The following is a 225914-nucleotide window of genomic DNA, read 5'->3' on the forward strand; positions in this document are numbered from 1 at the left end:
TCGACGGCAACGGTGACGTTGTCGCCGGGCATTCGACGGCAACGGTGACGTTGTCGCCGGGCATGACCATTTCCGTGCCTTCCGGAAGCGACACGATGCCGGTCACGTCGGTGGTGCGGAAGTAGAACTGCGGACGGTAGTTGGTGAAGAACGGCGTATGACGGCCACCCTCTTCCTTCGTCAGGATATAGGCTTCAGCCATGAACTTCTTGTGCGGCTTGACCGAACCCGGCTTGCACAGGATCTGGCCACGCTCGACGCCGTCACGGGTGACGCCGCGAACCAGCGCACCGATATTGTCGCCGGCCTGGCCCTGATCGAGCAGCTTGCGGAACATTTCGACGCCGGTCACCGTGGTCTTGGACGTGTCGCGGATGCCGACGATCTCGACTTCCTCGCCAACCTTGACGATGCCGCGCTCGACGCGACCGGTGACGACCGTGCCRCGGCCCGAGATCGAGAACACGTCTTCGATCGGCATCAGGAAGGGCTGGTCGATCGGACGCTCGGGCGTCGGGATATAGGCGTCGACAGCGGCCATCAGTTCGCGGATCGCGTCTTCGCCGATCTTCTTGTCCGAATCTTCAAGCGCGGCCAGRGCCGAACCCTTGATGATCGGAATGTCGTCGCCGGGGAAGTCGTACATCGACAGGAGTTCGCGCACTTCCAGCTCGACGAGCTCGAGAAGTTCKGCGTCATCSACCTGGTCGACCTTGTTGAGGAASACGACGATGGCGGGAACGCCGACCTGACGGGCGAGCAGGATGTGCTCGCGGGTCTGCGGCATCGGGCCGTCGGCAGCCGAGCAYACCAGGATCGCGCCGTCCATCTGGGCGGCACCGGTGATCATGTTCTTGACRTAGTCGGCGTGGCCGGGGCAGTCGACGTGGGCATAGTGGCGGTTCGGCGTCTCATATTCGACGTGCGCCGTCGAAATGGTGATGCCGCGGGCCTTTTCTTCCGGCGCAGCGTCGATCTGGTCATAGGCCTTGAACTCGCCGAAATACTTCGTGATCGCAGCCGTCAGCGACGTCTTGCCATGGTCGACGTGCCCGATCGTGCCGATGTTTACATGCGGCTTGTTGCGTTCAAATTTGCTCTTTGCCATTCGTGATCGCAGCCGTCAGCGACGTCTTGCCATGGTCGACGTGCCCGATCGTGCCGATGTTTACATGCGGCTTGTTGCGTTCAAATTTGCTCTTTGCCATGGGTCAAGTTTCCTGTGATCAATGAGAATGGACCATCCGGCGGCGCCGGTTTGGGGAGGCGTTTAAGGCTTTCGGGAGGATTGCGCAAGACCTAATTGCTTTGAACATCCCGCCCGGCTTCCATCGCGCTTAAGGCTTATATAGGCAGGGTCTCGAATACATCCAACACGCAGCGTGTCAAAGCGGGATAGACTGCAAATCATCGGCTTGAAGACGGGCGTTGAAGCAAAGCATGAATTGACGGGATGGAGCGGATCGCTTTGCTGGAGCGGGTAGCGGGAATCGAACCCGCGTATTCAGCTTGGAAGGCTGCTGCTCTACCATTGAGCTATACCCGCGGGTCATGATCCGTGCAACGGAATGGTGGAGGGAGTTGGATTTGAACCAACGTAGGCTGAGCCAACGGATTTACAGTCCGTCCCCTTTAACCACTCGGGCATCCCTCCAGTATTCCGTCGGGATCAAGCGACCAGGCATTTCAAATCAGAGCGGTCTGTGCCGGAGCAAGTCCCCTTCGATCTGCGCCGGGTATATGACGGCCCCGTTTCCTCCTGTCAACACGACCTCTCAGAAAAAGTTGCGAAATCCGGCATAAACATCGCCGGCACCCATTTTCGCGAAAAACGTTTCCACGCAGGCGCCTTCCCCAGTATAAGACCGGCATGAGCAAAGATGATACCGGCGACAGACAAGCCAAAGACACCCATTACGCCACGCTGCGCCGCGCCCACCGCGATGCCCGGCGCGAACGCGGCGAGATCCCGACACCCGTCCAGGACAAGCGCAAAAAAAGTGCTTCCTCCGACTGGAAGCCACAGCAACTGGCGCCCGACCAGGTGCTGCTCTATGGCATCCATACAGTGCGCGCGGCGCTGGACAACCCCGAGCGCAGGATCACCAAGCTGTCGGTGACGCAGAATGCGCTGGTGCGGCTCGAGACCGGGCCGATCGAAGCGCTCGGATTTCCCGTCGAGATCGTCACGCCGCAGGACCTCGACAAGATCCTCGGACCGGACGCCATCCATCAGGGCGCCATGCTCGAAACAGCCCCCCTGCCCGTGCGCCGGCTTTCGGCGCTGAAGGATAGCCCGCTGATCCTGGTGCTCGACCAGGTGACGGATCCGCACAATGTCGGTGCCATCATGCGCTCGGCCGTCGCCTTCGACGCCGGTGCGGTGATCACCACCCAGAGGCATAGCCCGACCGAATCGGGCGTCATGGCCAAATCCGCCTCCGGCGCCCTGGAACTGATCCCCTATATCCAGATCACCAATCTGGCCGATGCTCTGGAAGAACTGCACCGGCTCGGCTTCGTCTCGATCGGGCTCGATTCGGAAGGTCCGGCGCCGCTCGAACAGTCGCTTTCCGGCGAAAGGCTGGCGCTGGTGCTCGGCGCGGAGGGCAAGGGTCTTCGGCAGAAGACCCGCCAGACCGTCCAGGCACTTGCGCGGCTCGACATGCCCGGCGCCATCAAGTCGCTCAACGTCTCCAATGCGGCCGCCATCGCCATGTATGCGGCACGCGCGCATCTGGCAAAGGCCTGAGTTTAGTTAGGTCGAGGCTGGACTGAGCGACAGGCGCGCTTCCGGACAGCCGTCCTTGAGCTTTTTCCATGTGGTGACATTGAGGTCCATCTCGCAGCGCGCAAGATAGGCGGCATCGCCAATGCGGATACAGACCGTCTGGCCGAGTTCACGCCTGGAACCGTCCTTCGTCCTGCAGGTACAGGCGGCATGCGGCGACGCGGCAGAGGATATGGCCGGAAAAGGTCCGGCCGCGACAAGCGCCATCATCAGTGCTGCTGGAGCGGGCTTCATCAGGATATCATAATATAAATGGGGCACGCATCCAAGACATGGATGCGCGCCTCACCCGGCCGGTGCATCAGGCTTTCTTCAGGAATTCCGTGCGCAACACCAGGCCCTTGATCTTGGCATGACGGCATTCGACCTCGTCCGGATCGCCGGTCAGGCGAATGCCCTTGATCATTGTACCTCGCTTCAGCGTTTCGGAGGTGCCCTTGACCTTGAGGTCCTTGATCAAGGTGACATTATCGCCCTCGACGAGGATCGTTCCGTTGCTGTCCTTGACGTCCATTTCAATCTCCTTCGCCTGCCGCCCGATTGCGCGGTCCTGAGGGACGCTCTAGGATTTTTACCGTGAAAGGTCCAGCACGGTATCGCCTCTTCGAGCCGGCAGGACAGGTCCCGTCTCCGCCGGCTGCCCACATCAGGCGGCGGCGGCAAATTCCGCCCGGTTGGCGATCGACTGCTCGGCATCGAGGATCGCCGCCTGCTTGGCATCGGCGCCGAGCGCCAGGCCTTCCGCCCGGATGAACTCGATATCGGTAATGCCGATGAAGCCGAGAACCGTGGCCAGGTAGGTTTCCTGATGGTCCATGGCGCTGATCGGCGAGCCCTTGGAATAATGACCGCCGCGCGTGGAGGCGATGATGATTTTCTTGCCTTTCGCTAGGCCATCGACGCCGTTTTCCGTATAACGGAAGGTCTTGCCGGCAACGAGGATGCGGTCGATCCAGGTCTTCAACTGCGTCGGGATGGCAAAATTATACATCGGCGCGCCGATGACGACGATGTCGGCGGCCAGGAATTCTTCAAGCGCAGCGCGGCCGGCATCCAGTTCGGCGGCAAGTGACGCGTCGAGGGTTTCAGGACCAGTAGCGGCCGCCGCCAGATGCGCGCCGCTCAGATGCGCCAGCGGGGCGGCGACGAGATCGCGATAGGTCAGTTGGGCGTCTGCCCGCTGGGCGGTGAGGCGGGCGGCGATGGAGGCGGTCAGGCCGCGGGAAACGGAATGTTCGCCGAGGATGCCGGAATCGATATGGAGAATGTTCATGATCTGCACCTTGTGAGGGATGTTGCGGTGCTTCAGATATGATATGAGAACGATGAAGCGATAAGACAGCTCTTTTCCAACAGAACGTTTCCAGATGGAAACGATTGAAGTTCGGTCGCAGCGGAGGCAGATGATGCAGGACCTGAACGATCTCGCCCTTTTTGCCGCCGTCGTGAAGCACAACGGCTTTTCGAGCGCGGCGCGGGCGCTCGGCATACCGAAATCGAAACTCAGCAAGCATGTCGCCCGGCTCGAACAGCAGCTCGATGTCAGGCTTCTCGAACGCTCGACCCGCAAATTGCGAGTGACGGAGATCGGCGAGGCCTTCTACGAGCGCTGCGAGGCGATCCTCTCCGGTGTCGAGGCCGCCGAGGCGGTGGTGGCGGCGGCCAAGAGCGCGCCGGGCGGGATTGTCCGGCTCGCCTGCCCGATCGGCTTCACGCCGATGCTTGCCGATATCCTGCCGGCCTTTCACAAGCGGTATCCCGGCGTTCGGCTTCTCGTGACGACGACCAACCGGCGCATCGATCTGGTCGAGGAACGCATCGACATCGCGCTTCGCGCCCGCGAACACCTGGATACCGACCAGCACCTGATCGTCCACAAGCTTGGTCAGGCGCGACGCTTCCTTGCCGCAAGCCCTGCCCTTGCCGCCCGTCTCGGACCGGTGTCGATCGACACGCTCGGCACGGCTCCAACGCTGTCGATGAACGAAGTCCATGCAACCGACAGCTGGCAACTCAACCACATCGACGGAACCAGGCGCGCCGTTTCCCATGCGCCGGTGATCGGTTGCAGCGATTTCGGCATTCTGGAGCGCGCCGCGATCGAAGGCGTCGGCATTGCGCTTCTGCCGAGCCACTTCTGTGCAAGGGCCTTCCGGACTGGCGTGCTGGTGCCGATCCTGCCGGAATGGTCGTCGAACGACGATATCGTGCATCTGGTCTTCACCTCGCGCCGCGGTATCCTGCCGGCGGTTCGTGCGCTGATCGATCATATCGCCGCAACGCTGCCTGGGGCCATTTCGCGCTGTTCCGAGATCGATCCGCCTCCGGCAAGGGTCGATGCACCCGCACCGACCGAACAATCGCCACATCCGTTTGCAATCCTGGCGTCATGAAGAAGCCTTTCACATTCTCGGCCGGCGGGGCAGCGCTCGGCATGGCCGTCGGCCTCGGTGCCGGCGCCCTGATCGGCACGGTCGCTTTCGACAATGCCGCGATCGGCATTGCTGTCGGCATCGCCCTTGGCGCGGCCCTGGGCGGCTTCCTTGCGCCGCGCAAGGATCGCTAACGCCCGCATTCGCGTTGGAGCCCCCGGGCGCGATGCGTCTTGCAAGTCCGGGAAACGCCTATTGGCGCCCCGCCGAAGATCGATCCCAACCCGTTTCCTCGCCTGATTTTACCTTGCAGCGATTCCGATCTAAGGATCAGGACTGAAGGTCCTCGCAAAAATCGGAGAGAACAGGGAATGACACGGGAGCGTCGGCGAAACCTCATCAGACAACGGAGAACCGCCATCGGCGTCGGCATCGCGGCGGCGATTTCGTTTCTTGCGGGGCTGACCGATGCGATCGGCCTGCTTTCGGCGGGCAGCTTCGTTTCCTTCATGAGCGGCAACACCACGCGAGCCGCCGTGGCGCTGGCCGACGGCCTGTGGGCGGATGCATCGATCCTGCTTTCGGCGCTGGGAATTTTCGTCGTCGGAAACATCCTTGGCGTCGTCATCGCGCATGGTGCCAGGCGCCGGACCTTCACGATCCTCGTTGCCGTCTCGATGCTGCTCGGAAGTGCGGCAATGATGACCGCCTTCAATTTTCCGCTGGCGCAGTTCTATCTCGCTGTGGCTGCCATGGGACTGGTCAATGCCGCCGTCGAACATATCGAGGGACTTCCGATCGGCCTGACCTATGTCACCGGTGCATTGTCGCGGTTCGGGCGCGGCATCGGCCACTGGATTATGGGCGACCGCCGTTCTGACTGGGCGGTGCAGCTCGTACCCTGGTGCGGCATGCTTGCCGGAGCGACCTGCGGCGCCTTGCTGGAAAGGGCCTTCGATGCCCGGGCCTTCTGGTTTGCCTGCCTGCTGTCGGCCGCCCTCGCGCTCACCGTCTTCTTCGTGCCGCCGCGCCTCCAGAAGCGGATGACACGCCGTCTCCATCTCCATGCCAACCGTATCGGGCGCTCCAGCACCGCCCGCTAGCGGAGCGCGCCATCCTCAAAGCGGAAACCGGCGACGATCCGTCCGCGTCGGCCTCACCGTCCCTTGATGGCCATGATGGATTTCGGCCAGCCGAGCACCCGCTCCACATGCACCTCCGCCCCCGGGAAAAAAGCTTTTATCTGTGAGGGAATCAGCAAGTTCCAATCGGGGGCGGTTCCCTTGGGGAGAAGCTTTGCCGATAGGCGCAGCAGTGGGATCAGCACGGGCCGCGGCAGGACCCCGAGCGGAAGAGGCAGCCATGAATGGCTTTCGATCAGAAAATAGCGATGCGGCGTCTGTACATAATAGTTCCTGGCGACGCGCTGGACTTCCCTGGCGAATGCCTCCTGCGCCCGCAAGGCGTCGGCCTTGAAGATCGATGTCGACCTAGTGGCGATGGCAAGCTCTTTTGGTCCCGTTACATGCTCGATCACGCTGGAACAGAAGACGAAATCGAACTGCTTGTCGGCGAAAGGAAGATGATTGGTGCCGTCGGCCAGCATGGTCTTGTAGCCGAAGCGTGCGGCGGCAATCCGGAGGTCGTCGGAAGAGTAATCGCAGACCGTTATGTTCCGGTGATCCGGAAAGACCCGCGAAATATGTTCGCCCGTGCCGCCGCCCAGATCAAGGATAGCGCTGTCCAGGGGAATATCGATCTTCGAACGAAGAAACCGCGCCCGCTTCAGGCGTGAATTCTGCCCCAGACGCTTCATGATGGATTTCAACATCATTCTCTCCAATCAATTATCAGCAATATATTCGGGCGTGGTAATAGCCGCCCCTAAAATCATGCGCGGGCACCGCCATGGTCCTGCCCATGCTCGCCCGGAAAAACATTTGGGCTCGTGCCGATCGTGGCCAATAACAATTGCTGTCACGACGTTCGTCGAGGACGTGCAAGAGCGGAATGTTCTGGCTGCCGGTCCGAGCAAACGTCCGATCGAAAAGATCACGCCAGCTCGATAAATCTAAAATTGCGTATTCTGAAATAAGCCAATGAAAATATGGTGCCCCCAGCACGACTCGAACGCGCGACCCCCTGATTACAAATCAGGTGCTCTACCAACTGAGCTATAAGGGCATCATGGTCCGGGAGTTACCAGATTTCTGCACCGTGTAAAGCGAAAATGAGATGCACATGCTTTTTTCGAGTGCGTCCGGGCGGGCGGCATGCCAGAAATGGGGTCACCGAACGGCGCCCGCCGCATCGACGATCGAATCCGGACGTTCTCATGGCCTGCAGCTTTTCCTCGCTTTCCGTCATCGCATCCGAAGCCCCGGAGGCACAGGCCGCGGCCCGCGAATTGATCGCCCTGTATGGAAACGAGGATTTCGACAACGCGGATGTGATCGTCGCGCTCGGCGGCGACGGCTTTATGTTGCAGACCCTGCACAGGACGATGAATTCGGGCAAGCGGGTCTATGGCATGAATCGCGGCTCGATCGGCTTCCTGATGAACAGGTTCAGCGTCGAAAACCTGCATGAGCGGATCGCGGCGGCGGTCGAAAATGCCTTTCATCCCCTGGAAATGCAGACGATCGACCAGGAAGGCGGAGAATTCCGGGCGCTTGCGATCAACGAAGTCTATCTCTTCCGTCAATCCTACCAGGCAGCCAAGCTGCGGGTGGTCGTCGATGACCGGGTGCGGCTCGAGGAACTGATCTGCGACGGGGTGCTGCTATCGACGCCGGCGGGATCGACCGCCTATAATCTCTCCGCCCATGGCCCGATCCTGCCGCTCGAGGCGCCGCTATTAGCGCTGACGCCGGTCAGTCCCTTCCGGCCGCGACGGTGGCGGGGCGCGCTCCTGCCCAACAGGGTGACGGTCGATATCGATATCCTCGAAGCAGACAAGCGCCCGGTCAATGCCGTCGCGGATCATGTGGAGGTCAAATCGGTGGTCAAGGTGCGGATCGCCCAGTCGGAAAACATCACCGCCCATATCCTTTCGGATCCGGATTATTCCTGGTCGGACCGCATCCTTGCCGAACAGTTCTCGAACTGAAAGCGCGGCGGCGGCGCGCTGCCTCCGAAGAATCGATCTTTCCCGAAATTTGTGCCAGACTTCCATCATCCCGGGATCGCGACAGGCGCGCCGGACATTCGGTTTCAAACGGGCTTACCCAAGGCGTAAACAATGTTCCAGGCCGGCCATTTCTTCACGAGCCCGATGTGCCCCCGCGCCGCCGTAGGCGCGACGTCGGCAAGGCGCAGAGGGCTTGCCCTGGCCTATGCCTTCTGTGTTCTGTCGATCGGCGCCATCGGTGCGCGGGCCGAGGAAAGCCCGTTGATGCCCGACAACATCATTTTCGTGACCAGTACGGGCTATTGGGAAGAAAGCGCCGATCCGCTCGAGGCGACCGATAAAAACACTGCCGCCCCCACCGACATCGCCGGGCAAGCGGCATCTGTCCAGCGCGGCTATTACAAGCTCGTCGCCGTGCGCCAGCCGGAAGGCAACACCCATATCTTCCTGCAGCAGATCGCCACCGGGGATGCCGGCCCGACCGTCGTCTCATCGGCGGAACTGGATGAATTTTCCGGAATGAAGGCCTATGTCACCGATATCAGGCCGGAAACCTCCGATGGCGTCGCGCGCCAGCCGGGATTGTTTGCGACCGTCTATCTGAAGACCGACCCGAAGGCGCTCGAGCCGGAAACCTGGACCGTGCTGATCGACGATATCGGCGACATCAAGGTGGAGCGCGAGACCAACTGAGCGTGATGGCAGTCAGTGTGGAACCGGGCGTCATCTAGCGCCCGGCGTCCCTTTACCGCGGTTGATGCGCCTCAGGAGAGATCGTCGACTACCGCATCGGCGCCGCCGTTGACGCGGTGGGCCAGCGCCGCCTCCATGAACTCGTTGAGCTCTCCGTCCAGCACATCCGAAGGTGCCGTGCTTTCGACGCCGGTGCGCAGGTCCTTGACCAGCTGGTAGGGCTGCAGAACGTAGGAGCGAATCTGGTGGCCCCAGCCGATCTCGGTCTTCGAGGCGGCTTCGGCATTGGCAGCCTCCTCCCGCTTCTTCAATTCCGATTCGTAAAGGCGCGCGCGCAGCATATCCCAGGCCTTGGCCTTGTTCTTGTGCTGCGAACGTTCCTGCTGGCACTGCACGACGATGCCGGACGGCATATGGGTGATGCGCACCGCCGAATCGGTAGTGTTGACGTGCTGGCCGCCGGCGCCCGACGAGCGATAGGTATCGATCCGGCAATCGCTTTCGTTGATATCGACCTGGATCGAATCATCGACGACCGGATAGACCCAGATCGAGGAAAACGAGGTGTGGCGCCGCGCATTGCTGTCGAAGGGCGAAATCCGCACCAGACGGTGAACGCCCGATTCGGTCTTCAGCCAGCCATAGGCATTGTGTCCCTTGACAAGCAGGGTGGCCGACTTGATGCCCGCCTCTTCGCCGTCATGGACTTCCATGAGTTCGACCTTGTAGCCCTGGCGTTCCGCCCAGCGGGTGTACATGCGCAGAAGGATATTGGCCCAGTCCTGGCTTTCGGTGCCACCGGCGCCGGAATGCACTTCCAGATAGGTGTCGTTGCCGTCGGCCTCGCCGGACAGCATGGCTTCCACCTGCCGGCGCGCCGCCTCCGCGCGCAGCCCGCGCAAGGCTTCTTCCGCCTCCTTGACGATCTCGGCGTCGCCCTCTTCCTCGCCAAGTTCGATCAGATCGACGGCATCGCGGATTTGCTGCTCGAAAGCCCGCACGCTACTGATGCCGTCATCGAGCTGCTGGCGCTCGCGCATCAGCTTCTGGGCTTCGGCCGCATCGTTCCAGAGGTTCGGATCCTCCGACTTGTTGTTCAACCAGTCCAGTCGTCTTACCGCCTGATCCCAGTCAAAGATGCCTCCTCAGCAGGCTTATGGCCTGCTTGATTTCGTCGACGATGTTCTCGATTTCGGTCCGCATGATCCTGCTTCTCAAGTTTTTGGAAAATGTGCGCCGTCAATAGCGATGCCCGTCGCGCCTGTAAAGGACGACGGGCATCGAGGCGATTTGATACAGACTAGAACAGGCCGCTGGCGCCGCGGTTGATGGCGTCGCTTGCCTGCGGCGAGGCCTTCAATATCTCCTCCGGCGGGACATATTGATCCATTCCGCCAATCACCGAGAAGGTGTCGGCCGGACCGGTGCCGGGCTTGAAAGCTTCGATGATGGTATCCGGATCGCCCTCGGCAGCGGCCATGCCGGTCTTGCGGTTGACCGGAACCAGGCTCATGCCTTCGGGCACCACGAATTTCACCGGGCGCGTTCCCTTGAGAGCGGCCTGCATGAAATCGTTGAACACCGGCGCGGCAAGGCCGCCGCCCGTGCCGCCGCGACCAAGCGGTGCAGGGTCGTCGAAGCCGAGATAGAGGCCGGCAACCAGATCGGCCGTATAGCCGACGAACCAGGCGTCCTTTTCGTCATTGGTGGTGCCGGTCTTGCCGGCCACCGGGCGGTCGAGCTTGATCTTGCCTCCGGCCGTGCCGCGGGTGACCACGCCCTCCATCATGGACGTGATCTGATAGGCCGTCATCGGATCGAGCACCTGCTCGCGATTATCGACAAGGACAGGTTCTTCCTGGTCGCTCCAGTCGGCGGCGTTGCAATTGTCGCAGGTGCGTTCCTCGTGGCGCAGGATGGTCTTGCCGTAGCGGTCCTGGATCCGGTCGATCAATGTCGGCTTGATCTGCTTGCCGCCGTTGGCCAGAACGGAATAGGCCGAAACCATGCGCAGAACCGTGGTTTCGCCGGAGCCGAGCGACATGGCAAGAACCGGAAGCATCTTGTCGTAGATGCCGAAACGTTCGGCATATTCTGCAACGAGGTTCATGCCCATGTCGTTGGCAAGACGCACCGTCATCAGGTTGCGTGATTTTTCGATGCCGAGACGAAGCGTCGAGGGACCGGCGGAGCCGCCGCCGTAATTCTGCGGCCGCCAGACCTGCCCGCCCGTCACCAGTTCGAAAGGCGCATCGAGAATGACCGAAGCCGGCGTATAGCCGTTGTCGAGCGCGGCAGCATAGACGAAGGGCTTGAACGACGAGCCCGGCTGGCGCATTGCCTGGGTGGCGCGGTTGAACTCCGATTGCGCATAGGAAAAGCCGCCGACCATGGCGAGCACGCGGCCGGAATGCGGGTCCATGGCGATGAGGCCGCCCTGGACTTTCGGCGGCTGGCGCAGCCGGTATTCGCCGTCCTCATCCGTCGCCTCGACATAGACGACATCGCCCGGGCCGAACACGCCTTCCGGCGATTTTGCCGTCTTGCGGTCCTTCGTCGAGGAGCGATAGGCCCATTGCATGTTCTTGGCGGTGATATGCCCGGTCAGGCGATCCTCGCCGATCTTTCCACCATTGATCTTTTCCGGCTGGATGCCGATATCGGCACCGCGCTGATCGACGGAAAGCACGACCGCAAGCTTCCATTCCGGCACATCGGAAAGCGCGTCCAGCTTGCCGAGCGGCAAGCCCCAGTCGCCACCGATCTCGATCGTCTTCAACGGTCCGTGGAAGCCGCGGCGCTCGTCATAATTGACCAATGCATTCTGCAGCGCCCTGCGGGCCTCGACCTGCAATCTCGGATCAAGCGAGGTGCGCACCGAAAGGCCGCCCTCGTACAGCGCGTTGTCGCCATATCGCTGGATGATCTGGCGGCGCACTTCCTCGGCAAAATAATCGGAGGCGAACAGATGCGAGCCACCGCGCCGGACGTTGACGCCCAGCGGCTGTTTCTTGGCTTCTTCGCCGTCGCTCTTGGTGACATAGCCGTTCTCGACCATGCGGTCGATCACCCAGTTACGGCGCTCGATCGCGGCCTCCACCTTGCGGAAGGGATGGTAATTGGCCGGCCCTTTCGGCAGGGCGGCGAGATAGGCCGTCTCGGCGATCGTCAGTTCGGTCACCGACTTGTCGAAATAGGTGAGCGCGGCGCCTGCAATGCCGTAGGAATTCAGGCCGAAGAAAATCTCGTTGAGATAGAGTTCGAGAATCCGATCCTTGGTATAGGCCTGCTCGATGCGAAAGGAGAGGATCGCTTCCTTGACCTTGCGGTCGATGGTCTGGTCGGCGGTGAGAAGGAAGTTCTTGGCAACCTGCTGGGTGATGGTGGAGGCGCCGACCGGGCGGCGGTCCGAGCCGAAATTCTGGATGTTGACGACGACCGCGCGGGCAAGGCCGGTGATGTCGATACCCGGATGCTGGTAGAAATTCTTGTCTTCGGCGGAAATGAAGGCGGCCTTCACCCGGTCAGGAATGGCCTGGATCGGCAGATAGAGGCGGCGTTCGCGCGCATATTCGGCCATCAGCGCGCCGTTACCGGCATGCACGCGCGTCGTCACCGGCGGCGCATAGCTGTTGAGCACCTCGTAGTCAGGCAGGTCCCTGGTGACATGGCCAAGGTAGAGAGCGGCCGCTGCGGCCACGCCGAGCATCAGAAAAACGCCGATACCGAAAAAATATCCAATCAGTCTGATCATCAGTCAGATACCGCACCCTAGTTGTCGTTTATCCGCGCCGAGCGCTTCAGTCCGTCAGGGCGTAACCCGCGCCTCGTCCGAATGCAATCACGCCAAACGAATTAAACCCGTGAAAGAAATCACGGATATCCGCTTCACCAAGGCTCCGGATAGCGACCGGATTGTGAGCAAAATAGGGCCTGCGCCGCGTTAAGAGCACTGCCTCCCGCAAAAACGATATCGCTGTTACCGCAGCGACACAAATCACATCGGGCGTGATCGCCGCCGAACGCCGCCAGGTCGCGACGGAGGAGCGATTCAGCCACCATTGGCAACCGCCGCACCGCGATAATTGCGCACCGCGGTCGCGATGAGGCCCGCCACCTTCTTGCGCCAGACAGGATCGAGCAGCAGTTTCTCGTCCTCACGGTTCGACAGGAAGCCAAGCTCCAGAAGAACCGAGGGAACATCCGGCGCCTGCAGCACGCGGAAGCCCGCATGACGATGCGGGTTGTTGATGAGGTTGATCTTGCCCTCGAAGGAGGACACCACCGAGCGCGCCAGATTGACAGAGAAGGCCTGTGTTTCGCGCCGCGTCAGGTCGATGAGAATATCGGCAACGGCCGCCGGCTCGCTCTGCAGGGCAATGCCGGCAATCTCGTCCGAGAGGTTTTCGCGTTCGGCCAGATTGGCGGCGAGATGATCGGAGGCCTTGTCGGAGATCGTGTAGACGGTGGCGCCGCGAATATCGCGCTGCCTCAGCGTATCGGCATGGATGGAAATGAAAAGGTTGGCGCCGCGCTGGCGGGCGATCTGCACCCGTTCCGGCAGCGACAGGAATTCATCCTTTTCTCGGGTCATGAATGCTTCGACGCCCGCTTGCTCATTGAGCGTTTCGGCCAGTTCGCCGGCAAAGGCGAGCGTCACGATCTTTTCCTCGGTCTTCGTCTCGGCGCCGATGGCGCCGGTATCGATGCCGCCATGGCCGGCATCGACGGCAACCACGAAAGCCCCCGGAGCCGGCGGTTCGGCCAGCCGCCCGGTCTTGGTGGTGGTGACGGAGCCGGTCCATTTCTGCTCCTCCACGAGGCTGGCGAAACGTTCGTCGGTGACCCGCTCCGTATCGAGAACGAGGCGGTACCCCCGCCCCTCCTCGTCACTCCTGACCTCGGCAACAGTGATCGCCACCGGCTTTTTCGCCGTCAGCACGATGCGGGCGCTGTCCGCCCCCATGGCACCGTAGCGGATTTCGGAGAACAGACCGCGCGCCTCGAGATCTTCGGGCTTCAACCCGAAGGATGTTTCCGGCAGATCGACGATGACCCGCACCGGATTGGCAACATAATGGACGAAGAACTCCGGCTTGCGGTCGAAATCGATGACCACGCGGGTGCGGGCATCGTCTCCCGCAACGCGGGCGCCATAGGCGAGCAGTGGTGCCTCCGCCTGCACGCCCGGCGCGAAGGCGAGGACGAACAGAACAAGCAGGCAGCGCCGCAGGATGGCAGAGAACAGCAAATCCGTTTCCTTGTCATTGGCGTCCGATCCGAACGCCGGCCGAAACATGAGCGTCAACCTTGCCCGTCCATGGTTAACCGAAGCTTGCGACGTGCCGGCCGCCTCAGCGAGGAAACCGACAAAATCCCGGCCAGACATGCGGCGGGCCAAGGCTTGCCCAGTACATACCCCGGCAACCGAATCAATCAATATTATGACGGTTCCGGCTTTTCCCTTGCCATTGTGGCATAGAAAACATAAAAGCGTCGCAGGGGAGAAAGTGTTGACGGGATAGAATCGACGACCGGCAGCCCAAGGGTTTCAAAGCCCTGGCGCCAGGGCGTGATCGGCACGGGTAAAACCGCTTCAACGCAGATCACGCCTTGCAAAGGCAGTCGTGCTTCATCCGCCGTCGCCCCACTTTTTCCCTCGCATGTTGAATCGAAATTCCGGCGGTGGCCGGAGCGTTTATGGTGACGATCACCGAAGGCCCGTGACCGGGCACATTCATCGGGCCTTCAGGGCCCAGTTACATTGGCATTCTTGTTTGGTCATCGACGTGTCTCAGCAGTATCGGTCAGAAGTAAACAGGCCCCGGAACGAAATCGTTCCGGCTGCCGTCTGGCTGCTGGACCTTCTCCCCGACCTTTCGGGAATATTCACATCCGGCGAAAAACCTGAACTGTATGGAACGTCTCCTCTGGGGCGCGTCTTTCCTGCCGTTTCACAGGTGCGCCGAGGAGCACCACCTACATGGCAGAGAAAATGCTTATCGATGCGTCTCACGCTGAAGAGACGCGCGTCGTTGTCGTACGCGGAAACCGCATAGAAGAATTCGACTTCGAATCCGAACACAAGAAGCAAATCCGCGGCAATATCTATCTCGCGAAGGTCACGCGCGTCGAGCCGTCGCTGCAGGCAGCCTTCGTCGATTACGGCGGCAATCGCCATGGCTTTCTGGCCTTCGCCGAAATCCACCCCGACTACTACCAGATCCCGCTTGCCGATCGTCAGGCCCTGCTCAAGCAGGAAGCCGAGGACGCGCGCCGCGACGACGAATATGAGCATGTCGAGACAGGCACCGATCTTGGTTCCGATCAGAGCGAAGAAACGGTAGAGACCGCTGCGGAAACGCCGGCAGCGGAAGCATCGGTAGCGGAAGCCACTGCTCCGGTGGAGGCTGCGGCCGAAGAAAAGCCGAAGGCCAAGCGCCCGCGCCGCACCAAGAAGGCCGCCGCTGCTGTAGAGGCGGAAGCGCCCGCCCCGGAAACCTCCGATGCCTCCGGCGACGAGGCCGAAACCGGACCGAACGGCGAAATGGCCGCGATGGTCGATACCGACAGCATTTCGGAAGAGACCAGCGGCCGCCGGCACGGCAATAACGACGACGATGATGACGACAATCATCACGAGGAAAAGGAAGTCATCGAATCCGTCGGCGCCGAAGACGCCATGGAGGAAGTGCCGGACCGCCAGGCCAACCGACGCCCCCGCAAGCAGTATCGCATCCAGGAAGTCATCAAGCGCCGGCAGATCCTGCTGGTTCAGGTGGCCAAGGAAGAGCGCGGCAACAAGGGCGCGGCGCTCACCACCTATCTGTCGCTTGCCGGACGCTACTCGGTGCTGATGCCGAACACGGCACGCGGCGGCGGCATTTCCCGCAAGATCACCAATCTGCCGGACCGCAAGCGCCTGAAGGAAATCGCCCGGGCGCTCGAAGTGCCGCAGGGCATGGGCGTCATCCTGCGCACCGCCGGTGCCAACCGCACCAAGGTCGAGGTCAAGCGCGACTTCGAATATCTGATGCGCCTGTGGGAAAATGTTCGCACGCTGACCTTGTCTTCGACCGCGCCTTGCCTGGTTTATGAGGAGGGCAGCCTGATCAAGCGATCGATCCGCGATCTCTACAACAAGGATATCAGCGAGATCATCGTCGCCGGCGAGGAAGGCTACAAGGAAGCCAAGGGCTTTATGAAGATGCTGATGCCGAGCCACGCCAAGGTGGTTCAGCCTTATCGCGACGTGCATCCGATCTTCTCGCGCTCGGGCATCGAAGCCCAGCTCGACCGCATGCTCGTGCCGCAGGTGACACTGAAGTCCGGCGGCTACATCATCATCAACCAGACCGAGGCGCTGGTCGCCATTGACGTCAATTCCGGCCGTTCGACCCGCGAGCATTCGATCGAGGACACCGCTCTTCAGACAAACCTGGAAGCCGCCGAGGAAGTTGCACGCCAGCTGCGCCTGCGCGACCTTGCCGGCCTCGTCGTCGTCGACTTCATCGACATGGAAGAAAAGCGCAACAATCGCGCTGTCGAAAAGCGTCTGAAAGACCACCTGAAAAATGACCGCGCCCGCATCCAGGTCGGCCGCATCTCGCATTTCGGCCTGCTCGAAATGTCGCGCCAGCGTATCCGTGCATCCGTTCTCGAATCGACCATGCAGGTCTGCTCGCACTGCAACGGCACGGGCCATGTCCGCTCGCAGTCCTCTGTCGCCCTGCACGTGCTGCGCGGCGTCGAGGAATATCTGCTGAAGAACACCACGCACAACATCACCGTGCGCACGACGCCGGATATCGCGCTCTACCTGCTCAACCACAAGCGCGGCACGATCACCGATTACGAGGCACGGTTCGGCGTCCAGATCATCGTTGAAGCGGACGCGCATGTCGGCGCGCAGCATTTCGCCATCGATCGCGGCGAAGCGGTCGAAAATCCCGTCAAGATCGACCAGATCATCCAGTTCGAGCCGGAGATCGACGAGGACGACGACATCGTCATCGAGGAGGAGATCGACGAAGAGGAAATCGTCACCGAGGCGAAGGCCGAACGGTCCGAGCGCGGCGAACGCGACCAGGGCGACGACCAGGGCAACCGCAAGCGCAAGCGCCGCCGCAGGCGCCGTGGCGGCCGTGCGAACGGCGACCAGGCCGGCGAAGCCGATGCTCATGCAGATGATGCCTCGGCCGACGACCTCTCTGAGGATGGCGAAGAGGATGAAGGCGACGATACCGCGCAGGCCGGCGCCGAGGATTCGGATGCCGGGCTGAGCGAAGAGGAGCGCCAGAAGCGCAAGCGCCGCCGTCGCGGCAAGCGTGGCGGTCGCCGCAACCGGCCCGACGAGGCGGAAGGTGAAAACCTCGCTGCCGAAGGTGAGGCCGATGGCGACGGGGAGACGCAAACCGTTTCCGAAGCGCCAGCGGCAGAAGCGCCGATCGCAGATGCCGGAGATGCCGGCGCGGCTCCCCTGGCGGCTGTGGAATCTGTGGAAACACCGGCTGTTGCAGCCGAAGAGGACGTAAAGCCCGCCAAGCCGAAGCGCAGCCGCAAGAAGACCGTAGCGCCCGTCGAGGCTACCGCCGAAGAAGCGGCGCCGGATACCGTTGCGACCGAAGCGGCCTCCGCGACCGACACAGATGCGCAGGCGGCAATCGAGGCACAGCCGGAAAAGACCGCTGTCGCCGAGGAGCCCGCTGTGGAAACGGCCGCTGCCGCGCTTGACGAAACCAAGCCGGTGCGCGCCAACCGGGACATCGACACGATCGCCAGCGAACCCGTGGTAAAATCGTCGGCAGCCGCGAAGGACGCCGGCAGCGACGGCGAACCGCAGAAGCCCAAGAAGGGCGGCTGGTGGCAGAAGCGCGGTTTCTTCTGAGGGCGCTGATCACATCATGACAGAAGCCGGCCAAGCGATTGGCCGGCTTTTTTATTGCTCGATTGGTTCAGGTGGGGCGCTTCCCATATTGATTCAACGGCGTGCCAATTTGAATCCGGAAATCCAGACAATTGACTGAAATTGCTAGGAAATCACTCCAGCCATCGGCCTATGCGGTCCATCGCCTCGATCATGTCGGCATGGGCACCGGCATAGGAAAACCGGATATAGCGGTGCCCCTCGCCCGGATCGAAATCCAGGCCGGGCGTCGCGGCCACGTCGATCTCAGCCAGCATCCGCCGGGCGAAATCCATGCTGTCATTGGTAAAGCGGCTGACATCGGCATAGGCGTAGAAGGCGCCATCCATCGGCGAGGCGATGGAAAAGCCGATCTGCGGCAGACGTTTCATCAGGAGATCGCGATTGGCGGCATAGGATGCCTTGTAGCGATCGAGTTCCTCCTCGCAGTCAAGGGCGGCTTCCGCCGCAATCTGGGAGAGTTCCGGCGGTGAGATATAGAGGCTCTGGGCGATGCGCTCGAAGGCGCGCACCTTGGCCTGCGGCAGCACCATCCAGCCGATCCGCCAGCCGGTCATACAATAATATTTCGAGAAGGAATTGATGACCACCGCCTCGTCGGTGACACTGAGAGCTGTCGTCTCCTCGCCGGCGAATGTTAGTCCGTGATAGATCTCGTCGGAAATGAAAGCGATGCCACGCATCGCGCAATAATCAGTCAACGCCTTCAGCGCGGTCTTGCCGGTGACGGTACCGGTGGGGTTGGCGGGGCTTGCGAGCAGCACGCCATTCAACGGCCGGCCGGCCTTCAGAGCGGCAGCCTCCAGGCTTTCCGGCGTCAGCGTGAAGCCTGTTTCGGCGCCGGCCTCGACTTCCACCACATTAAGGCCAAGCGCGCCGAGAATGTTGCGATAGGCCGGATAGCCGGGCCGGGCGATGGCGACGCAATCGCCCGGATCAAACAGCGCCAGAAAGGCAAGATTGAAGCCGGCCGACGATCCCGTCGTCACCGCAACGCGCTGCGGATCGACCTCGACACCGTAGCGCGTGAGGTAATGCCGCGCGATCGCCGTCCGCAGCGATACCGTGCCGAGCGCATCGGTATAACCGAGCCGACCATGGCCAAGAGCGGTCCGCGCTGCCTCCAGCGCCGCCTTTGGCGCCGGGTGGCTCGGCTGGCCGACGGCCATGGAAATGACCGGATAGCCGGCCTCGCGCCGCCGGGTCGCTTCGGCCAGCACATCCATGGCGTGGAAAGGTTCGACGGCGCTGCGGGCGGAAAGCGGCTTCAACGGCTCTGTCCTTGCTGGTTTTACCTTGCCCAGCCATGTGCCTGATCAGACAGGGCTTCACAAGTGCGCGAGCGCCGCACTTCCGCCGATTTTGCAGTTTCGTTTGGCGCCGCGCCAGCTTATGCTGGCTTGGAATAACCGTTGTCTTTCAAACAAGCCTGTTGACCGGCCTAAAGCATTGAACGACAGACCGAGCACAGAGAAAGACCACGAGGACCCAATGGCATTCATCAACCGCAAGATCATCGGCGCAGCGCTCACTCTCCTGTCGGCGGGCCTGGCCCTGCCCCAGGGGGCGCTTGCGCTCGACCCCAAGGAAAAGCAGGAAATCGGCGATTTCATCAGGGAATATCTGGTCGCCAATCCCGAGATCCTGCTGGAGGCCCAGCAGTCGCTGAAGAAGAAGCAGGCCGACGCGCAGTTGCAGCAGGCCGAAGCGGCGATCGCCGACAATGAGAAGGCGATCTTTCAGTCGAAATACGATGTCACGCTCGGCAATCCGGACGGCGATGTGACGATCGTCGAATTCTACGACTATAATTGCGGCTATTGCAAACGCGCGCTCTCCGACATGGAGGCCATTCTCGAGAAGGACAAGAATGTCCGTTTCGTTTTGAAGGAACTCCCGATCCTCGGCCCCGATTCGTTGGCCGCCCACAAGGTGAGCGCCGCCGTGCGCGATCTCGCTCCGGAAAAATACGGCGATTTCCACCGCGCCCTACTCGGCGGCGAGGACCGTGCCACGGAAGAGACGGCCGTTGCGGTTGCCGGCACGCTCGGCATCGCCGAGGCAGATATCCGCAAGAAGATGGCCGAGACGACATCCGACGAAGGCGTCGAGGAAGCCTATACGCTTGCCAACAATCTCGGCATTACCGGCACTCCATCCTATGTCGTCGGTCGCGAAGCGGTGTTCGGAGCTGTCGGCGTGGAGGAACTCACGGCCAAGGTGGCGAATGTCCGCGCCTGCGGCAAGACGGTCTGCTGATCCCCGCCTCCCTGGCTGTCGCACTATCGCTTGTGGACAAAGGACGGAGGGAACCGTAGGGCTTTTCCTTGCGGTGCCATCCGTCTATAGCTAATGCTCGATTATCGGACCGGATTGCCTATGCCATCGACAATTTTCGTGCTGAACGGCCCCAACCTCAATGCGCTGGGCAAACGCGAGCCCGGCATCTACGGGGGCAAGACGCTTGCCGATATCGAGGCGATGTGCATCGCGCATGGCAAGTCCCTCGGGCTTGAGGTCGTGTTCCGCCAGACCAACCACGAGGGCGTTCTGGTCGACTGGTTTCACGAGGCTGCCGAGAAGGCACAGGGCATTGCCGTCAATGCCGGCGCCTATACCCATACCTCGGTCGCGCTTCATGACGCGACGCGCGCAATCGGCATTCCGGTCGTCGAACTGCATCTGTCCAATGTCCATGCGCGCGAGGAATTCAGGCACAAATCCCTGCTTGCCCCGGCGGCCAAGGGCGTTATCTGCGGCTTCGGTCCCGACAGTTACATTCTGGCGCTCAATGCGCTAAAGACACTCACACAACAGACGAAATAAAAAGAACACGAGGCTCACATCCATGGCTGACAAGAAACCCGGCATCGACCAGACGCTGATCCGCGATCTCGCCAACATCCTGAACGAAACCGATCTCACCGAGATCGAGGTGGAACAGGACGACCTGCGCATCCGCGTTTCGCGCGCCGGTACGCCGCACTATGTGTCGGCGCCCGTGCCCGCCGCGATGGCGATGCCAGCAGCCGCCGGAATTGCGCCGGTTGCTGCGGCCGAGCCGGCAAAAGCCTCCAAGAATGCGGTTCCCGCCCCGATGGTCGGCACCGTCTATCTTTCGCCGGCACCCGGTTCGCGCCCCTTCGTCGAAGTGGGCGCCAGTGTCAAGGAAGGCCAGACCATCCTGATCATCGAAGCCATGAAGACGATGAACCAGATCCCCTCGCCGCGCACCGGCAAGGTGACCCAGATTCTCGTCGAGGACGGGGCACCGGTCGAATACGGCGAAGCGCTCGTCATCATCGAATAGGCCGCACAGATGATCTCCAAGATTCTCATCGCCAATCGCGGCGAAATTGCCCTTCGGGTGCTGCGCGCCTGCAAGGAACTCGGCATCGCCACCGTTGCGGTCCATTCCACCGCCGATGCCGATGCCATGCATGTGCGCCTTGCCGACGAGAGCGTCTGCATCGGGCCGCCGCCGTCGCGAGACAGTTATCTCAACATCCACCAGATCGTCGCGGCCTGCGAGATCACCGGTGCCGACGCCGTGCATCCGGGCTACGGCTTCCTGTCGGAAAATGCCAAGTTCGCCGATATTCTCGATGCCCATGGCATCACCTTCATCGGCCCGACCGCCGATCACATCCGCATCATGGGTGACAAGATCACCGCCAAGGAAACGGCCAAGGCGCTCGGCATTCCGGTGGTACCCGGTTCCGCCGGCGAGGTGCGCCCGGAAAATGCACTGAAGATCGCCCGCGAGATCGGCTTTCCGGTGCTGATCAAGGCGACGGCCGGCGGTGGCGGCCGCGGCATGAAGGTGGCGAAAAGCGAAGAAGACCTCGAAGAGGCCGTTTCGACCGCGCGTTCCGAAGCCCTCGCCGCCTTCGGCAATGACGCCGTCTACATGGAAAAATATCTCGGCAAACCGCGCCATATCGAAATCCAGGTGGTCGGCGACGGCGAAGGCAATGCGATCCATCTCGGCGAGCGCGACTGCTCGCTGCAGCGCCGTCACCAGAAGGTCTGGGAAGAGGCCAATTCGCCTGCGCTCAACGTCGAGCAGCGCATGAAGATCGGCGAAATCTGCGCCGATGCCATGCGCAAGCTGAAATATCGCGGTGCCGGCACGATCGAGTTTCTGTACGAGAACGGCGAGTTCTTCTTCATAGAGATGAACACCCGCCTGCAGGTCGAGCATCCGATTACCGAAGCCATCACCGGCATCGACCTCGTGCATGAGCAGATCCGCGTCGCCTCCGGCGGCGGGCTTTCCGTCACCCAGGACGAGATCGTCTTTTCAGGCCATGCCATCGAATGCCGCATCAATGCCGAGGACCCGCGCACCTTCGTGCCCTCCCCCGGCACGATCACGCATTTCCATGCGCCCGGCGGACTTGGCGTGCGGGTTGATTCGGGCGCCTATCAGGGCTACCGGATCCCACCCTATTACGACAGCCTGATCGGCAAGCTGATCGTGCATGGGCGTACCCGCGTCGAATGCATGATGCGCCTGCGCCGCGTGCTGGACGAATTCGTCATCGACGGCATCAAGACGACATTGCCGCTGTTTCAGGACCTGATCAACAATCAGGACATCGCCAACGGCGACTACGATATCCATTGGCTGGAAAACTATCTGGCCCAATCGGCGGAGTGAGGTCCTGAATTGAGGGGAACCCGCGGCAAGCAGCCGGATATTACCCCGGACCTCTTGTTGCGGGCCTATTCCATCGGGCTGTTCCCGATGGCCGATTCGGCCGACGATCCGGATATTTTCTGGGTCGAGCCGGAACTGCGCGGCGTCATACCGCTCGATGATTTCCATATTTCCAGGAGCCTCGCCAAAACCATCAGGCGGGCGCCCTTCGACATCCGATACGACACGGCGTTCGAGGACGTCGTCGATGGCTGCGCGGCGTCAGCACCTGACCGGCCGACCACCTGGATCAATGAAAAAATCCGCGGGCTTTATGGCGCGCTCCATCGCATGGGACATGCCCATTCGGTCGAAGCCTGGGATGGCGACGATCTTGTCGGCGGTCTCTATGGTGTTTCGCTGGGGGCAGCCTTCTTCGGTGAAAGCATGTTCTCACGCCGCACCGACGCCTCGAAGATCTGCCTCGTGCATCTGGTCGAGCATCTGCGGCAGCGCGGCTTCAGGTTGCTCGACACGCAGTTCACGACAGAGCACCTGAAAAGCTTCGGCGCGATCGACGTGCCGAAATCGCGCTATGCGACAATGCTGGCACAGGCCATTTCCGGACCGAATCTCGAATTCTGAGGAATGAGCTTATTACTGCGTGGCTGCCGTATCCGGCGGCGGCAGGTCGGACTTTGCCTTGCAGTTCGTCAGCCAGACGTCATAGACCGGGTGCTCGACGGCATTCAGACCCGGGCTGTCGGCAAACATCCAGCCGGTGAAGATGCGGCGGATCTTGCGGTCGAGGGTGATCTCGTCGACCTCGACAAATGTGTCGGTCTTCGGCGCTTCGGTATCGTCGCGGCTGTAGCAGACGCGCGGGGTAACCTGCAACGCGCCGAACTGCACCGTTTCGCCGATATAGACATCGAAGGTGGTAATGCGGCCGGTGATCTTGTCGATTCCGGAAAATACCGCCACCGGGTTCTCCAGGCGCGCTGCCTTGGCGGAAATCGCTACTCCGAGGAAAGACGCGCCGGCAATCGCGAACACGGCGGCGGCAGATACCGCCCGTCTGTGAATTCGCCGATCTGAACCTACCATTGACGTCCGTCTCCCGTGCCACCGGCTCGAATTGCCTGGTCACCAGCGGCTAAAGATGAAATGTGGCCGGGACATGATGCCCGGCAGGCGATTGCCGGCCGAAACCCGCCCCGTGCGGTCAGATCAGGAGCGCGGCGTCCAGGCGTCGTAATCGCCGGTGACGCGCGGCCGTTCGCCCGTGCCATAGATGGAGCCCGGCGGCCGGTAGGCCTGCGCCGTGCCAGTTGCGTTCGAACGGTGACCCTTCTCCCATTCGCGCGGCTTGTAGGCTTCGTCGGCCGGGGAAACATCGGTGCGATGGTGCATCCAGCCGTGCCAGCCGGGCGGAATGGCGGAGGCATCGGCATAGCCGTTGTAGATCACCCAGCGGCGCGTGCGGCCTTCCGAATCCTTGCCGCCCTGGTAGTAGACATTGCCGGCCTCGTCTGACCCGACACGCGTCCCGAAGCGCCAGGTATGAAAGCGCGTTCCGAGCGTCTGTCCGTTCCACCAGGTAAATATCTGCAGCAGAGACTTCATGATTTCCGTCCTTGACCGTGCCGCCCGGGAGGCTGCCGGTTACCTAAAAATGTCGTCCGCTTATGCCGTGCAGGCGGTCGGTTGTCCAGTGATTCCGCAGTTTTGGACGGATGGCAACAGGCCGCACCTCATGTCGACAACGGCTTTTCCATGATAATCGCGGCAATGCCCGATTGGTCGTCGCCGCAATTGGCGGTCTCGCCGATCTTCCTGAACCCGTGTGCCTCGTAGAAGGAAAGTGCGGCTTCGTTGCGCGGATCGACTTCGAGCTGCATGAATTCCGCGTCCGGAAAGCAGGTTTCGAGCTCCGCGAACATGTCGCGGCCGATGCCCTGGCGTTGGAAGTTCGGATGCACGTAGAGTTGATGCAGGATGACGCCCTTCTTGAGGGTTTCCGACAGGGCGGCATAGCCCATGCCGCCGATATCCCTGCCATTGTCGGCGACCACGAATTCGGCGTGCTTGCGGGCAAGCCGCGCTTTCAGGGCCGGCACCGAATGCCATTTTTCCGTCAGTTCATCGACCTTCGCGGCACCGTAGAGCGCATCATAGGTCGCGTGCCAGGTTTCGCCCAGCAATGCGCTCACCTTGACAAGATCGCGTTCCGAGGCGGTGCGCACGAAGAACATGGCTATTCCTCGATCCCGAGCTTCGCCTTGACCAGAGCTTGCACGGCCTGCGGATTGGCCTTGCCGCCGGTCGCCTTCATCACCTGGCCGACGAACCAGCCGGCAAGCGAGGGCTTGGCCTTGACCTTTTCGACCTGGTCGGGATTGGCGGCGATGATCTCGTCCACGGCCTTTTCGATGGCGCCGGTATCGGTCACCTGCTTCATGCCGCGGCTCTCGACCAGTTCGGACGGGTCGCCGCCCTCGGTCCAGACGATCTCGAACAGGCCCTTGGCGATCTTGCCGGAGATCACCTCGGAATTGATGAGATCAAGGATAGCGCCGAGCTGGGCGGGCGAAACCGGAGTCTCTTCAATGGCTTTGCCGGCTTTGTTCAAGGCACCGAGCAGGTCGTTGATCACCCAGTTGGCGGCGATCTTGCCGTCGCGGCCGGCAGCCACGGCCTCGTAGTAATCGGCAATCGCCTTTTCAGAGACGAGTACCGAGGCGTCATAGACCGACAGTCCGAGTTCGCGCACGAACCGCGTCTTCTTGTCGTCTGGGAGTTCCGGCAGATCCACCTTCAGCGCCTCGACGAAGGCGTCGTCGAATTCCAGCGGCAAAAGATCGGGATCCGGGAAATAGCGATAGTCATGCGCATCTTCCTTGGAGCGCATCGACCGCGTCTCGCCCTTGTTCGGATCGAACAGCCGGGTTTCCTGGTCGATCGTGCCGCCATCCTCGATGATGCCGATCTGGCGGCGGGCTTCATACTCGATCGCCTGACCGATGAAGCGGATCGAATTGACGTTCTTGATCTCGCAGCGGGTGCCGAAATCCTCGCCCGGACGACGCACCGAAACATTGACGTCGGCGCGCATCGAGCCTTCATCCATATTGCCATCGCAGGTGCCGAGATAGCGCACGATCGAGCGCAGCTTCGTCATATAGGCCTTGGCTTCGTCCGAGGAGCGCATGTCGGGTTTCGACACGATCTCCATCAACGCCACGCCGGAGCGGTTGAGATCGACATAGGACATGGTCGGGCTCTGGTCGTGCATCGACTTGCCGGCGTCCTGCTCCAGGTGCAGCCGCTCGATGCCGATCTCGACATCCTCGAACTGGCCCTGGCGATCCGGGCCAACGGAAATGACGATCTGGCCTTCCCCGACGATCGGATCCTTGAACTGCGAGATCTGGTAGCCCTGCGGCAGGTCGGGATAGAAATAGTTTTTGCGGTCGAAGATCGAGCGCTTGTTGATCTGCGCCTTCAGGCCAAGGCCGGTTCGCACCGCCTGCCTGACGCATTCCTCGTTGATCACCGGAAGCATGCCGGGCATCGCCGCGTCGACCAGCGAGACGTTTGAATTGGGCGCATTGCCGAAGGTCGTCGAGGCGCCGGAAAACAGCTTCGAATTGCTCAGCACCTGGGCATGGACCTCCATGCCGATGATCACTTCCCAATCGCCGGTGGCACCGGGAATATAGCGTTTCGGTTCGGAAATGCGGACATCGACGAGGGTCATGGAATGCTCTTCTGTAAGCTTAAATCGTGTGTCTCTCGGTAGAACAATTGGCTTTGGGGTGCAAGGCTTGTCGGCGCCATGAGCGCCCAGGAAAGGCTAAACCGCAACGTTTGCAAACCATTCAGACCTCTCTGCCAAAATGCGCCATGACAATCAGCCAGACCGTCGTCGTGATCATCCTGTTGATCAACATCGCCACCTTCTGCATGTTCTGGTGGGACAAGGAGGCGGCGCGCGAAGGGCATTGGCGCATTCCGGAAGCCAGGCTGCTCGGTCTTGCGCTGATCGGCGGCAGCCTCGGGGCGGTGGCCGGGCAACAATTGCTTCGACATAAAACCCGCAAAGAGCCGTTTCGCACCGAGCTTATGCAGATCCTCGCCCTTCATATCTTCGCGCTGATCGCCTGGCTTTCCTCTCCCCTCTGGAAAGAGCAGGCGTTGGCTCTCGCCGGTCAGCTTGGTTCCTGACATTCGAAATAGGCCTTTTCGTCCGGCTTGACAGCTGGATATATTCGTAACTATTATTATTACATGAAAAGAAACAGCCGCCTTTCCGCCGTGCTTCATGCGCTGCTGCACATGGCAGAACGCGATCGTCCGATGACCTCGGAAGAGATCGCCGCTTGCCTTCAAACCAATGCCGTCGTCGTGCGCCGCACCATGGCCGGTCTTCGCGAGGCCGGACTGGTCACCTCCGGCCGCGGCCATGGCGGCGGCTGGACGATGGCCCGCGCCCTCGAGGATATCAGCCTGCACGACATCTACGCGGCCTTGGGTGAGCCCATGCTGTTCCAGATGGGCAATGCCACCGAAAGCCCGGGCTGCCTTGTCGAGCAAGCCGTGAACCATGCGCTGGATGATGCGTTTGCCGAGGCGGAGGCCCTGCTGATCGCCCGCCTGGGAGACGTGACGCTCGCCATGCTGGCGGAGGATTTCAAACAACGCTTTGCCAAGCAGGCGGCGGCACGAAAACAGCGCGGCTGACCGACTTGAAATTCATCGCGCACCGGTCCCAGGAGCCGGACAACGAAATCAACAAGGGATGCAATATGCAACAGGATGCAATCATCATCGGCGGTAGTTTTGCCGGCCTGTCGGCCGCCTATATTCTCGCCCGGGCGCGGCGCCATGTGACGATCATCGACAGCGGCACGCCACGCAACCGCTTTGCCGCGCATTCGCATGGCGCCTTGGCGCTCGATGGCAAGCCCGGTCACGAAATTCTGGACCAGGCCCGCGCGCAGCTTGCCGCCTATCCGACGGTAAGCTTCGTCGAAGGTGAGGCTGACTCTGCGGAAGGCGCAATCGACGATTTCCATGTGCATCTGCCGGGACACGCCCCGATCAGCGCCAGGCGGTTGCTTCTGGCCGGCGGCATGGAGGACCGCCTGCCGGAAATTCCGGGCCTCAAGGACCTTTGGGGAAAGACCGTCCTGCATTGCCCCTACTGCCACGGATATGAAATCGGCGGCGGCGCGATCGGCGTGCTCGCAACCCATGCGATGGCCGGCCATCAGGCCATTCTCGCGGCCGACTGGGGCGATGTGACGCTGTTTACCAACGGCATGCCCGAGCCGGAACCGGAAACGCTCGCCCTGCTTGAAAGTCGCAGGGTTGCGCTCCAGCCCGGAATCGTCACCGCCTTGGAAGAGACCGGCAGCGGTCTGGTGCTTGTGCGGATGGCCAATGACCGCAGCTTGGAGGTGAAGGCCCTGTTCATCGGTCCCGAAATGCATATCCGCGGAGGGATCGTCGAAGCGCTCGGTTGCGAACTGGAAGAGACCCCGGCCGGCCGGATCATCAAGACGGACCAGATGAAGATGACCAGCGTCGCCGGCGTCTACGCCGCGGGGGACGCTGCCCGCCCGCCGGGCAATATCACCCTTGCCAGCGCCGATGGCGTCACCGCCGGCCTCGGTCTCCATCAATCGCTGATCTTTCCCAAGGACCATTCTTGACGCGCAAAGCGGTTTTGTCTTAAAAACGCCCGTCCCTACGGAGTTTTCATGCGCTTCCTGTCTGAGATTGCCTGAGGGCCCTGCCCGCAAAACTGCTTTGCGCGCACGGGCCGGAAAACGAAGCCCTGACGTTCGACCGAACGCCAGACCCGTTTTCATGCGTTCAACCGAACGCTTCTCGGATCTAGACATCAATGGACATTTCACGCGAAGAACAGCGTATCCTGCATCTCATGGCCCAGGGCGGCCGCATCGAAATCACCCGTTCGACCGGAAAGACGATCGACGGTGCCCGCTGCTTCAGCCGCGACGGCTGGCTCTATCCCGGTTTCGGGCTGGAACTATTTCGCAAGCTGAAACGAAGGAAGGCCATTTCGTCTGCCGGCGGCAAACCCTACCGGATCACCCAGCGCGGCCTTGTGCTGGTGCGATCGCAACAGGATAACCGATGAGCTGAGAAGCCGGCGGCAGACCATGCCGCCGGTTTTTTACAAATTTCTGGTAGACCTATCGGCCGGTGGTCAGAACCATCGGCGGTCCTGCTCGGCGGCGACCTCATTCAATATCTTCGTCATGCCGACCGCATCGACATCCCTGTCGAGCTTCGGGGCATAGGTATTGGAGAGCCAGCTGATCGCATAGCCATGCTTGCGGAAGAAGGCGATCGCTTGCGCATTCTGTGCATGCGTGCTGATGGTCGCCGCCCCAAAACCTTCGTCCGCGATACGGCGTTCCAGATGGGCCAGGAGGAGCGAGCCGAGCCCGCGGCGCTGCACGGCCGGATCGATCCACAGGTCGGAGATTTCGCCGTCGCCCTCCTCCCGCGCCGCCCAGCCGGCGGCGACGCTGTCCATTTCCACGACGCTTGTGAAAAGCCAACGGGACTTGAGGAAGGAGAGAAAGGAAAGCTCGGCGACATGGCGCATGGCACGCGCATCGACAAGGCCTGACACGGCCTTTTCCCAAGCGGCAAGGCCAATCGCCGCCAGGCTTTGAATTTCATCTTCGTGCGCGGGACGCAGGCTGATCATGCGGCGGACCCTTTCCACCGCAAGTAGAGCATCAGCGCCGTGGTTTGGCCAGCGGTGCGTACATGCTTACCACCATTTCGCCGGCGAGAACCGGCCGGCGGCCTGCTCGATGACATGGGCCGTCTTGAACAGCGTTTCTTCCTCGAAGGGCTTGCCGATCAATTGCAGGCCAAGCGGCAGTCCCTTGTGGTCAAGGCCGGCAGGAACCGCGATGCCGGGAAGGCCGGCCATGTTGACCGTCACCGTGAAGATGTCGTTCAGGTACATCTTCACCGGATCCGATGCCAGATCCTCGTCGGCGATGCCGAAGGCGGAGGATGGCGTGGCAGGCGTCAGGATGGCATCGACGCCGGCGTTGAAGACCTGTTCGAAATCGCGCTTGATCAGCGTGCGGACCTTCTGCGCCTGCAGGTAATAGGCATCGTAATAGCCGGCCGAAAGCACATAGGTGCCGATCATGATGCGGCGCTTGACCTCTTCGCCGAAGCCGGCGGCGCGGGTCTTTTCGTACATGTCCGCAATGTCCTTGCCGTCGACGCGCAGGCCGTAGCGAACACCGTCATAGCGGGCAAGATTGGAGGAGGCTTCGGCCGGGGCGACGATGTAATAGGCCGGCAGCGCGTATTTCGTGTGCGGCAGGCTGATATCGACGATCTCGGCACCGGCATCCTTCAGCCAGGCGATGCCCTGTTTCCAGAGCGTTTCAATCTCGTCGGGCATGCCGTCGACACGGTATTCCCTGGGGATGCCGATCTTCATCCCCTTCAGCGACTGGCCAAGCGAAGCCTCGTAATCGGGCACCGGCAGATCGACGCTGGTCGTGTCCTTGGCATCGACGCTCGCCATGGATTTCAAGAGGATCGCCGCATCGCGCACATCGCGGGCAATGGGACCGGCCTGGTCGAGCGAGGAGGCAAAAGCGACCACGCCCCAGCGCGAGCAGCGGCCATAGGTCGGCTTGATGCCGACCGTGCCGGTAAAGGCAGCCGGCTGGCGGATGGAGCCGCCGGTATCGGTGGCGGTGGCGCCGGCGCAAAGGAAGGCGGCAACCGCGGCGGCCGACCCGCCCGACGAGCCGCCGGGAACCAGATCGGCATTCGAGCCCTTGGCACGCCAGGGGTTTTTCACTGGACCGTAATAGGACGTCTCGTTCGACGAGCCCATGGCGAATTCGTCCATGTTGAGCTTGCCGAGCATGACGGCGCCGTCGTTCCAGAGATTCTGCGTGACGGTCGATTCATAACGCGGCTTGAAACCGTCGAGAATATGGCTGCAGGCCTGGGTATGGATACCCTCGGTACCGAACAGATCCTTGATCCCGAGCGGAATGCCCTCGAGCGCACCGGCCTTGCCGGCGGCGATCCGGGCATCCGAAGCCTTGGCCATGTCGCGGGCCTTGTCCGGCGTGGTGACGACATAGGCATTCAACGCGCCATTGGCCGCGTCGATCGCACCGATATAGGCCTCGGTCAGTTCGACGGCGGAAAATTCCCGGGCGGAAAGCTTGTTGCGCGCTTCGGCAATGGTCAGGCGGGTCAGGTCGGTCATGGCAGCTTCCAAATCGGGCGTTCGGGCAAATCAGGGCGTTCGGGTGGCGGGAGCGCTGAGGGCTTATTCGACGACTTTCGGGACCAGGAAGAAATTCCGGTCCTCGTTCGGCGCATTGGCGACGATATCGTCCGCCTTGCCGCCATCAGTGACGGTATCCGTCCGTTTCTTCATCTTCATCGGCGTGACCGAGGTCATCGGTTCGACGCCCTCGACATTGACCTCGGACAACTGCTCGACGAAACCGAGAATGACGTTCAGCTCGCCGGTCATGCGCTGCGCATCCTCTTCGGAAACGGCGATGCGGGCCAGATGCGCGACGCGCTTCACGGTGGCGAGATCTACGGACATGCTTGTCTCCGGACTGCAAGGAACTTTCCCCCGCTATAATGACCGCAACGCGGCCATGCAACGGGGGAATGCGTTTCGGATATCCTAAAGCACGTCGCGATCTTTCAGATTCGCTTCCCGCGCTTTAGGTCTTTTGATTTTGTGCATGTCGTTATCGCAAAACCACTGCACACTTTTGCGCGACATGCTTTAGACGGCGACAATGCCGCCGACGGCCGGCGCCTCGACCTTCGTATCGGCACCGTCCATGCCGGCAATGAAGGTCTCCGGCGTCTGGTCGATGATGCCGAACGAACCGTAGTGGCAGGGCATGACGGTGCCGAACTTGAAATAGCGACGGCAGGCGAGTGCCGCCACCGCACCGCCCATGGTGAAACGGTCGCCGATCGGCACCAGGCCGATTTCCGGCTGGTGCAGTTCCTGGATCAGCGCCATGTCGGAGAAGATGTCGGTATCGCCCATATGGTAGAGCGTCGGCTCGTCCTCGAAATGCAGTACGAGGCCGTTGGCATTGCCGAGCGAATGCGACACACCATCCTCTGTAATCTGCGCCGAGGAATGCAGGGCGTTGACGAAGGTCGCCGAAAATCCGCCGAGATGAACGGTGCCGCCGGTATTGCCCATCTCGAGTGCTTCGACGCCGCGCGATCCCAGCCAGGCCGCCAGATCGGCATTGGCGAGAACCGTTGCGCCCGTCTCCTTCGCCAAGGCGATCGTATCGCCGACATGGTCGCCGTGACCATGGGTCAACAGGATATGGGTGAGCCCGGCGGCAGCATCCTTGCGCGAGGATTCCTCGAAAGCCGGATTGCCGGTGAAGAAGGGATCGATCAGGATCTTCGCCTTTCCGGTTTCCAGATGAAAGGCGGAATGGCCGAGCCACTTGATCTTCATGACAGAACTCCTTGACGTCTCGCGGGGATGATTTGTAGTCAGGATAGGGATATGGATCACCGGACTAGTCCTTAAAGACCGAATCGGCAAATCCCATGGCTGTTGTGACCATCGACGAACTTGCATCCCTGCTTCTCCCCGGTCAGTCGGTCGGGGGGCTCGATCTCGGCACCAAGACGATCGGCATTTCGATCTCCGATCTCGGACGCCGCTTCGCAACACCGCGCGCGGTGATCCGGCGGGTGAAGTTCGGCATGGACGCGCAGGCGCTGCTCGACATGGCGGGCAAGGAAAAGATCGCCGCCTTCGTGATCGGCCTGCCGGTCAACATGGACGGATCGGAAGGGCCCCGCGCCCAGGCGACGCGGGCATTCGTGCGCAACATGCTGCAAAAGACCGACATTCCGTTCGTCTTCTGGGACGAGCGGCTGTCCACGGTGGCGGCGGAGCGGGTGCTGATAGAGATGGATGTGTCACGAAAGAAGCGCGCCGACCGGATCGATTCGGCCGCCGCCTCCTTCATTCTTCAGGGCGCGCTCGATAGGTTGGCGTCCCTGGCAAAGGATGCGGCCTCCGGCCCGGAAGCCTGAGCCGACGGAAAACGCCTTCCATACCAGGCACGGATCTGGCGGCGCTTGCGATAGGCGATGATCGCAAAGACCAGGAGGCTGTCGAAGACCATGGCGCGCGCCACCAGCGGCGGGATTGTTTCGGGCGGGATGCCAAGGACATTGCCATAGACGGCAAAGACCAGGTCATGCGCCTGCCGGGTCAGCATGAAGATGCCGAAATTCATGTCGTAATAGGAAAGGCCATACCAGCCAGTGAGCAACAGGACCGGACAAGCCCAAAGAATGAGGAACCACTTCATGCCGTTCTCCCCTCCTGATGCGTCATGCGCTTGAACAGTACCGAAGCCCAATCGAGGGCGAGCGCGCCGAGGAGGATGACGGCGGGAACCGTCAGGTCCAGCGCAAGCGCTGCAAAAAACATCATCATGATGATCGTCAAGCCAGTTCTCACCGAACGTGCTCCATTCGCAAAATCGTTATTATTGTCTTCAAGTCACAGTCTTGCCCGTTAACCCTTCCGGCGCAATGTAAACCATTCATTAAGGTTAATTCCGGAGCTTGCGGTTGCCGTCCTGTGGGCATGCCTCTATCGCTCGCCTCCTACTCCCTTGGCCCTCTCGCTTGGACCTCCTCGCCATGACCATCATCTTCGAAAGCATCCTGCCGATCTTCCTGCTCGTCATGCTCGGCGTCTGGCTGAAGCGTCTTCCGCTCATCAATGCGACGCTTTGGGAAGGCCTGGAACAACTGGGCTACTTCGTGCTGTTTCCAGCTCTGCTGTTTTCAACCCTGGCCACGGCCGATTTTGCCGGCATGAAAGCGGACATGACGGCGCTTGCGACGATCGGCAGCGTCACCCTGATGTCGGCGGGGCTGCTTCTGCTCTGGCCGCTGCTGCGCGCCGGCCATGTTTCCCCGGCCGCCTTCACCTCCGTCTTTCAGACGGCGACGCGCTGGAACGGCTTCATGGCCCTCGCCATCGCGCAAAAACTGTATGGCCCTCTCGGCCTCAGCCTGACCGCGCTGCTGATGACCCTCGTCATCGTTCCCATCAATTTCTACTGCGTCGGGGTTCTCGTCCGCTTCAATGGCGGGTCAAGAGGGCTGACATCCTTCGCCTACCGGATCCTCACCAATCCCCTGATCCTCGCCTCGGTCCTCGGCATCCTCGTCAACGCGATGGGGATCCCGATCTACGGCCCGCTGCTGACCTCCATCGAAATGCTCGGCAGCACATCGCTCGCCCTCGGGCTGGTCATGGTCGGCGCGGGATTGAAAGCTTCGGATGCGTTGAGGCCGAGCCCCGTCGCCCTTCTTGCGGTTTTCCTGAAGCTGATCATCATGCCGGTCCTGATGGTCGGCACGAGCTATCTGCTTGGCATTCGCGGCGACAATCTCCTGGTGATCGCGCTGGGTGCCGGCGTACCGACGGCCTTGAACGGCTATCTGCTTGCCAAGCAGATGGGCGGCGACGCGCCGCTCTATGCCGCCGTCGCCACCATCCAGACGGTGGCCTCGTTCTTCACCATTCCGCTGGTGCTGACCGTGGCTGCCTATATGGCGGGCGGATAGAGCAGATCGACGATATAGGCGGAATCGAAACGCGAATCGAGCATGCCATAAGTGGAGCGCCAACCGGCCGCGAGCCTTGATTCGAGGAAGGCATCGGCAATACGCCCTGCCCCGAGCCGATAGAGCTCCGCGGCGGCAGCGGCAAGCGCCAGTTGCTCGACCAGCATGCGCGCAGCACCCTCGTCGCGCTCGCAAAGCGACATGGCCGCGCGCAAGACATCGACGGTCTTCTTGCCGGCCGGGCCGAGATCGCGGCTGATCACCTGGAACAGCAGCTCGAACAGGTCCTTGCCGCGCGTTAACACGCGGAGGACATCGAGCGCCATGACATTGCCGGAGCCTTCCCAGATCGCATTGACCGGCGCCTCGCGGTAATGCCGGGCAATCGGCCGTTCCTCGACATAGCCGCTGCCGCCAAGGCATTCCATCGCCTCGGCGATCAGCGCCGGTGCGATCTTGCAACTCCAGTATTTCACCACCGGCGTCATGATGCGGGCATAGGCCGCGTCCTCGGCACTGTCGCGGGCCTTGTCGAAAGCGTCGGCCAGACGCAGCGACAGGGCGCTGGCGGCGGCAACATCGAGCGCCATGTCGGCCAGCACCCGGGTCATCATCGGTTGGGCCATCAGCGGCTTGCCGAAAACCTTGCGGCCGCGCACATGATGGACGGCCTCTGCCAGCGAAGCCCGCATCATCCCGGCCGAGGCCAGCGCGCAATCGAGCCGCGTCAGGGTCACCATGTCGAGGATCGTGCGCAAGCCCGCATCGGGCGTGCCGAGCACGAAGCCGAACGTATCGGAAAACTCGACTTCGGACGATGCGTTCGAGCGGTTGCCGAGCTTGTCCTTCAGCCGCTGGAAGCGCAGGCCGTTGGCCGAACCGTCCTCCAGCAGGCGGGGCACGAGGAAGCAGCCGAGACCATCGCGCGTCTGCGCCAGCATCACGAAGGCATCGCTCATCGGCGCCGACATGAACCATTTATGGCCCGACAGCCGATAGATCCCCTCGCCCACCCGCTCGGCCGTGGAGGTATTGGCGCGCACATCCGTGCCACCCTGCTTTTCCGTCATGCCCATGCCGATGGTAACGGCGGATTTCTGCATCCAGGGCCGGTTCGACGAATCATATTTGCGCGACAGGATCTTGGGCGCCCATTCCTTCTGGACGGCGGGCGACGCCGAGATCGCCGCCACCGAGGCGCTGGTCATGGTGAGCGGGCAAAGATGCCCGCATTCGAGCTGCGCCGTCAGGTAGAAGCGGATGGCGCGGGCCTTGTGCGAGCGGCCGCGCTCGTCGGCAAGGTTTTCCCAGGCCGACGCATGCAGGCCGGATGTCATCGAACGGCGCATCAAGGCATGCCAGGCCGGATGGAACTCGACCACGTCCAGGCGCTCGCCGCGCGGTCCGTGCGTGCGCAGCTTCGGCACGCCCTCATTGGCCATGCGCGCCAGGTCCTGGGCCTCCGCCGAGGTCGCATAACGTCCGATCGCCTCGAAATCGTCGCGCAGAGAACGCGGCATCGATGCGGCGATATCCACCATCAACGGATCGGAGCGAAAGGCATTGATCCCCGACCAGGGTTTCGGCTGGTTCAGATCGGCGAGTTTCTGTTCGGTTCGGTTCAGAGTCATGTGGCGGTTCTAACCCAAGTCCGAATGGTTAGGAACAGGAGCCGCGGTGGATAAAGCGGCATGGCGCAACAATTTGTCCGGCACCGCGGAAAGGCCACAAAAGCATGGGGATCAGGATCGATTGCCGCCGCGCCGCCTTGCCGGCTCGGTATCCAGTCATTATAGACCCAGCCAACTCTACAAAACGAGGCGGCCCGCCATGGATTTCTTCCCGCATCGCCATCTGCTCGGCATCAAGGGATTGAGCGAACAGGACATCACGCTTCTCCTGGACAGGGCGGACGAAGCCGTCAAGATTTCCCGGCAACGGGAAAAGAAGACATCGACGCTGCGTGGCCTGACGCAGATCAACCTGTTCTTCGAAGCCTCGACCCGCACGCAGGCATCCTTCGAACTGGCGGGAAAACGCTTGGGCGCGGACGTGATGAACATGTCGGTCGGCAATTCATCGGTGAAAAAGGGCGAAACGCTGATCGATACGGCGATGACGCTGAACGCCATGCACCCGGACGTGCTGGTGGTGCGTCATTCCTCCGCCGGGGCCGCGGCACTTCTCGCGCAAAAGGTCTCCTGCGCGGTCGTCAATGCGGGCGACGGACAGCACGAGCATCCGACCCAGGCACTGCTCGATGCGCTGACCATCCGCCGGGCCAAGGGCAAGCTGTCGCGCATCATCGTCGCCATCTGCGGCGATGTCCTGCATTCGCGCGTCGCCCGCTCGAACATCCTGCTCTTGAACCAGATGGGCGCTCGCGTCCGCGTCGTCGCGCCGGCGACGCTCCTACCGTCCGGGATCGCCGACATGGGCGCCGAGGTCTACCATTCCATGGAGGAAGGCCTGAAGGATGCCGATGTGGTGATGATGCTGCGCCTTCAGCGCGAACGCATGGCCGGCTCCTTCGTACCTTCGGTACGCGAATATTTCCGCTATTACGGACTGGACGCCGAAAAGCTGAAGGCGGCCCGAGAAGATGCGCTGGTCATGCATCCCGGCCCGATGAACCGGGGCGTCGAGATTGCCTCCGAGATCGCCGACGGTCCGCAAAGCGTTATCGAGCAGCAGGTGGAGATGGGGGTGGCGGTGCGCATGGCGGTGATGGAAACGCTTCTTCTCTCGCAAAACCAGGGGCCGCGCACATGAACTCCCTCGTCCTCAACAACCTGCGCATCATCGACCCCTCGCGCAATATCGACGAGACCGGAACCATCATCGTCGAGGACGGCGTGATCGTCGCTGCCGGCGGAGACGCCCGGAACCAAGGCGCGCCGCAGGGTGCCGAGGTCCGGGATTGCAGCGGCCTTGTCGCGGTGCCGGGGCTGGTCGATGCGCGCGTCTTCGTCGGCGAACCCGGCGGCGAATATCGCGAAACCATCGAATCGGCCTCGCGGGCCGCGGCGGCCGGCGGCATTACCTCGATTATCACCATGCCGGACACCGATCCGGTCATCGACGATATCGCGCTCGTCCAGTTCGTGCAGAAGACGGCCCGTGACAAGGCTCTCGTCAATGTCTATCCCGCCGCGGCGCTCACCAAGCACCTCGACGGCGAGGAAATGACCGAATTCGGCCTGCTGCGCGAGGCCGGGGCGGTCTGCTTCACCAATGGCCGCCAGCCGGTGCACGACACGCTGATGCTGCGCCGGGCGATGACCTATGCGCGCGAATTCGGCGCGGTCATTTCGCTTGAAACCCGCGACAAATATCTGGGCGCCGGCGGCGTGATGAACGAAGGGCTGCTGGCGAGCTGGCTCGGGCTTTCCGGCGTGCCGCGCGAGGCGGAGATCATTCCGCTCGAACGCGACCTGCGCATCGCCGGGCTGACCCGGGCCGCCTACCACGCGGCAAAAATCTCACTGCCCGAATCGGCCGAGGCCATCCGTCTTGCCCGCAAGCGCGGCGCCAACGTGACCTGCGGCATCTCGATCAACCATCTGACGCTGAACGAGAACGACATCGGCGAATACCGCACCTTCTTCAAGCTCTCGCCCCCCTTGCGCGGCGAGGACGATCGCGTGGCGATGGTCGAGGCGCTTGCCGACGGCACGATCGACATCATCGTTTCCTCGCACGATCCGCAGGATGTCGATACCAAGCGCCTGCCGTTCGCCGATGCCGCCGATGGCGCAATCGGGCTGGAGACCATGCTGCCCGCGGCGCTGCGTCTCCATCACAGCGGCAGCGTGCCGCTGATGCGCCTGATCGATGCGCTCTCGACCCGTCCCGCCCGGATTTTCGAGCTTGACGCCGGAACGCTGAAACCGGGCGCCAAGGCCGATATTACCCTGATCGACCTCGACGAGCCCTGGATTTTCGGCAAGGAAGCCATCGTCTCCCGCTCGAAAAACACACCCTTCGAAAATGCCCGCTTTACCGGCCGGGCCGTGGCGACCTATGTTGCTGGAAAACTGGTTTATTCGCTCTGATCGAGCGTGTGGCTTGCCCCTCATCCGCCCTGACGGGCACCTTCTCCCCGCAAACGGGGAGAAGGACCAGACGGCGAGCTCGGAGCAAGTCCCCTCTCCCCGCCTGCGGGGAGAGGGCTAGGGTGAGGGGCAAACGTCCGCTTGGACGACATGGGGAGGAAATGCGTGTCTGATCTGTTTTCCTGGTCGCTCGGGCCTGTGCCCACGGGCATCAGCCTCCTTTTCGGCTATCTGCTCGGCTCCATTCCCTTTGGCCTCATCCTCACCCGCATGGCCGGGCTTGGCGATGTCCGTAAGATCGGCTCCGGCAATATCGGCGCCACCAATGTGCTGCGCACCGGCAACAGGAAACTTGCGGCTGCGACGCTGCTGCTCGACGCGCTGAAGGGAACTGCCGCAGCGGCAATTGCCTCACGCTGGGGGATCGAGGCTGGCATCGCCGCCGGCTTTGCGGCCTTTCTCGGCCATCTCTATCCCGTCTGGCTGGGCTTCAAGGGCGGAAAGGGCATCGCGACCTATATCGGCGTGCTGCTCGGCCTCGTGCCGATCATGGTGCTCCTGTTCGGCGCCGTCTGGCTCGCAATGGCGAAGATCAGCCGCTATTCCTCCCTCTCCGCGCTGGTTGCAACGCTTGTCGTTCCGGTTGTATTGTTGGTTTCGGGATATGGGAAGATCGGCCTCGTCTTCGCGGTGATGACCCTCATCACCTGGATCAAGCACCGGGCGAACATACAGCGGCTCTTGGCCGGCACGGAAAGCCGGATCGGGGAAAAGGGATAGGCAATGTCAAACGCCGGCGCAGGACGAAACGGGATTGCGCTGACGGAACGACAAAGGATTGCCTGGCTGAGGCTGATCCGCAGCGACAATGTCGGGCCTGCCACCTTTCGCGACCTCATCAACCATTTCGGCTCGGCCGAAACCGCGCTCGACATGCTGCCGGAGCTTTCGCGCCGTGGCGGCTCCACCCGGGCGATCCGCGTTGCCTCCGCCGAACAGGCCGAACGAGAGCTTGCCGCCGCTCATCGGTTCGGCGCCCGCTTCCTCGGCATTGGCGAGCCGGACTATCCCCCTCACCTGCGCCAGATCGACGGTGCGCCGCCGCTTCTTGCGGTGAAAGGCGATCTGGCCGCCGCCACAACGCCCTCGCTCGGCATCGTCGGCTCGCGCAATGCCTCGATCAGCGGCGCCAAATTCGCCGCCATGATCGCCCGCGATGTGGGGCGCGCCGGTTATTCGGTCATATCCGGCCTTGCCCGCGGCATCGACACGGCCGCCCATCGCGCCAGCCTCCACACGGGGACGATCGCGGCCCTGGCCGGCGGGCTCGACCAGCCCTATCCGCCGGAAAATATCGGCCTGCTGGACGAGATCACCGAAGGGCGGGGCCTGGCGATCAGCGAAATGCCGTTCGGCTGGGAACCCCGCGCCCGCGATTTCCCGCGCCGCAACCGGCTGATTGCCGGCGTCAGTCTCGGGCTTGCCGTCGTCGAGGCGGCATCGCGCTCCGGCTCGCTGATCACGGCGCGCTATGCCGCCGATTTCGGCCGCCTGGTCTTTGCCGTACCGGGCTCGCCGCTCGATCCGCGCTGCCACGGCACCAACGGCCTGTTGAAGGATGGAGCCATCGTGACAACGGAGGCCAGCGACATATTGGATGCCCTGGCGCCGGTGAGCCAGATCGATCTCTTCACGCCGCCGCGCGCGGAAGAGCCGGCCGAGCATCAGGCAGGACCGATGGCGCCGCTGCCGAACGAGAGCGACCGGGCACGGATCACCGACGCGCTCGGTCCGACGCCGGTACAGATCGACGACATCATCCGCCACACCGGGCTTTCCGCCTCGGCGGTCTATCTCGTCCTGTTAGAGCTGGATCTTGCCGGACGGCTTCATCGTCATGCCGGCGGACTTGTTTCCCTCGGCACCGACGAATGACAACTGCCGCTTGCCGGACTGGATATCGCCAGCCTCGACAAAGGCCATTTCGATCAGGTAGCACAGCATGTCGGCACCTTCATTGTCGGCAACCCCGCGAAGCTCGCCCAGCATCTGGCGGATATAGGCGATGTTCTCGCGGGCGCGCGCGTCTTTCGGGCCGGCTCCGGTTACATTCGGACTCATTGGTTTTTCCTGTTGCGCAATCATTTCGCCCGAATGCGGGCCCTATAAAGTCCGGCTGAATGCATGACGCCTTCGACGAAGCCTGCCGCATCGCCGAAAACAAAGGCAGGGCATTCTCCGATTTCATTTCCCTGAACGGATACACTCGAAAGACGATACCGCATTTATCTTTAATTGCAATAAAAACGTAATCTCTTATAGGTTGTATTGCGTTGTGGACAGCTTATTTTCGGCGCGGCACTTGACCGCGAGCGAATCCCTGTCCATGTCGGGGCATCGATATGTCCCAATGTGCCGCCTCTTTCCGGCTTGGCACAGCTTTGAACGGTTGCTTTGAGAATATGACCATGAACGTCGTCGTCGTGGAATCGCCTGCCAAGGCGAAGACCATCAACAAGTATCTCGGACCGGGCTACAAGGTTCTCGCCTCGTTCGGCCATGTCCGCGATTTGCCGGCCAAGGATGGATCCGTCCTGCCCGACGACGATTTTTCCATGCTCTGGGAAGTCGATAGCGCCTCCGCCAAGCGGATGAAGGATATTGGCGATGCGCTGAAATCCTCCGACGGCCTCATCCTGGCAACCGACCCCGATCGCGAGGGGGAAGCCATTTCCTGGCACGTGCTCGATCTCCTGCGAAAGAAGAAGCTGATCGGCGACAAGCCGGTGCGCCGCGTCGTCTTCAATGCCATCACCAAGAAGGCCGTGCTCGATGCCATGGCCAATCCGCGCGATATCGACGTCCCGCTGGTGGATGCCTATCTGGCCCGCCGCGCGCTCGATTATCTCGTCGGTTTCAATTTGTCCCCGGTCTTGTGGCGCAAGCTGCCCGGCGCCCGTTCGGCCGGTCGTGTGCAGTCGGTTGCGCTGCGCCTCGTCTGCGACCGGGAATCGGAGATCGAACGGTTCGTTTCGGAAGAATACTGGAATATCTCGGCGCTCCTGAAGACGCCGCGTGGCGACGAGTTCGAGGCACGGCTGGTTTCGGCCGATGGCAAGCGGCTGCAGGCCCGTTCCGTCACCAATGGCGAGGATGCCGGCAGGCTGAAAGCCCTGCTCGAGGGCGCCTCCTACACGGTCGACAGCATCGAGGCGAAGCCGGTCAAGCGCAATCCGTCGCCGCCGTTCACGACCTCGACATTGCAGCAGGCGGCGTCCTCCAAGCTCGGCTTTTCCGCCTCGCGCACCATGCAGGTGGCGCAGCGCCTTTATGAAGGCATCGATATCGGCGGCGAGACCGTCGGCCTGATCACCTATATGCGTACCGATGGCGTGCAGATGGCCGCAGAGGCGATCGATGCGGCCCGCGACGCGATCGCTGACCAGTTCGGCGCGCGCTATGTGCCGGAAAAGGCCCGCATCTATTCCACCAAGGCAAAGAACGCCCAGGAAGCCCACGAAGCTGTACGGCCGACCGATTTTACCCGCACGCCCGACCAGGTGAAGCGCTTCCTCGACGCCGACCAACTGCGCCTCTACGATCTGATCTGGAAGCGCGGCATCGCCAGCCAGATGGCATCGGCGGAAATCGAGCGGACGACGGCGGAAATTACCGCCGACAACAAGGGCGAGAAGGCCGGTCTGCGCGCCGTCGGCTCGGTCATCCGCTTCGACGGCTTCATTGCCGCCTATACCGACCAGAAGGAAGACGGCGAGCAGAGCGACGACGGCGACGAGGACGGCCGCCTGCCGGAAATCAACGCGCGAGAGTCTCTCGCCAGGCAGAAGATCAATTCCACCCAGCACTTCACCGAACCGCCGCCGCGCTATTCGGAAGCCACGCTGATCAAGAAGATGGAAGAGCTCGGCATCGGCCGGCCCTCCACCTATGCCGCGACGCTGAAGACGCTCAGCGATCGGGAATATGTCACGATCGACAAGCGCAAGCTGATCCCCGAGGCCAAGGGCCGGCTGGTGACGGCCTTCCTCGAAAGCTTCTTCACCCGCTATGTCGAATATGATTTTACGGCATCGCTGGAAGAAAAGCTCGACCGGATTTCGGCCGGCGAACTGAACTGGAAGGACGTTCTTCGCGATTTCTGGAAGGATTTCTTCGCGCAGATCGAAGACACCAAGGAACTGCGTGTTACCAATGTCCTCGACGCGCTAAATGAGGAACTGGCGCCGCTGGTCTTTCCGAAGCGGGAGGACGGCAGCGATCCGCGCATCTGCCAGGTCTGCGGCACCGGCAAGCTTTCGCTGAAGCTCGGCAAATATGGCGCCTTCGTCGGCTGCTCGAATTATCCCGAATGCAATTTCACCCGCCAGCTTTCCTCGGACAGCAATGGCGACGAAGCGGCCGCGTCCAACGAACCGCTGGCGCTCGGCAAGGATCCGCACACGGGCGAGGACATCACCCTGCGCTCGGGCCGTTTCGGCCCCTATGTCCAGCGCGGCGAGGGCAAGGAAGCCAAGCGCTCCAGCCTGCCCAAGGGCTGGACGCCGGCGAGCGTGGATCATGAAAAGGCATTGGCGCTCCTTTCGCTGCCGCGCGATATCGGCGCCCACCCGGAAACCGGCAAGATGATCTCGTCGGGCCTTGGCCGCTACGGGCCATTCATTCTGCATGACGGCAAATATGCGAATGTCGAAACGATCGAGGACGTGTTTTCAATCGGCCTCAACCGCGCGGTTTCGGTTCTCGCCGACAAGGCATCGAAAGGCCCGGGCGGCCGCGGTGCCGCAGCGGCCCCGCTGAAGGAAATCGGCGACCACCCCGATGGCGGGCCGATTACCGTCAAGGACGGAAAATACGGTCCCTATGTGAACTGGGGCAAGGTCAATGCGACCCTGCCCAAGGGCAAAGACCCGCAGGCGGTGACGCTGGAGGATGCGCTGCTTCTGATCGCCGAGCGGATCGCCAAGGGCGGCATCAAGCCCGCCAAGGGCAAGACGACGAAAACCGCGAAGCCGAAGGCCGCTAAGGCCGAGGGCACAGCGGCCAAGAAGGCCGTAAAGGCAACGAAGCCGAAAGCGGCTGCCAAACCCAAGGCAGCGGCAAAGGCGAAGACCGCCGCCAAATCGAAAGCGGCAGCAAAAGCCGGGAAAGACTGACCGTGACCAGACCTCCACGCGACCGAACCGAACGACCCGGCAAACCCGCAGTCCGGCTCGGGCGCGAGGGACAGAAGACGGTTGCACCGGCAGACGATACGGTGATCATCCATGGCGCCGTGCCACCGCGCGACGTTCTCTTGCGTTTTCTGGCCGACAATCCCGACAAGGCGTCGAAACGCGATATTTCCAAGGCTTTCGGGCTGAAGGGCGACAAGCGCATCGAACTGAAGGCGCTGCTGCGCGAGATGGAAGACGACGGGCTTCTGGAAAAGAAACGCAAGGCGCTGGTGCGTCCGGGCGCGCTTCCGCCGATGACCGTTCTCGACATCACCACGCGCGACAAGGACGGCGGGCTGATCGGCCGCCCGGCCGAATGGCCGGAAGATGCCGGCGTGGCGCCGGCCGTCTCCATCCGCCAGTCGGCCGTCGGCAAGGCGAAGGGCAAGGTGCCGGTCGGTGGCCTTGGCGACCGGGTGCTGGCAAAGATCTTCGCGTCCAAGGAAAATTCCGGTCCCGCCTACACGGCGCGCATCGTCAAGGTGCTCGATCGCAAGCGCAACAACAATGCGGCACTTGGCGTCTTCCGCGCATCGGCAGATGGCGGCGGGCGGATCATGCCGATCGAGAGGCGTGGCGAGGAACTGCAGGTCGATACCGGTCATGAGGGAGAGGCCAAGGATGGCGATCTCGTCGAGGTCGAGGTCCTGCGCATCGGCCGCTTCGGCCTGCCCCGCGCCGAGGTAAAGGCCGTCATCGGCTCGGTCGCGACCGAGAAGGCGATCTCGATGATCGCCATTCACGCCCACGGCATTCCCTACATTTTCCCCGACAGCGTCATCAGGGAAGCGGATGCCGCCGGCCCCGCCACCATGTCCCATCGCGAGGACTGGCGCCAACTTCCGCTGATCACCATCGATCCGGCCGACGCCAAGGACCATGACGACGCGGTGCATGCCGAAGCGGACCCCTCGCCCGACAATCCCGGCGGCGTCATCGTCACCGTCGCCATCGCCGACGTCTCCTGGTATGTCCGGCCGAAATCGGCGCTCGACCAGGAAGCGTTGAAACGGGGCAATTCGGTCTATTTTCCGGACCGTGTCGTGCCGATGCTGCCCGAGCGCATTTCCAACGAACTCTGCTCGCTGAAAGAAGGCGTCGATCGACCGGCGCTCGCCGTGCGCATGCGCTTTTCCAGCGAAGGCCGCAAGGCCGGCCATACCTTTCACCGCATCATGATGAAAAGTGCCGCCAAGCTCTCCTACAACCAGGCACAGGCGGCGATCGACGGGAAACCGGATGACCAGACCGGCCCCCTGCTGGAGCCGATCCTGAGGCCGCTCTGGCACGCCTACGGCATTTTGACACGCGGCCGTGAACGTCGGCAGCCGCTTGAGCTCAACATGCCCGAGCGCAAGATCATCCTGAAGCCGGACGGCACCGTCGACCGTGTTTTCGTGCCGGATCGCCTCGATGCCCACAAACTGATCGAGGAAATGATGATCCAGGCCAATGTGGCCGCTGCCGAGACGCTGGAACTCAAGCGCCAGCCGCTGGTCTACCGCGTCCACGACGCGCCCTCGCTTGCCAAGCAGGAGAGCCTGCGCGAATTTCTCGCCACGCTCGACCTGTCCCTGGTCAAGGGCGGCAATCTTCGCTCTAACCACTTCAACGGCATCCTGTCGAAGGCGGAAGGCGAGCCCTACGAGACCATGGTCAACGAAATGGTGCTGCGTTCGCAGAGCCAGGCGATCTACAGCCCCGAGAATATTGGCCATTTCGGCCTCAACCTGATGAAATATGCCCATTTCACCTCGCCGATCCGGCGCTATGCCGATCTGATCGTGCACCGCGCCCTTGTTGGTACGCTCGGCCTGGGCGAAGGCGGTATCACGCCGTCGGAGGAAGCGGCGCTGCAAGACATTGCCGCTGAAATCTCCACCTTCGAACGCCGCGCGATGGCGGCCGAGCGCGATACGATCAACCGGCTGATCGCCCATTACCTGAGCGAGAGGGTGAACGAGGAATTCGACGGACGCATATCAGGTGTGACCAAGGCGGGACTATTTGTCACTCTGCCGGCCTATGGCGCGGATGGATTCGTACCTATATCTACGCTCGGACGCGACTATTTCATCTATGACGAGGCGCATCAGGCGCTGTCGGGTGAGAAAACCGGACTGGGCTATCGCCTGGGCGATGACATCCGGGTCAAACTGGTGGAAGCCGTGCCGCTGGCCGGCGCGCTTCGCTTCGAAATGATCAGCGAAGGACGCAAGATGCCGACGGCTGTGCGTTCCTTCCATAAATCCGGTCGCCGGGATCGCGGTGGCGCTCGCAAGGCGCCGGGAACGCGGCCACCGCGCGGCAGGCGATAGGATGCGGCCTGGCCTCGCGTCCGAGATTGAGGATATGGACATGCAGGCAACTGACGATACCCCGCAGACCGTTCGCTTCGAGCAGACGGACAGATCCGACCGGCCGGTCGGGCAGTCGATCAGGCGCGGCTTCCTGAACGCCTGCCCTTCTTGCGGCCAAGGCAGGCTCTTCGGCCGGTTTCTCAAGACGGTCCATGCCTGCTCCTCCTGCGGCGAACATCTCGACAGGCACAGTGCGGACGATTTCCCGCCCTATATCGTCGTGACGATCATGGGGCATGTGGTCGTTGCCGGCTTCATGGCGACCGAGATGGTCTGGCAATTGTCCAATTGGGGCCATCTGGCCATCTGGCTGCCGATCACGGTCATCGGATCGCTGGCGCTTCTGCAACCGGTCAAGGGTGCCGTCGTCGGCCTGCAATGGGCCTTGCGGATGCATGGCTTCAGCGGCCATGAAGACAAGCCCGAGGATATCCTGCCGGCATTGGACCGCCCTGCGTGACGGGTACCGGCGGCCGGTCCCTCCCTGCGCCGGTCCCGCTTGACACCAAGCGCTCGCTGCGCCCGCGCGATGCCGCCTCCATCATGCTGCTCGATCGTGCCGAGGGCAGCGTGCGCGTGCTGATGGGCAGGCGCAACAAAGCCCATGTCTTCATGCCGGACCTGCACGTCTTTCCCGGCGGGCGCAGGGATGCCACCGACTACAGGCTGCTCTTCAGCAGCGACATCCATCCGGCCGTGCTCGAGCGGTTGAGAGTCGCCTGCGGCGCAAAGGCGCCCGAAAGCCGGTTGCGGGCGATCGCCCTTGCCGCCCTTCGTGAACTTCACGAGGAGGCAAGCATCGCGATCGGGCCGCAAGGCTGTGGAAACACCGGCATGTCCTTCCTTCCCGACCTTGAGAAACTGCGCTATATGGCTCGGGCGATAACCCCTCCGGGTCATCCGCGCCGGTTCGACACCCACTTCTTCGCTCTTTTCACCGACGAGGCAGGCGTGAACCCTAAGGATATCCGCGACAGCCGGGAGCTCGAGGATTTGAGGTGGATTGACGTGAACGACGTTTCAGCCGTACGCCTGCCCGACATTACACGGGTCATCCTATCGGAATTGCGGGCAAGCCTGCAGGCGGACGCGTCCCTGCCCTTTGGAAAGCCGGTGCCGTTCCACTACATGCGTCATGGACGAATGATCCGCGACCTCCTTTAAGGATTTTCATTCCATGGCACAGCCGCCGTCCGGTATGTCAGCGCCGGTTGAGGACATTCACTGGCCATCGCTGATTGCCGCCATCGCCGCCATAACGGCCGTTGGCATCGCGATCGGCCTTGGCCTGCCGCTGCTCAGCATCATCATGGAAAAGCGTGGCATCTCCTCGACGCTGATCGGTCTCAATTCGGCGATGGCAGGCATTGCCTCGATGGCGGCGGCGGCGGTGACCGCAAAGATCGCCCACCGCTTCGGCGTCGCGACAACCATGCTCTGGGCGATCCTCTTTGCCGCATTGAGCGCGCTCGGCTTCTATTATATCGAGAATTTCTGGCTCTGGTTTCCGCTGCGCGTCGTCTTCCACGGCGCCATCACGCTTCTGTTCGTGCTCTCGGAATTCTGGATCAACGCCACGGCGCCGCCCAGCCGCCGCGGCCTCGTTCTTGGCATCTACGGCACCGTGCTGTCGCTCGGCTTTGCCGCCGGGCCGCTGCTTTTTTCCCTGCTCGGCAGCGACGGTATCCTGCCGTTCGCCTTCGGCGCCGGCGTCATCCTGCTGGCTGCGGTGCCGATCTTCCTTGCCCGCAACGAAAATCCGGTGCTCGACGAGAAGCCGGAACTGCATTTCATGCGTTATATCTTCCTGGTGCCGACGGCCACCGCCGCCGTCTTCGTGTTCGGCGCGGTCGAATCAGGCGGCCTCTCGCTGTTTCCGATCTACGGCACCCGCAGCGGCTTTTCCGAATCGCAGGCCGCCCTGCTTCTCACCGTCATGGGCATCGGCAATGTGATCTTCCAGATACCGCTCGGCATGCTCTCCGACAGGATAGCCGACAGGCGCAATCTTCTGGCCCTGATGACGGTGATCGGGCTTGTCGGCGCGCTCTGCCTGCCGCTTCTGCAGGGGCAATGGATGCTGATGGCGATCATCCTGCTGTTCTGGGGCGGATGCGTGTCGGGGCTCTATACGGTGGGCCTCAGCCATCTTGGCTCGCGCCTGACAGGCGCCGACCTCGCCGCCGCCAATGCCGCTTTCATCTTCTGTTATGCGGTGGGAACGGTGGCCGGTCCGCAAACGATCGGCGCGGCCATGGATATCGCCGGCAACGACGGTTTTGCCTGGGCGATTGCCGGTTTCTTTGGGCTTTATGTGCTGCTTTCCGTGGTCAGGATCGTTTTCAACCCAAAACGGACTTGACTTTTCGGGCGCGATTTGTAGTTTCGCGCCAAGTTTGCCGGGACCCGCTACGGATGTCTGCGGCTTTGTTTTTATAAAGGCAGGACGACCATGGCGAAAGCTGCAAAAATCAAGATCAAGCTTCTGTCGACGGCCGACACGGGTTTCTTCTACGTAACCTCCAAGAACAGCCGCACCAAGACGGACAAGATGTCCATGACCAAGTACGATCCGGTCGTACGCAAGCATGTCGAATTCAAGGAAACCAAGATCAAGTAAGATCGGGTTCTTCCGGAATAGGAAGGCGCCGGCGCAAGCCAGGCGCCTTTTTTGTTGCGTCTATGCCGGCGCCTGCCGCATCACTCGTCTGTCCCTCGTCCCGCTTCCGGAATCAAAAACGCCGCCTCATGGAGGCGGCGTTGATGGGCGTCGGCTGACCGCAGCCACGGCACGAGGAACCGTTATTGGCTACGAGTCAGCCGACAAACCCCACGACCCAGGAGATGCGGCGGACCTGAACATCATGGGGTAATCGATCCCGGTGGGAGTTCATCTCTCCCCTGCTGCAGAGAATTGTCCGAAAACGAAAAAAAATCAATGAATTCTTAACCAAGCGCAAAGAGAACATGAGGCATGGTTAATTTAACCATCACCTTATGTACGAGGCGCGCCGGACTTCTTGCCTTGTGAAAGGGTCGCGAGATTGCCGAACCCGGCTGCCGGACGTTGCGGACGAATAGCCGCCCCCTAGCATTCCAAGACATTCCTGAAACATAACTATTTGAAATATAATTATTTTTTAAATTTGACGTTGCCGCGCTGGAACGACTTTGCACGCGGGGCCGGCCGGATCGAACGCTCATTGCCGCTGAAAAGCGATCCCGCAGGCTCAATGCCCGGCGAATAACCGAAAAATCGGATTCCTGGCGCAAGGTTCCTGATTTTCTGTGGAAAAACCACCTTACAGAGGATGGATTGCCCCGGAATGGCTCAAGCGGCAGCAGCAACCACCTGGTTCCTGCCGTTGTTCTTGGCCTGGTAAAGCGCCGTATCGGCGCGCTTCAGCAGGGCTTCCGGCGTATCTCCCGCGGGATTGAGCGTGGCGATGCCCAGAGATGCGGTGATCGACAGCGATGTTTCCGAATTCGGCAATGCGAACGGCCTGCCCTCGACGATGGTGCGTAGCCGTTCGGCAATGGCGGCGGCCGCATCGGCCGGCGTGTCGGGCATGACCACGACGAACTCCTCGCCGCCGAACCGACATGCAAGGTCGGCGCCGCGTACGGTGGCGCGGACACGGTGGGCGAATTCGCGCAGAACCTCGTCGCCGGCATCATGGCCATGGGCGTCGTTGACGCTCTTGAAGCGATCGATATCGGTGATGCAGATCGACAGCGTGCGGCCCCGCGCTACAGCGCGATCGATCAGGAGCTTCAGATGGTTGTCGAGGTAGCGGCGATTATGGAGCCCGGTCAGGCCATCGGTGACCGCCAGTTCGATCGTCTGCCTGACGCTGGCACGCAGCCGGTCGTTGCAATGCTTGCGGCGAATCTGCGTCAGGCTGCGCGCCACCAGTTCGTTGGGATCGACCGGCCGCATCAGATAATCGGTGACGCCCAGGTCCAGCGCCCGCACGACCATCTCGTCATGCCCCTGCTCGGCGATCAGCAGGACCGGAATATAGCGCGTGCGCTCCAGCGAACGCAGTTGCGAGCAGAGCCGCAGCGGATCATATTCGTCGAAATTGGAATTGACGATCACCAGGTCGAAGCTGTTTTCGGCCGCCTCGAAAAGGGCTGCCTGCGGGTCGGACATCGCCACGACATTTGCAACGGGTTTCAGCGCCCGGCTGATACGCTCCTGCGAACTGCCGCGGCCATCGACGAGCAGGACGTGGCCGAACTCGTCCGGCCGGTCGGCGGCGGCCAGATCCTGCAGGCCGACGCTTTGGGCGGTCTCGGCGCGCAGGCGCAGCTCGTCGCTGACATTTTTCAGCCGTACCAGGCTCTTGACGCGCGACATCAGCTGCAGGTCGTTGACCGGCTTGGTGAGGAAATCGTCGGCGCCGGCCTTCAGGCCCCTTACCCGGTCGGAGGGCTGGTCGAGGGCCGTGACCATGACGACGGGAATATGGGCGGTGCGGGGGTTCGCCTTCAGCCGTTCGCAGACTTCGAAACCATCCAGGCCCGGCATCATGATGTCGAGCAATATGAGATCAAGCGGCTGCTTCTCGCAAATAGCGAGCGCTTCGTAACCGTCTGCAGCGGTGAGAACGTCGAAATACTCGGCCACCAGCCGGGCTTCCAGCAGTTTCACATTGGCCGGTATGTCATCGACGACAAGGATACGCGCGGTCATGCAATCTTTCCTGCCCAGTGAGCGCTTGAGATAACCCCACTCAGCGCGAATTATTTAGCGGAGCTGCCCGTTGGGGCGCTCCCGGCAACCTCATGCGTCGCCCAGATAGGTCTTGATCGTCTCGATAAATTTCGGCACCGAGATCGGTTTGGAGACATAGGCTTCGCAACCCCCCTGTCGGATCCGCTCCTCGTCGCCCTTCATCGCAAAGGCCGTAACGGCGATGACCGGGATAACATGGAGCTCGTCGTCCTCTTTCAGCCACTTGGTCACTTCCAGCCCGGAAACCTCCGGCAACTGGATGTCCATGAGAATCAGGTCCGGGCGATGTTTACGCGCAAGATCAAGGGCTTCCATGCCGTTGCGGGTCTGGATGGTCGTGTATCCGGATGCTTCGATCAGGTCACGAAAGAGCTTCATGTTCAGCTCGTTGTCTTCAACAATCATCACCTGCTTGGGCATTTTGGTCCCTTGTTTTGCCGTTCCGGCTTGCAAGCCCGGCGCATCCTTATAAGTTGCGCGCAATGGACATCACCTGTTCCCGGAAGCTTGACCTTAGAGCTATTTGGTTGAAAAACAGGTAATATTGCGCGAAAAAATTGCCTGAATGCCAGAAGGACGAATGCACGTGACACCGGCCGAGGAAACCGCAATCGCCATTCTTGCATGGCTGGCAAACGAGCCGGAACTGCTCGGCCGCTTCCTGGCGCTGACCGGCACCGATCCCGCCTCGTTGCGGCATGCAGCGGCCGATCCGGGGTTTCTTGCCGGCGTCGTCGATTTCCTGATGGGCCATGAGCCAACCCTCCTCTCCTTCTGCGAGGCGACCGGCACGCCGCCCGAACAGGTGGTGCGGACGCATGCGGTTCTGTCAGGTCCCGACAATTCCGGCGACTTCTGAGGCAGAGAACATGGTTCGATTTCGCTGTCGGCAAGAGCGTGGATATCGTCCGGCCTCCCTTGAGTGTCGGCAGCATAGAGCGTAACGTAAAAATGTTCAACTTTTGTTCCGGTCCATGCATACAGACACGCCGCGCCTTCCGGGTTTCTGCCGAGACTGCCTGACCGGCCAGCCGGACGGCATACGCCGATGCCGGGCCTGTGGCAGTCCGCGCCTGCTTTATCATTCCGAACTCCATGAGCTGACACTCGCCCATATCGACTGCGATGCCTTCTACGCGTCCGTCGAGAAGCGCGACAATCCGGAACTGGCCGACAAGCCGGTGATCATCGGCGGCGGCAAGCGCGGCGTCGTCTCCACCGCCTGCTACATCGCCCGCATTCACGGCGTGCGCTCGGCCATGCCGATGTTCAAGGCGCTCGAAGCCTGCCCGCAGGCGGTCGTCATCAAGCCGGATATGGAGAAATATGTAAGGGTCGGCCGTGAGGTGCGCAGCCTGATGCAGGAACTGACGCCGCTGGTGCAGCCGCTGTCGATCGACGAGGCCTTTCTGGAACTGAAAGGCACGGAGCGCCTGCACCATGATCCCCCTGCCCGCACTTTGGCCAAATTCGCCCGCCGGGTCGAACAGGAGGTCGGCATCACCGTTTCGGTCGGTCTTTCCTACTGCAAGTTCCTGGCCAAGATCGCCTCGGACCTGCAGAAGCCGCGCGGCTTTTCCGTCATCGGCGCGGCCGAGGCGCTGGATTTCCTGAAGGACCGATCGGTCACCCTCATCTGGGGCGTCGGCAAGGCCTTTGCAGCGACGCTGGAGCGCGACGGCATCCGCACCATAGGCCAACTCCAGACAATGGAGGAAACCGACCTGATGAAGCGTTACGGCACCATGGGCCAGCGCCTCTACCGTCTGTCGCGTGGCCAGGACGAGCGCAGGGTCGAGATCGACCGCGAAGCCAAGAGCGTCACTTCGGAAACCACCTTCAACGACGACCTCTGCGACTATGACGACCTCGTCACGCATCTGCGCCGATTGAGCGAACAGGTGGCGTACCGGCTGCGAAAGGCCGAGATCGCCGGGCAGACCGTTGTCCTGAAGCTGAAGACGGCCGACTTCAAGATCCGCACGCGCAACCGGCGGCTGGACAGCCCCACCCGCCTTGCCGACCGCATCTTCCGCACCGGCATGCAGCTTCTCGACAAGGAAGCGGACGGAACGAAATTCCGCCTGCTCGGCATCGGCGTCGCTGATCTTTCCGATCCCGATCTCGCCGATCCGCCCGACCTCGTCGATGCGCTGGCCGGACGCCGTGCCGCGGCCGAAGCGGCGATCAACGCGCTGCGCGACAAATTCGGCAAGGGGAGCGTCGAGACAGGCTATACATTCGGCAAGGGCCGGCGGAAATAACCGGGCCGCCTCGCCCTGCACCCTCTGTTCTTTCTGTTCCCTTGGAAACAGCAAAGCTTCCTTAAATCTCTCACGCTAGCCTTGTCTGCCACTCCTGCGTCCGGATGTCTGTCATGGTTTTGCGTCTTGCATTTGGTATCGGCCTTGTTTTCTCGCTCTCCGCCAGCACCGCGCTTGCGGGCGGCGACCGGGCGCCGCTGCAGATCGTCGTCTCCCGCGACCAGCAGTCGCTGGTGGTCTATGACGGCGATACGGTGATCGCGACGTCGAATGTCTCGACCGGCAAGCCCGGCCATTCGACGCCAACAGGCATTTTCTCGATCCTCGAAAAACGCCGCTTTCATGCATCCAACATCTATTCGAACGCGCCGATGCCCTTCATGCAACGGCTGACCTGGTCCGGCATCGCGCTGCATGCGTCGAACCATGTTCCGAACCATCCGGCCTCGCACGGCTGCGTGCGTCTGCCGGACGATTTTGCCAAGCAGCTTTTCAAGATGACCAGCCGTGGGCTGCACGTGCTGATTTCGGATCGCCAGCTGGTGCCGCAGGCGATTTCCGATCCATTCCTGTTCCAGCCGGCAATCGTCCAACCGGCGCTGCTGTCCGATGCGACATTGCGGCCGAGCGTGTCGCATCTCCCCGAAAAGCCGGTCGAAGTTGCGACGATCGCGCCGCAGCAGGTTGAAAAGCCGACTGTCGAGCCGGAGCAAAAGCCACCGATCCGGATATTGATCACCCGCCGCGATCAGCGCGACATCACCCGCGATGTCCAGGCGCTGCTCAACCAGATCGGTTATACCGCCGGCACCATAGACGGCTATGCCGGTGTGCAGACGCTGCAGGCGGTCCGTTCATTCCAGGCCGATGAAAAAATGGCGGTGAACGGCCTGTTGACGAGCGAATTCCTGGATGCGCTCTATCTCAAGGCCGGCAAGGGCAAGCCGCCGAATGGGCAGCTTTTCGTACGCCGCGATTTCGAGCCGCTGCTGGACATGCCGGTTACCATCGAAAACGCGGAAATCGCGCTTGGAACGCATTTCCTGCAGTTCCAGAATATCGATGCTGCGACCGGAAAGGGCGAATGGTTCGTCATGTCGCTCGACAACAGCCTGCCGGGGCCGATGAAGAAGCGGCTCGGCATTACCGTCGAGGAAGATGCGAGCGCCTTCAATGCGGCACGGCGCAGCATGGGCCGCATCATCCTTGCGCAGGAGGCGCGCCAGAAGATCGAGGAACTGCTGTCGGAAGGCTCTTCGCTCACCATTTCCGATCTCGGCCTTGGGCAGGAAACCGGCAAAGGCACGGATTTCGTGACGATCACCCGCACCCCGCCGAAATCCTGAATGTATAAAAGTCGTCGGCTATACGAGTTCGACGTCGATCACCCCCGGCGCTGTTCTCAGCGCCGCGGCGATCTCGGGAGAGATGCGGTATTTCTCGTTGAGTTCGACCTCGATCTCACGCTGGCCATTGTCCTTGATGACGATGAACGAGACCAGCCCATCGCCGCGCGTATTGAGATGGGTCGCGACGGACCGCAAGGGGCCGCTGTCGCGCACATAGACCCGAAGCGCCTTCTGCATTTGCAATGAACGCTCTTCCAGCGATTGCAGCGTCTGGATGCGCATGCCGATGCCCTCCGGCCGCTCCTCGGCCTGGACGGTCATCACCAGCGATTTTCCGGGCTCAAGCATGTCGCGGTACTGGTTGAGCGCCTCTGAAAACAGCACGGCTTCGAACTGGCCGGTCGAATCGGAAAAGGCGATGATGCCCATCTTGTTGCCGGTCCGGGTCTTTCTTTCCTGCTTGGAGGTCACCGTTCCAGCCAGTCGGCCGGCGGCGGCACCCTTCTTCACCGAGGCGGAAAAATCCGCGAAGGTCTGGACGCGGATCTTGGCCAAGAGGTCATTATAGGTATCGAGCGGATGGGCGGAGAGATAGAAGCCCAGGACCTGGAATTCGCGGTGCAATTTCTCGGACGCCAGCCAGGGCGAATAGGCCGGCAGGCTGATCTTTTCCGGGCCGGTGGCCGCGCCCGCGCCGAACATGTCGCTCTGGCCGCTCACCTTGTTGGCCTGGGCGATCTGGGCAAAGCCGAGAATGCGGTCGAGGCCGCCCACAAGCTCCGCCCGGTCATGGCCGAAGCAATCGAAGGCGCCGGCGCAGATCAGGCTTTCGAAGACGCGCCGGTTGAGCAGTTTCGGATCGATCCTGAGGCAGAAATCCTCAAGGCTGGCGAAGGGCTCGTCGCCGCGCATCTCGACAATGTGATCGACAGCCGCCTCGCCGACGCCCTTGATGGCCGAGAGTGAGTAATAGATGTGGTTCTCGCCGGTCTCGAAGCGGCGGAACGAGGTCTGCACCGAGGGCGGCACGACCGTGATGCCGAGCCGCATGGCATCCTGGCGGAAATCATTGATCTTGTCGGTGTTCGACATATCGAGCGTCATCGACGCGGCCAGGAACTCGACCGGGAAATGCGCCTTCAGGTAGGCGGTCTGGTAGGAGACGATGGCATAGGCGGCGGCGTGCGATTTGTTGAAGCCGTAGTTGGCGAACTTTGCCAGCAGTTCGAAAATGTTGATCGCCTGTGCCTTGGGCACATTGTTCTTGATGGCCCCATCGACAAAGCGTTCGCTTTGCTTGTCCATTTCCGCTTTGATCTTCTTGCCCATGGCGCGGCGCAGAAGATCGGCTTCGCCGAGCGAATAGCCGGACAGAACCTGGGCGATCTGCATCACCTGCTCCTGATAGACGATAACCCCTTGGGTTTCCTTCAGCAGGTGATCGATCATCGGATGGATCGACTCGATTTCCTCCTCGCCGTGCTTGCGGGCATTGTAGGTTGGAATATTCTCCATCGGGCCGGGGCGGTAGAGCGCCACCAGCGCGATGATATCCTCGATACAGTCCGGCCGCATGCCGATCAGCGCCTTGCGCATGCCGGCGCTTTCCACCTGGAACACGCCGACCGTGTCGCCCTTGGACAGCATCTCGTAGGTTTTCTGGTCGTCGAGCGGCAGCGCCTCCAATTTGACCTCGATATTGCGCTTGCGGATGAAATCGACGGCGACCTTGAGCACGGTCAGCGTCTTCAGCCCGAGGAAGTCGAACTTGACGAGGCCGGCCTGCTCCACCCATTTCATGTTGAACTGGGTGACCGGCATGTCCGAGCGCGGATCGCGGTACATGGGGACGAGCTGCGACAAAGGCCGATCGCCAATCACGATGCCGGCGGCATGGGTCGAGGCGTGGCGGTAGAGCCCTTCGATCTTCTGGGCGATATCGAGCAGGCGCCCGATCACCGGCTCCTTGTCCACTTCTTCCTGGAAGCGCGGCTCCTCCTCGATCGCCTTGGACAAGGGAGTGGGATTGGCCGGATTGTTGGGCACCATCTTGCAGATCTTGTCGACCTGGCCATAGGGCATTTCCAGCACGCGACCGACATCGCGCAGCGCGGCGCGCGCCTGCAGCGATCCGAAGGTGATGATCTGCGCCACCTGTTCGCGGCCATATTTGCGCTGGACGTAGCGGATCACCTCTTCGCGCCGGTCCTGGCAGAAGTCGATGTCGAAGTCGGGCATCGACACGCGGTCGGGATTGAGGAAGCGTTCGAACAGCAGGGAGAAGCGCAAGGGATCGACATCGGTGATGGTCAGCGCATAGGCGACCAGTGAGCCTGCACCCGAACCACGGCCGGGGCCTACCGGGATATCCTGAAGTTTTGCCCATTTGATGAAGTCGGCAACAATCAGGAAGTAGCCGGGGAACTTCATCTTCTCGATGACGCTGAGCTCGAAATCGAGCCGCTCGCGATAATCCGTCTCGGTGTAGCCGGGCGAAAGCCCGAGCTTCTGCATCCTGTCTTCAAGCCCTTCGACGGCCTGCCGGCGCAGTTCGATCTCCTCGGCGCGCTCGGCTTCCGCCGGGTCATCCGTGGCGCCGGTGAAACGCGGCAGGATCGGCGCGCGCGTCTTCAGGACGAAGGAACAGCGCCTGGCGATCTCGATCGTATTGTCGAGCGCTTCCGGCAGGTCGGCAAACAGCGCCGCCATGTCCTTGCGGCTTTTCAGGTAGTGATCGGGCGTCAGCCGGAAGCGGCTGTCGTCGGACACCATCGCATTGTGCGCCACAGCCATCAGCGCGTCATGCGCCTCGAACTCGGCCGGCGACGGGAAGAAGGGTTCGTTGGTGGCAACGATCGGCAGTTCGAGCCTGTAGGCGAGATCGACGATCCGGCCTTCATGGCGGCGGTCATATTTTCCATGGCGCTGGAGCTCGACATAGAGCCGATCGCCGAACAGCCCGGACAGCGTTTTCAGGCGCGCCTCGGCAAGCGCCGGATGACCGGACTTCAGCGCCATATCGACCGGGCCGCCGGATGCGCCGGTCAGGGCGATCAGCCCGTCCGTTCCGCCTTCGCTCAACCAGGACAGCGCGATGCGCACCGACTGGCTTCCCTCGCCGCCCAGATAGGCGCGGCTGACAAGCTCGACGAGCCGAACATAACCGGCATCCGTGGCGGCGATCAGCACGATGGCGGGAAGTTTCGCCAGATGCTGCGCATGACCGCGCCTGCCGTCCTCCGCCTCGTCTTCCATGTCGATCGACAACTGGCAGCCGATCAGCGGCTGAAGGCCGTCATCCATGCATTTCTGCGAAAATTCGAGCGCGGCAAAGAGATTGTTAGTGTCGGCAATGCCGATCGCCGGCTGCGCATCCGCCACCGCCTTGCCGATGATCTTCTTGATCGGCAAGGCACCTTCAAGCAGGGAAAAGGCCGAATGGACGCGAAGATGCACGAATTGCGGCGCGCTTGCGGCACCATTTTTCTGCTGCCTGTCGTTTACCGCATCCGTCATGGCGTACCCCGATTCCGTCTAGGTCCGAGGATATCCTTCTTCCGGCCGTCCATGTCCAGATTTCATCCGCCGGCGGGCGCCTTTTTCACGACCGGGTCGGATTGTCCACAGCCGTCACCGCCTGGCAGGCGGGTCCGGTCGCGGCATTACATTCCAAGAACGATGATGGAGAGGCTGGCGACGAACATGGAGATCGAGGCGAATGCGGCGAGGTCACGAATAAAGTCGGTCATTGCGGGGCTTCCTTTTCCGTTATGTTCCTTTCTTGTTCCATTTATGTTCACGTGTCAAGCAGCAATTGCAAATCTTCATCCGGGCCATGCTGGGTGGTAAATATCCGACCGCTCCCCCGGCGCGGACCCTCTGGACGCCGCTCAAGGGGCGGACTACTCTGCCGGCATTCCAGTTCAATCGAGGCAGAGATGAAGATGTTCCTGATTGTTGCGACGGCATTGATCGGTCTTTCGGCCGGTATGGCGCAGGCGGCAAAGGCCATCGGTGCCGACCGGATCATTTCTGCCGCAACGGGCGACTGGGACAAGGACGGCAATGCCGATCTTGCCCTCCTGGTCGCCGCGGACGAGAACAGCGGCGACGATCACTCGGTCTATATCTACCTGCATGACGACGAGGCCGGGCGCCTGACGTTGAAGACCGTCGCCGCCAATAAGGTCTGGGGGAATCTCGGCATTGCCGGTCAGCGCCCCTTCCTGACCGCACTTCCCAACGGCTCGCTCCTGATCACCTCGCACAATGAGTCCATCGGTCGCGACCGCTGGGAACAGAAGCTAACCGTCGCCTATCGCAACTCCGATTTCGTCGTCGCCGGCTACACCTACACCTCCTACGACACGCTCGATCCCGACAATCAGACGGATTGCGATTTCAACGTGATGACAGGCAAGGGGACGGCAAAGAGCAAGCCGGTTGCCGCCAAGGGCGAAACCGTGCTTTTACGGGACTGGTCGGACGATCGCGGCCAGACGGCCTGCGGCAATGGCTAGACGGGGCGACCATCGGCTGTGGTCGCCCGTTCTGCCTAGAGCACCTAGAGTTCGACGACCTTGCCGTCCTCGATGGTGACGCGGCGGTCCATGCGCGATGCGAGTTCGTAATTGTGGGTGGCGATCATCGCCGCAAGGCCGGACTGACGCACCAGCGCCTCCAGCGCCTCAAAAACATAGCCGGCCGTTTCCGGATCGAGATTTCCCGTCGGCTCGTCGGCAAGCAGGACCAGCGGCGCATTGGCCACTGCCCTTGCGATGGCGACGCGCTGCTGTTCGCCGCCCGACAGTTCCGAGGGGCGGTGTTCGGCGCGATGGCCGATGCGCATGTAATCGAGCAGCGCTGCGGCCCGTTCGCGCGCCTCGGCCTTGTTGAGGCCGGCGATCAGCTGCGGCATCATGATGTTCTCGATGGCGGTGAATTCCGGCAGGAGATGGTGGAACTGGTAGACGAAGCCGATCTCGTTGCGGCGGATCGCCGTGCGCTGCTCGTCGCCGAGCCCGCCGCAGGACTGGCCGTTGATCAGCACCTCGCCCGCATCCGGCCGCTCGAGCAGACCCGCGAGGTGCAGGAGCGTCGACTTGCCGGTGCCGGACGGCGCCACCAGCGCCACCGTCTGGCCGCCATGCAGCTTGAAGTCGGCCCCTTTCAGGATCGACAGGGTCTCATCGCCCTGGTTGTAGTGGCGTTCGACGCCGGAAAGCTGCAGTGCCACGCGCGCATTCATCGTGTCTGTATTCCTTGGTTATTCGTAGCGCAGAGCCTGAACCGGATCGAGGCGCGAGGCGCGCCAGGCCGGGAAGATCGTGGCGAGAAACGACAGGCCGATGGCCATGGCGATGACCGAGACGGTTTCGCCCAGGTTCATGTCGGCCGGAAGCTGGCTGAGAAAATAGAGTTCGGGATTGAAGATCGTCGTACCGGAAATCCAGGAGAAGAACTGGCGGATGGATTCGACATTGAGACAGACGATGACGCCGAGAAGGACGCCGGCGAGCGTTCCGACAATGCCGATCGCCGCCCCGGTCATGAAGAAGATGCGCATGATGGCGCCGGAACTGGCGCCCATAGTGCGCAGGATGGCGATATCACTGCCCTTGTCCTTCACCAGCATGATGAGGCCCGAGACGATATTGAGCGCCGCCACCAGCACGATCAGCGTCAGGATCATGAACATGACGTTGCGCTCTACCTGGAGGGCCGAGAAGAAGGTCTTGTTGCGGTCGCGCCAGTCGCTGATCAGGACCTGCCGGCCGGCTGCATCCTCCACCGGCTGGCGAAGCTCGTCAACGAGATCGGGATTGGCAACGAAGAGCTCGATCGATTGGGCGATACCCGGCGCATTGAAATAGAGCTGCGCCTCCTCGAGCGGCATGAAGATGATGGTGGCATCATATTCCGACATGCCGATCTCGAAGATCGCCGAGACGGTGTAGGACTTGACCCGCGGATTGACGCCCATCGGCGTCACGTCGCCCTCCGGCGCCACCAGCGTGATCGTGCCGCCGGCGGTGATGCCCAGCTGCTCGGCCATGCGCGAACCGATCGCCACGCCGCTGCCGGCGGCAAAACCGACGAGATCGCCGGACTGGATGTGATCGGAGATCGACTTCATCTTGGCGAGGTCCTCGGCGCGCACGCCGCGCACCAGTGCCCCGGTCCCTGCCCCTCCCGGACCGGAGGCAAGCGTCTGCCCCTCGATCATCGGGATCGCCATGGTGACGCCCTTGACGCCGGAGAACCGGGTGGCGAGGTCGGCGTAATTGTCGAGCGGGCCGTCGAGCGGCTGAACGATCATATGGCCGTTGATGCCAAGGATGCGCGAGATAAGCTCGGTACGAAAGCCATTCATCACCGCCATGACGATGATCAGCGTCGCCACGCCCAGCATGATGCCGATGAAGGAAAAGCCGGCGATCACCGAGATGAACGCTTCCTTGCGGCGCGAGCGCAGATAGCGCCAGGCCACCATCCGTTCGAAAATGGAAAACGGGCGGCTCGCTGGCGGCTGGGCGGCCGCTGCCTTGTCCTGGTCTTGCGTCGCGGCGCTCATGGCCTATCCCTTATTTCGAGGCGGTCAGCTTGTTGATGGCGGCCTCGACGGTCATTGTTTCGCGGGCACCGGTCTTGCGGTCCTTGAGTTCGACCTCGCCGCTGGCCACCGAACGCGGCCCGGCGATCACCTGCACCGGCACGCCGATCAGATCGGCGGTGGCGAACTTGGTGCCGGCACGGTCGTCCTTGTCGTCATAGAGCGGATCGAGGCCGGCCTTGTCGAGGGCCGCATAGATGGTTTCGCAGGCCGCATCGCAGGCGTCGTCGCCCGTCTTCATGTTGATCACCACCGCATCGAAAGGCGTGATCGAGGCCGGCCAGATGATGCCGTTCTCATCATGCGACGCCTCGATGATCGCCGGCACGAGCCGGGTCGGACCGATGCCGTAGGAGCCCATATGCACCGTATGCTCCTTGCCATCGGGGCCTTGCACCTTGGCGCCCATGGCTTCGGAATATTTGGTGCCGAAATAGAAGATATGCCCGACCTCGATGCCGCGTGCCGAAACGCGGGATGTCGCATCGACTGCGTTGAACGCAGCCTCGTCGTGCATTTCCGAGGTCGCCGCATAGAGCGACGTCCATTTGTCGAAAATCGCCTTCATCGCGGCCGCATCCCAGAAATTCGTGTCTTCCGCCGGAATGTCGAAATCGAGGAAATCCCTGTGGCAGAAGACTTCCGATTCACCGGTATCGGCCAGGATGATGAATTCATGGCTGAGGTCACCGCCGATCGGGCCGGTATCGGCACGCATCGGAATGGCGCGCAGGCCCATGCGCGAGAAGGTCCGCAGATAGGCGGCGAACATGCGGTTGTAGGAATCGACCGCGCCTTCCCGGTCGAGGTCGAAGGAATAGGCATCCTTCATCAGGAATTCGCGCGAGCGCATGGTGCCGAAACGCGGCCGGATCTCGTCGCGGAATTTCAGCTGGATATGATAGAGGTTGAGCGGCAGGTCCTTGTAGCTCTTGACATAGGAGCGGAACACATCGGTGATCATCTCCTCATTGGTCGGACCATAGAGCATCGGCCGGTCCTGCCGGTCCTTGATCCTCAGCATTTCCTTGCCATAGGCGTCGTAGCGGCCGCTTTCCTGCCAGAGCTCGGCCGATTGCAGCGTCGGCATCAGCAGTTCGATGGCGCCGGCCCGGTTCTGTTCCTCGCGGATGATCGCATTGACCTTGTCGAGAACCCGCTTGCCCAGCGGCAGCCAGGTGTAGATGCCGGCCGATTGCTGGCGCACCATGCCGGCCCGCAGCATCAGCCGATGCGAGACGATCTCCGCTTCCTTCGGGTTTTCCTTCAGAATGGGCATGAAAAAGCGGGACAGGCGCATGAACGGGTTCCGGAACTTGAAGCACTTCGCACTATCGCTGGATTCGGGCGAAATAAGGTTGAGCTTGCAGGCCCCGCGCGACCTATGGACGCGCAAACCGGGCACTGCCGTTTGACTGCTTGCCGCGACGGACCGACCGATTGATTCCACCGGCAGGAACATCGCGCACAGGCGTTCATAGACGCTTCGGAGGAGGAAGAAAACCCGTCATCTCCGGATAGGCGGGACTGGCTGACGACCGTACTGCGCCCGCAGGGAAGAACATCGCGACGACCCGCGCATCTGCGTCAAAAAGGCACGCTAATAACAGGAAACACGAATATGAAGTCAACTTAATAATTTTATGCTACTGTAGCAAAAATGCAAAAATATGGGATGACATTGCCTGTTCTTTGGGCTAGTTTCGGCCCAGAAAAGAAGCAGGGAGATTAAATTCTTGTCGATTTCGCGGTCAAGTCTTGGGAGGATAAGATCTTAGGCGCGGTTACACGCAGCCACCGGTAACGGATAAGGATCACGCGATACTTAGAAACAAGGCTTTCAGCCTTGTTTTTTTTTGGTTTTTTCACGGGAATCAGCCGCCAGCGAAATTTGGATCGCTGGAATTGCGTCATTTTTGCGGCCCCTCGCCTGCCCGGCAGTACGCGGAAGCCGTCGAAGGCGGGCATTCGCCCATCATCTACCCCTGCAAACCGAGGTTCCGACCTCAGATGGTTAATAGAAATCCGGCGCGAATTGCGGAATGGCGTCGATGCCGTAGCCGAGCCGTACGGCGAATATGTACCAGGCCAGGTGGATAAATGCCGCGACCACCGAGGTGGTCAGGAAGACCTTCCAGCCGCGGAAACGCGCCGGCGCGCTTTCGACAGTTCCCGGCACGATCTCGTTTTCCTCGGCCTGTGTCCGCATACCGATCGGCAGGACGATGAACAGCGTCAGCCACCAGATGATAAAATAGATCGCGAAGACTGAAAAAAACGGCATGTGGTACTCTCGCGGCTGATTGAAGGGCGGCCCTGCGCCAGCCTGATTATACCGCCTTGGCGGCACGGCGACAAATACTCAGGTCGCGCCTTTCTGTCACACTTGCTCGAGCTCGATCAGCGTGCCGAAGAAATCCTTTGGATGAAGGAAGAGGACCGGCTTTCCATGGGCGCCGATCTTCGGGCGTCCGTCGCCGAGCACCCGGCCGCCGGCCGCAACCAGGCTGTCGCGCGCGGCAATGATGTCCGCAACTTCGTAGCAGATATGATGCATGCCGCCTGAAGGGTTCTTCGCAAGAAAGGCGGCGATCGGCGAATTTTCGCCGATCGGTTCCAGCAGTTCCACCTTGGTATTGGCGAGCAAGACGAAGGCAACGCGCACGCCGTGCTCCGGCAAGGCCTCCGGTTCGCTCACCGAGGCGCCGAGCATACCGCGATAGCGTTCCACCGCCTCGCCAAGATCGGGCACCGCAAGAGCGATATGATTGACAGGTCCAAGCATCGCCTTGCCCTCTTGCGCCATCACAGCCTGTTGATGAACACAGTCACCACGGGCTTCTTACCCCAGACCTCGTTGGCCGTGCCGCGAATGGCCCGGCGCACCGCTTCCGTCACCATCGCAATGTCCTTGCGCTTGCCGCGCGGAATGCTTTCGACGGCGCCGAGCACGGCATCATAGAGCGTGTCGTTCATGTCCTCGCCCTCGTCGTCGAATTCCGGCAAGCCGATCGGAACGACAATCGGGTCCGCGGCGAAATCGTAGCGTGCATCGAGCAGGACATTGACGGACACATGGCCGGCGAAGGAGAGCTTGCGGCGCTCGCCGACGCCCATTTCCTCGAAATCGCCGATCAGGCTGCCATCCTTGTAGATCCGGCCATGCGGCGCCGTGCCGATGACCGTGGCCGGGCCCGGAGCGATCCGCAGGATATCGCCGTTGCGCACGCGCGGGACCGTCTTGATGCCGGACTGGCGGCCGAGTTCTGCCTGCGCCGTCAGATGGGCGGCCTCTCCATGTACCGGCACGAGGATCTGCGGCCGTGTCCACTCGTACATCTGCTGCAATTCGTTGCGGCGGGGATGGCCCGAAACATGGACGAGCGCCTCATTGTCGGTGACGATATGGATGCCCTGCTCGACCAGGCCGTTCTTGATATCGTTGATCCCCTTTTCGTTGCCGGGAATGGCACGCGAGGAAAACACCACCGTGTCACCGGCGGTCAGCGCCACATTGCGCATCTCGTCGCGGGAGATCTTGGCAAGCGCAGCACGGGATTCACCCTGGCTTCCGGTCAGGATGATGACGACCTTGTCGCGCGGGATATAGCCGAACTCGTCCTCGGCGATGAAAGGATTGACGCCCTCCATCAGCCCGACGTCGCGAGCGACGTCCACCACGCGCTTCATCGAACTGCCGAGCAGCAGCACTTCGCGACCGGCCTCGGCGGAAGCCTTGGCGATCGACCGGATGCGGCCGACATTAGAGGAAAAGGTCGTGATCGCAACACGGCCCTTGGCATCCTGGATGATCTTGGTGAGGCTGTTCGAAACCTCCTCCTCGGAGGGCGATACGCCGTCGCGCATCGCATTGGTGCTGTCGCACATCAGCGCCAGCACTCCCTCGTCGCCGACGGCGCGGAAGCGCGCCTCGTCGGTAAACGGGCCGAGCGACGGCGCATGATCGATCTTCCAGTCGCCGGTATGGACGACATTGCCGAGCGGCGTGCGGATCACCAGCGACATCGGCTCGGGGATCGAATGGTTGACGCCGACCGCCTCGATCTCGAAAGGACCGACATTGATGCGATCGCCCTCCTTGAAAATGGTGATCGGCACTTCGGCGCGGCTGCGCTCGTAGCTGCGCTTGGCTTCCAGCATGCCGGCGGTAAAGGGCGAGGCATAGACCGGCACGTTAAGACCGGGCCACAGATCCGCAAGGGCGCCGTAATGGTCCTCATGGGCATGGGTGATGATGATGCCCTTCAGGTTCTTGCGCTGCTCGGCAAGAAACCGGATATCCGGCAAAACGAGATCGACGCCGGGCAGATCGAGGCCCGGGAAGGTCACGCCGCAATCGACCATGATCCACTGGCGGTTGGACGGCACGCCGTAGCCGTAGAGGGCCAGGTTCATGCCGATTTCACCAACACCGCCCAGCGGCAGGAAGACGAGTTCGTCTTGTTTGCTCATACGTTGATTACGCCTTGTTTTATCCGAAAAATACATCGCCGGCGGCGATGCGCTGAACCGTGCCTGCTCCGATATCGAGCAACAGCCGGCCGTCCTCGTCAATGCCGTCGAACCGCCCGGAAATCGAGCGATCCGGCAGGTTGACCGTAATCTTCTGTCCTATCCCGCCGGCGGAGGCCCGCCATTGCCGGATGATCTCGGCAATCCCCTCGCCACGGTTCCAGACAGACAATGCCTCGGCCATGCTGCTAAAGAGATGCGCAAACAATTCTTCCGGCGAAGCGGCAGCCCCCTCCGCCCGAAGGCTGGTAATGGGATAGAGCCCGTGATCGGGCGCCAGCGCGACATTGATGCCGCAGCCGATCACCAGAGCATGATGCCCGCTTTTCAACCGTTCGCCTTCCAGCAGGATACCGCAGCACTTCCTGCCTGCAATCAGAATATCGTTCGGCCACTTGATCGACACCGGATGGCTGCCCGGCGGCATCACGGCCTGGATGGCATTCTTGACAGCGACGGCCACCGCCAGCGGCAGCGAATGCAATTTCTCCATCGGTGCCGCATCGATCAAAAGCAACGAGGCGTAGAGATTTCCCGCCTCCGATGTCCAGGGCCGGCCGCGCCGGCCGCGCCCTTCAAGCTGCCGTGTCGCGGTGATCCAGTGCGATCCCGGATCGCCGGCGCGCGCCCGCTCCAGGCATTCCGTATTCGTCGATCCGACATCGCCCAGCGGCGTATGGCGGAAATCGTCGAGCGACATTCCGCTCAAAAGAAGGTCCGCGCCGCGGCTTCCGCTGCCGTACCGATCGGGCCGCCGATCAGCACATAGGCAAGAACGAACAGACCGCAAAGACCATAGACCAGCCTCAAGACACCGGAGGGACGGGCAAATTCGTCCTTCGCATCATCGAACCACATCAGCTTGACGATGCGCAGGTAATAATAGGCGCCGACCACGGAGGCCAGGACACCGATGATCGCCAGTGCGTAGAGATGCGCTTCGATCGCCGCGACGAAGACGAAATATTTGGCAAAGAAGCCGGCGAGCGGCGGAATGCCGGCAAGCGAGAACATCATGATGGTGAGGACCATCGCCATGAAGGGATTGGTCTGCGACAGGCCGGCCAGGTCCTCGATATTCTCGACCTGTTCGCCGCTCTTGCGGCGCATCGCCAGGATGCAGGCAAAGGTGCCGAGCGTCATGATCATATAGACCAGCATATAAAGGACGACGCCCTGGACGCCGGCTGCCGAACCGGCCGCCAGGCCCACCAGCGCATAGCCCATGTGACCGATGGAGGAATAGGCCATCAGCCGCTTGAAATTCCGCTGGCCGATGGCGGCAAAGGCGCCGAGCAGCATGGAGGCGATGGAAATGAACACGACGATCTGTTGCCAATCATGCATGATCGGCTCGAAGGCGGTAATGACGATGCGGGTCATCATCGCCATCGCCGCGACCTTCGGAGCACCAGCAAAGAAGGTGGTAACGGGCGTCGGAGCGCCTTCATAGACATCGGGCGTCCACATATGGAACGGTACGGCGGAGATCTTGAACGCGATGCCGGCCAAAATGAAGACCAGGCCGAAGACCAGGCCGAGCGAGCGCCCTTCATTGGTCAGCGCATTGGCGATTTCCTCGAAGCCGGTGTGGCCGGTGAAGCCGTAGACCAGCGACATGCCGTAGAGCAGCAGGCCGGAGGACAGCGCGCCGAGGACGAAATATTTCAGGCCGGCTTCCGTCGAGCGCAGATTGTCGCGGTGCATGGCAGCAACGACATAGGCCGCCAGCGACTGCAGTTCCAGCGCCATATAGAGCGACATCAGGTCGTTGGCCGAGATCATCAGCAGCATGCCGAGCGTCGCGAGCAGGATGAGGACCGGATATTCGAACCGGTCCAACCCAAAGATGCGGGCCTGTCCGATCGACAGGAACAGGGCGATGATCGAGCCGCTCAACGCCAGCACCTTCATGAACCGGGCGAAGGGATCCGACAGGAAGGCGCCGCCATAGGCAGCGCCGTCGCCGGTCGCGAAAAGGACGAAGCCGCCGGCAATCGCCAGTACGAGGATGGCGAGCCAGCTCACGAGAGCGGTTGCCCGCTCTCCCGAAAAGACGCCGACCATGAGAAGCACCAGGGCGCCTGCCGCAAGGATCAACTCCGGCATCGACAGTTGCAGGCTTGCAAGGAATGTTTCAGCAGTCATTTCAATCCCGTCCTGTCGTCACTTCGCCGAAAGCGCGATGTCATGCGCCGCCTGCACGGCCGCGGTATAGTTGTTCACAAGCACGTCCACCGATGCCGCCGTCGCATCGAACACCGGTGCCGGATAGACGCCGAAGAAGATGGTCAGCACGATCAGCGGATAGAGGATGGCCTTTTCGCGGCCGGACAGGTCCATGAGCGACTTCAGGCTTTCCTTGTCAAGGGCGCCGAAAATGATCCGACGATAGAGCCACAGGGCATAGCAGGCCGAAAGAATAAGGCCGGTGCAGGCAAAGAAAGCCACCCAGCTATTCGCCCTGAACGTACCGAGCAGCACCGTGATTTCGCCGACGAAGCCCGACGTTCCCGGAAGGCCGACATTGGCCATGGTGAAGATCATGAAGGCGACGGCATATTTCGGCATATTGTTGACGAGGCCGCCATAGGCGCCGATTTCGCGGGTATGCATGCGGTCGTAGACAACGCCGACGCAAAGGAACAGCGCGCCCGAGACGATACCGTGAGACAGCATCTGGAAAATCGCACCCTGCACGCCCTGAACATTGGCGGCGAAAATCCCCATGGTCACGTAACCCATATGGGCGACCGAGGAATAGGCAATCAGCTTCTTCATGTCCGACTGCATCATCGCCACCAGCGAGGTGTAGATGATCGCGATCACCGACAGCGTGAAGACGAAGGGCGCGAAATAATCGGACGCCAGGGGGAACATCGGCAGGGAGAAGCGCAGGAAACCATAACCGCCGAGCTTCAGAAGGATGCCGGCCAGGATAACCGAGCCCGCCGTCGGCGCCTGGACGTGCGCGTCCGGAAGCCAGGTATGCACCGGCCACATCGGCATCTTCACCGCAAAGGAGGCGAAGAAGGCCAGCCATAGCCAGGTCTGCATCTGCCGCGGGAACTGGTAGGCGAGAAGTTCGGCGATATCGGTCGTGCCGGCCTGCCAGTACATCGCCATGATGGCGAGCAGCATCAGCACCGAGCCGAGCAGCGTATAGAGGAAGAACTTGTAGGACGCATAGACGCGATCCTTGCCGCCCCAGACGCCGATGATGATGAACATCGGGATCAGGCCGGCTTCGAAGAAGACATAGAACAGCACGATGTCCAGCGACACGAAGACGCCGACCATGAACACTTCCAGAAGCAGGAAGGCGATCATGTACTGCTTCAGGCGCTTCTCGACGGACAGCCAACTGGCGGCCACGCAGAAGGGCATGAGGAAGGCCGAGAGGACGACGAAGAGCACCGAGATGCCGTCTACGCCGAGATGATAGGAAATGCCGGTGCCGAGCCAGGCATGTTTCTCCACCATCTGGAAGCCGGGATTCGACGCATCGAAGTTCCACCAGACCCAGAGCGAGACGATAAAGGTGACGATCGTCGTCAACAGCGAGATGTTGAGGATGTTGCGGCGGCCGGACGGGCTGTCTTCACGCATCAGAAGCAGAAGAGCAACACCGACCAGCGGCAGGAAGGTGACCGCGGAGAGAATGGGCCAATCGGTCATCAGAAGGAGCTCCCGAGCATCATCCAGGTAACGAGCGCCGCGATGCCGATGAGCATCACGAAGGCATAGTGATAGAGGTAACCGGTCTGCAGCCGGACGACCCGGTCTGTGACGTCCATGACGCGCGCGGCAATGCCGTTCGGGCCATAGCCGTCAATCACCCGGCCATCGCCCTCCTTCCAGAGGAAGACACCGATGCGCTTTGCCGGACGAACGAACAGGAAGTCGTAAAGCTCGTCGAAATACCATTTGTTGAGCAGGAACTGGTAGAGGCCGCGATGCTGTTCCGCCAGATATTTCGGCGTTTCGGGCGAGCGGATATACATGTACCAGGCTGCGACGAAGCCAAGGATCATCGCGATAAAGGGGCTCAACGCAACCAGGGCCGGAACGTGATGGAAGTGCTCCACGATTTCGTTTTCCGGTCCGGTGTACAGCGCACCCTGCCAAAATTCGGCGTAGTGATGGCCGAAGAAATCTCCTTCGAACACCATGCCGGCCGCCACCGCGCCAATGCCGAGGATGAACAGCGGCACCAGCATGACCATCGGCGATTCATGGACGTGATGCATGACGTCGTGGGAAGCGCGGGGCTTGCCATAGAAGGTCATGAAGATCAGGCGCCAGGAATAAAAGCTGGTGAAGCAGGCGGCGATGACGAGCAGCGTGAAGGCGAAGCCGGCAACCGGCGAATGCGCGGCGTAGGCAGACTCGATGATGATGTCCTTTGAGATGAAGCCCGCGAGACCGATGCCCGAGAACGGGATACCGACGCCAGTGATGGCCAGCGTACCGATCATCATCATCAGGAACGTCCACTTGATGTGCTTGCGCAGGCCGCCCATGTGGCGCATGTCCTGCTCGCCATCGACGGCATGGATCACCGATCCGGCGCACAGGAACAGCAGAGCCTTGAAGAAGGCATGCGTGAACAGGTGGAAGATACCGGCGCCATAGGCACCGACGCCGAGGGCCACGAACATGTAGCCGAGCTGCGAACAGGTCGAATAGGCGATGACGCGCTTGATGTCGTTTTGCACGAGGCCGACGGTCGCGGCGAAGAAAGCGGTTATCGCGCCAACCACGGTCACGACCATCAGAGCCGTGTGCGACAGTTCGAACAGCGGCGACATGCGGGCGACGAGGAAGACGCCGGCGGTTACCATCGTTGCAGCATGGATCAGCGCCGAGACCGGGGTCGGGCCTTCCATGGCGTCCGGCAGCCAGGTGTGCAGCAGGAACTGCGCCGACTTGCCCATCGCGCCCATGAAGAGCAGCAGGCAGACGCCCGTTATCGCATCCGCCTTGCCGAGCTGCATGCCGAACAGGTTGATGACGGCCTCACCAGCCGCCGCACCTTCGGCGGGAAGATAGGTCGAGGCGGCCGCGAAGATGGTTTCGAAATTCACCGAGCCGAACAGCACGAAGATGCCGAATATGCCGAGTGCAAAGCCGAAGTCGCCGACACGGTTGACGATGAAGGCCTTCATCGCCGCGGCCGAAGCCGTCGGCTTCTTGTACCAGAAGCCGATCAGCAGATAGGAGGCAAGACCGACGCCTTCCCAGCCGAAGAACATCTGCAGGAGATTGTCGGAGGTCACCAGCATCAACATGGCGAAGGTGAACAGCGACAGATAGGCGAAGAAGCGCGGCCGATGCGGGTCGTGGTGCATATAGCCGATCGAATAGATATGAACGAGCGTCGAGACGGTGTTGACGACGACGAACATAACGGCGGTCAGCGTATCGACGCGGAATGCCCATTCGGTATCGAAGCTGCCGGACTGGACCCAGCGCATGATCGAAACCTTGATCATCTCCGTTTCGCCGAGCGCCACGTTGAAGAAGACCAGCCATGAAAGGACGGCGACGATCACCATGAAACCGCTGGTGACATATTCGGAAGCCTTGGCGCCGATCGAGGTGCCGAACAGGCCCGCGATCAGAAAGCCGATCAGCGGCAGGAAAACGATCGCCTGAATCATCGTATTCATAGCCCGATCAGCCTTTCATCATATTGACGTCTTCCACGGCGATGGAGCCGCGGTTGCGATAGAAGACGACGAGAATTGCAAGACCGATGGCCGCTTCCGCAGCCGCGACGGTCAGAATGAACAAAGCGAACACCTGGCCGGTGATGTCGTTGAGGAACGACGAAAAGGCGACCATGTTGATGTTCACTGCCAGCAGGATGAGTTCCACCGACATCAGGATGACGATGACATTCTTGCGGTTGAGAAAGATGCCGAAGACGCCGAGTGTGAACAGGATGGCGCTGACGGTCAGATAGTGGGAAATACCGATTTCCATGATGATTGTTCCTTGACCTGTCCGCCCTTAGAGGCCCTGCCCCGGCTTCACCTTGACCACTTCGACAGCGGTGTTCGGCGAGCGGGCGACCTGTTGCACGATATCCTGGCGCTTGATGTTGACGCGGTGACGCAGGGTCAGCACGATCGCGCCAATCATGGCGACCAGAAGCACCAGGCCCGCGATCTGGAAGAAATAGATGTAATGGGTGTAGATCACGTCGCCGAGGGCGGCGGTATTGGTGCGATCGGCAGCAGCCGGTATCGGCATGGCGACCGTCTTGGCCAGTTCCGGCGAGAATGTGCTGCCGGCAACGACGATGATCAGTTCTGCGGCGAGAACGATGCCGACCAGCGCGCCGACCGGCGCATATTCAAGCACGCCTGCCCGCAACTGCGTGAAGTCGATATCGAGCATCATCACGACGAAGAGGAAGAGAACCGCAACCGCGCCGATATAGACGACGAGCAGGATCATCGCCAGGAATTCGGCGCCCGTCAGCAGGAACAGGCCGGCGGCGTTGAAAAAGGTCAGGATCAGGAACAGCACGGAGTAAACCGGGTTGCGCGCAGAAATGACCATGAACGCCGACGCGACCGCGACGAAGGAAAAAAGATAGAAAAAAAGAGCCTGCAGACCCATGATCGGTGCCTTTTTCGTCTTCCCTGGGCAATCTGGCAATTGCCATTTCCCATTCGGCGGACCGGTAAACCCGGCCGACGCCCTCAATCTGTTTCAAGCCCGCCCGGCCGGGCAAGCGCATAGCCGCTTCTCAGCGGTAGGGCGAGTCCATCGCGATATTACGGGCGATTTCCTGTTCCCAGCGGTCGCCGTTGGAAAGCAGCCGGTCCTTATCGTAATAAAGCTCTTCGCGCGTCTCGGTGGAGAATTCGAAATTCGGCCCCTCGACGATCGCGTCGACCGGACAGGCTTCCTGGCAGAACCCGCAATAGATGCACTTCACCATGTCGATGTCGTAGCGCACCGTGCGGCGCGTGCCATCGTTGCGGCGTGGGCCGGCTTCGATGGTGATCGCCTGGGCCGGACAGATCGCCTCGCACAATTTGCAGGCGATGCAGCGCTCTTCGCCGTTCGGATAGCGGCGCAGCGCATGCTCGCCGCGAAAGCGCGGGCTGAGCGGCCCCTTTTCGAAAGGATAGTTCACCGTCGCCTTGGGCGCGAAGAAATAACGCATCGACAGGAAGAACGCACCGACGAATTCCTTGAGGAACAGCGAACTGACGGCTTGGGAGAAACCGGCCATCATCAACCTCCAAACATGCCGGCCGCGGACAGGCGGGCCGATTTTGCGAAACGGATATCGGACATCAGGCCCACACCACCAGTTTCAGCGTGACTGCGACAATGATGACCATGGCGATGGACAGCGGAAGGAACACCTTCCAGCCCAGTCGCATCAGCTGGTCGTAGCGATAGCGTGGCACGAAGGCCTTTACCATGGCGAACATGAAGAACACCATCGACGCCTTGAGGACGAACCAGATGATGCCCGGGACCCAGTTCAGGAACCAGACGTCGACCGGGGGCAGCCAGCCGCCGAGGAACAGGATCGTCGTCAGCGCGCACATCAGGCAGATGGCGGCATATTCGCCGAGCATGAACATCATGTAGGGGGTGGAGCCGTATTCGACCATGAAGCCGGCGACCAGTTCCGATTCCGCTTCGACCAGGTCGAAAGGCGGACGGTTGGTCTCGGCCAGCGCCGAAATGAAGAAGACAATGAACATCGGAAACAGCGGCAGCCAGTACCAGTCGAGGAAGGAGCCCGGCAGGCCCATCATCGTGCCGAGGCCGTCGCGCTGCGAATTAACGATGTCGGTGAGATTGAGCGATCCGACGCAGAGCAGGACGGTGACGATGACGAAGCCGATCGAGACTTCGTAGGACACCATCTGTGCAGCCGAGCGCAGGGCCGAGAGGAACGGATATTTCGAGTTCGATGCCCAGCCGCCCATGATGACGCCGTAGACTTCGAGCGAAGAGATCGCCAGAACATAGAGGATGCCGACATTGATGTTCGCCATCACCCAGTTTTCATTGAGCGGCACGACGGCCCAGGCGGCAAGCGCCAGCGTGACCGAGACCAGCGGCGCCAGCAGGAACAGGCCCTTGTTAGCGCCCGCCGGGATGACCGGCTCCTTGAAGACGAATTTCAAAAGGTCGGCGAAGGACTGGAAAAGCCCCCAGGGACCCACCACATTCGGTCCACGGCGCAGTTGGACCGCCGCCCAGACCTTGCGGTCGGCGAGCAGAACATAGGCGATGAAAATCAGGAGCGCGACCAGAAGCAGCAGCGACTGGCCGATCATGATGGCCGTTGGCCAGACATAGGTCGAAACGAAAGCGTCCATTGTGTCTTATTCCCTCGCGCTCATTCCGCCGCAGCTTTGAAATTGTTGCGCGCCAGAGCCGAACATTCGGCCATGACGGCAGAGGCGCGTGCTATCGGGTTCGTCAAATAGAAGTCTTTGACCGGAGACGCAAACACCGAATGTGCCATCTCACCGGCTTTTTGCCCAAGTGCGGCGATTTCACCGCCCAGGGCCGGTGCAATCGTATCGATCTCGGCGAAATGCGGGTGGGCCGCATAGAGTTTGCGGCGCAATTCACCAAGCGAATCAAACGGCAGCCTCTTGCCGAGCACATCTGAAAGCGCCCGGAGGATCGCCCAGTCCTCGCGTGCATCGCCCGGCGCGAAGCCGGCCCTGTTGCCCATCTGCACGCGGCCTTCGGTATTGACCCAGATGCCGGATTTCTCCGCATAGGTGGCGCCTGGCAGGATGACGTCGGCGCCGTGCGCGCCCTCGTCCCCGTGCGAGCCGATATAGACGGTGAAGCCAGCGGTCTTGCCGGAGAAATCCATCTCGTCGGCGCCGAGCAGGAAGAGCACATCCGTGCCCGTCAGCATCTCGGCCGCCGTCTTGCCCCCCTCGCCCGGCACGAAGCCGAGATCGAGCCCGCCAACGCGAGCGGCGGCGGTATGAAGGACGGCAAAACCGTTCCAATCGACCGTCACGGCGCCAACCGCACCAGCAAGCTTGGCGGCAGCGGCCAGAACCGAAGCGCCATTGCCGCCGGAAATCGCGCCCTGGCCGATGAGGATCATCGGACGCTCGGCCTTCTTCAGCACGCTGAGGAACTTGCCCTTGCCCGCGACCAGTTCGGCCAGCGTGTCGGTGCCCGCGCCGAGATAGTCATAGGAATAGCGAAGCTCTGTCTGTTCGCCGATCACGCCGATCGGGAAATCAGCCGTGCGGAACCGCTTGCGGATACGGGCATTGAGCACCGAGGCTTCGAAGCGCGGATTGGCGCCGATGATCAGGAGCGCATCAGCGCTTTCGATGCCCTGGATCGTCGGGTTGAAGAGATAGCTCGAACGGCCAAGCGAGGGATCCAGCGCCGCGCCATCCTGGCGACAATCGATGTTCGTCGAACCGAGCGAGGACATCAGTTCCTTCAGCGCATACATTTCCTCGACCGAGGAAAGATCACCGGCGATCGCGCCGATCCGGTCCGAGCTCGTCTTGGCAACGGCGGCCTTGATGGCGGCAAAGGCCTCGTTCCAGCCGGCGGGCTGCAACCGTCCATCGCGTTTCACATAGGGGCGATCGAGCCGCTGGGTCTTCAGTCCGTCCCAGATGTAGCGGGTCTTGTCGGAAATCCACTCCTCGTTGATCTCCTCATTGACGCGCGGCATGATGCGCATCACTTCGCGGCCGCGAGTATCGACGCGGATCGCCGAGCCGACGGCGTCCATGACATCGATCGATTCGGTCTTGCCGAGTTCCCAGGGACGAGCCTGGAAGGCATAGGGCTTGGAGGTCAGCGCGCCGACGGGGCAGAGATCGACGACATTGCCCTGAAGCTCCGACGTCATCGCCTGCTCGAGATAGGTGGTGATTTCGGCATCCTCGCCGCGGCCGATCAGGCCGAGTTCGGCGATGCCGGCGACTTCGGTGGTGAAGCGGACGCAGCGCGTGCAATGGATGCAACGGTTCATCACGGTCTTGACCAGCGGGCCGATATATTTGTCCTCGACGGCGCGCTTGTTCTCGTTATAGCGCGTCGAATCGACCCCGAAGGCCATGGCCTGGTCTTGAAGATCGCATTCGCCGCCCTGGTCGCAGATCGGGCAATCGAGCGGATGGTTGATCAGGAGGAATTCCATCACGCCTTCACGGGCCTTCTTGACCATCGGCGTGGTCGTGAAGACTTCCGGCGTCTCGCCGTTCGGGCCGGGGCGCAGGTCGCGCACGCCCATGGCGCAGGAGGCCGTCGGCTTGGGCGGTCCGCCCTTTACCTCGATCAGACACATGCGGCAGTTTCCGGCGACGGAAAGCCGCTCGTGAAAACAGAAGCGCGGAACCTCGGCGCCGGCTTCCTCGCACGCCTGCAGCAGCGTGAAATGATCCGGGACCTCGATCTCTTTTCCGTCGACTTTCAGCTTTGCCATCTCAGCACTCAATCCTGTCCTTCGTTCGCCGGCGCAAGCGGCAAACAGATATTATAAGGCACGCTCATCTCGTCGGACGAAGACCGCGGTCCACGCCCGAAACTCGTTCTCAGCCCTTTGCCAGGGCCCTTGCCTGCTCAGCCCAGCCATCGCGCTCGATGCGTCCGGAAAGCCCCAGTTGCTCATCGAAACGACGCATCTCCGCTTCGCTCCACGCCGCGATATCGGCATAGCGCCGGATACCGAGGCCATTCAGCACCTGCTGCAGCTTCGGACCGATGCCCGAAATCCGCTTCAGGTCGTCCGCTGGCACCTCAACCACCCGGACCGCTGCCTTCAACCGCTTCACCCCGGTTTTCGCCGGAGATCGCGCCGACGTCCTGGCCAAGCTTGCCGCCGGTGCCCGAGCCGCCTCTTGCGGCGCCGTCACGGGCTTCGGGGCATGACCTTCACCAGCCATACCGGCCTTCAACGCCGTCTCGGCCAGTCCCTGCATCGCCCCGAATATCAGGCCGGCCATATGGCTGGTGATACCGACGCCGATCGCACCTGCCGTCGCCATTGCCGCCACCGGATGCCGCATCAGCGGATGCACCGGCATGTCCTTCATCCATCCGGCCATGCCGAAAGGATCGGAGCCGTATCCGGACGCAGCCGCGGCATCGGCGGATGCCGTCGGGGCATCCTTTGCCACGTGCTGGTTCGGCCCGGCCATGCCGCGTTACTCCGCCGCCTGCAGCACCGCGCCGTGCGACGAGGCGTTGCGGGTATATTCGTCGATACGCTGTTCCATTTCCGGCCGGAAATTGCGGATCAGGCCCTGGATCGGCCAGGCCGCGGCGTCGCCGAGCGCGCAGATCGTATGGCCTTCCACCTGCTTGCTGACATCGAACAGCATGTCGATCTCGCGCTTCTGGGCGCGGCCCTGGACCATGCGCTCCATGACGCGCATCATCCAGCCCGTGCCTTCCCGGCACGGCGTGCACTGGCCGCAGCTCTCATGCTTGTAGAATGCCGCCAGGCGCCAGATCGCCTTGATGATATCGGTCGATTTGTCCATGACGATCACCGCGGCGGTGCCGAAGGAGGATTTCACGTCACGCATGCCGTCGAAATCCATCGGCGCGTCGATGATGTCCTCACCCTTGACCACCGGGCAGGACGAGCCGCCCGGAATGACCGCCAGAAGATTGTCCCAGCCGCCGCGAACACCGCCACAATGGCGCTCGATCAGTTCGCGGAAGGGAATCCCCATCGCGTCCTCGACCGTGCAGGGCTTGTTGACATGACCGGAGACCATGAACAGCTTGGTGCCGACATTGTTCGGGCGGCCGATTGCCGAGAACCAGCCGGCGCCACGGCGCAGGATGGTCGGCGCCACCGCGATCGATTCCACATTGTTGACCGTCGTCGGGCAGCCGTAGAGGCCCATATTGGCCGGGAAAGGGGGTTTAAGGCGCGGCTGGCCCTTCTTGCCCTCGAGGCTTTCGAGAAGTGCCGTCTCCTCGCCGCAGATATAGGCGCCGGCGCCGTGATGGACATAGATGTCCATGTCCCAGCCAAGCTTGTTGTTGATGCCGAGAAGACCGGCGTCATAACATTCGTCGATCGCCGCCTGCAGCGCCTCGCGTTCGCGGATATATTCGCCGCGCACATAGATATAGGCGACATGCGCGCCCATCGCGAAGCTGGCAATCACGCAGCCCTCGATCAGCGTATGCGGATCGTGGCGCATGATGTCGCGGTCCTTGCAGGTACCGGGCTCGGATTCGTCGGCATTGACGACGAGATAATGCGGTCGGCCATCGCTTTCCTTGGGCATGAAGGACCATTTGAGGCCGGTCGGGAAGCCGGCGCCGCCCCGTCCGCGAAGGCCGGAAGCCTTCATCTCGTTGATAATCCAGTCGCGGCCCTTTTCGAGCATCTGCTTGGTGCCGTCCCAATGCCCGCGGCTCATCGCGCCTTTCAGCGACTTGTCGTGAATGCCGTAGATATTGGTAAAAATGCGGTCTTTGTCGTCAAGCATGGTTCACCTGTCTATCGCGGCTTCTTGCCGAAAACTCTGATATATTCGGCTTCGCCACCCCTGGCCAGCGCGTCTGCCTGTCTTGCCCAGTCGTCGCGCTCGATGCGGCCCTTGAAATTCAGGTAGCCGTCCACCCATTCGCGTTCGGTGCTCGTCCAGCCGGCGACCTGCGCGAAGGTGAAAATGCCGAGTTCATGCAGCGTGCCTTCGATCTTGGGACCGACGCCGGAAATCATCTTGAGGTCGTCCGGCGTCGCCGGCTTTTCGATGCCGGCCGGACGGTTTGCATCCGCGAGGGTAGGCTTTGCCGCGCGTTGCGGTTTTCCGGCCGCTGCCTTGGATGCGCCGGCTTCCGGGCGCCCTTCGACGGCTGCGGGCTTTTCGGCCGGGCCGCCTTCCATCTTCGTCGCATCGCCGGCCCGCCTGGTATTGGCCGCCGCCTCGCCCTTGGCGTTTGCCGGCGTCTTCAGCTTCGGATCGGTTTCCTCCGCATCGGTCCTTGCCCGGCCGGCATTGGAGGGCGGCACGCTGACGGCGGTGTCGGCATCGGCTCTGCGAGCGCGAGGCGTCGCGGGCTTCTTTTCGGGCGCCAGCAGCGTCGTCGGACCGTCGACCGGAGCCGAGAAGATGCGATCGATCTGCGGACCGGGCGTCACGTCGGCACCCTTGCCCGCTTCGAAACGGTCGATGATATAATCCAGCTGCGGAACCGTCAGATCCTCATAGGTGTCCTTGAAGATCATCACCATCGGTGCGTTGACGCAGGCGCCCTGACATTCGACCTCTTCCCAGGACAGCGTGCCGGAGGCGTTTGGCGTCAGCGGATTGGTATGAATGCGCTTCTTGCAGAGATCGATGAGCGCCTCGGCACCGCGCAGCATGCAGGGCGTCGTGCCGCAAACCTGCACATGGGCGCGCGTGCCCACGGGCTTCAACTGAAACTGCGTATAGAAGGTCGCCACTTCGAGCGCGCGGATATAGGGCATGCCGAGCATGTCGGCCACGCTCTCGATCGCCGCCTTGGTGACCCAGCCGTCCTGTTCCTGCGCCCGCATCAACAGCGGAATGACCGCCGATTGCTCGCGGCCCTTCGGATATTTCTTGATGGTGGCCTTGGCCCAAACCGCATTGTCCCTGTTGAAGGCAAAGCTTGCCGGCTGGACATTTTCCTCGGCTAATCGACGAACGGACATTCTTCCCGCACCCTATCAGTTAATCGAGCCGCACCGCGATTTTGTCAGCGAGACAAATTCGCAGGCATAGGCCGACTGGTCTTTTTGCAAAAATACGACGTAACGCGTGCCGTTCAGCACCGCCGTCCTGATTTCGTAGCCCTGCGACAGGAGCTTGCCCATGCCGCTGCCCGACGAACTGCTGGTGCCCAGGACGTCCTGCTCCGGCGCGGCTTCCTGCGCCAGCGCCGGGGCACCCGCCATCAGCACCGCGCAAAGGGAAAGGACAACGCCGCGCATCAGCGATCCACCTCGCCGAAGACGATATCGAGCGAGCCGAGAATGGCCGATACATCGGCCAGCTGGTGCCCGCGACAGATATAGTCCATCGCCTGGAGATGGGCATAGCCCGGGGCGCGAATCTTGCAGCGATAGGGCTTGTTGGTGCCGTCCGAGACCAGGTAGACGCCGAACTCGCCCTTCGGCGCCTCGACTGCCGCATAGACCTCGCCCTCGGGCACATGATAGCCTTCGGTATAGAGCTTGAAGTGGTGGATCAGCGCTTCCATGGAGCGTTTCATCTCACCGCGCTTGGGCGGCACGATCTTGCCGTCGAAGGACGAAACCGGACCGATCTTGGCCTTGCCAAGAAGTTGATCGACGCACTGGCGCATGATCTTCGCCGATTCGCGCATCTCGATCATGCGGATCAGATAGCGGTCGTAGCAATCGCCGTTCTTGCCGATCGGAATATCGAAATCCATGTCGGCGTAGCACTCATAGGGCTGCGACTTGCGCAAGTCCCAGGCGGCGCCCGATCCACGCACCATGACGCCGGAAAAGCCCCAGGCCCAGGCCTCGTCCAGCGTCACCACGCCGATATCGACATTGCGCTGCTTGAAGATGCGGTTTTCGGTCAGGAGCTCGTCGATATCATCGACGGTCTTCAGGAACGGATCGATCCATTTGCCGATGTCTTCCACCAACTGATGCGGCAGGTCCTGGTGGACGCCGCCCGGCCGAAAATAGGCCGAATGCATGCGCGCGCCCGAGGCCCGCTCGTAAAACACCATCAGCTTTTCGCGTTCCTCGAAACCCCAGAGCGGCGGCGTCAGCGCGCCGACGTCCATGGCCTGCGTCGTGACGTTCAAAAGATGCGACAGGATACGGCCGATCTCCGAATAGAGAACGCGGATCAACTGGCCGCGGATCGGCACTTCCGTCTTCGTCAGCCTTTCGACGGCCAGCGCAAAGGCATGTTCCTGGTTCATCGGCGCGACATAATCGAGCCGGTCGAAATAGGGCACCGCCTGCAGATAGGTCTTGGTCTCGATCAGCTTTTCGGTGCCGCGATGCAGGAGACCGATATGCGGATCGACGCGCTCGACGATTTCCCCGTCAAGTTCCAGGACCAGACGCAGAACGCCATGCGCCGCCGGATGCTGCGGTCCGAAATTGATGTTGAAATTGCGGACGTTATGTTCGTTCATTGCAGCTTGCTCCAAACCGGACAGGCCCGCATACGTACGAGCCCTCGGCCGTCATTGTCACTTCGCGTTTGCTTTTTCGTCGCCCGGCAGGACATACTCCGTTCCTTCCCAGGGCGACATGAAGTCGAAGTTTCGGAATTCCTGCTTCAGCACTACCGGTTCATAGATCACGCGCTTGGCTTCGTCGTCGTAGCGAACCTCGACAAATCCGGTGGTGGGGAAGTCCTTGCGCAACGGATAGCCTTCGAAACCGTAGTCCGTCAGGATGCGGCGCAGATCCGGATGGCCGGTGAACAGGATGCCGTACATGTCGTAGGCCTCCCGCTCGAACCAGTCGGCGCCCGGATAGACGGCGCAGGCGGACGGGACCGGCTGATCCTCGCCGGTGACGACCTTGACCCGGATACGCAGGTTCTGCTTCGGCGACAGCAAATGGTAGACGACATCGAAACGTTCGGCACGCTGTGGCCAGTCCACGCCGCAAATATCGATGAAACTGATGAAGCCGCAGCGCGGATCGTCACGCAGGAAAGTCAGAAGCGCGATCAGATTGTCAGCGGTCGAGGTCAGCGTCAGCTCGCCATGCGTGACGGCGGCATCGGCGATCAACGTACCGCGCGTCTCGCGCAGATAGGTCAGAAGTCCGTTCAGGGCTTCGCTCATTGTCAGGTCCCCTGCCCTTACCGTTCGATCGTACCGGTGCGACGGATTTTCTTCTGCAGCAGGAGCACCCCATAAAGGAGCGCTTCTGCCGTGGGAGGACAGCCCGGCACATAGATATCGACCGGCACGACGCGGTCGCAGCCGCGCACCACCGAATAGGAATAGTGATAATATCCGCCGCCATTGGCGCAGGAGCCCATCGAGATGACGTAGCGCGGCTCGGGCATCTGGTCATAGACCTTGCGCAGCGCCGGCGCCATCTTGTTGGTCAGCGTGCCGGCGACGATCATCACGTCGGACTGGCGCGGAGAGGCACGCGGCGCAAAGCCGAACCGCTCGGCATCATAGCGCGGCATCGACATCTGCATCATCTCGACGGCGCAGCAGGCAAGACCGAAGGTCATCCACATCAGCGAGCCGGTGCGCGCCCATGTGATGAGTTCGTCCGTCGAGGTGACAAGAAAACCCTTGTCGGCGAGTTCATTGTTGATCTCGCCAAAGAACTTGTCGTTGCTGCCGATCGGCTTGCCGGTGGAGGGATCGATGATCCCCTTCGGCGCCTGGGATACGGCCGGCATATTGGTTGCTACTCCCATTCGAGCGCTCCCTTTTTCCATTCATAGATGAAGCCGATGGTCAGCACTCCGAGGAATGCCATCATCGACCAGAAACCGAACCAGCCCATCTCCTTGAACGAGACGGCCCAGGGAAACAGGAAGGCCACTTCGAGATCGAAGATGATGAAGAGAATCGACACGAGATAGAATCGAATGTCGAATTTCATGCGGGCGTCGTCGAAGGCGTTGAAGCCGCATTCGTAGGCCGACAGCTTTTCATCGTCCGGCGCCTTGTAGGCAACGGCAAACGGCGCAATCAAAAGCGCCAGGCCGATGACCAGTGAAATACCGATGAAAATAGCGATCGGGATATAGGAGCCGAGAAGGTCTGTCATTCTATCCGTCCCTGCCTGCGAGGCGCACTTGAAAAAGCGCAAAAACAAAGGCTCACAGGCCGAAAAATATGTTGCAACGCCGATGTGGTTAGCGCAGCCAGCGTCGCTGTGCAAGCCTTGAGAAAGGTTTTCACCCCATCCTTGCCAGGAATGAAGAACGGCGCAAATCTAGCATCTCCGACAATCACGCGCAAATCGCGCCCGACCCTCGCCAACGCGACCCAATCGGCGCAGAACAGCCTTTTCCATTGACCCTGCGGACATATGGCCGCAGGGGCTAAATCGGTTGAAAAACGACAGGGAGTGGAAGCCTGTAGCGCGCTTTTCGCCCCGCCGGCCGGCAACAAGGCAAGGCAGGATTGCATGGCCCCTATTCGCAATTTGCACTGATGCGTCACCATGGCGGCGCTTTGTCGGCGCGTCGCGGATATCGGCGCAGTTCGATGCTGACAGGTAACGACGACAATCCGTCGCGCGCGCCACCAATGACGGCCGCTCAAAGAATCCGAGAGCGTATTGTCGACGACCGCAGCAGCGGCACCGAGACAAACGACGCGCACAAAGGCTTTAATTTTACTTCTGAAGAATTCCCTGCAACCAATTGCAAGATTGTGGAAAATGGCGCGAGTGACGGGGCTCGAACCCGCGACCTCCGGCGTGACAGGCCGGCACTCTAACCAACTGAGCTACACCCGCGCATTTTCCAAAAGAACCGCCTCGCGGCGCCTCTTTCCTGTGTCGAAGCGGCGTTGCGCCGTCCGATGAGCGGCTGATTAAGGGGTTCGATCGGGAGTGTCAAGCGCGTTGAAAAACAAAATCACGACAATCGGAAAATTCCAGACGCCATGTCGGGCGAAAGCCCGCTGCGCCGGGGTTTTGGTCCGCGATCTTTTTTCCACTGTCCACATGCCGGCAATGCCCGGTCGTTATTTCAAGGGCTTGCCCGGATTTATTGGAAGTCCGAATCCGCCTCGATACGCCGCCTCCGCACCCGCTACGGACGCGGCCTCTCGGGAAAGCCAGTCTCTGTTGCGGCGGCGTGCGTCACGCGAAACGGAAGGCCGGCAAAAAAATCGAAAAAACTTATGCAACGCTCTTGCAGTTTTTCGCCGTTACGAATAGATCACGGCCACCGACGCGGCGGACATGCTCTGCTTCGCGAAGGGCGATTAGCTCAGTTGGTAGAGCGCCTCGTTTACACCGAGGATGTCGGCGGTTCGAGTCCGTCATCGCCCACCATTCTCTCTTTCTCTGCAACTTTCATCCTTCCAGCTTGCCGCTGTCCTCATGGTCGCCTCGGTTGAGGATGTCACCTTGGACTGATGCCGCTCTGTCTCCGTGAAATACCGTCATCTGTAGCGTGGTTACACGGTGCGGGCTCTTGTCAGGATGCGGCGCAGTCGCCATGTCTGGCGACGGAACATCCCGATTCGACAAGACCGATCATGCCCGCTCGCCCGAGCGGCGAGAGAAACGGAGCAGCCATGAAAATCTCGATTCTTGCCCTGGCCATCGTGGCGGGCCTTGCCGGCTGCACCGCCATCCCGGAAATCGAGCCCATTCCCGGCAGCATAACCTATGGCGGCCGGCCGACGACGAGCCTGACCAAGGCGCCGCCCGGCAGCACGCTGCGCCACATGCTGAAGGATGAATATGGCCGCCCGGCCGAGGAAACCTATATTATCCAGCCCGACCGTTCGCTGCGGCTGGTGCGGCGCGAACAGCTCACGAATTCACGCTGACGGTCGTTGGCTGCAGCCACGCGGCGACGCGGCGGGAAGAGGCTAAACAGCCTCCCCTTCAGACATCTTCCTTCTTGCGCACGGGCGCCTTGCGCCTGGGTTCTTCGGGTGCGTCCGGCATATAGGGCGTCTCGCCCTTCGGGGTCGGTGCCAAAAGGTTCTTGAGGGCCGATAGCCTGTCTTTGAGCAACGGCCGGAAGCGCGTGGCGCGGTACGGCATGTCGGCGGCGCCATAGCCTTCGGGGCCGTCGTCATTGCCCCTGTGGATCTCCGCCAGCTTCACGCCGATGAACTCGCCGTCGATATAATGCTTGTAGGGACCGACCCAGCGAATGGTATAGATCTGGCCCTTGCGGATGCCCTGGTCGATCGAGACGTTCTTGAACCGATCGTCGATGCAGACGACCTTTTGTCCGACGTGAAAATTGTTCATCCGCGATATCCCATTCTTCAGGCCGAGGGCCTGGCCTTCGACGCGCCAAGAGCGTCGCGATCCTTCGGCAACGCTTCCGGCGCTTCAGGTCTTTGATTTTGCGTATCTCATTATCGCAAAACCGCTGCACATTTTTGCGCGACATGCTTTGGCCTGTCCATAGCGGCCTTTTGTGCCGATATGCAATCGGCAAGGCAGGCCGGGGTGTGTCGTTATCGCCTTCCCCGCCTCGATACCGCGTCAATCGCCCTGATACTGGCTGTCGGAGACCGGCTCCAGCCAATCGGCGGCGCGGCCGTCGAGCGCTTCCTGGATGGCGACATGGGTCATGGCGGTCGTTATCCCAGCCCCGTGCCAGTGCTTTTCGCCGGGCGCGAACCAGACCGCGTCGCCCGCCCTGATCTCGCGCAGCGGCCCGCCCCAGCTTTGGGCAAGACCGCAGCCGGAGATGACGAACAGGGTCTGGCCAAGCGGATGGGTATGCCAGTGCGTGCGCGCGCCGGGCTCGAACGTCACCGAAACGCTCCTGACCCGGGAGGGATCGGGGGCGTCGTGGATCGGGTCCAGCCGCACGGCGCCGGTGAAATAGTCCGGCGACGGACGGGCCGAAGGTTGGCTTCCGCAGGCCTTGATCTCCATGGGGATGGCTCCTTCCTGATATCCGGATAAACCCGGCACTGGCCGGAACTGTTCAGACAATGTCCCCGAACGCGCCGCCATGCAATCGTCCTCTCGCCCATCGCCGGGATATCGCGACGGTTGACGGTGACCTACAGCATATGAACGGTCACATCCGGGCAGGCTTTCCGGGCAATGTCGCACAGGTGGTGGTGATGGGTCAGGTAGATGACCTGTCCGACGCGCGCCATCTCCGCCATGAGGCTGAAGGCGCGCCCCGCCCGATTGTCGTCGAAGGTTTCCATGATGTCGTCGGCGATGAACGGCAGCGGTTCGCGCGTCGCGGCAATCTCGTGATAGCCGGCCATGCGCAGCGCCAGGTAGAGCTGGAAGCGGGTGCCCTTGGAAAGATCGCGCGCCAGCTTGGATCCGCCGCCCGACGCATTGGCGATCAGGAATTCCTCTCCCTTTTCCGCCTGTGTCGTCAGGCCGGTATATTCGCCGCCGCTGATGGCGCTGAAGGCGGCGGAGGCGCGCTGCATCATGGCGCTGCGATGGCGCTCGCGGTAGAGGCGAAGCGCCGTTTCGGCCGCCAGGATGCCGACGCGCAGCCGCAGATAGGCCGCCGCCCGCTCCTCGATCTCGACCAGGACGGTCCGGCGGCGTTCCTCGATATGGGCCGCCGCATCGCCGCCGCCGATTGCGGCCAGCGCCCGTTCGGCGTCGCGGCGCTCGGCATGCAGTTCGCTCGCTTCCCTGTCGCACTGCTCCAGCCGCGCCTTGAGCGCCTCCATTTCCAGCCGCAATCCCGGCTCGTCGACGGCGCTCAGGATCATCTCCGCGGCTTCCGCGCCCTCGGTCCCCAGCCGCGTGGAAAGATCGGCCTCGGCCTCGGCGATCCGTTCGCGCAGGCGCCCGCGCGCCTTGGCCGCTTCCAGATGGCGGCCGACCTCGACCAGGCTGTCGCAGCCGAAAAGCGCGAACATGCCGCGCTTGTGCAGGTCGTGACGCGTTTTCGTGTCCGCCAGTGCGCCGCGTTCGACGGTGCGTTCGGCAATCTCCTGCGACAGCCGCTGGAACAGGCTTTCGTTGCGCTCGGCCTTGGTCAGCCGCCCGCGAACCGCCTGGAACAGAGCAAGCGGATCCTCCTCCGCCGGCAGGGACAGGCGTTGGGCAAGCGCTCTCACCCGCGCTTCGAAGGCCACCCGGTCCTTGCCCATGCCGTCGATGCGGTGGTCGAGATCGGCCTGGCGCTGGACGAGCTTGTCGAGGTCCTGCAGCACCGCCAGTACCGGCACCGCCTCCTGTGGGGACGGAAGGGAGCCGTCAGTGGCAAGCCATGTCGGCTGCAGCGTTTCGGTCCATCGATCGGTCCAGTGCGCCATGTCGGCATCGGCCGCGGTAGAAGCGACTTGCCGGGATTGCAATGCGGCCTGCGTCTTCGCCAATGCCTCGGCTGCCGCCAGTTGGGCGCGCTGCGAGGATTGCAGCGCATTCACCGTCTGCGCCGCAACAGAGAGGGCATCCTCCAGCCGCTCCGGGAGATCCTTCGCGAGGCCGAGCTTCTGCATGGCCTGCGCCAGCCGCCGATGCGCGGCTTCCTCGTCCGCCGCCGCCAGCCGCAAGTCCTGACGCGCGGTGCGAAGCTGGTTGCGCGTCTCCAGCGCCTGGGTCCGCTTTGCAAGCCATGTCACCAATTGATTGAGCTTGGTATCCTGCGCCAGGCCGCAAGCGTTCGCCGCGGTGGAAATCTCCGCCCTCAGGACGGCAAGCTCCGCCAGCACCGCCTCGTGCTGGCGGTGAAACGAAGTCAGCCTGCCATTGCGCTCGGCAAGAGACAGGGAAAGCGCTCTTGCCTGGGCAAGCTCAGTAGATCGCGCCAGGCGCAGCGCCACGGCCTCGTCGTCCTTTTGCAGGGCCGCCTCGAACAGGCGGGCGCTCTCGCCATCCAGGCGCTGCGCATGATCGAGCCAGGCGCGGTCGCGCTGCTGCCTCAGCGTCATCGCGACATCGTCGCCGGCAAATCCGCCGTTGCGGGTCATCTCGCCAAGCCGCGCCTCTTCCGCCGCGACGAGCGCCGTCTCTTCGTCGATCCGCTCGGCAAGGCGCTTCAACTGCTCGCCCAGCGTCGTACGCCGCGCCGTCCAGTCGGCGATCTCGGCCTCTTCGGGAACCGAAAGAACAGCCAGCGCCTCGGCATCGAGCACTGGGGGCGAGAGGCCTGCCAGCCTGTCGGCAAGCTGGTCTTCAAGAAGCGCGATCTGCCGGTTTGCCGCCTGCTGGCGCAACAGGCAATCATTCTGCCGCAGATTTTGCAGCAGCTCGGCAAGCAGCGCCGGGCCGGCCACATCCTGCGGCCCATCGCCCTTCACCAGCGCCGCGTGGCTTTGCGCCGCTTCGCGCACCTCATCCTCGGCCAGACGCAGTTCGCGCCGGGCTGTTAGCTGGCGTTCGTTGATGGCGGAATGGGTCTGGGCCAGGTCCTGAATGCGGCCGGCCGTAGCGGCCGGCAGGAGAAGGCTCGCCGGATCGGATATATCGACGCGCTCAAGCCTGGCGAGACGCGCGGCGATATCGGCGGCAATCTTTGCCCGCTCCTCCAGCCGGGTCGGCATATCGCGCGCCGCCGTCCGGTGGCGGGCCTCGAGTTCGGAGCGCTCCAGATCCGCGATATCGCCGGAGAGCGAAAGCACGGCCGGATCGCGCTCGATTGCCGCAATCTCCGTCTCGCGCCGCTCCAGATCGCCGTCGACCTGCTCGATCCGCGCTGCGATCTCGGTTTCCTCGCGCTGCAGCTGCGGCAGCATTGCGTGCCAGGCGACCGGCGGTTCGGGGGCATCGGCGAAACCGGCAAGCTCACCGCGCAAGCCCCGTAGCCGTGCCAGAAGCGGCAGGCCCTCGATCCGGTCGCGGGCCTGCGCAAGGTTGACGCGCAGTTCGGCACGCTGGCTGATGGCCGCCTCGTGCCTTGCCGCCGCCGCCTCCAGCGCCTTGCGCAGGCTTGCGAATTCGCGTGCATTGATGTCGATGCCCTGTTTTTCCTCCTTCAGGGCATCCAGTTCTGCCTTCAGCTCCGCCAGGCCATGCTTGCGACCCTGCGGCCTGTAGAAGGCATCGGCCTGCGCCCGGAGGCCCGAGAGGATGGCATTGCTGTCCGGCAGGCCGGAACTGGCCGAAAACAGCAGTGCCCCCAGCTCTCCCTCGCTTTTCAGGATGGTCTCGCCGCCCTTCTCGATGCTGTCGTCGTCGAGCGAGAACATCATCTGATAGGTGGCCCGGTCTATCGAACCGAGAGCGGGCGAAAACAGGCCGTCCGGCAAGGGCTGCTCGTCGGCGCCGATGAGCGAATTCTGGTTGCGCTTCACCCGGAAGGCTGAATGCACCCTGCCGCCGGTCTCCACCATGCCGCCCACACGCATCGTCGGATAGGGATGCTGGAAACCGTAACCGCTCAGCCGCTCTATCCCGAACAGGAGATCGAGAAAGGCCGAAAACAGGGTCGATTTTCCCGCCTCGTTCGGCCCGTAGACGAGATGGAAATCAGGACGGCCGGAAGGCGCCGCACCGAAATCCAGGCTGCGCTCGGTGAATTTGCCATAGCGGACGAGATCGAGACGGTGGAGGCGCATCAGCGGGGGGCCTCCGCGGCATCGCCGTGCAGATAGGCAAGCACGTCGTCACTGCCGGCAAGCGCGATCCGGTCGAGAAACCGCGCGGCCGCCGCCTCATCGCCGGCGAGGTTTTCGCGCAGTTCACGCGGCAATTGCGAGAGGAGTTCGTCGAGAGCGGCCTGCGCCTGTTGACGAAAGCCATGGGACGGCAGCACCTCGGAGCGGATCAGCCCCGCCAGTTCTTCAACCGGGTCGGGGCCTGAGACGACACCTTCGGGCGTGAGGCCCTGGCATTCGATCTCGATCTTCTCGATCCAGCAGCCATTGAACCCGGCCACCAGATTGGAAAATTCGGCAAACAGGAATTCCGGGTCGCGCCTCAGCTTCCAGGCAAGCGGGGTCGCGCCGGTCAGGAAAACGCGAAGGATGAGATGGTCGGCGCCGATCGCCTGCCGCGCTGTGCCGATCGCCTGCCCCGCCCTGTCGAGCATCGACCGCCAGTCATCGGCCCCGCCCAGATCGACGGTGACGCGCTCGAAGACGGCCTGGCCGATCTCATGTTCGCGATGGTCCAAAATGCCGTCGTCACTGACCGTAACCAGCGTGACCGTTTTCGGCCCGGCCTCGTTGATGTCGCGGCCCTGTGGCATGCCGGGCATGACGATCAGGGGCTTCTGCGAATGGATCTGGCGCAGATGCACGTGACCGAGCGCCCAATAGTCGAAGCCATGGCCGGACAGTTCGGCGATGCTGCAGGGCGCATAGGGATCGTGCCCAGGCGCGCCGGCCAGGCTCGTATGCAGCATGCCGATATTGACGGCATCGGCGACGGGCTGCTGGAACAGCGGCAGCAGGCTGTCGGGTGCGTGCGGATTGGTGAAACCCACGCCGTGGATATGAACCGCGCGCCCGTCGTCGAGCATCTTTGCCTGGACCGGCTTCGCCTTGCCAGTGAACACATGGACATTGGCGGGAAAGGTCAGCTCGCGTGTCATGGTGGATTGCGAATCGTGATTGCCTCGAATGAGGAAGACGCGGATGCCGGCCGCTTCCAGCCGGCGCATTTCGCCGGCCAGGAAAAGCGCCGTGTTCATCGAGGTCTGCGCGCCATCGTAAAGATCACCGGCGACCAGCAGCGCATCGACATTTTCTGCAAGGCACAGATCGACGATCCGCGTCAGCGCGGTGCGCGTCGCGCCGCGAACCAGTTCGGCAAGCTCGGGGTTTTTTAAGGCGAGGCTGCGCAGCGGAGAATCGAGATGGAGATCGGCGGTGTGAACGAAGCGGAACGGCATGTCCAACCATGTCCCGCCGGGCGCGGGCGCGTCAATCCTGCCAGGCCCTGCCCACGCTTCTATCCCGCGCTTTTGGCTGATCGCCGGGCGGCCGAAAGCCTTCGATCGATCATATCAAAGCCCGATTTGACAAATGCGGCAGAAAGCCTGCTAATTTGACAGGGCAATTCACAATATCCATATAAATGACATGAAATCGACCGTCGAAGTCTCCGAGAAGCTCTTTGAGCTCTACCACCGCGTTCATCGCCTCATCAACGAATCGATGACGGAGGAAGGCGTGTCGCTGGCGCGCAGCAAATTCCTGTTTTTTCTCAGCAGGCTCGGTCCCTGTCGCTCGACCGATATTGCCGGGGCGCTGAAATTTGCGCCGCGCACAGTGACGGAAGCGATCGACGGGCTGGAACGCGACAAGCTCGTGGTCCGAAAGCCGGACCCCGAGGACCGGCGTGCCAAGATCGTGTCGATCACCGATGTGGGCCGTGTCGTGCTGGAGGCGGCCGAATATCCGCGCAAGCAGCTGATCGAGGAAATCTTCTCCACGCTCGACGACAAGCAGCTCGACCAGATGCACCAGATCGTCACCCAGCTGGTCGCCAAGGCGGAAGAGATCCGCCGCCGCAAGGCCGGCGGCGACGAAGAGCCCGCCTCCGGTTGGCGCGCCTGTCTCAAGCGCTCTCCCCCGCGGAAATAAAAAAGGCCGGATCACCTCCGGCCTTTTCGCTTTATGCCGCAAAAGGCTACATCGCGTTCATCGTGCCGATCGGAAAGAACAGCGTCTCGCCGGAGGAATCGTCCACGCCGTCATTGTCGGTGACGACATAGCCGTTGCCGGCGGCATCGACCGTAAAGCCTTCGACCTTGTCGAGGACATAACCGCCCGAGGCCTTCAGTTCCGGCAGGAGATCGCGGACCTCTTCCTTGCGCACGACAGGAAGTTGGCCACCGAGCTTTGCTGGCTTCAGATCGGCCAGCGCCACGCGGTAAAGCTTCTTCAACCGGGCGGCAGCACCGATCAGATTGTCGCGTTCGATAAGATAGGCGTGATCTCCGTGCACGGTGATTTCGGAAAGTCCGACCCAGCCCTGTTCGGTCTTGTCGAGCGGATAGCGCACGGCGCCCCATTCCTTCGAGGACGGCTTGTAGGAGACGAGCTTGACGAAACCCTTCTCGTCATCGCCCCACTCCCGCTGCATGGCCATCCAGAGAACCTGCTCATCGCCCTCCCCGACGCTGGTTATGCCTTCGAAGCCGAAGCGCTTTTCGCCGGCACGCAACTCGGCCGGAATTGCAATCTCCTTCTCGATTTCACCCTTCCCGTTCACATGAATGATGGCATGGCCGTAGAGCTTGTCGGCATCGCCTTCATTGGCCAGCCAAAAGCCGCCTTCGCCATCCGGCGTCAGGCCTTCGCTGTCGAGCTTCTGCGCGGCGGCACCATTGCGGGTGATGCGCAGGGCGTCGATGATCCTGGCCGGCTTCTGTGTCGCGTCGATCGTGAAGATCGTCGGCTGCGACGCGTAGAACGAATCGTTGACGGCATAGAGCATGCCCGGCTTGTCCTTGACCGCGGCAAGGCCTGACAACGCGCCAAAGCCGATCAGTTCGCCGTCCTTTTCGGTGGAGACGATCTGCGGATAGGCCGCTTCACCGTCCGCGCGCTCATAGATCATCACATGCGAACGGGCGCCGCCGTCTTCGACGAGGTCGGTTTCGTTGGCTGTGACGAAGAGATTGCGGCCTGGAATGGCGACGGCGCCTTCCGGACCGACGCCCGACGGCAGCAACTGGAGGAGCTTCGGCTCCGCACCAGTGTCCTTGTAGACGCCGACGATCGACGCACGCTCTGCGAGAACGAAGAAGAGGTCGTCATCTCCGAACCTGGCGGCTTCCAGACCTTCCGGCTCGACGCCCTTCTTGTTGCGCTTGTCGGGATAATGGCCGATTTTAGCGATCTCGCGCTCGAAGGCGGAGCCGTTTTCATAGAGAACCTCGCCGGTCTTGTCGAAGATGGTGAAGCCGCGGGCACCGCCCTTCCAGTCGCCTTCATTGGCAACGACGAGGCGGTCGTCGTCCAGCCACTTCACGGCATCGGGCTCGCGGGCAACATCCTTCGCCTCGCCGGTAAATTTCAGGGCGCCGTCCTTCTTCGTATCGATGCCTTCAAGGCTGACGCTGCCGGCCGAGAAGTGGCTCTTCACCTCGCCCGTCTTGCCGTCGATGATGACGATATGATTGTTTTCCTGGAGCGTGAGTGCAATTTCGCCGAGGCTGTTGAACGAGGCAAATTCCGGCTCCGGGTCGTCGCTGGCGACATCGGCAAGGCCGGTCAGTGTGACATGCCTGATCGAACCGCAATCGACCACGCCATCCTTGAGCGACAGCAGCACGAGATCGCCGGCCGGCATCTGCGGGATGTCGCCGTCATTGACCTCTTCGTCGCGCTCGTTCTCGATGGCGACGGCGGCGATGGTCCCGTCCTTGTTGAGCGCGATGGAGTCCGGCTGGCCGCCGAGGTCGCAGGTCGTATCGACCGCCTTGGAGGCGAGGTCGACCTGGGCGAGCATGCCCGACGGCTTGACGAAGCTTTCGCGCGTGTTGATGGCAACCAGCGCCTTGCCGCCGGCAATGGTCACCGAGGTGGGTTCGCCTTCGAACTTCAGAATCCCGGCGGGCTTCGGCGCCTTCGGATCGGCGATGTCGATGAAGCCGATCGCCTTCAGCGGGCTGTCGGAATAGACAAGCATGTTGCCGTCTTCACTGGCCGCGATGATTTCTGCAGAGGTCACGGTTTTCCCGTCGATATCGGCGGGCAGATTATCGGCGACGGCGAACGAGGCGATGCGGTTGAACATCGGCTCGGCCGATGCGCCGAATGCAGCCGACGCGGCCAGTGCCGTGGCGAGCGCTGCGGTCAGTGGTAATGTCTTCACGGAAATCCCTCCAATAGGTTCAACACGGAGGGTTTGTGATCGGGCTGTGTTACACGCGGATGACAGCGAAACGAAAAGAGGCCCGGACGAACCGGACCTCTCATCAACCTGCTCTCGGACCGCGGCACTTAGGCGGCGGTGTTCCGATGAAACATGAACTTAGTTCACGGAGTCCTTCAGACCCTTGCCGGCGGAAAACTTCGGCACGTTGCGTGCCGGAATATCGACTTCTGCGCCCGTGGACGGATTACGGCCCTTGGATGCTTCGCGACGGCTAACCGAAAAATTGCCGAAGCCAACGAGACGGACGTCGCCGCCGTTCTTCAGTTCTGCCTGGATGACGTCGAAGATTGCATCAACTGCGGACGATGCGTCAGTCTTGGAAAGTCCGGCCTTTTCGGCAACTGCCGATACGAGCTCATTCTTGTTCATGTTTCCACCCCTTTCAATACGGTTCGAAACGACTCAAATTGTAAGCCGGGGGCAGCATACGCAAGACCCTCGCCTTCGCAAACCCAATCGCTCCGAATGCGCGAGGATGCAAGGCTTTGCGAGAGGTTTTACATAAAAAAGACCGGCAAAATCGCCGGTCTTCCACTGTTTCCGTGCCAAAATGGCGCTGACCCTGCGGCAGGCACCATCCAGGCTTCAGGTCAAGCCCTAATGGGCGATCGATACCGAACTGTCATCCGCCGGATCGGAAACCGCGATCGGCACGGCCTGCTTGGCCGGGTCCCACTCGATCGCGACCGGAACCCTGAGCAGCGCATGGCTCAACACTTCGCCAATATGCGAGACCGGTACGATCTCCATATTGTTCTTCACATTGTCCGGAATATCCGCCAGATCCTTGGCGTTTTCTTCCGGGATCAGCACCTTCTTGATGCCGCCGCGAAGCGCTGCGAGCAGCTTTTCCTTCAGGCCGCCGATCGGCAGGACACGACCGCGCAGCGTGATTTCGCCAGTCATCGCCACGTCCTTATTGACCGGAATGCCGGTCATGATCGAGACGATCGCGGTGGCCATGGCAACGCCGGCCGAAGGACCGTCCTTCGGCGTGGCGCCTTCCGGCACATGCACGTGAATGTCGCTCGTGTCGAAGCGCGGCGGCTCGATGCCGAAATCGATGGCACGCGAGCGCACATAGGAGGCAGCCGCGGAAATCGATTCCTTCATCACGTCCTTCAGGTTGCCGGTCACCGTCATGCGGCCCTTGCCGGGCATCATGACGCCTTCGATGGTCAGAAGCTCGCCACCGACCTCCGTCCAGGCAAGACCGGTGACGACACCGACCTGGTCTGTCCGCTCGGCTTCGCCGTGACGATAGCGCGGGACGCCGAGATAGTCGTTGATGTTCTCGGCTGTGACTTCGACCTTGTCGGTACGACCCTTCAGGATTTCGGTCACGGCCTTGCGGGCGAGCTTCATCAGCTCACGCTCGAGGCTGCGCACGCCGGCTTCCCGCGTATAGGTCTGGATCACCGCAGAAAGGGCGCCGTCCGTCACCGAAAACTCCTTCGGCTGAAGGGCGTGGTCGGCAATCGCCTTGGGCAGCAGATGCCGCTTGGCGATTTCGAGCTTTTCCTCTTCCGTGTAACCGGCGATACGGATCACTTCCATGCGGTCCATCAGAGGCGCCGGAATGTTCAGCGTATTGGCGGTGGTGATGAACATCACATTCGACAGGTCATATTCCACTTCGAGATAGTGGTCCATGAAGGTCGAGTTCTGTTCCGGATCCAACACCTCCAGCAGGGCCGAAGACGGATCGCCACGGAAATCCTGGCCCATCTTGTCGATCTCGTCGAGCAGGAAGAGCGGGTTGGACTTCTTTGCCTTCTTCATCGACTGGATGACCTTGCCGGGCATCGAACCGATATAGGTGCGGCGGTGACCGCGAATCTCGGCCTCGTCGCGAACGCCGCCAAGTGCCATGCGGATATATTCGCGGCCGGTCGCCTTGGCGATCGACTTTGCAAGCGAGGTCTTGCCGACGCCGGGAGGACCGACGAGGCACAGGATCGGACCCTTGATCTTCTGCGAACGCGCCTGCACGGCCAGATACTCGATAATCCGCTCCTTGACCTTGTCCAGGCCGAAGTGATCAAGTTCGAGCACTTTTTCAGCGTGGTTAAGGTCGGTCTTGACCTTGGACTTCTTCGACCACGGGATGCCGAGCAGCCAATCGAGATAATTGCGCACGACGGTGGCTTCCGCCGACATCGGGCTCATCTGCCGCAGTTTCTTGACTTCCGCATCGGCCTTTTCACGGGCTTCCTTGGAAAGCTTGGTCTTGGAGATGCGGTCTTCCAGTTCGGCCATCTCGTCGCGGCCTTCCTCGCCGTCGCCAAGCTCCTTCTGGATCGCCTTCATCTGCTCGTTGAGGTAATATTCGCGCTGGGTCTTTTCCATCTGGCGCTTGACGCGCGAGCGGATGCGCTTTTCCACCTGCAGGACGGAGATCTCGCCTTCCATGAAGCCGAGTGCCTTTTCAAGGCGCAGCTTGACGCTGGTCGTCTCGAGCATTTCCTGCTTCTCGACGATCTTGATGGAGAGATGCGAGGCAACCGTATCGGCGAGCTTGGAATAATCCTCGATCTGGCTGGCGGCACCGACGACTTCCGGGGAAATCTTCTTGTTGAGCTTCACATAGCTCTCGAATTCGGAAACCACCGAGCGGCTCAGCGCCTCGATTTCGACCGGGTCTTCTTCCGGCTCCGACAGAGGATGCGCCATCGCTTCGTAGAATTCCTCGCGGCGCGTATAGCCGTCGATTTCCGCGCGCGAACGGCCCTCGACGAGAACCTTGACGGTGCCGTCGGGCAGCTTCAGCAATTGCAGGACATTGGCGATCGTGCCGATCTGGTAGATGGCGGCGGGCTCCGGATCATCGTCACTTGCGTTGATCTGGGTCGCCAGCATGATCTGCTTGTCGGTGCCCATCACCTCTTCCAGAGCGCGGATCGACTTCTCACGACCGACAAACAGGGGCACGATCATATGCGGGAATACCACGATATCGCGCAGCGGCAGCACCGGATAGGTCGCGCTCTCGCTTGTCTGAGACGTTTTGCTCGTCATGTCATTTCCTTTCCGTCCCGTTTCCGGGCGCGTTACCCGAAGCCTTCAAGTGCGTCGGGTCCTCATTCCTTCCACTGTCAGGTGGAGTGCGCCGGGTCTGTTTTCAACCCTTCGCCGACGACCGCCCTGGCTGTGCCATCGCCGGATATTAAACGTTGTCTGACTGTCGCGGACCTTGCCACGGTAAACGCTCCGAGGTTCCATCGACACAGAATCATTACATGATCGCGGTCCTGGCCACCATTGGCAATCGCGAACAGCAACAGAACCGTCCTTCGGCATATCCCGGTCAAGCGCCCTACGCATCGAAGCCATGCAAAATAGACAAGCCTGAACAGGTCGATTGGTTCCGCCTCGGCCCAGGCGGCGTGTGAGTCGCCGTGAAATTCTGTGGCATAAAAAAGGCCCACACATGGCGGGCCTTTTCCGATGATGGCAAGCTCGTGGGATCAGGCCGAGACATTGGCCTTTTCGTCCGCGCGCTCCGAATAGATATAGAGCGGCCGGGCGGAACCCTTGACCACCTCGTCCGAGATGACCACTTCGCGAACGCCTTCCAGCGTCGGCAGCTCGAACATGGTGTCGAGCAGGATCTTCTCCATGATCGACCGCAGGCCGCGCGCGCCGGTCTTGCGGATGATGGCGCGCTTGGCGATTTCGCGCAGCGCGTCCTCGTGGAAGGTCAGTTCCACATCCTCCATCTCGAACAACCGCTGATACTGCTTGATCAGCGCGTTCTTCGGCTCGGACAGAATCTGGATCAGCGCCTCTTCATCGAGATCCTCGAGCGTCGCCAGCACGGGCAGACGGCCGATGAATTCCGGGATCAGGCCAAACTTCACCAGGTCTTCCGGCTCCAGTTCGCGCAGCACTTCGCCGACGCGACGATCTTCCGGCGCACGCACCGCTGCACCGAAGCCGATCGAGGTCTTTTCGCCGCGTGCCGAAATGATCTTGTCGAGGCCGGCAAAGGCACCGCCGCAGATGAACAGGATATTGGTCGTGTCCACCTGCAGGAATTCCTGCTGCGGATGCTTGCGTCCACCCTGGGGAGGAACCGAAGCGACCGTGCCTTCCATGATCTTCAAAAGTGCCTGCTGCACGCCCTCGCCCGAGACATCGCGGGTGATCGACGGATTGTCGGACTTGCGCGAGATCTTGTCGACTTCGTCGATATAGACGATGCCGCGCTGGGCGCGCTCGACATTGTAGTCGGCCGCCTGGAGCAGCTTCAGGATGATGTTCTCGACATCCTCGCCGACATAACCGGCTTCCGTCAGCGTCGTCGCGTCCGCCATGGTGAAGGGCACATCGATGATGCGCGCCAGCGTCTGCGCTAGATAGGTCTTGCCGCAGCCGGTGGGGCCGACGAGCATGATGTTGGATTTCGCCAGCTCGACATCGGTGCCCTTGGCAGCATGCGCCAGGCGCTTGTAATGATTGTGGACGGCAACCGAGAGGATACGCTTGGCCTGTTGCTGGCCAATGACATATTCATCAAGAACCTTGATGATCTCCTGCGGCGTCGGAACGCCATCGCGGGACTTGACCATCGAGGTCTTGTTCTCTTCGCGGATGATATCCATGCAGAGCTCCACGCATTCATCGCAGATGAATACGGTGGGTCCTGCAATCAGCTTGCGGACCTCATGCTGGCTCTTGCCGCAGAAGGAACAATAAAGGGTATTCTTGGAGTCACCGCCGTTGCTACCGCCGACTTTGCTCATATCACTTTCCTTCCAGCACGCCGGACACCTCCGGAAAGGTGCCGCGGACACTCAACCCGCTCCGTCATCTTTCCGCCTACATGCGCAAAGATGCGGCGCTTTCGGGAGTACGAACCGGCTTCAGACATTCCCTGTCTGATGTCCGGCAGCAACGAATCTCCCACCGAATACCGAATGCTAGGACTTCAAACTTCAACATAGCATTAACGGTCGATATTAACGGCTTTGGCCTGCGGATAAACCCCTAGAAGGGTTACAAATGTGTCACAAATGCCTCTATCCGCACACAAAAGCTTGAATGTCAGGCCTCTTGCGCCGCTTCCATGGCTTCACGTGAGGTGATGACCTTGTCGACGACGCCCCAGCTCAGTGCCTCGTCCGCCGTCATGAAATGGTCACGGTCGAGCGTCTGTTCAACCTCTTCATAGGTCCGGCCCGTGTGCTTGACGTAGACTTCGTTGAGGCGGCGCTTCATCTTCAGGATGTCGCGGGCATGGCGTTCGATGTCGGAAGCCTGGCCTTGGAAGCCGCCGGAAGGCTGATGCACCATGATGCGGGCGTTCGGGGTGGCGAAGCGCATGTCCTTGTGGCCGGCGGCGAGCAGCAGCGAGCCCATGGACGCGGCCTGGCCGATGCACAGCGTCGAGACGGCCGGCTTGATAAACTGCATCGTATCGTAGATCGCCATGCCGGCCGTAACCACGCCGCCCGGTGAATTGATGTAGAGGGCGATTTCCTTCTTGGGGTTTTCCGCTTCCAGGAACAGCAGTTGCGCGCAGATCAACGTCGCCATGTGGTCTTCCACAGGCCCCGTCAGAAAAATGATGCGCTCTTTCAGGAGGCGCGAAAAGATATCGTAGGAACGCTCGCCGCGATTGGTCTGTTCAACGACCATCGGCACGAGGGCCATGGCGGTATCAACGGGATTTCTCATGTCAAACCTTTGTCAAGCCGGCACGCAAACGCTTTCGTGCGCCGGGAATCATCGGGAATATCTCGCTTCATACATAGAGTGTCCCCATACCCGACTTCAAGTCGCGAACTCTGCATAACGTTAATCGCCACGACTGCCGAAAGCGCCGCCGATCACCGTACTCCAGCGCCTTCTAGCAATGATGCCATCGCCCTGCCGGCTTTCGCGCCGTTGCGCACAGGCATTGCGGCCGACAGGGTGAAAAAAGCGTAAAATCGGGCTCAAAGCTGCGATTCGATCGGCAGGACGCCGATCACGCCGGCGGTCAGGCGGCGCAGGAAGCCGGCTTCCGGCTCCCGCCGCAACACTCTTTCCCTGTCGTCCTCGCTGTCATGCCAGCGAATCCTGCCTTCGTCGAGCGTCAGGCGGAAGCTGTTTGCCGGCCGCGTTTCCTCATCGAACAGCGTCTCGACCTTTTCGACCAGAGCCGGATTGGTGAATAGAACGCCCATTTCCGTGTTCAGCGACGCCGAGCGCGGATCGAAATTCATCGACCCGACGAAGCCCGTCTTCCCATCGACGGTGAAGGCCTTGGTATGCAGGCTCGCTCCCCGTGAACCGAACAGGGACATGCGTTGCGGATCGCCGAATTCGTGGATGGATTTCAGCTCGAACAGGATGGCGCCGCTCTTGAGCAGCGCCTTGCGGTAGTTGGCATAGGCGCCGTGCACGGCCGCGACATCGGTTGCCGCCAGCGAATTGGTGAGGACCGCGACATTGGCCCCAGCCTCGACCATCTTGGCGATCTCGGCGGTTCCGAGCGCGCCCGGAATGAAATAGGGAGAGATGATCCGCACGTCGCTGCGCGCCGAGGTCAGGACCGGCAGCAATTCCCGCATGATCCAGTTGTGACGCTTCTGCAGGAAGGCCTTTTCCGGGGGGTCCGAGATCAGGCGAACGTCGTCGGTCCAGTGAATCATGTCCTCGGGCGGAAAGAGGCCGCCGTCCTGCATCATCGTATCGACATGGGTGAGATAATGGCGGCCGCCCGGCGTCTGCGCGACGCGCTCGAGCTTCGCGCGCAGCGTCGGCAGATAATGCTTGCGCGGCGTGCGCAGCGATCCGATCGGCAGCACCACCTGGCTGTTCCAGTAGAGATCGAAGACGGAACCTGCCTCCTCTGCCGCGGGGCCCAGCATCCACACATCGAGATCACGAAAATTTGCCTGTTCGTCGGCGTCGAAATAGGCGTCGCCGATATTGCGTCCGCCGGCAATCACCAGGCGGCCATCGGCGATCCACTGCTTGTTGTGCATCCGCCGAGTGGCGCGGAAGGGACGCAGCATCATTTCAAGCCCGCGCTTGAAGCGGTCGGTGCGGGCGCGGCTCGGGTTGAACAGGCGGACCTCGATGTTCTCGTGGGCATCGAGCGCCAGGCACATGCGGTCGTGCAGGCCGGCATTGATATCGTCGAGAAGCAGCCGCACCCGCACGCCGCGATCGGCGGCGGCCAGCACTTCGCGGGTCAGAAGCCGCCCGGTCAGGTCGTTCTTCCAGTAGTAATATTGCAGGTCCAGGCTGCGCCCGGCCTTGCGCGCGGAAAGCGCCCGGAATGCAAAGGCAGCCATATTGTCGGAAATCAGCGACACGCCGTCGAGGCCGGCATGGGCGCCGAGAAGCGGTGCCGCCAGCCGGTCAAGCTCGGTCTGGCCGTCCTGCGGCCTGAGCGCGCTTCCGGCAGGCCCCTGCAGCCGCCGTCCGAAACGGCCATAGGCATAGACGGCGATCGCGGCGACGAGGCAGGATGCGAAGATTGCAAGGGTGACGAAAAAGGCACGCATGAACGACGACCTGTCCGTCAGGGTTGGATGGCGGAAACCGCTTGCCTCGCCGTGCCGCTATCGCCCAGCGCCGCCCGCAGGTCGATGAAGGCCTTAAGCGGCAGGTGATCCGATGCAACACGGGCAAGCGGCGTATTGTGAACCTCGACGGCCGTTACCAGATTGGCCGGGCTGCCCATGACCCTGTCCAGCGCCAGCAGCGGAAAGCGCGAGGGAAAGCTCGGTACCGCCGTGGTGGAATGGTCGAAAACCGGGCTGAGCAAGCTCAAGGCAGAGCGTCGCCCAACGCGCCATTCGTTGAGATCGCCGATCAAGAGCGTCGGCCGCTCCTCGGCTTCGCGGATCGCCGTCAGAATGGCCTCCGCCTGGCGCGCGCGCGAATGACGCAACAGGCCGAAATGGGCGGCGATGATCCGGAGCGGCCCGGCCTTCAGATCAAGATCGACCACCAGCGCACCACGCGGCTCGACGCCTGGCAGTTTCAACTGATGAACCTTGGCGACGGCGCCCTCGCGCAGCAGAAGCACATTGCCGTGCCAGCCATGGCCCTTGGAGGAAAAGGCCGCGATCGGCACCGATACGAGGTGGCAGTCTCGGTGTAGGCGCTCCAGGTCGAGCAGGCCGGCACGCTCGCCGAACCGCTGGTCGGCCTCCTGGAGCGCGATGATATCAGCGTCGATTTCGCCGATCACCTCGGCGATCCGACCGGGATCGAAGCGCTTGTCGGTGCCGACGCATTTATGGATATTATAGGAGGCGATGACGGTATCGCCCCGATCTCCGGCCGGGTCCCTGCCCGCAAGCGATACGCGCTTTCCGCGGATGGCGGCGAAAATGCCCGCTGACAGGCTGGTATGCGACGAAGCCATAGTCTCTCTCTGGTCATGCCGTTCTCTTCCCTATGAAATAGATGCGCCATGGCGCAAAGCAAGACGATTTCCAATGCGCAGCTGCTTTACCGCCTCTTTGGCATATTTTCCGGCAAGCTCGGTCCCTCGACGCAACCGGCGCTCTTGCCGGACCGGCGGCGCATACCCTAAAACCGAAGGCCGATCCTTCGCGCCCGACGAGACCATGAATGACAGCTTCCCCTCCCGCCTCCATCGATCCCTCGACCCGCCGCGTCAGCATCGACGTGCGCAATCCGGCATTCTACGCCGATCCTCTGGCCACCTATGCCCGCCTGCACGCCCAATGCCCGGCCTTCTTCTGGGAGGAGCAGCAAAAATGGTACTTTGCCGGCTACGACCAGGTGAACGGGCTTTTGCGCGACCGCCGATTCGGCCGGCAGATCCTGCATGTGGCCACCCGCGAGGAACTCGGCCTGCCGCAGCCCAAGCCACATCTTGAGGATTTCGACCGGATCGAGGCGCATTCCCTGCTCGAACTGGAGCCGCCGGCCCACACGCGGCTGCGTACCCTGGTCAACCGCGCCTTCGTCTCCCGCCAGATCGAACAGCTGAAACCGGAGATCGCGGCGCTTTGCCATTCCATCATCGACGGCTTCGAAGGGGACGGCGAAGTCGAGCTTCTGAAAACCTATGCGGAAATCATTCCGGTGACGGTGATCGCCCGCATGCTGGGCGTGCCGGTCGAGATGGCGCCGCAACTGCTCGACTGGTCGCACCGGATGGTGCGCATGTACATGTTCAATCCGACGCGCGAGACCGAACTCGATGCAAATCGGGCGGCGGTGGAGTTCGGCACCTGTCTCAAGGGCCTGATTGACGGGAAGCGCGCCCATCCAGCCGACGACCTGCTTACCCATATGATCGCCGCCGGCAAGGATGGCGAACATCTGTCGGATGACGAACTGGTCTCGACCGCCGTGCTCCTCCTCAACGCCGGTCATGAGGCGACCGTGCACCAGCTCGGCAATGCCGTGCGCATTCTGCTGGAGACCGCAACGCCGGCGGAAATCGCCTTTTCGGACGATCTGGCCGTTACGCGCACGGTCGAGGAATGCATGCGCTGCGCGGCACCGCTGCATGTCTTCCAGCGCTATGCCCTGACCGATGTCGAGCTTGAAGACGGCATCGTGCTGAAAAAGGGCGACATGATCGGACTTTTGCTGGCGGCGGCCAATATCGACCCGAAGAAATTCCCCGATCCCCTCGCCTTTCGCCCGGACCGCAACGACGGCACCCATCTTTCCTTCGGCGCGGGCCTGCATTTCTGCATCGGCGCGCCGCTGGCAAGGCTGGAGCTGAAACTGTCGCTGCCGATCCTGTTCGAACGTCTGCCGGGCCTGCGCCTCAAGAGCGAGCCGCAGGTCAAGGACAGCTATCATTTCCACGGCCTGGAGCGGCTGGACCTGGCGTGGTAGATCGCCGCTCCGTTCATTGTTCGGGGCGAACCGGGCTTACAGCCGGATGACATAGTCTTTGCGAGTCGTTTCAAGCACTTCCCAGGTTCCCTTGAAGCCGGGCCTGAGGATCATGCTGTCGCCTGCCTCAAGGCGGGTTTCGGTGCCGCCGTCTTCGGTGACGATCGAAATGCCGAAAAGAATATGGAAATATTCCCATTCGTCATAGGCGATGCGCCATTTCCCCGGCGTCGCCTCCCAGATGCCGGCATAGAGGCCGCCGGCCGCTTCCTCGAAATTCCAGGTGCGGAATTCCGGCGTGCCGGCAATCAGCCGGTCGGGCGCCGGAGCGCCGCGTTCCGGCTGAACGGAGGACGGATCGAATTTCAGCGCATTGCTCATGGATGCTCCAAAAATACCGACGATTCCGCCTTCTTTCCCTGGCGCATCACGCCTTGGCGAGCGATTGCTCGAGATCGGCGATGATATCGGCGACATCTTCGAGACCGACCGACAGGCGAACGACTTCCGGGCCAGCGCCGGCGGCCGTCTGCTGTTCGGGGCTCAACTGCCGATGGGTCGTCGATGCGGGATGGATGACCAGCGAGCGCGTGTCGCCGATATTGGCGAGATGCGAGAACATTTCCAGGCCTTCGACGAAACGCTTCCCGGCCTCGTAGCCGTCCTTCAGCCCGAAGGTGAAGACAGCGCCGGCGCCCTTCTGCGAATAGCGCTGCTGGAGGCTGTGGTTGGCATTGTCCGGCAGGCCGGCATAATTGACCCAGGCGACCTTGTCATGGGTGCTGAGCCAGGTGGCGACGGCAAGCGCGTTGTCGCAGTGGCGCTGCATGCGCAGCGGCAGGGTTTCGATGCCCGTCAGGAGAAGGAAGGCATTGAACGGCGAAATCGCCGGCCCGAAATCGCGAAGGCCGATCACCCGGCAGGCAATGGCAAAGGCAAAATTGCCGAAGGTCGCATGCAGCACCATGCCGGCATATTCCGGGCGCGGTTCGGACAGGACCGGATATTTGCCGGATTTCGACCAGTCGAACGTGCCGCCATCGACGATCACCCCGCCCATGGAATTGCCGTGGCCGCCCATGAACTTCGTCAGCGAGTGCACGACGATGTCGGCGCCATGCTCGATCGGCCGCACCAGATAGGGTGTCGCCATCGTATTGTCGACGATCAGCGGCAGGCCATGTTTCCTGGCAATTTCGGAGATCGCGGCGATATCGACGAAGGTGCCGCCGGGATTGGCAAGGCTTTCGACGAAGATCGCCTTGGTGCGTTCGTCGATCTGGGCTTCGAACGAGGCTATATCGGCCGTATCCACCCAGCGGACCTGCCAGTCGAAGGATTTGAAGGCATTGCCGAACTGATTGACGGAGCCGCCGTAAAGCTGCCTTGCCGCGAGAAAATTGTCGCCCGGGCTCATGATCGCGTGAAACACCAGCAATTGCGCCGAATGGCCGGACGCAACGGCAAGGGCGGCGGTCCCGCCTTCGAGTGCCGCCACGCGCTCTTCCAGCACCGCCTGCGTAGGGTTCATGATGCGGGTATAGATATTGCCGAAGGCCTGTAGGCCGAACAGCGAGGCGGCATGATCGGCATCGTTGAAGACGAAGCTCGTCGTCTGGTAGATCGGCGTTGCCCGGGCGCCGGTGGTCGGGTCGGGCTGGGCGCCGGCGTGAATGGCAAGCGTGTTGAACCCCGGATTGTTTTTCATGGACTTAGTCTCCCCTGGCCAGATCTGGCCGCACTATTTCAGAGGCGGCACCCGGCCGTCAAAGTGTGTTTTTGCCGGTTTTCCCCTCCGGCGGGCAGGATTTTCTTCTTGTGAAGAGAACGGAGGCCGGATCACCCGATCAGGCGCGGATATTCGATCGCCGGGCAGCGGTCCATCACCACTTTCAGCCCCTCTTCCTCCGCCTTTTTCGCCGCCTGATCGTCCCGGACTGCCAGTTGCGTCCAGATGAATTTCGGGCGCGTCTCGAGTGCGAGGATTTCATCGACCAGAGCCGGCACCGCCTCCGAGGCGCGGAATACATCGACCATATCGATGGGCTCGGGAATATCCGCAAGCCGCGCATAGACCGTCTGGCCGTGTATCTGCTTGCCGGCCTGCCCCGGATTGACCGGGAAAACCTTGTAGCCCTTGCGCAGCAGGAAGGCCATGACACGATGGCTCGGCCGCTCGGTATTGGGCGAGGCGCCGACAAGCGCAATGGTCTTCGTCGATCGCAGGATGTCGGTCAGATAGAAATCGGGATAGGCGTCATGATTCATGGTCGAATTCCGCGCTGCACAGTCACCGGATGATAATTGGGACAGCGTGGCGCACTGTCAACCGATTGAACACGGCCTCCCGTGCTATTCCGCGCTTCATGCCGGTTGCAGGCGGTTCAGTTGCAGCGGGTACGGCCGCGAATTCTGACCTAGTTGCAAAATCCCGTTGCTTTTCGGCGATCCCGGCCTCACAAATCGGTTGTTCCGCCCGCTCTCCTATCGCCTGAAGGTTTTCCCCTTGTCCCTCGACGTCATTGCGCTCGTTCTGTTCGGGGCGCTCCTGCATGCGACCTGGAATGCCCTGGTCAAGGCGGGATCGGAAAAGTCGCTCGACGCGGCGATGATCGCGCTCGGCGCCGCGGTCGTCGCCCTGCCTTTCCTGCCCTTCATGCCATTTCCGCATCCGGATGCCTGGCCGTTCGTTCTTTTGTCGGCGCTGTTCCAGTTCGCCTATTTCCAGCTTGTCGCGGCGGCCTACCGGGCCGGCGATATCGGGCTCGTCTATCCGCTGATGCGCGGCGTCGCCCCCTTGCTGGTGGCGGCCACCAGCGGCGCGATCATCGGAGAAACGCTAACGACCGGCGCGCTCGCGGGCGTGCTGACGATCTCAGTCGGCGTGCTGACCCTTGCGTTCGAAGCGCGCCGGGGCGGCAAACGTGCCATCCTGCTCGCGCTCGCCAATGCCGTCGTCATCGCCAGCTATACGTTTGTCGACGGGATCGGCGCGCGGCTGGCGCTCAATCCGATTTCCTATACGCTGTGGATGGCGCTCCTGCCGCCGGTTCTTCTGTTCGCCTGGGCCTTTTACAAGCGCGGCGTGGCGCCGGTGCTTTTTCATGTGCGCCATCAATGGTGGCGCGGACTGATCGGCGGCGGCGGCTCACTCGGCGCCTATGGGCTTGCTCTCTGGGCGATGACGAAGGCGCCGGTCGCCACGGTGGCGGCGCTGCGCGAAACATCCATCCTGTTTGCCATCGTCATTTCCATCGTCTTCCTCAAGGAGCGCGTCAGCCTCTTCCGCATCGCCGCCGCCTGCCTGATCGCGCTCGGCGCCCTGATGCTGAAGCTAGCTTAAATTATTTAAATCCAAAATCGCTCTTGAGGATAGAAAACGGTTCGTTAGCGGCTTGCTCATCGAATTGAACAGTCTGGCTGAGCTTTCCACGATCTTGTCGACTATCGCGTCCGTAAGTCGATATTTGAAGCAGCTTTCGTCCGTCATAATCTTGGATAAAAAACTTTGCATCGACTTCATCATGAAGTTGGAATCGCTGCATCTCGGCACGTTCGAGCTTGATAATTCGAGCCATTATTTTTTCCCCCTCCATTCCGGCAGGCGCTTGCCGAGAACCGCGCCGATCCCCTCTTTGGCGTCCGCCTTGAGCATATTGTCGACCATGACGCCGGCCGCGAAATCATAGGCTTCGACTGTCTCCATTTCCAGTTGGCGGTAAAAGGCCTGCTTACCGATCGCCAGCGCCTGCGGCGATTTCGAGGCGATGACGGCGGCATATTTATCGACCACCTGCTGCAGATATTGTTTCGGGACGATGCGGTTGACGAGGCCGAAATCCTTGGCGGTGGAGGCATCGATCGTCTCGCCGGTCAGCAGCATCTCCATCGCCTGCTTGCGATGGGCGGCGCGCGACACGGCGACCATCGGCGTCGAGCAGAACAGGCCGATATTGACGCCGGGCGTGCAGAAGGTGGAACTGTCGGTGCAGATCCCCAGGTCGCAACTGGCCACCAGCTGGCAACCGGCGGCCGTCGCCAGCCCGTCGATCTCGGCGATGACCGGCTGCGGCAGGCGGTTGATCCTCAGCATGAGATCGGCGCAGAGCCGGAAGGCTTTCTCGAAGAAGGCCCGCCCGCCGTCTTCATCAGTGCGGTGCGCCGTCAGTTCCTTCAGGTCATGGCCGGCGCAGAACAGCACCCCGGAGGCAGCCAGAACCACGACTCTTATCTCGTCGGATTGGGCGACGGCGTCGAGCTCGGCGATCAGCGCCTCCATCAGCGCGATCGAAAGCGCATTTGCCGGCGGATGGTTCAAGGTCAAGCGCACGACATTGCCCGAAACCTCGCGCCGCATGAGCCCGTCAGATGCCTGGCCGCGCAACGAAACCACTTCTGCCATGTCGTCTCTCTCCTCTGATTACCTGCGGATAGGGTGTTACGCCGCCATAACCCCCGTTTCAAGCATTGCCACCGCGTTCAGGCGTTTCCAACTTGCCCTTTTCCGATCGGGCACTGTAAACCGGACGGACCGACCCGGAGACGACAAGCCTTGCAACCGATCCTCACCATCCAGGACCTGAACCGTTTCCTCGAGACGGATTTTTCCGAAGTCCATCACGACGGCAAGGTTTTCGAAGTCATAGCCACCGGACCGGGCTATGCGACCATGCGGATCGAACCGGGCGAAAGGCATCTGCGCCCCGGCGGTACCATTTCCGGGCCGACGCTGTTCGCGCTCGCCGATATCACCGCCTATATCACGCTGCTTGCCCATATTGGCCCGGTGGCGCTGGCGGTGACCACCAATCTCAACATCAACTTCCTGCGGAAGCCGGTACTTGCGCCACTCGAATGTACCTGCCGCATCCTGAAACTCGGCAAGCGGCTGGCCGTGCTGGATGCAGCGATCTCGCAACCCGGCAGCGACGACCTGGTCGCTCACGCCACGGCGACCTATTCGATTCCGCCGAGATAATTTGTGGTATTAAAATACCTCACGTACAAGCTTTTGTTTTATAACGATAATTTTTAAAGCCGCCGAATCCAGTCGGCTTGACGTCATTTCACCGCTTGCGTATAAGCCGCAGCAGATCGCGGTCCTCTGGGCCGCTTTCCTTTTTGGCTTGCTTCAAGGCCTGCCAATTCAAGCAACAAGAAACGCCCGGCGGCAACGCATCGGGTCAAAACGAAAGAGTTTCATCATGTCAACCTTCGTTCAGAAGCCTGCAGAGGTGGAGAAGAAGTGGATCCTCATCGACGCCGAAGGCCTCGTTGTCGGTCGCGTCGCTTCCATCATCGCCAACATCCTGCGCGGCAAGCACAAGGCAACCTACACTCCTCACGTTGACGATGGCGACAATGTCATCGTGATCAACGCCGAGAAGGCTGTCCTCACCGGCAAGAAGTACACCGACAAGAAGTACTACTGGCACACCGGTTACCCGGGCGGCATCAAGGAGCGCACCGCGCGCCAGATCATCGAAGGCCGTTTTCCGGAGCGCGTCCTCGAAAAGGCTGTCGAGCGCATGGTTCCGCGCGGCCCGCTTGGCCGTCGCCAGATGAAGAATCTGCGCGTCTATGCCGGCACCAACCATCCCCATGAAGCACAGCAGCCGACCGTCCTCGACGTCGCCAAGCTGAATGCCAAGAACGTAAGGAGCGCCTAATCGTGGCTGATCTCTCTTCCCTGAAAGACCTCGGCACGGCCACCGAAGCAACCGCTTCTGCTCCGGTTCATGTCAAGAAAGTTGACGCCCAGGGCCGCTCCTATGCGACCGGCAAGCGCAAGAACGCCGTTGCCCGCGTCTGGGTCAAGCCGGGTTCCGGCAAGATCACCGTCAACGGCAAGGAATTTGCCGCCTATTTCGCCCGTCCGGTTCTGCAGATGATCCTGCGCCAGCCGATCTTCGCTGCTGCCCGCGACGGCCAGTTCGATATCGACGCGACGGTTGCAGGCGGCGGTCTTTCCGGCCAGGCCGGTGCCGTTCGTCACGGCATCTCCAAGGCCCTCACCTACTTCGAACCGGGCCTGCGCTCGGTCCTGAAGAAGGGTGGCTTCCTGACCCGCGACAGCCGCGTCGTCGAGCGTAAGAAGTACGGCAAGGCGAAGGCCCGCCGTTCGTTCCAGTTCTCGAAGCGTTGATCGTTTCAGAATTACCTATTTGGAAAAGGCGGGTTTTGTCCCGCCTTTTTCTTTGCCCGCTTGCCGGTCATCAAAGCGGCAGTTCCGTCGAGAATTTGAGTTCGCGCAGCACGAAGCTCGACACCACGGTGCGCACATGCGGGTTGCGCATGAGATGGCGGGTCATGAACGCCTCGTAGCTTTCCACATCGCTCGCCCTGATCTTCAGCATATAGTCGAAGGCGCCCGACAGGGCATAGCATTCCATGATCTCCGGTCGCTCCTCGACCACCGCCGCAAAGGAGGCGACCGCCTCCTCGTGGTGATCCTCCAGCGTCACATGGGCGATGACGCAGAGCCTGAGATCGAGCTTGCCGGGATCAAGCAGGGTCACGCGCCGGCGGATGGTACCATCCGCATCCAGTTCCTGCAGTTTCCGCCAGGCCGAACTTTGCGACATGCCGGCTTTCTCCGCCAGTTCCGCCAGTGACAGGCTCGCATCCGCCTGAATAAGCTTCAGCAATTCACGGTGCGGTTTCACAATTTCTTTCATGAACTCCACCAAATCCGGAAATCCCTTCCAGAACTATGCCGCGATCCGGCAGGAAAGAAAGGAAAATCCAGCTACCCGGACGCATAATTCCATCAGGCATGCCGGCTGTCCTGCCGGCCGCACGCAGAATGGGAGATATGCCAGATGACCAAGGAAAGCAGCTACACCGCCAAACTTCCCGGGCCGGACGGCCTCTATGCCTACACGCCCGAAGAGGACGCCATCTGGGGCGAGCTTTACCGGCGCCAGATGAAGCTCCTGGCCAACATGGCCTGCCGGGAATATCTGGATGGTGTCGAAACGCTTGGCCTGAAGCCCGACAGGGTTCCACAATTGCGCGATGTCGATCGCCGGCTCCACCAGACCACCGGTTTCGGTGTCGAGGGCGTACCCGCCCTTATTCCGCCGTCGCGCTTCTACGAGCTTCTGTCCCAGGGAAAATTTCCGCTGGCGACCTTCCTGCGCCGGCGCGAGCATATCGACTATATCGAGGAGCCCGACCTGTTCCACGAGGTGTTCGGCCATTGCCCGCTTCTGACCAATCAGAGCTACGCCAATTTCGTCCGCAAATTCGGCGAGGCTGCGGTTGGGCTCGGCAAGGGCTATTCTTGGCATCTCTTTCGCATCTTCTGGTTCACGGTCGAATTCGGCCTGATCAATACGCCGGAGGGCCGCCGCTGCTTCGGTGCCGGCATTGTTTCCTCGCCGAGCGAGGCGAAGGCCGCAATGGACGAAACAGCCTGCGAATTCCGCCCGTTCGATCTCCTCAACGTTCTGAGAACGCCCTACCGGATCGATATCGTCCAGCCGATCTACTATGTCATCGACAGCTTTGCCGAACTGGAGGCGATCGTCGAGCAGGATATCGGGGAGATGATCCTGAAGGCGAAGTCGCTGGGCGATTTCCCGCCGGCCTACGAAGCAAAGGCCTCATGACGAAAGCCTGATTTTCGTTGGCGCCAGCCAATCCTCTCTTGCCTTCGCGCGGCCGATTGTCCAACCTCCGCCCAGCAACGGACGAGAACGGACATGGCCAAGAAGAGCATAGACCACGCAATCACGGCGGCATCCCTGAAGAGTGCCGCCACCGACCCCACGCATGCCGGCATTCTTTCCTTTATGCGGCGCCGATATACCAAGAGCCTTGAAGGCGTGGATGCCGTCGTCTGGGGCATTCCGTTCGATGCGGCGACCTCCAATCGCCCCGGCGCGCGTTTCGGGCCGCAGGCGATCCGCCGGGCCTCGGCCATTTTCGACAATGATCCGCAATATCCCTTCGAACGCGACCTGTTCGAAGACATGGCGGTGATCGACTATGGCGATTGCCTGCTCGATTACGGCCATCACGGCGAAACACCGGCGACCATCGAATGCGAGGCGGCGAAGATTCTCGAAAGCGGCGCCTTCCTCCTATCGCTCGGCGGCGATCATTTCGTCACCCTGCCGCTGCTGCGCGCCCATGCGGCCGTTCATGGACCTCTCGCCCTCGTCCATTTCGATGCGCATCAGGATACCTGGGCGGATGCGGAAGGCCGCATCGACCACGGTTCCTTCGTCGGCCGCGCCGCCCGCGAAGGGCTGATCGATACGGCAAGCTCGATCCAGGTTGGCATCCGTACCCATGCGCCCGAGGATTGCGGCATCCGCATTCTCTACGGCTACGACATCGAGGAGATGAGCGCCGGCGAGATCGCTGATGTCATCCTCCATCATGTCGGCGATCGACCCGCCTATCTGACCTTCGACATAGACTGCCTCGACCCGGCCTATGCGCCAGGCACGGGCACCCCTGTCTCGGGCGGCCCGTCGAGCGCCAAGATCCTCTCGGTGATCCGCAAACTGGGAGCGCTCGTCCTCAAGGGGGCCGATGTGGTCGAGGTGGCGCCGGCTTACGACCATGCCGATGTCACCGCCATTGCGGCCTCAACCGTAGCCATGTATATGCTCGGCCTGCATGCCGAACAGCTGGCGGAACGGCGCGGATGACCACGCGGCCGCGCTTCGCAAACCGATTCAACTTCATGCCAGATTGAGTCCGCAATGGCGGCTAACCGATTGGCAGGACGGATAAAACCATGAAACCGAAAATCTTCATCGATGGCGAGCACGGCACCACCGGGCTGCAGATTCGCAGCCGCATGGCGGGTCGCGCCGACGTGGCACTCCTGTCCATCCCCGAGGCCGAGCGCCGCAACGCCGCCATGCGCGAAGACCTGTTGAACAGCGCCGATGTCGCCATTCTCTGCTTGCCCGACGATGCCTCGCGCGAAGCCGTCGCCATGCTCGAAGGCAACAACAAGGTGCGGATCATCGACACCTCCACGGCACACCGGATCGCGCCGGACTGGGCCTATGGCTTTGCCGAAATGGACAAGGCGCAGCCCGCGAAAATCCGCGATGCGCGCCTCGTCGCCAATCCCGGCTGCTATCCCACAGGCGCCATCGGCCTCATCCGGCCGCTGCGCCAGGCCGGCATCCTGCCGGAAGACTATCCGGTCACGGTCAACGCGGTCTCCGGCTATACCGGCGGTGGCAAGCAGATGATCGCGCAGATGGAAGACCCGGAAAACCCTGATCCCATCAGTTCGCCGAACTTTCTCTATGGCCTGACGCTGAAGCACAAGCATGTGCCGGAAATGCAGGTCCACGGGCTGCTTGATCGCGCACCGATCTTTTCACCGTCGGTCGGCCGTTTTCCGCAGGGCATGATCGTGCAGGTGCCGCTGTTCCTCGATCGGCTTGCAGGGGATGCCACGCTTCAGACCGTCCATGCCGCCCTTGTCGCCCACTACGCAGGACAATCCGTCGTCGAGGTCGTTCCGCTGGAGGACAGCGCGAAGATGAGTCGGATCGACGCGGTCGAACTGGCGGGCAAGGACGGCATGAAGCTCTACGTCTTCGGTTCGCCCGGCGGCGAACAGGTCAATCTCGTCGCCCTGCTCGACAATCTCGGCAAGGGCGCGTCCGGCGCCGCTGTCCAGAACATGGACCTGATGCTGTCCGCCTGAGGCGGATCGCTTGCGGGGAAAGCGGCGTGGTCCGATGACCGCACGTGCGAATATGGCAAGGACCTGACATGGGTGATACCGGTTTCCTCGCGACCCTCGTGGCCAGGGTCGTGGCCGCCCTGCCCGATCACGGACTTTACCTGCTCCTGGTCTTTTCCTTCCTGGCCGGACTGGCGCGCGGCTTTTCCGGGTTCGGTGCCGCGCTCATCCTCGTGCCCGTCGGCGGCGCGATCGTCGGGCCTAAGATCATTTCGCCGGCGCTCCTCGTCATCGACATGATGGCGAGCCTCGGCATGCTGCGGCCGGCATGGCGGATGGCCAACCGGCGCGAAGTGTTCAGCATGGCCTGTGGCGCTCTGATCGGCGTGCCGCTCGGCACTGCGGCGCTGGCATTGGCAGATCCGCTTGTCCTGCGCTGGGCGATCACGGCCGCCGCAGCCGCACTTCTGGTTCTACTTGCCTCGGGCTGGCGCTATCACGGCCGGCCGTCCTTCCGGCTAACGGCGATGGTCGGCGGCGTCGCCGGCATTTTCAGCGGCGCGGCCCAGCTTGGCGGCCCGCCGGTCGTCGCCTATTGGCTGAGCGGCCTTTCCCAGGCGACGGTGGTGCGTGCCAACCTTGTTCTCTATTTTGCGATCTCATCGCTCCTGAGCGCCATCACCTATACGATCGGCGGTCTGTTCGTCGAAGAGGTGTTTTCCCTGACGTTGGTTATCCTGCCGCTTTATGCCTGCGGTCTCTTCATCGGCGCGCGCCTGTTCGGGTTGGCAAAGCCTTCTACTTTTCGGGCGATCTGCTTTGCTCTGATCGGCCTGTCCGCCCTTCTCGGCATGCCCGCCTTCGACACCCTGCTGCGCTGATCAGCGCCGCTCTTCGATCGCCACCGGCAGCGGATATTCGCCGACGAAGGCGCGCCAATGGGCAACGGCAAAGCCGAGCACGATCAGCGCCCCGCCCTGATGTGCCACGCCCCAGCCGACCGGCACCTGCAGGATCAGCGTCGCAATGCCGATCGCCGCCTGAGTGGCCACGAGCACGAAAAGCAGGACCGAGCGACGTGCATGGGTCGTATCCGGCGCGCGGCGCAGCGAGGCGATCATGTGCATCAAGACGAAGGCGAACAGCACATAGGCGCCGATGCGGTGGACGAACTGCACCGTCTTCGGATTTTCGAAAAGATTGATCCAGGCCGGCTGCTGGACGAACAGGCCGCCCGGCACCACCGCCCCGTCCATCAGCGGCCAGGTATTGTAGCTCAGGCCGGCATCGAGACCGGCCACCAGCGCCCCGAGATAGATCTGGAACAGCGCCATGCAGGCGATGATGGCGGCCATCTTCCGTGAGCTTTTCGTCGGCGCCGGATCGCTCGCATGCGGCGAAAGCCCGCGTCCGATCCACAAACAGGAGACGAAGATCAGACAGGCGGTGACCAGATGGGTGGCAAGGCGATACTGGCTGACATCGGTGCGCTCGGCCAAACCCGAGGACACCATCCACCAGCCGATGAAGCCCTGGAAGCCGCCGAGCGCCAATATGCCGAGAAGCGGCAATTTCAGGCGCGGTTCGATCTTTCCGCGCATCCAGAAGAAGGCGAGCGGCAGGGCGAAGACCAGGCCGATCGAGCGGGCCAGAAGACGGTGCGCCCATTCCCACCAGAAGATCGTCTTGAAGCCCTCCACGGTCATGTCGCGGTTGATATGCTCATATTGAGGGATCTGCTGGTAGCGCTGGAACTCTTCCTGCCATTCGGCATCGGAGAGCGGCGGCACCACGCCGTGAATGGGCTTCCACTGGGTGATCGAAAGGCCGGAATCGGTCAGCCGCGTCGCGCCGCCGACCAGCACCAGCGCGAACAGGACGAGAACCACGATGCCGAGCCAAATCCTGACCTGCCGCCGATCGCGGCCGATCCTGTCGATCTCCAGCAAAAGCCGTTCTTCCGTCGCCAAAGCCGCGCTTGCCATGAAAGTCTCCTTAAAAGACATGGCCCTTGCCCGTTCGGGGCGATTGTCGGAGGGGCCATGCTCAAAGGGTGTTGATTTGCACCAGACCGGCATGCAAAACAAGACCTGAGCCTTTGCGGCATGCCGTCGCGGCCCTCCGTCGCAGCCCTCCCGTCGCAGCCATGGCCCAGAGCCTTCGCCACGCGGCGCCATGCCAACCGGAAAGACCGAAATGCCCGTACGCCTTCGAAAACTGATCGGCACCGTCCTGATCATCATGCTTGTCGTCATTTATGCGCTGGTGGCCACCACATTCGCGTCGCTTCTGCTGGGTGCCTCGCCCTGGTGGGTTCACCTCGCCTATTTCTTCTTCACCGGCCTTCTGTGGATCCTGCCCGCCATGCTGTTGATCAAATGGATGGAAAAGCCGCAAAAGCCGCGCTGAACCGGAGGACGCCGCATGAAAACCGCCGTCATCGCCGATATCCATGGCAACGATCTCGCACTGGAAGCCGTGCTTGCCGATATCGCCGCACAGGGCATTTCCGACGTGATCAATCTCGGCGACCATCTGAGCGGCCCGCTCAATGCTGCCCGTACCGCCGACCTTCTGATGGCGCGCGATTTTCCCTCCATCCGCGGCAATCACGATCGCTGGCTGGTTTCGCTCGCTCCGGCCGAATTGGGGCGTTCCGACCGCGCCGCCCATGATGAGTTGCAGCCCCTTCACCTCGACTGGTTGCGCAGCCTGCCCGCCACCCTCGTCCACCGCGACGAGATCTTCCTCTGCCACGGCACGCCCGCCAGCGATGTCCAATACTGGCTGGAGGATGTGACGCCGGAGGGCGTGGTGCGCCTGAGCGATCGCCAGCGGATCGAGGCGGGAGCGGCAGGCACGGACTTCCCGGTCATTCTCTGCGGCCATACCCATGTGTCGCGGGCGATCCGCCTTGCCGATGGCCGCCTGGTTGTCAATCCGGGCAGCGTCGGCTGCCAGGGCTACCGCAATGACACGCCCGTCCCCCACAAAGTCGAAACCGGCTCGCCGGATGCGTCCTATGCGATCCTCTCCGAGAAGAACGGTCAATGGGACGTCGCCTTCCGCCGGGTGCCCTATGATCATGCGGCCATGGTGTGCCTTGCCCTTGCACGCGGCAGACAAGACTGGGCGAGTGTGCTTGCCACCGGATGGCTCGACGGTGAAAGCTGAGGCCGCGTAACGCTCCCACCAAGAGCTGGCGCCAGCCCTTATCCATTCGGTAACCCTATCCGCCAAATTTGCCAGACAGGGCCAGCCATAGACTCATTTTAAATGATGACGGGAGCATGCTTGCGCCAATGCCTGGATCATCCAGCATCCGAAACAGCAAGCAGCCATGACTGACGTGGATCTCAATATGGTGCCGGTGAACGGGGCTCGCCGCCGTGGCTGGCGTGTGCGCCGCGAAACCGTGCGGGATGTTGCCCCTGCCCAGGATTTGAAGCTCAGCGTCCATGTCAGCCTGCAGGCGCTGGAAGCAGATTGGCGTGCGCTCGAGGCTTCGTCGGCAACGTCGCTGCATCAGGGCTTCGACTGGTGCGCCGCCTGGGCACGGACCCATGACACGCAATTGCTCCTGGTGCGCGGCAGCATCAGCCGGAAAACTGTCTTCATCCTGCCGCTGGAACTGGTGAGGGGCTGGTTCTTCCGCACGGCCCGGTTCATCGGCTCGCCGCACAGCAATTTCAACACCGGGCTTTTCGCCGAGGACCTTGATCCACAGACAGCTGAACAACTGTCCGATCTGGTGCTCGGCGCGCTTTCGGCCAAGCTGTCGCGCGTCGCCGATATCGTCACGCTGGAAAAGATGCCACTTGAATGGCGTGGCAGGCGACATCCGCTCGCCGGTCTGCCGGCGGTGCGCAACCCGAACTCCTCCTTCCAGCTCCCGCTTCTCGGCAATTTCGAGGAGACGTTGTCGCAGCTCAACGCAAAGCGCCGGCGCAAGAAGTTCCGGGTTTCCGAACGGCGCCTCGAAGCCGTCGGGGGCTATGAGCACATTGTCGCCACAACGCCGCAGGAACGGCGGCAATTGCTCGACCTGTTCTTCGAGCAGAAGAAAATCCGCTTCCGGGCGCTCGGCCTGCCGAATGTCTTCCAGGCCCAGGAAACGCAGGATTTCTTCCATGCGCTCGCCGTCCTCGAAGCCACGAGCGACGCGCATCCGCTCGATCTTCAGGCAATTCGGTTGTGCGGCGAACACCAGGGCCGGATTGTTGCCATTGCTGGCCTGTCCCGAAAGGGCGACCACGTCATCTGCCAGTTCGGATCGATCGATGAGGACATTGCCGCCGACAGCAGTCCCGGCGAGCTTCTGTTCTACCTCGCCATCCGCAAGTATAACGAAGAGGGCGTGGCGCTGTTCGATTTCGGCATCGGCGATCAGGGCTACAAACGCTCCTGGTGCACCGTCGAGACCATCCAGCGCGATATCATCCTCCCGCTGACCCTGCGCGGCAGGCTGGCGGCGGGCGCGCATCGAATGGCGGTGCGAATGAAGGCAGCCATCAAGCAGGACAAGCGCGTCTATGCCTTCGTGCAACGATGGCGCCAGCGCCGGCAGGTGCCGACGGCTTCGCCCACCGAGGAAACCGATCGCGACTGACGATCGCGCTTGCCGATCGCGGCTGGCGATCTCTCAGGCCGCGCGGCGGCCCGGTTCACCCGAATACGGATGGCTGGCGCCGGTCATCAGGACGACTTCATCAAATCCGGCTTCGCCAAAGCCGGCAATCAGGTCGATGACCTGATCATCGGCCACGTCCGGCGCCGAAATGATGATCTCCGTGCCGGGGACGCGCGCCACCTTGCCGACAGCCGCGATATCGGCAGCCCCGCATTCGACGAGAACCGTGTCATAGGCGCTGGACAGCGCATCGATGATCATCTGCAGCCGCTCGATGCCACGCATGGCCAGTGCCGCATCGGCATAACCCTGCGGTATGAGATGGGCGTCGGAAAGCCGGTCGGCATGGATCGTCTCGCCGAAGGCCGCCGTGCCGGTCAGCAGGTTCGTGATGCCGGCAAGACCGGGAGACTGCGCCATCAGATCGCTTGGGCAGGCCGAGCCGGTGAGGTCGATGAGAACGATCCGGCGCCCCTGTTCGGCCACCAGCCGCGCCAGCATCACGGCATTGGCCGACCCTTCATCACCCGCCGGCGAGACCGAGACGGCGATCCGCACGTCGTCGTCGCAAATGTGATCCGCGACGGATTCCACCGAGAAATCATCCGCCTGCAGGGAAGTCTCCGTCGGCGGCGGGACGTCCGAAGGAACCGCATGCGGCGCTCGGACGGCATCGGGTACCTGAACAGGGATCGGTGCCGGAACCGCAACCGGTGCCACGGCGACGGGCTTGCTCTGAGGCATTGTGACTGCCAAGTCCGGTTCGTAGGACAGTTGCGCTTCCTCTTCCGCAAACGACTCCCCGGCGCCGGTTACCGGACGCAGCGCGCGGCCGCTGAACAGTTCGGAAAGCATGATCGCCACACAGCTGATCAGGAAGGCCGCAAGGCCGGCGACGATGGTGATCGGCAGGATTTTCGGAAAGCTCGCTTCGACCGGTTCCACGGCCTGCGACACGATCCGGGCATCGGCAAGCGCGCTGTTCTCGCCGCTGCGCGAACTCGCCTCGCGGTAACGCGCCAGATAGGTTTCAAGAAGCTGGCGCTGGGCGGCGGCTTCCCGTTCCAGAGCCCGCAAACCCACCTCGTCCGCGCCGGCCTTGGCGGATGTGGCCTTCAGCGTATTGAGCTGCGATATCAGCTGGCGCTCGCGCAGCAGCGAAACATTCGCTTCGTTTTCCAGGCTGCCAAGAATCTTCTGCGTCTCGGTGCGGATCTGCGCGCGAATACCCTGCAGCTGAGACTTCAGGCCCTTGAGGCGCGGATGCCCGTCAAGCAGCGAGGTCGAGAGGTCGGCGATCTGCCCCTGCACGTTCGATTCGGTCTCCTTCAGACGCTGGATCATCGGTGAAGCCACGACGGCGTTCAGTGTATCCACGGCGCGGCCGCTCGATAGTGCGCTGCGCACGCTCTCGGCCCGCGCCTCCGCATCGGCACGCTCGCCGCGAACACGCGCAAGCTCGGTGGAAATATCGTTCAGCTGCGTGGTTGCGAAAGTCCCACCCGCCTCGCCTGTCAAGAGGAGATCGGAGGAGGCACGATACTCGGCTACCTTGGCCTCGGCCTCGCGGACCTTTTCGCGCAGATTGGCGATCTCCGGTTCCAGCCAGCGGCTGGCCTCGGAATTGGACTGGAGCTTGGCGCCGCTCTGAAGCGACATGAAGACCTTTGCCATGGCATTCGGGATGGCGGCGGCCAGTTGCGGATCCTTGGAGGAGAACTGGATACCGATCACCCGCGACCGTTCCACCTGGTAGACCTGCAGCTTCTTCTGGAATTCCTTCAGCACCCGTTCTTCCGGTGCGAGATCGAGCGGGTTCTTGCCGATCCCCAGCATGACCAGAAGATCTGACAAGACGGACGGGTTTGCCGTCGGGTCGAATTCCGGAAGTTCATGGAGCTTCAGGTCGCGCGCCACTTCCTTGATCAGATCGACCGAGCGCAGCAACTGGACCTGGCTGGCGATCCCGGATTCGTCGAAGCGGCGTTCGGAGACCTGCGGCTGGGCCTGTGCCTGGCTGGTGCTGCTGAATTCGGGCTGCTGCGATTCGATCAGCAGGCGCGTCTCGCTCTCATATTCGGGCGACATCAGGCTGGCGGCGGCAAAGGCAAGGCCGGAGACGATGGCGGTCGTGGCCAGCACCCTCGCCCGCCGCCGCCAGATGGCGCGAAAAAGCCCGCCTATATCAATGTCCACATCCTGGTGGCCGCCGTTGATGCCCGACATGCGATCTACTCCGAACCCTGCACAACTGGCGGCCACCGTAAACAAACATGGTAACGCAACGGTTAATGGAGGTCCGGGCAGCCCGCGCCGGCCTGTTCGTAGCAAGTGGCTCTCCAGGCAGCCCGCAGCCGATTTCTTGGCCCTCCTTTACCGCCTATTAACCCTAATGGATCGATAACATCACGCCATGCCATGATTTCTGGAGCGAGAGCCCGATGCCGTCCGCACGATTGAAAACAGGCCCCGTACTGGCCGCACTTTCTCTGTGCCTTGCGCTGGCGGGCTGCAGCAGCTACCAGCCGGCGCCCAAGGCCTTTCATGAGGCGACTATCCAGCCCTATCGGCTCGATAGCGGCGACCGGCTGCGCATCAACGTCTTCGAGCAGGCCGGTCTTTCCGGCAGCTATACGGTCGATCAGGCCGGCTATGTCGCCTTTCCGCTGATCGGCGCCATCCCCTCGCGCGGGCATACGCTTCCCGAACTCGAAACCATGATCGCCAACAAGCTGCGACAGGGTTATCTTCGCGATCCCGACGTGACGATCGAGGTCGATCGCTATCGCTCCGTCTTCATCATGGGCGAGGTCGGCCAGGCCGGCCAGTATTCCTATGTTCCGGGCATGACCGTGCAGAACGCCATTGCGGTCGCCGGCGGATATTCGCCCCGCGCCAACCAGGCCAATGTCGATATCACCCGCAAGATCAACGGGCGTGTCATCACCGGCCGGGTGCCGATTTCCGATCCGATCCTCGCCGGCGATACCGTCTATGTTCGCGAGCGGCTGTTCTGACAGCCATGCCGGAGCCCCGCCCGCTGCGCATCATCCACTGTTTCAGGTCGCCCATCGGCGGAATTTTCCGCCATGTACGCGATCTGGCAGAAGCCCATGCCAAGGCGGGCCACGAGGTGGGCATCGTCTGCGACAGCACCACCGGAGGCCACTACGAGGATGCGCTTTTCGACGAGATCAGGCCGTTCCTGGCACTCGGCCTCGTCCGGCTGCCGATCAGGCGGGCGATAAGCCTGAGCGATATCCCCGCGCTCTGGTCAAGTTACAAGAAAATCAGAAGCTTGCGGCCGGATATTCTCCATGGTCACGGCGCCAAGGGCGGCGTGATTGCGAGGATCATCGGCACAGCCTTGCGGGTGAACAGGTATTGCGTTGCCCGCCTCTATTCGCCGCATGGCGGCAGCCTGCACTATGACACGTCGCGCCTTTCCGGAAAGACGGTGTTCCTGCTGGAGCACGTCCAGGAATATCTGACGGACGCGATCGTCTTCGTCTGCGATTTCGAGCGACGGACCTATGTGAGGAAGGTCGGGCGGGTGCGCCCTTGCAACGAACGGATCTACAACGGTATCGACGATCGCGACTTCGAGACCGTCCAGGCCCGCCCGGACGCCGTCGACTTCCTCTATATCGGCATGCTGCGCGACCTGAAGGGGCCGGACCTGTTCGTCGATGCCTTCGCAAGGGCGGAACGGGCCATCGGCCGGCCGCTTTCGGCGCTGATGATCGGCGACGGGCCGCAGAAGGAAGACTATCAGCGAATGATGCTGGAGCGCGGGCTCGGCCGACGCATCGACATGCGGCCGGCCATGAAGGCACGTGCGGCCTTTGCGCTCACCCGCCATGTCGTGGTGCCCTCGCGCGCCGAATCCATGCCCTACATCGTGCTCGAGGCGCTGGCCGCGGGCAAGCCGGTGATCGCCGCTAGGGTCGGCGGCATTCCAGAGATACTGGGCCAGGACAGCGCGGCCCTTGCCCGGCCGGACGATGCGCAGTCGCTGGCCGATATCATGGTGGCCGCCATGACCGAGCCAGACTGGACGACACGGGTCATGCCCGAGCCGAAAGCCTTCAAGGCGGCATTTTCGGCCTCGACCATGGCCGGCAGCATGATGGCGCTCTACCGCCGGCTTGTGCCGGAATCATCCGCCAACGGGTAAAGCCCGAACCACTCCCGTAAGCGTTTCTTAGGGGCTTTCTGCTATTGCCGAAGGGATGCAAACGGCCGGGCGGATATCATGAACCAGATCGACAAACCGGAAACCTTCGATACCGAGGCATTGCGCCGCAAGATTTCCGAGATCCGGACGATCGCACCCGGCGAGAAGCGCAGCGAGCAGCCAACGCGCGAGCTCAATCCGCTGGCGCGCCGCATCGCCGCGCAATTCCGCACTGACACCTATTCGCCGAACATGATCATCGGCCTTATGCGCCTGTTCGAATTCGTCGCGCTGTTTGCCATCGGCTATGCCATCCACATGATCTATGTCGCGCCGAAACTCGATGAGTGGCTCGGCTATTGCGCGCTCGTCGCCGGCGGCGCGGCGCTGACCGTGGGCTTCCTGCAGCTCTGCGACGGCTACCAGGTTCCGACCCTGCGTTCGGCGGCGCGTGCCCTGCCGCGCCTTGTCGGCTGCTGGACGCTTGCCTTCGCCTCGATGACGCTGGTCCTGTTCCTCTTGAAAATCGGCGACACGTTTTCGCGCTTTTCCTTCGCCGCATGGTTCGTTCTGGGCGGCATCTTTCTCGTCATGGAGCGCGCCTTCATCGCCTTTTCCATCCGCCGCTGGGCCCGCAACGGCACCATGGAGCGCCGTGCGGTCATCGTCGGCGGCGGCCAGCCGGCCAAGGACCTGATCCGCTCGCTCGAACAGCAATCCGACAACGATATCCGCATCTGCGGCATTTTCGACGATCGCGACGAGCGCCGGTCACCGGGCGTGATCGCCGGTTATCCCAAGCTCGGCACCGTCGCCGAACTGGTCGATTTCGCCCGCCTCACCCGCATCGACATGCTGATCATCGCGCTGCCCTTGTCCGCCGAGGCGCGTATCCTGGAACTGCTGCGCAAGCTCTGGATCCTGCCGCTCGATATCCGCCTTGCCGCCCATGCCAACAACCTGCGCTTCCGGCCGCGCAGCTATTCGCATGTCGGCAAGGTGGCGATGCTCGACATTTTCGACAAGCCGATCGCCGATTGGGATTCGGTCGCCAAGCGCATCTTCGACGTGTTCTTCAGCATTGTGGCGCTTGCGCTTCTCTGGCCGGTCTTCATCGGCGCGGCGATCGCCGTCAAGATCAGCTCGCCCGGCCCGATCATCTTCAAGCAGAAGCGTCACGGCTTCAACAATGAGGCGATCGACGTCTACAAGTTCCGCTCGATGTATACCAATATGAGCGATCCTTCCGCGCGCAATGCCGTCACCAAGGGCGATCCGCGCGTCACCCGCGTCGGGCGCTTCCTGCGCAAATCCTCGATCGACGAACTGCCGCAGATCTTCAACGTGCTGAGGGGCCAGCTTTCGCTGGTCGGCCCGCGGCCGCATGCCGTGGCGGCCCAGACCGCCGACCGCACCTATTCGGATGTCGTCGAGGGCTATTTCGCCCGCCACCGCGTCAAGCCCGGCGTCACCGGCTGGGCGCAGATCAACGGCTGGCGCGGCGAGATCGACAATGACGAGAAGATCCGCTTCCGCACTGCCTTCGACCTCTACTACATCGAGAACTGGTCGCTCTGGCTGGACCTGAAAATCCTGTTCATGACGCCGATCCGGCTTCTCAATACGGAAAACGCCTATTGAGCGCGCAGGGCGCCCTGCCGGCCGGCGGTTTCCTGCCGCAGCGCGCCGCCATTGCCATCGTCGGTTCGGCGATGGTGGCTTTCGGCGTCTTCCTGTCCGGCTTCGTCATCGCCGAGCCGGCACCCTATGAACTGTTCATGGCCGGCCTGATGGGGCTGTGGTTTCTCTTCGGCCTGAAGATCTCGCGCGCCGTGGCGCCCCTGCTTTTCCTCCTCATCCTGTTCATGACCGGCGGCCTCCTGTCCCTGACGGTCATGCGGGATCTCGCGAGCGGTCCGATGTATATGGCCGTCTCCGGCTTCCTTGCCCTGTCTTCGGTGTTTTACGCAGCGATCATCGAGGCGCGCCACGAGCGCCTGAAGCTGATCTTCGACGCCTGGGTGGCGGCCGGCGTGATTACCGCGCTGCTCGGCATCCTCGGCTATTTCGGCGCCTTTCCCGGCGCGGAGAACTTTACGCTCTACGACCGCGCCAAGGGCGCCTTCCAGGACCCCAACGTGTTCGGCCCGTTTCTCGTCGCACCGTCGCTCTATCTGATGGTGCGGCTGCTTTCGGAGCGGATTGCCACCGCCCCGCTGAAAGCGGTCTGGATCCTGGTGATGGCGTTCGGCCTGTTCCTGTCCTTCTCGCGCGCCGCCTGGGCGCTCTATCTCTTCAGCGCCTGCGCGCTCGTGCTGATCATGCTGTTGAAGCAGCGCACCGGCGCCTTCCGGCTGAAAATCCTCGTCCTGACGCTGACCGGCGCGGTGCTGATGATCGCGGCACTTGCCATAGCCTTGCAGATACCGCAGGTCGCCGATCTCTTTTCCAACCGCACCCAGTTGGTCCAGGAATATGACGGCGGCCATCTCGGCCGTTTCGACCGCCACAAGATCGGCTTCCTGATGTCGATGGAAAAGCCGCTCGGCATCGGCCCCATGGTCTTCAGTACGATATTTCCCGAGGACGAGCACAATATCTGGCTGAAGAGCCTCACCTCCTATGGCTGGCTCGGTTTCGTCTCCTATGTCGCGCTGATCGTCTGGACCGTGGTCATGGGCTTTCGCCTGCTTCTGCTCGACCGGCCCTGGCAGCCCTATCTGATGATCGCCTGGATCGTGCTGATCGGCCATGCGGCGATCGGCAATGTCATCGATACGGATCACTGGCGCCATTTCTACCTGCTGCTCGGCATCGTCTGGGGCTGCGGCGGCCTCGAATATCGGCATCGGCGCCGTTATCCCCTGCCCGTCCACGCAAACCATGCCCCTCAAATCCGGCGTTAACGTCTTGAAACTAATATCGTGCCGGACGGCCCATCAGGCGCCGGGGCGGCGGATTGACAGAATGACCAGCGACAGTTTTGGGGCAGAGGCGCACCGCGCCTTGCGTATACTGCAGGTTCTCGAGCCGAGCGGCGGCGGTTCCGGTCGCCATTTCCTCGATCTCTGCCTTGGCCTGAAGCAGCGCGGCCACCATGTCGAGGCGGTCTATTCGCCTGTTCGAGCGGAAGAAAGCTTCGTGCGCGAACTGAAATCGCTCGACCTTGCCGCGGTCCACATAGTCGCCATGAAACGTGCACCGGGCTGGTCCGACATCGCCGCCTTCCGGGCATTGCGCCGGATCATCAAGGCCGGCGCGCCCTATGATATCATCCACGGCCACAGCTCGAAGGCAGGCGCGCTGAGCCGTCTCCATTTCCCCGCCCGCGCCGTGCCGCGCGTCTACACCCCGCATGCCCTGCGCACCATGGACCCGACGCTCGGCAGGGCCGGACGGCTGATCTATGGCGGTATCGAGCTTATTCTGGCCACACTCTTCACCGACCGGGTGATCTGCGTTTCCGACGACGAATATGCGCATGCACGGTCGCTCGGGATGGCCAAGGAGAAGCTCTGCGTCATCGTCAACGGGGTGGCGCCGCCGCTGTTCGGCATGGCCGAGACGGTCAGGGCCAGTTTCGGAATCCCGGCCGGCGCATTCGTCTTCGGCTTCGTCGGTCGCCTGTCGCACCAGAAGGCACCGGAAAGGCTGGTCGAGGCTTTCCGCAATGCCGCCGCCCGCCTCCCCGGCGCGCATCTGCTGATGGTCGGCGCCGGCGAACTGGAGCCGGAGATCCGCACCGCCATCGCTGAAACCGGCCTGCAGAACCGCATCCACCTCACCTCAGCCTTTACCGGCGCGCAGGCCATTCCCGCCTTCGACATGCTGGTCATGCCCAGCCGCTACGAGGCCATGTCCTATGTGATGCTGGAAGCCGCCGCCGCCGGCAAGCCGATCCTTGCCAGCGATGTCGGCGGCGCATCGACGGCGATCGACAACAACAGGAGCGGCCTGATCATCGCCAACGAGAACGATATTTCGCAACTCGCCCAAGCCATGGTGGAGAGCGCCGGTCCGGATCGCCATCGCGCCTTTCTTTCGGGAGCGCAGGCGCGCATGTCCGGCTTCTCGCTGGAGAGGATGATCGACCGGACCGAAGCGCTCTATCGTGAGCTGGCGGAAGGGCGCCCGGGGGCCTAACGGATACCCGTGCAATACCCGATCTGTCGGTTGGTCAGCCCTTGCCGCACCAGCCATGCTTGGCGTCGGCTAGGCGCCTCGCCAGTCCCTCGGCCACCAGCATGTCGCCGATCGAGCGCCCCTGCCCGACCGTCACCCGGGCGCCCTGCCCGGAGGATGCCGCCGCCAGTTCGACATCGCCGCTGTTGAGAATTTCCCAGAGCCGCTTCTTGGCCAGCGAGCCGAGCTTGCGCTCGCTTTCACAGCGCGCCTGCTTGATCTTCGGCGCCCGGATATCGGCGATCTCGATCTTCCGGCGACCATACCAGAAGGTGCCGCCATCGACGACGCAGTTCTCCAGGCTCTCGGTGCAGAAATAGAATTTCCCGGCCTTGCCGCCACCCGGAGTATAGGCTGCGACCTCAACCGGACGCAGCCCCGGCGTCGGCGCCGCCGACGGCAGCGCGCCCTGCCGCGTCAAGCCCTCCGGCGGCACGGGCGCCCGGGCAAGCACCGATTTAGCAACTCTCGGCTCGGCCAGCGGCGATGTCGTCCTTTTCTCTGTCGACCGATTGTCGCGCTTTCCCGGCGCCGGCTCCTGCTGCTTCACCGAGGCTGTGTAGAAGGCATCCGCCATCGGGACGATCTGCGCCCTGTGCTCGTAGGCAACCACGGTGCCGACCGTCAGCAGGCCGGCGAGATACCAGGGCCACATTCCGCCTTTCGCCTGTTTGCGGCTGGTCCGCCGTTTCTGCGTCTTTTTTCGCGCTGCCCTGGCCATGTGTCTGCTCCCCGGATGAGAGCGGGCATTATCGGCGAAAGCCATTGCTGAAAACTTTAACGAAGCGGAAAAAACCGCGGCGCACCCTGCGGAACGGCGATTTTTTCAAGGCTCGTCCCGGTCCCTGCTTTTTCCCACCGATTTCGCGCCTTTTGCGAAATCAGGGCTTGCGCCCCAAGCCCTGATTATATACGGCTTTCCACGGTTCGGAGCGTAGCGCAGCCCGGTAGCGCACTTGACTGGGGGTCAAGGGGTCGTGGGTTCGAATCCCGCCGCTCCGACCATTTTCTCCTTGAGATCCCCGTCATTTTTCGGCGTCCTGCCGGTGCTTCAATGCACCGACGGATCGGCCTCCGGCTCTTCCAGGAAAGTCCGAATGCCGTCGCGCTCGACGGTGGCGAGGAATTCCTCGAAGGCTTCCTTGTCGGTGGCGAAGGGTTCTTCCCAGACGGTAAGGCCCTCGTCCTGGTCGATCACCTCCATCGTCCAGCCATCACTGCTGCCCTGCTTTCGAAAGATATCAACCAGCACGGTAACGTCGTCGTCGGTAAATTCACCGGCGAAATCGGAATGTTCGAGCTTTTCTTTCTTTGCCATGGTCCTCATGCCTGTCTGGTGTTGGGAACGGGCGCGGCGAGCCGGCCCCTTGAACGCTCGCGGCTGGCGCCGCTTTCGAGCCGTCTTTCCGCCTCGCGGATTTCATGCGGCGTGAACAGGTCGCGGCAATCTGCCCGTATCATCGCCGCCTCCATCGACAAATCCGCCTTGCCGGCCTCCATCAGGCGCTCCAGCCCGGTCGTCCCAGGCTGGAACACGAGTTCCCTCGCCGCCTCCACCCCGCCTTTCAGAACGGTCAGCCGGCGCAAGGCGACCGGGCGGAAACCGAGCGAGGCGCAGCGATCATAGAGCGCCAGCATCTGCCCATGAAATTTTGCTTTCGCGATGTTTTTCATGCCGTGTCGTACCGTGGGATTGTTACAGGAAGTGAACATGGTTGGATGCCTGGCATGCCACTGGAATTGCGTTAAGCATTCGCCGCATTACGGCAGCCCTCAATCCTGAACGTGCAGGCCGGCTTCGGCGGCCGCTTCCAGAAAAGCCTTTCGCGCATCCTCGGCCGGCCGCTTGCCCTCGATCACCGCGGCGCAGATATCGAGCGCGCGGTCGAGCGCTTCGGCGTCGTCGAGCGGCCAGTCCTCGATCATCGCCCAGGATGCCTCGGTCGTATTGGCGATGGTGACATATTTGCCCGGTTCCTCAAGGGCAAGCGTCACGCTCTTCGTCCAGGGTTTGTCCATTGCCGCGCCGCCTTGTTCTACTCGTTGGGCGTTCGTAGCACGGAGACAGGGCGAGAGACGAGCGGAAAACCGGTAGGACCTGCCGTTTCCCTGCGCGCAAAAAAACGGCGGCGCATCGTAAGAAGAGTGCCGCCGCCGATGTCGAAGAGATGTCAGAGATTGCCGCCGTCGACGATTGGGCTTACCAGCGGCAGTGGCGGATCGTCCGGGCGTTCGCGATCGCCGGGCTTGATGATCGGCGGCGGCGCCTGCGTGCCGGTCGTGCCGGGATCATCAGCGGAGGTCGGTGCGGTGGCGGTCTCCGGGGCTGCGTCCTTGCGGGTCTGTCTGTCGGTCATGATCGGTCTCCTTTCGATGAGAAAGGAACGGCAGCGATCGGATTTGGTTCCTGATCAGCGGACCTGGTCCAGCAGCCGCTTGCATTCGAGCAGGTCGTAGAGCGCTTCCTGCAGCAGCGCCCGGTCCTCCTTGCCCACAGACGTCTTGCCGACCGAGATCTCCGGCGCTTCGTCCTGCCCGCCGACGAAGGAGAAGAACCGGCGGCTTGCCGGCGCCTTCGCCCGGCCGACGATCTGGTCTTCCTCCGGATTGCCGAGCTTGGGCTGGGCCGGCTCCTCGATACTGGCGGCCGCCAGCGCCTCGACGGTGGCAAGGTCGCCGCTGGCAATTGCCGCCACGAATTTGTTGCCGTTCATCTTCAGGAGTTTCTGCACGCCCTTGATCGTATAGCCGTGATCATAGAGCAGATGGCGGATGCCCTTCAGCAGGTCGACATCTTCCGGCCGGTAGTAACGCCGGCCGCCGCCGCGCTTCATGGGCTTGATCTGGACGAAGCGGGTCTCCCAGAATCGAAGCACATGCTGCGGCAGATCGAGATCGTCGGCCACTTCACTGATGGTGCGAAACGCATCCGGGCTCTTGTCCATGTCTTCCCCATTTCGCGCAGAGTACGGCAAACGCTGCGGCACCGCCTTGCAGGATCGCCACCGCAGCCTGCGGATGATGAACACGAATCATGCGCAATTCAACGGCTTATGGACGCGTTTTCAACCAGTTTAATGATTGGAGACCCGGTTTCCGGCCTTAAGCGGCGGGAGATTGCGGCTTCTGCTTGGCCTTGCGCTGCAGATGCGCCTTGAGCACGCGCTGCTTCAGCACGTTGGACGCCTTGAACGTCATGACCCGGCGCGGCGAGATCGGCACTTCCTCGCCTGTCTTCGGGTTGCGGCCAATGCGCTCGTTCTTGTCTCGGACCTGGAATGTGGCGAAGGAGGAGAGCTTGACGCTTTCGCCGCGCACGATTGCGTTGCAAATCTCATCGATCACGGTTTCCACCAGTTCGGCCGATTCCGTTCGCGAAAGCCCGACCTTGCGGAAAACCGATTCGGCCAGATCTGCTCGTGTCACCGTTTTTCCGCTCATTGTCCCCACCGATTTTCTTGAAAATATCGATTAGTCCGGAAGACTATTGCCCTTGTCCATTCCGGTCAAGCGTCTGCGACATATCGGGTTTTCTTTACCAGCGCAGCAGGACCGAGCCCCAGGTGAAGCCGCCGCCCATGGCCTCCAGAAGCACGAGATCGCCCTTCTTGATGCGCCCGTCGGCGGCCGCGACGCTGAGCGCCAAGGGAATGGAGGCGGCCGAGGTATTGCCGTGGAGATCGACCGTCACCACCACTTTTTCAAGGGGAATGCCGAGCTTCCTGGCGGAACCGTCGATAATCCGGCGATTGGCCTGGTGCGGCACCAGCCAGTCGAGGTCCTCGGCCGTCGTGCCGGTCGCCTCGAAAGCGGCCTCGATCACGTCGGTGATCATGCCGACGGCATGCTTGAAGACCTCGCGGCCCTCCATGCGCAGATGCCCGACCGTGCCGGTCGTGGAGGGACCGCCATCGACATAGAGCTTTTCCCGGTGTGCGCCGTCGGAGCGCAATTGCGCCGTCAATACGCCGCGGTCGGCCGTCGTGCCGGCCTGCTCCTGGCCTTCCAAAATGATCGCACCGGCGCCATCGCCGAACAGCACGCAGGTGGTGCGGTCGTTCCAGTCGAGAAGGCGCGAAAAGGTTTCGGCACCGATCACCAAAACGCGCCGGGCAAGACCACCGCGGATATAGGCGTCCGCCGTGGCTACCGCGAAGATGAAGCCGGAACAGACCGCCTGCATGTCGAAGGCGGCACCATGGTGCATGCCGAGCCGGTTCTGGATATTGACGGCGGTGGCCGGAAAGGTGTTGTCGGGTGTCGAGGTGGCGACGATGATGACATCGAGATCGGCCGGCGTCAGGCCGGCATTGTCGAGGGCCGCACGGGCCGCCGCCTCGCCGAGCGACGCCGTCGTTTCCCCCTCGCCGGCAATATGGCGCTGGCGGATGCCGGTTCGCTGCACGATCCATTCGTCGGACGTGTCGACCGTCTTTTCCATTTCGCTATTGGTCATCACGCGCTTGGGAAGCGACGCGCCCAAGCCGCGAACAACAGAACGAATCATCGTGTCAAACCTCGTCAGACATGCCGTTTGCAGCGCCTTCGGAAGGGTGCGAGGCATGGTATCTTTGCAAATCGTTTTCGATCTTGGTCTTCAAGCCGTTGCGGACCATGTCGTAACCGACGTCGATGGCCGCAGCGAAACCTTCCGCGTCGGTTCCTCCATGGCTCTTGATCACGACGCCATTAAGGCCGAGGAAGACGCCGCCATTCACCTTTCGCGGATCCATCTTCTCGCGCAGCCTGTCGAAGGCGCCCTTGGCGAGAATATAACCGATTCGGGCCAGCAGGGTGCGCGACATGGCGGCGCGCAGATATTCGGCGATCTGGCGGGCGGTTCCCTCAGAGGCCTTCAGCGCGATATTGCCGGAAAAGCCTTCCGTCACCACCACATCGACGGTGCCACGGCCGATATCGTCGCCTTCGACGAAGCCCTGGTAGTCGATGCTCTCGATCCCCGCCTCGCGCAGCAGGCGGCCGGCTTCCTTGACCTCCTCCTGGCCTTTCATCTCCTCGACGCCGACATTCAGGAGGCCGAGCGTCGGGCGCTCCACCTCGAAAAGCGCGCGCGCCATGGCGCCGCCCATCAGCGCGAAATCCAGCAATTGCTCCGCATCGGCGCCGATCGTCGCGCCGACATCGAGAACGATGCTTTCGCCCTTGAGGGTCGGCCAGATCGCCGCGATCGCCGGGCGCTGGATACCGGCCATGGTGCGCAGGCAGAAGACGGACATCGCCATCAGTGCGCCGGTATTGCCGGCCGAGACGACCACGTCGGCCTCGCCCTTGTTGACGGCGTCGATCGCCTGCCACATGCTCGCCTTGCCGCGCCCGCGCCGAAGCGCCTGGCTCGGTTTCTCGTCCATGGCGATCGCCAGTTCGCTGGCATGGAAGGTGCTTGCGGCCTTCAGCCTGGGATATTTCTCCAGGAGGGGCGCGCATTGTTCTTCAAGGCCGTAAAGCACGAAGCGGATATCGGGATGCCGTTCGAGCGCCTTTGCGGCACCCGGGATGACGACCTGCGGACCGAAGTCGCCGCCCATCACATCAAGAGAAATTCTGACCACGCGTGCCTTATCCTTTGTTCCTGCCACACTGCATGTTTCGTTCCGACGCAACAATCTGCGATGGAGACAGGCGTGTTTTCATGTCGTTTGAGACGAGACGCCCCGCTTGCGGGGGCAAACGGCCCAACGGGCTGGATTCTGGCCAAAATACCGTTTTTCGCTGATGTGACAACCGATTTGTGCCGCATCCCTTTAACAGTCAGTCCTTTTTCCAATCCTTGAGCACGGCGAAGGGATTGGGGCGGGCATCATCCTTGGCCGTGCTTTCGATCCGCTCACCGAAGCTCACGCCCCGTTTGCGCGGATAGGGATCGATGGCAAGCGCTACATGCTCGGCCACCGTCACCCCGATATCGATCGTATCGCCGGAAAACGTGTCGGGAAGATCCGGGCCTTCCGGGTCGAGGATCATTTCGCCGCTGTCATTGGCGGCGATCCGCGCCAGCCGGGAACCTTCCGGCACGAAGATCGCCTCGACCGGCTCGTCGATCTCTGCGTCCACAGGGTCCAGCGTCACCACGCAGGCCTGGACGATCTTCGCCTGAACCCGCCCCCGGACCTTGACGCCGTCCTTCTTCCAGCGGGAAATCTGCAGGTCAGCCTCCAGCGACAGGACGTCCAGCACATCCCACAGCTGCGCCAAAGCCCGGCGCTCTGCGTCGTTCGCCGTAATGCGCACCGCAACGGCATTGGCGGAGATATGGCCGACCTTGACCGGGTAGGACAATGCAGGCTTTTCATCGTGGTTCATCGTCAAGTCCTCTTTCGGGCCGGCTTGTCGATGCGGTGCATGAGGCGACAGGCCGGCGGCGTCTCAGACCGCCGCCGCTTCCGGCAGGTCGATCCGGCCGGCTTCTACGATATCCTCGCCGGCCTGCGCAAGCTTGGCTTCGGCGGCCAGCAGATAGTCGGCCAAGCCTCGCATGGACGCTGCCTCCTCCCCGGCCTTCGGGTGGAAATTGCGCTGCAGTGCCGCCGCCAGTTCATCGCGGTCGCCGCGCTCCAGGGCCGCGGCATAGCTTTCCAGCCGGCCGTAGAACATCGAGGCCAGCTTCTTCATCCGCTTCGGTACGCCGACATCGCCGACGCCGAGCTCGCGGATCGAATGATCGACATCCTCGAAGAAGGCATCAATGATCTCCTGGGCAATCTCCTGGCCGGCACGGGCCGAGCCGCGAGTACGGCGGAAATAGAGGATCAGGCAGGCCGAAAGCATCTCGAAGCGTCCCATGACGGTATCGGGAACATCCATGTCCGTATAGAAAACGGGCCGCCGGGCTGCCGCCGTCAAAAGCGCGTACTGGCGCGCGACAATCGCCGCATTGCTGTTTTTTTTGCCAAACAGTCCGAATATCATCATAAAGCCCAAGTTTGACCGCTTCAAAATGCGCAGGCCCGCGCATCCTGTTATTGCATGATCGCTGAAGCTGGTTTACCGAAGCAGGCACGAAATGCAATGGCGCATCTGCCAGCGTTACCTTGGGGGAGATGTCGTTGACGAAACGGTATTTCAAGTCTGACATGAAATTTCTGAGCACTGTGGTTTTCACCCTGGCTGTTGGCGCGACGACGCTGTCCGGCTGCCAAACCGGCGATATGCTGAACACCAGCCAGACACTCAATCAGGGTTACGTGGTCGATGCCGAGACATTGGCCCTGGTGCCGGTCGGTTCCAGCCGCGAGCAGGTGCTCCTGTCGCTCGGCACTCCGTCCACCACCGCGACCTTCGATAACGAGGTCTTCTACTACATCTCGCAGAAGCGCCGTCGCGCCGTCGCCTTCATGAAGCCGAAGCTGATCGAGCAGAGCATCCTGGCGGTCTATTTCGACAAGGAAGGCGTCGTCTCGCAACTGGCGCATTACACGCTGCAGGACGGCAAGGTCTTCGACATGATCTCCCGCACGACACCGACCGGCGGCAAGGAAATGACTTTCCTCGGCCAGTTGCTGTCCGGCAACGGCATCGGCAAGAGCATGGCCCGCTCGATCTTCTCGGACGGTTCCGACTACGGCAAGCGATAAGCCGAAATCTCGCCTGGATTTGGAAAAGCCCGCGGATGACACTGTCTTCCGCGGGCTTTGTCTTATGGCCGATCGCTTGCAGGCGCGAGAGGCGCCTGCAAGCTCATAGTGTCAGGCAAGGACCGCCAGCAGCAACAGCGCCACGATATTGGTGATCTTGATTGCCGGGTTGACGGCAGGGCCGGCCGTATCCTTGTAGGGGTCGCCGACGGTGTCGCCGGTCACGGAGGCCTTGTGGGCTTCCGATCCCTTCAGGTGACGCGTGCCGTCCTTGTCGACGAAGCCGTCTTCAAAACTCTTCTTGGCATTGTCCCAGGCGCCACCGCCCGATGTCATCGAGATGGCGACGAAGATGCCGTTGACGATAACGCCGAGAAGCGAGGCGCCGAGGGCCGCAAAGGCGGATGCCTTGGAGCCGGAGATCAGCAGCACGCCGAAATAAACGACGATCGGCGCCAGCACCGGCAGGAGCGACGGCACGATCATCTCGCGGATCGCCGCCTTGGTGAGCATGTCGACGGCGCGGCCATAGTCCGGCCGGTCGGTGCCGGCCATGATGCCCGGCTTTTCGCGGAACTGCCGACGCACTTCCTCCACAACCGCGCTTGCGGCACGGCCGACGGCGGTCATCGCGATACCGCCGAAGAGATAGGGGATGAGACCGCCGAAGATCAGGCCGGCGACCACATAAGGGTTGGAAAGATCGAACGAAATCGTCCCGACATCGGCGAAGTAGGGATATTTGTCGCCATTGGCGACGAAATATTTGAGGTCGTTCGAATAGGCCGCGAACAGCACCAGGGCGCCGAGACCGGCAGAGCCGATCGCATAGCCTTTGGTCACCGCCTTCGTCGTATTGCCGACCGCATCGAGCGCGTCGGTGGATTTGCGCACTTCCGGAGGCAGGCCGGCCATTTCGGCAATGCCGCCGGCATTGTCGGTCACCGGTCCGAAGGCATCGAGCGCCACGATCATGCCGGCAATGCCGAGCATGGCGGTGACCGCGATGCCGGTGCCGAACAGGCCCGCGAGCTGGTAGGTGGCGATGATGCCGCCGACGATGACGATGGCCGGAAGGGCCGTCGATTCCAGCGATACGGCAAGCCCCTGGATGACGTTGGTGCCGTGGCCGCTGACCGAGGCCTGGGCGATCGAGTTCACCGGGCGCTTGTTGGTGCCGGTATAATATTCGGTGATGACCACGATCAGCGCGGTGACCACGAGGCCGAGAATACCGCAGATGAACAGGTTGAGACCGGTCACGTCCATGCCGTCAACGGTGCCGATCGAGCCCCAGCCGATGGTCAGCGAGGTGGCCGCGCCAAGCCCGATGATCGACAGAACCCCGGTCACGATCAGGCCCTTGTAGAGCGCGCCCATGATCGAACCGTTCGAGCCGAGCTTGACGAAGAAGGCGCCGATGATCGAGGTGATGATGCAGGCCCCGCAGATGGCCAGCGGATAGGACATGACGAGGCCGAGATTGGCACCGCCGGCAAAGAAGATGGCGGCCAGCACCATGGTGGCGACGATCGAGACCGCATAGGTCTCGAACAGGTCGGCGGCCATGCCGGCGCAATCGCCGACATTGTCGCCGACATTGTCGGCAATCGTGGCCGGGTTGCGGGGATCGTCTTCCGGAATGCCGGCTTCGACCTTGCCGACGAGATCGCCGCCGACATCGGCCCCCTTGGTGAAGATACCGCCGCCGAGACGGGCGAAGATGGAGATCAGCGAGGCGCCGAAACCGAGCGATACCAGCGCATCGATCACCTCACGGGACCCTACCTCGAGGCCAAGGCCTGCAGTCAGCACGAGATAGTAGATCGTCACGCCGAGCAGCGCGAGGCCAGCCACCAGCATGCCGGTGATGGCGCCCGACTTGAAGGCAATGTCGAGACCAGCCGAGAGGCTGACGGAGGACGCCTGCGCCGTGCGCACATTGGCACGGACGGAGACATGCATGCCGATGAAGCCTGCCGCGCCCGAAAGGACCGCGCCGATCAGGAAGCCGATGGCGGCCGTGACGGAAAGAAGAACCCAGGCACCGACGAAGACGACGGCGCCGACAATGGCAATGGTCTTGTATTGACGTGTGAGATAGGCCTGCGCCCCCTCGCGTATGAAGCCTGCAATCTCTTGCATGCGGGCATTGCCCTGATCGGCAGACAGCACCGATCGCGTCGCCCAGATGGCATAGACCACCGAAAGCAACCCGCATGCGATAACGCCCAGTAATATGGTCATTTCGCTCTTTCCTCCGTTTAAGCCCGCGGACTCACTCCGACCCACAGACCCCCAAAAAGCGCTGCGTGCCGTGCCTCCTCTTCAAGCGACGGCTGCATGCGTGGCGGCAGAGTGCTGTGGCGAATCACTATCGTCAAGCCCTGCCGCAGGGACAAAACCGCCTGTTTTGCGGGACTTAGCGGGTTTTCCGGGGAGAACGAGCGGAGGGCCGGTTTCAGGCCGTTCGTTTTGCGCCGAAACGCATCAAAAGGCCGATGAGGACGAGGCAGACCAGGGTGACGGGCCAGACGGCGGCGCTCAGCATATCCCAGCCATAGGCGGTCAGCACCTTGCCGGAGCCGAACGAGGCCAGCGCCACGGCGGTGAACAGGATGATATCGTGGAAACCCTGGACCTTGTCGGCCTCGTGCGGCCGGTAGCTGGAGGCGACGATCGCTGTCGCGCCGATGAAGCCGAAATTCCATCCCATGCCGAGCAGGATCAGTGCGCCCCAGAAATTCCAGAGCGCGATGCCGCTATGCGCCACCAGCGCGCAGGCCATGAGGATGAAGAGGCCACATGCAACGATCCTCTCGGCGCCGAAACGGCTGACGAGCATGCCGGTGAAGAAACTCGGCGCGAACATCGCCAGCACATGCCACTGGATGCCGAGCGTCGCCATGTCCTGCGAAAAGCCGCAACCGACCACCATGGCGATCGGCGCACCGGTCATCATGAAGCTCATCAGCGCATAGGTCGAGATACCGCAGATCATGCCGGTCAGGAAACGCTGGGTCAGAACGATCTCGCGCAGGGGTCGCGCCGGCGGGCTTGCAACCGCACCGGTGACCGGACGGAGGTCCGGCAAGCGCAGGAAGGCGAGAATGGCAATCGCCGCCAGGCAGGTCGGCACGACGGCGATGAAGGCGCCGGCGAAGAAGACGGGCGCCAGCATGTCCTTCGTCAGGATGACCAGTTGCGGTCCGAGCACGGCGGAAATCACCCCGCCGGCGAGAATCCAGGAAATTGCTCGCGGCTTGTAGAATCCAGGCGACGCGTCGGCGGCCGCAAAGCGCAGCTTTTGCGTAAACCCGCCGGAAATACCGGTGATGCAGAGAGCGAGCGCGAAAATCCAGAAATCATTTTCATAGAGCGCATAGGCCGCAAGCAGGCTGCCGCCTGCGCCCAGCGCCGCGCCGAGCATGAAGGCCGCCTTGCGCCCGAGCAGCCTGGAGGCGGCTGCGACGAAGATCGCGCCGAGCGCCACGCCGACTGTGAAGCCGGTCAAGGGCGCGGTCGCCAGTGACTTGTCGGCGCCGAGAAGCTGGTAGCCGGCGACACCGCCGACGGCAAAGACGATCGGACCGACGGTGCCGAGGATCGCCTGGACGGCGGTCAGCAGATAGACATTGCGGCGGGCCTCGCGCAGTTCAAGGTCCAACTCCTGTCGCTCGCCCGCCACCGCTGCCATGGCCCGTTCCTATTTCTTGACGTCGGTTCTGATCGTGCGGGCGATCCGGTCGAGAACGGCATTGACGAGCTTGGGCTCGTCCTCGGCAAAGAATGCCTTGGCGATCTCGACATATTCGGTGACGATGACGGCGACCGGAACATCCTTGCGTTCGACCAGTTCGAAGGTTCCGGCGCGCAGGATGGCGCGCACCGTGCTGTCCTGCCGGGACAGCGCCCAGTCGTCCTGAAGCGCCGTGCCGATCAGCGGATCGAGCGTGCGCTGGTCGCGCACCACGCCGGCGACGATCGAGCGGAACCAGGAGGCGTCCGCCTTGAGATAGGTTTCGCCATCGACTTCCTGACCGAGCCGGTGGGCTTCGTATTCGGCAACGATTTCCAGCACGCCGGTGCCGCCGACATCCATCTGGTAGAGGGCCTGCACGGCGGCAAGGCGCGCTGCACCGCGCTGGTTGACCTGCTTGATCGGCTGATCGGCCGCCGGATCGGCCGGGGGTTGGGAAGGAATATCGCTCACTGTTCGCCGCCTAGCTTGCTCTTCAGTTCGATCATGGTCAGCGCCGCACGGGCAGCAAAGCCGCCCTTGTCGCCCTCGCTACGGCGAACCCGCGCCCAGGCCTGCGCATCGTTCTCGACCGTCAGGATGCCATTGCCGATGGCAAGGCTTTCGCTCACGGCCAAATCCATCAGCGCGCGCGAGGATTCGTTCGAGACGATGTCGAAATGATAGGTCTCGCCGCGGATCACCATGCCGAGCGCGACGAAGCCGTCATATTCGGTGGCGCCGTTGTCGATGCCGTCGAGCGCCATGGCGATGGCGGCCGGGATTTCCAGCGCGCCGGGCACGGTCACCACGTCATAGGTGGCGCCGGCATCCTTGAGCGCCGATGTCGCACCGTCGAGCAGCGCATCGGCCATGTCGTCATAGAAGCGCGCTTCCACAATCAGGATATGTGGCTTGGATGTTTCGGACATAGTTCACCCGTTTGAAATTTGGGGCCGGACATCTCCGGCGCAGGCGGCGGTCAAATCATGCCGGCGGCGGGATGGCAAGCCTTTTTCGTTCGAACCCTGATTTGACGGGCATTTGCGACGAGCGCAAGCACAATCGCGCAGCCGCTTTTCAATCGGCCGGCCCGACTGTACGATTTGCCTGAACGAGGAGAAACACATGGCCGCCGACATCACGCCCGTCATCAATCCCGCAAGCCTCGAACTCGAGCACTGGCAGGAAGGCACGTTTTTCGAATCCCGCGACATTTCCTTCGGCGCCATGCTCGGCCTCACCAGTCTTGGCGCCGGTTACGGCGAGCTGCCGCCCGGAAAATCCGGCTGCCCGTTCCACAACCACCATATCGAGGATGAGCTTTTCATCATCCTCAGCGGCGAAGGTGAATATCGTTTCGGCAGCGCGCGCCATCCCGTCAAGGCCGGCGACGTGCTGGGCGCGCCGGCCGGCGGCCCGGAAACGGCTCATAACCTCATCAACACGGGTCGGGAACCACTCAAATATCTTAGCATCTCCACCATGGCCAAGGCCGAGATCGTCGAATATCCGGATTCCGGCAAGTTTTTGGCAAAGGCGCGCGGCGAGGACGGCAAGCCGCGTTTCCGCTACATTGGTCGCAGGGAGAGCGAGATCGATTATTGGGACGGCGAGCCGGGAATCTGATCTATGGCTTGGCAAGGCTTAACCGGAACCAAGCGAACACCATGCAGACCGTCACCACGATCGAAACCGAACGTCTTGTCCTTCGCCCCTATCGCCGCGACGATTTCAACGCCTATGGCGCGCTCTTTGCCAATCCGGAGGTCACCCGCTTCATCGGCGGCGTGCCCTTTTCGCGCGAGCAGGCCTGGACGCGCTTCCTGCGCCAGGTCGGCATGTGGCACTATTTCGGTTTCGGTTTCTTTGCGCTGCAGGAGCGCGAGACCGGCCAGTTCATCGGCGAGGCAGGTTTTCACGACCTGCACCGGGTGATCAGCCCTTCGCTCGAGGGAACCATGGAAACCGGCTGGGCTCTCTCACCCCTCTCCCATGGCCGCGGCCTGGCAACCGAGGCGGTCAGCGCAGCGCTCGCCTGGGGCGACCAGCACTTCCCGTCGCTGAAGAAGACCTGCATCATCGACATCGCCAACCTCGCCTCGCTGCGGGTAGCCGCGAAGCTGCAGTTCAAGGAAACCAGGCGAACGGTCTATCACGGCGCCCAGGTCATCCTCATGGAACGCTGAGGTCCATCATCGCGCTTCGGGTCGATTTTTTAGTAGGGAACGCGCATGCCGCTGGGGTCGGCGGCACCAAAATCAGGAATCGGCTGCGAACCCTGATACTGGGCATAGGTCGTATTGCCGTCGCCGGTGCTCGCGCAGCCCGATAAGGTCAAAAATATCGTTGCGACAGCGGTCATCAGAGTTTTGGCGGACATGGCTTTTTCTCCGGTTCAAACGAGCCTGTTTAATTGCCGAGAGAGCGAGATGTTCCCTTCCCTCAAGGCATATGACCGAACTGGCTGCCGAACGCCATGCCCTTGGCTGGTTAGCTCGCTGCCGACGCTGGAAACTCCGACAGTCTTGCGGCATAGCGCGCCATGGTGTCAACTTCGAAATTGACGAAGTCGCCGGCCTTGCGCTCCCCCCAGGTCGTCACCTCCAGCGAATGACGGATGAGCAGCACGTCGAACTCCGCGCCATCGACCGCATTGACGGTGAGCGATGTGCCGTCAAGTGCCACCGAGCCCTTCGGCGCGACGAATTTTGCCAGTTGCTCGGGCGCGCGCAGGCGGAACCGGGTCGCCTCGCCTTCCGCCTCGACCGAAAGGATTTCCGCCTTGCCGTCGACATGGCCGGAGACCAGATGGCCGCCCAGTTCGTCGCCGATCTTCAGCGATCGCTCCAGATTGATCGCCTCGCCCGCCTTCCAGCCCGAAATCGTCGTCAGCCGAAGGGCTTCTTCCCAGGCTTCGACTTCGAACCAGCGCTGGTTCGAGCCTTCCTCCGGCAGTACCGTCACCGTCAGGCAGACGCCGGAACAGGCGATCGAAGCGCCGATGTCGATGCCCTCGGGATCATAGCCCGTGGCGATGCGCAGCTTGATGCCCTCGTCGAGCGGCGTGATGGTTTCGACTGTGCCGATATCGGTGATAATGCCGGTGAACATCAGGGGGTTCTTTCATATTCATAGGTGTCGAGAAGATCCTCGCCGAACGTGTCCGTCCGCACATGGACGAAACCCACGGGGATCAATGTCCTGTCAATTGGGGATGCCACCCCCTCGACGCCAAGGGTGACGGCACCGGTAAACAACAGAATCCGGTCGACCAGCCCGGCATTGAGGAAGGTCTGCGCCGTCCGTGCGCCGCCTTCGACCATCAGCGAGGAAACGCCGCGCGTCGCCAGCGCCGTCAGGAGATCGCCGGGCGCCGTGGGATCGCATTCCACCAGCTCGACGCCGGCAGATTGAAGAGCGGCGCGGCGCTCGGCCAGGGTCGATTGCGCGCCACCCCCCTCTGTCCCGTTGGACATCTCCGTCTCAAAGGGGGAGATTGCTGGAACCGCAGGCTCGGCATTTACGGGAAGTCGCGTCACATCGGGGTCCACATCATTCTCCGGGCCAATCCTCTCCTTTGAGGCGGCGATGTCCCGGCGGGGCAGAGGGGGGTGCTCTTCATCATACTCCGACGACAGTTTTTCGAAGGCCGGATCGACAACCGCGATCACCGGAACGGTTTCCGCCGTCCGCACCAGCTTCGAGCCCAGCGGCAGTTCCAGCCGCGGGTCGATGACGATGCGCAGCGGCGAGCGGTCCTCGAGATCGGGCAGGCGGCAGGTCAGTTCCGGATCGTCGAGGATCGCCGTTCCGATGCCCACGAGGATGGCATCCGTTTCGGCGCGCAGGCGATGAACCTGTTCCCGGCTTTCCTTGCCGGTGATCGGCACCTGCCCCTGCCCCTTGAGCCCGATCATGCCGTCGGCGGAAACCGCAAGCTTGAGCGTCACATAAGGCCGGTTGTCGCGCTTGCGCATGAGGTAGCCTTCAAGCTCCCGTTCGCCCGCCCGCTCCATGACGCCGGTGTCCACCGTAATACCGGCATCGCGTAACCTGGCGAGCCCTCGCCCGGCCACGCGCTGATCAGGATCTGTGACGGCGACGACGACCCGGGCAATGCCGGCGGCCACCAGCGCATCGGCGCAGGGCGGGGTCACGCCGTGGTGCGAACAGGGTTCGAGCGACACATAGGCTGTGGCGCCCTTCGCCTGTGTCCCGGCCATCGCCAATGCCTGGGTTTCCGCATGCGGCCGGCCGCCGGGTGCGGTCACGGCGCTGCCGACGATGTTCGGGCCATTGCCGTCGTTGCGGACGATCACGCAGCCGACCGAGGGATTGGAGCCGGTGGCGCCGAGATTGCGATGCGCAAGCCGCAAGGCCTCCGCCATGAACCGCTCGTCTTCCGCCCTGTCCGTCATGCCCCTGCCTCCATTTGTCCGATCTCAGCGTCAAACACCGCCTTTCGGCGGCATCGGCCCGTCGCGATCAGGCGCCGGGGTCGCGCGCGATCTTGGCGCTGATTTCGGCGATCACCTTTTCGAAATCGTCCGCATGGGAGAAATCGCGGTAGACAGAGGCATAGCGCACGAAGCCCACGTCATCGAGCGCCTTCAGCGCTTCCAGCACCTGCAGGCCGATCTCCTCGGAGGGGATTTCCGTCTCGCCGGAGCTTTCCAGCCGGCGCACGATACCGGACACCGCCCGCTCGATCCGGTCGCGATCGACCGGCCGCTTGCGCAGCGCGATCTCGAACGACCGGAGCAGCTTGTCGCGGTCGAACGGCGCCTTGCGGCCGGTCTTCTTGAGGATCATCAGTTCGCGCAGCTGCACCCGTTCGAAGGTCGTGAAGCGGCCGCCGCAATCCGGGCAGATGCGCCGTCGGCGAATGGCGGCGCCGTCCTCTGCGGGACGGCTATCCTTCACCTGGCTGTCTTCCGATCCGCAATAGGGGCAGCGCATCCGTTCGCCTTACATATAGGGGTACATCGGGAAGCGGTCGGTCAGCTTGACCACCTTGTCGCGCACGCTGGCTTCGACAGCCGCATTGCCTTCGTCCGAATTGGCCACCTTCAGCCCGTCGAGGACCTCGACGATCAGGTTGCCGATCTCGCGGAATTCGGCTTCCTTGAAACCGCGCGTCGTGCCGGCCGGCGTGCCGAGGCGAACGCCGGAGGTGACGAAGGGCTTTTCCGGATCGAACGGGATGCCGTTCTTGTTGCAGGTGATATAGGCGCGGCCAAGGGCGGCCTCCGCCCGCTTGCCGGTGGCGTTCTTCTTGCGCAGGTCGACCAGCATCAGATGGTTGTCGGTGCCGCCCGAGACGATGTCGAGACCGCCGGCCACCAGCGTTTCCGACAGCGCCTTGGCGTTCTTGACGATCTGTGCGGCGTAATCCTGGAATTCAGGCTGCAGCGCCTCGCCGAAAGCGACCGCCTTGGCGGCGATGACGTGCATCAGCGGACCGCCCTGAAGGCCCGGGAAAACGGCCGAATTGAACTTCTTTGCCAGATCCTCCTCATTGGTGAGGATCATGCCGCCGCGCGGGCCGCGCAGCGACTTATGCGTCGTGGTCGTGGCCACATGGCAATGTGGGAACGGCGACGGATGCTGGTTGCCGGCAACGAGGCCGGCGATATGGGCCATGTCGACCATCAGCCAGGCACCCACTTCGTCGGCGATCTCGCGGAAACGCTTCCAGTCCCAGATGCGCGAATAGGCCGTGCCGCCGGCGATGATCAGCTTGGGCTTATGCTTGCGGGCGCTCTCGGCAACCGCGTCCATGTCGAGCAGATTGTCGCCTTCCCGCACGCCGTAGGAAACGACGTTGAACCATTTGCCGGACATGTTGACCGGCGAACCATGCGTCAGGTGACCGCCGGAATTGAGGTCGAGGCCCATGAAGGTGTCGCCCGGCTGCAGCAGCGCCAGGAACACCGCCTGGTTCATCTGCGACCCCGAATTCGGCTGGACGTTGGCGAAATTGACGCCGAACAGCTTCTTGGCGCGCTCGATCGCCAGTTCCTCGGCGATATCGACGAACTGGCAGCCGCCATAGTAGCGCTTGCCCGGATAGCCTTCGGCATATTTGTTGGTCATGATCGAGCCCTGCGCTTCCAGAACGGCGCGCGAGACGATGTTTTCCGACGCGATCAGCTCGATTTCATGGCGCTGGCGGCCCAGCTCCTTTTCGATGGCGCCGAAAATATCCGGATCGGTATCGGCAAGAGAACGGCTGAAGAAAACATCGGTGGCGGCGGCGGAAACGCTCATTCTCAAAGCTCCTCGAGAGACGGTTGCACGGTGTTTACCGTCCTCGCATGGCAAGGGCAATACGGGCTATGCGATTTGCGCCATTTCCCCCATTCGCCGCGCCGGGCATGAACAGGGACCACAACGCGAAAGGCCGCGCATCCAAAGGATACGCGGCCCCGAAAGAACTGACGGCATTCGTCTTATTGCGGCGGAAGGACCGATCCCGCATCCTGCTCGATGCCGGTCGTGGTCTGCAGCGCCAGTTCCTGCGCGCCGTCCATCTGGTAGATATCGTCGCGGAACTGCACGACGCCGTCCTTGGCCGCCCAGGCGGTGATATATTTGAAATAGACAGGAACCTCCACCGCCAGCTTGATCGGCGAATTCTGGCCGGCGCGGATGGTTGCCTCGATCTGCTGGCGCGACCAGCCGGGCGTATCGCGCAGCAACCAGGTCGTCAGGTCGCGCACGTTCTGGACGCGCACGCAGCCGGAGCTCTCGAAGCGGGCAAGCTTGTTGAACAGGCCCTGCTGCGGCGTGTCGTGCATGTATTCATTGTTCGGGTTGTGGAAATTGATCTTCGTCGAGGCCATGGCATTGGTCTTGCCGGGATCCTGGCGGAAGGTCAGGTTCGGCGCCTTTTCGGCGTTCCAGTCGATCGTTTCGGGCGCCACCTCGTTGCCGCTGCCGTCGATCAGCCGGATCGAATTCTTCTTCAGATATTCGGGATCCTTGCGCATCAGCGGAACGATGTCCTTCTCGACGATCGAGCGCGGAGAGGTCCAGTAGGGATTGAGGATGACCTCGTAGATCTTCGAATTGATGATATGGGTCGGACGGCTGATGCGGCCGACGACCGCCGTGTGGCGCGTCGCCACGCGGCCGTTTTCCACCGCCTCGATATAGGCTGCCGGAATATTGACCAGAACGTAGCGGTTGCCGAGATCACCCGACATCGACTGCAGGCGCACCAGATTGGTATTCAGCTGCTGCAGGCGGACATCGGCGGAAATGTTCAGCGCCTTCAGGGAATATTCGCCGAGCACGCCGTCGGCGGGCAGGCCGTGGCGCGCCTGGAAGCGCTTGACCGCGCCATCGACATAGCTGTCGAAGGAATTGGAAATACCGGCGGAGCGTGGCAGGTCGCCGACGATCATCAAGCGCTGGCGAAGGGCCTGGACGGCGGGATCGGACACGCCCATTTCCAGGCGAGCACCTGCGGGATTGACCTGCGGCCAGCCGCCGGCCGAGGCGATCTGCTGGTACTGGCCGATCGCCGCCTGCGTATTGGCGAATGTGTCGATGCCGAAGATCGGATTGTTGGAAACGACGGCGGTGGCGCTGCGCGATGCCTTGGCGTCGAACTGGTCGTCCCACAGGCCGCGGCGGGGGGCATTGATGATCTCGTCGAGCGCATCCTGTGCGCTGGCGCCTCCGGCCCAGGCAGCGGCGCCGAAGGCGGCGGCCGAAGCCAGGAAGCTGCGGCGTGAGAAGGCATCAATTCCGTTTTTCTTCGACATGGTCCCTACCATCCAATGCTGCGGCACGTGCCTGCAGCGCTATCACGTATATGGTTAACAAACGTAAACCATAGTCGCAGCCGCCGTTCACTTTCCCGGTATCGCAGATCACCATCGCCGGCGACCAGTCCCGCCGAGGCGGGTCGTGAGCCGCGCGAAGCGGCGTCTCTTGCTGTTGTCGCTGTCACAGTAATATGGCCGATTCGTGTCGCCCTCCGGTCTCGCCAGGCCAGCGCGGCGACGGCTGAGGCCCGCGGGTCATTTCAGCAACAGCGCATCGTCGCACCGCACCAGAACCCGCCTTCCGGCAAACGCCGCAACCGGACCTATCAAATATGAACTCTGAATTTATCTAAATCGATGACTGACACATCATTGGCTGTATCAGTCCAGGCGATGAAGACCGATGACGATGGCGATATCCGGGGGGAATTTATCTGGCAGCATGAGGAATCCAGGCTGACAGACCAGGAAATATGTCAATGCGGGCGACGAATTGCGGGTGAAATAGCCGCGATTGCCAGGTTCAGGCCGGCTGTCGGCTTTATCGAAACTGTCGTTCCGAAAGCCCGTTCCATGCTGGTGCGGCCGGGTGCGTCTGCGCGCCCGGCCGCCCAAGTCATCATGAGGCCTTGCCGTGGAAAGGCTCAGAGCTTGTAGAGCATCGTGTCGTTCCAGAAGCGGTCGAGACGCTGCAGCAGCTTGTTCATCTGGCCGAACTCGTCGGTGCCGATGCCGCCGACCTTCTGGATCGAGCCGATATGGCGCTCATAGAGCTTGGCGACGGTTTCGGCGATCTCCTGGCCATCCTCGGTCAGGCTGATGCGGACCGAGCGACGGTCGATGCGCGAGCGCTGGTGGTTGATGAAGCCGAGATCGACCAGCTTCTTGACATTGTAGGAGACATTGGAGCCGAGATAGTAACCGCGCGAGCGCAGTTCGCCGGCCGTCAGTTCCGAATTGCCGATATTGAAGAGCAGCAGCGCCTGGACGGCGTTGACATCGTTGCGGCCCGAGCGGTCGAACTCGTCCTTGACGACATCGAGAAGGCGGCGGTGGAGACGTTCGACGAGATGAAGAGATTCCATGTAGAGCGAGCGGATCGCATCTTCGTGGGGGTCCTGGACGGCAACGGCCTGCGGTTTCATTTTGGTGTTCATGATGACTGCCTCACTGTTTGTTTGGCGGTGTATGTTTCTCTTCCCGCCTTGAGGTAGACACTATCGAATACGTATAAAATTCGACTTAAACTACAGCCTTAACAGCACCTTACTATCCACAGCCCTTGTCTCAGGGTAAATCAATCCTTGCCGCCCTGGCCTGGCGAACCCGCTGGAAGACGATCGCCGCCCGGAAAAGAACGAAGATGAAAGCCACCGCTGCATGCAGGACAAGCAGCATCGGCTTGGCCCCAAAAACCTCAGGATAGACGGCGAACATCAGCACTTCGATGGCCGCGGCCGCCACCCAGAGAACCGGCCCCCAGGACACCAGCAGCCACAGGCCGAGCGCCGCCACCGGATAGACCACGGCCAGCACCGTCGCCGCCGTCCGCCACGGCACCGGCAACAGATCGAAACGCCCGCTGCCCTCGAACGAAAACCCGATCAGCATCGCCCAGTAGTTGAGGCCGAACCAGAAGCAGGAAACCGAAACCAGCCGCAGGAACAGACCGAACAGGGTTTGCGTGAGCGACAGTTTCGGGACTTTTACAGAATCAAGCGCCATGGCGGCGAAGATACGCGGCAGGCCGCCGCTTGGGTAGGGCGGATTTTCCGGGAGAAGGCCGGAGGGATCGACGCCCGCACCATCGGCGCGCCAAAATTTCGTCCCTGCCGGTGAGCCGCGTCGCCTTCGCATTGCTTCCCTTGGTCCTGTCGGCCTCTCTCCTTGGCCACATTTGCCCCCTCCCTCGTAAGCCTCTGTCCCCTCCTCCGCCCTCCTCGGACCTCCCCCTCGTCACACTTGGACCCTCCGCTTGATCACATTCGCCCCCTCCCGCTCCGTCATCCTGCGTCCCCTCCTCGGTCATTCTCGGGCTTGACCCGAGGATCCACGCCCCGACCGATGGACTAATGGGCATGGCCCTGGATCCTCGGGTCAAGCCCGAGAATGACCGAGGGGGAGGAGCCAAATGCGGGGGAAGCACCTTGGTCAGCAGGCTACTCCTCACAGCCCATGGCCGCGGGATACTTGGAACGCCAGCCGTACTCTCATCTCCGTTGCTCACACTCTGTCCCCCCTCTTGGTCATCCTCGGGCTTGACCCGAGGATCCATGCCCCAAGCACGGACAATGGGCGTGGCCCTGGATCCTCGGGTCAAGCCCGAGGATGACGGAGGGAGAGGAGCCGGTCGCGGAAATATCACCTTGGAGTGCGCGGCAGCCCGCAAACAGCCCACTAGAGCGGCGCTTTGAGGAACCGGCCGCCCCTGCCAAGCGGCCCCGCCCCAACAAAAATTCATCCCCGCTCATCCCCGTCCTGTGAACCTGTGTCACCTTATGCCTGTTCCGTCATTGGATACGCTGCCAGGCGTGGTGGTGAGGCGGGGCCGGTGCCGGATGGGGGCGGGACGCAAGTCTTCATTCGGTGGATGGGCAGAAAATTGTTCCGTCATTGGATACGCTGCCAGGCGTGGTGGTGAGGCGGGGCCGGTGCCGGATGGGGGCGGGACGCAAGTCTTCATTCGGTGGATGGGCAGAAAATGGTTCCCCTCCCGCCTGAAACAGGGCGGGGCGCGCTTGTGAGGCGCACATGAGGAGCGGCGACTGGGCTTGCCACAAGCAATCCCTTTCGTGGCGCCGCACGGCCCGGAGCGATCCGGCAACCGGCCGAGCGTCACCCTGTGCCAGTAAAAGGTGCCGCCACCCCCGCAGAGAAACCGGAATTGTTCATCGACTAACACTGAACGGGGCGCTGGAAGGCGTCATATAAATTTACTTAGTCACGGCACTTTCCAGCGCCCCGGCCAAGTGAATGAAAGCGAACCCACGACGGATGTTTTCCGGGCGTGGCTGGAGGTCGTTGTGGGGGCTGCAAACGCCGAACTTCCCTTCTCCCCAGCGGGGAGAAGAAAGATGCGGCGAACCCGAGCGCCCCAAGCAAGCCCCCTCACCCCGGGCCTCTCTCCACAAGCAGAACAGGCCATAACGGAGATCTATAACGCCGCAAGTATGCCGTTCTTCCCTTCTCCCCTCGGGGAGAAGGGAAGTTCAAGGCAAATCATCAGACAACCAAACTTACCCTTCCCCAACCGGGAACGAAAAATTCACATCGCCTCCCCGAGCGGCGACCTGACGCAGTTCGAGCCTTTTCCTTTCTCCATTCGCCATGATAAACCGCCACCACCGGAACGCACCGAAAGACGATCGCCATGACCGACAGCACCCATCAAGTCGACCTTCTCACCGGCCACCGCCGCATGCGCCGCAACCGCAAGGCCGACTGGACGCGACGGATGGTGCGGGAAAACAGCCTGACGGTGGACGACCTGATCTGGCCGATCTTCCTCGTTCCCGGAACCGGCATCTCCGAGCCGATCGCCGCCATGCCCGGCGTCATGCGCCTGAGCGTCGACAAGGCTGCAGAGGCGGCGCGCGAGGCGGCGGATCTCGGCATCCCGGCGCTCGCCACCTTCCCCAATATCGACAGCGCGCTGCGCGATGAGACCGGCTCCAACAGCCTTTCCGGCGACAATCTGATCAACCAGGCAACCCGGGCCATCAAGAAGGCCGTGCCGAATATCGGCGTGATCACCGATGTGGCGCTCGATCCCTTCACCAGCCATGGCCATGACGGCATCCTGCGCGATGGCGAGATCATCAACGACGAGACCGTCGCCCAGATCGCCCGCGCTGCCGTCATCCAGGCCGAGGCCGGCTCCGATATCATCGCCCCGTCCGACATGATGGATGGCCGCATCGGCGCCATCCGCCAGGCGCTCGACGCGGCCGGCCACCAGTCCGTGGGCATCATGGCCTATGCGACCAAATTCGCCTCCGCCTATTACGGCCCCTATCGCGAGGCGATCGGCACCGGCGGCCTCCTGAAGGGCGACAAGAAGACCTATTACATCGACCCGGCCAACGCCACCGAGGCGATGCGCGACGCCGCCCTCGATGTCGAGGAAGGCGCCGACATGCTGATGGTCAAGCCCGGCCTTCCCTATCTCGACATCTGTTGGCGGATGAAGGAGGCCTTCGGCCTGCCGGTCTTCGCCTATCAGGTCTCCGGCGAATATACGATGATCAAGGCGGCCGCCGCCAACGGCTGGATCGACGGCGAACGCGTCATGCTCGAAACGCTGCTGGCCTTCAAGCGCGCCGGCTGCGACGGCATCCTGTCCTATTTCGCCATGGACGTGGCGCGCCTTCTTGCAAAGCGATAGAGCGGCGGACGGCTATCGGCATCGAAGGAGATCGGCATGCAGAGCCTTGATGACAGGACACTGGATTTCTACGCCGGCGAAGCCGAAACCTATGCCCTGCGGGCCCGCCAGACGGCCAATGCGCGGCTCGATACCTTTCTCGACCTGCTACCACCCGGCGCCGCCATTCTTGAACTGGGCTGCGGCGGCGGGCAGGACAGCCAGGCCATGCTGGCACGCGGCTTCGACGTGACGCCGACCGACGGCTCGCCGGAAATGGCACGGCAGGCGGAAGATTTGTTGAAGCGGCCGGTCGCCGTCCTGCCTTTCGACCAGTTGGATGCGAGCGGCCTCTATGACGGCGTCTGGGCCAATGCCTGCCTTCTCCATGTGCCAAGAGCGAACCTCGCCGCTGTCCTGTCGCGCATCCACAAGGCACTGAAGCCGGGCGGGATGTTCTACGCCAGTTTCAAGGCCGGATCGGCCGAAGGACGCGACCGGTTCGACCGCTACTACAATTACCCCTCCCGCGATTGGCTGGAGGCACAATATGCGCCCCTTACCTGGAAAAGCGCCGACATGACCGAAGCGGTCGGCGGTGGCTATGACGGCGAGAAAACCGATTGGCTGCATGTGACGGCGATACGCGCCGCCTGATAGGCCATTGGCCCAGGCTTATTTTGCGCAAGGTTTGATTTTCCGGGCAGCGCCACCCATATTCTGCCAAGTCGTCGGACAAGGAGAATGGCAATGAGCGTACAGGATGGACAGGCAAGAGTTCCGAGCAATGACTGGCGGGCCTATCAGGGCGTGCTGAGCCGGCGCGTCTTTGCCTTCATCATCGACTACGCGATCGTCGGGCTCCTGTGGATCCCCGCCGCCGTCGTCGTCTTCTTCCTCGGCATCCTGACACTCGGCCTTGGCTTCCTGCTCTATCCCGTGCTGTTCGCCGGCCTTGCCATGCTCTATTTCGGCATGACGGTGGGCGGCCCGAAGCAGGCTTCCCCCGGCATGAACATGATGGGGCTCGCCATTGCCCGCACCGACGGCAGGCCGATGGATTTCCTTACGGCCATCGTGCATCTGGTGATCTTCTGGATCGCCAATGCGCTTTTGACGCCGCTGGTCCTTTTGGTGGGCCTGTTTACCGATCGCGGCCGTCTGCTTCACGATCTCCTGATCGGCACCGTGACGGTGCGCCGCGACCATTATTGACCGATCCGTCGGGGTTGGGTCTCTTCATTGTCCTTCGCCCTCCCCGCGACATCTCGGTTCCCCTGCCTGCCGTTTCATTTGCCACTGGCAAAAAGTCGTGATTGACCTTTTTCAATCTTGCGCCATGCTGATGTTTTCGAAGCGGCAATGAAGAGCGATCCCCGCGCCCGATGAATACGCAAACTGCACCGTCTCCGCAATTCTACCTGACCGCGCCGGCGACCTGCCCCTATCTGCCGCACGAGATGGAGCGCAAGGTCTTTACCCATATGGTGGGCGAGCGGGCGCCCGAACTCAACGATCTCCTGACGCAGGGCGGTTTCCGCCGCTCGCAGAACATTGCCTATCGGCCAGCCTGCGAGACATGCCGCGCCTGTGTTTCGGTGCGCATCGTCGCCGGCGAATTCATCCCGACCCGCTCGATGCGCCGCGTCGCGGCCCTGAACAGCGACCTCGTTTCGACGGAATATCCGGCCGAGCCTTCGAACGAGCAATACAGCCTGTTTCGACGCTATCTCGACCATCGCCACCAGAAGGGTGGCATGTCCGACATGTCGGTGCTCGACTATGCGATGATGGTCGAGGATACCCATGTCAACACCAGGATCATCGAATACCGGCTGAAGGTCGAGGGCGACAGCATTGGTGCGGCCAAGGGACCGTTGGTCGCAGCTGCCCTCACCGACAGGATGGGCGACGGCCTGTCGATGGTCTATTCCTATTTCGATCCGGATCTTGCCTTCCGCTCGCTTGGAACCTTCATGATCCTCGACCATATCCGCAAGGTGAGAGACCGCGGCCTGCCGCATGTCTATCTCGGCTATTGGGTCAAGGGATCGCGCAAGATGGATTATAAAACAAAGTTTCTGCCGCAGGAGCACCTTATGGCGCGTGGCTGGGAGCGCTATACGGAAGAGACCGAATCCACCGAACAGGACTAGATCTTGCGCTCCATTCCCGATGCCGCCCACCACCGCCGCGGCCTGTTGATTACCGGCCTGGGCGGCCTTGCCCTTTCCTTCGACATTCCGCTGATCCGCTCCGCCGACGGCGAGGTCTGGTCGCTGCTCGCCGTGCGCAGCCTGTGCACCTTCGCTGTCGCGCTTCTTGCCTGGCTGGTGCTCAACCGGGTGCTTGGCAGGAAGACGGCACTCATCCCCGGAAAGGCAGGGCTTGCCGCCGGACTTCTCTACGGCATCAATTCCTTCACCTTCCTGCTGGCCGTGTTCAACACTTCCACGGCCAATGTGGTGTTCATCCTGGCCTTCACCTCGATGTTCGCGGCACTGCTCTCCTGGATCTTCCTTAAGGAGCGCCCGGCCAATGCGACGCTGGTCACCATGACCATCATGATCGTCGGCGTCGGCGTCATCGTTCAGGGCGGACTGGAAGGCGGGCATCTGTTCGGCGATGCCATGGCCGCATCATCGGCGTTCCTGCTGGCCGGTGCGATCACCATCAGCCGCGCCAGCGGCCGCGACATGGGGCTGGTGCCGCTGGTAACCGCGATATTCCCTGGTATCATCGCGCTGTTCCTGCTGCCGGCCGGCGGGCTTGCCATCGCCCAGCCGCTCTGGATCGCCTTCGACGGGCTGATCATGATTCCGCTCGCCTTCTTCTGTCTGGCGACCGGGCCGCGCTATCTCTCGGCCCCTGAGGTCGGCATGTTCTATCTGCTCGAAACCATCCTTGCGCCGATCTGGATGTGGATCGTCTTCACCGAAGTCCCCACGCGCAATACTGTCCTTGGGGGCGCCATCCTTGTGCTCGCGCTGGTCGGACACTCGCTCTGGCAAGTGCGGCAACGCACCGCGCTTGCCGTTCCGCCGCCGCTCCATTGACAGGCCGTTGCAGCCCTTTCCAACCGATGTTATAATGCTGTTATAACATCGGAGAAACCGCCATGAACGTCACCATTCGCAAGATCGGCAATTCGGAAGGCGTGATCATCCCGAAGGAGGTGCTGGACCGCCTGGGGTTGAAGGCGGGCGACCAGATGGAGGTCACCGCCGAAAACGGCAACCTTCAGATGAAACCCATCGATGAAGCTTTTGCGCGGCAACTGGAACATGCCAGTCGTTTCATGGACAAATATAAAGTCGCATTGAAAAAGCTGGCCGAATGAGCGATTTCAACTTCCTCGGTCGCCCGATTATCGAAAAACTGCATGCCCTGCAAATCGAGCGGTTTGGCGGGGCTTTCGGGCTGCGTGACGAAGGTGCTCTCGAATCCGCTCTGGCCCGCCCCGTCAACAAGGCCTCCTATGGCTGCAACGATGTCGTGGAACTCGCGGCCGCCTATCTCTATGGGCTGGCCATGAACCATGCGTTCATCGATGGAAACAAGCGTATTGCCATCGTTGCGGCCGGTGTCTTTCTGATGGACAACGGCTACGAGATCGAAACCAGCGACGGCAACCTTTTCAGCTTTGTTCTTTCCGTTGCCGCAGGCGAAATCGACGAAGGGGGGATTATTCGTTTCCTGCACGACTTCGTCGTTAAAACGCAATAGCGCATCGCCGGAACTAATCATCACCCCGTAAACTTGCCGCTCCTTGGAAAACCCTTCGGTACCACCCTGCCCGCCGAGGCCCGGTCGCCCAGCCATTCGATCAGTTCGTCGCTGGATTTGATGAAGCTGCGGCCGGCACTGTCGGACCAGGTCAGGCCGTCTGCAATGGCAAAGCAGCGGATGTCGGACACGCCGCCGTCCTTGTAGCGTTGCAGGCGCACGCCCTTGCCGCGCGTCATTTCCGGCAGTTGCGCCAGCGGGAAAACCAGGAGCTTGCGGTTCTCGCCAACGATGGCGACGTGATCGCCCTTGACCGGAATGACGAGCTTAGCCTCGTCCGGCATGCCGACATTCATGATCTGCTTGCCCTTGCGGGTATTGGCGACCATTTCCGTTTCCTGCACCACGAAACCGTTGCCGGCAGCCGAGGAAATGATCAGCTTGCGGCCCGCATCGTGGACGAAGGCGGTCAGCACGTCCTGATCGTTTTCCATGTCGACCATGATACGCAGCGGCTCGCCATGGCCGCGCCCGCCCGGCAGCTTGTCGCCGCCCAGCGTATAGGCCTTGCCGCCCGTGGTGACGATAAGGATGCGGTCTGTGGTCGATGCCGGGAACGACAGTTTCAGGCTGTCGCCCTCCTTGAAGGGCAGCGCCGAGACATCGGCGATATGACCCTTCAGCGCGCGGATCCAGCCCTTTTCGGAGATGACGACGGTGATCGGCTCCTTCTCGATCATCGCCTGCTGGATCGCTTCCAGATCGGTATCCGGCGCCAGCGCGAACTGGGTGCGGCGGCGGCCGATGGCGGTTGCCTTGGCGAATTTCTTCTTCACCTCGCCGATTTCCCAGGCGACCGTCTGCCATTGCTTCTCGTCCGAAGACAGAAGCGCCTCGATCTCCGCCTTCTCCTTCGACAGGGCGTCGAACTCGGTGCGGATCTCGAACTCTTCCAGCTTGCGCAACGAGCGCAGGCGCATGTTGAGGATCGATTCGGCCTGCAGGTCGGTCAGCGTAAAGCGGGCCATCAGCGCCGGCTTCGGCTCGTCCTCCTCGCGGATGATACGGATGACTTCATCGAGGTTGAGATAGGCGACCAGATAGCCGCCAAGGATTTCCAACCGGCGGTCGATCGCCGCAAGCCGGAAGCGCGAGCGGCGCTGCAGGACCTCGCGGCGATGCTGCAGCCATTCCAGAAGCACCTCGTTCAGCGCCATGACGCGCGGCACGCGGCCCATGGACAGAACGTTCATGTTCAGGGGAATGCGGTTTTCCAGCTCGGACAGCTTGAAGAGCGATTCCATCAGGATGGTCGGATCGACGGAGCGGCTCTTCGGCACCAGGACGAGGCGGACATCCTCGGCGGATTCGTCGCGCACATCTTCCAGAAGCGGCAGCTTGCGGGCGATCAGCAGTTCGGCGATCTTTTCGATCAGCCGGGACTTTTGCACCTGGAAGGGAATTTCCGTGACGATGATCTGGTAGCCGCCGCGGCCGGTATCCTCGACCTCCCATTTGGCCCGCACGCGAAAACCGCCGCGGCCGGTCTTGTAAGCCTCGACCATGCTTTCGCGGCTATCGATGATGATGCCGCCGGTCGGCAGGTCCGGCCCCTGGACGAAGTCCATCAGTTTCTCGACGGATGCTTCCGGATGGCGGATCAGGTGCAGGGCGGCGTCGCAGAGTTCATGGGCATTGTGCGGCGGAATGGAGGTCGCCATGCCGACGGCGATGCCGGAGGCGCCATTGGCGAGCAGGTTCGGGAAGGCGCCCGGCATGACAACCGGTTCCTGGTCTTCCTCGTTATAGGTCGGGCGAAAATCCACCGCATCCTGGTCGATGCCTTCGAGCAGCAGGCTCGCCACATCGGTCATGCGCGCTTCGGTGTAGCGATAGGCTGCGGCGCTGTCGCCGTCGATATTGCCGAAATTGCCCTGCCCGTCGACGATCGGATAGCGCTGCGAGAAATCCTGTGCCAGTCGCACCAGCGCATCGTAGACCGACTGGTCGCCATGCGGGTGGAATTTACCGATGACATCGCCGACGATGCGGGCGCATTTCTTGAACGACGAATTGGAGCGCAGGCCCATTTCGCTCATCGCATGGACGATGCGGCGATGGACGGGTTTGAGCCCGTCGCGCACGTCCGGCAGAGCGCGGTGCATGATTGTCGACAGCGCATAGGCAAGATAGCGCTCTTCCAGCGCCGCCTTGAGGTCAACAGGCACAGTGTGGTCGTCTCCGCCCGACGGCGGCAAAAGGCTTTGTCCCATGGTTTGTTGCTACCTCAAGAAGGCCGCAACATCAAGGAATACAGGGCATTGCGTTGTGGAGAACCGTTCTGTGGAGAGGCCCGATGCCCAACGGAGCGAAACTGCGAAAAATCTTCGGGTCACGGCAATCGCAGCAACCGCCGACCGGACCGTCAGAACGCCAGACGGCCCCGACGATGAAACATCACTGCAAAATCGGATTCGAATATATTTCGGCCTCAATCCGTATTAGAAATGCGTTCGAAATTAAACCCTTACAACCAAGGAACCAGTCCATGCTGCCTACCCGCACCCTTCGTCTGATGCTGGCCAGCGCCGCCTTCATCGGTCTTTCCGGTCCGGCCTTCGCACTCGACGGCGCGGAACTCGTCAACAAGCTGAATGAAGCCTATGCGCTGAACGGCGCTTCGATCACCTATGAAAGCGTCGATGTGGACGGCACCACCGTGACGCTGAGCGGCGTCAGCGTCAAATCCACCTCCGCTCCGGGCAAGGACTTCAAGGTCGGCGACGTGACGCTCGACGGCGTCGAGGAAGACGATGCCGGCGGCTATTATGTCGAGACGGTGACGCTGCCGGACGTGAACGTCAAGGAGGACGAGACCGCCGTCACCGCGACCGACATCACCATGAGCGGGCTGACGATCCCCGGCAATCCGGCGGGCGGCACGATCAACGACATCGTCCTTTACGAATCGGCCGGAACCGGGCCGGTGACCGTGACCGTCAAGGGCAAGCAGGTCTTCTCCATGGAGGAAATGGAAGCAAACCTGACGAAGCAGGAAGGCGATGCCGGCTTCGACTTCGACGCGGCGCTCACCGGCGTCAAGGCCGATCTCTCTGATGTCGAGGATGCCAAGTCCAAGGAAGCGATCGAGAAGCTCGGATTGAAGACCCTGTCCGGCGAAATGACCATGAAGGGCAGCTGGGAGCTTGCCAGCGGCAATGTCTCGCTGGAGGAATATGCCTTCGATTTCGCCAATGTCGGGCGCCTGGCCTTCTCCTTCGACATTTCCGGATACACGCTGGACTTCATGAAATCCATCCAGGAGGCCATCAAGGCACAGGAAGCCAATCCGAACAAGGAAGAGGCCAACCAGGCCATGGGTCTTGCCATGATGGGCCTTGTGCAGCAGCTCACATTCAACAACGCGTCGCTGCGTTTCGACGACGCGACCATCACCAAGCGGGTTCTCGATTATATCGGCGCCCAGCAGGGCATGACCGGCGACCAGTTGGCCCAGTCGCTCAAGGGGATCGTGCCGCTGATGATGGGGCAGCTCAACGTGCCGGAATTGCAGAACCAGGTGACGGCTGCCGTCAACACCTATCTGGATGCGCCGAAGAGCCTGACGATCAGCGCCGAGCCGGAAAAGCCGGTTCCCTTCCCGATGATCATGGGTGCCGCCATGGGCGCACCGAACACGGTACCGGGCGTTCTCGGCGTCAAGGTCACGGCCAACGACTGACGGCTGAAGCCACGTAGACGATCAAAAGCCCCGGCCGCATGACTACGGCCGGGGCTTTTGAGTTTGAAGATCGGTTATTCCAGAACCTGGATCACCGCGCGGGTCTGCGGATTGACGATGACCCGGCGCTCGTTGACCACGGTATAGGCATAGTCGTCATGGCCCTGGACGACATGAAGCTCGACCGTATCGGGGATCGGCTGGCCGACGACGATCTCGCCTTCATAGGCAACAGAGGGAACCGACTGCTCCAGGACGTAGGTGCGAACCTCGCCGGGCAGTTCGACCGTCGTCGAGCTGGTGACGGCCGGATCGGTGACGACGACGGTGCTCTGGGCAAAAGCGGGTGCCGACAGGGCGATGAAAGCCGCGGAAGCGACCATGAGTGTCTTGCGCATGTTCTTTCTCCTTGTTTCTGCTGCCTAACAAACAGCAGGACAAGGAGAAAGTTCCAATTTTCAGCCGCAGCCCGTCAGGCGGCGACCTGCGCCGGCACGGCATCGCCCTTGTCGTGAACGGCAAAACGATCGAGCATATGGGCGCTTGCGGCATTCAGGCCGATGACCTCGACCTCCACGCCGTTGCGGCGATATTTCAGGACGATCTTGTCGAGCGCGCCGACCGAGGTGATATCCCAGAGATGCGCCGTTCCGACATCGATGACGACCTTCTTCAGGGGCTCTGAGAAATCGAAGGCGGCAATGAAGCTCTCGGCGGAGGCGAAGAATATCTGGCCTTCGACAAGATAGGTCCGCATGCCATGGTCAGCGTCCAACTGCGACGAGACGCGGAACAGACGCGCCACCTTGCCGGCGAAGAAGACGCCGGACAGAAGTACACCGACGATGACGCCCTTTGCCAGATCGTGGGTGCCGACGACGGTGACCACCGTGGCCAGCATCACCACCGACGAAGACAGCGGATTGTGCCGCAGGTTGAGGATCGAGCGCCAGGAGAATGTCCCGATCGAGACCATGATCATCACCGCGACAAGAGCGGCCATCGGGATGATGCGAACGAGATCGTCGAGCACGAGAATGAGAAACAGAAGGAAGGCACCGGCAACGAAGGTGGAGAGCCGTCCCCGCCCGCCCGAGGTGACGTTGATCACCGACTGGCCGATCATCGCGCAGCCGCCCATGCCGCCGATCAGGGCGGAAGCGATATTGCCGGCGCCCTGCCCCAGGCATTCCTGGCTCTTGTTGCTGGGCGTATCCGTCATGTCGTCAACGATCTGCGCCGTCAGCATGGATTCCAGCAGCCCGACAGCCGCCAGCGTCACCGAATAGGGAAAGATGATCGTCAGCGTCTCGAATGTCAGCGGCACGTCCGGCAATGCAAGAACCGGCAGCGCGGAGGGCAGCTCACCGAGATCGCCGACGGTGCGGATATCCATGCCGGTCCACACAGCCACGGCGGTCAGCACGGCGATCGCCACCAGCGGCGACGGGATAATTCTCGTTACGTAAGGGAAGAGATAGATGATCGCCAGCCCCGCCGCGATCATCGCATAGGTCTGGCCGGGCACGCCAATGAGTTCCGGCAGCTGCGCCATGAAGATCAGGATCGCCAGGGCATTGACGAAGCCGGTAATGACGGAGCGGGAGACGAAGCGCATCAGGCGCCCGAGCTTCAGGAAACCGGCGATGATCTGCAGCAGCCCCATGAGAATGGTTGCAGCGAACAGATATTGCAGCCCGTGCTCCTTGACGAGCGTCACCATCACCACCGCGGTGGCGGCGGTTGCAGCCGAGATCATGCCGGGCCGGCCACCGGTGAAGGCAGCAACACAGGCAATGGCGAAGGAGGCGAACAGGCCGACTTTCGGATCGACACCGGCGATTACCGAAAAGCCGATGGCTTCGGGGATCAGCGCAAGCGCCACGACGATGCCGGACAGGATGTCGGCGCGAATATTCGAAAACCATTCGCGACGGTAGGACGAGAGATAATTCATGGATGTTTTCCGCAAAGTTTCATCAGTGCCGGCAGACATGCAGGCGCTCGAACATGATGATGGTGTTGCGTTGTCTGGCGGATCGGCGGCCAGAAGAGCCACCCGGGTTTTCACCGGGTCCGGGGTTTGTGCCGGCCTTATAGGGCAAGCGGGCCGCAAAAGGCAAGACTGGGCGCAGGCGGCAAAGACAAAAGGCCCCGGCATGGAAATGTCGGGGCCTTTGTATTTCGAAACAGAGGGACCTCAGTCCTTCTTTGCCGTCGGGATGACCCGCAGCGCCAGTTCGCGCAACTGGGCGGGCGTTGCCGGCGACGGGGCGCCCATCAACAGGTCCTGTGCCTGCTGGTTCATTGGGAACAGCGTGACTTCCCGCAGGTTTCTGGCACCGACGAGAAGCATGATGACGCGGTCGACGCCGGCTGCCATGCCGCCATGCGGTGGGGCACCGTATTGGAAGGCGCGGTAGAGGCCGCCGAACTGCTCCTCGACCTCTTCGGCCGATTTGCCGGTGAGTTCGAAGGCCTTGACCATGACTTCCGGCAACTGATTCCGGATCGAGCCGGAGGCGATTTCGAAGCCGTTGCAGACGAGATCGTACTGATAGGCCTTCAGCGACAGCGGATCGGGACCGTTCAAGCCTTCCAGACCACCCTGCGGCATCGAGAAGGGGTTGTGGGCGAAGTCGATCCGCTTTTCGTCTTCCAGCCATTCGTAGAACGGGAAGTCGATGATCCAGCAGAGTTCGAACCGGTCGCGGTCGACAAGGTTCAGTTCCTCGCCGGCGCGGGTGCGGGCTTCGCCGGCGAACTTGTAGAATTTCGCCGGGTCGCCGGCCACGAAGAAGCAGGCATCGCCGGCCTCGAGGCCAAGCTGGGTGCGCAGCGCCTCGGTACGTTCCTCGCCAATATTCTTGGCCAGCGGGCCGGAGCCGGCGGTCGAGCCATCCTCTTCCTTGCGCCAGAATATATAGCCAAGGCCCGGTTGGCCGGTCGATTGCGCCCAGGCGTTCATGCGGTCGCAGAAAGCGCGGGAACCGCCGGTCCTGGCCGGGATTGCCCAGACCTCGACCTTCGGATCGCGTTCGATCATGCCCGCGAACACCTTGAAGCCGGAACCGGCGAAATGTTCGGTGACGGCCTGCATCTCGATCGGGTTGCGCAGGTCCGGCTTGTCGGAGCCATAGGTGCGGATCGCCGTATCATAGGGAATGCGGCGGAATTCCTGCGTCACCGGCTTGCCCTCGGCAAACTGCTCGAAGACGCCGCGCATGACCGGCTCCATCGTGTCCCAGACATCTTCCTGGGTGACGAAGCTCATTTCGAGGTCGAGCTGGTAGAATTCGCCCGGCAGGCGGTCGGCGCGCGGGTCCTCGTCGCGGAAGCAGGGCGCGATCTGGAAATAACGGTCGAAACCGGCCACCATCAGGAGCTGCTTGTATTGCTGCGGGGCCTGCGGCAGGGCGAAGAACTTGCCTTCATGGATACGGCTCGGCACCAGGAAGTCGCGGGCGCCCTCAGGCGAGGAGGCGGTGAGGATCGGCGTCGAATATTCGGCGAAACCGATCTCGTTCATGCGACGACGCATATCGGCGATGATCTGGGTGCGCTTGACGATGTTCCTGTGCAGCGTCTCGCGGCGCAAGTCGAGGAAGCGGTATTTCAGGCGCACATCCTCGGGATAATCCGGCTCGCCGAACACCGGCAAGGGCAGTTCCTTCGATGCCGAAAGCACCTCGATTTCCTGGGCGTAAAGCTCGATCTCGCCGGTCGCCATCTGCTTGTTGACGGTTTCCTGCGAGCGCGCCTTGACCTCGCCATCAATGCGCACGACCCATTCGCCGCGCACGGTTTCGGCGGTCTTGAAGGCCGGGCTGTCGGGATCGACGACGATCTGCGTCATGCCGTAATGGTCGCGAAGGTCGATGAACAGCAGGCCGCCGTGGTCGCGTACGCGATGGACCCAGCCGGACAGGCGAACGGACTGGCCGACATCGGATTTGCCAAGAGCGGCACAAGTGTGGCTGCGGTAACGATGCATCATATTATCCTGGAAGCAAGTGCCGCGCGGCCACGCAAAAGCGCGCTGCGGCAGCGTCGAAATCGGGCGGAAAAGCGCATGACGGGGCCGATTTGTCAAGCTTTTACCGGTTTACCGTAACAGCATGTCGGCTGGCGCCAGCTTATTATCTGCCGCCTGTGGTCCGATGTGGGTTTTGTTTGCCGATTCAGTGCCCAAAGTCAGAAATCGCGACTGTTTTCCAGCGTCCGGCAAGGCTAAGCAGATGTTCGGCGACAGATTCAGGCGAGTCGCCGCCAAAATCCGGATTTCCTCGTCCATGTCGCAAATTCGTCCGCTCATTCCTCTCCTGATTACCGCGGGCATCCTGATCGGCGGCAACGGGCTGCAGGGCACCTATATTTCGCTGCGGGCGCTGGAGGAGGGATTTTCCACCTCGCTGATCGGGCTGATCGGCACCGGCTACAGCATCGGCTTTGCCATCGGCTGCATCTATGTGACGCGGATCCTGCGCTCCATCGGCCATATCCGCACCTTTTCCGCCATGGCGGCCATCGCCTCGGCGGCGTCGCTGGCGATGGTGCTGCTGATCGACCCCTGGTTCTGGTTCCTGATGCGACTGATCGCCGGCATCTGTTTTGCCAGCCTCTTCGCCACGGTGGAAAGCTGGCTGAACGCGCAGGTGACCAATACCAACCGGGCGAGAACGCTGTCCATTTACCGCGTCGTCGATCTCGGCTCGGTGACCGCCGCCCAATATCTCATCCCCGCCGTCGGCATCGACGGGTTCCAGCTGTTCGTGATTATCTCCATGGCGCTGACCCTGTCGCTGGTGCCGATCTCCTTTGCCGATCGTTCCAGCCCCGGCGCACCGGAAGCCATTCGCTTCGACATCAAGGCGCTGTGGAACATTTCCCCGCTTGCCACCATCGGCTGCATCGTCGTCGGGCTGACCAATTCCACCTTCCGCTCGCTCGGCCCGATCTATGCCGAGGGCATCGGCCTGACGATCACCGCCGTCGTCACCTTCATGAGCGCCGGCATCATCGGCGGCGTCGTCCTGCAATATCCGCTCGGTATCTATTCAGACAGGCTCGACCGGCGGCTAATCATCCTCCTTGCCACGGCTGGAGCGATGCTCGCCGGTCTCTATCTCGCCTTCTTCGCCGGCGACGGCGAATGGCCGAACTATATCGGTATCTTCGTGTTCGGCGCTTTCGCAATGCCGCTGTTTTCGCTCTGCTCGGCCCATGCCAACGATCATGCCGCCGAAGGCCAGCATGCGCTGGTTTCCGCCGGCATGCTGTTCTTCTGGTCGATCGGCGCCATTATCGGCCCGCTGTTTGCGTCCTTCATGCTCGATATTTTCGGACCCCGCGCCCTGTTCATCTATACCGCCGCCGTGCTCGCCGCCTTCATGCTCTACACGCTGCAACGGATGACGGCGCGCAGCGGCGTGCCGGCGGATGAGCGGTCGATGCGATTCAAGAGCCTGTTGCGAACCTCGTTCTTCTTCAACAAGCTCGCTGCAAGGCCGGAGGAGCGGAAGGATCGCTGACGGCTGCGGCAAAATGCGCGTGACCCCCAATTGATGCCCCTTGCCAATTGATGAATTCTTCGGTCAAGTTTAAGAGGAAGGCGAAATCCTTCCTCGCCGGAACAGAGCTCGATGCCGACCATCAGCCGCCGCATGCTTCTCAAAGGATCCGCCGCAGCCGCCGGCTCCTTCGCGCTTGGTGCCGGGCTTGCCGTGCGCGGCAGCATCGCATCACCGACGCCGCATCTGCTCAAGGCGCAGTTCACCGAGGCGCGGCTGGCAAGCGGCGGCATCACGCCGCGGGTCATGACCTATGGGCTTGGCGAGGATGCCGCCACCGGCATGCCGCCGGTCCTTCGGATGCGGCAGGGTGAGCCCTTTGCCGCGCGGCTGCTGAACGGCCTGGATGAGCCGACGACAGTCCACTGGCACGGCCTGCGCATTCCAAACGCCATGGACGGTGTGCCGGAGGCGACGCAGCCCTATGTCTATCCCGGCGACGGCTTCGACTACGCCTTCACGCCCCCCGATGCCGGCACCTTCTGGTATCATCCCCATTGCAATACGCTGACGCAGATGGGGCATGGGCTCACCGGAATGATCGTCGTCGAAAACCCGGCCGATCCGGTGTTCGATGCGGAAATCGTGCTCAACCTGCGCGACTGGCGGCTTGGCGCCGACGGCGCCTTCATCGCGCCGTTCAAGCCGCGCGACGCCGCCCGTGGCGGGACCTACGGCACGGTGCGCACCGCCAACTGGCAAAGGGAGCCCGTCCATGACGCGCCGGCCGGAAGCCTGACGCGCATCCGCATCGCCGCGACGGACGTGACGCGTATCTACGCGCTGAAGGTGGACGGCGCGGAAGCAAGCGTGATCGCGCTTGACGGCAATCCGGTCGAGCGGCCTTTTCCGCTCGATATCCTGGAATTCGGTCCGGGCCAGCGCGTGGAACTGGTGGTGCGCATGCCGGATGCGGAAGGCGAAACCGTCACGCTCACCAATATGCGCGGCTCCCACCCATGGACGATCGCGACGCTGCGGGCGACGGGCGCTTCCCTCAAGCGCGATATCCGCGACGTGACGCCGCTGCCGGCAAACCCCATTGCCGAACCGGACCTTTCCACCGCCACCGCCATTCCGCTCGACTTCACCGCCACTTCGGAGGCAGCACCAGGGCCGAGCATCTGCGGCACGATCGGCTACAGTTTCTGGGCGATCAACAGGGTGGCCTGGCCCGGAGATCCCGCCGATCCGGTGGCGCCGCTCGCCGATCTGAAGCTTGGAAAGACCTATCTCCTGCAGGTTCGAAACCGCACCCCGCATGCCCATCCGATCCATCTCCACGGCCTGAGCTTCCGCGTCGTCGGCTCCAACAAGCGCGCCATCCTGCCGCCGCCGACCGACACGATCCTGCTTCTGCCTGACGAACACGCGGAACTGGCCCTGGTCGCCGACAATCCCGGCGACTGGCTGTTGCATTGCCATATCATCGAGCACCAGAAGACCGGAATGTCGGGATATTTCCATATCGCCTGAACTTTTTTTCATTGTGACACCGGGCTTGAAGGGATACATCGGGTCAACCCCTCGCCGCATTTCCGCCACAGTGATTGAAGTTTGATGATCGAAACAACCGCCGAACTTGCCGCCGCCTGCGAAACGCTGGCCAAGGGGCAATATCTGACAATCGACACGGAATTCCTCCGCGAGACGACTTTCTGGCCGCAACTGTGCCTGATCCAGATGGCCGGGCCGGACATCGCCGTCATCGTCGATCCCCTGGCCAAGGATATCGACCTTGCGCCGTTCTTCACGCTGATGGCCGATACCAATGTCGTCAAGGTGTTTCACGCCGCCCGCCAGGACATCGAGATCATCTACAATCTCGGCAAGCTCATTCCCCATCCGATCTTCGATACGCAGGTGGCCGCCATGGTCTGCGGCTTCGGCGACAGCGTTTCCTACGACCAGCTCGTCAGCCGCATCAAGGGCGTGCATATCGACAAGTCCTCGCGCTTCACCGACTGGAGCCGCCGTCCGCTGTCGGAAAAGCAGCTTGACTACGCGCTGGCCGACGTCACCCATCTGCGCGATGTCTATCTGCACCTGAAGGAAGAGCTGGAGCGCGAGGGCCGGTCGCTCTGGCTGACCGAGGAAATGGCGGTTCTCGAAGCCAAGGAAACCTACGACATCCATCCGGACGATGCCTGGCAGAGACTGAAGATGCGGCTGAAGAAGCCGCAGGAGCTGGCCATCCTGCAGAAGATCGCCGCCTGGCGCGAGCGCGAGGCGCGCAGCCGCAACGTGCCGCGCGGGCGCATCATCAAGGATGACGGCCTTTACGAAATCGCCCAGCAGCAACCCAAGGACATGGAAGCCCTGTCGCGCCTGCGCACCATCCCCAAAGGATGGGAGCGCTCGGCCGCCGGCACCGCCATCGTCGAGGCCGTCAATGCGGCACTTGCCTTGCCGAAGGCGGACATGCCCAAGGTACCGCGCCAGAATCAGTCGCCGGAGGGCGCCCAGGCGGCCAGCGAGATGCTCAAGGTGCTTTTGAAGCTGATCGCAGAAAAACAGGGCGTTGCGGCCAAGATCATCGCCAACAGCGACGATCTCGAGCGCATCGCCTGCGAAGGGCCGCAGGCCGATGTCGGCGCATTGAAGGGCTGGCGGCGCGAACTTTTCGGCGAAACCGCACTGAAGCTGATCAATGGCGAGGTGGCGCTGCGCTTCGTCGATCGGAAGATCGAAGCGGTCGAACTCTGATCCCGGTCGTCAGGGATGCATCCGCGCGCCCTTGACGATCTTGTCGACCACTTTCTTGTCCGCATGCACGGCAATGCCGACGACTTTTGCGTCTTCGGGACCAAACCGTGCGAAAACCTCGCGGTTGGCCGCGTCGTGCCCCGTCGAAAACATTTCCTCGACATAGAGCGACGGGCGTACCTCCCGCTCCAGCGCACGGCGGTGGATCGTCGCGATATTCCCTTCATCGGCTGACAGGACGATGATCGGCTGGATGCTCAACGGATTGTAGACGTTGCCGGCCGCATCGCGGTAAGCTTCCCCAATAAGGCCGGGTTTCTGCGCAACGATGCCGCTCGTGAGAAAGGCCGTGACGTTGAGTTTCTGCCAGACGGCCAGGTCCTCGCGCAGCACGATTGCAAATTTGGTATCGAACATGAATGCCAACTCCATTCTCGGAAACAGGACGCTTGGCGCGTCGCCGGCCGGTCTAGCCGATGCGGGCGGCGGCGATCTTGAACGTTCGTGCGGCGCGGCTTCAGTCGACAGGATCACCATTGCGCCGGCCTCGGGCGGCATCGAGCGGATCGAGGCGCAGTTCCGAGGCGATGCCTTTGCGCCGCATCGGCACGATACCTATGCGCTGGGTCTGACGCTTCGGGGCGTCCAGACCTTCCGTTATCGCGGCATGGTGCGCTACAGCCAGCCCGGAAACATCATCGTGCTGCATCCCGACGAACTTCACGACGGCGGCGCCGGGACCGAGGAAGGGCTGCGCTACCGGATGATGTATCTGCCGCCAGAAATACTGATGGACGCGCTCGACGGGCGTTGCCGCGGCCTTCCGTTCGTCGCCTCCCCGATCATCTCCGACAGCATTTTCGCAAACAGCCTTGCCGAGGCGATGGGCGATCTCGAAGGCGAGATCGATGCACTTCAGCGTGACGATCTCCTGGCGGGGATCGCCGATTCGCTGGTGAAACATGCCGACGGCGGCTTAGAGGGTGGAAAGACCGACCAGGCGGCAATCCGGCGGACATCCGACTATCTCCAGGCCCATTGCGAGCGGCAGGTCACGTCGCAGGTGCTGGAAGGGATCAGCGGCCTTGACCGTTTCACCCTCGCCCGGCAATTCCGGACGATGCTCGGCACCAGCCCGCATCGCTACCTGATCATGCGCCGGCTGGAAAAGGCCCGTCGGCTGCTCGCCGGCGGCCGGAGTCTCGCCGAGACCGCGCTGGATACCGGCTTTGCCGATCAGGCGCATTTCACCCGCCATTTCAAGAAGGCATATGGACTGACGCCAGGCCGATGGGCAGGCTTGAGCGGCCGCCCATCGGCGCAAGCCTACGAAAGAACTTGACCGCAACCACCCAGATGGAAGAATGCGTCAAAGCGTTCACGGCGACTGGAGTAAAATGAGAGACATATCTCCGGCAGAGAACTGGCTGATGATCACGCTTGGCATGGCACTGAGCGGCGTTCTCTACAGCGTCCTCATGTATCCTGGGGATTCCGTGCTGATCGGCGCCGTCTATGCCATCTTCATGGGCGTCCCGCTGATCGCGTTCGAACGCAGGGTGCTGTTCCGCTCGCTCTACCGGCGCATCGAGAGACTGCCGACGCTCGCCTATATCGCCTGCGCCCTGATCATCTACGAGATCATGATGAGCGCCGGATTTGCGCTGGCCGGCATTTTGATGCGCCTGCTTGGATGGATGGAACCCAGCCCGTTGCGCGGGATCATGGTCATGCCGTTCGAGGTCTTCCTCTATGCGCTCGCCGTCTGCGCGCTGATCATCTTCATCCTTCGAGTGCGCGACCTGCTGGGACGCGACGTTTTTACCAGCATGCTGATCAGCCGCTATCGCAAACCCGTGCGCGAAGAACGGGTCTTCCTGTTCATCGACCTCGCCGATTCGACGCCTTTTGCAGAAAAGCACGGCGATCTTCATGCCCAGCAGCTTTTGAAGGCGCTGTTTGCGACCTTCGCGGAGCCGGTGCGGCGCTACAAGGGCGCGATCGACGATTATATCGGCGACGCCGCGATCATCACCTGGCCGATGAAAAGAGGCATCAAGGACGCCCGCTGTATCCGCTGCATCTTCGAAATCCTCGACCAGATCGAGGAAGACGCGGAGATCTGGCGCAAGAAATTCGGCCAGGTTCCGCGCCTGCGGGCCGCCCTTCACGGCGGCTTCATCATCACCGCCGAGATCGGCGTCGACCATCACAAGATCGCCTATTTCGGCGATACGGTGAACACCACGGCGCGCCTGGAATCGCTCTGCCGGACACTGAAGCAGCCGGTGCTGATTTCGGCCGACCTCGCCGAGCGCATCGCCCTGCCCGACACATTCGCCATGGATGATCTCGGCATGCATGCTGTCAAGGGACGAGGGCAGACGATCGGCGTCATGGCGCTGCGATCACGGGGGCAGATCGTGCCGGCTGAAACACTCGACCTGCGCATCCCGGCCGAATGAGGCATCCCGTATCGGCATGGAGGTGACCGCGCGGGACAGCCCGGTTACCCCCCAAACCGGAAGGCGATGCGCTTGCCTGTGAGCTTGGCGAGCTGCTGCAGGCGGCTGTCGAGCCGTTCGCCTTCGAATTCGGCATAGGCAGCGGGAACGAGGAATTCGAGGTCGAGATCGGGCGCCGTTGATCGGCGGATATCGAGATTGCGGATAATGCCGGGCATCGATGCCGAAAACAGATAGACGACGCGCAGAAGGCCGCCGAGCAGCTTGGCCAGTTCCAACATGCGCGGCGTGGTGATGGCGGCCAGCGGACCGGTCGCTCCATCGTCGTTCAGGCCTTCGAAACGGTAGTAATTGGCGAGCGCGATATAGGCACGGCCGGCATGGGTGATGCCGGAAAAAGTGCTGTGGGCGATGATGTTGAGCGCCTGCAGGCCACGGTAATCGGGGTGGGCGCGCCAGCTGATATCGGCAAGCAGGCAGGCCGCCTGCCGGTAGCGGCTCTCCTCCCCGGTCTCTTCAATGCCGAAATGCGACATCACCCGGCCCGTCCATTCGGCCAGTTCACGCGCATGTTCAGGCGAGCGGGCCCGCAATATGGCAAGCTCGCGGGCCGCCGTCAGCAGCGGGTCATGGGCGCGCACCGCCGCCGTCAACAGTGAAAACAGGTAGCCTTCACGCACGCCGAGCGCCGAAAACGAGATGCGCGCCGGGCGCATCTGGGCGATCGCCTCCTGCAGGGCGATGGCGCCGAACGGCATCAGGCCGCGCCGGCTTTTGGAAATGGTGGCATAGGCAGGGGCCTTCGGATCCTTCGGCTCGATCACCTCCGGCAGGAAGGCCATGGCCTCCTCGAAGGAGATTTCATAGCCCTGCATCATGTGCAGCGGATAATTGCGCGTCTCCATATGCAGCTTGGCGATCGCACGCCAGGTGCCGCCGACGGCATAGAAGGTGCGTCCGCCCGCATCGCGCAGCACCTGCGCGTCCTTCAGGTAGCGGCGCACATGGCTGCGCGCCTTGACGATCGATCCGCCGGCATGTTCGGAAAGCCGGATGCCGCCGAGCGGCAGGGTGATACCCTTGCCGATGCGGGTGCCCGCCAGATCGACAAGCTCGAGCGAACCGCCGCCGAAATCGCCGACGACGCCATCTGGACCATGATAACCACTGACGATGCCGAGCGCCGAAAAATAGGCCTCTTCCTCGCCGGTCAGCACCCGGATCTTCTGGCCGAGGATGATTTCGGCGCGGCGGATGAAATCGGGGCCGTTGGAGGCATCACGGGCGGCGGCCGTTGCCAGGACGAAAACGGTGGAGGCGCGCGCTTGGGTGGACAGCGCCCTGAAACGGTGAAGCGCCTTCAGCGCCCGCTCGACGCTTTCCCCGTCCATTTTCCCGGTCGCGTCGATGCCCTTGCCGAGCCCGCACATGACCTTTTCGTTGAACAGGATGGCCGGCGAGCGGCTCAGCCCCTCATAGATCACCAGACGGATGGAGTTCGACCCGATATCCACGACGGAGACCGGGGCTATTCCAGGCAAACGCCCCTGGGCTTCGGATTCAACCATGCAATTCCAGTTATCTTCTGCGGCGGCTGTTCCAGCCGGCAATTGCTTTCGGCGTGCTGGATTTCAGGGCCTCGCCCCGCCCGGACAGGCTGGGATTGGTCATGAAATAGACCTGCGCGTTGAACGGCTCGGAATCCTTGGCGACCGACATGCGCCGCGACGTTCCATCCTCGAGGATCTCGTAGCTCTGCTGGTTATCGATGAGATTGGCCAGCATGATCTGCGACAAGACCTGTTCATGCACGGTCCGGTTGATGAGAGGCACGAGAGTCTCCACCCGCCGATCCAGGTTGCGCGGCATCATGTCCGCGGACCCGATATAGACGAGCGCGTGTTCGGAGGGAAGACCATGTCCATTGCCGAAACAGAAGATACGCGAATGTTCGAGGAAGCGGCCGACGATCGACTTGACTCGGATATTGTCCGACAGGCCGGCCACCTGCGGACGCAGGCAGCAAATGCCACGCACCACCAGGTCTATCTCGACGCCGGCCCGGCTGGCGCGATAGAGCGCATCGATGATTTCGGGATCGACAAGTGAATTCATCTTCATCCAGATCGCGGCGGGCCGCCCGGCTTCGGCATGGGCGATTTCCTCGGCGATATGCTGGAGGATGCGCGGACGCAGCGTGTGCGGCGAAATCGCCAGCTTCATGCCAATCTCGGGCTCGCCGTAACCGGTGATGAAGTTGAAGATATTGGCCATGTCATTGGCAATCTTCGGATTGCAGGTGAAGAAGGACAGGTCGGTATAGATCTTGGCGGTGACCGGGTGGTAATTACCGGTGCCGAGATGGCAATAGGTCCGAAGCTTGCCCTCCTCGCGGCGCACCACCATCGACATCTTGGCATGCGTCTTCAACTCGATGAAGCCGAATACCACCTGCACGCCAGCCCGCTCAAGATCGCGCGCCCAGCGGATATTGGCTTCCTCGTCGAACCGCGCCTTGAGCTCGACCAGCGCCGTCACCGATTTTCCGGCCTCCGCCGCATCGATGAGGGCACGGACGATCGGGCTGTCGTTTGAGGTCCGGTAGAGCGTCTGCTTTATCGCCAGCACGTCAGGATCGCGCGCAGCCTGGAGCAGAAACTGCACCACCACGTCGAAACTCTCATAGGGATGGTGGACGACCATGTCCTTTTCGCGGATGGCGGCGAGGCAGTCTCCGGCATGTTCGCGGACGCGTTCGGGAAATCGCGCATTGTACGGCTCGAAGCGCAGATCGTCGCGCGGCGCCTTGGTGATTTCGGACAAGGTGTTGAGCGCCAGAAGGCCGGGCAGAACCGCAACGCGGTTTTCCGGCACGTTAAGCTCGGAAATGACGAAGCTGCGCAGTTCCAGCGGCATTTCCGAATCGATCTCGATACGGATCACCGAGCCGCGCCGGCGGCGCTTCAGCGCCGTCTCATAGAAGCGCACCAGGTCTTCGGCCTCTTCCTCGACCTCGATATCGCTGTCACGGATGATGCGGAACGTGCCCGTTCCCTTGACCTCGTAGCCCGGAAAGAGCCGTTCGATGAACAGGCTGACGGCATCCTCCAGGGTGATATAGCGGATCACCGAGCGTGCATCCGGCAGCCGGATGAAACGATCGAGCGCCACCGGCAGGCGGAGCAGCGCCGTCATCGGCTCGCGCCCGCTCTTGCTCACCAGTTGCAGGCCCATGGTGAAGCCGAGATTGGGGATGAAAGGGAATGGGTGGGCGGGGTCTATCGACAGCGGCGTCAATACAGGGAAGATCGCCTGTTCGAACTCGTTTTCCAGCCAGCCGCGATCCTCCGCCGAGAGGGACAGCGGCCGCACGATCAGAATATCTTCCTTGGCCAGATATTGCTGCAGCACGGCGAGCGAAGCCTGCTGCTCCATCTGCAGATTATCGATTTCCTTCAATATGTCTTCCAGCTGCTCGACCGGCGTCTTGCCGTCCGGGCTGCGGATAAGCACGCCCTGGCGCACCTGCCCTTCCAGCCCGGCAACGCGGACCATGAAGAACTCGTCGAGATTGGCCGCCGAGATCGACAGGAAGCGAACGCGCTCGAGCAGCGGATGGGCGGTGTTGAGCGTTTCCTCGAGAACGCGACGATTGAACTGCAGCCAGGAGAATTCTCGGTTGATGAAGCGCTGCGGGCTTGTCAGCAGATCGATATCATCGCCGCCCGGTTCGCTTGCATTCGTCGCAGTTGTCACGATGTCCATTGTCCCCGCCCGCATCCTGTGCTTTTGCCCAAGCAGCTAGCCCAGTTTGACGACGGAACTGTGACAGTCAATCACCTTCGATGGTCTTTCCAAGGCTGTTGAGCACTTCCAGCGCCAGCGCGCGGTTGATGCGGGTGCCGCGCGCCAGTGCCAGCCGATCCAGCCGCTCGACGATGGTCTGGGCGGCTTCCAGCGAACGCTCCATGCGCGCCACGATATAGAAGATCAGCCGGTCGTCGACGGCAAGCTGGCGATCGGCAAAGAGCTTGACCAGGACCTGGGCCAGAAGTTCGTCGTCCGGCTCGCCGATCTCGACGACCGTCGCCGCCTTCAGCCGCGAACGCAGGTCGGCCAGCTCGGCCGGCCAGGACATCGGCCAGAGCCGACTGGTGATCAGGAGGCTGGTGCCGTTTTCGCGCACGCTGTTGATGACGTGAAACAGCGCCCGGTCGTCAAATCCGCGGCGGTCGGCATCCTCGAACAGGACGGGGCCTTTTGCGGCCGTCTCGGCGGCGTCGCTGCCGGCTTGCGGGTGAATGGCGGTGGCCCCGCTGTTTTCCCGCCAGATGGCCGCGAGATGCGATTTTCCCGATCCGACCGGCCCGGCAAGGATGACCACCGGCGATGGCCAGCGCGGCCAACTGTCGATGATCGAGACCGCCGCCTTCAGCCGTTCGGAGACGAGCAGGTCGTCGCGTCCGGTCTGCGGTTCATGCCCGAAGACGAGCGGCAACTGTTCGAACTTGCGCACCATGATCCTTATCCCGGAAGCTTGTCGTCCGGCCGCTTGTGCTCCGGCTCGATCGTCAGGATATGCGGGTGGCCATGATAGAGGGTGCTGTCGAGATAACGCTGGATACCGAAGCGAACGAGGACGCCGATGGCCGCGGCGCACGGTACTGCCACCAGCAATCCGACGAAGCCGAAGAGCGCGCCGAAGGCAAGAAGCGCGAACATCAGCCAGACCGGATGAAGCCCGACGCTTTTGCCGACGAGTCGCGGCTGAAGAATATTGCCTTCGATGAACTGGCCGACGAAGAAGATCGCAGCGATCATGCCGATATGCAGATAATCCGGCCAGAACTGGACAAGCGCCACGCCGACCGCAAGCACCAGGCCGACCATGGAGCCGACATAGGGAATGAAGCTGATCAAGCCGGCAAAGAGCCCGATCAACAGGCCGAAATTGAGCCCGGCGAAGGACAGGGAGATGCCGTAGAAGAGGCCAAGGATAATGCACAGCGACCCCTGCCCGCGCACGAAGCCGGCTATCGTCGCATCCATGTCGCGGGCGATCTGGCGGACGGTCGCCACGTGGTCGCGCGGCACCCAGCCATCGACCTTGTCGATCATCCGATCCCAATCGAGCAGAAGGTAGAAGGCGACCACCGGCGTGACGACGAAGAGCGAGATGATATCGAGCAGCGCCATGCCCGAATTCCACAATTGCTGGAACAGCGTGCCGAGAAATCCGGCCCCCTGTTCGAGCAGTTTGGCGGAATTCTGCTTGATCGTATCCATCTGCCCGGTGATCCAGCCGGGCAGCCAGCCAACCTGACGGCTGGTCAGGAAGTCCTGAAGGCTGGAGATATAGCTTGGCATCTTCTGGATGAAGTCGGCGGCCTGGGTGAAGACGATCGGGATGATGACCACGAGCGACAGGGCAAAGACGACGATGAAGCTGACCAGGATGACGATCGTTGCCATCAGCCGGCTCAGACCCAGCCTTTGCAACCGGTCGGCCACCGGATCGAGGAAATAGGCAAGCGCCATGCCGGCGATGAACGGCAGGAGAATATTGCTGAACATCGTGAGGAAGGCGATGAAGACGCAGAGGAAAAGCAGCCAGAAAATAACCTGGCGCTGCAATCTGCCGCTGTTCAATGTGTTGACCATGCCGCTGTTCCGATGCCTCGCGCCTCAAGCGGCATCGCGCCGCTTCAGAGGTGGAGATAGGATGTGGCACGGACAATGGTCAAGCCTATGGCAAAAAACCACCGGCAGAATGGGGCAAAACGGTGAAAAAGCGGCTGTTTCGCCGGCAATCGGCTTGCGCTTGCCGCACCGCCATGCCAATCGCAATCGCAAAATGACGAGCCAGTGGAGAGCAAGCCATGAGCGAGATGGACAAGAACGGCCTGACCTATAGCGATGCCGGCGTGGACATCGACGCCGGAAACCTGCTGGTGGAGAAGATCAAGCCGCATGTGCGCTCGACCCGGCGCCCTGGCGCCGATGGCGAGATCGGCGGTTTTGGCGGATTGTTCGACCTGAAGGCGGCCGGTTTCAACGACCCGGTTCTGGTGGCCGCCAATGACGGCGTCGGCACCAAGCTGAAAATCGCCATCGACGCCGACAAGCACGATACGGTCGGCATCGACCTTGTGGCCATGTGCGTCAACGATCTCGTCGTGCAGGGCGCCGAGCCTCTGTTCTTCCTCGACTACTTCGCCACCGGCAAGCTCGATCCCGACCAGGGTGCTTCCATCGTCGGCGGGATCGCCGCCGGTTGCCGTCAGGCAGGCTGCGCGCTGATCGGCGGCGAGACCGCCGAAATGCCGGGCATGTATGCGGGCGGCGACTACGACCTCGCCGGCTTTGCCGTCGGCGCCGCCGAACGCGGCCAGTTGCTGCCGGCAGGCGATATTTCCGAGGGCGATGTGATCCTTGGGCTTGCCTCCTCCGGCGTGCATTCGAACGGCTATTCGCTGGTGCGCAAGATCGTCTCGCTTTCCGGCCTTGCCTGGGATGCGCCGGCGCCCTTTTCTCAAGATGCAGGCTCCGCCACCCTGGCCGACGTGCTGATGACGCCGACGCGCATCTATGTGAAGCCGCTGTTGAAGGCGATCCGCGAAACCGGAAAGATCAAGGCGCTTGCCCATATCACCGGCGGCGGCTTTCCCGAAAACATCCCGCGTGTACTGCCGAAGCATCTGGCCGCCGAGATCGACCTTGCTGCGATCAAGCCGCCGGCGGTCTTCTCCTGGCTTGCCAGGACCGGCGGTGTCGCGACCACTGAGATGCTGCGCACCTTCAATTGCGGCGTCGGCATGATCGCGGTCGTTTCGACGGAAGACGCGGACAAGGTCACCTCCGTGCTGAAGGCCGAGGGCGAGACCGTGTTTGCCCTGGGGCGGATGGTGGCCCGGACGGAAGGCGCCGCCGGCACGATCTACAAGGGCACGCTCGCCCTATGACGGACGACACGAAGACGGCCCGCAAAAGGGTCGTGGTGTTCATTTCCGGCGGCGGGTCCAACATGCTGGCCCTGGCCAAGGCTGCGTCTGAGCCGGGCTTTCCGGCCGAGATCATCGCCGTCATTGCCGACAAGGCGGATGCGGGCGGGCTTGAAAAGGCTGCAGCACTCGGCATCCCCACCTTTTCCTTCGTCCGCAGGGACTATTCGAGCAAGGAAGCCCATGAAGCGGCGATCCTTTCAGCGCTCGAAAGCCTTTCACCCGACATTCTCTGCCTTGCCGGCTATATGCGGCTCCTGAGCGGCCATTTCATCAAGGCTTATGAAGGCCGGATCATCAATATCCACCCTTCCCTGCTACCGCTGTTTCCGGGTCTTCACACCCACCAGCGCGCCATCGACGCCGGTATGGCAGAGGCAGGCTGCACTGTGCATTTCGTCACGGAAGGCATGGATGAAGGCCCGGTCATCCTGCAGGCCAAGGTGCCGGTGATGGCCGGCGATGGCTGGGAGACGCTGGCCGCGCGGGTGCTGGTCGAGGAACATCGCACCTATCCCCAGGCGCTGCGGCTCGTTGCCGAGGGCAAGGTGCGGATGGTCGATGGGCGGGCGGTGCATGCGGACTTGTCTATTTAAGGGCTCCAGCGTCTCACCACTGCAACCGGCGAGCTGGTCAACCTGTTGACCAGGTTTTGGTTCGTGCCATTCTGCAGAAAAGCTCAGGTCGCTCCTGCAGAAATGGAGGCACGAATAACAATAGAAGTAAAAGTTGCGGAGGCAGAGACGCATCTTTCCAACTTCTCTCCAAGGTGGAGGCGGGAGAAGATGTCGTTATTTCCCGGGGGAACGAGCCCATAGCCCGCCTCGTGCGCATTGATGACCGTAGCGAGCGGATTGCCGCAATCGAGGCGCTCAGAGCGGAACGCAAACGACAAGAAGCTTAATGAGGCAGCTCGGGCCGTCGGGCTACCGGCTTTTGGCTGAGACGCTGAGGCTTGCCCCCAGCTTTTCTCTGTTCAGCATCGCCCATTGCAACAGCAGGATTGTCTTGCCATCGCAGATCTCGCCGCTGTCGATCATGGCCATCGCATCCGCGAGAGGGATCTCCAGCACTTCGATATCCTCGTCCTCATGGTCAGCGCCGCCGCCGGCTTCGGCGCGCACCGTCACATCGATGATCGCCGCGAAGAAATGGATGATCTCCGTGACCGAACCGGGCGACATGTAAGCTTTGAACAGCGGCCGCACCTCGGTCACCCGATAGCCGGTCTCCTCCATCACCTCGCGCCTTATCGCCTCGGCCGGATCATCGCCGTCGAGCAGGCCGGCGGGCGTTTCGAGCAGCCAGCCGGAATGTCCATTGACATGGGCGGGCATGCGGAACTGCCGCACAAGGACGGTACTTTCCCGGCGGGGATCGTAAAGCAGGATGGTGGCGCCATTGCCGCGGTCGTAGGCCTCGCGCTTCAGCGTTTTCGCGATGCCGTTGGAGCCGGTGTAGCTGTAAGTGATGTTGCGCAGGTGGTACCAGTTTTTCGAAAGCGTCTCGTCTTTCAGAATTTCGATCTTCGCATCGCGGAACTTCGTCATTCGGCTCTTCAGTCCTTGCGCAGCCATACATGATTGTCGTGGAAGGCGGCGCCGCCATAGGGAGCGGCGGCATCGGCGCCTGTGAGCACGTTGATGCCTTCGCCATCGAGATGGGCGCCGTTCGGCCAGATACCCTCGGCGATCACCACGCCGCGCCGGACGCCGCCGCCGAGTTTTGCATGAAGGCGGATTTCGCCGCGTTCGTTGCCGAGCCGGACCAGGTCGCCATCGGCGATCCCCAGTGCCAAGGCGTCCTCGGCATGGATCATGACATCGGGCCGGACCTCCTTTTGCAGAGACGACGGCGTTTCGGAGAAGGTCGAATTCAGAAAGGACCGTGCCGGCGAGGTCGACAGCCGGAACGGATGTATTTCATCCGCCACCTCGATCAGGTCGACATGATCCGGGAATTCCGGCAGTCGCGTGTAAGGGCCAAGCGGCCCCAGCGCCTCCGGCGGCCGGTTCGGCGCCGGCGTTCCCGTCCAGTCCGCCTTGAAGCGGAACTTTCCGTCGGGATGACCGAAACCGCCGATGAAATGCGCGGTGTCGAAATCCGGCTGGATATCCAGCCATTTGTCGCGCTTCAAGCCTTCGAAGTCCGTGCCGTGAGGGCCAAGAATCCTGTCGATATGCTGGCGCTCGCTAAGGCCGAAGCCAGGCTTGTCGCCGACGCCGAGGCGCTTGGCCAGTTCCTCGATGACGAAGAGATTGCTGCGCACCGTCGGTGGCGGCTCGACGACCTTGGGACCGAGCAGGATATGCTGATGGCCGCCGCCGCGATAGAGATCGTCATGCTCGAGGAACATGGTGGCAGGCAGGACGATATCGGCAAGCCTGGCCGTATCGGTCATGAAATGCTCGTGCACGGCGACAAACAGATCGTCGCGCAGGAAACCGCGCTTCACCAGCCGCTGCTCGGGCGCGACATTGGCGGGATTGGTGTTCTGGATGAGCATGGCCGTCACCGGCCCGCGCTGCCGCAGCGCCTCGGCATCGCCTGTGAGGACGCGGCCGATCTGCGACTGGTCGAGCATGCGGATATCGGGATCGACCATGGCCGAGCCCATCAGTTCGCGCTTGTCGAACCGGAAAATATCGTTGTTGGAGTGGAAGGCGCCGCCGCCCTCGTGCTTCCACGAACCGAGCACGGTGGGAACCGAGGCTGCGGCATGGATCGCCACGGCGCCGTTTCGCTGGCGTGTGAAACCATAGCCGAGGCGGAAAAAAGTCTTTGGCGTCGTGCCGACCAGCCGGCCGAAGGCTTCGATCTCCTCCACCGGCAGGCCGGTGATGGCGGATGCCCATTGCGGCGTGCGCGTCTTCAAATGGTCTTCGAGACCGGCCGGATCGTCGGCATAGTCGGCCAGATAGGCCCGGTCGGCATAGCCGTCGCGAAAGGCGATATGCATGACGGCGCAGGCAAGGGCCGCGTCGGTGCCGGGCTTCAGCACCAGCCCCATATCGGCCTGCTTGATCGTCGGATTGTCGTAGATATCGATGACGACGATCTTCGCCCCACGCTCCTTTCGGGCCTTCACGGCATGGGTCATGACATTGACCTGCGTCGAGACGGCATTGGTGCCCCAGATGACGACGCAATCGGACTTGGCCATTTCGCGCGGATCGGGGCCGCGCAGCGAACCCGTCGCCATCGACATGCCCGTCCAGGCGAGATTGGTGCAGATCGAGCCGAAAAAGCCGGAATAGCGCTTGGCATGGCGCAGGCGCTCGATCGAATCGCGCTGCACCTGCCCCATCGTGCCGGCATAGAAATAGGGCCAGACGGCTTCCGAGCCATGCGCCTGCTCGGCGCGCACGAAGGCGCCGGCAACTTCGTCGAGCGCGTCCTCCCAGGAAAGCTCCTGCCAGTTGCCCTCCCCCTTGGCGCCACGCCGCCTGAGCGGCATCATCAGGCGTTCGGGATGATAGATGCGCTCGGAGTAACGGGCCACCTTGGCGCAGATGACGCCGGCCGTGTAGCTGTTGTCGGCGGAGCCGCGCACCCGGCCGATGCGGCCTTCCGGGGTGACATCGACCTCCAGCGCGCAGGCAGACGGACAGTCATGCGGGCAGACGGCATGGGCGGTGGTTTTTTCACGGGAGATGGGGGTCGCAAGGTTCATGGCTTTTCTATATGGCATCGCCATGGGGTCTCAAAGTCCCAAGGCCGCACATTTCCAGATTTCATCGGACGATAAGGGACGCGAATGAATTACCGTCACATCTACCATGCGGGCAATTTCGCCGATGTCCTGAAACATGCGGTGCTTGCCCGGCTGATCGTCCACATGGCCCGCAAGGACAAGGCGTTCCGGGTCCTCGATACCCATGCCGGCATCGGCCTCTACGATCTTTCCAGCGAAGAGGCGCAGAAGACCGGCGAATGGCGCGACGGCATCGGCCGCATTCTTGATGCCGATATTCCGGCGAGAGCAAAGGCCATCCTGGAACCCTATCTGGGAGCGGTGCGCGATCTCAATCCGGGGCGTGAGCCGGACGGCGCAGTGACCCTTTATCCCGGTTCGCCGAAACTCACCCGCATGCTGATGCGGCCGCAGGACCGACTGTCGGCGATGGAACTGCATCCCGACGACTACGAGACGCTGCACCGCCTGTTCGACGGCGATTTCCAGAGCCGGATCACCGAGCTCGACGGCTGGCTGGCGCTCGGCGCCCATCTGCCGCCGAAGGAAAAGCGCGGCATCGTGCTGGTCGATCCGCCGTTCGAGATCGCAGGCGAATACGAGCGGCTGGCGGAGGGACTGGCCAAGGCCTGGCGGCGGTTCTCCGGCGGCACCTTCTGCCTCTGGTATCCGCTGAAACAGGGCGCGCCGATCGAGGCTTTCCATCAGGCGCTGAAGGATCTGAATATCCCGAAAATGCTCTGCGCCGAGCTTGTGGTGCGCAGCGACCGCGACACGACGGGGCTCTCGGGCTCCGGCCTGATCGTCGTCAATCCGCCTTTCACGCTGAAGGACGAGCTTGATATCCTCCTGCCTTTCCTGAAGGACCGCCTCAAGCAGGATCGCCACGCTCACGCCCGCGCCTTCTGGCTGCGCGGCGAAGAGATGCGCGAGCGCGATTGACCGAGGGTTGACGCTTCGGACTTGACGCTTCGGCCCTGGGCGACGCAAATTCCATCCATGTTTTGCAAGAGAACGATGTCCGCATCCGCGCCGGTTTTTCGAGCCGTGATCCTCCTGGCGCTGGCGCTTCCGGCCCTGGTCGGCTGCAATGGCGAAAACGAGAACACGCCGCCACCCAAAGAGACGCCAGTTTCGATCACCCCGATTGCCGGAAGCACGCCGATTGCCGGCAACCCGACTGCGAATGCGCGCAAAAAGGCCCCGTCCCTGCCGCGCGGCAGCGGATTCGATTTCTATGTGCTGTCGCTTTCCTGGTCGCCGAGCTGGTGCCTGGAAAACGATCCGGGCGGGCGCACGATGCAATGTTCAGCCGAGAAGGACCACGGCTTTATCGTCCACGGGTTCTGGCCGCAGAACGAACAGGGCTATCCGGAATTCTGCCGGACACGCCATCCCGACCGGGTGCCGGATGCACTGGGGCGAAGCCTGTTCGACATCATGCCTTCGATGGGGCTGATCGGTCATGAATGGCGCAAGCACGGGACCTGCTCCGGGCTTGGCCAGAAGGAGTATTTCGCCCTCTTGCGCGCCGCGCGCGAAAAGCTGGCGATCCCGCCGGCGCTTCGGTCGGTGAAGGCAGAGCGGCGCACCAGCCCGCAGGAGATCGAGGCACAGCTGACCGACGCCAATCCGGGCCTGGGTTCCGACGGTCTGGCCGTCACCTGCGATGCCGGGCGGATCGACGAGGTCCGCATCTGCTTCGAGAAAGATCTGAGCTTTCGCGCCTGCCGCGAGATCGACCGCGCCGGCTGCCGCTTGCGCAATCCCACACTGCCCGCCACTCCCTGACACCACAATGAGAGAACGCCGATGAAGATTTTCTACGCCCCTGCCTCCCCCTATTCCAACAAGGTGCGCATGGCCGCGCATTATGCCGGCCTTGCCTGCGAAGGCGTGCTGACGGATTCCAATGCCAATCCGCCGGACCTCGCCGCCAACAATCCGCTCGGGAAAATCCCGACCCTCGTTACCGACGACGGAAAGGCCGTGTTCGACAGCCGCTCGATCATGCATTTCATCGACCGCGAGACCAAGGGCAAGCTTTATCCGCGCAATGCCGAAAAGCGCACGGAGGTGGAGATTCTGGAAGCGCTCTGCGACGGCATTTGCGATTGCCTCCTGGCGATCGTCTATGAAAAGCGCTTCCATCCGCCGGAAAAAATCCACCAGCCGTGGATCGACAGGCAGTGGGAAAAGGTCGAACGCGGCCTCGATCATCTCAATGGCCATCTGCCGAAGACGGGGGCAAAACTGCATGCCGGCCATTTCGCGCTTGCCGCCATGCTGCGCTATGTCGAATTGCGGTTTTCCGGTACCTGGCAGAAAGGCCGCCCGAAACTGAAGAACTGGCCGCAGAAATTCGAAAAATTCTTCCCCGACCACGAGACGTTCAAGCAGTAGCAGGGCGATCCCGCGGGCGGACACGGACACCTGTCAGCGGTGAGCGCTCCGAAACACTCCACTGAACGCAAAAAAGGCCGGATCGCTCCGGCCTTTTTCTCATGCATGGCGATGGATCAGAACTTGACGCCCATACCGACGCGCACGCTGTGCTCATCATAGCCTGAGGAAACGCTGCCGCCCGGCAGGCTGAAGTCCTTCGAGCCGTAGTCGGAATAGCGGTATTCGACGCGCGCCGTGACATTGTCGGTCACGAAGGCTTCGGCACCGGCACCGGCGGTCCAGCCGAGCAGGGTCTTGGTGTCAGAGCCACCACTACGTGCGGCCTTGACGTTGGAAGCAGCCACACCGGCCGTACCGTAGACGAGGACCGGGTTCAGATCGACGCCGACGCGAGCACGGACCGAGCCGTTGGCGCGCTGGCTCATTCCGACCGTCCCATTGCTGCTGTCATTGTCGCCGTAATTGATATCGGCTTCCGCGCCGTAGACGATCTGGCCGCTCTGCATGTTGTAGCCACCGTAGAGACCGCCGCCGGCACCCGAAGCCGCACGATCGCCGTTTCCGTCGAACTCGCCCCGGGCCCAGTTGGCGGTACCACCGACATAGGCGCCCGACCAGTTCTTGACGGCCGGTTCGACATATTCAGCAGCAGGTGCTGTCGGAACTTCGTCGATCGCATCGGCAGCCTGGACTGCGGAAAAGGTGATGAGGGACACGGCCGATGCCATGAGGGTGGTGATGAGAATACGCATTAAAGTCTCCTTTCGAACCAGATGCTCCGGGATCAATCGCGATCCTGGTGGATACATCGGGCAAATTGCAATGAACCCCGCCCGGTTGAGGAGAAATTGGCGGTCAAATGCGGATTCACAAGAGCTAAAATGTGAAATTTTGGTGGCAGGAGGGTGGCTGAAATTCGATGTTGCTTTGTAGCCACAGGCGAATTGTTAACCATCTTGGATGGATTAACCGAATCTATACTTCGAACATCGAAAACAATTCAATTCGCGCTGTGGGCTTTAATTTTTCCGAAAGGAATTGGTGAGGCGGTTTCGCAATGACCGGGCGCCTCCTATATCCTTGCGGAATGCAAGACCACGAATCGCAGAGCGGAAATTGCCCTTGAGAAACCCCTTGAAAACAGCGCTGGTAACCGGCGGCGCCCGGCGGATCGGCAAGGCGATCGTCGAGGATCTAGCCGCCCACGGCTTCGCCATCGCCATTCATGCCAATGGCGCGATGACAGAGGCACAGGCGCTTGCCGACGATATCCGTTCCAAAGGCGGCAGAGCAGTTGCCGTTGCCGCCGACCTCACGGATATGGATGCGGTCTCGGGCCTGATGGACAAGGCCGTCGCAGGGCTCGGCCCCATTGGGCTGCTGGTCAACAATGCCTCCTTGTTCAAGAAGGACAGCCTGGAGGCGTTCGACGAAAAGATCTGGGACGATCACTTCGCGCTGCATGTCAAGGCGCCTTCGCTGCTTGCCCGGTCTTTCGCCGCGCAGCTGCCGCCCGAGCATTCCGGCCTGATCGTCAATATCATCGACCAGCGCGTCTGGGCTCCAAATCCAAGATTTTATTCCTATATGTTATCGAAGTCGGCGCTGCTAACGGCGACCCGTACCATGGCGCAGGCCTTGGCGCCGGCGATCCGCGTCAATGGCATCGGCCCTGGCCCTACCCTGCCGAACGAGCGGCAGAACATCGAGGATTTCGAGAAGCAGGTCGGTGCCGTGCTCCTGAAGACGGGTCCGCAGCTTGGCGAATTCGGCCAAACGATCCGTTTCCTGTTCGAAACGCCATCGATGACCGGGCAGATGATCGCGCTCGACGGCGGCCAGCATCTTGCCTGGGAAACGCCGGATATTTTGGAGATTGTGGAATGAGCGGGCGCGTGCCCACCGATGGCGGCATCCTCTACGACGGAAATGCCGGCGATGACGAAGACGACCTGCCCGACGCCGCCGACAGCGGTGCGCCGGCGCCTATTCTCGACTGGGCCGAGACCAGCGCCATTCCCGACGGGCTGCGCGGCGCCGAACTGATCCAGGCCTTCGTCAAGCGCCTGCCCAACAGCCCCGGCGTCTACCGCATGTTCAACGAGGCCGGCGACGTGCTCTATGTCGGCAAGGCGCGCAACCTCAAGAAGCGTGTCAGCAATTACGCGCAGGGCCGCGTCCATTCCAACCGTCTGACCAAGATGGTGCGCGAAACCGCAAACATGGAATTCGTCACGACGCGCACCGAGATCGAGGCGCTGCTGCTCGAGGCCAATCTGATCAAGCGGCTGCGGCCGCGCTTCAACGTGCTTCTGCGCGACGACAAGTCCTTTCCCTATATCCTGGTGACCGGCGAGACGCGGGCGCCGGCACTCTACAAGCACCGGGGCGCGCGCAGTCGCAAGGGCGATTATTTCGGGCCTTTTGCCTCGGCAGGCGCAGTTGGCCGCACGATCAATTCGCTGCAGCGCGCATTCCTTTTGCGCACCTGCACCGACAGCGTCTTCGAAAGCCGCACCCGCCCTTGCCTGCTCCACCAGATCAAGCGCTGCGCGGCCCCCTGCACGCATGAGATCAGCGACGCCGACTATGCCGAACTGGTGCGCGAGGCGAAGGATTTTCTGTCCGGCAAGAGCCAGGCGGTGAAGGCGACGATCGCCTCGGCCATGAGCGAGGCCTCGGAAAATCTCGATTTCGAACGGGCAGCACTCTACCGAGACCGACTGGCGGCGCTGTCGCATGTGCAGAGCCACCAGGGCATTAATCCCTCCGGCGTCGAGGAGGCCGATGTCTTTGCTATCCATCACGAGGGCGGCGTCTCCTGCATCCAGGTGTTCTTCTTCCGCACCGGACAGAACTGGGGCAACCGCGCCTATTTCCCCAAGGCAGACCCGACCCTGACCTCCGCCGAGGTTCTCAGCGCTTTCCTCGCGCAGTTCTACGACGACAAGCCCTGCCCCCGGCAGATCCTCCTGTGCGAGACGGTCGAGGAACAGGCGCTGCTTTCCGAGGCGCTCAGCGAGAAATCCGGCTACAAGGTCGCAATCCTTGTTCCGCAGCGCGGCGAGAAGAAGGATCTGGTCGATCACGCCGTCGCCAATGCCCGCGAGGCGCATGGACGCAAGCTGGCCGAGACCGCATCGCAATCGCGCCTGCTCGAGGGTTTCGCCACCACCTTCAAGCTGGAGCGCGTGCCCCGGCGCATCGAAATCTACGATAATTCCCACATCATGGGCACCAATGCGGTCGGCGGCATGGTGGTGGCGGGGCCGGAAGGCTTCGTCAAAAGCCAGTACCGCAAATTCAACATCAAATCGACGGACATCACCCCCGGCGACGATTTCGGCATGATGAAGGAGGTAATGACGCGCCGCTTCTCCCGCCTGTTGAAGGAAGAGGGCAAGCCCGATCGCAGCGTCGAGATCGGCGAGGATGCGGGCTTCCCGACCTGGCCCGACGTCATTCTTATCGACGGCGGCCAAGGACAGATGACGGCGGTGCGGGCGATCCTGCGCGAACTCGACATCGAGGACTGCGTGACCGCCATCGGCGTTGCCAAGGGCGTTGACCGCGAGGCAGGCCGCGAGCGCTTCTTTCCGCCGGGCGCCCCTCCGGCAGGACGCGACGGCTTTACCCTGCCGCCACGCGATCCGGTGCTCTATTTCATCCAGCGCATGCGCGACGAGGCACATCGTTTCGCCATCGGCTCGCACCGGGCGCGGCGCAAGAAGGAGATGGTCCGCAACCCGCTCGACGAGATCGGCGGCATCGGACCGACGCGCAAGCGCGCGCTCCTCCATCATTTCGGCACCGCCAAGGCCGTTTCACGGGCCGGCCTTACCGATCTCGTCGCGGTCGAGGGCATTTCCGAGGCGGTGGCGCGGATGATCTACGATCACTTCCATGAGGACGGCGCGAAATGACATGCCGATGACCGTTCAGCCGGCGTTCAGACGAATTCAGCCATGATCGCCGAATAAGCTTTGCATTGTCCTTTCAAGGCCGATACCGTCGTCTCATCCCGGAACGAACAAATGACCGATGCAGCCACGCCCATGTCCAGACCATCCCTCGTCTACTCCATCCCCAACCTGTTGACCTATGGCCGGATTCTGGCTGTTCCGCTGATCGTGCTGTGCTTCTTTCTCGAAGGCGACCTGCGGAGTTCAGAGTTTGCCCGCTGGACGGCGGTCGGCATCTTCGTCGTCGCGTCGCTGACGGATTTTCTCGACGGCTATCTGGCGCGCATCTGGAACCAGACATCCAATATCGGCCGCATGCTCGACCCGATCGCGGACAAGCTTCTGGTGGCCACCGCGCTGCTTTTGATGGCGGCCGATACGGAAAAGACGATTGCCGGATGGTCACTCTGGGCAGCGATCATCATCCTTTGCCGCGAAATTCTCGTCTCAGGCCTGCGCGAATATCTGGCCGCGCTCAAGGTGAGCGTGCCGGTGACGCGGATCGCCAAGTGGAAGACGACGATACAGATGGTCGCCATCGCCTTCCTTCTGGCAGGTCCGGCCGGCGACAAGATCATTCCCTACGTCACGGAGACAGGCATTGTGCTGCTCTGGGTCGCGGCGGCGTTGACGATGTATACCGGCTACGATTATTTCCGCGCCGGCTTGAAACATATGATCGACTGATGGCCCATATCCGGCTCGTCTATTTCGCCTGGGTGCGTGAACGGATCGGTAAGGACGAGGACATTCTCGACCTGCCGGACAGCGTCGTTACCGCCGGCGATCTCCTGGCGCATCTGAAGACGCTCGGCGAGGATTATGCAGCGGCGCTGGAACACGAGAACGTCATCCGCGTCGCCATCAACCAGGAGCATGTCGATCATCGCGAGCCGATCTCCGGCGCCCGCGAGATCGCCCTGTTCCCGCCGATGACCGGGGGCTGAGCCGTGACCGGCAGCCTGGTGACGGTGCGCGTCCAGCCGGAGGATTTCGATCTTGCCGCCGAGGTACAAGCGCTGTCGGCCGGCCGCCGCGATATCGGCGCGGTGGTCAGCTTCATCGGCCTTTGCCGTGACGAAGCCGGCACGCTCGATGCGCTCGAGCTTGAGCATTATCCCGGCATGGCGCAGGCCGAAATCTCCCGCATAAGCGAAGAGGCAGCCACCCGTTTCGGGCTCTCGGCAGTCTGCGCTATCCATCGCCATGGAAAGATCGTGCCGGGCGAGAATATCGTGCTCGTCCTTACCGCCTCGCCGCACCGGCAGGCCGCTTTCGACGGCGCCAATTTCATCATGGATTTCCTGAAAACCTCCGCCCCCTTCTGGAAGAAGGAACACCGGACGGACGGCAGCCAGGGCCATTGGGTCAGCGCCAAGGATGCCGACGACACGGCGCGGGAGCGCTGGTCGAAGGGCTGAGGGCGGACCGGGTTCAGGGCTGGAACTGCTCGCGGCGCGTCAGGACCAGCACCAGGATCAGGAACGAGAAGATCGCGAAATCCCGCCAGAGCATCGGGCCATAGGCGCTCCAGAGCGTTTCGCCAAGCCCCATGGCCGCCGCCCCCGCGGCCGCCAGCAGCGGACCGATCTGGCCGCCGATCGCGGCGATGAACAGCACCTTGACACCGAAGACGAGGCCGGCACCGAAATCCATGGTGCCGTAATAGGCGGTGGCGAGAATGCCACAGAGGGCGGCGAGAAGCGCGGAAAGCCCGTAGGCGGCGACGAAGATACGGCCGCCATCGATGCCACAGAGGGCTGCCGCTTCGGCATCCTGCGACACCGCCCGCCAGGACCGGCCCCAGGCGGACCGCATCAGGAAAACCTGACCGGCTCCGATGACAAACAGCATAATCACCGTGTTGGCGAGCTGGATCACCGTCAGCGTTACCGGAAAGCGCGGGTCGGACCACAGCACCAGCGGGGCGTTGAGGAAGGGCGGCAGCCAGAGACTGCGAGTATCCGCGGCGATGCGCGACAGTTCCATCAGCATCAGCGCCAGGCCAAGCGAGGCGACCACGACGGTATTTTCCGACAGGACCGACAGCCTGCGCATGACCGACCGGCCGATGAGAAGGCCGGTGCCGAGCGTATAGACGAGCGCGGCAGCGGCGCCGGCCGCCAGGGCAGCGGGCATGACCAGCCAGAGCTTGTTCCAGGCGAAATCGGCAAACAGCAGGAAGATTTGGCCGGAGAAGGCAAAGAGCGCGCCATAGGTGAGATCGGCCCGGCGGGTGACGGCAAAGCCGATCGAATAACCGAAGGCGAGCAGCGCATAGAGCGCCGCGATCGGCAGCGCGCTGGCGAGTTGCTGGAGAAAATAGGCCATGGCAAATCCGGATGATGACAAATGCATTATAACTGGTAAAATGTGATTAGCCAGTTAGTATTTGCAGCTAGGATTTCCGATGACCTTCGCCTGGACCCCGCATCGTTTTTCCGGTGGCGCGCTGGCGCTCGACATCGCCAATTCGATCGTGATGCGTTTCGACGAGGAGCGCCGGATCGACCGTTACGCCGATCCGGCAGCGCTGGACGGCTTTGCCGCTGCGGCGCGCGAATTTTCCGCCGAACGGCATTTGTTCGGGGAACTCGAGCCGGTTTCGCCGGCTGACCGCCCGGCCTTTTTCACCCTCAGGGACGCCGTCGACCGGCATTTCAGGGCCGTGGTGCTGGGACGCGCCTCCGGCGCCCTCTTGGCCGACCTGCTCGATGCCATCTCGACGATCACCCGGCGGCATGCCTTGTCGGCGCAATCCACGCCACTCGATGCGGCGGCGGCCCGCTCGGCGCTTTCGCTCGCGACCCTTTCCGAGCCGGAGCGCCTGAAAATCTGCCCCAACTGCAAATGGCTTTTCCTCGATCGCAGCCGCAACCGGAGCCGCAACTGGTGCGACATGGCGGTCTGCGGCAATCGCGTCAAGGCAAGCCGCCACTATCAGCGCCAGAGAAAGGAACCAGCGCCGTGAGCTTGACCCGCCTGATTGTCACGCCCCGCCTGGCCGTCGTGACCAGCCTGCTTGCCGCCCTTCTCGGGCTTGCCGCCTGCCAGCGCGAGACCGGCCCGGATCCGCTCGAACTGACCGGCAAGATGTTCGTCTTCAACTACCGCCTCGCCTATGCCACCTACCTGATCACGCTGACCAAGACCGAGCCGGTGCCGGACGGCAGCATCGTGATGGCGACATTCGAGAACCCCGCAGGCGGGGCGCCTCTCGTGCTTGAGCGCAAGCTGTTCCAACAACTCGACAAGGTGGTGCTCGAAAGCCCTGATATCACCTGCGTCAGGAAGGAACGTCCCTATCGGGTGACGATCGACGTCAAGGGGCCGGACGGTTCGGTCCTGCAAACACTGGAAACATCGGTCACCTCCGATCTCGACCAGGATATCCTCCCGGCCAAGGCCCTCATCGTCGGCCCCGCCTATGACAAGAACCCGGAGGTCTTCAAGGACGGCAAGACGCCCGAACATTTCGAAACGGCGAAGTGCGGGACAGAGAACGGCTGAAACGTTAAAAGCCGGAGCGTTTCCGCTCCGGCTTTCAAGATATCTTTTCAATGCCTTCGGGCAGGAACCCGAGAGACTGATTCAGCCGACGATTTCGGTATCGGAGAACCAGTAGCGGATTTCCTCGGCGGCGGTTTCCGGGGCGTCCGAACCGTGTACCGAATTTTCGCCGATCGACAGGGCATGCGTCTTGCGGATCGTGCCTTCGTCGGCATTGGCCGGATTGGTGGCGCCCATGATCTCACGGTTCTTCAGGATGGCATTTTCGCCTTCGAGAACCTGGACGATGGTCGGGCCGGAGGTCATGCCTTCGACCAGTTCGCCGAAGAAGGGGCGTTCCTTGTGAACGGCGTAGAAGCCTTCAGCCTGACGGGTGCTCATCCAGACGCGCTTGGAAGCGACGACGCGCAGACCGGCATCTTCGAGCATCTTGGTGATGGCGCCCGTCAGGTTGCGCTTGGTCGCGTCCGGCTTGATCATCGAAAAGGTGCGTTCAATCGCCATTGTCTCAATCCCTTGGTGTTCGTGGTCCGTGAATTTGGCGGTTCAATAACCGTCAACGCCAAGCAAAACAAGGGGGAGCCGCGAAGTTTCACGCCGCCGTCACGGTCCGTCCGAGCCCGTCATGGAGATCAAGACAGCGTTCGAACCAGTCGGTGACCGAGTCGCCGGCTACAAGAATCGCCTTCGGCGAGGTGATGCGCGCCCATTGCAGCGCCCCGAAGACGATGTAATCGGCAAAGAGCGGGCTGTCGCCGCCAATGAAATTCTGCTTCTTGAGCATGGCGCGCAGCGGCTCCAGCCTGGCCGGGAAGGCCTGGAGTTCCGCCGCGCCGATATCGAGCACCGCCTCGAGCGTCGTGCCGAAGCGCGCCTCGCGGGAAGCCCGGTAATAGGCCTGATCGACGGGTTCAAGGCAATCGTGGATGTCCATCAGGATGATGCGGATCAGGGCGGCTTGCAGCACCGTCTGCGTCCAGCTTTCGATGAAGCGCGCCGTCGCCTTGCCGCCCTCGCCGCCAAACAGCGACGGGCGATCGGGGTAGGTTTCCTCCAGATGAAGCGCGATGGCAAAGCTGTCGGGGATCAGCCGGTCGCCGTCGCGCAGCAGTGGCACGGTCTTCGTTGCCGCGTTCTCGATCACCGGGATCTGCGTGAAGCCCACCGGCTCAAGCTGATAATCGAGCCCCTTATGAGCAAGCGACAGGGCGGTCTTCCAGGCATGCGGCGAGAAATGGCGGGTCTTGTCGGCGCCGCTCAGCGTATAGAGTATGCGGGTCATGTCTTCTCCTGCTTTGCCCTTCCTGGCGCGCCATTGAACCCGGCTACCGGCAACAATCAAATCAGAAAATTTCATGGATCGGATCGCGCCCGCTGATCATGATCTGCGATAGGCTGGAACGAGCAGCAGGAGAAGACCATGATCGAGCACTACCGGATGTTTGCCGACTATAATCGCTGGGCCAACCGGCGGCTCTACCAGGCGGCAAGCGGCCTGAGCGATGCGCAATACCGCGAAGACATGGGCGCCTTCTTCGGCTCGCTGCATCATACGCTCAATCACCTGCTGGTCACCGACCGCATATGGATGAAGCGCTTCACCGGCAGCGGCGAGGCCCCAGCCTTGCTCGACGCCATTCTCTTCGACGATTTCGCCGACCTGGCCTCAGCCCGCGCCGTCGAGGACGAGCGGATCATCGCCTGGATTCACAGCCTGACCGAGGACGACCTTGCCGGCCGATTCACCTATAGACCGATCACAAATCCTGCCCCGGTCACCCAGAGGCTGGCACCGCCGCTCGCCCATCTGTTCAACCACCAGACCCATCATCGCGGCCAGTGCCACATGATGCTGACCGCACTCGGGCAGCCGAGTCTCGCGCTGGATCTCGTATATTTCCTGCGCACGCCGGAGGGCAAGGCGTATGCCGGCTGAGCCGTCGCGAAGGCCTGCTTATAGCCGCCCCTCCAGCCCTTGACGGGATTTTAATGCCGATCGGCTATCAGCGTTGCAGTGCAACGGTCGCTTATGCGTAACCATCCGAGGACGGCGGAGATGACGGGAAAACCGAAAGGTGACGGCGGGACATATCCTCAGCAAAACGCCATTCTGCTGAAGGTGACGCAGGCGATGGCGAAACGTAGCGTCGCGGCTCTCCCGCGTAATTACGAGCTTTTCCACGCCGCCCTCTCCGGCCGTAATTCCACCCTGACGCGCGACATGGCAGCACTCGGCACGTATCCGGATCAGGCGATGCTCGATCAACTCGGCATCAAACATCACCTGCCCGGCTTCGTGACGCTGGCCGCCGACACTGTCCGCGTCGATACGGCGCGTTCGATCTCCGCGCTCAGCCAGTCGCTGGACAAGGATATAGGCAAGAAACAGGGTTTTGCCGAAATTTTACGTGCCTTCATCGCCCGGCTGGAAGCCGATCCGGTGGTCGGTATGTCGGATTTCGCCGATGAGGCCAGGTGCCTGCGCGATGCGGCAGCAATCTTCGAGCGCCAGGAGCGGGCGTCGATCGAGCGGATGGACGAGACGCTTGCCGAACTCGGGCGTCTTCACGACGATGCCGAGACGCTGCGCCGCGCCTTGACCCGCGATCCCGTTACCGGCCTTGCAAACCGATTGGCCTTTTCCGCGCGGCTCTTCACCCTCTACGAAGAAAGAAATCCCGCGACAGGCTCGGCACTTGCCCTTGTGACCGTGGAGGGGCTGCGCGCCATGGGCGAGCGCCACGGCCAGGCTGTGGCCGACAGGGCACTGAAGAAGCTGGCGTCGCTGTTTCGCAAATCCGTCAAGAAGAATGATTTCGTCGCGCGCCTCAGCGCCGACGAATTCGCCTTCCTGTTCCACGATGCGAGTGCCGACAATGCCGTGGCGATCGCCGGCCGTATCCGCGCCGCTGTCGAGGCCCTGCGGTTTGCACTTCCCGAGCGCGCCTTCACCCCGCAAAGCCTGTCCCTCGCCGCCGGCATCGCCGTGAGCGGAGCGGCGACGGGCAGCACCGACCTGCTTGCCCAAGCCGAACTGGCGCTGCAGGCGGCGCGTGCCGCCGGCAGGCCGGATGCGCTGGTCTTTTCCGCCGCGATCGGCAGCCGGACAGGCAAAATCTACACGCCGCACGCCGCGTGATCCAGCAGCCTCTCGGCAAACCCTTGCCTTATCGGCGGACTTCGGCCAAAACGCCGCCATGATTACCATCAGCGACCTCTCCGCCCGTATTGCCGGGCGTCTCCTCATCGATCATGCCAGCGTGGCGCTTCCGGCGGGCACGAAGGCGGGTCTCGTCGGCAAGAACGGCGCCGGCAAGTCGACGCTGTTCAAGATCGTCACCGGCGAAATGGAAAGCGAGAGCGGTTTCGTCTCGATCCCCAAGAACACCCGGATAGGCCAGGTGGCGCAGGAAGCGCCGGGCACCGAAGAGCCGCTGATCGAGATCGTGCTGAAGGCCGACAAGGAGCGCGAGGCGCTGCTGGCCGAAGCCGAGACCGCCACCGATCCGCACCGGATTGCCGACATCCACATGCGGCTGGCCGATATCGACAGCCATTCGGCGGAAGCGCGGGCCGCGAGCATCCTGTCGGGTCTCGGCTTCGATGCCGAGGCCCAGCTTCGCCCCGCATCGAGCTTCTCGGGCGGCTGGCGCATGCGCGTCGCTCTGGCGGCCGTGCTGTTTGCCGAGCCTGACCTGCTCCTCCTCGACGAGCCCACCAACTATCTCGATCTCGAAGGCACGCTGTGGCTGGAGGATTATATCCGCCGCTATCCGCACACGGTCATCATCATCAGCCATGACCGCGACATGCTGAACATGGCGGTCAATTCGATCGTGCATCTCGACCAGAAGAAGCTCACCTTCTATCGCGGCTCCTACGACCAGTTCGAGCGCCAGCGCGCCGAGGCGATGGAACTGCAGACCAAGGCGAAGGCCAAGAACGACGCGGCGCGAAAGCACCTGCAATCCTTCATCGACCGCTTCAAGGCCAAGGCTTCCAAGGCCCGCCAGGCGCAGAGCCGCGTCAAGGCGCTGGAGCGTATGGGCACGGTTTCGTCCGTCATCGAGGATCACGTCCAGCCGATCCGCTTCCCCAAGCCCGAGAAGCAGCCGGCCTCGCCGATCGTCGCCATCACCGGCGGTGCCGTCGGCTATACGCCGGGCAAGCCGATCCTCAAGGGTCTCAACCTCAGGATCGACAATGACGACCGGATCGCGCTGCTCGGCTCAAACGGCAACGGCAAGTCGACCTTCGCCAAGTTCATCTCCGGCCGCCTTTCCGCCGATAGCGGCGACATCAGGCTGGCGCCCAACCTGAAGATCGGCTTCTTCGCGCAGCACCAGCTCGATGACCTGATCCCCGGCGACACCGCCGTCCAGCATGTCCGCCCGCTGATGCCGGAAGCACCGGAAGCCAAGGTGCGCGCCCGCGTCGCCCAGATGGGGCTTGCCACCGAGAAGATGGAAACCCCCGCCAAGGACCTGTCGGGTGGCGAAAAGGCACGCCTGCTGATGGGGCTTGCCGCCTTCGAGGCGCCGAACCTTCTGATCCTCGACGAACCCACAAACCATCTCGACATCGACAGCCGCAATGCGCTGATCGGGGCGTTGAACGAGTATGAAGGCGCCGTTATCCTGATCTCGCACGACCGCCACCTGATCGAGGCGACCGTCGACCGGCTCTGGCTGGTCAAGGACGGCACCGTTTCCAATTACGACGGCGACCTGGAGGATTATCGCAACACCATCGTCCAGAGTTCGCGCGGCAAGGGCGGCAAGAACAAGGGCGGCGAGGATGGTCGCTCCAAGGCCGAGCAGCGCAAGGCCAATGCCGACAAGCGGGCAGCCTTTGCGCCGTTGAAGAAAAAGATCAACGATATCGAATCCTTGACGGCCAAGCTGCAGAAACAGATTCAGGCCGTCGACAAGGAACTTGAAGACCAGGACCTCTACGACAAGCACCCGGAAAAGGCCGCCGCCAAGGTGAAGGAGCGCGCCGACATCATGGCGCGGCTGGCCAAGGCGGAAGAACACTGGATGGAATTGTCGAGCGAATACGAAGAGGCGATGGCGGACTGACCGCCGTCGCCCTCCCGTAAATGCGCCGGGCACGACATTCATAAGCGATCTCTAAAGTCTTAACGAGGTGTTTAAGGCGGTGTTTAAGACACCGCCCTAGATTTTCTCGCCATGAAGCACGAAACGCAAAATGTCTTTCGGTTCCGGCGTGTCAAATGGGGCAATCCAAGGCATGCGATGAACGCGCTGCGCAACAAGGAACCGGTGCTCGTCGACGTCGCGCCGGCCTCCGGCCGGCTGTTCTGGGTGCTCGTCGTGCTGCTCGTGTTGAGCATCTTTGCCAGCGTGCTTGTCATCGGCGGGCAATCCGATCTTCTCTCCTGGTCCTTGAGCGCTATCCCAGCTCGAATGTTGTGACCCCGTAGATTTGCCCCAGCGGCAGATCGGGCGCGATGCCGCGATACATGCGCGCCGTCTCGAAGACAGGCTTCAGATTGTAGCGGTCGCAGAGCGCCCGGGCGGCGGCGTTCGGCTCGGGAATATCGAGAAAGACCGGACCGCCGCCGATACTGGCCACCAGTTTGCGAAAGACGAGATCTGCACCGGTCTCGGTATCGGCAAAGAGCGGCCCGATCCTGTGTCCCTCCTGGCTGGCGCGGATGGTGCCATAGGCGGCGATACCAGCGTTGCGGATCAGCGCGATGCTTTGGCGGCCATCACGCGGCTTCAGCCATTCGCGCAGGAAATTCTCCCGGCGCGCCGGATAGAACCGCGCATCGTAATCGACAAGCAATGGCATGTGCACCGGGGAAACCGAGACCAGTTCGGTGCCCGGCGGTTCGGTGCATTTCACCTCGCCGCCATAGCGGATATTGGTGTGGGCAAGGGCAAAACCGGATTTCGCGTAGATGTCCTGCGCCCCCGGCACGCCGTCCAGCCCGATCGTGCGCCCGGCCGCCTCCGGCAGCACGCTTTGCCAGAGGCGATGGCCTATCCCCTGCCCGCGATAATCGGGATGGGTGATATAGAAGCCGAGAAAGGCATAGGTCCCGTCGTAGCGCACCAGCGAGAGGCCGGCGACCACCCGGCCATCCTCTTCGGCGACCCAGTAGCCGTCCGGATCGGCCGCCCAGAAGGATGCCGCGTCGTCGAGGCCGGGATTCCATCCTTCCCGCGCCGCCCAGTCGAGAAGAAGATCGAGATCGGCGCGGCCGGCTTTTCGAATGATCGGGGACATGGGATCTCCTTGCGTCGATATCGGCCTAAACAGATAGATTGGCGGAGCGATTGTCCAGACCGGCCGGCGGATTGTCCGGCAAAGGCGGCGCTTGCCCCTGTTTCGCTTTCTGCTACAAAGCCCGATATAAAGTCATACAAATCGAGCGAACGCCATGAACCCCATCCATATCGCCATCGTCGGCGTCGGCAAGATCGTCCGCGACCAGCACCTGCCCGCCATTGCGGGAAATGCCGATTACCGGCTGATTGCCGCCGCCAGCCGCCACGGCATCGTCGACGGCATCGATAATTTCAAGTCGATCGAAGCGATGCTCGAGGCGGTGCCCGCAATCGATGCTGTATCGCTCTGCATGCCCCCGCAATTCCGCTATCAGGCGGCACGCGTGGCGCTGGAGGCCGGCAAGCATGTGTTCCTGGAAAAGCCGCCGGGCGCGACGCTGAGCGAAGTCGCCGACCTCGAATCACTGGCCTCGGCAAACGGGCTGTCGCTCTTTGCCAGCTGGCATTCGCGCTATGCGCCGGCGGTCGAGGCGGCGAGACGCTTCCTCGCCTCCACCCGTATCAACGCCGTCCAGGTGATCTGGAAGGAAGATGTGCGCCACTGGCATCCGAACCAGGACTGGATCTGGCAGGCTGGCGGACTTGGCGTCTTCGACCCCGGCATCAATGCCCTGTCGATCGTCACCCATATCCTGCCGAACCCGCTGTTTATTACCGAAGCGACGCTCGAATTCCCGGAAAACCGCGATGCGCCGATCGCCGCCGCGATCCGCTTCAGCGATGCCCATGCCCTGCCGGTGACGGCCGATTTCGACTGGCGCCAGACCGGGCACCAGAGCTGGGATATCATCGCCGAGACAGATGCCGGCAGGATGGTTCTTTCCGAAGGCGGCGCCAAGCTGTCGATCGACGGCAAGCTCGTCCACGACGAGCCGGAGCGGGAATATCCCGCCCTCTACGCCCGCTTCGCCGAAATCATCAAGACGAAACAATCCGACGTCGATCTCGCGCCGCTCCGGCATGTCGCCGATGCCTTCATGCTGGGCCGACGGAAGTTCGTGGACGCGTTTATCGATTGATTGGCCTGGAATGGCTGAGGCGGCGATCATTGCCCCTCATCCGGCCCTTCGGGCCACCACCTTCTCCCATCGGCGGGGAGAAGGGACAGGCATCCGTTTCCTCGTAGCGGCGGCTTACGCCTTCTTCACCCAGCGCCTGTCCTCATTCTGCTGCCAATAGGTCAGGGCATGGCCCTCGGCCTTCAGTGTCTTCCAGTGTGCCCGCGCGCCTTCCAGTTGCTCCTGATCATAGCCGTCGAACATGAAGACCATCCGGTCGTAACCGCCGACCGGCGGTGGCGCAGCACCATCGATGATGAAGCGGACGGTGGCGGCGTTGCCGTTGGTCTCGCCGGCGGTCAGCAAGATCGGCTGGTCTGCGGCAAACTCCGCCTCATCGGTACCGTGCGGCAGGAAACTGTCGTCGCGATAGGTCCACAGATGCGTATCGAGCATGTCGCGCCGCTCCTCGCCGGCGGTCTGCACGACGACGCGCCAGCCGCGCTCGATGCAGCGGTCGAGCAGCGGCGGCAGCGCGTCCTCGAGCTTCGATTCGGTCAGGTGGTAGAACAGGATTTCCGTCACGTCCTAGGTCAGCTCTCGTAATTGGCCCGCACCAGCTCGTCGAGCAGGCGCACGCCGAAGCCGGATGCCCAGGACTGGTTGACCTCGTCATTGGGTGAGCCCATGGCGGTGCCGGCGATGTCCAGATGCGCCCAGGGCGTATCCTTGACGAAGCGCTTCAGGAACTGCGCGGCGGTGATCGAACCGGCATAGCGGCCGCCGGTATTCTTCATATCGGCGAACTTGCTGTCGATCATCTTGTCGTATTCCTTGTCGAGCGGCAGGCGCCAGAGGCGTTCCTGCGTCGCCTGGCCGGCCGCCGTCAGCTGACCGGCAAGCCTGTCGTCATTGGCAAAGAGGCCAGCATGATGGCTGCCGAGCGCCACCATCACAGCACCTGTGAGCGTCGCCAGATTGACCATGAACTGCGGCTTGAAGCGGTCGTTGCAGTACCAGAGCGCATCGCAGAGCACGAGCCGGCCCTCGGCATCGGTATTGATGATCTCGATCGTCTGTCCGGACATGGAGGTGACGATGTCGCCGGGCCGCTGGGCATTGCCATCAGGCATGTTTTCCACAAGTCCGATAATGCCGACGATATTGGCCTTCGCCTTGCGCGCCGCCAGGACATGCATCAGCCCGGTGACGGCGGCCGCGCCGCCCATGTCGCCCTTCATTTCCTCCATGCCGGCACCGGGCTTGATGGAAATGCCGCCCGAATCGAAGACGACACCCTTGCCGACGAAAGCGATCGGCCTGTCCTTCGGCTTACCGCCCTTCCATTGCATGACGGCAAGCCGCGGCGGCCGGGCCGAGCCCTGCGCCACGCCGAGCAGCGCGCCCATGCCGAGCCGTTTCATTTCACGCTCGGTCAGCACCTCGACCTCGACACCGAGTTTTTCCAGTTCCTTGGCCTTGGCGGCGAATTCGACCGGCCCCAGAATATTGGCCGGCTCGTTGACGAGATCACGGGCCAGGAAGACGCCTTCGGCCACCGCCTGCGAGAAGGATGCCAGTTTCTTCGCCGCCACCGCCGCATCGGTGACGATCGTTATCTTCACCGGCTTCACAGGCGCCTTCTGGTCGTCCTCGTCCTTTTTCGTCTTGTAGCAATCGAAGCGATAGGCGTTCATTTCCATGCCGAGCGCAAAATCGGCCGCCTGCTTGCCGGACACGACGAGCCCGGGTGCATCGAGGAAGACGGTGACCTTCTCGGCGGAACGGATTTTCGCCGCAGCCGCGCCGCCGGCCTTCAGCCAGTCATGGGCGGTGAGGCCCGTTCCGTCGCCCATGCCGAGAACGAGAATGCGCTCGGCCGGCGAACCATGCGGCGCCACGATATCGAGCGCGGCGAGCGTCTTGCCCTTGAATTTCGCGATCCGCGCGGCCCTGGCGATAATGTCCTGTGGATCGACCTGCTGGACGCCTGCGGCTTCTTTTGCGTCAACTGTCTTGAGCAGGATGGCGAGGCCGCCGGTGGGGCGGGCCGATTTGCTGAAACCGATTTCGAATTTCAAGGACATGAGAAACTCCAGGATGGCGATGCGGGCGCGGTGCTGTTACATGGGGGCTACAGTGGCGGACATTCGTCACCTTCCGCCACCCCCGCGGCACGTTGGCATACCCTTTCTTGGTTTTAATGGCCTTGGCAAGACGCGAGCGTATGTTTACATGCCGTTAACCAGCATTCTTTGCCGTCGATTAGCCTTGATCCTTTAGTCTTTCGTCATTGTGAAAATCTTGCAAACCGGCTTATTCGACACGGCATTGATACAGGTTCCGGCCAGCTATATGCCGGCATTCCCGAACCCGTCGCACGGCCACAGCGGCCAGGACAATGCATGAAACTGATCGAGCGTTATATCCTGAAGCGGGCAACGGGCATGTTCCTCGCCACGCTTCTGCCGCTTCTGGCGATCGTGTGGACGACACAGGCGCTGGCCAGCATCAATCTGGTCACCGACAGCGGCCAGTCGATCCTCGCCTTCATGCGGCTTGCGACGCTCGTCCTGCCGTCCATCGTGCCGCTCATCCTTCCCTTCGCGCTGGTCATCGGCGTGGCGCAGACGCTGACGGCGATGAATGCCGATTCGGAACTGACGGTGCTGAATGCGGCCGGAAGTTCGCGCATGACGATCATCCGGCCGATCATCTATCTGAGCCTCGCCCTCAGCGCGCTTTCCTTTACGGTCGACAATTTCGTCGAACCCTATTCGCGCATGGCCGTGCGCAAGATGATCGCCACGGCAAATGCCGATCTCCTGTCGTCGGTCGTGCAGGAAAACACCTTCCGCAAGATCGCCGACGGTCTCTATGTCCAGGTCGCCTCGCGGCGCAGCGGCGGCGTGCTTGGTGGTATTTTCGTCGCCGATTCGCGCAATCCGGCCTATGAGCTCGTCTATTACGCCCGCGAGGGTGCGGTCGACGACAATGGCACGGCGCTGGTGATGAAGGATGGCGAGGTGCACCGCAAGCTGCCCGACGGCAATGTCTCGATCATCAAGTTCGACAGTTATGCCTTCGACCTCACGGACATGACCCGGATGGCCGGCGAGGTGAACATTCGCGCCAAGGACCGGGACCTGCCCTATCTTTTCAATCCTGATCCGAAGGATCCGGTCTATGAGAAGAAGCCGCTCTCCTTCTCGGCCGAGCTTCATCGCCGGTTCACCGAATGGACTTTCCCCCTTGTTTTCGCCCTGGTCGCGCTGGTCGTCAGCAGCGATGCGCGGTCCCATCGCGAGGCCCGGATGCATCCGATGATCACGGCGCTGCTGACCTGCCTGTTCATTCGCTGGACAACCTTCTATGCCGCCAACAGCGCCGAGGAATCGCGCCTCTTCATTCCGATCATGTACCTCATCCCGATCGGCACCGGCGCGCTTGCGATACGCCAGCTGACCGGAAACAGGCGGCTTGAAATTCCCGTCAGCTGGGAGCAGAGGGTCAACGACCTCCTGGTGCGGCTGCGCCTTGCCAAGCCGGCCTCCGACGGGAATCAGCCGTCATGATCTTCACGACACTCGGCCGCTATTTCTTCAGGCGCTATGCGATGACCACCTTCTGGTTCCTCGCCGGCATCTTCGCGCTGATCTTCATCATCGATTTCAGCGAATTGTCCAACCGAATGTCGCAGTTGCCGCGCTATTCCGTCGCCGGCGCGCTGTTGATGACCACGTTCCGCATACCGATGATCCTGCAGCAGACCGTTCCCTTCGTGGCGCTGTTTTCCGGCATGGCGGCGCTGATCTCGCTCAATCGCCGCTATGAGCTGGTGGTGACGCGCGCGGCCGGCATTTCCGTCTGGCAGTTCCTGCAGCCTTTCGTGGTCGGCGCCTTCCTGTTCGGCGTGCTGACGGTTATAGCGCTCAACCCGCTCGCTTCCTGGGGCACCAAACAGGCGGAAATGCTGGAAACCGAATGGGGCAGTTCTTCGGCGTCCAAGTCGACGATCGCCGTTCCCTGGCTTCGCCAGATCTACGGAAACGACGATACGATCATCGGCGCCCGCTCGGTTCGCGACGAGGGCAAGACCCTGGTCAATGTCAGCGTGATCCATTTCGATCCGCTCGGGACGATCGTTTCGAGACAGGATGCGGCCACGGCAAAACTCGAAGATGGTTACTGGCTTCTTAACGCGGTGACGGAAACGCGCAACGGACAATTGCCGCGACGTCTCGAAACGGTACGGCTGCCGACCCATCTCAAGCCGGAATTCGTTCAGGAAAGCCTCGGAAAGGCTGATTCCATTCAGTTTTTCGACCTCCCGCACAAGATCGAGGTGGCGAAATCCTTCGGTTTCCCGACCAATGCCATGGAAACCCACTTCCACTCCCTGCTTTCGCTTCCACTGCTTCTCGTGGCGATGACGCTGATCGCCGCCAGCGTCTCCCTGAAATTTAGCCGGTTCAACCAGTCGCGACCGGTAATTCTCGGTGGAATCCTCTCGGGCTTCGTGCTTTATGTCGTCACCGTGCTTGTCAAAGCATTCGGGAGCAGCGGCATTATGCCTCCGTTCGTTGCAGCCTGGTTGCCAGTTGTTGTAGCGATGGCGCTGGGCTCGACGATTCTATTGCATGAGGAGGATGGCTAGTGGCGGCAGGCGCCCGCAAACATACAAGGCTGCTGACGGCCATTCTGCTTTCCGGTGTTGCATTCCTGGCGTCGAACCCGATCGCGCCCGCATGGGCGCAGCCGGCGGATATCGATTCGCTCCAGCCGAGCCTTCCCGACGACGCCAAGATGCTTCTGTCGGCGAACGAACTCGTCTACAATCAGGATGCGGAGCGCGTCATCGTACGCGGCGCCGTGCAGATCAATTACGGCGGCTACCAGATGGTCGCCCAGCAGGTCGAATACAGCCAGAAGACGGGGCGCATCATCGCGACCGGCGAAATCGAGCTGATCGAGCCCGGCGGCAATCGCATCTATGCCGACCAGATGGACGTTACCGACACATTCTCCGACGGCTTCATCGAGACGATGCGGCTGGAGACGACGGATCTCACCAAGCTGGCGGCCGTGACCGCCGAGCGCCGCAATGGCGAGGAGATGATCCTCAACAATGCCGTCTATACCGCCTGCACGCCCTGCGCCACCAACCCGAACCATCGTTCCCTCTGGCACCTCAAGGCGCAGCGCATCGTCCAGAACGGCCGGACCCATACGGTGCGGATGGAAAATGCCCGTTTCGAGCTGTTCGGTAAGCCCATCCTCTTCCTGCCGGTTCTTGAACTTCCCGATCATACGGTGAAGCGCAAGAGCGGCTTCCTGTTTCCGAAGTTCAGCTATACCCAGAAGCTCGGCGCCGGCGTCAGCATTCCCTATTACTGGGCGATTTCGCCCCATATGGACGCGACCGTGACGGGGACCGGGCTGACGCGCCAGGGTTTCCTGCTTCAGGGGGAGTTTCGCCAGCGCTTCGAAAACGGCGAACATATTCTCAGCATGGCCGGCATCAGCCAGATGAACCGCGACAACTTTACGGACGGCACGGTCGATGCCCGCGAAACCAATCGCGGCATGATCGCCTCGGCTGGCGAATTCAAGATCAATCCGCGATGGACATTCGGCTGGAATGTGCTGGTGCAGAGCGATGCCAACTTCGCCAAGACCTATGAACTGTCGACCTTCGACGGCACCACCTACACGAACCAAGTCTATCTCACCGGTCTCGGCAAGCGCAATCATTTCGATGCGCGGGCCTTCTACTTCGATATCCAGGATGCCGATCCGGACAGCCTTGCCGAAAACAAGCAGGCGGTGGCGCAGGTTCTCGACTATTCCTATACGGCGCCCGAGCCGGTGCTGGGCGGTGAACTGACCGCCGAGGTCAATCTGACCAATATCAATCGCAACCGCGAAGATGAGTTGCGCGTCGCGCTGCCCGGTCCCGACGTGTACCGCTATCGCGGACTGGACGGCACCTATCACCGGCTTTCCGCCGAGGCGGAGTGGAAGCGCAATTTCATCGTTCCGGGCGGGCTTTCGCTGACGCCGATCCTTGCCGCCCGCGGCGACGCGATCGGAACCTCGATGACCGCTCCCAGCAATTATAGCGGCAATTATTATGACGACGACGCCGCCACCCGCGGCATGCTGACGGCCGGCATCGATGCGCGCTATCCCATCCTCCTGACCACCGATTACAGCAGCCATATCATCGAGCCGATCGCCCAGCTTTTTGTCCGGCCGGACGAGGAATATGCCGGCGCCCTGCCCAACGAGGATGCCCAGAGCTTCGTGTTCGACGCGACGTCACTGTTCGACCGCGACAAGTTCTCCGGTTTCGACCGGATCGAAGGCGGCTCGCGCGCCAATCTCGGTATCCGCTATACCGGAGCGCTCGGCAACGGCTATGCCCTGCGCGCCATTGCCGGCCAGTCCTTCCATCTTGGCGGCCTGAATTCCTTTGCGACCGACGACCTGGTCAAGGCAGGCGCCAATTCCGGCCTGGAGACCGACCGGTCCGACTATGTCGCCATGATCGGCGTCGACGCGCCCTCCGGCATCACGGCAAGCCTCAGCGGCCGGCTCGACGAGAAGAGCCTGGACCTGCGGCGCGCCGATGCGACGCTGGGCTATCAGGGCATCCAGTGGCAGGGCGCGGTCACCTATACCAGCATCCAGGCGCAGCCGCTTTACGGGGCGACCAACGACCAGGACGAAATTCAGACGGCCGCCGCCTTCCGCTTCCGTGACTACTGGTCGATCTTCGGTTCGGTGACCTATGATCTGAACAGCAATGTCATTACCCGCAACGGCATCGGCATCACCTATGACGACCGCGACACGATCTTCTCGCTGGTCTACAAGGAAGAGCGCGACAGCGACCAGTCCGTCGCCAACGACTGGTCGATCGGCGCGCGCATCAGTTTCCGGACCCTGGGTGACATCGATATCGGCGACACGGATTTCGACGACCTCAACTGAGGCGGCGAAGCGCTTTTTGGCACGTCCAGCGGCACCCTGATGCTTTTGCATCGGGGCTTGTCATTGTTCGGCCGCATGTATTAGGCATTGATGCGGAAAATCAGCGCGGAACGCTGCGCTCGACAGGAAGATCATGGCCTGCGGACCGGTTGCGTCCGGGGGAAAATGAAAAGGACGGGAAATGGGCGGGAAAATTTCAATCACGCAGACGCTCCAGGCAATGATCCTTGCCGTTGGCCTGGCATTTGCCGCAACGCCCGTAGCGCAAGCCGCAAGCAAGGTCGCCGCCGTCGTCAACGGTTCGCCGATCACCACCGGCGACATCGCAAGGCGCGCCGCGTTCATGCGCCTGCAGAGACAGAGCGGCGGCACGGCCGCAGCCCGCCAGCAACTGATCGACGAAGTGCTCAAGCGCGCGGAAGTCCTGCGGATCGGCGCCTCGGTTAGCACATCGGATGTCGATGCGGCCGTAGCGCGCTTTGCAGCCGGCAATAAATTGTCCACCGCCCAGCTTTCGCAGGTTCTCGACCAGGCCGGCGTCGGCATCGAACATTTCAAGCAATATGTCGCGGTTTCCATGAGCTGGCCCCGCGTCGTCAATGCCCGCTATGGCAGCGGTGGCAGCGGACGCCTGTCGAACGAGGAACTGGTGCGCCGCATGCAGGCAAACGGCGGCAACAAGCCGGTGACCACCGAATATTTCCTCCAGCAGGTGATCTTCGTGGTGCCCGCCTCGAAGCGCAATGCCATTCTCGGCAAGCGCCAGGCGGAAGCCAATGCCTCGCGCTCCAAATATCCGGGATGCGAGCAAGCCAAGGTCTTTGCGGCGACGATGCGCGACGTCTCGATCCGCAATCTCGGCCGGATGATGGCGCAGGAACTGCCGGCGGACTGGAAGCCGCTGATCGAGAAGGCCGGCGACGGCCAGACCACCGCCACCCGGGTGACCGAGAAGGGCGTGGAATATCTCGGCATCTGCAAGAAGCGAGAGGTCTCCGACGACGTGGCCGCCGAGATCGTCTTCCGTGCCGAGGACCTCGGCAAGAAGTCCGAAGGCGAAAGCGACAACAGCAAGCAGTATCTCGAGGAATTGCGCAAGAAGGCGCAGATCATCGAAAAGTAGCCGAATCATGTTCCCGACGCGCGACAGGCCGCTCGCCCTGACCATGGGCGATCCGGCCGGCATCGGCCTTGATCTCGCCCTTGCCGTCTGGGCCGGCAGGCAGGTGCTGCAGACGCCGCCTTTCCTGCTGATCGGCGATCCGGCGGCACTTGCCGGGCGCGCTCGGCTGCTTGGCCTCGATATTACGATCCGCGAAACCGACTGCAACGGAGTGGCCAGCGCTTTTCAGGATGCCCTACCCATCCTTCCGCTCGCCTGCGCCGCGCCGGTCAAGCCCGGCCAACCCGACAGCGCCAATGCCGGCGCCATCATCGGCGCCATCGAGACGGCTGTGCGCCTGACCCTGCGGGGGGAGGCTTGCGCGCTCGTCACCAATCCCATCGCCAAATCGGTTCTCTACGAGGCCGGCTTCAAGTTCCCCGGCCATACGGAATTCCTTGCCGATCTCGGCGAACGCGCCACCGGCGAGCCGCTGCTGCCGGTAATGATGCTGGCGGGCCCGAAGCTGAAGGCGGTGCCGGTGACGATCCATATCCCGTTGAAGGACGTGCCGGCGCAACTGACATCCGACCTCATCTACCGGACCTGCGTGATCACCGCGCGCGACCTGAAAACCCGTTTCGGGCTTGCCGCGCCGCGGATCGCCATTGCCGGCCTCAATCCGCATGCCGGCGAAAGCGGCGCGCTGGGTCTGGAGGACGACGCCATCATCCGGCCGGTGGTGGAGCGGCTGGCGGCCGAGGGCCTGGCTATCACCGGTCCCCTGCCCGCAGACACGATGTTTCATGACCGTGCCCGCGCCACCTATGATGTCGCCATCTGCATGTATCACGACCAGGCGCTGATCCCGGCCAAGGCGCTCGGCTTCGACGACAGCGTCAATGTCACGCTCGGCCTGCCCTTCATCCGCACCTCGCCCGACCATGGCACGGCGTTCAGCCTGGCCGGCCAGGGCATCGCCCGCGCCGACAGCCTGCTGGCGGCGCTGCGGCTGGCGAGAGAGCTTGCCGATAATGTTTCGCGGGGAGACGACTGATGGCGGCGATCGACGGACTGCCGCCGCTGCGCGACGTCATCGCGCGCCACGGGCTCGACGCGAAAAAGGCGCTCGGGCAGAATTTTCTGCTCGACCTCAACCTCACACAGAAGATCGCCCGCACGGCCGGACCGCTCGAAGGCGTGACGGTGATCGAGGTTGGCCCCGGACCGGGCGGACTGACCCGGGCAATCCTGTCGCTCGGCGCCCGCAAGGTCATCGCCATCGAGCGGGATTCGCGCTGCCTGCCTGCGCTCGCCGAAATCGCCGAACATTATCCCGGCCGCCTCGAGATCATCGAGGGCGACGCGTTGAAAACGCCGTTCGAGACGCTTGCCGACGAAGGCCCGGTCAGGATCATCGCCAATCTGCCCTATAATATCGGCACACAGTTGCTGGTCGATTGGCTGCTGCCGAAACAATGGCCGCCCTTCTACCAGTCGATGACCCTGATGTTCCAGCGCGAGGTTGGCCTGCGCATCGTTGCGGAGGCTGGCGACGATCACTATGGCCGGCTCGGCGTGCTCTGCGGCTGGCGGACCGAGGCGCGCATGGCTTTCGACGTGCCGCCGCAGGCCTTTTCCCCGCCGCCCAAGGTCACCTCGACCGTGGTCCATCTGGAGCCACGGGAAAATCCGATCCCGTGTTCGGCGGCGGCCCTGGAAAAGACCACCATGGCCGCCTTCGGCCAGCGCCGCAAGATGCTGCGCCAGAGCGTCAAGTCGATTGGCGGCGAGGCGCTGCTCGCCAAGGCGGGCATCGATCCGCAACGGCGCGCGGAAACGCTTTCCGTGGAAGAGTTCTGCCGGCTCGCCAACAATCTTTAAAGCAACGGTGTTTCCGTCAGCAGTCCGTTGACGAACTGGAACAGGCCGGGGCGGCGGTCGCGGCGCAGGCGTTCGGCCTCTACGATCGCCTGGACCGATGCAAAGGCGCTGTCGAGATCCTCGTTGACGACGATGTAATCATATTCCAGCCAATGCTCGATCTCGGAGCGGGAATTGGCGAGCCGCGTGGCGATCACCTCTTCGGTGTCCTCGGCACGACGGTGAAGCCGCGACTGCAGTTCGGCCATGGACGGCGGCAGGATGAAGATCGAGACGACGTCGCCGCCCATCTTTTCCTGCAATTGCTGGGCACCCTGCCAGTCGATGTCGAACAGCATGTCCTGACCTTCCGACATTGCCGCCTCGACGGCGTCGCGCGGCGTGCCGTAGAAATTGCCGTGCACCTCCGCCCATTCCAAAAGCGCATCCGTCTGCCGCAGGCCTTCGAAATCACGGATCGACTTGAAAAAATAGTGCCGCCCCTCGATTTCGCTCGGGCGCCGCTTGCGGGTGGTGACGCTGACGGAGATGCTCATCTGCGGATCGGCTTCCAGCAGATTGCGGGCAATGGTCGACTTGCCGGCCCCCGATGGCGAGGAAATCACCAGCATGAGGCCGCGGCGTTGTATGGTCTGGGTAACAGGCGGGTGGGCGGGGCTCATGGCTACTCCAGATTCTGAACCTGTTCGCGGAACTGGTCGATGACGACTTTGAGTTCGATGCCGGCGGCGGTGACGGCGGCAGCATTCGACTTGGAACAGATCGTATTCGATTCCCGGTTAAATTCCTGGGAAAGAAAATCGAGCTTGCGCCCGACCGGACCGCCTTTCTTCAGGAGATCCCTGGCGGCGGCCACATGGGTGCGCAGGCGGTCGATCTCCTCGCGAATATCGGCCTTGGCGGCAATCAGCGCCACTTCGCCATAGAGACGATCGCGATCGAGTGCCGGCGCGCCATCCATCAAGAGCGCGACCTGGCCTGCCAGCCGCGTGCCGATCGCCTGCAGGCTGCGTGACGGGTCCGCCTCGATCTGCCGGGCCAGGGTCTCGATCGCTGCGATCTGGTCGAGCAGAACCCGCGCAAGGGCGGCACCCTCGGCTTCGCGCATGGCCACCATGTCGGCCAATGCAAGCTGCAAGCCGGCGAGAAGATCGGCGTCGCGCGCGGCGCGCTCACCCTCCTGTTCCTCCGGCTCGCGGAAATCGACAATGCCGCGTATGGCGAGCAGCGTGTCGAGGCGCAGCGGCGCGGGATCGATAAGCCCGGAAAGCCGTTCGCGCAGCGACATCACCGCGTCCAGCGCGCGCTGGTTGACCACCGGCTCGACGCCGGCTTCGGTGGCCGCGGCAGACAGATTGACCTGCAGATTGCCGCGGGAAAAGCAGGCGCCGATCGTCTTGCGGATCTCCGCCTCCAGATGCTCGGTACCGGCCGGCAGGCGCAGCTTGACATCGAGACCCTTGCCGTTGACCGAGCGCAATTCCCAGGCCCAGCGCGTGCGCCCCGAGGTTCCTTCACGGCGGGCAAATCCGGTCATCGATTGCAACGGCATCTCTTCTCCTTCGTTCATCGCCAGAAATGTGTAAGGCTCCGGCCCGCTTCACCGCAAGGGTCAAGCGGGCCGGAGCCTCCTCATCCACAACTGGTGGGCCGGCTATTGCGCGGCGGGCGCCGATTCCGCCGCTTTCGCAGCCGCCGCGGCCTTCTCGGCTTCGAGCTTGCGCCAGCGCCTGACATTGTTGTTGTGCTCGTCGAGCGTTTCAGCAAAGACATGCCCGCCGGTGCCGTCGGCAACGAAATAGAGGTCCGAGGTGCGCGACGGATTGGCAACCGCTTCGAGCGCCGCACGGCCGGGATTGGCGATCGGCGTCGGCGGCAGGCCCTTGATCACATAGGTGTTGTAGGGCGTTTCCTTTTCCAGATCCGACTTCAGGATAGGCCGGTCGGACGGCTTTCCCTCGCCGCCGAAGATTCCGTAGATGATCGTCGGATCGGATTGCAGCCGCATTCCCTTCTCAAGGCGATTGATAAAGACCGAGGCAACGCGCGACCGTTCGTCGGCGATCCCCGTCTCCTTCTCGACGATCGAGGCGAGCGTGACGAATTCCTCTGGGCTGGTAATCGGCAGGTCGGGATCGCGTCTCTGCCAGATCTGGTCGACCAGCGTCTTCTGGGCGGCGGCCATCTGGGCGACGATTTCCTGGCGCTTTGTGCCGCGGGAAAATTTGTAGGTGTCGGGCCGCAATGTGCCCTCAGCCGGCATCTGCGCCGGCAGGTCGCCCTCCAGGACGGGATCGGCGGCAAGCTTCTTGAAGATCTGCGCAACCGTCAGCCCCTCGGGAAGCGAGGCAGAATAGAGGATGGACTTGCCCGATTTCAGGAGCTGCATGATCTCCTGCATCGAAGCCTCGGCCTTGATCTCATATTCGCCGGCCTTCAGTGTATCCTTGTCGTCCAGATAGGCCTCCGACATGAACCGGAACACCCGGCTGTCGGAAACGATATTGTTGCGCTCGAGACTGCTGGCGATCTCCTGGATACCGGCGCCGTTGCGGACGATGAAATTGGTATTGGCGGTCAGCGGGCCCCGCGCCTCATAGGCGGTCATCGCATAATAGACCGTGGCGGCTGCCGCGAGCGTCAGGCAGACCACGACCGTCATCACGAAATTCAGGAAGATGACGACCTGGCTCTTGGCCTTGCGCGATCGCCTCGGCGGCTGCGGCACTTTTTCCGGCCGCAGGGCTTCGCTTGCGGATTTCGGGATGATCGGTCCGGTATTGCCGGCTCCGTTGCGGCCGAAAGGGACAGCGCTGTTTTCGTTTGCGTCGTTCACGATGGTCCTGATTCTGGAGTTCGCATCATGCACGCCTCGATCCCTGATGCGAACTCCAGAAGAGAAACAGGAAAGAGAATCACTCATCTTTGGTAAGGCAACCTGCCCGCCCGGGCTTGCGCCTGCATGGTCCGGTTGCCGGCCGCTTCGGGCACGGATAGTCCCTGCCGTGTTTGAACCGAGCAATACGGCAAAAGCAGGATAGTGGCGCTATTTATAGCGTCAACCGCGCTCGAAGATAGGGGAACCGCCGGCAAAGCGTCGCTGGCGAAGACAATCCACCACGAAAATCAGGCGTAGCGGCGCAGGACCAGTGAGGCATTGGTGCCGCCGAAGCCGAAGGAATTCGACAGGGCGACATTGATCTCGCGCTTGCGCGCCACATGCGGCACCAGGTCGATCTTCGTTTCGACCGAGGGATTGTCGAGATTGAGCGTCGGCGGCGCGATATTGTCGCGGATCGCCAGCGCACAGAAAATCGCCTCCACGGCGCCGGCGGCACCGAGCAGGTGGCCGATCGCCGACTTCGTCGAGGACATCGAAATCCTGCCGGCATGCTCGCCCATCGCGCGCTCGACGGCGCCGAGTTCGATCGTGTCGGCCATGGTCGAGGTGCCGTGGGCGTTGACGTAGTCGATATCGGCGGCGGTCAGGCCGGCGCGCTTCAACGCCATCTGCATGCAGCGATAGGCGCCGTCGCCATCCTCAGCGGGGGCGGTGATGTGATAGGCATCGCCAGACAGGCCGTAGCCGACGACCTCGGCATAAATCTTGGCGCCGCGCGCCTTGGCATGCTCCAGTTCCTCGAGAACGACGATGCCGGCGCCCTCGCCCATCACGAAGCCGTCGCGGTCCTTGTCATAGGGGCGCGATGCCTTGGTCGGGTCGTCATTATGCTGCGTCGACAGCGCCTTGCAGGCGGCAAAGCCGGCAAGCGCGATCCGCGAGATCGGCGCCTCGGTGCCGCCGGCCACCATCACGTCGGCGTCTCCAAGAGCAATGAACCGGGCGGCATCGCCGATCGCATGGGCGCCGGTCGAGCAGGCGGTGACGACGGAATGATTGGGACCGCGCAGCTTGTGGCGGATCGAAACCTGGCCCGAGGCCAGATTGATCAGGCGTCCGGGGATGAAGAAAGGCGAAAGCCGGCGCGGCCCCCTGTCGCGCAAGATATGGCCGCCCTCGACGATGCCTTCGAGACCGCCGATGCCCGAGCCGATCATCACGCCGGTGGCGATCTGGTCTTCGTCGGACTTCGGATGCCAGTCGGCATCATCAAGCGCCATATCGGCTGCCGCCATCGCATAGATGATGAAGGCATCGACCTTGCGCTGGTCCTTCGGCTCCATCCAGTCGTCGGGATTGAACGTGCCGCCGGTGCCGTCGCCGAACGGCAGGCGGCAGGCGATCTTGGCGGGCAGGTCTTCAACTTCGAATTCGGTGACCTTGCGGGCAGCATTGCCGCCGGCGATGAGCCGCGACCAGCTGAGCTCGGTTCCGCAACCCAAAGGAGATACCATGCCGGTACCGGTGATAACGACACGTCTCATGATCCGTGATCCACCCTGCCTGCTCGTTCCTGAACCGGACCGGAGCTCGCGCGAATAAACCGGACCCGTATATCCAATTCCATGATGCTGATATCGCGTGACTTTTCAGCGAAAGCCGGTCGGCCTTCCTCGGTCACGCGGGCGCCCTTTCCGGAAGGGCGCGGTCCCGCAAGGGACATCAGACGGGCCGCGATGCGCCCCGTCCTGCGCCACCTGGATCAGGCCTGCGCCTTCTCGATGAACTTGACAGCGTCGCCGACCGTCAGGATCGAATCTGCTGCATCGTCGGGAATTTCGACGCCGAACTCTTCTTCGAATGCCATGACCAGTTCGACGGTGTCGAGCGAGTCCGCACCCAGGTCATCGATAAAGCTTGCGCCTTCCGTAACCTTTTCGGCATCGACGCCAAGATGATCAATAACAATTTTCTTTACGCGTTCTGCTACGTCGCTCATGTCGGATTCCTCGACCTTTGTTTTCTCAACGATGCCGTTCTGACATCGGTACCTTATTAACGCCTGGAAGATCAAGACGATCCACTCGGCTATTCCTTCAACCGGAAGAGCGGCAAACACGCTCCGGAAAAACCGGTACGGACCTCTCATCTTCCGATCGACTGCGTACAGTCATGGCCCGCTTAACACGGTTTAAGTCTGCCGCAAAGTCTGAAAATGGCGGACCTCGGCTTGGTCAACACGCAATTCCCGGTATTTCGCCGTGGCTTTTGCAACGGGCGCGAAAACGCGGCTGGACAAGCCTTTGGCCGCCTCAGATCATTGCCATGCCGCCATTGACGTGAATGGTCTGGCCGGTCACGTAACCTGCCTCGTTGGACGCAAGATAAGCCACTGCGGAGGCGACCTCGCCACCGGTCCCCATGCGCTTCATCGGAATGGCACCCATGATGGCATCCTTCTGCTTGTCGTTGAGCTTGCCGGTCATGGCGCTTTCGATGAAGCCGGGCGCCACGCAGTTGACGGTGACGTTGCGGGTGGCGATCTCCTGGGCGAGCGACTTGGAAAAGCCGATCATGCCGGCCTTGGAGGCGCAATAATTGGCCTGGCCGGGATTGCCGGTGACGCCGACGATCGAGGTGATGTTGATGATGCGGCCATGGCGGCGGCGCATCATCGGATGGGTGATCTCGCGCGTCAGCCGGAAGACTGCGGTGAGATTGACCTCGAGCACGGCATCCCAGTCCTCGTCGCTCATGCGCACGAACAGGCCATCCTTGGTGATGCCGGCATTGTTGACGAGGATATCGACGCCGCCAAGCTCGGCCTCGGCCTTTTCGCCCAGCGCCTTGACGCTCGCGCGATCGGCAAGATTTGCCGGAAACAGATGGACCCGTTCGCCAAGCGAATTGCCGAGCTCCTCCAGTTTTTCGACGCGGGTGCCGTGCAGGCCGACGGTGGCGCCCTGGGCATGGAGAATGCGGGCGATTTCCTCGCCGATGCCGCCGGATGCGCCGGTGACGAGTGCCTTGCGGCCAGACAGATCGAACATGGTCTTGATCCTTATAGATTGCGGCTCAGCCGATGAGCGTTTGAAGCGCCGCCTCGATATCGGCGGGAGAATTGACGGCGATGCCGTTGACCGACTTGTCGATGCGCCGCGCAAGGCCGGTCAGCACCTTGCCGGAGCCGATTTCATAAAGCGTCGTCACGCCGTTTGCGGCAAACCATTCAACCGTTTCGCGCCAGCGGACCTGGCCGGTCACCTGCTCGACCAAAAGGGCGGCGATCTCGCCCGCATCGCTGACGGGTGCGGCGCGCACATTGGCGATCAAAGGCACGACCGGATCGCGCTTTTCGACATTTTCCAGCGCCGCACGCATGGCGTCCGCCGCCGGTGCCATCAGCGTCGAATGGAAGGGCGCGGAAACCGGCAGGAGGATGGCGCGCTTGGCGCCCTTGTCCGTCGCAAGAGCCGCCGCCTTCTCGACGGCCGATTTCTCGCCGGAGATCACCAATTGGCCGCCGCCATTGTCGTTGGCGATCTGGCAGGCGCCGAGCGCCGAGGCTTCAAGGCAGATTGCCTCGACACCTGGCTGCTCCAGGCCGATAATCGCCGCCATGGCCCCCATGCCGACCGGCACCGCCGCCTGCATGGCGTTGCCGCGAATGCGCAGGAGCCGCGCGGTATCGGCGAGCGAAAAGGTGCCGGCCGCGCAGAGAGCCGAATATTCGCCAAGCGAATGGCCGGCCACATAGGCGACCTTCGACTTGAGATCGAGACCTTCGGCCTGAAGCACCCGCAGGGCCGCGATTGATACCGCCATCAGCGCCGGCTGGGCGTTCGCCGTCAACGTCAGCGTCTCCTCCGGCCCGTTCCACATGATGTCGGAGAGTTTTTCGCCGAGCGCGTCGTCGACTTCGGCAAAGACCTGTGCCGCCTGCGGGAAGGCATCGGCCAGATCCTTGCCCATGCCGATCGACTGGCTGCCCTGGCCCGGAAATGTGAATGCGATAGCCATGAGGCCGATCCTTCCCTGCTGCGCGATGGTCGCGCCGTTTCATTATATAATGTCTTCACAATGTCTTCGCCCGCATATAGGGCGAGCTTCGACTTTTCCCTTTCCATTCACATTCCCGGCGTCCGAGTCAAGCTTTCAGCGCCCGGCATATCCTTCCGCGATGTTTCCGTGCTTTTTGCTTGCTCCCCGCAAAAGAGCCACTACATTCCCCGCGAAATCAGATCGAAGGCATCCATGCGTATCAAGTTACTCGGCCGTACCGGCATCAAAGTTTCCGAAATCTGCCTCGGCAGCATGACCTGGGGCACACAGAACACGGAGGCGGAAGCCCATCAGCAGATGGACTATGCCTTCGCCCACGGTATCAACTTCATCGACACGGCGGAACTCTATCCGGTGACGCCGGCCGGTCCGGAGACATACGGATTGACCGAGACCTATATCGGCACCTGGCTGGCAAAGACCGGCAGGCGCGGCGATGCGGTCGTCGCCACCAAGGTCGCCGGCCCCGGTCGCGACTATATCCGGAACGGCACTCCGCCCGGCCCGCAAAGCATGCGCCAGGCATTGGAAGCAAGCCTGAAGCGGCTACGCACGGATTATATCGATCTCTACCAGATGCACTGGCCGACGCGCGGCCACTACCATTTCCGCCAGACCTGGACCTATGATCCCTCGGGGCAGGACAAGACGGCCGTGCGCGACCATCTACTGACAGTGCTCGAAACGCTCGATGCCTTCGTGCGCGAGGGCAAGGTGCGCGCAATCGGGCTTTCCAACGAAACCGCCTGGGGCGTCATGGCAATGCTGGGGTTGGCGGAAGAGCACGGGCTGCCGCGCATCGCCTCGGTCCAGAACGAATATAATCTGCTCTACCGGACCCATGACCTCGACCTGTCGGAAGTCAGCCATCACGAGGATGTCGGCCTTCTTGCGTTCTCGCCGCTTGCCGCCGGACTGATGACCGGAAAATATATCGACGGCGCCTGCCCTGAAGGGTCGAGACTCAGCATCAACGGCGATCTCGGCGGCCGCTATACGGCGAACCAAGAGCCCGCCGTGAAGGCCTATGCCGGACTTGCCCGGGCGCATGGCCTCGATCTTGCCCAGATGCAGCTGGCCTTCAGCCTGACGAGACCCTTCATGACCTCGATCATCATCGGGGCAACCAGCATGGAGCAATTGAAGGTGAATATCGGCGCCGCCGACATCACGCTGTCGCCGGAGGTGCTCAAGGGAATCGCCGAGCTGCACAAGGCCTATCCCGCACCGATGTAAATCGGTCCCCGAGTCGATGGAACCAGCGATGCCGAGGCCGGTTTTCATGGGCCGGGAGATCGCTGAAAACATCATGGCCTGCCGCATGCGGCAGGCCATGATGAAAGCGGGGTCGAGCGTTTACGAACGCTTCCTGATGATCCCGTAGACGATATTGCGGTTTTCGCCGAACTCGACGCTCGCCTCGACCGTGTTACGCTCGACGCTGGAATTGATGACGTTCCACATATCCGCTTCGGAGCGCAGCAGCAGCGCCCAGTTCATGACGGACTCCATATAACCGTCATCGGCCATGTCGCTCGCGAAATTGGCGAAAAGGAAGACGCCGTTCGGCTTGAGCATGTCCATGCAGGTCTGGGTCAGCTTCACCGCGACCTTGTCGGCCAGATAGTCATAGAGACCGGCCGCATAGATGAAGTCGAACGTTCCGAGCTGGTGCTTCTTGCTGAGCAGCCCCCGCACGGATCCATCGACCGCCTCGATGCAGGTGCCGCTGAAATCACGCGCGATCGAGCCGATGCTGATCGGATCCTGGTCGAGAGCCACCCAGCGCTTGATCTGACCGTCGCGCAGCGCGACCGATGTATCGGCTTCGCGCAGATGGCCTGCGGCCACCGTCAGGATTTCGGCCTCACCACCGCGTTCGGCGGCGATTTCATCGACATATCTGGTCAAGATGTCGCGGCGTTCACGCACGGCGACGGGGCCCGGGGCATTCCGCGTATATTCGTAGATCCCGCGGCCAAGCGCGGTCGATCGCGCCACTTCATCGGCAACACTCGGATGGCCATAGATAAAGTCGATCAAGGTCGCATCGCCGGAATAGCCGCGCGGCTTTTCGAAAGACCAGCGCGTGAACGGATCCTGCTGGAAGATCGCTGCAGCCGGATGGCCCTGTATGATCTGGATCAGCGCCTGCCAGACACTTGGCTCGACCTTGTTGCGGGTGTCGTGAAGCGCGCCGATCAGCTGCTTCACGGTTTGGGCCGGATCCCGGCCCTCTTCGATCCGCTGCAGGGCGATTCTCAGGATCAGGGCGACCTCCGCCCTGCCCGTCGCCAGTTGCTCGTCATGAAGACCAGTCTTGGACGAGGAAAGCTCGTTGGTGATCGCTTGCGGGGTAATCAGGCTTTCGCCGTCGAGAACTATCTGTAATTGGGTCACTCGAAACTCTTCCGTTAATGGATTGTTAACAGTATGCGGAAGAACCTGCGAAAGGCCAGATGCGCGCCCGATTTTTACACGCCATGGTTAATACAACCTTGATGCGGCGACACGATCCGGCACACCCCGCCGGTCGTCAAATTCAGAGAAACTTAATGTGTTTTCTCTATTATCCCGAAGATTGCTGCCTGTTTCTGGTATAGTTCCGTCCAGATATCGAAGGCGAATTCAGGGCGGTGCCAACCGTTGAACGGGGGCCGAAACTGCAGGAATGCGACGTAACGCAATGGATCTGTGCATGAAGCACACGCTGGCCGAGGTAGTTGAGATCGATCTCCATGCTGAGCCATCCAGACCGGCTTCAGCCGAACTTCGCACGCTCTATCGGGACGAAAGCGAGAGCGCGCGCAAGCACGCCACCAGACAGGGCCTGTGGATCGCCGTCGGCTCCTACCTTCTGTTCTCGGCCACCGATATTCTGCTTGTCCCGGATGTGGCGCTCTATACGATCGCCGCGCGCTTCGCGGTCGGCATCATCGCCCTCGCAGCCCTTGAAATCCAGTTGCACCTGAATTTCAGCGCAAACAGGATCGATGCCACCGCGGCAGCCGCTGTCGTGCTCGCCTATATAGGCTGGCTATACCCCGCCATGATGACCGCAGATATCAAGAGCATATCCTATTACATGGTCTTCGGCGCCATCTTCATGATGAGCGTCAATCTGTTCTTCAGCTTCCAGTTCCGCCTTTCCTGGATTTCGTCCGTCGTCATTCTGCTGATCTTCTTCGTCGCGCTACAGTCCTTCACCGCAGCCGACGCCACCTACAGGATCGCATTCGGCACCTTCTATCTTTCGTGTTTCGTCTTCACTTCCTATGTGAACTGGAAGCTCAACAGGGAGCGTTACAAGGTCTTCCTCAATGCGCTGGAAGCGAGAATCCAGCAAAAGGAAGCCACCGAACGCGGAAAGGCGCTCCTGCGGCTGTCCAACACCGACCCGTTGACGGGGCTGGACAATCGCCGGGCCGTCGATCAGACCTTGCGCAATCACTGGAACGATTGGCAGAACTACGGCCGCAGCTTTGCGGCTATCCTCATCGATGTGGATTTCTTCAAGAAATACAATGATTGCTATGGCCACCAGGAAGGAGATCGTTGCCTCATCCTGGTCGCCGACGCGCTCAGCACAATGATCGAGCGGTACAATGGGTCGATCGGGCGCTACGGCGGCGAGGAATTCATCGTTCTCGCCCGCCTCGATACCACCGACGAGGTCGCCGAACTGTCCGACGCCATCTGCACCACAGTGCGCGACATGGCGCTCGCGCACGGCCAGCGACGGGACGGCATGTCGATCGTCACCGTCAGTGTCGGCGCCTCCTTCACGCGCATCCAGTCCGGTTCGAAGCTCGAAAAGATCATCCACGAGGCGGATCGCGCGCTCTACGCGGCAAAGGCGAGTGGCCGCGATTGCGCCCGGCTGTTCGACCCCAACGATCCGCAAAGCAGCGACGAGAGCGAGAATATCGCGGCTCTCCTGAAGATAGCGATCGGCCAAAACCTGGTTTCGCTCGTCTATCAACCGATCCAGAACGTCGTCTCGGGCGAGGTCGAGGCGGCCGAAGCCCTGATGCGCCTGAAGATGCTGGATGGAACCTCGGTCACGCCTGGCCTGTTCATTCCGATCGCCGAACGTACCGGCGCCATCCTGGAACTCGGGCGCTGGGCAATCCGGACGGTCTGCGAGGAGATCCTCGTCGGGGATCACGCCCGCGTCGTCAGCGTCAATGTCTCGCCCATCCAGTTGAAAGCGCCGGGCTTCGCAGCCTCCGTCGCGGCGATCCTCAGCGAGGCGGGCGTGGCCGGCGACAGGCTGGCCTTCGAAATCACCGAAGGCCTCGAAATGGAGATGCATTCGGACATCCTGCGCTGTATCGCGGACCTGAAGGTGCTGGGCATCAAGATATGGCTCGATGATTTCGGCACCGGTTTCGCCGGGCTTTCCTGGCTCCGGCTGATCGATTTCGACACGGTGAAGATCGATCGTTCGTTTCTCCACGACAGCGACAGCGCCAAGGGCAAGGCCATGCTGCAGGACATTGTCGGCCTGATCCGCAATCGCGGCCACAAGATTCTCGTCGAGGGCGTGGAAACAGGCGAGCAGCTGGCGCTGATGCGGGAATTCCGTATCGATCAGGTCCAGGGTTTCTATGTCGGCCGCCCGGCGCCGGCGGAAAGTTTCCGCTCCAACCCGGCAATGCGCCCCCGTCTTTCACGCTTGCGCCGGCCGGCCTGAAGGCTGGACTGGCGGCGCCGGTGCGCGCTAATTTCCCCCCGCCCCTTGCTTCCGCGCCGAAAATGCGTATAAGCGCGCTGTTCGCAACACCCGGTCTTCTGGCTGGTGGCTGAACGGAGGGCCGGTTTCCCTTAAGAAACCTGTCAGGACCTAGAGGGGTCCAGCCTCCCGTGTCTCCGCTCTCGACCGTCTCGAAACAACACTTTCTTGCCGGCTGTCCGCAGCCACTTGAACAGTCGTTGAGGCTTAGCCGCCGATTTCCGGGTGACGATTAACGCAAGAAAGGCAAAGCCTCATGGCTCTTTATGAACATGTATTCCTTGCCCGGCAGGATATTTCCGCACAGCAGGTCGACGCTCTCGTCGAACAGTACAAAGGTGTACTGGAAGCTAACGGCGGAAAAGTCGGGCGCGTAGAAAACTGGGGCCTCAAGTCCCTGACCTACCGCATCAACAAGAACCGCAAGGCTCATTACGTTCTGATGGACATCGATGCTCCGGCACCGGCCGTTCACGAAGTCGAGCGTCAGATGCGCATCAACGAAGACGTTCTTCGCTACATGACCATCGCCGTCGAGAAGCATGAAGACGGCCCGTCCGCCATGATGCAGAAGCGCGACCGCGACGACCGTCCGCGCCGCGATGGCGACCGTCCGGACCGTGGCGGCTTCGGCGACCGTGGCCCGCGCCCGGACCGTGGTGATCGTGAAGACCGTCCGCGCCGTCCGCGCGAAGACCGGGCATAAGGAGAGAAATTATGGCTGATACCCTGTCCGCTCCGGCACGCCGCCCGTTCCATCGCCGCCGCAAGACCTGCCCCTTCTCGGGTGCCAATGCGCCGCGCATCGACTACAAGGACATCCGTCTCCTGCAGCGCTACATTTCCGAGCGCGGCAAGATCGTTCCTTCCCGCATCACGGCCGTTTCCCAGAAGAAGCAGCGCGAACTGGCCCAGGCCATCAAGCGCGCCCGCTTCCTCGGCCTCCTGCCCTACGTCATGTCCTAATTGCATGTCCCCTTGGAGCCCGCTCCAAGGAAAGGCATATGCAATCCGAAGCACATGACTCTCCGTCGGTCGCCTGACTCGACGGAAGCTGACTCAAGGTGAGGCGAGACGCCATACGGCACCGCCTCACCTTCTCCCTTCCGCGTTGGGCGCGGATCGGAAACACCGGTGCAAGATTGCGCCAAAACCCATGTTGGGGTTGGTTCCTTCGTTAGGAATGGCCTCTAACTGCTTGAAAAGCAGGACAGCGACCCGTGAAGACATTGAATGCAACATCGCTGTTGACCGGCGCTCTCGCCGGCGTGACCGCCGCCCTGCTTTCGCTCGGCGCGAACACGCAGTCGTCGTTTGCCGTCGTGCTTTACGCTGCGTCCGCCCTGCCCATTCTCATCGCCGGTCTTGGCTGGGGCAATCTTGCCGCCATCGCCGCCGTTGTCGTCGCCGGTCTTACCGGCGCGGTGCTCGTCTCGCCCTATTTCGCCCTGCTGATTGCCGTCATCACCCTCATTCCCGCCGCCTGGCTCAGCCACCTTGCCAATCTGGCGCGGCCGGCCTCCGAGATCGGCGGTCCCGAGGACGCGCTCGCCTGGTATCCGCTATCGGATATCCTGACCCATCTGGCCGGTCTCGTCACCTTCGGCATGATCCTCGTCGGCATCATCATCGGTTATGACGCCTCGATGTCGGACAGGATGATCGACATGGTGATGGCGGCGCTGAAGGAACAGGAACCGCTCTACAATCCGGATGCGGCAGCGGTCGCCCAGATCAAGTCGATCTTCAGTGTCGCCCTGCCACTCGTCCAGGGTGCCATCTGGGTACTGATGCTGTTTGCGGCCTATTACATCGCCTGCCGCGTCGTCCAGACCTCCGGCAAGGGGCTTCGCCCGCGCGAAGACATGCCTTCGACATTGCGCATGCACCGCTATGCCATTTTCGCCTTTCTCGGCGGCCTGGTGCTTGCCTTCACCGGCGGGACGCTGTCTGCCGTCGGCGCGCTCATCTGCGGCACTTTCGGCGCGGGTTTCCTGCTTGCCGGCTTCGCCACCTTCCATTTCCGCACGCGCGGCAAGTCCTGGCGGCTTCCCGTACTGTGGATCGGCTATCTGTCGGTCGTGATGTTCACGGTGCCGGCGTTCTTCTTTCTCCTGTCGGGCCTGATGGACACGCGGCGCGCCATCGCGCTGTCGCCGGCGGGGAAAACCACTGAAACTGAAACAAAAGACCTCTGAACAGACAAACGAAAGGACATATCCATGCAAGTCATCCTTCTCGAACGCGTTGCCAAGCTCGGCCAGATGGGCGAAACCGTCAAGGTTCGCGACGGCTTTGCCCGCAACTACCTCCTGCCGCTCGGCAAGGCCCTGCGCGCCAACGAAGCCAACAAGAAGCGTTTCGATGCCGAGCGTTCGACGCTCGAAGCCCGCAACCTCGAGCGCAAGTCGGAAGCCCAGACCGTTGCCGACCAGCTCGACGGCAAGTCCTTCGTCGTCGTTCGTTCGGCCGGCGAAACCGGCCAGCTCTACGGTTCGGTCGCTGCCCGCGACATCGTTGAAGTGCTCGCTGCCGAAGGCTTCAACATCGGCCGCAACCAGGTCGACCTCAACAACCCGATCAAGACCATCGGCCTGCACGATGTCGTGCTGCACCTGCATTCGGAAGTCGAAATCAAGGTCCAGATGAACGTCGCCCGCTCGGCCGATGAAGCCGAACGCCAGCTCAAGGGCGAAAGCCTGACCTCCGCCGACGCCATCTACGGCGTCGACGAAGACGCGCTGAAGGCCGAAGACTTCTTCAACCCGGAAGCCGAATTCGACGGCGAAGACGAATAAGGCAGACCCGCGCGGCCTTCGCGCCGCGTTTGCCGCAGCCAAAACGAAAGGCCCGCGATGCATGTCGCGGGCCTTTCGTCGTTCCGAAGGATCGATATTATTCAGGCTTTGCCGGATCGGCGGCCTTGTCGATGCGCACCTCGACGGACATGCCCGGTGCCAGTGCCTCGGCCCGCGGCTGGCCGGGATCGATCGAGATACGCACGCCGACGCGCTGGGCGACCTTGGTGAAATTGCCGGTGGCATTGTCGGCCTTGATGACGCTGAACTCGGAACCGGCGGCCGGCGAAAAGCGCTCGACATGGCCATTCAACCGGGCCTTGTCCAAGGCATCGACGGTGAAGACGACGGGCTGGCCGACCTTCATGCCGTCGAGCTGGGTTTCCTTGAAATTGGCGATGATCCAGACGTCCTTCGGGACGATCGCCATCAATTGGCTACCGGCCGTCACATATTGGCCGAGACGGGCGGCGACCTCGCCCAGCGTGCCGTCCTGAGGCGCCTTGATCCGCGTATTGGCAAGATCGATCCGGGCGAGTTCGACGGCGGCTTCGGCGCTATGCACCGCGGCTTCGAGGCCTGCCCGCGAACCGATGGTCGTCGCCAGCGCCTGGCGTGAAACCTCGATCGCCGCGTTGGCTTCGTCGACGCCTGCCTTTGCCTGTGCAAGATTGGCCTGCCCGGTATCGACGTCGCTGGACGTAGCAATGCCTTTTTCGGCCAGCGGCGTGATCCGGTCCCAGGCCTGCTGGGCACGGGTCAATGTCGCAACGGCGCTGGCATGCTGGGCTTCGCTGGCGGCGATGCCCGCTTGCGCGGAAAGCTCCTGCTGGCGGGAATTGGAAAGCGCCGCCTTCTGCGTATCCAGCATGCCTTTCGCCTGTTCCAGCTTCTGGGCGTAAATCCTGTCGTCGATCCTCAGAAGCACCTGCCCCGCCTTGACGGTCTCGTAATCCTTCACCGGGACGTCGGCGACATAGCCGGAAAGCTGCGGGCTGACGATCGTCACATAGCCGCGCACATAGGCGTTGTCTGTCGTTTCGACCGTTGTCGCGAACGGCGGCAGGCGCCAAGCATAGAGCACCAGCAGCGCGCCGGCGAGACCGGCCAGGAGCACGAGAAGGGTAGCGGGCGTACGAAATATCTTCATGGCGTGAACTCTGAATGTGTCAGGATCGGATGGCAACGGCTGGATCGGCTATTCGTGGCGCCAACAGCCGCGACCAGGCCAGATGTCCAAGCAGCAGGACAAGGCCGGTGGTGGCGGCGATGGAAATGACGAGGAAGGCGTCGTTATAGGCAAGGACATTGGCCTGCCGGGTTACCTGCTGGCCGAGCAGCACCAGGCCCTCGGCGTGCAGAAGCGACACGTCGCTGACGACCTTTCCATAGGCAGACGAAAGCTGCGAGACACGCTCGGAAACCAGGGGATTGGTGAGCAGAATGTGCTCGACCAGCACGTTCGAATGGAATTTCTCGCGGATGGTGACGAATGTGCCGAGCGCCGCCGAAGCGCAGAGGGCACCGATGCTCTGTGTAAAAAGGAAGATCACCAGGAAATTGACGATATAGGGTACGCCCTTGGCAAGCGCTGCGGCAAAGCCCTTGGCCATGACCGGCGGCAGGAACATCGCCGCGCCCGCAGCCACCATGGCCTGGCTGAGATACATCTGCTCCGGCCGGGTCAGGATGGTGGACTGGCTGTCGAGATAGGCGCCGGCGGCAATCAGCACGAGCGCCAGTGCATGCGCCGTTTCCACATAACGCGTCATCATCAGCGCCGTGCACACCAGGCCGCCGAGGATCGAGGCCAGCAGGATGACGGCATACATGATCTGCGTCTGCTCATTGAGCAGGCCGAGTTGCATGTAGAAATTCGCGGCCGTGGTCGTCTGCTCCGAACTGACGATGCGAAACAGAAGCAGAATGCCGGCCATATGCATGTTGTCTCTGGTAAAAAGCCAGCGCAGATCGACAAGCGGTGTCTTCCTTGGCAATTCCAGCACGCACATCGCCGTCAAGGCAATGATCGCGGCCACCAGCAAGACACCCAGCCACGGCGCCTCGAACCACCAGTAGATCCGGCCGAGCGTCAGCACAACGGCGAGGCAGCCGAAGCCGATGGCGAGCAGCAGATAACTGAGGATGTCCATGCGCTGGATGACGGCGGCGCGCGGCGGCGCCGTCAGCGGCAGGATGTAGACGATAGGCAGGGCGATCAGCGCAAGGCCCATTTCGAACGTGTAAAGTGCCTGCCAGCCGCCGAGGTCCATCAGGGGCGGCGAAATGATGCGGGCAATGGGCGCCGACAGCGTCGTGTTCAAAAGGGCAAGGCTCAAGCCGACCGACAATTTGCGGGCCGGCGGAAAGGCTTCCAGCATGTAGAGAAAGCCGAGCGTCGACAAGGGAGCCGCCGTCAGTCCGCTCAGGAACCGGACGACGATGGCCGAATGCAGGTCGGAAACGAAGAGGTTGAGAACGGAGGCGAAGACGAAGCAGATGATGCCCAGTTGGGCAAAGCTTCGCAAACCGTATTGAGAGCGTATCTTGAACAGGGCAATCGATACGGAGGCATAGGGCGCGATATAGGCGGCCGACAGCCAGGCGATCTCCGTCGTCGTCGCCGAAAGCGAGCCTTGCAGCTGATAAATATTGGCGTTCAGCAGGTTCATGCCGAGGCCCTGCGTCACGAACAGAAGGACCGAGGCAGCCATGTAGAGGGCGGCCTTCGGCGGGCTCATCGGTTCCGGCTGCACAACAGCAGGCTCGGCGGCCACGGGCGCTTCATCGGCGCTTCGTCGAAGGCTGGAACCGCTTTCGCTCGTGGCGCTCATCGCCGGCTCAATCCTTACCGATGGTGACGAGATTGCCGGCCATGCGGGCGACGACCTGCAGGGCGATGGCCTTGTCTCCCGCTTCAACTCCCCCCAGCACCTCTTCGCGGATTTCGCAGGCCAGCTTGTCGATTTCGCCGGCGATGCCGCGCCCGTAATCCGTCATGTGGATCCGCTTGGCTCGCCGATCGCGCGCCTCCAGGCGCCGCTCGATGAAACCCTGCTTCTCCATGCCATCCAGCAGGCGCACCATCGTCGGGGTTTCGATGCCGAGTTCGTCGGCAAGCTCCCGCTGGTTGAGGCCGTCGCGCGTGGACAGCGCGAACAATGCACGCGCCCGCGACAGGGTGAGCCCCCGCTCCTTCACCCGCGCATCGAACAGTGCGCGCAGCTTCCGATTCACCGAGGCAAGCGCGTCGAAGAGTTCGCGGTTGGCAGCACAAGCGGACATATCGTGACCTTCATATAGGTAGGATGCTAATTGTTTTAACCCTATCTAGCTTGTCTTCGTTATTTTGCAAGACCCACGGGCCAAGGACAAAAATCATGCGGATGGCGGCGCCTGAAGGTAGAATGGAAGCAACCGCGCCACGCGCCGATTCGGACCGGCCCGGTCAACAGGAAAGCATGCCGTAAGCGGAATTTTCCTCTTCCCGGACCTGCGCCCTGTGAAAAGCGGTGACGGTATGCCCGGGAGCGCGATCCCGTCGCGGCTGTTGCCTCACAGCCCTTGACCCCTGGCTGTTACGGACGCACATCAGGGCCGCCAGAAGACAAGAGACGGATACCCGACGCCATGAACGAAGCAGCGCGCAGACTTGCCCCCATCGCCAAGGATCAGGCAGAATCGCAATATCGCGAGGCGCCGAACAATCTCGAGGCCGAGCAGGCGCTTCTGGGCGCCATTCTCGTCAACAATGATGCCTTCTATCGCGTCTCCGACTTTCTCAAGCCGGTTCACCTCAACGAACCGCTGCACCGCCGGATTTTCGAGGTCGCCGGCGATATCATCCGCATGGGCAAGACCGCCAATCCGGTGACGATCAAGACCTTCCTGAAGGCCGACGAGAAGGTCGGCGACATGACGGTGGCGCAATATCTGGCCCGCCTCGCCTCCGAAGCGGTGTCGATCATCAATGCCGAGGACTATGGCCGGGCGATCTACGATCTGGCGCTACGCCGTTCGCTGATCACCATTGGCGAGGACATGGTCAATATCGCCTATGACGCACCGCTCGACATGCCGCCGCAGAGCCAGATCGAAGATGCCGAACGGCGTCTGTTCGAGCTTGCCGAAACCGGCCGTTACGACGGCGGCTTCCAGGCCTTCAACGACGCCGTGGCGCTTGCCATCGACATGGCCGGCCAGGCCTTCGAACGCGACGGCCATCTTTCGGGTATTTCCAGCGGCATCCAGTCGCTCGATGCCCGCATGGGCGGGTTGCAGCGGTCCGACCTGATCGTACTGGCGGGACGGCCCGGTATGGGCAAGACCTCGCTTGCAACCAATATCGCCTACAATATCGCAGCCGCTTACGAATCGGAAATTCAGGCCGACGGATCCATGAAGGCGAAGAATGGCGGCGTCGTCGGCTTCTATTCGCTGGAAATGTCGTCCGAACAGCTGGCGACCCGTATCATCTCCGAACAGACGGAAGTCTCCTCCTCGAAGATCCGCCGCGGCGAAATCTCCGAGCATGATTTCGAAAAGCTGGTCGCCTGCAGCCAGATGATGCAGAAGGTGCCGCTCTATATCGACCAGACCGGCGGCATCTCGATCGCCCAACTTTCCGCCCGTGCCCGCCGCCTCAAGCGCCAGCGCGGGCTCGATTGCCTGGTGGTGGACTATATCCAGCTGATGACCGGCTCAGGCAAATCCAGCGACAACCGGGTGCAGGAAATCACGCAGATCACCACCGGCCTGAAGGCGCTCGGCAAGGAACTGAACGTGCCGATCATCGCGCTTTCCCAGCTTTCGCGACAGGTGGAAAGCCGCGAGGACAAGCGGCCGCAGCTTTCCGACCTTCGCGAATCCGGCTCGATCGAGCAGGACGCCGACGTCGTGCTGTTCGTGTTCCGCGAGGAATACTATGTGAAGAACATGGAGCCGCGCGACGAATTCGACCCGAAATACGAAGAATGGAAGCAGACCTTCGAAAAGGTGAAGGGCACGGCCGACGTGATCATCGCCAAACAGCGTCACGGACCGACCGGCACGGTGAAACTCGCGTTCCAGTCCGAATTTACCCGTTTTACGGACCTCGCAGACCCGAGCTTCACGCAATACGAGGAACATTGAGCAACATCATGCGGGTCGTGCGATCGCTCCGCCGCATCGTGTTGCAAATCCGCGCTCTTCCGGATAATCGAAAATAAAACCGGCAAAGTATCGCGACAGTTTCGCCGCGAACGACATCTCAGTCTAGGGAAAATCCACTCATGGAAGCCTTTATCGCGTTGCTCCAGGTCCTTGCGATCGATCTTGTCCTGGCGGGCGACAATGCCATCGTCATCGGTCTCGCCGCTGCCGGACTTCCTAAGGAACAGCGCGGCAAGGCGATCCTGATCGGTATTGCCGCAGCCACGGTGCTGCGCATCATCTTCGCCTTGCTGACCACCCAGCTGCTCGAAATCCTCGGCCTTCTGCTCGTTGGCGGCATTCTGCTCCTGTGGGTCTGCTGGAAGATGTGGCGCGAACTGCGCACGGCGGCACAAGAACAAAATGCAGGGCTGGAATCGCTTACCGGCGAAGACGTCGACAAGGACGGCGCCATCGGCAGCGGCGCATCGCGCAAGACCCTCAAGCAGGCGGCGCTACAGATTGTCGTCGCCGATGTCTCGATGTCGCTCGACAATGTGCTGGCAGTCGCGGGCGCTGCGCGCGAACATCCCAATATCCTCATTCTCGGCCTTGCCGTATCGGTTGCGCTGATGGGCATTGCCGCCTCGTTCATCGCCAAGCTGCTGCACCGCTTCCCCTGGGTTTCCTATCTCGGTCTTGCGATCATCCTCTTCGTTGCCTTGAAGATGATCTACGAAGGCTTCATGGAAGTGCAACCGCTTCTGACCACCGCGCTCATGTGAGCATTCAGGGAAAAGGCGGCCTGAGGCCGCCACCGCTGGGTTGTATCTATTGCCATGACGTTATCCAAACACCCCTCGCCCGCCTTCACGGCCGCCTCCAACCGGCTGACGATCGACCTTGGCGCGCTGGCCGATAACTGGCGCCGGATGGGCGCCCTTTCCGGAAGCGCGCGCGCCGCGGCCGTTCTCAAGGCGAATGCCTACGGGATCGGCCTCAAACCGGCAGCCGAAACGCTCTATGCGGCCGGGGCGCGCGATTTTTTCGTGGCCAATGCCGAGGAAGGTGCGGCCCTGCGGCCGATTGTTCCGGACGGCAAGATCTATATTCTTGCCGGCCTGTGGCCAGGCAATGAACAGCTTTTCTTCGACAATAACCTCATTCCGATCGTCAATTCGAGCGAACAGCTGGACGTCTTCCTGTCGGCGTTGTCGCAGCGGGGCGACCACCCTTGCGTCCTTCATATCGATACGGGCATGAACCGCCTCGGGCTCGGCGCGACGGAAGCGCTGGCGCTTGCCGGTGATGCGGCGCGCCCGGCCGGCTTCTCCCCCGTCCTGGTGATGAGCCACCTGGCCTGCGCCGACGATCCGGCACATCCTCTCAACTGTCGCCAGCTCGAATCATTCCAGGTGGTTGCGGCAGCTTTTAAAGGCGTCGAATCAAGCCTTGCCAATTCCG

The 225914-nt window shown here is 62.0% G+C and carries 220 protein-coding genes, 6 tRNA genes, 2 pseudogenes and 1 other annotated feature (1 of these 229 running past the window's edge); of the genes and pseudogenes, 101 read left to right on the forward strand and 127 right to left on the reverse strand.

What is annotated here, in order from left to right:
* From tuf to ASD31_RS08000, 4 genes are all read right to left on the reverse strand, one after another.
* Positions 1-1108: elongation factor Tu (gene tuf / locus ASD31_RS07990; RefSeq protein ID WP_056331707.1), on the reverse strand; the 1108-nt coding region annotated here is incomplete at its 3' end.
* Positions 1089-1208 carry a GTP-binding protein gene (locus tag ASD31_RS25385; RefSeq protein WP_082520483.1) on the reverse strand — a complete coding sequence of 40 codons (120 nt, stop codon included), beginning with the start codon at positions 1206-1208 and terminating at the stop codon, positions 1089-1091. The genes ASD31_RS25385 and tuf, both read right to left, overlap by 20 nt.
* Before the next feature lie 264 nt (positions 1209-1472).
* Positions 1473-1546 (reverse strand) — tRNA-Gly (locus ASD31_RS07995).
* Positions 1547-1569: 23 nt separating this feature from the next.
* Positions 1570-1654 (reverse strand) — tRNA-Tyr (locus ASD31_RS08000).
* Between the two features lie 216 nt (positions 1655-1870).
* Here ASD31_RS08000 and rlmB point away from each other — a divergent pair.
* Positions 1871-2752 carry a 23S rRNA (guanosine(2251)-2'-O)-methyltransferase RlmB gene (gene rlmB, locus ASD31_RS08005; protein ID WP_056331710.1) on the forward strand — a complete coding sequence of 294 codons (882 nt, stop codon included), beginning with the start codon at positions 1871-1873 and terminating at the stop codon, positions 2750-2752.
* Between the two features lie 6 nt (positions 2753-2758).
* Here rlmB and ASD31_RS08010 read toward each other — a convergent pair whose 3' ends face one another.
* The 3 genes from ASD31_RS08010 to ASD31_RS08020 form a co-directional block, all read right to left on the reverse strand.
* Positions 2759-2998: a hypothetical protein gene (locus ASD31_RS08010; RefSeq protein WP_056333068.1), complete on the reverse strand. Its 240-nt coding sequence runs from the start codon at positions 2996-2998 to the stop codon at positions 2759-2761.
* A 94-nt stretch (positions 2999-3092) separates the two neighbouring features.
* Complete coding sequence (locus ASD31_RS08015; protein WP_056331712.1) at positions 3093-3305, reverse strand: alkylphosphonate utilization protein; 213 nt, start codon at positions 3303-3305, stop codon at positions 3093-3095.
* A 132-nt stretch (positions 3306-3437) separates the two neighbouring features.
* On the reverse strand, positions 3438-4064 hold the full coding sequence (locus tag ASD31_RS08020; protein WP_056331714.1) for an FMN-dependent NADH-azoreductase: 627 nt from the start codon (positions 4062-4064) through the stop codon (positions 3438-3440).
* 133 nt (positions 4065-4197) lie between these two features.
* Between ASD31_RS08020 and ASD31_RS08025 the strand changes: the two genes are divergently transcribed.
* From ASD31_RS08025 to ASD31_RS08030, 3 genes are all read left to right on the forward strand, one after another.
* Positions 4198-5184, forward strand: a complete 987-nt coding sequence (locus ASD31_RS08025; RefSeq protein WP_056333071.1) for a LysR family transcriptional regulator — start codon at positions 4198-4200, stop codon at positions 5182-5184.
* On the forward strand, positions 5181-5357 hold the full coding sequence (locus ASD31_RS26295; RefSeq protein ID WP_156392564.1) for a hypothetical protein: 177 nt from the start codon (positions 5181-5183) through the stop codon (positions 5355-5357). The genes ASD31_RS08025 and ASD31_RS26295 overlap by 4 nt, the downstream gene beginning before the upstream one ends.
* A gap of 177 nt (positions 5358-5534) precedes the next feature.
* Positions 5535-6266, forward strand: a complete 732-nt coding sequence (locus ASD31_RS08030; RefSeq protein WP_056331715.1) for a YoaK family protein — start codon at positions 5535-5537, stop codon at positions 6264-6266.
* A gap of 53 nt (positions 6267-6319) precedes the next feature.
* On the opposite strand, the gene ASD31_RS08035 is transcribed toward ASD31_RS08030, so the two are convergent.
* Both ASD31_RS08035 and ASD31_RS08040 read right to left on the reverse strand, forming a co-directional pair.
* Complete coding sequence (locus tag ASD31_RS08035; RefSeq protein ID WP_056331717.1) at positions 6320-6994, reverse strand: class I SAM-dependent methyltransferase; 675 nt, start codon at positions 6992-6994, stop codon at positions 6320-6322.
* 277 nt (positions 6995-7271) lie between these two features.
* Positions 7272-7347, reverse strand: a tRNA-Thr gene (locus tag ASD31_RS08040).
* Positions 7348-7498: 151 nt separating this feature from the next.
* Between ASD31_RS08040 and ASD31_RS08045 the strand changes: the two genes are divergently transcribed.
* Together ASD31_RS08045 and ASD31_RS08050 are read left to right on the forward strand one after the other, a co-directional pair.
* Positions 7499-8272: an NAD kinase gene (locus ASD31_RS08045; RefSeq protein WP_056331719.1), complete on the forward strand. Its 774-nt coding sequence runs from the start codon at positions 7499-7501 to the stop codon at positions 8270-8272.
* Between the two features lie 165 nt (positions 8273-8437).
* Positions 8438-8986: a hypothetical protein gene (locus ASD31_RS08050; RefSeq protein ID WP_413813808.1), complete on the forward strand. Its 549-nt coding sequence runs from the start codon at positions 8438-8440 to the stop codon at positions 8984-8986.
* A gap of 71 nt (positions 8987-9057) precedes the next feature.
* Here the strand turns inward: ASD31_RS08050 and prfB are convergent.
* From prfB to ASD31_RS08065, 3 genes are all read right to left on the reverse strand, one after another.
* Positions 9058-10189 (reverse strand): peptide chain release factor 2 gene (prfB, locus tag ASD31_RS08055; RefSeq protein WP_156392565.1). Its coding sequence is split into 2 segments (ribosomal slippage): positions 9058-10119 and positions 10121-10189, totalling 1131 coding nucleotides; the frame shifts between segments, so codons are not numbered across the junction.
* A gap of 97 nt (positions 10190-10286) precedes the next feature.
* Positions 10287-12740 (reverse strand): penicillin-binding protein 1A, encoded by a 2454-nt coding sequence (locus ASD31_RS08060; protein ID WP_056331723.1) that lies wholly within the window; start codon positions 12738-12740, stop codon positions 10287-10289.
* 297 nt (positions 12741-13037) lie between these two features.
* Positions 13038-14285, reverse strand: coding sequence for an N-acetylmuramoyl-L-alanine amidase (locus ASD31_RS08065; RefSeq protein WP_082520484.1), 1248 nt, complete (start codon positions 14283-14285; stop codon positions 13038-13040).
* Between the two features lie 684 nt (positions 14286-14969).
* On the opposite strand from ASD31_RS08065, the gene ASD31_RS08070 reads away from it, so the two are divergent.
* The gene (locus ASD31_RS08070) at positions 14970-17873 is read left to right on the forward strand and encodes an Rne/Rng family ribonuclease (RefSeq protein ID WP_056331725.1); all 2904 of its coding nucleotides are present in this window, start codon (positions 14970-14972) and stop codon (positions 17871-17873) included.
* A 152-nt stretch (positions 17874-18025) separates the two neighbouring features.
* Here the strand turns inward: ASD31_RS08070 and ASD31_RS08075 are convergent, their stop codons facing one another.
* Positions 18026-19138, reverse strand: coding sequence for a pyridoxal phosphate-dependent aminotransferase (locus tag ASD31_RS08075; RefSeq protein ID WP_056333079.1), 1113 nt, complete (start codon positions 19136-19138; stop codon positions 18026-18028).
* A 265-nt stretch (positions 19139-19403) separates the two neighbouring features.
* On the opposite strand from ASD31_RS08075, the gene ASD31_RS08080 reads away from it, so the two are divergent.
* The 5 genes from ASD31_RS08080 (at position 19404) to aat (ending at position 23199) form a co-directional block, all read left to right on the forward strand.
* Complete coding sequence (locus ASD31_RS08080) at positions 19404-20171, forward strand: DsbA family protein (protein WP_056331727.1); 768 nt, start codon at positions 19404-19406, stop codon at positions 20169-20171.
* A 120-nt stretch (positions 20172-20291) separates the two neighbouring features.
* Positions 20292-20738, forward strand: a complete 447-nt coding sequence (aroQ, locus tag ASD31_RS08085; RefSeq protein ID WP_056331729.1) for a type II 3-dehydroquinate dehydratase — start codon at positions 20292-20294, stop codon at positions 20736-20738.
* Positions 20739-20760: 22 nt separating this feature from the next.
* Positions 20761-21222, forward strand: a complete 462-nt coding sequence (accB, locus tag ASD31_RS08090) for an acetyl-CoA carboxylase biotin carboxyl carrier protein (RefSeq protein WP_056331731.1) — start codon at positions 20761-20763, stop codon at positions 21220-21222.
* A gap of 9 nt (positions 21223-21231) precedes the next feature.
* Entirely contained in the window at positions 21232-22575 is a 1344-nt protein-coding gene (gene accC / locus ASD31_RS08095; RefSeq protein WP_056331733.1) for an acetyl-CoA carboxylase biotin carboxylase subunit, read from the forward strand.
* 9 nt (positions 22576-22584) lie between these two features.
* The gene (gene aat, locus ASD31_RS08100) at positions 22585-23199 is read left to right on the forward strand and encodes a leucyl/phenylalanyl-tRNA--protein transferase (RefSeq protein WP_056331735.1); all 615 of its coding nucleotides are present in this window, start codon (positions 22585-22587) and stop codon (positions 23197-23199) included.
* Positions 23200-23211: 12 nt separating this feature from the next.
* Here aat and ASD31_RS08105 read toward each other — a convergent pair whose 3' ends face one another.
* The 4 genes from ASD31_RS08105 to gatB form a co-directional block, all read right to left on the reverse strand.
* Complete coding sequence (locus ASD31_RS08105; RefSeq protein ID WP_056331737.1) at positions 23212-23661, reverse strand: DUF2155 domain-containing protein; 450 nt, start codon at positions 23659-23661, stop codon at positions 23212-23214.
* 123 nt (positions 23662-23784) lie between these two features.
* Positions 23785-24180 (reverse strand): NADH:ubiquinone oxidoreductase subunit NDUFA12, encoded by a 396-nt coding sequence (locus ASD31_RS08110; protein WP_056331738.1) that lies wholly within the window; start codon positions 24178-24180, stop codon positions 23785-23787.
* Positions 24181-24308: 128 nt separating this feature from the next.
* Entirely contained in the window at positions 24309-24809 is a 501-nt protein-coding gene (locus ASD31_RS08115) for a GNAT family N-acetyltransferase (RefSeq protein WP_056331740.1), read from the reverse strand.
* A 2-nt stretch (positions 24810-24811) separates the two neighbouring features.
* Positions 24812-26314 (reverse strand): Asp-tRNA(Asn)/Glu-tRNA(Gln) amidotransferase subunit GatB, encoded by a 1503-nt coding sequence (gene gatB / locus ASD31_RS08120; protein ID WP_056331742.1) that lies wholly within the window; start codon positions 26312-26314, stop codon positions 24812-24814.
* Between the two features lie 182 nt (positions 26315-26496).
* Here gatB and ASD31_RS08125 point away from each other — a divergent pair, with 182 nt between their 5' ends.
* The 4 genes from ASD31_RS08125 to ASD31_RS08140 all read left to right on the forward strand — a co-directional run bounded on the left by ASD31_RS08125 (position 26497) and on the right by ASD31_RS08140 (position 28723).
* Complete coding sequence (locus tag ASD31_RS08125; protein ID WP_413813804.1) at positions 26497-26781, forward strand: DUF1294 domain-containing protein; 285 nt, start codon at positions 26497-26499, stop codon at positions 26779-26781.
* A gap of 63 nt (positions 26782-26844) precedes the next feature.
* Positions 26845-27297 (forward strand): Rrf2 family transcriptional regulator, encoded by a 453-nt coding sequence (locus ASD31_RS08130; RefSeq protein ID WP_056331744.1) that lies wholly within the window; start codon positions 26845-26847, stop codon positions 27295-27297.
* Positions 27298-27362: 65 nt separating this feature from the next.
* On the forward strand, positions 27363-28271 hold the full coding sequence (locus ASD31_RS08135) for an NAD(P)/FAD-dependent oxidoreductase (protein WP_056333083.1): 909 nt from the start codon (positions 27363-27365) through the stop codon (positions 28269-28271).
* Between the two features lie 194 nt (positions 28272-28465).
* Positions 28466-28723 carry a YjhX family toxin gene (locus ASD31_RS08140; protein WP_056331746.1) on the forward strand — a complete coding sequence of 86 codons (258 nt, stop codon included), beginning with the start codon at positions 28466-28468 and terminating at the stop codon, positions 28721-28723.
* Between the two features lie 69 nt (positions 28724-28792).
* Here the strand turns inward: ASD31_RS08140 and ASD31_RS08145 are convergent, their stop codons facing one another.
* The 4 genes from ASD31_RS08145 to ASD31_RS08160 all read right to left on the reverse strand — a co-directional run bounded on the left by ASD31_RS08145 (position 28793) and on the right by ASD31_RS08160 (position 32095).
* Entirely contained in the window at positions 28793-29302 is a 510-nt protein-coding gene (locus tag ASD31_RS08145) for a GNAT family N-acetyltransferase (RefSeq protein ID WP_056331748.1), read from the reverse strand.
* 66 nt (positions 29303-29368) lie between these two features.
* A complete protein-coding gene (gatA, locus tag ASD31_RS08150; protein ID WP_056331750.1) occupies positions 29369-30850 on the reverse strand; it encodes an Asp-tRNA(Asn)/Glu-tRNA(Gln) amidotransferase subunit GatA in 1482 nt (493 codons plus the stop codon).
* Positions 30851-30913: 63 nt separating this feature from the next.
* Positions 30914-31201: an Asp-tRNA(Asn)/Glu-tRNA(Gln) amidotransferase subunit GatC gene (gene gatC, locus ASD31_RS08155; RefSeq protein WP_056331752.1), complete on the reverse strand. Its 288-nt coding sequence runs from the start codon at positions 31199-31201 to the stop codon at positions 30914-30916.
* A gap of 189 nt (positions 31202-31390) precedes the next feature.
* Positions 31391-32095: a metal-dependent hydrolase gene (locus ASD31_RS08160; RefSeq protein WP_056331754.1), complete on the reverse strand. Its 705-nt coding sequence runs from the start codon at positions 32093-32095 to the stop codon at positions 31391-31393.
* Between the two features lie 95 nt (positions 32096-32190).
* Between ASD31_RS08160 and ruvX the strand changes: the two genes are divergently transcribed.
* Positions 32191-32685: a Holliday junction resolvase RuvX gene (gene ruvX, locus ASD31_RS08165; RefSeq protein ID WP_056331756.1), complete on the forward strand. Its 495-nt coding sequence runs from the start codon at positions 32191-32193 to the stop codon at positions 32683-32685.
* Here the strand turns inward: ruvX and ASD31_RS08170 are convergent.
* Positions 32622-32966: a DUF6105 family protein gene (locus ASD31_RS08170; protein ID WP_056331758.1), complete on the reverse strand. Its 345-nt coding sequence runs from the start codon at positions 32964-32966 to the stop codon at positions 32622-32624. The two genes, ruvX and ASD31_RS08170, sit on opposite strands and share 64 nt — an antisense overlap.
* Complete coding sequence (locus tag ASD31_RS25890; protein ID WP_162251146.1) at positions 32963-33106, reverse strand: hypothetical protein; 144 nt, start codon at positions 33104-33106, stop codon at positions 32963-32965. The genes ASD31_RS08170 and ASD31_RS25890 overlap by 4 nt, the downstream gene beginning before the upstream one ends.
* A gap of 197 nt (positions 33107-33303) precedes the next feature.
* On the opposite strand from ASD31_RS25890, the gene ASD31_RS08175 reads away from it, so the two are divergent.
* Positions 33304-34239 carry an AEC family transporter gene (locus tag ASD31_RS08175; protein WP_056331760.1) on the forward strand — a complete coding sequence of 312 codons (936 nt, stop codon included), beginning with the start codon at positions 33304-33306 and terminating at the stop codon, positions 34237-34239.
* Here the strand turns inward: ASD31_RS08175 and ASD31_RS08180 are convergent.
* Positions 34221-35870 carry an acyl-CoA dehydrogenase family protein gene (locus tag ASD31_RS08180; RefSeq protein WP_056331761.1) on the reverse strand — a complete coding sequence of 550 codons (1650 nt, stop codon included), beginning with the start codon at positions 35868-35870 and terminating at the stop codon, positions 34221-34223. The two genes, ASD31_RS08175 and ASD31_RS08180, sit on opposite strands and share 19 nt — an antisense overlap.
* 199 nt (positions 35871-36069) lie before the next feature.
* On the opposite strand from ASD31_RS08180, the gene ASD31_RS08185 reads away from it, so the two are divergent.
* From ASD31_RS08185 to dprA, 4 genes are all read left to right on the forward strand, one after another.
* A complete protein-coding gene (locus ASD31_RS08185) occupies positions 36070-37011 on the forward strand; it encodes an aspartate carbamoyltransferase catalytic subunit (RefSeq protein WP_056331763.1) in 942 nt (313 codons plus the stop codon).
* Positions 37008-38294 carry a dihydroorotase gene (locus ASD31_RS08190; RefSeq protein WP_056331765.1) on the forward strand — a complete coding sequence of 429 codons (1287 nt, stop codon included), beginning with the start codon at positions 37008-37010 and terminating at the stop codon, positions 38292-38294. The genes ASD31_RS08185 and ASD31_RS08190 overlap by 4 nt, the downstream gene beginning before the upstream one ends.
* Positions 38295-38444: 150 nt before the next feature.
* Positions 38445-39074, forward strand: a complete 630-nt coding sequence (plsY, locus tag ASD31_RS08195) for a glycerol-3-phosphate 1-O-acyltransferase PlsY (protein WP_056333086.1) — start codon at positions 38445-38447, stop codon at positions 39072-39074.
* A 3-nt stretch (positions 39075-39077) separates the two neighbouring features.
* The gene (gene dprA / locus ASD31_RS08200) at positions 39078-40229 is read left to right on the forward strand and encodes a DNA-processing protein DprA (protein ID WP_056331768.1); all 1152 of its coding nucleotides are present in this window, start codon (positions 39078-39080) and stop codon (positions 40227-40229) included.
* On the opposite strand, the gene ASD31_RS08205 is transcribed toward dprA, so the two are convergent.
* Positions 40158-40415: a hypothetical protein gene (locus tag ASD31_RS08205; protein ID WP_056331770.1), complete on the reverse strand. Its 258-nt coding sequence runs from the start codon at positions 40413-40415 to the stop codon at positions 40158-40160. The genes dprA and ASD31_RS08205 overlap by 72 nt on opposite strands.
* 347 nt (positions 40416-40762) lie before the next feature.
* On the opposite strand from ASD31_RS08205, the gene topA reads away from it, so the two are divergent.
* The 6 genes from topA to rpmG all read left to right on the forward strand — a co-directional run bounded on the left by topA (position 40763) and on the right by rpmG (position 48508).
* On the forward strand, positions 40763-43468 hold the full coding sequence (gene topA, locus ASD31_RS08210) for a type I DNA topoisomerase (RefSeq protein WP_056333087.1): 2706 nt from the start codon (positions 40763-40765) through the stop codon (positions 43466-43468).
* A 2-nt stretch (positions 43469-43470) separates the two neighbouring features.
* Positions 43471-45846 carry a ribonuclease R gene (rnr, locus tag ASD31_RS08215; protein WP_056331771.1) on the forward strand — a complete coding sequence of 792 codons (2376 nt, stop codon included), beginning with the start codon at positions 43471-43473 and terminating at the stop codon, positions 45844-45846.
* A 40-nt stretch (positions 45847-45886) separates the two neighbouring features.
* Positions 45887-46348 (forward strand): DUF983 domain-containing protein, encoded by a 462-nt coding sequence (locus ASD31_RS08220; protein ID WP_056333090.1) that lies wholly within the window; start codon positions 45887-45889, stop codon positions 46346-46348.
* Complete coding sequence (locus ASD31_RS08225) at positions 46345-47052, forward strand: NUDIX hydrolase (protein ID WP_056331773.1); 708 nt, start codon at positions 46345-46347, stop codon at positions 47050-47052. Before ASD31_RS08220 ends, ASD31_RS08225 begins: the two co-directional genes overlap by 4 nt.
* A gap of 13 nt (positions 47053-47065) precedes the next feature.
* Positions 47066-48250: an MFS transporter gene (locus tag ASD31_RS08230; protein ID WP_056331775.1), complete on the forward strand. Its 1185-nt coding sequence runs from the start codon at positions 47066-47068 to the stop codon at positions 48248-48250.
* A gap of 90 nt (positions 48251-48340) precedes the next feature.
* Entirely contained in the window at positions 48341-48508 is a 168-nt protein-coding gene (rpmG, locus tag ASD31_RS08235) for a 50S ribosomal protein L33 (RefSeq protein WP_056331777.1), read from the forward strand.
* Positions 48509-49219: 711 nt separating this feature from the next.
* Here the strand turns inward: rpmG and ASD31_RS08240 are convergent.
* Together ASD31_RS08240 and ASD31_RS08245 are read right to left on the reverse strand one after the other, a co-directional pair.
* Positions 49220-50587, reverse strand: coding sequence for a PleD family two-component system response regulator (locus ASD31_RS08240; RefSeq protein WP_056331778.1), 1368 nt, complete (start codon positions 50585-50587; stop codon positions 49220-49222).
* Positions 50588-50677: 90 nt separating this feature from the next.
* Positions 50678-51049: a response regulator gene (locus tag ASD31_RS08245; protein ID WP_003547430.1), complete on the reverse strand. Its 372-nt coding sequence runs from the start codon at positions 51047-51049 to the stop codon at positions 50678-50680.
* A 160-nt stretch (positions 51050-51209) separates the two neighbouring features.
* On the opposite strand from ASD31_RS08245, the gene ASD31_RS08250 reads away from it, so the two are divergent.
* The 3 genes from ASD31_RS08250 (at position 51210) to ASD31_RS08260 (ending at position 54239) form a co-directional block, all read left to right on the forward strand.
* Positions 51210-51488: a DUF3572 domain-containing protein gene (locus ASD31_RS08250; RefSeq protein WP_056331780.1), complete on the forward strand. Its 279-nt coding sequence runs from the start codon at positions 51210-51212 to the stop codon at positions 51486-51488.
* Positions 51489-51603: 115 nt separating this feature from the next.
* The gene (locus ASD31_RS08255; RefSeq protein WP_056333093.1) at positions 51604-52893 is read left to right on the forward strand and encodes a DNA polymerase IV; all 1290 of its coding nucleotides are present in this window, start codon (positions 51604-51606) and stop codon (positions 52891-52893) included.
* Between the two features lie 119 nt (positions 52894-53012).
* Entirely contained in the window at positions 53013-54239 is a 1227-nt protein-coding gene (locus tag ASD31_RS08260) for a L,D-transpeptidase family protein (RefSeq protein ID WP_200952165.1), read from the forward strand.
* An 18-nt stretch (positions 54240-54257) separates the two neighbouring features.
* On the opposite strand, the gene dnaE is transcribed toward ASD31_RS08260, so the two are convergent.
* The gene (dnaE, locus tag ASD31_RS08265; protein ID WP_056331785.1) at positions 54258-57758 is read right to left on the reverse strand and encodes a DNA polymerase III subunit alpha; all 3501 of its coding nucleotides are present in this window, start codon (positions 57756-57758) and stop codon (positions 54258-54260) included.
* Positions 57759-58186: 428 nt separating this feature from the next.
* Between dnaE and ASD31_RS08270 the strand changes: the two genes are divergently transcribed.
* Positions 58187-58762 (forward strand): hypothetical protein, encoded by a 576-nt coding sequence (locus tag ASD31_RS08270; protein ID WP_082520522.1) that lies wholly within the window; start codon positions 58187-58189, stop codon positions 58760-58762.
* Positions 58763-58806: 44 nt separating this feature from the next.
* Here the strand turns inward: ASD31_RS08270 and ASD31_RS08275 are convergent, their stop codons facing one another.
* The 25 genes from ASD31_RS08275 to ASD31_RS08390 form a co-directional block, all read right to left on the reverse strand.
* The gene (locus tag ASD31_RS08275; protein ID WP_056331788.1) at positions 58807-59490 is read right to left on the reverse strand and encodes an ABC transporter ATP-binding protein; all 684 of its coding nucleotides are present in this window, start codon (positions 59488-59490) and stop codon (positions 58807-58809) included.
* Positions 59491-59508: 18 nt separating this feature from the next.
* On the reverse strand, positions 59509-60816 hold the full coding sequence (locus tag ASD31_RS08280) for a lipoprotein-releasing ABC transporter permease subunit (protein WP_056331791.1): 1308 nt from the start codon (positions 60814-60816) through the stop codon (positions 59509-59511).
* A gap of 10 nt (positions 60817-60826) precedes the next feature.
* Positions 60827-62155 (reverse strand): proline--tRNA ligase, encoded by a 1329-nt coding sequence (gene proS / locus ASD31_RS08285; protein WP_056333095.1) that lies wholly within the window; start codon positions 62153-62155, stop codon positions 60827-60829.
* Between the two features lie 428 nt (positions 62156-62583).
* Positions 62584-62823, reverse strand: coding sequence for a hypothetical protein (locus ASD31_RS25895; protein ID WP_156392568.1), 240 nt, complete (start codon positions 62821-62823; stop codon positions 62584-62586).
* A gap of 46 nt (positions 62824-62869) precedes the next feature.
* Positions 62870-63139: a DUF1467 family protein gene (locus ASD31_RS08290; protein ID WP_056331793.1), complete on the reverse strand. Its 270-nt coding sequence runs from the start codon at positions 63137-63139 to the stop codon at positions 62870-62872.
* 96 nt (positions 63140-63235) lie between these two features.
* Positions 63236-63640, reverse strand: a complete 405-nt coding sequence (gene mce / locus ASD31_RS08295; protein WP_056333098.1) for a methylmalonyl-CoA epimerase — start codon at positions 63638-63640, stop codon at positions 63236-63238.
* Between the two features lie 20 nt (positions 63641-63660).
* Entirely contained in the window at positions 63661-65328 is a 1668-nt protein-coding gene (locus ASD31_RS08300; protein ID WP_056331795.1) for a ribonuclease J, read from the reverse strand.
* Positions 65329-65347: 19 nt separating this feature from the next.
* A complete protein-coding gene (locus ASD31_RS08305; RefSeq protein ID WP_056331797.1) occupies positions 65348-66088 on the reverse strand; it encodes a biotin--[acetyl-CoA-carboxylase] ligase in 741 nt (246 codons plus the stop codon).
* Between the two features lie 5 nt (positions 66089-66093).
* Positions 66094-67536, reverse strand: coding sequence for an NADH-quinone oxidoreductase subunit NuoN (nuoN, locus tag ASD31_RS08310; protein WP_056331799.1), 1443 nt, complete (start codon positions 67534-67536; stop codon positions 66094-66096).
* A gap of 18 nt (positions 67537-67554) precedes the next feature.
* Entirely contained in the window at positions 67555-69066 is a 1512-nt protein-coding gene (locus ASD31_RS08315; RefSeq protein ID WP_056331802.1) for an NADH-quinone oxidoreductase subunit M, read from the reverse strand.
* A complete protein-coding gene (nuoL, locus tag ASD31_RS08320; protein WP_056331804.1) occupies positions 69066-71060 on the reverse strand; it encodes an NADH-quinone oxidoreductase subunit L in 1995 nt (664 codons plus the stop codon). The genes ASD31_RS08315 and nuoL overlap by 1 nt, the downstream gene beginning before the upstream one ends.
* Before the next feature lie 7 nt (positions 71061-71067).
* Positions 71068-71376 carry an NADH-quinone oxidoreductase subunit NuoK gene (gene nuoK / locus ASD31_RS08325; RefSeq protein ID WP_025426592.1) on the reverse strand — a complete coding sequence of 103 codons (309 nt, stop codon included), beginning with the start codon at positions 71374-71376 and terminating at the stop codon, positions 71068-71070.
* Between the two features lie 27 nt (positions 71377-71403).
* Complete coding sequence (locus ASD31_RS08330; RefSeq protein WP_056331805.1) at positions 71404-72018, reverse strand: NADH-quinone oxidoreductase subunit J; 615 nt, start codon at positions 72016-72018, stop codon at positions 71404-71406.
* A gap of 130 nt (positions 72019-72148) precedes the next feature.
* A complete protein-coding gene (gene nuoI / locus ASD31_RS08335) occupies positions 72149-72640 on the reverse strand; it encodes an NADH-quinone oxidoreductase subunit NuoI (protein ID WP_056331807.1) in 492 nt (163 codons plus the stop codon).
* 64 nt (positions 72641-72704) lie between these two features.
* Entirely contained in the window at positions 72705-73748 is a 1044-nt protein-coding gene (gene nuoH / locus ASD31_RS08340) for an NADH-quinone oxidoreductase subunit NuoH (protein WP_056331810.1), read from the reverse strand.
* A gap of 20 nt (positions 73749-73768) precedes the next feature.
* A complete protein-coding gene (gene nuoG, locus ASD31_RS08345) occupies positions 73769-75850 on the reverse strand; it encodes an NADH-quinone oxidoreductase subunit NuoG (protein ID WP_056331812.1) in 2082 nt (693 codons plus the stop codon).
* Positions 75851-75959: 109 nt separating this feature from the next.
* The gene (locus tag ASD31_RS08350) at positions 75960-76565 is read right to left on the reverse strand and encodes a hypothetical protein (RefSeq protein WP_082520485.1); all 606 of its coding nucleotides are present in this window, start codon (positions 76563-76565) and stop codon (positions 75960-75962) included.
* 6 nt (positions 76566-76571) lie between these two features.
* Positions 76572-77876 carry an NADH-quinone oxidoreductase subunit NuoF gene (gene nuoF / locus ASD31_RS08355; RefSeq protein WP_056331814.1) on the reverse strand — a complete coding sequence of 435 codons (1305 nt, stop codon included), beginning with the start codon at positions 77874-77876 and terminating at the stop codon, positions 76572-76574.
* 11 nt (positions 77877-77887) lie between these two features.
* Positions 77888-79069: an NADH-quinone oxidoreductase subunit E gene (locus ASD31_RS08360; protein WP_056331815.1), complete on the reverse strand. Its 1182-nt coding sequence runs from the start codon at positions 79067-79069 to the stop codon at positions 77888-77890.
* A 15-nt stretch (positions 79070-79084) separates the two neighbouring features.
* Complete coding sequence (locus ASD31_RS08365; protein ID WP_082520523.1) at positions 79085-79312, reverse strand: hypothetical protein; 228 nt, start codon at positions 79310-79312, stop codon at positions 79085-79087.
* 35 nt (positions 79313-79347) lie between these two features.
* Positions 79348-80538, reverse strand: coding sequence for an NADH-quinone oxidoreductase subunit D (locus tag ASD31_RS08370; RefSeq protein WP_056331819.1), 1191 nt, complete (start codon positions 80536-80538; stop codon positions 79348-79350).
* Positions 80539-80595: 57 nt separating this feature from the next.
* Positions 80596-81201: an NADH-quinone oxidoreductase subunit C gene (locus tag ASD31_RS08375; protein WP_056331821.1), complete on the reverse strand. Its 606-nt coding sequence runs from the start codon at positions 81199-81201 to the stop codon at positions 80596-80598.
* A gap of 17 nt (positions 81202-81218) precedes the next feature.
* Entirely contained in the window at positions 81219-81797 is a 579-nt protein-coding gene (locus ASD31_RS08380) for a NuoB/complex I 20 kDa subunit family protein (protein WP_056331824.1), read from the reverse strand.
* Positions 81788-82153: an NADH-quinone oxidoreductase subunit A gene (locus ASD31_RS08385; protein WP_056331826.1), complete on the reverse strand. Its 366-nt coding sequence runs from the start codon at positions 82151-82153 to the stop codon at positions 81788-81790. Before ASD31_RS08385 ends, ASD31_RS08380 begins: the two co-directional genes overlap by 10 nt.
* A gap of 619 nt (positions 82154-82772) precedes the next feature.
* A tRNA-Asp gene (locus tag ASD31_RS08390) sits at positions 82773-82849 on the reverse strand.
* A 467-nt stretch (positions 82850-83316) separates the two neighbouring features.
* On the opposite strand from ASD31_RS08390, the gene ASD31_RS08395 reads away from it, so the two are divergent.
* Positions 83317-83392: transfer RNA gene (locus tag ASD31_RS08395), tRNA-Val, on the forward strand.
* A 245-nt stretch (positions 83393-83637) separates the two neighbouring features.
* Positions 83638-83895, forward strand: a complete 258-nt coding sequence (locus tag ASD31_RS08400) for a hypothetical protein (protein ID WP_056331828.1) — start codon at positions 83638-83640, stop codon at positions 83893-83895.
* 58 nt (positions 83896-83953) lie between these two features.
* Here ASD31_RS08400 and ASD31_RS08405 read toward each other — a convergent pair whose 3' ends face one another.
* The 4 genes from ASD31_RS08405 to ASD31_RS08420 all read right to left on the reverse strand — a co-directional run bounded on the left by ASD31_RS08405 (position 83954) and on the right by ASD31_RS08420 (position 89852).
* Positions 83954-84328, reverse strand: coding sequence for a hypothetical protein (locus ASD31_RS08405; RefSeq protein WP_056331830.1), 375 nt, complete (start codon positions 84326-84328; stop codon positions 83954-83956).
* A 240-nt stretch (positions 84329-84568) separates the two neighbouring features.
* Positions 84569-84967 (reverse strand): cupin domain-containing protein, encoded by a 399-nt coding sequence (locus ASD31_RS08410; protein WP_056331832.1) that lies wholly within the window; start codon positions 84965-84967, stop codon positions 84569-84571.
* A gap of 131 nt (positions 84968-85098) precedes the next feature.
* Positions 85099-88575: an ATP-binding protein gene (locus ASD31_RS08415; protein ID WP_056331834.1), complete on the reverse strand. Its 3477-nt coding sequence runs from the start codon at positions 88573-88575 to the stop codon at positions 85099-85101.
* Entirely contained in the window at positions 88575-89852 is a 1278-nt protein-coding gene (locus tag ASD31_RS08420; RefSeq protein WP_056331836.1) for a metallophosphoesterase family protein, read from the reverse strand. The genes ASD31_RS08415 and ASD31_RS08420 overlap by 1 nt, the downstream gene beginning before the upstream one ends.
* Positions 89853-90042: 190 nt before the next feature.
* On the opposite strand from ASD31_RS08420, the gene ASD31_RS08425 reads away from it, so the two are divergent.
* Positions 90043-90546, forward strand: a complete 504-nt coding sequence (locus ASD31_RS08425; RefSeq protein ID WP_056331837.1) for a MarR family winged helix-turn-helix transcriptional regulator — start codon at positions 90043-90045, stop codon at positions 90544-90546.
* A 46-nt stretch (positions 90547-90592) separates the two neighbouring features.
* Here ASD31_RS08425 and ASD31_RS08430 read toward each other — a convergent pair whose 3' ends face one another.
* The 7 genes from ASD31_RS08430 to ASD31_RS08465 all read right to left on the reverse strand — a co-directional run bounded on the left by ASD31_RS08430 (position 90593) and on the right by ASD31_RS08465 (position 101216).
* Complete coding sequence (locus ASD31_RS08430; protein WP_056331839.1) at positions 90593-92785, reverse strand: esterase-like activity of phytase family protein; 2193 nt, start codon at positions 92783-92785, stop codon at positions 90593-90595.
* A gap of 159 nt (positions 92786-92944) precedes the next feature.
* Positions 92945-93217: a DNA-binding protein HupB gene (gene hupB / locus ASD31_RS08435; RefSeq protein ID WP_056331841.1), complete on the reverse strand. Its 273-nt coding sequence runs from the start codon at positions 93215-93217 to the stop codon at positions 92945-92947.
* Between the two features lie 228 nt (positions 93218-93445).
* On the reverse strand, positions 93446-95866 hold the full coding sequence (gene lon / locus ASD31_RS08440) for an endopeptidase La (RefSeq protein ID WP_056331843.1): 2421 nt from the start codon (positions 95864-95866) through the stop codon (positions 93446-93448).
* A gap of 449 nt (positions 95867-96315) precedes the next feature.
* Positions 96316-97593 (reverse strand): ATP-dependent Clp protease ATP-binding subunit ClpX, encoded by a 1278-nt coding sequence (gene clpX / locus ASD31_RS08450; protein WP_056331847.1) that lies wholly within the window; start codon positions 97591-97593, stop codon positions 96316-96318.
* 301 nt (positions 97594-97894) lie between these two features.
* The gene (gene clpP, locus ASD31_RS08455) at positions 97895-98527 is read right to left on the reverse strand and encodes an ATP-dependent Clp endopeptidase proteolytic subunit ClpP (RefSeq protein ID WP_056331849.1); all 633 of its coding nucleotides are present in this window, start codon (positions 98525-98527) and stop codon (positions 97895-97897) included.
* A gap of 260 nt (positions 98528-98787) precedes the next feature.
* On the reverse strand, positions 98788-100347 hold the full coding sequence (locus ASD31_RS08460; protein WP_056331851.1) for a phospholipase D family protein: 1560 nt from the start codon (positions 100345-100347) through the stop codon (positions 98788-98790).
* Between the two features lie 17 nt (positions 100348-100364).
* Complete coding sequence (locus tag ASD31_RS08465; RefSeq protein WP_056331853.1) at positions 100365-101216, reverse strand: endonuclease/exonuclease/phosphatase family protein; 852 nt, start codon at positions 101214-101216, stop codon at positions 100365-100367.
* 209 nt (positions 101217-101425) lie between these two features.
* Between ASD31_RS08465 and ASD31_RS08470 the strand changes: the two genes are divergently transcribed.
* Positions 101426-102673 carry a cytochrome P450 gene (locus ASD31_RS08470; protein ID WP_056331854.1) on the forward strand — a complete coding sequence of 416 codons (1248 nt, stop codon included), beginning with the start codon at positions 101426-101428 and terminating at the stop codon, positions 102671-102673.
* A 36-nt stretch (positions 102674-102709) separates the two neighbouring features.
* Here ASD31_RS08470 and ASD31_RS08475 read toward each other — a convergent pair whose 3' ends face one another.
* The 3 genes from ASD31_RS08475 to ASD31_RS08485 all read right to left on the reverse strand — a co-directional run bounded on the left by ASD31_RS08475 (position 102710) and on the right by ASD31_RS08485 (position 104941).
* Positions 102710-103054 carry a cupin domain-containing protein gene (locus ASD31_RS08475; RefSeq protein ID WP_056331856.1) on the reverse strand — a complete coding sequence of 115 codons (345 nt, stop codon included), beginning with the start codon at positions 103052-103054 and terminating at the stop codon, positions 102710-102712.
* A gap of 46 nt (positions 103055-103100) precedes the next feature.
* Positions 103101-104381, reverse strand: a complete 1281-nt coding sequence (locus tag ASD31_RS08480; RefSeq protein WP_056331859.1) for an O-acetylhomoserine aminocarboxypropyltransferase — start codon at positions 104379-104381, stop codon at positions 103101-103103.
* Positions 104382-104512: 131 nt separating this feature from the next.
* Positions 104513-104941: a CoA-binding protein gene (locus tag ASD31_RS08485; protein ID WP_056331861.1), complete on the reverse strand. Its 429-nt coding sequence runs from the start codon at positions 104939-104941 to the stop codon at positions 104513-104515.
* A 238-nt stretch (positions 104942-105179) separates the two neighbouring features.
* On the opposite strand from ASD31_RS08485, the gene ASD31_RS08490 reads away from it, so the two are divergent.
* Positions 105180-106016, forward strand: coding sequence for an EamA family transporter (locus ASD31_RS08490; RefSeq protein ID WP_056333104.1), 837 nt, complete (start codon positions 105180-105182; stop codon positions 106014-106016).
* A 1-nt stretch (position 106017) separates the two neighbouring features.
* Here ASD31_RS08490 and ASD31_RS08495 read toward each other — a convergent pair whose 3' ends face one another.
* Positions 106018-106251, reverse strand: a complete 234-nt coding sequence (locus tag ASD31_RS08495; RefSeq protein WP_056331863.1) for a hypothetical protein — start codon at positions 106249-106251, stop codon at positions 106018-106020.
* Positions 106251-107075, reverse strand: a complete 825-nt coding sequence (locus ASD31_RS08500) for an enoyl-CoA hydratase (protein ID WP_056331865.1) — start codon at positions 107073-107075, stop codon at positions 106251-106253. The genes ASD31_RS08495 and ASD31_RS08500 overlap by 1 nt, the downstream gene beginning before the upstream one ends.
* 150 nt (positions 107076-107225) lie before the next feature.
* Here ASD31_RS08500 and ASD31_RS08505 point away from each other — a divergent pair, with 150 nt between their 5' ends.
* The 3 genes from ASD31_RS08505 to rpsI all read left to right on the forward strand — a co-directional run bounded on the left by ASD31_RS08505 (position 107226) and on the right by rpsI (position 108818).
* Positions 107226-107651 carry a PaaI family thioesterase gene (locus ASD31_RS08505; RefSeq protein WP_056331867.1) on the forward strand — a complete coding sequence of 142 codons (426 nt, stop codon included), beginning with the start codon at positions 107226-107228 and terminating at the stop codon, positions 107649-107651.
* Between the two features lie 226 nt (positions 107652-107877).
* Entirely contained in the window at positions 107878-108342 is a 465-nt protein-coding gene (rplM, locus tag ASD31_RS08510) for a 50S ribosomal protein L13 (RefSeq protein ID WP_056331868.1), read from the forward strand.
* Between the two features lie 2 nt (positions 108343-108344).
* Entirely contained in the window at positions 108345-108818 is a 474-nt protein-coding gene (gene rpsI, locus ASD31_RS08515; protein ID WP_056331870.1) for a 30S ribosomal protein S9, read from the forward strand.
* A 70-nt stretch (positions 108819-108888) separates the two neighbouring features.
* On the opposite strand, the gene ASD31_RS08520 is transcribed toward rpsI, so the two are convergent.
* Together ASD31_RS08520 and ASD31_RS26905 are read right to left on the reverse strand one after the other, a co-directional pair.
* Complete coding sequence (locus ASD31_RS08520; RefSeq protein ID WP_056331872.1) at positions 108889-109350, reverse strand: Lrp/AsnC family transcriptional regulator; 462 nt, start codon at positions 109348-109350, stop codon at positions 108889-108891.
* Positions 109322-109450 carry a hypothetical protein gene (locus ASD31_RS26905; protein ID WP_274534257.1) on the reverse strand — a complete coding sequence of 43 codons (129 nt, stop codon included), beginning with the start codon at positions 109448-109450 and terminating at the stop codon, positions 109322-109324. The genes ASD31_RS08520 and ASD31_RS26905 overlap by 29 nt, the downstream gene beginning before the upstream one ends.
* Before the next feature lie 44 nt (positions 109451-109494).
* Between ASD31_RS26905 and ASD31_RS08525 the strand changes: the two genes are divergently transcribed.
* From ASD31_RS08525 to ASD31_RS08540, 4 genes are all read left to right on the forward strand, one after another.
* A complete protein-coding gene (locus tag ASD31_RS08525; protein ID WP_056331874.1) occupies positions 109495-110286 on the forward strand; it encodes a phenylalanine 4-monooxygenase in 792 nt (263 codons plus the stop codon).
* A gap of 93 nt (positions 110287-110379) precedes the next feature.
* Positions 110380-111336 (forward strand): agmatinase, encoded by a 957-nt coding sequence (speB, locus tag ASD31_RS08530; RefSeq protein WP_056331875.1) that lies wholly within the window; start codon positions 110380-110382, stop codon positions 111334-111336.
* Between the two features lie 89 nt (positions 111337-111425).
* Positions 111426-112358: an N-acetyl-gamma-glutamyl-phosphate reductase gene (gene argC, locus ASD31_RS08535; RefSeq protein WP_056331877.1), complete on the forward strand. Its 933-nt coding sequence runs from the start codon at positions 111426-111428 to the stop codon at positions 112356-112358.
* Positions 112359-112426: 68 nt separating this feature from the next.
* Positions 112427-113218: a sulfite exporter TauE/SafE family protein gene (locus ASD31_RS08540; RefSeq protein ID WP_056331879.1), complete on the forward strand. Its 792-nt coding sequence runs from the start codon at positions 112427-112429 to the stop codon at positions 113216-113218.
* Here ASD31_RS08540 and ASD31_RS08545 read toward each other — a convergent pair whose 3' ends face one another.
* Positions 113219-114322 carry a COX15/CtaA family protein gene (locus tag ASD31_RS08545; RefSeq protein WP_056331881.1) on the reverse strand — a complete coding sequence of 368 codons (1104 nt, stop codon included), beginning with the start codon at positions 114320-114322 and terminating at the stop codon, positions 113219-113221. It lies immediately after the preceding gene.
* Positions 114323-114533: 211 nt separating this feature from the next.
* Here ASD31_RS08545 and ASD31_RS08550 point away from each other — a divergent pair, with 211 nt between their 5' ends.
* From ASD31_RS08550 to ASD31_RS08560, 3 genes are all read left to right on the forward strand, one after another.
* Positions 114534-114746 (forward strand): DUF2842 domain-containing protein, encoded by a 213-nt coding sequence (locus ASD31_RS08550; protein WP_056331882.1) that lies wholly within the window; start codon positions 114534-114536, stop codon positions 114744-114746.
* A 15-nt stretch (positions 114747-114761) separates the two neighbouring features.
* Complete coding sequence (locus tag ASD31_RS08555; RefSeq protein WP_056331884.1) at positions 114762-115511, forward strand: metallophosphoesterase family protein; 750 nt, start codon at positions 114762-114764, stop codon at positions 115509-115511.
* Between the two features lie 166 nt (positions 115512-115677).
* Positions 115678-116946: a GNAT family N-acetyltransferase gene (locus ASD31_RS08560; RefSeq protein WP_082520486.1), complete on the forward strand. Its 1269-nt coding sequence runs from the start codon at positions 115678-115680 to the stop codon at positions 116944-116946.
* A 33-nt stretch (positions 116947-116979) separates the two neighbouring features.
* Here ASD31_RS08560 and ASD31_RS08565 read toward each other — a convergent pair whose 3' ends face one another.
* Positions 116980-119193 carry a GumC family protein gene (locus tag ASD31_RS08565; protein ID WP_056331886.1) on the reverse strand — a complete coding sequence of 738 codons (2214 nt, stop codon included), beginning with the start codon at positions 119191-119193 and terminating at the stop codon, positions 116980-116982.
* A gap of 215 nt (positions 119194-119408) precedes the next feature.
* On the opposite strand from ASD31_RS08565, the gene ASD31_RS08570 reads away from it, so the two are divergent.
* From ASD31_RS08570 to ASD31_RS08590, 5 genes are all read left to right on the forward strand, one after another.
* A complete protein-coding gene (locus ASD31_RS08570) occupies positions 119409-119984 on the forward strand; it encodes a polysaccharide biosynthesis/export family protein (RefSeq protein ID WP_056331887.1) in 576 nt (191 codons plus the stop codon).
* Positions 119985-119989: 5 nt separating this feature from the next.
* A complete protein-coding gene (locus ASD31_RS08575) occupies positions 119990-121144 on the forward strand; it encodes a glycosyltransferase family 4 protein (protein ID WP_056331889.1) in 1155 nt (384 codons plus the stop codon).
* A 78-nt stretch (positions 121145-121222) separates the two neighbouring features.
* Complete coding sequence (locus tag ASD31_RS08580) at positions 121223-122785, forward strand: undecaprenyl-phosphate glucose phosphotransferase (protein ID WP_056331891.1); 1563 nt, start codon at positions 121223-121225, stop codon at positions 122783-122785.
* Positions 122782-124050, forward strand: a complete 1269-nt coding sequence (locus tag ASD31_RS08585) for an O-antigen ligase family protein (protein ID WP_056331893.1) — start codon at positions 122782-122784, stop codon at positions 124048-124050. The genes ASD31_RS08580 and ASD31_RS08585 overlap by 4 nt, the downstream gene beginning before the upstream one ends.
* Positions 124051-124111: 61 nt before the next feature.
* Entirely contained in the window at positions 124112-125287 is a 1176-nt protein-coding gene (locus tag ASD31_RS08590; RefSeq protein ID WP_056331895.1) for a glycosyltransferase, read from the forward strand.
* A gap of 34 nt (positions 125288-125321) precedes the next feature.
* On the opposite strand, the gene ASD31_RS08595 is transcribed toward ASD31_RS08590, so the two are convergent.
* Positions 125322-126047 (reverse strand): hypothetical protein, encoded by a 726-nt coding sequence (locus ASD31_RS08595; protein ID WP_056331896.1) that lies wholly within the window; start codon positions 126045-126047, stop codon positions 125322-125324.
* A 207-nt stretch (positions 126048-126254) separates the two neighbouring features.
* Here ASD31_RS08595 and ASD31_RS08600 point away from each other — a divergent pair.
* Positions 126255-126331: transfer RNA gene (locus ASD31_RS08600), tRNA-Pro, on the forward strand.
* Positions 126332-126377: 46 nt separating this feature from the next.
* On the opposite strand, the gene ASD31_RS08605 is transcribed toward ASD31_RS08600, so the two are convergent.
* The 11 genes and pseudogenes from ASD31_RS08605 to ASD31_RS08650 all read right to left on the reverse strand — a co-directional run bounded on the left by ASD31_RS08605 (position 126378) and on the right by ASD31_RS08650 (position 132253).
* On the reverse strand, positions 126378-126644 hold the full coding sequence (locus ASD31_RS08605) for a hypothetical protein (protein WP_056331898.1): 267 nt from the start codon (positions 126642-126644) through the stop codon (positions 126378-126380).
* Between the two features lie 5 nt (positions 126645-126649).
* Positions 126650-127000 (reverse strand): hypothetical protein, encoded by a 351-nt coding sequence (locus ASD31_RS08610; RefSeq protein ID WP_056331900.1) that lies wholly within the window; start codon positions 126998-127000, stop codon positions 126650-126652.
* Positions 127001-127099: 99 nt separating this feature from the next.
* On the reverse strand, positions 127100-127345 hold the full coding sequence (locus ASD31_RS08615; RefSeq protein WP_056331902.1) for a DUF982 domain-containing protein: 246 nt from the start codon (positions 127343-127345) through the stop codon (positions 127100-127102).
* 152 nt (positions 127346-127497) lie between these two features.
* Positions 127498-127683, reverse strand: a complete 186-nt coding sequence (locus ASD31_RS08620; protein ID WP_056331904.1) for a hypothetical protein — start codon at positions 127681-127683, stop codon at positions 127498-127500.
* Between the two features lie 54 nt (positions 127684-127737).
* A complete protein-coding gene (locus ASD31_RS08625) occupies positions 127738-128271 on the reverse strand; it encodes a MerR family transcriptional regulator (protein ID WP_056331905.1) in 534 nt (177 codons plus the stop codon).
* A gap of 98 nt (positions 128272-128369) precedes the next feature.
* Positions 128370-128483, reverse strand: a pseudogene (locus ASD31_RS27105) (hypothetical protein); the annotation flags it as partial.
* A pseudogene (locus ASD31_RS08630) lies at positions 128435-128767 on the reverse strand (integration host factor subunit alpha); the annotation flags it as partial. The pseudogenes ASD31_RS08630 and ASD31_RS27105, both read right to left, overlap by 49 nt.
* 94 nt (positions 128768-128861) lie before the next feature.
* Positions 128862-129833: a beta-ketoacyl-ACP synthase III gene (locus ASD31_RS08635; protein WP_056331909.1), complete on the reverse strand. Its 972-nt coding sequence runs from the start codon at positions 129831-129833 to the stop codon at positions 128862-128864.
* Between the two features lie 4 nt (positions 129834-129837).
* A complete protein-coding gene (gene plsX / locus ASD31_RS08640) occupies positions 129838-130896 on the reverse strand; it encodes a phosphate acyltransferase PlsX (protein WP_056331911.1) in 1059 nt (352 codons plus the stop codon).
* 199 nt (positions 130897-131095) lie between these two features.
* Positions 131096-131647: a YceD family protein gene (locus tag ASD31_RS08645; RefSeq protein ID WP_056331913.1), complete on the reverse strand. Its 552-nt coding sequence runs from the start codon at positions 131645-131647 to the stop codon at positions 131096-131098.
* Positions 131648-131710: 63 nt separating this feature from the next.
* On the reverse strand, positions 131711-132253 hold the full coding sequence (locus ASD31_RS08650) for a ubiquinol-cytochrome C chaperone family protein (protein WP_056333108.1): 543 nt from the start codon (positions 132251-132253) through the stop codon (positions 131711-131713).
* A 131-nt stretch (positions 132254-132384) separates the two neighbouring features.
* Here ASD31_RS08650 and ASD31_RS08655 point away from each other — a divergent pair, with 131 nt between their 5' ends.
* On the forward strand, positions 132385-132918 hold the full coding sequence (locus tag ASD31_RS08655; RefSeq protein WP_056331916.1) for an outer membrane protein assembly factor BamE: 534 nt from the start codon (positions 132385-132387) through the stop codon (positions 132916-132918).
* Positions 132919-133029: 111 nt separating this feature from the next.
* On the opposite strand, the gene ASD31_RS08660 is transcribed toward ASD31_RS08655, so the two are convergent.
* From ASD31_RS08660 to ribH, 4 genes are all read right to left on the reverse strand, one after another.
* Positions 133030-135165 (reverse strand): sodium-translocating pyrophosphatase, encoded by a 2136-nt coding sequence (locus ASD31_RS08660; protein WP_056331918.1) that lies wholly within the window; start codon positions 135163-135165, stop codon positions 133030-133032.
* Positions 135166-135379: 214 nt separating this feature from the next.
* Complete coding sequence (locus ASD31_RS08665) at positions 135380-136615, reverse strand: MFS transporter (protein ID WP_156392569.1); 1236 nt, start codon at positions 136613-136615, stop codon at positions 135380-135382.
* Between the two features lie 9 nt (positions 136616-136624).
* Complete coding sequence (gene nusB, locus ASD31_RS08670; RefSeq protein ID WP_082520487.1) at positions 136625-137131, reverse strand: transcription antitermination factor NusB; 507 nt, start codon at positions 137129-137131, stop codon at positions 136625-136627.
* Positions 137128-137589: a 6,7-dimethyl-8-ribityllumazine synthase gene (gene ribH / locus ASD31_RS08675; RefSeq protein ID WP_056331920.1), complete on the reverse strand. Its 462-nt coding sequence runs from the start codon at positions 137587-137589 to the stop codon at positions 137128-137130. Before ribH ends, nusB begins: the two co-directional genes overlap by 4 nt.
* A gap of 196 nt (positions 137590-137785) precedes the next feature.
* On the opposite strand from ribH, the gene ASD31_RS08680 reads away from it, so the two are divergent.
* The gene (locus ASD31_RS08680; RefSeq protein ID WP_056331922.1) at positions 137786-138286 is read left to right on the forward strand and encodes a cupin domain-containing protein; all 501 of its coding nucleotides are present in this window, start codon (positions 137786-137788) and stop codon (positions 138284-138286) included.
* A gap of 41 nt (positions 138287-138327) precedes the next feature.
* Positions 138328-138846, forward strand: a complete 519-nt coding sequence (locus ASD31_RS08685) for a GNAT family N-acetyltransferase (RefSeq protein WP_056331925.1) — start codon at positions 138328-138330, stop codon at positions 138844-138846.
* A 29-nt stretch (positions 138847-138875) separates the two neighbouring features.
* Here the strand turns inward: ASD31_RS08685 and ASD31_RS26300 are convergent, their stop codons facing one another.
* The 8 genes from ASD31_RS26300 to ASD31_RS08725 form a co-directional block, all read right to left on the reverse strand.
* On the reverse strand, positions 138876-139040 hold the full coding sequence (locus tag ASD31_RS26300; RefSeq protein ID WP_200952148.1) for a hypothetical protein: 165 nt from the start codon (positions 139038-139040) through the stop codon (positions 138876-138878).
* 110 nt (positions 139041-139150) lie between these two features.
* Positions 139151-139771 carry a riboflavin synthase gene (locus ASD31_RS08690; protein ID WP_056331927.1) on the reverse strand — a complete coding sequence of 207 codons (621 nt, stop codon included), beginning with the start codon at positions 139769-139771 and terminating at the stop codon, positions 139151-139153.
* A complete protein-coding gene (gene ribD, locus ASD31_RS08695) occupies positions 139771-141078 on the reverse strand; it encodes a bifunctional diaminohydroxyphosphoribosylaminopyrimidine deaminase/5-amino-6-(5-phosphoribosylamino)uracil reductase RibD (RefSeq protein ID WP_056331928.1) in 1308 nt (435 codons plus the stop codon). Before ribD ends, ASD31_RS08690 begins: the two co-directional genes overlap by 1 nt.
* Before the next feature lie 67 nt (positions 141079-141145).
* Positions 141146-141619: a transcriptional regulator NrdR gene (gene nrdR, locus ASD31_RS08700; protein WP_056331930.1), complete on the reverse strand. Its 474-nt coding sequence runs from the start codon at positions 141617-141619 to the stop codon at positions 141146-141148.
* A gap of 9 nt (positions 141620-141628) precedes the next feature.
* Positions 141629-142930 (reverse strand): serine hydroxymethyltransferase, encoded by a 1302-nt coding sequence (gene glyA / locus ASD31_RS08705; protein WP_056331932.1) that lies wholly within the window; start codon positions 142928-142930, stop codon positions 141629-141631.
* Between the two features lie 182 nt (positions 142931-143112).
* The gene (locus ASD31_RS08710) at positions 143113-144432 is read right to left on the reverse strand and encodes a L,D-transpeptidase family protein (protein WP_056331934.1); all 1320 of its coding nucleotides are present in this window, start codon (positions 144430-144432) and stop codon (positions 143113-143115) included.
* 647 nt (positions 144433-145079) lie between these two features.
* Positions 145080-145592: a transcriptional regulator LdtR gene (ldtR, locus tag ASD31_RS08720; protein WP_056331938.1), complete on the reverse strand. Its 513-nt coding sequence runs from the start codon at positions 145590-145592 to the stop codon at positions 145080-145082.
* A gap of 130 nt (positions 145593-145722) precedes the next feature.
* The gene (locus ASD31_RS08725; protein WP_320409390.1) at positions 145723-146292 is read right to left on the reverse strand and encodes a DUF6163 family protein; all 570 of its coding nucleotides are present in this window, start codon (positions 146290-146292) and stop codon (positions 145723-145725) included.
* A 1513-nt stretch (positions 146293-147805) separates the two neighbouring features.
* Here ASD31_RS08725 and hemB point away from each other — a divergent pair.
* The 7 genes from hemB (at position 147806) to ASD31_RS08760 (ending at position 152524) form a co-directional block, all read left to right on the forward strand.
* On the forward strand, positions 147806-148819 hold the full coding sequence (hemB, locus tag ASD31_RS08730; RefSeq protein WP_056331940.1) for a porphobilinogen synthase: 1014 nt from the start codon (positions 147806-147808) through the stop codon (positions 148817-148819).
* Between the two features lie 36 nt (positions 148820-148855).
* A complete protein-coding gene (locus ASD31_RS08735) occupies positions 148856-149455 on the forward strand; it encodes a class I SAM-dependent methyltransferase (protein ID WP_056331942.1) in 600 nt (199 codons plus the stop codon).
* Positions 149456-149548: 93 nt separating this feature from the next.
* Positions 149549-150013 (forward strand): RDD family protein, encoded by a 465-nt coding sequence (locus tag ASD31_RS08740; RefSeq protein ID WP_056331944.1) that lies wholly within the window; start codon positions 149549-149551, stop codon positions 150011-150013.
* Positions 150014-150183: 170 nt separating this feature from the next.
* On the forward strand, positions 150184-150954 hold the full coding sequence (locus ASD31_RS08745) for an arginyltransferase (protein WP_056331946.1): 771 nt from the start codon (positions 150184-150186) through the stop codon (positions 150952-150954).
* Between the two features lie 3 nt (positions 150955-150957).
* Positions 150958-151854 (forward strand): DMT family transporter, encoded by an 897-nt coding sequence (locus ASD31_RS08750; RefSeq protein ID WP_056331947.1) that lies wholly within the window; start codon positions 150958-150960, stop codon positions 151852-151854.
* A 62-nt stretch (positions 151855-151916) separates the two neighbouring features.
* Positions 151917-152138, forward strand: coding sequence for an AbrB/MazE/SpoVT family DNA-binding domain-containing protein (locus ASD31_RS08755; RefSeq protein ID WP_056331949.1), 222 nt, complete (start codon positions 151917-151919; stop codon positions 152136-152138).
* Positions 152135-152524, forward strand: coding sequence for a type II toxin-antitoxin system death-on-curing family toxin (locus ASD31_RS08760; RefSeq protein WP_056331951.1), 390 nt, complete (start codon positions 152135-152137; stop codon positions 152522-152524). The genes ASD31_RS08755 and ASD31_RS08760 overlap by 4 nt, the downstream gene beginning before the upstream one ends.
* Positions 152525-152544: 20 nt before the next feature.
* Here the strand turns inward: ASD31_RS08760 and parC are convergent, their stop codons facing one another.
* Positions 152545-154797 (reverse strand): DNA topoisomerase IV subunit A, encoded by a 2253-nt coding sequence (gene parC / locus ASD31_RS08765; protein WP_056331952.1) that lies wholly within the window; start codon positions 154795-154797, stop codon positions 152545-152547.
* A 275-nt stretch (positions 154798-155072) separates the two neighbouring features.
* Here parC and ASD31_RS08770 point away from each other — a divergent pair, with 275 nt between their 5' ends.
* Entirely contained in the window at positions 155073-156266 is a 1194-nt protein-coding gene (locus tag ASD31_RS08770) for a hypothetical protein (protein ID WP_056331954.1), read from the forward strand.
* A gap of 74 nt (positions 156267-156340) precedes the next feature.
* On the opposite strand, the gene ASD31_RS08775 is transcribed toward ASD31_RS08770, so the two are convergent.
* The 4 genes from ASD31_RS08775 to ASD31_RS08790 form a co-directional block, all read right to left on the reverse strand.
* On the reverse strand, positions 156341-156664 hold the full coding sequence (locus ASD31_RS08775; protein WP_056331956.1) for a DUF1236 domain-containing protein: 324 nt from the start codon (positions 156662-156664) through the stop codon (positions 156341-156343).
* A gap of 74 nt (positions 156665-156738) precedes the next feature.
* Positions 156739-158223, reverse strand: a complete 1485-nt coding sequence (locus tag ASD31_RS08780; protein WP_056331958.1) for a SulP family inorganic anion transporter — start codon at positions 158221-158223, stop codon at positions 156739-156741.
* Between the two features lie 68 nt (positions 158224-158291).
* Positions 158292-158347, reverse strand: a sequence feature (sul1 is cis-regulatory element that is thought to sense ions involved in sulfur or methionine metabolism; They are found in Alphaproteobacteria).
* Positions 158348-158466: 119 nt separating this feature from the next.
* Complete coding sequence (aspS, locus tag ASD31_RS08785) at positions 158467-160260, reverse strand: aspartate--tRNA ligase (RefSeq protein WP_056331960.1); 1794 nt, start codon at positions 160258-160260, stop codon at positions 158467-158469.
* A gap of 111 nt (positions 160261-160371) precedes the next feature.
* On the reverse strand, positions 160372-160560 hold the full coding sequence (locus ASD31_RS08790) for a hypothetical protein (protein WP_056331962.1): 189 nt from the start codon (positions 160558-160560) through the stop codon (positions 160372-160374).
* On the opposite strand from ASD31_RS08790, the gene ASD31_RS08795 reads away from it, so the two are divergent.
* The 3 genes from ASD31_RS08795 (at position 160559) to rnd (ending at position 164542) form a co-directional block, all read left to right on the forward strand.
* On the forward strand, positions 160559-161797 hold the full coding sequence (locus tag ASD31_RS08795) for an MFS transporter (protein ID WP_056331964.1): 1239 nt from the start codon (positions 160559-160561) through the stop codon (positions 161795-161797). The two genes, ASD31_RS08790 and ASD31_RS08795, sit on opposite strands and share 2 nt — an antisense overlap.
* A gap of 111 nt (positions 161798-161908) precedes the next feature.
* Positions 161909-163312, forward strand: coding sequence for a multicopper oxidase family protein (locus tag ASD31_RS08800; RefSeq protein WP_056331966.1), 1404 nt, complete (start codon positions 161909-161911; stop codon positions 163310-163312).
* 84 nt (positions 163313-163396) lie between these two features.
* Positions 163397-164542 carry a ribonuclease D gene (gene rnd, locus ASD31_RS08805; RefSeq protein ID WP_056331968.1) on the forward strand — a complete coding sequence of 382 codons (1146 nt, stop codon included), beginning with the start codon at positions 163397-163399 and terminating at the stop codon, positions 164540-164542.
* Positions 164543-164551: 9 nt separating this feature from the next.
* Here rnd and ASD31_RS08810 read toward each other — a convergent pair whose 3' ends face one another.
* On the reverse strand, positions 164552-164959 hold the full coding sequence (locus tag ASD31_RS08810; protein ID WP_056331970.1) for a DUF2000 family protein: 408 nt from the start codon (positions 164957-164959) through the stop codon (positions 164552-164554).
* Between ASD31_RS08810 and ASD31_RS08815 the strand changes: the two genes are divergently transcribed.
* Both ASD31_RS08815 and ASD31_RS08820 read left to right on the forward strand, forming a co-directional pair.
* Positions 164958-165884 (forward strand): AraC family transcriptional regulator, encoded by a 927-nt coding sequence (locus ASD31_RS08815; RefSeq protein ID WP_056331972.1) that lies wholly within the window; start codon positions 164958-164960, stop codon positions 165882-165884. The genes ASD31_RS08810 and ASD31_RS08815 overlap by 2 nt on opposite strands.
* 55 nt (positions 165885-165939) lie before the next feature.
* A complete protein-coding gene (locus ASD31_RS08820; RefSeq protein ID WP_056331975.1) occupies positions 165940-167007 on the forward strand; it encodes an adenylate/guanylate cyclase domain-containing protein in 1068 nt (355 codons plus the stop codon).
* A gap of 44 nt (positions 167008-167051) precedes the next feature.
* Here the strand turns inward: ASD31_RS08820 and ppx are convergent, their stop codons facing one another.
* From ppx to ASD31_RS08840, 4 genes are all read right to left on the reverse strand, one after another.
* Positions 167052-168575, reverse strand: coding sequence for an exopolyphosphatase (gene ppx, locus ASD31_RS08825; RefSeq protein WP_056331976.1), 1524 nt, complete (start codon positions 168573-168575; stop codon positions 167052-167054).
* Between the two features lie 10 nt (positions 168576-168585).
* Positions 168586-170772 carry an RNA degradosome polyphosphate kinase gene (locus ASD31_RS08830; protein WP_056331978.1) on the reverse strand — a complete coding sequence of 729 codons (2187 nt, stop codon included), beginning with the start codon at positions 170770-170772 and terminating at the stop codon, positions 168586-168588.
* Between the two features lie 67 nt (positions 170773-170839).
* Entirely contained in the window at positions 170840-171526 is a 687-nt protein-coding gene (gene hdaA / locus ASD31_RS08835; protein ID WP_056331980.1) for a DnaA regulatory inactivator HdaA, read from the reverse strand.
* 5 nt (positions 171527-171531) lie between these two features.
* On the reverse strand, positions 171532-172668 hold the full coding sequence (locus tag ASD31_RS08840; protein ID WP_056331982.1) for an AI-2E family transporter: 1137 nt from the start codon (positions 172666-172668) through the stop codon (positions 171532-171534).
* A gap of 218 nt (positions 172669-172886) precedes the next feature.
* Between ASD31_RS08840 and purM the strand changes: the two genes are divergently transcribed.
* Positions 172887-173969 carry a phosphoribosylformylglycinamidine cyclo-ligase gene (gene purM / locus ASD31_RS08845; protein WP_056331984.1) on the forward strand — a complete coding sequence of 361 codons (1083 nt, stop codon included), beginning with the start codon at positions 172887-172889 and terminating at the stop codon, positions 173967-173969.
* Positions 173966-174604 carry a phosphoribosylglycinamide formyltransferase gene (gene purN, locus ASD31_RS08850; RefSeq protein WP_056331986.1) on the forward strand — a complete coding sequence of 213 codons (639 nt, stop codon included), beginning with the start codon at positions 173966-173968 and terminating at the stop codon, positions 174602-174604. Before purM ends, purN begins: the two co-directional genes overlap by 4 nt.
* Positions 174605-174934: 330 nt before the next feature.
* On the opposite strand, the gene ASD31_RS08855 is transcribed toward purN, so the two are convergent.
* Together ASD31_RS08855 and ASD31_RS08860 are read right to left on the reverse strand one after the other, a co-directional pair.
* A complete protein-coding gene (locus ASD31_RS08855; RefSeq protein ID WP_056331988.1) occupies positions 174935-175558 on the reverse strand; it encodes an NUDIX domain-containing protein in 624 nt (207 codons plus the stop codon).
* A gap of 8 nt (positions 175559-175566) precedes the next feature.
* Positions 175567-177699 (reverse strand): molybdopterin-dependent oxidoreductase, encoded by a 2133-nt coding sequence (locus tag ASD31_RS08860; RefSeq protein ID WP_056333119.1) that lies wholly within the window; start codon positions 177697-177699, stop codon positions 175567-175569.
* Positions 177700-177765: 66 nt separating this feature from the next.
* Here ASD31_RS08860 and ASD31_RS08865 point away from each other — a divergent pair, with 66 nt between their 5' ends.
* The 3 genes from ASD31_RS08865 to ASD31_RS08875 all read left to right on the forward strand — a co-directional run bounded on the left by ASD31_RS08865 (position 177766) and on the right by ASD31_RS08875 (position 180105).
* Entirely contained in the window at positions 177766-178644 is an 879-nt protein-coding gene (locus ASD31_RS08865) for a 23S rRNA (adenine(2030)-N(6))-methyltransferase RlmJ (RefSeq protein ID WP_056331990.1), read from the forward strand.
* 75 nt (positions 178645-178719) lie between these two features.
* Positions 178720-179493, forward strand: coding sequence for a ribonuclease T2 family protein (locus tag ASD31_RS08870; protein WP_082520488.1), 774 nt, complete (start codon positions 178720-178722; stop codon positions 179491-179493).
* Positions 179494-179514: 21 nt separating this feature from the next.
* The gene (locus ASD31_RS08875) at positions 179515-180105 is read left to right on the forward strand and encodes a glutathione S-transferase (protein WP_056331993.1); all 591 of its coding nucleotides are present in this window, start codon (positions 179515-179517) and stop codon (positions 180103-180105) included.
* Between the two features lie 116 nt (positions 180106-180221).
* On the opposite strand, the gene ASD31_RS08880 is transcribed toward ASD31_RS08875, so the two are convergent.
* Positions 180222-180860 (reverse strand): outer membrane protein, encoded by a 639-nt coding sequence (locus ASD31_RS08880; RefSeq protein ID WP_056331995.1) that lies wholly within the window; start codon positions 180858-180860, stop codon positions 180222-180224.
* Positions 180861-181242: 382 nt separating this feature from the next.
* Between ASD31_RS08880 and ASD31_RS08885 the strand changes: the two genes are divergently transcribed.
* The 5 genes from ASD31_RS08885 (at position 181243) to ASD31_RS08905 (ending at position 185491) form a co-directional block, all read left to right on the forward strand.
* Positions 181243-181995, forward strand: coding sequence for an SDR family oxidoreductase (locus ASD31_RS08885; protein ID WP_413813805.1), 753 nt, complete (start codon positions 181243-181245; stop codon positions 181993-181995).
* Positions 181992-184031, forward strand: coding sequence for an excinuclease ABC subunit UvrC (uvrC, locus tag ASD31_RS08890; protein ID WP_056331999.1), 2040 nt, complete (start codon positions 181992-181994; stop codon positions 184029-184031). The genes ASD31_RS08885 and uvrC overlap by 4 nt, the downstream gene beginning before the upstream one ends.
* Positions 184032-184142: 111 nt before the next feature.
* Positions 184143-184757, forward strand: coding sequence for a CDP-diacylglycerol--glycerol-3-phosphate 3-phosphatidyltransferase (gene pgsA, locus ASD31_RS08895; RefSeq protein ID WP_056332001.1), 615 nt, complete (start codon positions 184143-184145; stop codon positions 184755-184757).
* Positions 184757-185017: a molybdopterin converting factor subunit 1 gene (gene moaD / locus ASD31_RS08900; protein WP_056332003.1), complete on the forward strand. Its 261-nt coding sequence runs from the start codon at positions 184757-184759 to the stop codon at positions 185015-185017. The genes pgsA and moaD overlap by 1 nt, the downstream gene beginning before the upstream one ends.
* Positions 185018-185020: 3 nt before the next feature.
* Positions 185021-185491 carry a molybdenum cofactor biosynthesis protein MoaE gene (locus ASD31_RS08905; protein ID WP_056332005.1) on the forward strand — a complete coding sequence of 157 codons (471 nt, stop codon included), beginning with the start codon at positions 185021-185023 and terminating at the stop codon, positions 185489-185491.
* 13 nt (positions 185492-185504) lie between these two features.
* Here ASD31_RS08905 and ASD31_RS08910 read toward each other — a convergent pair whose 3' ends face one another.
* Complete coding sequence (locus ASD31_RS08910; RefSeq protein WP_056332007.1) at positions 185505-186401, reverse strand: branched-chain amino acid ABC transporter permease; 897 nt, start codon at positions 186399-186401, stop codon at positions 185505-185507.
* A 79-nt stretch (positions 186402-186480) separates the two neighbouring features.
* Here ASD31_RS08910 and ASD31_RS08915 point away from each other — a divergent pair, with 79 nt between their 5' ends.
* Positions 186481-187041: a CGNR zinc finger domain-containing protein gene (locus tag ASD31_RS08915; RefSeq protein WP_056332009.1), complete on the forward strand. Its 561-nt coding sequence runs from the start codon at positions 186481-186483 to the stop codon at positions 187039-187041.
* 2 nt (positions 187042-187043) lie between these two features.
* Positions 187044-187580, forward strand: coding sequence for a hypothetical protein (locus tag ASD31_RS08920; protein WP_413813809.1), 537 nt, complete (start codon positions 187044-187046; stop codon positions 187578-187580).
* A gap of 81 nt (positions 187581-187661) precedes the next feature.
* Here the strand turns inward: ASD31_RS08920 and ndk are convergent, their stop codons facing one another.
* Both ndk and ASD31_RS08930 read right to left on the reverse strand, forming a co-directional pair.
* Positions 187662-188084 (reverse strand): nucleoside-diphosphate kinase, encoded by a 423-nt coding sequence (gene ndk / locus ASD31_RS08925; RefSeq protein ID WP_056332011.1) that lies wholly within the window; start codon positions 188082-188084, stop codon positions 187662-187664.
* Between the two features lie 88 nt (positions 188085-188172).
* Positions 188173-188862 (reverse strand): glutathione S-transferase family protein, encoded by a 690-nt coding sequence (locus ASD31_RS08930; RefSeq protein ID WP_056332013.1) that lies wholly within the window; start codon positions 188860-188862, stop codon positions 188173-188175.
* A 138-nt stretch (positions 188863-189000) separates the two neighbouring features.
* On the opposite strand from ASD31_RS08930, the gene ASD31_RS08935 reads away from it, so the two are divergent.
* From ASD31_RS08935 to ASD31_RS08950, 4 genes are all read left to right on the forward strand, one after another.
* Complete coding sequence (locus ASD31_RS08935) at positions 189001-189516, forward strand: DinB family protein (protein ID WP_056332015.1); 516 nt, start codon at positions 189001-189003, stop codon at positions 189514-189516.
* A gap of 195 nt (positions 189517-189711) precedes the next feature.
* Positions 189712-190719, forward strand: coding sequence for a GGDEF domain-containing protein (locus tag ASD31_RS08940; RefSeq protein ID WP_162251148.1), 1008 nt, complete (start codon positions 189712-189714; stop codon positions 190717-190719).
* A 58-nt stretch (positions 190720-190777) separates the two neighbouring features.
* On the forward strand, positions 190778-192661 hold the full coding sequence (locus tag ASD31_RS08945; protein WP_056332020.1) for an ABC-F family ATP-binding cassette domain-containing protein: 1884 nt from the start codon (positions 190778-190780) through the stop codon (positions 192659-192661).
* A gap of 177 nt (positions 192662-192838) precedes the next feature.
* On the forward strand, positions 192839-193018 hold the full coding sequence (locus tag ASD31_RS08950) for a hypothetical protein (protein ID WP_156392571.1): 180 nt from the start codon (positions 192839-192841) through the stop codon (positions 193016-193018).
* On the opposite strand, the gene ASD31_RS08955 is transcribed toward ASD31_RS08950, so the two are convergent.
* Positions 192996-193838, reverse strand: coding sequence for a GNAT family N-acetyltransferase (locus ASD31_RS08955; RefSeq protein WP_056332024.1), 843 nt, complete (start codon positions 193836-193838; stop codon positions 192996-192998). The genes ASD31_RS08950 and ASD31_RS08955 overlap by 23 nt on opposite strands.
* Positions 193839-193992: 154 nt before the next feature.
* Between ASD31_RS08955 and ASD31_RS08960 the strand changes: the two genes are divergently transcribed.
* Entirely contained in the window at positions 193993-194919 is a 927-nt protein-coding gene (locus ASD31_RS08960; protein WP_056332026.1) for a Gfo/Idh/MocA family protein, read from the forward strand.
* A gap of 114 nt (positions 194920-195033) precedes the next feature.
* On the opposite strand, the gene ASD31_RS08965 is transcribed toward ASD31_RS08960, so the two are convergent.
* Complete coding sequence (locus ASD31_RS08965) at positions 195034-195483, reverse strand: DNA polymerase III subunit chi (RefSeq protein ID WP_056332028.1); 450 nt, start codon at positions 195481-195483, stop codon at positions 195034-195036.
* A gap of 8 nt (positions 195484-195491) precedes the next feature.
* Positions 195492-196985, reverse strand: a complete 1494-nt coding sequence (locus tag ASD31_RS08970; protein WP_056332030.1) for a leucyl aminopeptidase — start codon at positions 196983-196985, stop codon at positions 195492-195494.
* Between the two features lie 318 nt (positions 196986-197303).
* Between ASD31_RS08970 and lptF the strand changes: the two genes are divergently transcribed.
* The 6 genes from lptF (at position 197304) to rsmA (ending at position 204880) form a co-directional block, all read left to right on the forward strand.
* Positions 197304-198473, forward strand: a complete 1170-nt coding sequence (gene lptF / locus ASD31_RS08975; protein WP_056332032.1) for an LPS export ABC transporter permease LptF — start codon at positions 197304-197306, stop codon at positions 198471-198473.
* On the forward strand, positions 198470-199555 hold the full coding sequence (lptG, locus tag ASD31_RS08980) for an LPS export ABC transporter permease LptG (RefSeq protein ID WP_056332034.1): 1086 nt from the start codon (positions 198470-198472) through the stop codon (positions 199553-199555). Before lptF ends, lptG begins: the two co-directional genes overlap by 4 nt.
* Entirely contained in the window at positions 199555-201894 is a 2340-nt protein-coding gene (locus ASD31_RS08985) for an LPS-assembly protein LptD (RefSeq protein ID WP_056332036.1), read from the forward strand. The genes lptG and ASD31_RS08985 overlap by 1 nt, the downstream gene beginning before the upstream one ends.
* A gap of 181 nt (positions 201895-202075) precedes the next feature.
* Entirely contained in the window at positions 202076-203017 is a 942-nt protein-coding gene (locus ASD31_RS08990; protein ID WP_056332037.1) for a peptidylprolyl isomerase, read from the forward strand.
* A gap of 7 nt (positions 203018-203024) precedes the next feature.
* Positions 203025-204053 (forward strand): 4-hydroxythreonine-4-phosphate dehydrogenase PdxA, encoded by a 1029-nt coding sequence (pdxA, locus tag ASD31_RS08995; protein WP_056332040.1) that lies wholly within the window; start codon positions 203025-203027, stop codon positions 204051-204053.
* On the forward strand, positions 204053-204880 hold the full coding sequence (gene rsmA, locus ASD31_RS09000) for a 16S rRNA (adenine(1518)-N(6)/adenine(1519)-N(6))-dimethyltransferase RsmA (RefSeq protein ID WP_056332042.1): 828 nt from the start codon (positions 204053-204055) through the stop codon (positions 204878-204880). The genes pdxA and rsmA overlap by 1 nt, the downstream gene beginning before the upstream one ends.
* Here rsmA and gmk read toward each other — a convergent pair.
* The 7 genes from gmk to fabD all read right to left on the reverse strand — a co-directional run bounded on the left by gmk (position 204877) and on the right by fabD (position 211742).
* Positions 204877-205542 (reverse strand): guanylate kinase, encoded by a 666-nt coding sequence (gene gmk, locus ASD31_RS09005; protein ID WP_056332044.1) that lies wholly within the window; start codon positions 205540-205542, stop codon positions 204877-204879. The two genes, rsmA and gmk, sit on opposite strands and share 4 nt — an antisense overlap.
* Before the next feature lie 2 nt (positions 205543-205544).
* Positions 205545-206432, reverse strand: a complete 888-nt coding sequence (locus ASD31_RS09010) for a YicC/YloC family endoribonuclease (RefSeq protein ID WP_056332045.1) — start codon at positions 206430-206432, stop codon at positions 205545-205547.
* A gap of 102 nt (positions 206433-206534) precedes the next feature.
* On the reverse strand, positions 206535-207716 hold the full coding sequence (gene mltG, locus ASD31_RS09015) for an endolytic transglycosylase MltG (RefSeq protein ID WP_056333127.1): 1182 nt from the start codon (positions 207714-207716) through the stop codon (positions 206535-206537).
* 290 nt (positions 207717-208006) lie between these two features.
* On the reverse strand, positions 208007-209266 hold the full coding sequence (gene fabF / locus ASD31_RS09020; RefSeq protein WP_056332047.1) for a beta-ketoacyl-ACP synthase II: 1260 nt from the start codon (positions 209264-209266) through the stop codon (positions 208007-208009).
* A gap of 218 nt (positions 209267-209484) precedes the next feature.
* Positions 209485-209721, reverse strand: coding sequence for an acyl carrier protein (locus ASD31_RS09025; RefSeq protein WP_056332049.1), 237 nt, complete (start codon positions 209719-209721; stop codon positions 209485-209487).
* A 313-nt stretch (positions 209722-210034) separates the two neighbouring features.
* Positions 210035-210772 (reverse strand): 3-oxoacyl-[acyl-carrier-protein] reductase, encoded by a 738-nt coding sequence (gene fabG / locus ASD31_RS09030; protein ID WP_056332051.1) that lies wholly within the window; start codon positions 210770-210772, stop codon positions 210035-210037.
* 25 nt (positions 210773-210797) lie between these two features.
* On the reverse strand, positions 210798-211742 hold the full coding sequence (fabD, locus tag ASD31_RS09035; RefSeq protein ID WP_056332053.1) for an ACP S-malonyltransferase: 945 nt from the start codon (positions 211740-211742) through the stop codon (positions 210798-210800).
* Between the two features lie 234 nt (positions 211743-211976).
* Between fabD and ASD31_RS09040 the strand changes: the two genes are divergently transcribed.
* Positions 211977-213020 (forward strand): aldo/keto reductase, encoded by a 1044-nt coding sequence (locus ASD31_RS09040; protein WP_056332055.1) that lies wholly within the window; start codon positions 211977-211979, stop codon positions 213018-213020.
* Positions 213021-213140: 120 nt separating this feature from the next.
* Here ASD31_RS09040 and ASD31_RS09045 read toward each other — a convergent pair whose 3' ends face one another.
* Positions 213141-214184, reverse strand: a complete 1044-nt coding sequence (locus tag ASD31_RS09045; RefSeq protein ID WP_056332057.1) for a class I SAM-dependent methyltransferase — start codon at positions 214182-214184, stop codon at positions 213141-213143.
* A 298-nt stretch (positions 214185-214482) separates the two neighbouring features.
* Here ASD31_RS09045 and ASD31_RS09050 point away from each other — a divergent pair, with 298 nt between their 5' ends.
* The 5 genes from ASD31_RS09050 (at position 214483) to rplI (ending at position 219317) form a co-directional block, all read left to right on the forward strand.
* Positions 214483-216480 carry a putative bifunctional diguanylate cyclase/phosphodiesterase gene (locus ASD31_RS09050; protein WP_056333129.1) on the forward strand — a complete coding sequence of 666 codons (1998 nt, stop codon included), beginning with the start codon at positions 214483-214485 and terminating at the stop codon, positions 216478-216480.
* A gap of 295 nt (positions 216481-216775) precedes the next feature.
* Complete coding sequence (rpsF, locus tag ASD31_RS09055; RefSeq protein WP_056332059.1) at positions 216776-217225, forward strand: 30S ribosomal protein S6; 450 nt, start codon at positions 216776-216778, stop codon at positions 217223-217225.
* Between the two features lie 11 nt (positions 217226-217236).
* Positions 217237-217485, forward strand: a complete 249-nt coding sequence (gene rpsR, locus ASD31_RS09060; RefSeq protein ID WP_056332061.1) for a 30S ribosomal protein S18 — start codon at positions 217237-217239, stop codon at positions 217483-217485.
* A 254-nt stretch (positions 217486-217739) separates the two neighbouring features.
* Positions 217740-218717 (forward strand): hypothetical protein, encoded by a 978-nt coding sequence (locus ASD31_RS09065; RefSeq protein ID WP_056332062.1) that lies wholly within the window; start codon positions 217740-217742, stop codon positions 218715-218717.
* 24 nt (positions 218718-218741) lie between these two features.
* Entirely contained in the window at positions 218742-219317 is a 576-nt protein-coding gene (gene rplI / locus ASD31_RS09070) for a 50S ribosomal protein L9 (RefSeq protein WP_056332064.1), read from the forward strand.
* A 97-nt stretch (positions 219318-219414) separates the two neighbouring features.
* Here rplI and ASD31_RS09075 read toward each other — a convergent pair whose 3' ends face one another.
* From ASD31_RS09075 to ASD31_RS09085, 3 genes are read right to left on the reverse strand one after another with little or no spacing between them, the layout of a single operon-like run.
* Entirely contained in the window at positions 219415-220467 is a 1053-nt protein-coding gene (locus ASD31_RS09075) for an HlyD family secretion protein (protein ID WP_056332066.1), read from the reverse strand.
* Between the two features lie 19 nt (positions 220468-220486).
* Positions 220487-222151 (reverse strand): MFS transporter, encoded by a 1665-nt coding sequence (locus ASD31_RS09080; RefSeq protein ID WP_056332067.1) that lies wholly within the window; start codon positions 222149-222151, stop codon positions 220487-220489.
* Between the two features lie 7 nt (positions 222152-222158).
* Entirely contained in the window at positions 222159-222602 is a 444-nt protein-coding gene (locus ASD31_RS09085) for a MarR family winged helix-turn-helix transcriptional regulator (protein WP_056332069.1), read from the reverse strand.
* Positions 222603-222947: 345 nt separating this feature from the next.
* On the opposite strand from ASD31_RS09085, the gene ASD31_RS09090 reads away from it, so the two are divergent.
* The 3 genes from ASD31_RS09090 to alr form a co-directional block, all read left to right on the forward strand.
* The gene (locus ASD31_RS09090; RefSeq protein WP_056332071.1) at positions 222948-224450 is read left to right on the forward strand and encodes a replicative DNA helicase; all 1503 of its coding nucleotides are present in this window, start codon (positions 222948-222950) and stop codon (positions 224448-224450) included.
* A gap of 140 nt (positions 224451-224590) precedes the next feature.
* A complete protein-coding gene (locus ASD31_RS09095) occupies positions 224591-225235 on the forward strand; it encodes a TerC family protein (RefSeq protein ID WP_056332073.1) in 645 nt (214 codons plus the stop codon).
* Between the two features lie 54 nt (positions 225236-225289).
* Positions 225290-225914, forward strand: the 5' portion of a protein-coding gene (gene alr / locus ASD31_RS09100; RefSeq protein ID WP_056332075.1) for an alanine racemase. Its footprint extends 530 nt past the window's final position; only the first 625 of its 1155 coding nucleotides appear in the window; the start codon lies at positions 225290-225292; its stop codon lies beyond the right edge, outside the window.

Origin of the sequence: Rhizobium sp. Root482 (genome assembly GCF_001426565.1) — a bacterium.
Lineage (GTDB): Bacteria > Pseudomonadota > Alphaproteobacteria > Rhizobiales > Rhizobiaceae > Pararhizobium.

Bases quoted from the DNA above. Each gene is read 5' to 3' on its own strand.
- ASD31_RS25385 (WP_082520483.1), bottom strand. From the start codon at position 1,208: ATGGCAAAGAGCAAATTTGAACGCAACAAGCCGCATGTAAACATCGGC.
- rlmB (WP_056331710.1), top strand. From the start codon at position 1,871: ATGAGCAAAGATGATACCGGCGACAGACAAGCCAAAGACACCCATTAC.
- ASD31_RS08010 (WP_056333068.1), bottom strand. From the start codon at position 2,998: ATGGCGCTTGTCGCGGCCGGACCTTTTCCGGCCATATCCTCTGCCGCG.
- ASD31_RS08015 (WP_056331712.1), bottom strand. From the start codon at position 3,305: ATGGACGTCAAGGACAGCAACGGAACGATCCTCGTCGAGGGCGATAAT.
- ASD31_RS08020 (WP_056331714.1), bottom strand. From the start codon at position 4,064: ATGAACATTCTCCATATCGATTCCGGCATCCTCGGCGAACATTCCGTT.
- ASD31_RS08025 (WP_056333071.1), top strand. From the start codon at position 4,198: ATGCAGGACCTGAACGATCTCGCCCTTTTTGCCGCCGTCGTGAAGCAC.
- ASD31_RS26295 (WP_156392564.1), top strand. From the start codon at position 5,181: ATGAAGAAGCCTTTCACATTCTCGGCCGGCGGGGCAGCGCTCGGCATG.
- ASD31_RS08030 (WP_056331715.1), top strand. From the start codon at position 5,535: ATGACACGGGAGCGTCGGCGAAACCTCATCAGACAACGGAGAACCGCC.
- ASD31_RS08035 (WP_056331717.1), bottom strand. From the start codon at position 6,994: ATGTTGAAATCCATCATGAAGCGTCTGGGGCAGAATTCACGCCTGAAG.
- ASD31_RS08045 (WP_056331719.1), top strand. From the start codon at position 7,499: ATGGCCTGCAGCTTTTCCTCGCTTTCCGTCATCGCATCCGAAGCCCCG.
- ASD31_RS08050 (WP_413813808.1), top strand. From the start codon at position 8,438: ATGTGCCCCCGCGCCGCCGTAGGCGCGACGTCGGCAAGGCGCAGAGGG.
- ASD31_RS08060 (WP_056331723.1), bottom strand. From the start codon at position 12,740: ATGATCAGACTGATTGGATATTTTTTCGGTATCGGCGTTTTTCTGATG.
- ASD31_RS08065 (WP_082520484.1), bottom strand. From the start codon at position 14,285: ATGTTTCGGCCGGCGTTCGGATCGGACGCCAATGACAAGGAAACGGAT.
- ASD31_RS08070 (WP_056331725.1), top strand. From the start codon at position 14,970: ATGGCAGAGAAAATGCTTATCGATGCGTCTCACGCTGAAGAGACGCGC.
- ASD31_RS08075 (WP_056333079.1), bottom strand. From the start codon at position 19,138: ATGGATGTGCTGGCCGAAGCGACCCGGCGGCGCGAGGCCGGCTATCCG.
- ASD31_RS08080 (WP_056331727.1), top strand. From the start codon at position 19,404: ATGGCATTCATCAACCGCAAGATCATCGGCGCAGCGCTCACTCTCCTG.
- aroQ (WP_056331729.1), top strand. From the start codon at position 20,292: ATGCCATCGACAATTTTCGTGCTGAACGGCCCCAACCTCAATGCGCTG.
- accB (WP_056331731.1), top strand. From the start codon at position 20,761: ATGGCTGACAAGAAACCCGGCATCGACCAGACGCTGATCCGCGATCTC.
- accC (WP_056331733.1), top strand. From the start codon at position 21,232: ATGATCTCCAAGATTCTCATCGCCAATCGCGGCGAAATTGCCCTTCGG.
- ASD31_RS08105 (WP_056331737.1), bottom strand. From the start codon at position 23,661: ATGGTAGGTTCAGATCGGCGAATTCACAGACGGGCGGTATCTGCCGCC.
- ASD31_RS08110 (WP_056331738.1), bottom strand. From the start codon at position 24,180: ATGAAGTCTCTGCTGCAGATATTTACCTGGTGGAACGGACAGACGCTC.
- ASD31_RS08115 (WP_056331740.1), bottom strand. From the start codon at position 24,809: ATGTTCTTCGTGCGCACCGCCTCGGAACGCGATCTTGTCAAGGTGAGC.
- gatB (WP_056331742.1), bottom strand. From the start codon at position 26,314: ATGACCCTCGTCGATGTCCGCATTTCCGAACCGAAACGCTATATTCCC.
- ASD31_RS08130 (WP_056331744.1), top strand. From the start codon at position 26,845: ATGAAAAGAAACAGCCGCCTTTCCGCCGTGCTTCATGCGCTGCTGCAC.
- ASD31_RS08135 (WP_056333083.1), top strand. From the start codon at position 27,363: ATGCAACAGGATGCAATCATCATCGGCGGTAGTTTTGCCGGCCTGTCG.
- ASD31_RS08140 (WP_056331746.1), top strand. From the start codon at position 28,466: ATGGACATTTCACGCGAAGAACAGCGTATCCTGCATCTCATGGCCCAG.
- ASD31_RS08145 (WP_056331748.1), bottom strand. From the start codon at position 29,302: ATGATCAGCCTGCGTCCCGCGCACGAAGATGAAATTCAAAGCCTGGCG.
- gatA (WP_056331750.1), bottom strand. From the start codon at position 30,850: ATGACCGACCTGACCCGCCTGACCATTGCCGAAGCGCGCAACAAGCTT.
- gatC (WP_056331752.1), bottom strand. From the start codon at position 31,201: ATGTCCGTAGATCTCGCCACCGTGAAGCGCGTCGCGCATCTGGCCCGC.
- ASD31_RS08160 (WP_056331754.1), bottom strand. From the start codon at position 32,095: ATGAAGATCAAGTGGCTCGGCCATTCCGCCTTTCATCTGGAAACCGGA.
- ruvX (WP_056331756.1), top strand. From the start codon at position 32,191: ATGGCTGTTGTGACCATCGACGAACTTGCATCCCTGCTTCTCCCCGGT.
- ASD31_RS08170 (WP_056331758.1), bottom strand. From the start codon at position 32,966: ATGAAGTGGTTCCTCATTCTTTGGGCTTGTCCGGTCCTGTTGCTCACT.
- ASD31_RS08175 (WP_056331760.1), top strand. From the start codon at position 33,304: ATGACCATCATCTTCGAAAGCATCCTGCCGATCTTCCTGCTCGTCATG.
- ASD31_RS08180 (WP_056331761.1), bottom strand. From the start codon at position 35,870: ATGACTCTGAACCGAACCGAACAGAAACTCGCCGATCTGAACCAGCCG.
- ASD31_RS08185 (WP_056331763.1), top strand. From the start codon at position 36,070: ATGGATTTCTTCCCGCATCGCCATCTGCTCGGCATCAAGGGATTGAGC.
- ASD31_RS08190 (WP_056331765.1), top strand. From the start codon at position 37,008: ATGAACTCCCTCGTCCTCAACAACCTGCGCATCATCGACCCCTCGCGC.
- plsY (WP_056333086.1), top strand. From the start codon at position 38,445: ATGGGGAGGAAATGCGTGTCTGATCTGTTTTCCTGGTCGCTCGGGCCT.
- dprA (WP_056331768.1), top strand. From the start codon at position 39,078: ATGTCAAACGCCGGCGCAGGACGAAACGGGATTGCGCTGACGGAACGA.
- ASD31_RS08205 (WP_056331770.1), bottom strand. From the start codon at position 40,415: ATGAGTCCGAATGTAACCGGAGCCGGCCCGAAAGACGCGCGCGCCCGC.
- topA (WP_056333087.1), top strand. From the start codon at position 40,763: ATGAACGTCGTCGTCGTGGAATCGCCTGCCAAGGCGAAGACCATCAAC.
- ASD31_RS08220 (WP_056333090.1), top strand. From the start codon at position 45,887: ATGCAGGCAACTGACGATACCCCGCAGACCGTTCGCTTCGAGCAGACG.
- ASD31_RS08230 (WP_056331775.1), top strand. From the start codon at position 47,066: ATGGCACAGCCGCCGTCCGGTATGTCAGCGCCGGTTGAGGACATTCAC.
- rpmG (WP_056331777.1), top strand. From the start codon at position 48,341: ATGGCGAAAGCTGCAAAAATCAAGATCAAGCTTCTGTCGACGGCCGAC.
- ASD31_RS08240 (WP_056331778.1), bottom strand. From the start codon at position 50,587: ATGACCGCGCGTATCCTTGTCGTCGATGACATACCGGCCAATGTGAAA.
- ASD31_RS08245 (WP_003547430.1), bottom strand. From the start codon at position 51,049: ATGCCCAAGCAGGTGATGATTGTTGAAGACAACGAGCTGAACATGAAG.
- ASD31_RS08250 (WP_056331780.1), top strand. From the start codon at position 51,210: ATGCACGTGACACCGGCCGAGGAAACCGCAATCGCCATTCTTGCATGG.
- ASD31_RS08255 (WP_056333093.1), top strand. From the start codon at position 51,604: ATGCATACAGACACGCCGCGCCTTCCGGGTTTCTGCCGAGACTGCCTG.
- dnaE (WP_056331785.1), bottom strand. From the start codon at position 57,758: ATGACGGATGCGGTAAACGACAGGCAGCAGAAAAATGGTGCCGCAAGC.
- ASD31_RS08270 (WP_082520522.1), top strand. From the start codon at position 58,187: ATGTTCCTGATTGTTGCGACGGCATTGATCGGTCTTTCGGCCGGTATG.
- ASD31_RS08275 (WP_056331788.1), bottom strand. From the start codon at position 59,490: ATGAATGCGCGCGTGGCACTGCAGCTTTCCGGCGTCGAACGCCACTAC.
- ASD31_RS08280 (WP_056331791.1), bottom strand. From the start codon at position 60,816: ATGAGCGCCGCGACGCAAGACCAGGACAAGGCAGCGGCCGCCCAGCCG.
- proS (WP_056333095.1), bottom strand. From the start codon at position 62,155: ATGCGCCTGTCCCGCTTTTTCATGCCCATTCTGAAGGAAAACCCGAAG.
- ASD31_RS25895 (WP_156392568.1), bottom strand. From the start codon at position 62,823: ATGCCCGCCTTCGACGGCTTCCGCGTACTGCCGGGCAGGCGAGGGGCC.
- ASD31_RS08290 (WP_056331793.1), bottom strand. From the start codon at position 63,139: ATGCCGTTTTTTTCAGTCTTCGCGATCTATTTTATCATCTGGTGGCTG.
- mce (WP_056333098.1), bottom strand. From the start codon at position 63,640: ATGCTTGGACCTGTCAATCATATCGCTCTTGCGGTGCCCGATCTTGGC.
- ASD31_RS08300 (WP_056331795.1), bottom strand. From the start codon at position 65,328: ATGAGCAAACAAGACGAACTCGTCTTCCTGCCGCTGGGCGGTGTTGGT.
- ASD31_RS08305 (WP_056331797.1), bottom strand. From the start codon at position 66,088: ATGTCGCTCGACGATTTCCGCCATACGCCGCTGGGCGATGTCGGATCG.
- nuoN (WP_056331799.1), bottom strand. From the start codon at position 67,536: ATGACTGCTGAAACATTCCTTGCAAGCCTGCAACTGTCGATGCCGGAG.
- ASD31_RS08315 (WP_056331802.1), bottom strand. From the start codon at position 69,066: ATGACCGATTGGCCCATTCTCTCCGCGGTCACCTTCCTGCCGCTGGTC.
- nuoL (WP_056331804.1), bottom strand. From the start codon at position 71,060: ATGAATACGATGATTCAGGCGATCGTTTTCCTGCCGCTGATCGGCTTT.
- nuoK (WP_025426592.1), bottom strand. From the start codon at position 71,376: ATGGAAATCGGTATTTCCCACTATCTGACCGTCAGCGCCATCCTGTTC.
- ASD31_RS08330 (WP_056331805.1), bottom strand. From the start codon at position 72,018: ATGGGTCTGCAGGCTCTTTTTTTCTATCTTTTTTCCTTCGTCGCGGTC.
- nuoI (WP_056331807.1), bottom strand. From the start codon at position 72,640: ATGGCCGGTTTCTCCCAAGCCGTCAGTTCGCTGTTCCTCAAGGAATTC.
- nuoH (WP_056331810.1), bottom strand. From the start codon at position 73,748: ATGGACGCTTTCGTTTCGACCTATGTCTGGCCAACGGCCATCATGATC.
- nuoG (WP_056331812.1), bottom strand. From the start codon at position 75,850: ATGGCAAAGCTGAAAGTCGACGGAAAAGAGATCGAGGTCCCGGATCAT.
- ASD31_RS08350 (WP_082520485.1), bottom strand. From the start codon at position 76,565: ATGGCCGGGCCGAACCAGCACGTGGCAAAGGATGCCCCGACGGCATCC.
- nuoF (WP_056331814.1), bottom strand. From the start codon at position 77,876: ATGCTTGACGACAAAGACCGCATTTTTACCAATATCTACGGCATTCAC.
- ASD31_RS08360 (WP_056331815.1), bottom strand. From the start codon at position 79,069: ATGTCCGTTCGTCGATTAGCCGAGGAAAATGTCCAGCCGGCAAGCTTT.
- ASD31_RS08365 (WP_082520523.1), bottom strand. From the start codon at position 79,312: ATGGCGGGTGCCCCGGCGCTGGCGCAGGAAGCCGCGCCGGAGCAGGAC.
- ASD31_RS08370 (WP_056331819.1), bottom strand. From the start codon at position 80,538: ATGAACGAACATAACGTCCGCAATTTCAACATCAATTTCGGACCGCAG.
- ASD31_RS08375 (WP_056331821.1), bottom strand. From the start codon at position 81,201: ATGAGCGAAGCCCTGAACGGACTTCTGACCTATCTGCGCGAGACGCGC.
- ASD31_RS08380 (WP_056331824.1), bottom strand. From the start codon at position 81,797: ATGGGAGTAGCAACCAATATGCCGGCCGTATCCCAGGCGCCGAAGGGG.
- ASD31_RS08385 (WP_056331826.1), bottom strand. From the start codon at position 82,153: ATGACAGACCTTCTCGGCTCCTATATCCCGATCGCTATTTTCATCGGT.
- ASD31_RS08400 (WP_056331828.1), top strand. From the start codon at position 83,638: ATGAAAATCTCGATTCTTGCCCTGGCCATCGTGGCGGGCCTTGCCGGC.
- ASD31_RS08405 (WP_056331830.1), bottom strand. From the start codon at position 84,328: ATGAACAATTTTCACGTCGGACAAAAGGTCGTCTGCATCGACGATCGG.
- ASD31_RS08410 (WP_056331832.1), bottom strand. From the start codon at position 84,967: ATGGAGATCAAGGCCTGCGGAAGCCAACCTTCGGCCCGTCCGTCGCCG.
- ASD31_RS08415 (WP_056331834.1), bottom strand. From the start codon at position 88,575: ATGCGCCTCCACCGTCTCGATCTCGTCCGCTATGGCAAATTCACCGAG.
- ASD31_RS08420 (WP_056331836.1), bottom strand. From the start codon at position 89,852: ATGCCGTTCCGCTTCGTTCACACCGCCGATCTCCATCTCGATTCTCCG.
- ASD31_RS08425 (WP_056331837.1), top strand. From the start codon at position 90,043: ATGAAATCGACCGTCGAAGTCTCCGAGAAGCTCTTTGAGCTCTACCAC.
- hupB (WP_056331841.1), bottom strand. From the start codon at position 93,217: ATGAACAAGAATGAGCTCGTATCGGCAGTTGCCGAAAAGGCCGGACTT.
- lon (WP_056331843.1), bottom strand. From the start codon at position 95,866: ATGACGAGCAAAACGTCTCAGACAAGCGAGAGCGCGACCTATCCGGTG.
- clpX (WP_056331847.1), bottom strand. From the start codon at position 97,593: ATGAGCAAAGTCGGCGGTAGCAACGGCGGTGACTCCAAGAATACCCTT.
- clpP (WP_056331849.1), bottom strand. From the start codon at position 98,527: ATGAGAAATCCCGTTGATACCGCCATGGCCCTCGTGCCGATGGTCGTT.
- ASD31_RS08460 (WP_056331851.1), bottom strand. From the start codon at position 100,347: ATGCGTGCCTTTTTCGTCACCCTTGCAATCTTCGCATCCTGCCTCGTC.
- ASD31_RS08465 (WP_056331853.1), bottom strand. From the start codon at position 101,216: ATGGCTTCGTCGCATACCAGCCTGTCAGCGGGCATTTTCGCCGCCATC.
- ASD31_RS08470 (WP_056331854.1), top strand. From the start codon at position 101,426: ATGACAGCTTCCCCTCCCGCCTCCATCGATCCCTCGACCCGCCGCGTC.
- ASD31_RS08475 (WP_056331856.1), bottom strand. From the start codon at position 103,054: ATGAGCAATGCGCTGAAATTCGATCCGTCCTCCGTTCAGCCGGAACGC.
- ASD31_RS08480 (WP_056331859.1), bottom strand. From the start codon at position 104,381: ATGAAAAACAATCCGGGGTTCAACACGCTTGCCATTCACGCCGGCGCC.
- ASD31_RS08485 (WP_056331861.1), bottom strand. From the start codon at position 104,941: ATGAATCATGACGCCTATCCCGATTTCTATCTGACCGACATCCTGCGA.
- ASD31_RS08495 (WP_056331863.1), bottom strand. From the start codon at position 106,251: ATGGCTCGAATTATCAAGCTCGAACGTGCCGAGATGCAGCGATTCCAA.
- ASD31_RS08500 (WP_056331865.1), bottom strand. From the start codon at position 107,075: ATGGCAGAAGTGGTTTCGTTGCGCGGCCAGGCATCTGACGGGCTCATG.
- rplM (WP_056331868.1), top strand. From the start codon at position 107,878: ATGTCAACCTTCGTTCAGAAGCCTGCAGAGGTGGAGAAGAAGTGGATC.
- ASD31_RS08520 (WP_056331872.1), bottom strand. From the start codon at position 109,350: ATGAAAGAAATTGTGAAACCGCACCGTGAATTGCTGAAGCTTATTCAG.
- ASD31_RS26905 (WP_274534257.1), bottom strand. From the start codon at position 109,450: ATGCCTGATGGAATTATGCGTCCGGGTAGCTGGATTTTCCTTTCTTTC.
- ASD31_RS08525 (WP_056331874.1), top strand. From the start codon at position 109,495: ATGACCAAGGAAAGCAGCTACACCGCCAAACTTCCCGGGCCGGACGGC.
- speB (WP_056331875.1), top strand. From the start codon at position 110,380: ATGGCCAAGAAGAGCATAGACCACGCAATCACGGCGGCATCCCTGAAG.
- argC (WP_056331877.1), top strand. From the start codon at position 111,426: ATGAAACCGAAAATCTTCATCGATGGCGAGCACGGCACCACCGGGCTG.
- ASD31_RS08540 (WP_056331879.1), top strand. From the start codon at position 112,427: ATGGGTGATACCGGTTTCCTCGCGACCCTCGTGGCCAGGGTCGTGGCC.
- ASD31_RS08545 (WP_056331881.1), bottom strand. From the start codon at position 114,322: ATGGCAAGCGCGGCTTTGGCGACGGAAGAACGGCTTTTGCTGGAGATC.
- ASD31_RS08550 (WP_056331882.1), top strand. From the start codon at position 114,534: ATGCCCGTACGCCTTCGAAAACTGATCGGCACCGTCCTGATCATCATG.
- ASD31_RS08555 (WP_056331884.1), top strand. From the start codon at position 114,762: ATGAAAACCGCCGTCATCGCCGATATCCATGGCAACGATCTCGCACTG.
- ASD31_RS08560 (WP_082520486.1), top strand. From the start codon at position 115,678: ATGACTGACGTGGATCTCAATATGGTGCCGGTGAACGGGGCTCGCCGC.
- ASD31_RS08565 (WP_056331886.1), bottom strand. From the start codon at position 119,193: ATGTCGGGCATCAACGGCGGCCACCAGGATGTGGACATTGATATAGGC.
- ASD31_RS08570 (WP_056331887.1), top strand. From the start codon at position 119,409: ATGCCGTCCGCACGATTGAAAACAGGCCCCGTACTGGCCGCACTTTCT.
- ASD31_RS08575 (WP_056331889.1), top strand. From the start codon at position 119,990: ATGCCGGAGCCCCGCCCGCTGCGCATCATCCACTGTTTCAGGTCGCCC.
- ASD31_RS08580 (WP_056331891.1), top strand. From the start codon at position 121,223: ATGAACCAGATCGACAAACCGGAAACCTTCGATACCGAGGCATTGCGC.
- ASD31_RS08590 (WP_056331895.1), top strand. From the start codon at position 124,112: ATGACCAGCGACAGTTTTGGGGCAGAGGCGCACCGCGCCTTGCGTATA.
- ASD31_RS08595 (WP_056331896.1), bottom strand. From the start codon at position 126,047: ATGGCCAGGGCAGCGCGAAAAAAGACGCAGAAACGGCGGACCAGCCGC.
- ASD31_RS08605 (WP_056331898.1), bottom strand. From the start codon at position 126,644: ATGGCAAAGAAAGAAAAGCTCGAACATTCCGATTTCGCCGGTGAATTT.
- ASD31_RS08610 (WP_056331900.1), bottom strand. From the start codon at position 127,000: ATGAAAAACATCGCGAAAGCAAAATTTCATGGGCAGATGCTGGCGCTC.
- ASD31_RS08615 (WP_056331902.1), bottom strand. From the start codon at position 127,345: ATGGACAAACCCTGGACGAAGAGCGTGACGCTTGCCCTTGAGGAACCG.
- ASD31_RS08620 (WP_056331904.1), bottom strand. From the start codon at position 127,683: ATGACCGACAGACAGACCCGCAAGGACGCAGCCCCGGAGACCGCCACC.
- ASD31_RS08625 (WP_056331905.1), bottom strand. From the start codon at position 128,271: ATGGACAAGAGCCCGGATGCGTTTCGCACCATCAGTGAAGTGGCCGAC.
- ASD31_RS08635 (WP_056331909.1), bottom strand. From the start codon at position 129,833: ATGATTCGTTCTGTTGTTCGCGGCTTGGGCGCGTCGCTTCCCAAGCGC.
- ASD31_RS08645 (WP_056331913.1), bottom strand. From the start codon at position 131,647: ATGAACCACGATGAAAAGCCTGCATTGTCCTACCCGGTCAAGGTCGGC.
- ASD31_RS08650 (WP_056333108.1), bottom strand. From the start codon at position 132,253: ATGATATTCGGACTGTTTGGCAAAAAAAACAGCAATGCGGCGATTGTC.
- ASD31_RS08655 (WP_056331916.1), top strand. From the start codon at position 132,385: ATGTCGTTGACGAAACGGTATTTCAAGTCTGACATGAAATTTCTGAGC.
- ASD31_RS08660 (WP_056331918.1), bottom strand. From the start codon at position 135,165: ATGACCATATTACTGGGCGTTATCGCATGCGGGTTGCTTTCGGTGGTC.
- ASD31_RS08665 (WP_156392569.1), bottom strand. From the start codon at position 136,615: ATGGCAGCGGTGGCGGGCGAGCGACAGGAGTTGGACCTTGAACTGCGC.
- ribH (WP_056331920.1), bottom strand. From the start codon at position 137,589: ATGTCCGAAACATCCAAGCCACATATCCTGATTGTGGAAGCGCGCTTC.
- ASD31_RS08680 (WP_056331922.1), top strand. From the start codon at position 137,786: ATGGCCGCCGACATCACGCCCGTCATCAATCCCGCAAGCCTCGAACTC.
- ASD31_RS08685 (WP_056331925.1), top strand. From the start codon at position 138,328: ATGCAGACCGTCACCACGATCGAAACCGAACGTCTTGTCCTTCGCCCC.
- ASD31_RS26300 (WP_200952148.1), bottom strand. From the start codon at position 139,040: ATGTCCGCCAAAACTCTGATGACCGCTGTCGCAACGATATTTTTGACC.
- ASD31_RS08690 (WP_056331927.1), bottom strand. From the start codon at position 139,771: ATGTTCACCGGCATTATCACCGATATCGGCACAGTCGAAACCATCACG.
- ribD (WP_056331928.1), bottom strand. From the start codon at position 141,078: ATGACGGACAGGGCGGAAGACGAGCGGTTCATGGCGGAGGCCTTGCGG.
- nrdR (WP_056331930.1), bottom strand. From the start codon at position 141,619: ATGCGCTGCCCCTATTGCGGATCGGAAGACAGCCAGGTGAAGGATAGC.
- glyA (WP_056331932.1), bottom strand. From the start codon at position 142,930: ATGAGCGTTTCCGCCGCCGCCACCGATGTTTTCTTCAGCCGTTCTCTT.
- ASD31_RS08710 (WP_056331934.1), bottom strand. From the start codon at position 144,432: ATGTCGAAGAAAAACGGAATTGATGCCTTCTCACGCCGCAGCTTCCTG.
- ldtR (WP_056331938.1), bottom strand. From the start codon at position 145,592: ATGAACACCAAAATGAAACCGCAGGCCGTTGCCGTCCAGGACCCCCAC.
- ASD31_RS08725 (WP_320409390.1), bottom strand. From the start codon at position 146,292: ATGCGAAGGCGACGCGGCTCACCGGCAGGGACGAAATTTTGGCGCGCC.
- hemB (WP_056331940.1), top strand. From the start codon at position 147,806: ATGACCGACAGCACCCATCAAGTCGACCTTCTCACCGGCCACCGCCGC.
- ASD31_RS08735 (WP_056331942.1), top strand. From the start codon at position 148,856: ATGCAGAGCCTTGATGACAGGACACTGGATTTCTACGCCGGCGAAGCC.
- ASD31_RS08740 (WP_056331944.1), top strand. From the start codon at position 149,549: ATGAGCGTACAGGATGGACAGGCAAGAGTTCCGAGCAATGACTGGCGG.
- ASD31_RS08745 (WP_056331946.1), top strand. From the start codon at position 150,184: ATGAATACGCAAACTGCACCGTCTCCGCAATTCTACCTGACCGCGCCG.
- ASD31_RS08755 (WP_056331949.1), top strand. From the start codon at position 151,917: ATGAACGTCACCATTCGCAAGATCGGCAATTCGGAAGGCGTGATCATC.
- ASD31_RS08760 (WP_056331951.1), top strand. From the start codon at position 152,135: ATGAGCGATTTCAACTTCCTCGGTCGCCCGATTATCGAAAAACTGCAT.
- parC (WP_056331952.1), bottom strand. From the start codon at position 154,797: ATGGGACAAAGCCTTTTGCCGCCGTCGGGCGGAGACGACCACACTGTG.
- ASD31_RS08770 (WP_056331954.1), top strand. From the start codon at position 155,073: ATGCTGCCTACCCGCACCCTTCGTCTGATGCTGGCCAGCGCCGCCTTC.
- ASD31_RS08775 (WP_056331956.1), bottom strand. From the start codon at position 156,664: ATGCGCAAGACACTCATGGTCGCTTCCGCGGCTTTCATCGCCCTGTCG.
- ASD31_RS08780 (WP_056331958.1), bottom strand. From the start codon at position 158,223: ATGAATTATCTCTCGTCCTACCGTCGCGAATGGTTTTCGAATATTCGC.
- aspS (WP_056331960.1), bottom strand. From the start codon at position 160,260: ATGCATCGTTACCGCAGCCACACTTGTGCCGCTCTTGGCAAATCCGAT.
- ASD31_RS08795 (WP_056331964.1), top strand. From the start codon at position 160,559: ATGTCGCAAATTCGTCCGCTCATTCCTCTCCTGATTACCGCGGGCATC.
- ASD31_RS08790 (WP_056331962.1), bottom strand. From the start codon at position 160,560: ATGGACGAGGAAATCCGGATTTTGGCGGCGACTCGCCTGAATCTGTCG.
- ASD31_RS08800 (WP_056331966.1), top strand. From the start codon at position 161,909: ATGCCGACCATCAGCCGCCGCATGCTTCTCAAAGGATCCGCCGCAGCC.
- rnd (WP_056331968.1), top strand. From the start codon at position 163,397: ATGATCGAAACAACCGCCGAACTTGCCGCCGCCTGCGAAACGCTGGCC.
- ASD31_RS08815 (WP_056331972.1), top strand. From the start codon at position 164,958: ATGAATGCCAACTCCATTCTCGGAAACAGGACGCTTGGCGCGTCGCCG.
- ASD31_RS08810 (WP_056331970.1), bottom strand. From the start codon at position 164,959: ATGTTCGATACCAAATTTGCAATCGTGCTGCGCGAGGACCTGGCCGTC.
- ASD31_RS08820 (WP_056331975.1), top strand. From the start codon at position 165,940: ATGAGAGACATATCTCCGGCAGAGAACTGGCTGATGATCACGCTTGGC.
- ppx (WP_056331976.1), bottom strand. From the start codon at position 168,575: ATGGTTGAATCCGAAGCCCAGGGGCGTTTGCCTGGAATAGCCCCGGTC.
- ASD31_RS08830 (WP_056331978.1), bottom strand. From the start codon at position 170,772: ATGGACATCGTGACAACTGCGACGAATGCAAGCGAACCGGGCGGCGAT.
- hdaA (WP_056331980.1), bottom strand. From the start codon at position 171,526: ATGGTGCGCAAGTTCGAACAGTTGCCGCTCGTCTTCGGGCATGAACCG.
- ASD31_RS08840 (WP_056331982.1), bottom strand. From the start codon at position 172,668: ATGGTCAACACATTGAACAGCGGCAGATTGCAGCGCCAGGTTATTTTC.
- purM (WP_056331984.1), top strand. From the start codon at position 172,887: ATGAGCGAGATGGACAAGAACGGCCTGACCTATAGCGATGCCGGCGTG.
- purN (WP_056331986.1), top strand. From the start codon at position 173,966: ATGACGGACGACACGAAGACGGCCCGCAAAAGGGTCGTGGTGTTCATT.
- ASD31_RS08855 (WP_056331988.1), bottom strand. From the start codon at position 175,558: ATGACGAAGTTCCGCGATGCGAAGATCGAAATTCTGAAAGACGAGACG.
- ASD31_RS08860 (WP_056333119.1), bottom strand. From the start codon at position 177,699: ATGCCATATAGAAAAGCCATGAACCTTGCGACCCCCATCTCCCGTGAA.
- ASD31_RS08865 (WP_056331990.1), top strand. From the start codon at position 177,766: ATGAATTACCGTCACATCTACCATGCGGGCAATTTCGCCGATGTCCTG.
- ASD31_RS08870 (WP_082520488.1), top strand. From the start codon at position 178,720: ATGTCCGCATCCGCGCCGGTTTTTCGAGCCGTGATCCTCCTGGCGCTG.
- ASD31_RS08875 (WP_056331993.1), top strand. From the start codon at position 179,515: ATGAAGATTTTCTACGCCCCTGCCTCCCCCTATTCCAACAAGGTGCGC.
- ASD31_RS08880 (WP_056331995.1), bottom strand. From the start codon at position 180,860: ATGCGTATTCTCATCACCACCCTCATGGCATCGGCCGTGTCCCTCATC.
- uvrC (WP_056331999.1), top strand. From the start codon at position 181,992: ATGAGCGGGCGCGTGCCCACCGATGGCGGCATCCTCTACGACGGAAAT.
- pgsA (WP_056332001.1), top strand. From the start codon at position 184,143: ATGACCGATGCAGCCACGCCCATGTCCAGACCATCCCTCGTCTACTCC.
- moaD (WP_056332003.1), top strand. From the start codon at position 184,757: ATGGCCCATATCCGGCTCGTCTATTTCGCCTGGGTGCGTGAACGGATC.
- ASD31_RS08910 (WP_056332007.1), bottom strand. From the start codon at position 186,401: ATGGCCTATTTTCTCCAGCAACTCGCCAGCGCGCTGCCGATCGCGGCG.
- ASD31_RS08915 (WP_056332009.1), top strand. From the start codon at position 186,481: ATGACCTTCGCCTGGACCCCGCATCGTTTTTCCGGTGGCGCGCTGGCG.
- ndk (WP_056332011.1), bottom strand. From the start codon at position 188,084: ATGGCGATTGAACGCACCTTTTCGATGATCAAGCCGGACGCGACCAAG.
- ASD31_RS08930 (WP_056332013.1), bottom strand. From the start codon at position 188,862: ATGACCCGCATACTCTATACGCTGAGCGGCGCCGACAAGACCCGCCAT.
- ASD31_RS08935 (WP_056332015.1), top strand. From the start codon at position 189,001: ATGATCGAGCACTACCGGATGTTTGCCGACTATAATCGCTGGGCCAAC.
- ASD31_RS08940 (WP_162251148.1), top strand. From the start codon at position 189,712: ATGGCGAAACGTAGCGTCGCGGCTCTCCCGCGTAATTACGAGCTTTTC.
- ASD31_RS08945 (WP_056332020.1), top strand. From the start codon at position 190,778: ATGATTACCATCAGCGACCTCTCCGCCCGTATTGCCGGGCGTCTCCTC.
- ASD31_RS08950 (WP_156392571.1), top strand. From the start codon at position 192,839: ATGAACGCGCTGCGCAACAAGGAACCGGTGCTCGTCGACGTCGCGCCG.
- ASD31_RS08955 (WP_056332024.1), bottom strand. From the start codon at position 193,838: ATGTCCCCGATCATTCGAAAAGCCGGCCGCGCCGATCTCGATCTTCTT.
- ASD31_RS08960 (WP_056332026.1), top strand. From the start codon at position 193,993: ATGAACCCCATCCATATCGCCATCGTCGGCGTCGGCAAGATCGTCCGC.
- ASD31_RS08970 (WP_056332030.1), bottom strand. From the start codon at position 196,985: ATGTCCTTGAAATTCGAAATCGGTTTCAGCAAATCGGCCCGCCCCACC.
- lptF (WP_056332032.1), top strand. From the start codon at position 197,304: ATGAAACTGATCGAGCGTTATATCCTGAAGCGGGCAACGGGCATGTTC.
- lptG (WP_056332034.1), top strand. From the start codon at position 198,470: ATGATCTTCACGACACTCGGCCGCTATTTCTTCAGGCGCTATGCGATG.
- ASD31_RS08990 (WP_056332037.1), top strand. From the start codon at position 202,076: ATGGGCGGGAAAATTTCAATCACGCAGACGCTCCAGGCAATGATCCTT.
- pdxA (WP_056332040.1), top strand. From the start codon at position 203,025: ATGTTCCCGACGCGCGACAGGCCGCTCGCCCTGACCATGGGCGATCCG.
- rsmA (WP_056332042.1), top strand. From the start codon at position 204,053: ATGGCGGCGATCGACGGACTGCCGCCGCTGCGCGACGTCATCGCGCGC.
- gmk (WP_056332044.1), bottom strand. From the start codon at position 205,542: ATGAGCCCCGCCCACCCGCCTGTTACCCAGACCATACAACGCCGCGGC.
- ASD31_RS09010 (WP_056332045.1), bottom strand. From the start codon at position 206,432: ATGCCGTTGCAATCGATGACCGGATTTGCCCGCCGTGAAGGAACCTCG.
- fabF (WP_056332047.1), bottom strand. From the start codon at position 209,266: ATGAGACGTGTCGTTATCACCGGTACCGGCATGGTATCTCCTTTGGGT.
- ASD31_RS09025 (WP_056332049.1), bottom strand. From the start codon at position 209,721: ATGAGCGACGTAGCAGAACGCGTAAAGAAAATTGTTATTGATCATCTT.
- fabG (WP_056332051.1), bottom strand. From the start codon at position 210,772: ATGTTCGATCTGTCTGGCCGCAAGGCACTCGTCACCGGCGCATCCGGC.
- fabD (WP_056332053.1), bottom strand. From the start codon at position 211,742: ATGGCTATCGCATTCACATTTCCGGGCCAGGGCAGCCAGTCGATCGGC.
- ASD31_RS09040 (WP_056332055.1), top strand. From the start codon at position 211,977: ATGCGTATCAAGTTACTCGGCCGTACCGGCATCAAAGTTTCCGAAATC.
- ASD31_RS09050 (WP_056333129.1), top strand. From the start codon at position 214,483: ATGAAGCACACGCTGGCCGAGGTAGTTGAGATCGATCTCCATGCTGAG.
- rpsF (WP_056332059.1), top strand. From the start codon at position 216,776: ATGGCTCTTTATGAACATGTATTCCTTGCCCGGCAGGATATTTCCGCA.
- rpsR (WP_056332061.1), top strand. From the start codon at position 217,237: ATGGCTGATACCCTGTCCGCTCCGGCACGCCGCCCGTTCCATCGCCGC.
- rplI (WP_056332064.1), top strand. From the start codon at position 218,742: ATGCAAGTCATCCTTCTCGAACGCGTTGCCAAGCTCGGCCAGATGGGC.
- ASD31_RS09075 (WP_056332066.1), bottom strand. From the start codon at position 220,467: ATGAAGATATTTCGTACGCCCGCTACCCTTCTCGTGCTCCTGGCCGGT.
- ASD31_RS09080 (WP_056332067.1), bottom strand. From the start codon at position 222,151: ATGAGCGCCACGAGCGAAAGCGGTTCCAGCCTTCGACGAAGCGCCGAT.
- ASD31_RS09085 (WP_056332069.1), bottom strand. From the start codon at position 222,602: ATGTCCGCTTGTGCTGCCAACCGCGAACTCTTCGACGCGCTTGCCTCG.
- ASD31_RS09090 (WP_056332071.1), top strand. From the start codon at position 222,948: ATGAACGAAGCAGCGCGCAGACTTGCCCCCATCGCCAAGGATCAGGCA.
- ASD31_RS09095 (WP_056332073.1), top strand. From the start codon at position 224,591: ATGGAAGCCTTTATCGCGTTGCTCCAGGTCCTTGCGATCGATCTTGTC.